General features: G+C 73.0%; 194 protein-coding genes, 1 rRNA gene, 9 pseudogenes and 2 riboswitches. Of the genes and pseudogenes, 105 read left to right on the top strand and 99 right to left on the bottom strand.

Translation table 11 applies throughout. The features are described from left to right. From rrf to ACZ4W9_RS11795, 11 genes are all read left to right on the top strand, one after another. Positions 1–95 (top strand): 5S ribosomal RNA (rrf, locus tag ACZ4W9_RS11845); the annotation flags it as partial. A 107-nt stretch (positions 96–202) separates the two neighbouring features. Next, complete coding sequence (locus ACZ4W9_RS11840) at positions 203–811, top strand: CDP-alcohol phosphatidyltransferase family protein (RefSeq protein WP_344351237.1); 609 nt, start codon at positions 203–205, stop codon at positions 809–811. 114 nt (positions 812–925) lie between these two features. Next, entirely contained in the window at positions 926–3,421 is a 2,496-nt protein-coding gene (locus ACZ4W9_RS11835; RefSeq protein WP_467934946.1) for a sugar phosphate nucleotidyltransferase, read from the top strand. A 174-nt stretch (positions 3,422–3,595) separates the two neighbouring features. Beyond that, positions 3,596–4,504 carry a DUF881 domain-containing protein gene (locus tag ACZ4W9_RS11830; protein WP_467934945.1) on the top strand — a complete coding sequence of 303 codons (909 nt, stop codon included), beginning with the start codon at positions 3,596–3,598 and terminating at the stop codon, positions 4,502–4,504. Further along, positions 4,501–4,833: a small basic family protein gene (locus ACZ4W9_RS11825; RefSeq protein ID WP_003988855.1), complete on the top strand. Its 333-nt coding sequence runs from the start codon at positions 4,501–4,503 to the stop codon at positions 4,831–4,833. Before ACZ4W9_RS11830 ends, ACZ4W9_RS11825 begins: the two co-directional genes overlap by 4 nt. A 5-nt stretch (positions 4,834–4,838) precedes the next feature. After that, positions 4,839–5,717: a DUF881 domain-containing protein gene (locus ACZ4W9_RS11820; protein ID WP_467934944.1), complete on the top strand. Its 879-nt coding sequence runs from the start codon at positions 4,839–4,841 to the stop codon at positions 5,715–5,717. 190 nt (positions 5,718–5,907) lie between these two features. After that, a complete protein-coding gene (locus ACZ4W9_RS11815; protein ID WP_467934942.1) occupies positions 5,908–6,738 on the top strand; it encodes an FHA domain-containing protein in 831 nt (276 codons plus the stop codon). A gap of 46 nt (positions 6,739–6,784) precedes the next feature. Next, a complete protein-coding gene (gene ftsR, locus ACZ4W9_RS11810; RefSeq protein WP_467934941.1) occupies positions 6,785–7,522 on the top strand; it encodes a transcriptional regulator FtsR in 738 nt (245 codons plus the stop codon). Positions 7,523–7,607: 85 nt separating this feature from the next. Further along, positions 7,608–8,081 (top strand): bifunctional nuclease family protein, encoded by a 474-nt coding sequence (locus ACZ4W9_RS11805; protein WP_026253112.1) that lies wholly within the window; start codon positions 7,608–7,610, stop codon positions 8,079–8,081. A gap of 259 nt (positions 8,082–8,340) precedes the next feature. After that, complete coding sequence (locus ACZ4W9_RS11800) at positions 8,341–9,021, top strand: MerR family transcriptional regulator (protein WP_467934939.1); 681 nt, start codon at positions 8,341–8,343, stop codon at positions 9,019–9,021. Positions 9,022–9,087: 66 nt separating this feature from the next. Further along, positions 9,088–10,620 (top strand): DNA polymerase IV, encoded by a 1,533-nt coding sequence (locus tag ACZ4W9_RS11795; protein WP_467934938.1) that lies wholly within the window; start codon positions 9,088–9,090, stop codon positions 10,618–10,620. Here ACZ4W9_RS11795 and ACZ4W9_RS11790 read toward each other — a convergent pair. Next, a complete protein-coding gene (locus ACZ4W9_RS11790) occupies positions 10,542–10,913 on the bottom strand; it encodes a PRC-barrel domain-containing protein (protein ID WP_467934937.1) in 372 nt (123 codons plus the stop codon). The genes ACZ4W9_RS11795 and ACZ4W9_RS11790 overlap by 79 nt on opposite strands. A gap of 120 nt (positions 10,914–11,033) precedes the next feature. Beyond that, a riboswitch (glycine riboswitch) is annotated at positions 11,034–11,128 on the top strand. A 175-nt stretch (positions 11,129–11,303) separates the two neighbouring features. On the opposite strand from ACZ4W9_RS11790, the gene gcvP reads away from it, so the two are divergent. After that, positions 11,304–14,189 (top strand): aminomethyl-transferring glycine dehydrogenase, encoded by a 2,886-nt coding sequence (gene gcvP, locus ACZ4W9_RS11785; protein WP_467934936.1) that lies wholly within the window; start codon positions 11,304–11,306, stop codon positions 14,187–14,189. 52 nt (positions 14,190–14,241) lie between these two features. Here gcvP and ACZ4W9_RS11780 read toward each other — a convergent pair whose 3' ends face one another. The 7 genes from ACZ4W9_RS11780 to ACZ4W9_RS11750 all read right to left on the bottom strand — a co-directional run bounded on the left by ACZ4W9_RS11780 (position 14,242) and on the right by ACZ4W9_RS11750 (position 19,657). Next, positions 14,242–14,661 carry a TOBE domain-containing protein gene (locus tag ACZ4W9_RS11780; RefSeq protein WP_467934934.1) on the bottom strand — a complete coding sequence of 140 codons (420 nt, stop codon included), beginning with the start codon at positions 14,659–14,661 and terminating at the stop codon, positions 14,242–14,244. 28 nt (positions 14,662–14,689) lie between these two features. Next, positions 14,690–15,856: an ABC transporter ATP-binding protein gene (locus ACZ4W9_RS11775; RefSeq protein WP_467934933.1), complete on the bottom strand. Its 1,167-nt coding sequence runs from the start codon at positions 15,854–15,856 to the stop codon at positions 14,690–14,692. Next, on the bottom strand, positions 15,853–16,713 hold the full coding sequence (modB, locus tag ACZ4W9_RS11770) for a molybdate ABC transporter permease subunit (RefSeq protein WP_467934931.1): 861 nt from the start codon (positions 16,711–16,713) through the stop codon (positions 15,853–15,855). The genes ACZ4W9_RS11775 and modB overlap by 4 nt, the downstream gene beginning before the upstream one ends. Continuing rightward, a complete protein-coding gene (gene modA, locus ACZ4W9_RS11765) occupies positions 16,710–17,537 on the bottom strand; it encodes a molybdate ABC transporter substrate-binding protein (RefSeq protein ID WP_467934930.1) in 828 nt (275 codons plus the stop codon). The genes modB and modA overlap by 4 nt, the downstream gene beginning before the upstream one ends. 186 nt (positions 17,538–17,723) lie before the next feature. Continuing rightward, complete coding sequence (locus tag ACZ4W9_RS11760) at positions 17,724–18,119, bottom strand: TOBE domain-containing protein (RefSeq protein WP_467934929.1); 396 nt, start codon at positions 18,117–18,119, stop codon at positions 17,724–17,726. Between the two features lie 420 nt (positions 18,120–18,539). Then, positions 18,540–18,746, bottom strand: coding sequence for a DUF5999 family protein (locus tag ACZ4W9_RS11755; protein WP_467934955.1), 207 nt, complete (start codon positions 18,744–18,746; stop codon positions 18,540–18,542). Positions 18,747–19,054: 308 nt separating this feature from the next. Further along, entirely contained in the window at positions 19,055–19,657 is a 603-nt protein-coding gene (locus ACZ4W9_RS11750; protein ID WP_467934928.1) for a hypothetical protein, read from the bottom strand. Between the two features lie 569 nt (positions 19,658–20,226). On the opposite strand from ACZ4W9_RS11750, the gene ACZ4W9_RS11745 reads away from it, so the two are divergent. Together ACZ4W9_RS11745 and ACZ4W9_RS11740 are read left to right on the top strand one after the other, a co-directional pair. Then, on the top strand, positions 20,227–21,744 hold the full coding sequence (locus ACZ4W9_RS11745) for a glutamate-cysteine ligase family protein (RefSeq protein ID WP_467934926.1): 1,518 nt from the start codon (positions 20,227–20,229) through the stop codon (positions 21,742–21,744). Positions 21,745–21,863: 119 nt separating this feature from the next. Beyond that, the gene (locus ACZ4W9_RS11740; RefSeq protein WP_467934953.1) at positions 21,864–22,646 is read left to right on the top strand and encodes a CPBP family intramembrane glutamic endopeptidase; all 783 of its coding nucleotides are present in this window, start codon (positions 21,864–21,866) and stop codon (positions 22,644–22,646) included. A 23-nt stretch (positions 22,647–22,669) separates the two neighbouring features. Here ACZ4W9_RS11740 and ACZ4W9_RS11735 read toward each other — a convergent pair whose 3' ends face one another. The 3 genes from ACZ4W9_RS11735 to ACZ4W9_RS11725 form a co-directional block, all read right to left on the bottom strand. Beyond that, positions 22,670–23,482 (bottom strand): PhzF family phenazine biosynthesis protein, encoded by an 813-nt coding sequence (locus ACZ4W9_RS11735; protein WP_467934925.1) that lies wholly within the window; start codon positions 23,480–23,482, stop codon positions 22,670–22,672. Positions 23,483–23,666: 184 nt separating this feature from the next. Next, complete coding sequence (locus ACZ4W9_RS11730; RefSeq protein WP_467934924.1) at positions 23,667–24,404, bottom strand: hypothetical protein; 738 nt, start codon at positions 24,402–24,404, stop codon at positions 23,667–23,669. A 254-nt stretch (positions 24,405–24,658) separates the two neighbouring features. After that, a complete protein-coding gene (locus tag ACZ4W9_RS11725; RefSeq protein WP_467934922.1) occupies positions 24,659–25,339 on the bottom strand; it encodes a class I SAM-dependent methyltransferase in 681 nt (226 codons plus the stop codon). 186 nt (positions 25,340–25,525) lie between these two features. Between ACZ4W9_RS11725 and ACZ4W9_RS11720 the strand changes: the two genes are divergently transcribed. The 4 genes from ACZ4W9_RS11720 to ACZ4W9_RS11705 all read left to right on the top strand — a co-directional run bounded on the left by ACZ4W9_RS11720 (position 25,526) and on the right by ACZ4W9_RS11705 (position 29,230). Next, a complete protein-coding gene (locus tag ACZ4W9_RS11720; RefSeq protein WP_467934921.1) occupies positions 25,526–26,152 on the top strand; it encodes a PadR family transcriptional regulator in 627 nt (208 codons plus the stop codon). Between the two features lie 266 nt (positions 26,153–26,418). Next, positions 26,419–27,042: a Clp protease N-terminal domain-containing protein gene (locus ACZ4W9_RS11715; RefSeq protein WP_467934920.1), complete on the top strand. Its 624-nt coding sequence runs from the start codon at positions 26,419–26,421 to the stop codon at positions 27,040–27,042. A gap of 46 nt (positions 27,043–27,088) precedes the next feature. Beyond that, positions 27,089–28,093, top strand: a complete 1,005-nt coding sequence (locus ACZ4W9_RS11710) for an EamA family transporter (protein ID WP_467934918.1) — start codon at positions 27,089–27,091, stop codon at positions 28,091–28,093. A 189-nt stretch (positions 28,094–28,282) separates the two neighbouring features. Further along, on the top strand, positions 28,283–29,230 hold the full coding sequence (locus ACZ4W9_RS11705; RefSeq protein ID WP_467934917.1) for a DMT family transporter: 948 nt from the start codon (positions 28,283–28,285) through the stop codon (positions 29,228–29,230). A gap of 140 nt (positions 29,231–29,370) precedes the next feature. Here ACZ4W9_RS11705 and ACZ4W9_RS11700 read toward each other — a convergent pair whose 3' ends face one another. Next, entirely contained in the window at positions 29,371–30,051 is a 681-nt protein-coding gene (locus ACZ4W9_RS11700) for a pyridoxamine 5'-phosphate oxidase family protein (protein WP_467934916.1), read from the bottom strand. A 47-nt stretch (positions 30,052–30,098) separates the two neighbouring features. Between ACZ4W9_RS11700 and ACZ4W9_RS11695 the strand changes: the two genes are divergently transcribed. Continuing rightward, a complete protein-coding gene (locus ACZ4W9_RS11695; protein WP_467934914.1) occupies positions 30,099–31,430 on the top strand; it encodes an aminotransferase class I/II-fold pyridoxal phosphate-dependent enzyme in 1,332 nt (443 codons plus the stop codon). Between the two features lie 79 nt (positions 31,431–31,509). Here ACZ4W9_RS11695 and ACZ4W9_RS11690 read toward each other — a convergent pair whose 3' ends face one another. Further along, the gene (locus ACZ4W9_RS11690) at positions 31,510–32,511 is read right to left on the bottom strand and encodes a DMT family transporter (RefSeq protein ID WP_467934913.1); all 1,002 of its coding nucleotides are present in this window, start codon (positions 32,509–32,511) and stop codon (positions 31,510–31,512) included. A 38-nt stretch (positions 32,512–32,549) separates the two neighbouring features. Between ACZ4W9_RS11690 and ACZ4W9_RS11685 the strand changes: the two genes are divergently transcribed. Further along, complete coding sequence (locus ACZ4W9_RS11685; protein ID WP_467934912.1) at positions 32,550–33,452, top strand: LysR family transcriptional regulator; 903 nt, start codon at positions 32,550–32,552, stop codon at positions 33,450–33,452. Between the two features lie 3 nt (positions 33,453–33,455). Here ACZ4W9_RS11685 and ACZ4W9_RS11680 read toward each other — a convergent pair. Continuing rightward, a pseudogene (locus ACZ4W9_RS11680) lies at positions 33,456–33,590 on the bottom strand (pyridoxamine 5'-phosphate oxidase family protein); the annotation flags it as partial. A 432-nt stretch (positions 33,591–34,022) separates the two neighbouring features. Between ACZ4W9_RS11680 and ACZ4W9_RS11675 the strand changes: the two are divergent. From ACZ4W9_RS11675 to ACZ4W9_RS11640, 8 genes are all read left to right on the top strand, one after another. Beyond that, positions 34,023–34,799, top strand: coding sequence for a HipA family kinase (locus ACZ4W9_RS11675; protein ID WP_467934910.1), 777 nt, complete (start codon positions 34,023–34,025; stop codon positions 34,797–34,799). After that, a complete protein-coding gene (locus ACZ4W9_RS11670; protein ID WP_467934909.1) occupies positions 34,796–35,245 on the top strand; it encodes a DUF3037 domain-containing protein in 450 nt (149 codons plus the stop codon). The genes ACZ4W9_RS11675 and ACZ4W9_RS11670 overlap by 4 nt, the downstream gene beginning before the upstream one ends. A gap of 147 nt (positions 35,246–35,392) precedes the next feature. Then, complete coding sequence (fabG, locus tag ACZ4W9_RS11665; protein ID WP_467934908.1) at positions 35,393–36,154, top strand: 3-oxoacyl-ACP reductase FabG; 762 nt, start codon at positions 35,393–35,395, stop codon at positions 36,152–36,154. Positions 36,155–36,176: 22 nt separating this feature from the next. Beyond that, positions 36,177–36,935, top strand: a complete 759-nt coding sequence (locus ACZ4W9_RS11660; RefSeq protein ID WP_467934907.1) for an SDR family oxidoreductase — start codon at positions 36,177–36,179, stop codon at positions 36,933–36,935. Positions 36,936–37,123: 188 nt separating this feature from the next. Next, entirely contained in the window at positions 37,124–38,701 is a 1,578-nt protein-coding gene (locus ACZ4W9_RS11655) for an ABC transporter substrate-binding protein (protein WP_467934905.1), read from the top strand. Positions 38,702–38,798: 97 nt separating this feature from the next. After that, positions 38,799–39,482 (top strand): uracil-DNA glycosylase, encoded by a 684-nt coding sequence (locus ACZ4W9_RS11650; RefSeq protein ID WP_467934903.1) that lies wholly within the window; start codon positions 38,799–38,801, stop codon positions 39,480–39,482. A 137-nt stretch (positions 39,483–39,619) separates the two neighbouring features. Beyond that, on the top strand, positions 39,620–40,126 hold the full coding sequence (locus ACZ4W9_RS11645; protein WP_467934902.1) for a hypothetical protein: 507 nt from the start codon (positions 39,620–39,622) through the stop codon (positions 40,124–40,126). A gap of 233 nt (positions 40,127–40,359) precedes the next feature. Beyond that, positions 40,360–41,271: a Gfo/Idh/MocA family protein gene (locus tag ACZ4W9_RS11640; protein WP_467934901.1), complete on the top strand. Its 912-nt coding sequence runs from the start codon at positions 40,360–40,362 to the stop codon at positions 41,269–41,271. On the opposite strand, the gene lnt is transcribed toward ACZ4W9_RS11640, so the two are convergent. Beyond that, positions 41,189–42,763: an apolipoprotein N-acyltransferase gene (lnt, locus tag ACZ4W9_RS11635; RefSeq protein ID WP_467934899.1), complete on the bottom strand. Its 1,575-nt coding sequence runs from the start codon at positions 42,761–42,763 to the stop codon at positions 41,189–41,191. The two genes, ACZ4W9_RS11640 and lnt, sit on opposite strands and share 83 nt — an antisense overlap. Before the next feature lie 70 nt (positions 42,764–42,833). After that, positions 42,834–43,310: a nuclear transport factor 2 family protein gene (locus ACZ4W9_RS11630; RefSeq protein ID WP_467934898.1), complete on the bottom strand. Its 477-nt coding sequence runs from the start codon at positions 43,308–43,310 to the stop codon at positions 42,834–42,836. A 95-nt stretch (positions 43,311–43,405) separates the two neighbouring features. Between ACZ4W9_RS11630 and ACZ4W9_RS11625 the strand changes: the two genes are divergently transcribed. Then, entirely contained in the window at positions 43,406–44,017 is a 612-nt protein-coding gene (locus ACZ4W9_RS11625; protein ID WP_467934897.1) for a DUF4291 domain-containing protein, read from the top strand. A gap of 31 nt (positions 44,018–44,048) precedes the next feature. Here ACZ4W9_RS11625 and ACZ4W9_RS11620 read toward each other — a convergent pair whose 3' ends face one another. Both ACZ4W9_RS11620 and ACZ4W9_RS11615 read right to left on the bottom strand, forming a co-directional pair. Next, the gene (locus tag ACZ4W9_RS11620) at positions 44,049–44,228 is read right to left on the bottom strand and encodes a hypothetical protein (RefSeq protein WP_467934895.1); all 180 of its coding nucleotides are present in this window, start codon (positions 44,226–44,228) and stop codon (positions 44,049–44,051) included. A 207-nt stretch (positions 44,229–44,435) separates the two neighbouring features. Next, a pseudogene (locus ACZ4W9_RS11615) lies at positions 44,436–44,582 on the bottom strand (undecaprenyl-diphosphatase); the annotation flags it as partial. 156 nt (positions 44,583–44,738) lie between these two features. Here ACZ4W9_RS11615 and ACZ4W9_RS11610 point away from each other — a divergent pair. Beyond that, positions 44,739–45,400, top strand: a pseudogene (locus tag ACZ4W9_RS11610) (HAD family hydrolase). On the opposite strand, the pseudogene ACZ4W9_RS11605 reads toward ACZ4W9_RS11610, so the two are convergent. Beyond that, positions 45,381–46,636: pseudogene (locus ACZ4W9_RS11605) on the bottom strand (helix-turn-helix domain-containing protein). The pseudogenes ACZ4W9_RS11610 and ACZ4W9_RS11605 overlap by 20 nt on opposite strands. 15 nt (positions 46,637–46,651) lie before the next feature. Between ACZ4W9_RS11605 and ACZ4W9_RS11600 the strand changes: the two are divergent. From ACZ4W9_RS11600 to ACZ4W9_RS11585, 4 genes are all read left to right on the top strand, one after another. Further along, positions 46,652–47,881, top strand: a complete 1,230-nt coding sequence (locus ACZ4W9_RS11600; protein WP_467934894.1) for a helix-turn-helix domain-containing protein — start codon at positions 46,652–46,654, stop codon at positions 47,879–47,881. A gap of 93 nt (positions 47,882–47,974) precedes the next feature. After that, positions 47,975–48,298 (top strand): hypothetical protein, encoded by a 324-nt coding sequence (locus ACZ4W9_RS11595; RefSeq protein WP_467934893.1) that lies wholly within the window; start codon positions 47,975–47,977, stop codon positions 48,296–48,298. Then, positions 48,295–48,459 (top strand): hypothetical protein, encoded by a 165-nt coding sequence (locus ACZ4W9_RS11590; protein ID WP_467934891.1) that lies wholly within the window; start codon positions 48,295–48,297, stop codon positions 48,457–48,459. Before ACZ4W9_RS11595 ends, ACZ4W9_RS11590 begins: the two co-directional genes overlap by 4 nt. Before the next feature lie 93 nt (positions 48,460–48,552). Continuing rightward, positions 48,553–48,861: a hypothetical protein gene (locus ACZ4W9_RS11585; protein ID WP_467934890.1), complete on the top strand. Its 309-nt coding sequence runs from the start codon at positions 48,553–48,555 to the stop codon at positions 48,859–48,861. Between the two features lie 100 nt (positions 48,862–48,961). Here the strand turns inward: ACZ4W9_RS11585 and ACZ4W9_RS11580 are convergent, their stop codons facing one another. Then, a complete protein-coding gene (locus ACZ4W9_RS11580; RefSeq protein WP_467934889.1) occupies positions 48,962–49,192 on the bottom strand; it encodes a helix-turn-helix domain-containing protein in 231 nt (76 codons plus the stop codon). 327 nt (positions 49,193–49,519) lie between these two features. After that, positions 49,520–50,395, bottom strand: a complete 876-nt coding sequence (locus tag ACZ4W9_RS11575) for an undecaprenyl-diphosphate phosphatase (RefSeq protein WP_467934888.1) — start codon at positions 50,393–50,395, stop codon at positions 49,520–49,522. A 198-nt stretch (positions 50,396–50,593) separates the two neighbouring features. On the opposite strand from ACZ4W9_RS11575, the gene ACZ4W9_RS11570 reads away from it, so the two are divergent. Then, entirely contained in the window at positions 50,594–51,283 is a 690-nt protein-coding gene (locus tag ACZ4W9_RS11570) for an HAD family hydrolase (RefSeq protein WP_467934886.1), read from the top strand. 30 nt (positions 51,284–51,313) lie between these two features. Here ACZ4W9_RS11570 and ACZ4W9_RS11565 read toward each other — a convergent pair whose 3' ends face one another. Beyond that, positions 51,314–51,784, bottom strand: coding sequence for a winged helix-turn-helix transcriptional regulator (locus tag ACZ4W9_RS11565; RefSeq protein WP_467934885.1), 471 nt, complete (start codon positions 51,782–51,784; stop codon positions 51,314–51,316). Positions 51,785–51,908: 124 nt separating this feature from the next. Here ACZ4W9_RS11565 and ACZ4W9_RS11560 point away from each other — a divergent pair, with 124 nt between their 5' ends. Further along, a complete protein-coding gene (locus ACZ4W9_RS11560) occupies positions 51,909–53,078 on the top strand; it encodes a thiolase family protein (RefSeq protein WP_467934884.1) in 1,170 nt (389 codons plus the stop codon). Between the two features lie 353 nt (positions 53,079–53,431). On the opposite strand, the gene ACZ4W9_RS11555 is transcribed toward ACZ4W9_RS11560, so the two are convergent. Next, positions 53,432–53,875 carry a protein kilB gene (locus ACZ4W9_RS11555; RefSeq protein WP_467934883.1) on the bottom strand — a complete coding sequence of 148 codons (444 nt, stop codon included), beginning with the start codon at positions 53,873–53,875 and terminating at the stop codon, positions 53,432–53,434. A gap of 47 nt (positions 53,876–53,922) precedes the next feature. Further along, on the bottom strand, positions 53,923–54,756 hold the full coding sequence (locus tag ACZ4W9_RS11550; protein ID WP_467934881.1) for a TVP38/TMEM64 family protein: 834 nt from the start codon (positions 54,754–54,756) through the stop codon (positions 53,923–53,925). A 138-nt stretch (positions 54,757–54,894) separates the two neighbouring features. On the opposite strand from ACZ4W9_RS11550, the gene ACZ4W9_RS11545 reads away from it, so the two are divergent. Further along, positions 54,895–55,740: a spermidine synthase gene (locus ACZ4W9_RS11545; RefSeq protein ID WP_467934880.1), complete on the top strand. Its 846-nt coding sequence runs from the start codon at positions 54,895–54,897 to the stop codon at positions 55,738–55,740. Positions 55,741–55,779: 39 nt separating this feature from the next. On the opposite strand, the gene ACZ4W9_RS11540 is transcribed toward ACZ4W9_RS11545, so the two are convergent. Further along, complete coding sequence (locus tag ACZ4W9_RS11540) at positions 55,780–56,661, bottom strand: DUF8017 domain-containing protein (RefSeq protein ID WP_467934879.1); 882 nt, start codon at positions 56,659–56,661, stop codon at positions 55,780–55,782. Between the two features lie 33 nt (positions 56,662–56,694). On the opposite strand from ACZ4W9_RS11540, the gene ACZ4W9_RS11535 reads away from it, so the two are divergent. Beyond that, the gene (locus ACZ4W9_RS11535) at positions 56,695–56,937 is read left to right on the top strand and encodes a hypothetical protein (RefSeq protein WP_467934878.1); all 243 of its coding nucleotides are present in this window, start codon (positions 56,695–56,697) and stop codon (positions 56,935–56,937) included. Between the two features lie 68 nt (positions 56,938–57,005). Beyond that, entirely contained in the window at positions 57,006–57,452 is a 447-nt protein-coding gene (locus ACZ4W9_RS11530; protein WP_467934952.1) for a DUF4442 domain-containing protein, read from the top strand. Between the two features lie 454 nt (positions 57,453–57,906). Here the strand turns inward: ACZ4W9_RS11530 and ACZ4W9_RS11525 are convergent, their stop codons facing one another. Next, the gene (locus tag ACZ4W9_RS11525; RefSeq protein WP_467934876.1) at positions 57,907–58,440 is read right to left on the bottom strand and encodes a hypothetical protein; all 534 of its coding nucleotides are present in this window, start codon (positions 58,438–58,440) and stop codon (positions 57,907–57,909) included. A 93-nt stretch (positions 58,441–58,533) separates the two neighbouring features. Next, positions 58,534–59,487, bottom strand: coding sequence for a lysylphosphatidylglycerol synthase transmembrane domain-containing protein (locus ACZ4W9_RS11520; RefSeq protein ID WP_467934950.1), 954 nt, complete (start codon positions 59,485–59,487; stop codon positions 58,534–58,536). A gap of 428 nt (positions 59,488–59,915) precedes the next feature. On the opposite strand from ACZ4W9_RS11520, the gene ACZ4W9_RS11515 reads away from it, so the two are divergent. Beyond that, complete coding sequence (locus ACZ4W9_RS11515; protein ID WP_467934875.1) at positions 59,916–60,566, top strand: DedA family protein; 651 nt, start codon at positions 59,916–59,918, stop codon at positions 60,564–60,566. Positions 60,567–60,611: 45 nt separating this feature from the next. Here the strand turns inward: ACZ4W9_RS11515 and ACZ4W9_RS11510 are convergent, their stop codons facing one another. Continuing rightward, positions 60,612–61,145 (bottom strand): gamma carbonic anhydrase family protein, encoded by a 534-nt coding sequence (locus ACZ4W9_RS11510; RefSeq protein WP_467934874.1) that lies wholly within the window; start codon positions 61,143–61,145, stop codon positions 60,612–60,614. 109 nt (positions 61,146–61,254) lie between these two features. On the opposite strand from ACZ4W9_RS11510, the gene ACZ4W9_RS11505 reads away from it, so the two are divergent. Further along, positions 61,255–62,019: an acyltransferase gene (locus ACZ4W9_RS11505; protein ID WP_467934872.1), complete on the top strand. Its 765-nt coding sequence runs from the start codon at positions 61,255–61,257 to the stop codon at positions 62,017–62,019. Positions 62,020–62,111: 92 nt separating this feature from the next. On the opposite strand, the gene ACZ4W9_RS11500 is transcribed toward ACZ4W9_RS11505, so the two are convergent. Then, the gene (locus ACZ4W9_RS11500) at positions 62,112–62,969 is read right to left on the bottom strand and encodes an EamA family transporter (protein ID WP_467934871.1); all 858 of its coding nucleotides are present in this window, start codon (positions 62,967–62,969) and stop codon (positions 62,112–62,114) included. 110 nt (positions 62,970–63,079) lie between these two features. On the opposite strand from ACZ4W9_RS11500, the gene ACZ4W9_RS11495 reads away from it, so the two are divergent. After that, positions 63,080–63,652, top strand: coding sequence for a helix-turn-helix domain-containing protein (locus ACZ4W9_RS11495; RefSeq protein WP_467934870.1), 573 nt, complete (start codon positions 63,080–63,082; stop codon positions 63,650–63,652). A gap of 43 nt (positions 63,653–63,695) precedes the next feature. Further along, positions 63,696–64,253: a YbaK/EbsC family protein gene (locus ACZ4W9_RS11490; RefSeq protein WP_467934869.1), complete on the top strand. Its 558-nt coding sequence runs from the start codon at positions 63,696–63,698 to the stop codon at positions 64,251–64,253. A gap of 115 nt (positions 64,254–64,368) precedes the next feature. On the opposite strand, the gene ACZ4W9_RS11485 is transcribed toward ACZ4W9_RS11490, so the two are convergent. After that, positions 64,369–64,776 carry a CoA-binding protein gene (locus ACZ4W9_RS11485; RefSeq protein WP_467934867.1) on the bottom strand — a complete coding sequence of 136 codons (408 nt, stop codon included), beginning with the start codon at positions 64,774–64,776 and terminating at the stop codon, positions 64,369–64,371. 141 nt (positions 64,777–64,917) lie between these two features. On the opposite strand from ACZ4W9_RS11485, the gene ACZ4W9_RS11480 reads away from it, so the two are divergent. Both ACZ4W9_RS11480 and ACZ4W9_RS11475 read left to right on the top strand, forming a co-directional pair. Continuing rightward, entirely contained in the window at positions 64,918–65,688 is a 771-nt protein-coding gene (locus tag ACZ4W9_RS11480; protein WP_467934865.1) for a hypothetical protein, read from the top strand. Beyond that, the gene (locus ACZ4W9_RS11475; RefSeq protein WP_467934864.1) at positions 65,685–66,227 is read left to right on the top strand and encodes a SixA phosphatase family protein; all 543 of its coding nucleotides are present in this window, start codon (positions 65,685–65,687) and stop codon (positions 66,225–66,227) included. The genes ACZ4W9_RS11480 and ACZ4W9_RS11475 overlap by 4 nt, the downstream gene beginning before the upstream one ends. Here ACZ4W9_RS11475 and ACZ4W9_RS11470 read toward each other — a convergent pair. Together ACZ4W9_RS11470 and ACZ4W9_RS11465 are read right to left on the bottom strand one after the other, a co-directional pair. Then, on the bottom strand, positions 66,196–67,002 hold the full coding sequence (locus ACZ4W9_RS11470) for a helix-turn-helix domain-containing protein (RefSeq protein ID WP_467934863.1): 807 nt from the start codon (positions 67,000–67,002) through the stop codon (positions 66,196–66,198). The two genes, ACZ4W9_RS11475 and ACZ4W9_RS11470, sit on opposite strands and share 32 nt — an antisense overlap. A gap of 12 nt (positions 67,003–67,014) precedes the next feature. Continuing rightward, entirely contained in the window at positions 67,015–67,251 is a 237-nt protein-coding gene (locus ACZ4W9_RS11465) for a hypothetical protein (protein ID WP_467934862.1), read from the bottom strand. An 810-nt stretch (positions 67,252–68,061) separates the two neighbouring features. Here ACZ4W9_RS11465 and ACZ4W9_RS11460 point away from each other — a divergent pair. The 3 genes from ACZ4W9_RS11460 (at position 68,062) to ACZ4W9_RS11450 (ending at position 72,948) form a co-directional block, all read left to right on the top strand. Beyond that, positions 68,062–68,691, top strand: coding sequence for a YigZ family protein (locus ACZ4W9_RS11460; protein ID WP_467934860.1), 630 nt, complete (start codon positions 68,062–68,064; stop codon positions 68,689–68,691). A gap of 103 nt (positions 68,692–68,794) precedes the next feature. Beyond that, on the top strand, positions 68,795–69,958 hold the full coding sequence (locus ACZ4W9_RS11455) for an exonuclease SbcCD subunit D (RefSeq protein ID WP_467934859.1): 1,164 nt from the start codon (positions 68,795–68,797) through the stop codon (positions 69,956–69,958). Continuing rightward, positions 69,955–72,948 carry an AAA family ATPase gene (locus ACZ4W9_RS11450; protein ID WP_467934858.1) on the top strand — a complete coding sequence of 998 codons (2,994 nt, stop codon included), beginning with the start codon at positions 69,955–69,957 and terminating at the stop codon, positions 72,946–72,948. Before ACZ4W9_RS11455 ends, ACZ4W9_RS11450 begins: the two co-directional genes overlap by 4 nt. On the opposite strand, the gene ACZ4W9_RS11445 is transcribed toward ACZ4W9_RS11450, so the two are convergent. Continuing rightward, on the bottom strand, positions 72,922–73,383 hold the full coding sequence (locus tag ACZ4W9_RS11445) for an Lrp/AsnC family transcriptional regulator (RefSeq protein ID WP_467934856.1): 462 nt from the start codon (positions 73,381–73,383) through the stop codon (positions 72,922–72,924). The genes ACZ4W9_RS11450 and ACZ4W9_RS11445 overlap by 27 nt on opposite strands. Before the next feature lie 95 nt (positions 73,384–73,478). Here ACZ4W9_RS11445 and ACZ4W9_RS11440 point away from each other — a divergent pair, with 95 nt between their 5' ends. Then, positions 73,479–73,955, top strand: a complete 477-nt coding sequence (locus ACZ4W9_RS11440) for a rhodanese-like domain-containing protein (protein WP_467934855.1) — start codon at positions 73,479–73,481, stop codon at positions 73,953–73,955. A 12-nt stretch (positions 73,956–73,967) separates the two neighbouring features. On the opposite strand, the gene ACZ4W9_RS11435 is transcribed toward ACZ4W9_RS11440, so the two are convergent. Genes ACZ4W9_RS11435 through ACZ4W9_RS11425 form a run of 3 tightly spaced genes read right to left on the bottom strand, consistent with a single transcriptional unit; the run spans position 73,968 to position 76,857 of the window. Further along, complete coding sequence (locus ACZ4W9_RS11435; protein ID WP_467934854.1) at positions 73,968–75,212, bottom strand: cytochrome P450; 1,245 nt, start codon at positions 75,210–75,212, stop codon at positions 73,968–73,970. 33 nt (positions 75,213–75,245) lie between these two features. Further along, positions 75,246–76,637, bottom strand: coding sequence for an NAD(P)/FAD-dependent oxidoreductase (locus tag ACZ4W9_RS11430; RefSeq protein ID WP_467934852.1), 1,392 nt, complete (start codon positions 76,635–76,637; stop codon positions 75,246–75,248). Beyond that, positions 76,627–76,857: a ferredoxin gene (locus tag ACZ4W9_RS11425; RefSeq protein ID WP_467934949.1), complete on the bottom strand. Its 231-nt coding sequence runs from the start codon at positions 76,855–76,857 to the stop codon at positions 76,627–76,629. The genes ACZ4W9_RS11430 and ACZ4W9_RS11425 overlap by 11 nt, the downstream gene beginning before the upstream one ends. Before the next feature lie 988 nt (positions 76,858–77,845). Between ACZ4W9_RS11425 and ACZ4W9_RS11420 the strand changes: the two genes are divergently transcribed. Beyond that, the gene (locus ACZ4W9_RS11420; protein WP_467934851.1) at positions 77,846–78,673 is read left to right on the top strand and encodes an SDR family oxidoreductase; all 828 of its coding nucleotides are present in this window, start codon (positions 77,846–77,848) and stop codon (positions 78,671–78,673) included. A gap of 18 nt (positions 78,674–78,691) precedes the next feature. Here the strand turns inward: ACZ4W9_RS11420 and ACZ4W9_RS11415 are convergent, their stop codons facing one another. Together ACZ4W9_RS11415 and ACZ4W9_RS11410 are read right to left on the bottom strand one after the other, a co-directional pair. Beyond that, a complete protein-coding gene (locus ACZ4W9_RS11415; RefSeq protein ID WP_467934850.1) occupies positions 78,692–80,380 on the bottom strand; it encodes a DUF885 domain-containing protein in 1,689 nt (562 codons plus the stop codon). 53 nt (positions 80,381–80,433) lie between these two features. After that, on the bottom strand, positions 80,434–80,919 hold the full coding sequence (locus ACZ4W9_RS11410) for an Lrp/AsnC family transcriptional regulator (RefSeq protein ID WP_467934849.1): 486 nt from the start codon (positions 80,917–80,919) through the stop codon (positions 80,434–80,436). 60 nt (positions 80,920–80,979) lie between these two features. Here ACZ4W9_RS11410 and ACZ4W9_RS11405 point away from each other — a divergent pair, with 60 nt between their 5' ends. Continuing rightward, entirely contained in the window at positions 80,980–82,185 is a 1,206-nt protein-coding gene (locus ACZ4W9_RS11405) for a trans-sulfuration enzyme family protein (RefSeq protein WP_467934847.1), read from the top strand. A gap of 91 nt (positions 82,186–82,276) precedes the next feature. Here ACZ4W9_RS11405 and ACZ4W9_RS11400 read toward each other — a convergent pair whose 3' ends face one another. From ACZ4W9_RS11400 to ACZ4W9_RS11390, 3 genes are all read right to left on the bottom strand, one after another. Continuing rightward, entirely contained in the window at positions 82,277–83,707 is a 1,431-nt protein-coding gene (locus ACZ4W9_RS11400) for a GNAT family N-acetyltransferase (RefSeq protein WP_467934846.1), read from the bottom strand. A gap of 135 nt (positions 83,708–83,842) precedes the next feature. Continuing rightward, positions 83,843–85,429 (bottom strand): alkaline phosphatase D family protein, encoded by a 1,587-nt coding sequence (locus ACZ4W9_RS11395; protein ID WP_467934845.1) that lies wholly within the window; start codon positions 85,427–85,429, stop codon positions 83,843–83,845. Between the two features lie 117 nt (positions 85,430–85,546). Further along, positions 85,547–86,377 carry an alpha/beta fold hydrolase gene (locus ACZ4W9_RS11390; protein ID WP_467934843.1) on the bottom strand — a complete coding sequence of 277 codons (831 nt, stop codon included), beginning with the start codon at positions 86,375–86,377 and terminating at the stop codon, positions 85,547–85,549. Positions 86,378–86,513: 136 nt separating this feature from the next. Between ACZ4W9_RS11390 and ACZ4W9_RS11385 the strand changes: the two genes are divergently transcribed. Both ACZ4W9_RS11385 and ACZ4W9_RS11380 read left to right on the top strand, forming a co-directional pair. Beyond that, positions 86,514–87,398 (top strand): RNA polymerase sigma-70 factor, encoded by an 885-nt coding sequence (locus ACZ4W9_RS11385; protein ID WP_467934842.1) that lies wholly within the window; start codon positions 86,514–86,516, stop codon positions 87,396–87,398. Positions 87,399–87,677: 279 nt separating this feature from the next. Continuing rightward, the gene (locus tag ACZ4W9_RS11380; protein ID WP_467934841.1) at positions 87,678–88,439 is read left to right on the top strand and encodes a GntR family transcriptional regulator; all 762 of its coding nucleotides are present in this window, start codon (positions 87,678–87,680) and stop codon (positions 88,437–88,439) included. Between the two features lie 301 nt (positions 88,440–88,740). Here ACZ4W9_RS11380 and ACZ4W9_RS11375 read toward each other — a convergent pair whose 3' ends face one another. The 3 genes from ACZ4W9_RS11375 to ACZ4W9_RS11365 form a co-directional block, all read right to left on the bottom strand. Beyond that, a complete protein-coding gene (locus tag ACZ4W9_RS11375; protein WP_467934840.1) occupies positions 88,741–89,895 on the bottom strand; it encodes an ROK family transcriptional regulator in 1,155 nt (384 codons plus the stop codon). 95 nt (positions 89,896–89,990) lie between these two features. After that, on the bottom strand, positions 89,991–90,647 hold the full coding sequence (locus ACZ4W9_RS11370; protein WP_467934838.1) for a response regulator transcription factor: 657 nt from the start codon (positions 90,645–90,647) through the stop codon (positions 89,991–89,993). 26 nt (positions 90,648–90,673) lie between these two features. Beyond that, on the bottom strand, positions 90,674–91,828 hold the full coding sequence (locus tag ACZ4W9_RS11365) for a sensor histidine kinase (protein ID WP_467934837.1): 1,155 nt from the start codon (positions 91,826–91,828) through the stop codon (positions 90,674–90,676). Positions 91,829–91,935: 107 nt separating this feature from the next. Here ACZ4W9_RS11365 and ACZ4W9_RS11360 point away from each other — a divergent pair, with 107 nt between their 5' ends. From ACZ4W9_RS11360 to ACZ4W9_RS11350, 3 genes are read left to right on the top strand one after another with little or no spacing between them, the layout of a single operon-like run. Next, positions 91,936–92,856 (top strand): ATP-binding cassette domain-containing protein, encoded by a 921-nt coding sequence (locus ACZ4W9_RS11360; protein ID WP_467934836.1) that lies wholly within the window; start codon positions 91,936–91,938, stop codon positions 92,854–92,856. A gap of 2 nt (positions 92,857–92,858) precedes the next feature. Continuing rightward, positions 92,859–93,569 carry an ABC transporter permease gene (locus ACZ4W9_RS11355; RefSeq protein WP_467934834.1) on the top strand — a complete coding sequence of 237 codons (711 nt, stop codon included), beginning with the start codon at positions 92,859–92,861 and terminating at the stop codon, positions 93,567–93,569. A 41-nt stretch (positions 93,570–93,610) separates the two neighbouring features. Next, positions 93,611–94,054: a hypothetical protein gene (locus tag ACZ4W9_RS11350; RefSeq protein WP_467934833.1), complete on the top strand. Its 444-nt coding sequence runs from the start codon at positions 93,611–93,613 to the stop codon at positions 94,052–94,054. Positions 94,055–94,135: 81 nt separating this feature from the next. Here the strand turns inward: ACZ4W9_RS11350 and ACZ4W9_RS11345 are convergent, their stop codons facing one another. From ACZ4W9_RS11345 to ACZ4W9_RS11310, 8 genes are all read right to left on the bottom strand, one after another. Continuing rightward, a complete protein-coding gene (locus ACZ4W9_RS11345; RefSeq protein WP_467934832.1) occupies positions 94,136–95,521 on the bottom strand; it encodes a cellulase family glycosylhydrolase in 1,386 nt (461 codons plus the stop codon). Between the two features lie 202 nt (positions 95,522–95,723). Beyond that, entirely contained in the window at positions 95,724–96,218 is a 495-nt protein-coding gene (gene mug, locus ACZ4W9_RS11340; protein ID WP_467934830.1) for a G/U mismatch-specific DNA glycosylase, read from the bottom strand. Positions 96,219–96,289: 71 nt separating this feature from the next. After that, positions 96,290–97,732, bottom strand: coding sequence for an adenylosuccinate lyase (gene purB, locus ACZ4W9_RS11335; protein WP_467934829.1), 1,443 nt, complete (start codon positions 97,730–97,732; stop codon positions 96,290–96,292). Positions 97,733–97,816: 84 nt separating this feature from the next. Next, the gene (locus ACZ4W9_RS11330; protein ID WP_467934828.1) at positions 97,817–98,605 is read right to left on the bottom strand and encodes an SGNH/GDSL hydrolase family protein; all 789 of its coding nucleotides are present in this window, start codon (positions 98,603–98,605) and stop codon (positions 97,817–97,819) included. A gap of 75 nt (positions 98,606–98,680) precedes the next feature. Further along, on the bottom strand, positions 98,681–99,700 hold the full coding sequence (locus ACZ4W9_RS11325; RefSeq protein ID WP_467934826.1) for a hemolysin family protein: 1,020 nt from the start codon (positions 99,698–99,700) through the stop codon (positions 98,681–98,683). After that, positions 99,697–101,121, bottom strand: coding sequence for a hemolysin family protein (locus ACZ4W9_RS11320; RefSeq protein ID WP_467934825.1), 1,425 nt, complete (start codon positions 101,119–101,121; stop codon positions 99,697–99,699). The genes ACZ4W9_RS11325 and ACZ4W9_RS11320 overlap by 4 nt, the downstream gene beginning before the upstream one ends. 152 nt (positions 101,122–101,273) lie before the next feature. Beyond that, positions 101,274–101,699, bottom strand: coding sequence for a GNAT family N-acetyltransferase (locus tag ACZ4W9_RS11315; protein WP_467934824.1), 426 nt, complete (start codon positions 101,697–101,699; stop codon positions 101,274–101,276). A gap of 46 nt (positions 101,700–101,745) precedes the next feature. Then, on the bottom strand, positions 101,746–102,633 hold the full coding sequence (locus ACZ4W9_RS11310; protein ID WP_467934822.1) for an LLM class F420-dependent oxidoreductase: 888 nt from the start codon (positions 102,631–102,633) through the stop codon (positions 101,746–101,748). 164 nt (positions 102,634–102,797) lie between these two features. On the opposite strand from ACZ4W9_RS11310, the gene ACZ4W9_RS11305 reads away from it, so the two are divergent. Together ACZ4W9_RS11305 and ACZ4W9_RS11300 are read left to right on the top strand one after the other, a co-directional pair. Further along, entirely contained in the window at positions 102,798–103,040 is a 243-nt protein-coding gene (locus tag ACZ4W9_RS11305; protein WP_467934821.1) for a toxin-antitoxin system HicB family antitoxin, read from the top strand. Positions 103,041–103,107: 67 nt separating this feature from the next. Next, entirely contained in the window at positions 103,108–103,482 is a 375-nt protein-coding gene (locus ACZ4W9_RS11300; protein ID WP_467934820.1) for a fic family toxin-antitoxin system, toxin component, read from the top strand. Positions 103,483–103,632: 150 nt separating this feature from the next. Here ACZ4W9_RS11300 and bioD read toward each other — a convergent pair whose 3' ends face one another. Genes bioD through bioB form a run of 3 tightly spaced genes read right to left on the bottom strand, consistent with a single transcriptional unit; the run spans position 103,633 to position 106,817 of the window. After that, on the bottom strand, positions 103,633–104,349 hold the full coding sequence (gene bioD, locus ACZ4W9_RS11295) for a dethiobiotin synthase (protein WP_467934818.1): 717 nt from the start codon (positions 104,347–104,349) through the stop codon (positions 103,633–103,635). Position 104,350: 1 nt separating this feature from the next. Next, positions 104,351–105,631, bottom strand: coding sequence for an adenosylmethionine--8-amino-7-oxononanoate transaminase (locus tag ACZ4W9_RS11290; protein WP_467934817.1), 1,281 nt, complete (start codon positions 105,629–105,631; stop codon positions 104,351–104,353). Next, entirely contained in the window at positions 105,624–106,817 is a 1,194-nt protein-coding gene (gene bioB, locus ACZ4W9_RS11285) for a biotin synthase BioB (RefSeq protein WP_467934816.1), read from the bottom strand. The genes ACZ4W9_RS11290 and bioB overlap by 8 nt, the downstream gene beginning before the upstream one ends. A gap of 146 nt (positions 106,818–106,963) precedes the next feature. On the opposite strand from bioB, the gene ACZ4W9_RS11280 reads away from it, so the two are divergent. Further along, positions 106,964–108,091, top strand: coding sequence for an 8-amino-7-oxononanoate synthase (locus ACZ4W9_RS11280; protein ID WP_467934814.1), 1,128 nt, complete (start codon positions 106,964–106,966; stop codon positions 108,089–108,091). Positions 108,092–108,175: 84 nt separating this feature from the next. Here the strand turns inward: ACZ4W9_RS11280 and ACZ4W9_RS11275 are convergent, their stop codons facing one another. Beyond that, positions 108,176–108,397, bottom strand: a complete 222-nt coding sequence (locus tag ACZ4W9_RS11275; RefSeq protein ID WP_467934813.1) for a DUF397 domain-containing protein — start codon at positions 108,395–108,397, stop codon at positions 108,176–108,178. A gap of 9 nt (positions 108,398–108,406) precedes the next feature. Next, positions 108,407–109,267 carry a helix-turn-helix domain-containing protein gene (locus tag ACZ4W9_RS11270; RefSeq protein WP_467934812.1) on the bottom strand — a complete coding sequence of 287 codons (861 nt, stop codon included), beginning with the start codon at positions 109,265–109,267 and terminating at the stop codon, positions 108,407–108,409. Between the two features lie 213 nt (positions 109,268–109,480). Here ACZ4W9_RS11270 and ACZ4W9_RS11265 point away from each other — a divergent pair, with 213 nt between their 5' ends. Next, entirely contained in the window at positions 109,481–109,948 is a 468-nt protein-coding gene (locus tag ACZ4W9_RS11265) for an ATP-binding protein (RefSeq protein WP_467934810.1), read from the top strand. A gap of 980 nt (positions 109,949–110,928) precedes the next feature. Here ACZ4W9_RS11265 and ACZ4W9_RS11260 read toward each other — a convergent pair. From ACZ4W9_RS11260 to ACZ4W9_RS11250, 3 genes are all read right to left on the bottom strand, one after another. Then, a complete protein-coding gene (locus ACZ4W9_RS11260) occupies positions 110,929–111,402 on the bottom strand; it encodes a C40 family peptidase (RefSeq protein WP_467934809.1) in 474 nt (157 codons plus the stop codon). 3 nt (positions 111,403–111,405) lie between these two features. Next, a riboswitch (cyclic di-AMP (ydaO/yuaA leader) is annotated at positions 111,406–111,548 on the bottom strand. Between the two features lie 438 nt (positions 111,549–111,986). Then, complete coding sequence (locus ACZ4W9_RS11255) at positions 111,987–112,292, bottom strand: hypothetical protein (RefSeq protein ID WP_467934808.1); 306 nt, start codon at positions 112,290–112,292, stop codon at positions 111,987–111,989. A gap of 7 nt (positions 112,293–112,299) precedes the next feature. Next, positions 112,300–112,935, bottom strand: a complete 636-nt coding sequence (locus ACZ4W9_RS11250) for an ATP-dependent Clp protease proteolytic subunit (protein ID WP_467934806.1) — start codon at positions 112,933–112,935, stop codon at positions 112,300–112,302. Positions 112,936–113,020: 85 nt separating this feature from the next. Between ACZ4W9_RS11250 and ACZ4W9_RS11245 the strand changes: the two genes are divergently transcribed. The 8 genes from ACZ4W9_RS11245 to ACZ4W9_RS11210 all read left to right on the top strand — a co-directional run bounded on the left by ACZ4W9_RS11245 (position 113,021) and on the right by ACZ4W9_RS11210 (position 119,925). Further along, positions 113,021–113,308: a type II toxin-antitoxin system Phd/YefM family antitoxin gene (locus tag ACZ4W9_RS11245; RefSeq protein WP_467934805.1), complete on the top strand. Its 288-nt coding sequence runs from the start codon at positions 113,021–113,023 to the stop codon at positions 113,306–113,308. Between the two features lie 255 nt (positions 113,309–113,563). Further along, the gene (locus tag ACZ4W9_RS11240) at positions 113,564–113,866 is read left to right on the top strand and encodes an urease subunit gamma (RefSeq protein ID WP_467934804.1); all 303 of its coding nucleotides are present in this window, start codon (positions 113,564–113,566) and stop codon (positions 113,864–113,866) included. Between the two features lie 11 nt (positions 113,867–113,877). Continuing rightward, positions 113,878–114,189 carry an urease subunit beta gene (locus tag ACZ4W9_RS11235; protein ID WP_467934802.1) on the top strand — a complete coding sequence of 104 codons (312 nt, stop codon included), beginning with the start codon at positions 113,878–113,880 and terminating at the stop codon, positions 114,187–114,189. Continuing rightward, positions 114,182–115,903, top strand: coding sequence for an urease subunit alpha (locus ACZ4W9_RS11230; protein WP_467934801.1), 1,722 nt, complete (start codon positions 114,182–114,184; stop codon positions 115,901–115,903). The genes ACZ4W9_RS11235 and ACZ4W9_RS11230 overlap by 8 nt, the downstream gene beginning before the upstream one ends. 13 nt (positions 115,904–115,916) lie before the next feature. Further along, positions 115,917–116,591, top strand: coding sequence for an urease accessory protein UreF (locus ACZ4W9_RS11225; RefSeq protein ID WP_467934800.1), 675 nt, complete (start codon positions 115,917–115,919; stop codon positions 116,589–116,591). A gap of 81 nt (positions 116,592–116,672) precedes the next feature. After that, the gene (gene ureG / locus ACZ4W9_RS11220) at positions 116,673–117,350 is read left to right on the top strand and encodes an urease accessory protein UreG (RefSeq protein ID WP_467934798.1); all 678 of its coding nucleotides are present in this window, start codon (positions 116,673–116,675) and stop codon (positions 117,348–117,350) included. Beyond that, the gene (locus tag ACZ4W9_RS11215; protein ID WP_467934948.1) at positions 117,347–118,105 is read left to right on the top strand and encodes an urease accessory protein UreD; all 759 of its coding nucleotides are present in this window, start codon (positions 117,347–117,349) and stop codon (positions 118,103–118,105) included. Before ureG ends, ACZ4W9_RS11215 begins: the two co-directional genes overlap by 4 nt. Before the next feature lie 224 nt (positions 118,106–118,329). Beyond that, positions 118,330–119,925, top strand: a complete 1,596-nt coding sequence (locus ACZ4W9_RS11210) for an alpha/beta hydrolase (RefSeq protein ID WP_467934797.1) — start codon at positions 118,330–118,332, stop codon at positions 119,923–119,925. Positions 119,926–119,976: 51 nt separating this feature from the next. Here ACZ4W9_RS11210 and ACZ4W9_RS11205 read toward each other — a convergent pair whose 3' ends face one another. Next, a complete protein-coding gene (locus tag ACZ4W9_RS11205) occupies positions 119,977–120,999 on the bottom strand; it encodes an NAD-dependent epimerase/dehydratase family protein (protein ID WP_467934796.1) in 1,023 nt (340 codons plus the stop codon). A gap of 58 nt (positions 121,000–121,057) precedes the next feature. Continuing rightward, on the bottom strand, positions 121,058–121,771 hold the full coding sequence (locus ACZ4W9_RS11200; protein WP_467934794.1) for a lysophospholipid acyltransferase family protein: 714 nt from the start codon (positions 121,769–121,771) through the stop codon (positions 121,058–121,060). A 193-nt stretch (positions 121,772–121,964) separates the two neighbouring features. Between ACZ4W9_RS11200 and ACZ4W9_RS11195 the strand changes: the two genes are divergently transcribed. From ACZ4W9_RS11195 to ACZ4W9_RS11165, 7 genes are all read left to right on the top strand, one after another. Then, positions 121,965–122,258 carry a hypothetical protein gene (locus ACZ4W9_RS11195; RefSeq protein ID WP_467934793.1) on the top strand — a complete coding sequence of 98 codons (294 nt, stop codon included), beginning with the start codon at positions 121,965–121,967 and terminating at the stop codon, positions 122,256–122,258. Between the two features lie 263 nt (positions 122,259–122,521). Next, positions 122,522–122,734: a hypothetical protein gene (locus ACZ4W9_RS11190; protein ID WP_467934792.1), complete on the top strand. Its 213-nt coding sequence runs from the start codon at positions 122,522–122,524 to the stop codon at positions 122,732–122,734. A gap of 456 nt (positions 122,735–123,190) precedes the next feature. After that, positions 123,191–124,993: a hypothetical protein gene (locus ACZ4W9_RS11185; protein ID WP_467934790.1), complete on the top strand. Its 1,803-nt coding sequence runs from the start codon at positions 123,191–123,193 to the stop codon at positions 124,991–124,993. Continuing rightward, a complete protein-coding gene (locus ACZ4W9_RS11180) occupies positions 124,986–126,824 on the top strand; it encodes a TOMM precursor leader peptide-binding protein (protein WP_467934789.1) in 1,839 nt (612 codons plus the stop codon). The genes ACZ4W9_RS11185 and ACZ4W9_RS11180 overlap by 8 nt, the downstream gene beginning before the upstream one ends. 41 nt (positions 126,825–126,865) lie before the next feature. Then, entirely contained in the window at positions 126,866–128,323 is a 1,458-nt protein-coding gene (locus ACZ4W9_RS11175) for a nitroreductase family protein (RefSeq protein WP_467934788.1), read from the top strand. Between the two features lie 12 nt (positions 128,324–128,335). Next, positions 128,336–128,476 (top strand): hypothetical protein, encoded by a 141-nt coding sequence (locus ACZ4W9_RS11170; protein WP_467934786.1) that lies wholly within the window; start codon positions 128,336–128,338, stop codon positions 128,474–128,476. 78 nt (positions 128,477–128,554) lie between these two features. Then, the gene (locus ACZ4W9_RS11165; RefSeq protein WP_467934785.1) at positions 128,555–129,694 is read left to right on the top strand and encodes an NAD(P)/FAD-dependent oxidoreductase; all 1,140 of its coding nucleotides are present in this window, start codon (positions 128,555–128,557) and stop codon (positions 129,692–129,694) included. 86 nt (positions 129,695–129,780) lie between these two features. Here ACZ4W9_RS11165 and ACZ4W9_RS11160 read toward each other — a convergent pair whose 3' ends face one another. Both ACZ4W9_RS11160 and ACZ4W9_RS11155 read right to left on the bottom strand, forming a co-directional pair. Next, positions 129,781–130,584: a DUF3472 domain-containing protein gene (locus ACZ4W9_RS11160; protein ID WP_467934784.1), complete on the bottom strand. Its 804-nt coding sequence runs from the start codon at positions 130,582–130,584 to the stop codon at positions 129,781–129,783. A 152-nt stretch (positions 130,585–130,736) separates the two neighbouring features. After that, positions 130,737–130,862, bottom strand: a complete 126-nt coding sequence (locus tag ACZ4W9_RS11155) for a hypothetical protein (RefSeq protein WP_467934783.1) — start codon at positions 130,860–130,862, stop codon at positions 130,737–130,739. A 505-nt stretch (positions 130,863–131,367) separates the two neighbouring features. Here ACZ4W9_RS11155 and ACZ4W9_RS11150 point away from each other — a divergent pair. Continuing rightward, complete coding sequence (locus tag ACZ4W9_RS11150; RefSeq protein WP_467934781.1) at positions 131,368–132,177, top strand: hypothetical protein; 810 nt, start codon at positions 131,368–131,370, stop codon at positions 132,175–132,177. A gap of 204 nt (positions 132,178–132,381) precedes the next feature. Next, a pseudogene (locus tag ACZ4W9_RS11145) lies at positions 132,382–132,477 on the top strand (peroxiredoxin); the annotation flags it as partial. Between the two features lie 154 nt (positions 132,478–132,631). Here ACZ4W9_RS11145 and ACZ4W9_RS11140 read toward each other — a convergent pair. After that, positions 132,632–133,066, bottom strand: coding sequence for a cupin domain-containing protein (locus ACZ4W9_RS11140; RefSeq protein WP_467934780.1), 435 nt, complete (start codon positions 133,064–133,066; stop codon positions 132,632–132,634). A 440-nt stretch (positions 133,067–133,506) separates the two neighbouring features. On the opposite strand from ACZ4W9_RS11140, the pseudogene ACZ4W9_RS11135 reads away from it, so the two are divergent. The 8 genes and pseudogenes from ACZ4W9_RS11135 to ACZ4W9_RS11100 form a co-directional block, all read left to right on the top strand. After that, positions 133,507–134,023 (top strand): annotated as a pseudogene (locus tag ACZ4W9_RS11135) (transposase); the annotation flags it as partial. A 656-nt stretch (positions 134,024–134,679) separates the two neighbouring features. After that, a complete protein-coding gene (locus ACZ4W9_RS11130; RefSeq protein ID WP_467934779.1) occupies positions 134,680–136,356 on the top strand; it encodes an NAD(P)/FAD-dependent oxidoreductase in 1,677 nt (558 codons plus the stop codon). A 4-nt stretch (positions 136,357–136,360) separates the two neighbouring features. After that, a pseudogene (locus ACZ4W9_RS11125) lies at positions 136,361–136,488 on the top strand (IS5/IS1182 family transposase); the annotation flags it as partial. A gap of 397 nt (positions 136,489–136,885) precedes the next feature. Next, positions 136,886–138,799 carry a GMC family oxidoreductase gene (locus tag ACZ4W9_RS11120; protein WP_467934777.1) on the top strand — a complete coding sequence of 638 codons (1,914 nt, stop codon included), beginning with the start codon at positions 136,886–136,888 and terminating at the stop codon, positions 138,797–138,799. 66 nt (positions 138,800–138,865) lie between these two features. After that, a complete protein-coding gene (locus tag ACZ4W9_RS11115) occupies positions 138,866–140,008 on the top strand; it encodes a ferritin-like domain-containing protein (protein WP_467934776.1) in 1,143 nt (380 codons plus the stop codon). Positions 140,009–140,030: 22 nt separating this feature from the next. Then, entirely contained in the window at positions 140,031–140,576 is a 546-nt protein-coding gene (locus ACZ4W9_RS11110; RefSeq protein ID WP_467934775.1) for a hypothetical protein, read from the top strand. 17 nt (positions 140,577–140,593) lie between these two features. Beyond that, complete coding sequence (gene iolE, locus ACZ4W9_RS11105; RefSeq protein ID WP_467934774.1) at positions 140,594–141,517, top strand: myo-inosose-2 dehydratase; 924 nt, start codon at positions 140,594–140,596, stop codon at positions 141,515–141,517. Further along, positions 141,514–142,506: a sugar phosphate isomerase/epimerase family protein gene (locus ACZ4W9_RS11100; protein WP_467934772.1), complete on the top strand. Its 993-nt coding sequence runs from the start codon at positions 141,514–141,516 to the stop codon at positions 142,504–142,506. The genes iolE and ACZ4W9_RS11100 overlap by 4 nt, the downstream gene beginning before the upstream one ends. 317 nt (positions 142,507–142,823) lie before the next feature. On the opposite strand, the gene ACZ4W9_RS11095 is transcribed toward ACZ4W9_RS11100, so the two are convergent. From ACZ4W9_RS11095 to ACZ4W9_RS11085, 3 genes are all read right to left on the bottom strand, one after another. Continuing rightward, on the bottom strand, positions 142,824–143,027 hold the full coding sequence (locus ACZ4W9_RS11095) for a cold-shock protein (RefSeq protein WP_467934771.1): 204 nt from the start codon (positions 143,025–143,027) through the stop codon (positions 142,824–142,826). A gap of 170 nt (positions 143,028–143,197) precedes the next feature. After that, on the bottom strand, positions 143,198–144,022 hold the full coding sequence (locus ACZ4W9_RS11090; protein ID WP_467934770.1) for a DMT family protein: 825 nt from the start codon (positions 144,020–144,022) through the stop codon (positions 143,198–143,200). Positions 144,023–144,028: 6 nt separating this feature from the next. Beyond that, positions 144,029–144,808 carry a DUF998 domain-containing protein gene (locus ACZ4W9_RS11085; RefSeq protein WP_467934768.1) on the bottom strand — a complete coding sequence of 260 codons (780 nt, stop codon included), beginning with the start codon at positions 144,806–144,808 and terminating at the stop codon, positions 144,029–144,031. Positions 144,809–145,021: 213 nt separating this feature from the next. Between ACZ4W9_RS11085 and ACZ4W9_RS11080 the strand changes: the two genes are divergently transcribed. Together ACZ4W9_RS11080 and ACZ4W9_RS11075 are read left to right on the top strand one after the other, a co-directional pair. Further along, complete coding sequence (locus ACZ4W9_RS11080; RefSeq protein WP_467934767.1) at positions 145,022–145,420, top strand: DUF6153 family protein; 399 nt, start codon at positions 145,022–145,024, stop codon at positions 145,418–145,420. A gap of 95 nt (positions 145,421–145,515) precedes the next feature. Further along, a complete protein-coding gene (locus tag ACZ4W9_RS11075; protein ID WP_467934766.1) occupies positions 145,516–146,169 on the top strand; it encodes a DUF305 domain-containing protein in 654 nt (217 codons plus the stop codon). 48 nt (positions 146,170–146,217) lie between these two features. On the opposite strand, the gene rocD is transcribed toward ACZ4W9_RS11075, so the two are convergent. From rocD to ACZ4W9_RS11035, 8 genes are all read right to left on the bottom strand, one after another. After that, positions 146,218–147,435, bottom strand: coding sequence for an ornithine--oxo-acid transaminase (gene rocD, locus ACZ4W9_RS11070; protein ID WP_467934764.1), 1,218 nt, complete (start codon positions 147,433–147,435; stop codon positions 146,218–146,220). Continuing rightward, positions 147,435–148,244, bottom strand: a complete 810-nt coding sequence (ddaH, locus tag ACZ4W9_RS11065; RefSeq protein ID WP_467934763.1) for a dimethylargininase — start codon at positions 148,242–148,244, stop codon at positions 147,435–147,437. Before ddaH ends, rocD begins: the two co-directional genes overlap by 1 nt. Positions 148,245–148,450: 206 nt before the next feature. Beyond that, complete coding sequence (locus tag ACZ4W9_RS11060; RefSeq protein ID WP_467934762.1) at positions 148,451–148,936, bottom strand: Lrp/AsnC family transcriptional regulator; 486 nt, start codon at positions 148,934–148,936, stop codon at positions 148,451–148,453. Between the two features lie 34 nt (positions 148,937–148,970). Then, positions 148,971–149,138 (bottom strand): hypothetical protein, encoded by a 168-nt coding sequence (locus tag ACZ4W9_RS11055; RefSeq protein ID WP_467934761.1) that lies wholly within the window; start codon positions 149,136–149,138, stop codon positions 148,971–148,973. 115 nt (positions 149,139–149,253) lie between these two features. Next, positions 149,254–150,204, bottom strand: coding sequence for a cytochrome c oxidase assembly protein (locus tag ACZ4W9_RS11050; RefSeq protein WP_467934759.1), 951 nt, complete (start codon positions 150,202–150,204; stop codon positions 149,254–149,256). Positions 150,205–150,306: 102 nt separating this feature from the next. Further along, positions 150,307–151,332: a 6-phosphofructokinase gene (locus ACZ4W9_RS11045; RefSeq protein WP_467934758.1), complete on the bottom strand. Its 1,026-nt coding sequence runs from the start codon at positions 151,330–151,332 to the stop codon at positions 150,307–150,309. A gap of 237 nt (positions 151,333–151,569) precedes the next feature. Then, positions 151,570–152,298: a type 1 glutamine amidotransferase gene (locus ACZ4W9_RS11040; protein WP_467934757.1), complete on the bottom strand. Its 729-nt coding sequence runs from the start codon at positions 152,296–152,298 to the stop codon at positions 151,570–151,572. Positions 152,299–152,321: 23 nt separating this feature from the next. Further along, positions 152,322–153,560, bottom strand: coding sequence for a MurT ligase domain-containing protein (locus ACZ4W9_RS11035; RefSeq protein WP_467934755.1), 1,239 nt, complete (start codon positions 153,558–153,560; stop codon positions 152,322–152,324). 153 nt (positions 153,561–153,713) lie between these two features. Between ACZ4W9_RS11035 and def the strand changes: the two genes are divergently transcribed. Further along, positions 153,714–154,271: a peptide deformylase gene (gene def, locus ACZ4W9_RS11030; RefSeq protein ID WP_467934754.1), complete on the top strand. Its 558-nt coding sequence runs from the start codon at positions 153,714–153,716 to the stop codon at positions 154,269–154,271. Positions 154,272–154,304: 33 nt separating this feature from the next. On the opposite strand, the gene ACZ4W9_RS11025 is transcribed toward def, so the two are convergent. Next, the gene (locus ACZ4W9_RS11025; RefSeq protein WP_467934753.1) at positions 154,305–154,949 is read right to left on the bottom strand and encodes a TetR/AcrR family transcriptional regulator; all 645 of its coding nucleotides are present in this window, start codon (positions 154,947–154,949) and stop codon (positions 154,305–154,307) included. A gap of 166 nt (positions 154,950–155,115) precedes the next feature. Here ACZ4W9_RS11025 and ACZ4W9_RS11020 point away from each other — a divergent pair, with 166 nt between their 5' ends. Continuing rightward, positions 155,116–156,342: an acyl-CoA dehydrogenase family protein gene (locus tag ACZ4W9_RS11020; RefSeq protein ID WP_467934751.1), complete on the top strand. Its 1,227-nt coding sequence runs from the start codon at positions 155,116–155,118 to the stop codon at positions 156,340–156,342. Between the two features lie 40 nt (positions 156,343–156,382). Here ACZ4W9_RS11020 and ACZ4W9_RS11015 read toward each other — a convergent pair whose 3' ends face one another. From ACZ4W9_RS11015 to ACZ4W9_RS10980, 8 genes are all read right to left on the bottom strand, one after another. After that, positions 156,383–156,904, bottom strand: a complete 522-nt coding sequence (locus tag ACZ4W9_RS11015; RefSeq protein WP_467934750.1) for a cupin domain-containing protein — start codon at positions 156,902–156,904, stop codon at positions 156,383–156,385. 7 nt (positions 156,905–156,911) lie between these two features. After that, entirely contained in the window at positions 156,912–158,126 is a 1,215-nt protein-coding gene (locus ACZ4W9_RS11010; protein WP_467934748.1) for a cytochrome P450, read from the bottom strand. Next, complete coding sequence (locus ACZ4W9_RS11005; protein WP_467934747.1) at positions 158,123–159,187, bottom strand: type III polyketide synthase; 1,065 nt, start codon at positions 159,185–159,187, stop codon at positions 158,123–158,125. The genes ACZ4W9_RS11010 and ACZ4W9_RS11005 overlap by 4 nt, the downstream gene beginning before the upstream one ends. A gap of 261 nt (positions 159,188–159,448) precedes the next feature. Next, entirely contained in the window at positions 159,449–159,682 is a 234-nt protein-coding gene (locus ACZ4W9_RS11000) for a DUF6213 family protein (RefSeq protein WP_467934746.1), read from the bottom strand. Positions 159,683–159,708: 26 nt separating this feature from the next. Continuing rightward, positions 159,709–161,094, bottom strand: coding sequence for an NADP-dependent succinic semialdehyde dehydrogenase (locus tag ACZ4W9_RS10995; protein WP_467934744.1), 1,386 nt, complete (start codon positions 161,092–161,094; stop codon positions 159,709–159,711). 77 nt (positions 161,095–161,171) lie between these two features. Beyond that, the gene (locus tag ACZ4W9_RS10990; protein WP_467934743.1) at positions 161,172–161,645 is read right to left on the bottom strand and encodes an NUDIX hydrolase; all 474 of its coding nucleotides are present in this window, start codon (positions 161,643–161,645) and stop codon (positions 161,172–161,174) included. After that, the gene (locus ACZ4W9_RS10985) at positions 161,642–163,180 is read right to left on the bottom strand and encodes an ATP-dependent DNA ligase (protein ID WP_467934742.1); all 1,539 of its coding nucleotides are present in this window, start codon (positions 163,178–163,180) and stop codon (positions 161,642–161,644) included. The genes ACZ4W9_RS10990 and ACZ4W9_RS10985 overlap by 4 nt, the downstream gene beginning before the upstream one ends. Before the next feature lie 29 nt (positions 163,181–163,209). Beyond that, positions 163,210–164,142: an NAD(P)/FAD-dependent oxidoreductase gene (locus ACZ4W9_RS10980; RefSeq protein ID WP_467934740.1), complete on the bottom strand. Its 933-nt coding sequence runs from the start codon at positions 164,140–164,142 to the stop codon at positions 163,210–163,212. A 77-nt stretch (positions 164,143–164,219) separates the two neighbouring features. Here ACZ4W9_RS10980 and ACZ4W9_RS10975 point away from each other — a divergent pair, with 77 nt between their 5' ends. The 6 genes from ACZ4W9_RS10975 to ACZ4W9_RS10950 all read left to right on the top strand — a co-directional run bounded on the left by ACZ4W9_RS10975 (position 164,220) and on the right by ACZ4W9_RS10950 (position 169,431). Then, positions 164,220–164,792, top strand: a complete 573-nt coding sequence (locus ACZ4W9_RS10975) for a helix-turn-helix domain-containing protein (RefSeq protein WP_467934739.1) — start codon at positions 164,220–164,222, stop codon at positions 164,790–164,792. Between the two features lie 106 nt (positions 164,793–164,898). After that, positions 164,899–165,870, top strand: a complete 972-nt coding sequence (locus tag ACZ4W9_RS10970) for an NADPH:quinone oxidoreductase family protein (protein ID WP_467934738.1) — start codon at positions 164,899–164,901, stop codon at positions 165,868–165,870. Beyond that, positions 165,867–167,048 carry an acyl-CoA dehydrogenase family protein gene (locus ACZ4W9_RS10965; RefSeq protein ID WP_467934736.1) on the top strand — a complete coding sequence of 394 codons (1,182 nt, stop codon included), beginning with the start codon at positions 165,867–165,869 and terminating at the stop codon, positions 167,046–167,048. Before ACZ4W9_RS10970 ends, ACZ4W9_RS10965 begins: the two co-directional genes overlap by 4 nt. Then, positions 167,045–168,118 carry an acyl-CoA dehydrogenase family protein gene (locus ACZ4W9_RS10960; RefSeq protein ID WP_467934735.1) on the top strand — a complete coding sequence of 358 codons (1,074 nt, stop codon included), beginning with the start codon at positions 167,045–167,047 and terminating at the stop codon, positions 168,116–168,118. The genes ACZ4W9_RS10965 and ACZ4W9_RS10960 overlap by 4 nt, the downstream gene beginning before the upstream one ends. Before the next feature lie 149 nt (positions 168,119–168,267). Then, a complete protein-coding gene (locus ACZ4W9_RS10955) occupies positions 168,268–169,134 on the top strand; it encodes a phosphatidylinositol-specific phospholipase C/glycerophosphodiester phosphodiesterase family protein (protein WP_467934734.1) in 867 nt (288 codons plus the stop codon). A gap of 102 nt (positions 169,135–169,236) precedes the next feature. After that, a complete protein-coding gene (locus tag ACZ4W9_RS10950; RefSeq protein WP_318204784.1) occupies positions 169,237–169,431 on the top strand; it encodes a hypothetical protein in 195 nt (64 codons plus the stop codon). A 12-nt stretch (positions 169,432–169,443) separates the two neighbouring features. On the opposite strand, the gene ACZ4W9_RS10945 is transcribed toward ACZ4W9_RS10950, so the two are convergent. The 3 genes and pseudogenes from ACZ4W9_RS10945 to ACZ4W9_RS10935 all read right to left on the bottom strand — a co-directional run bounded on the left by ACZ4W9_RS10945 (position 169,444) and on the right by ACZ4W9_RS10935 (position 172,649). After that, positions 169,444–170,682, bottom strand: a complete 1,239-nt coding sequence (locus ACZ4W9_RS10945) for a phosphodiester glycosidase family protein (RefSeq protein WP_467934732.1) — start codon at positions 170,680–170,682, stop codon at positions 169,444–169,446. 75 nt (positions 170,683–170,757) lie between these two features. Further along, complete coding sequence (locus ACZ4W9_RS10940; RefSeq protein WP_467934731.1) at positions 170,758–171,117, bottom strand: DUF779 domain-containing protein; 360 nt, start codon at positions 171,115–171,117, stop codon at positions 170,758–170,760. A 91-nt stretch (positions 171,118–171,208) separates the two neighbouring features. Then, a pseudogene (locus tag ACZ4W9_RS10935) lies at positions 171,209–172,649 on the bottom strand (purine-cytosine permease family protein). A 90-nt stretch (positions 172,650–172,739) separates the two neighbouring features. On the opposite strand from ACZ4W9_RS10935, the gene ACZ4W9_RS10930 reads away from it, so the two are divergent. Both ACZ4W9_RS10930 and ACZ4W9_RS10925 read left to right on the top strand, forming a co-directional pair. Continuing rightward, positions 172,740–173,375: a TetR/AcrR family transcriptional regulator gene (locus ACZ4W9_RS10930; protein WP_467934730.1), complete on the top strand. Its 636-nt coding sequence runs from the start codon at positions 172,740–172,742 to the stop codon at positions 173,373–173,375. 51 nt (positions 173,376–173,426) lie between these two features. After that, positions 173,427–175,070, top strand: coding sequence for an amidohydrolase (locus ACZ4W9_RS10925; protein WP_467934728.1), 1,644 nt, complete (start codon positions 173,427–173,429; stop codon positions 175,068–175,070). A gap of 99 nt (positions 175,071–175,169) precedes the next feature. Here the strand turns inward: ACZ4W9_RS10925 and ACZ4W9_RS10920 are convergent, their stop codons facing one another. Continuing rightward, a complete protein-coding gene (locus ACZ4W9_RS10920) occupies positions 175,170–175,817 on the bottom strand; it encodes a DedA family protein (protein WP_467934727.1) in 648 nt (215 codons plus the stop codon). A 305-nt stretch (positions 175,818–176,122) separates the two neighbouring features. Between ACZ4W9_RS10920 and ACZ4W9_RS10915 the strand changes: the two genes are divergently transcribed. Both ACZ4W9_RS10915 and ACZ4W9_RS10910 read left to right on the top strand, forming a co-directional pair. Beyond that, the gene (locus ACZ4W9_RS10915; RefSeq protein ID WP_467934726.1) at positions 176,123–177,364 is read left to right on the top strand and encodes an aminotransferase class I/II-fold pyridoxal phosphate-dependent enzyme; all 1,242 of its coding nucleotides are present in this window, start codon (positions 176,123–176,125) and stop codon (positions 177,362–177,364) included. Next, on the top strand, positions 177,361–178,503 hold the full coding sequence (locus tag ACZ4W9_RS10910) for a GNAT family N-acetyltransferase (RefSeq protein ID WP_467934724.1): 1,143 nt from the start codon (positions 177,361–177,363) through the stop codon (positions 178,501–178,503). The genes ACZ4W9_RS10915 and ACZ4W9_RS10910 overlap by 4 nt, the downstream gene beginning before the upstream one ends. 456 nt (positions 178,504–178,959) lie before the next feature. On the opposite strand, the gene ACZ4W9_RS10905 is transcribed toward ACZ4W9_RS10910, so the two are convergent. Continuing rightward, on the bottom strand, positions 178,960–179,130 hold the full coding sequence (locus ACZ4W9_RS10905; protein ID WP_467934722.1) for a hypothetical protein: 171 nt from the start codon (positions 179,128–179,130) through the stop codon (positions 178,960–178,962). Positions 179,131–179,406: 276 nt separating this feature from the next. Here ACZ4W9_RS10905 and ACZ4W9_RS10900 point away from each other — a divergent pair, with 276 nt between their 5' ends. Next, positions 179,407–179,601, top strand: a complete 195-nt coding sequence (locus tag ACZ4W9_RS10900) for a hypothetical protein (RefSeq protein WP_467934721.1) — start codon at positions 179,407–179,409, stop codon at positions 179,599–179,601. Positions 179,602–179,691: 90 nt separating this feature from the next. On the opposite strand, the gene ACZ4W9_RS10895 is transcribed toward ACZ4W9_RS10900, so the two are convergent. Then, positions 179,692–179,892: a cold-shock protein gene (locus tag ACZ4W9_RS10895; protein WP_467934720.1), complete on the bottom strand. Its 201-nt coding sequence runs from the start codon at positions 179,890–179,892 to the stop codon at positions 179,692–179,694. A 327-nt stretch (positions 179,893–180,219) separates the two neighbouring features. On the opposite strand from ACZ4W9_RS10895, the gene ACZ4W9_RS10890 reads away from it, so the two are divergent. The 4 genes from ACZ4W9_RS10890 (at position 180,220) to ACZ4W9_RS10875 (ending at position 183,642) form a co-directional block, all read left to right on the top strand. After that, positions 180,220–180,639, top strand: coding sequence for a DUF2267 domain-containing protein (locus ACZ4W9_RS10890; RefSeq protein WP_467934718.1), 420 nt, complete (start codon positions 180,220–180,222; stop codon positions 180,637–180,639). A gap of 61 nt (positions 180,640–180,700) precedes the next feature. Beyond that, positions 180,701–181,282 (top strand): GNAT family N-acetyltransferase, encoded by a 582-nt coding sequence (locus tag ACZ4W9_RS10885; protein ID WP_467934717.1) that lies wholly within the window; start codon positions 180,701–180,703, stop codon positions 181,280–181,282. An 804-nt stretch (positions 181,283–182,086) separates the two neighbouring features. Next, positions 182,087–183,406, top strand: a complete 1,320-nt coding sequence (locus tag ACZ4W9_RS10880) for a S8 family serine peptidase (RefSeq protein WP_467934716.1) — start codon at positions 182,087–182,089, stop codon at positions 183,404–183,406. Next, positions 183,403–183,642 (top strand): hypothetical protein, encoded by a 240-nt coding sequence (locus tag ACZ4W9_RS10875; RefSeq protein ID WP_467934714.1) that lies wholly within the window; start codon positions 183,403–183,405, stop codon positions 183,640–183,642. The genes ACZ4W9_RS10880 and ACZ4W9_RS10875 overlap by 4 nt, the downstream gene beginning before the upstream one ends. A 77-nt stretch (positions 183,643–183,719) precedes the next feature. Here ACZ4W9_RS10875 and ACZ4W9_RS10870 read toward each other — a convergent pair whose 3' ends face one another. The 8 genes and pseudogenes from ACZ4W9_RS10870 to xylB form a co-directional block, all read right to left on the bottom strand. Next, on the bottom strand, positions 183,720–185,921 hold the full coding sequence (locus tag ACZ4W9_RS10870) for an endonuclease (protein ID WP_467934713.1): 2,202 nt from the start codon (positions 185,919–185,921) through the stop codon (positions 183,720–183,722). A gap of 141 nt (positions 185,922–186,062) precedes the next feature. Continuing rightward, the gene (gene adh / locus ACZ4W9_RS10865; RefSeq protein ID WP_467934712.1) at positions 186,063–187,586 is read right to left on the bottom strand and encodes an aldehyde dehydrogenase; all 1,524 of its coding nucleotides are present in this window, start codon (positions 187,584–187,586) and stop codon (positions 186,063–186,065) included. Between the two features lie 56 nt (positions 187,587–187,642). Next, complete coding sequence (locus tag ACZ4W9_RS10860) at positions 187,643–188,947, bottom strand: transcriptional regulator (RefSeq protein ID WP_467934710.1); 1,305 nt, start codon at positions 188,945–188,947, stop codon at positions 187,643–187,645. Between the two features lie 69 nt (positions 188,948–189,016). Further along, positions 189,017–189,622: an N-acetylmuramoyl-L-alanine amidase gene (locus tag ACZ4W9_RS10855; RefSeq protein WP_467934708.1), complete on the bottom strand. Its 606-nt coding sequence runs from the start codon at positions 189,620–189,622 to the stop codon at positions 189,017–189,019. A gap of 200 nt (positions 189,623–189,822) precedes the next feature. Then, positions 189,823–190,691: pseudogene (locus ACZ4W9_RS10850) on the bottom strand (acetamidase/formamidase family protein); the annotation flags it as partial. A 181-nt stretch (positions 190,692–190,872) separates the two neighbouring features. After that, positions 190,873–191,205 (bottom strand): hypothetical protein, encoded by a 333-nt coding sequence (locus tag ACZ4W9_RS10845; protein WP_467934707.1) that lies wholly within the window; start codon positions 191,203–191,205, stop codon positions 190,873–190,875. A gap of 498 nt (positions 191,206–191,703) precedes the next feature. Further along, entirely contained in the window at positions 191,704–192,912 is a 1,209-nt protein-coding gene (locus tag ACZ4W9_RS10840) for an ROK family protein (RefSeq protein ID WP_467934706.1), read from the bottom strand. Between the two features lie 51 nt (positions 192,913–192,963). Continuing rightward, a complete protein-coding gene (xylB, locus tag ACZ4W9_RS10835; RefSeq protein WP_467934704.1) occupies positions 192,964–194,409 on the bottom strand; it encodes a xylulokinase in 1,446 nt (481 codons plus the stop codon). 155 nt (positions 194,410–194,564) lie between these two features. Here xylB and xylA point away from each other — a divergent pair, with 155 nt between their 5' ends. Then, on the top strand, positions 194,565–195,731 hold the full coding sequence (gene xylA / locus ACZ4W9_RS10830) for a xylose isomerase (RefSeq protein WP_467934703.1): 1,167 nt from the start codon (positions 194,565–194,567) through the stop codon (positions 195,729–195,731). Positions 195,732–195,929 lie beyond the last annotated feature (198 nt).

Here is a 195,929-nt window from a genome sequence, read left to right as displayed (position 1 = left end):
AAACGCCCGGTTACATACCGAACCCGGAAGCTAAGCCTCACAGCGCCGATGGTACTGCAGGGGGGACCCTGTGGGAGAGTAGGACACCGCCGAACTCCTTTTGAAGCTCCGGCTCTTGGGCACTGCCCAGGGGCCGGAGCTTTTTTGCGTTGAGGTAAAGTCAGTGAGCATCATCGGCTCGTTTCGCACAGGAGGCCCCCGGGTGGAGGTCCAGGAGACCCGTGTCCAGACGGACCGGGTCCTCACCATCCCCAACATCCTCAGCATGGCACGGCTCGTCGGCGTCCCCCTGTTCCTGTGGCTGATCCTCAGGCCGGAGTTCGGCGGTCCGAAGAGCGATGGCTGGGCCCTCCTCGTGCTGGCGTTCAGCGGGGTCAGCGACTATCTCGACGGCAAGCTCGCCCGGCGCTGGAACCAGATCAGCAGCCTCGGCCGGCTTCTCGACCCCGCCGCGGACCGCCTCTACGTGCTTTCCACGCTCCTGGGGCTCACCTGGCGGGAGATCCTGCCTCTCTGGCTGACCGCACTGTTGCTGGCGCGAGAACTGGTTCTGCTGGTCATGGTGGGCATCCTCCGCCGGCACGGGTATCCGCCGCCCCAGGTGAACTTCCTCGGGAAGGCCGCCACGTTCAACTTGATGTACGCCTTCCCGCTCCTGCTGCTCAGTGACGGAAGTGGTTGGATCTCGTCACTCGCCGCTATTTTCGGATGGGCTTTCGCCGGATGGGGTACAACCCTGTATTGGTGGGCAGGAGTGCTCTACGTGGTACAGGTCCGCCGATTGGTTCGAGCGGACACCATGGCCGATTGAGCTCGGCGATTGTCCAGACATAACGCCTCGATGGCCTGCGGTGTAAAAGTGCGGGACAATCGGACGGGTGAAGTCGGCTAAGACCGTCGTCTCTTGGAGGAGGACGCTTCCGACATGAAGGCCGTCGTGATGGCCGGGGGCGAAGGCACACGCCTGCGCCCCATGACCTCTAGCATGCCCAAGCCGCTCCTGCCCGTGGCAAACCGCCCGATCATGGAGCATGTGCTACGGCTGCTCAAAAGGCACGGGCTCACCGAGACCGTCGTCACCGTGCAGTTCCTGGCATCGCTCGTAAAGAACTACTTCGGTGACGGCGAAGAGCTCGGCATGGAGCTCACCTATGCCAATGAGGAGAAGCCACTCGGTACCGCCGGAAGCGTCAAGAACGCCGAGGAGGCGTTGAAGGATGATGCCTTCCTCGTCATCTCCGGCGATGCCCTGACCGACTTCGACCTCACCGAGCTGATCAACTTCCACAAGGAGAAAGGCGCGCTCGTCACGGTCTGCCTGACCCGCGTGCCCAATCCGCTGGAGTTCGGCATCACCATCGTCGACGAGGAAGGCAAGGTCGAGCGCTTCCTGGAGAAGCCGACCTGGGGCCAGGTCTTCTCCGACACCGTCAACACGGGCATCTACGTCATGGAGCCCGAGGTCTTCGACTACGTCGACCCCGACGTCCCCGTCGACTGGTCCGGTGACGTCTTCCCGCAGCTGATGAAGGAAGGCAAGCCGGTCTACGGCTATGTCGCCGAGGGCTACTGGGAGGACGTCGGCACGCACGAGAGCTACGTGAAGGCCCAGGCGGACGTCCTCGAAGGCAAGGTCGACGTCGAGATCGACGGCTTCGAGATCTCGCCGGGCGTATGGGTGGCCGAGGGTGCCGACGTGCACCCCGACGCCGTCCTGCGCGGACCGCTGTACATCGGCGACTACGCGAAGGTCGAGGCCGGCGCGGAGATCCGCGAACACACCGTCGTCGGCTCCAACGTCGTCGTCAAGAGCGGTGCCTTCCTGCACAAGGCCGTCGTGCACGACAACGTCTACGTCGGCCAGCACAGCAACCTGCGCGGCTGCGTCGTCGGCAAGAACACCGACATCATGCGCGCCGCGAGAATCGAGGACGGCGCGGTCATCGGCGACGAGTGCCTGATCGGCGAGGAGTCGATCGTCCAGGGCAACGTCCGGGTGTACCCCTTCAAGACCATCGAGGCCGGCGCCTTCGTCAACACCTCGGTGATCTGGGAGTCACGCGGTCAGGCGCATCTGTTCGGCGCCCGCGGTGTCTCCGGCATCCTGAACGTGGAGATCACTCCCGAGCTGGCGGTACGGCTCGCCGGTGCCTACGCGACGACGCTGAAGAAGGGCGCCACCGTCACCACGGCCCGCGACCACTCCCGCGGCGCCCGGGCGCTCAAGCGCGCGGTGATCTCCGCGCTCCAGGCCAGCGCCATCGACGTACGCGACCTGGAGAACGTGCCGCTGCCCGTGGCCCGGCAGCAGACCGCGCGCGGCAGCGCCGGCGGCATCATGATCCGGACCTCGCCCGGTGTCCCGGACTCGGTCGACATCATGTTCTTCGACGGCCAGGGCGGAGACCTGTCGCAGGGCGGCCAGCGCAAGCTCGACCGGGTGTTCGCGCGCCAGGAGTACCGGCGGGCGTTCCCCGGCGAGATCGGCGACCTGCACTTCCCGGCGAGCGTCTTCGACTCGTACACCGGGTCGCTGCTGCGCAACGTCGACACGACCGGGATAGCCGAGTCGGGCCTCAAGGTCGTCGTGGACGCCTCCAACGGCAGCGCCGGGCTCGTGCTGCCCAGCCTACTCGGCAAGCTCGGCGTGGACTCGTTGACCATCAACCCCGGTCTGGACGAGACGCGGCCCACCGAGACCGCCGAGATGCGGCGCAAGGGGCTGGTGCGGCTCGGCGAGATAGTGGCCTCCTCGGGTGCCGCGTTCGGTGTGCGGTTCGACCCCGTCGGCGAGCGGCTGTCGCTCGTGGACGAGAAGGGCCGGATCATCGAGGACGACCGGGCGCTGCTGGTCATGCTGGACCTGGTGGCCGCCGAACGGCGCAGCGGACGGGTGGCCCTGCCGGTCACCACGACCCGGATCGCCGAACAGGTGGCCGCCTACCACGGCACCCAGGTCGAGTGGACCACCACCTCGCCGGACGACCTCACGCGCGTCGGGCGCGAAGAGGGCACCATCTTCGGCGGCGACGGCAAGGGCGGATTCATCGTCCCCGAGTTCAGCGGCGTGTACGACGGCACGGCGGCCTTCGTACGGCTCATCGGGCTCGTGGCACGCACCCAGCTCACGCTGAGCCAGATCGACGCCCGGATCCCGCGGGCGCACGTCCTCAAGCGCGATCTGGCGACGCCGTGGGCCGTCAAGGGACTCGTGATGCGGCGCGTGGTCGAGGCCGCCGGGGACCGCTTCGTCGACACGACCGACGGTGTGCGGGTCGTGGAGACCGACGGGCGCTGGGTGATGGTACTGCCCGACCCGGCCGAAGCGGTCACCCACCTGTGGGCGGAGGGCCCCGACGACGCCTCCGCGCAGGCCCTGCTGGACGAGTGGTCGGCCGTCGTGGACAGCGCCGGCCGGTAAGACCCTTACGGGCCCGGGGCCGTCGGCACGGCGTCCCCGGGCCGTACCGAACAGCGTGCGGCGGCGCAAGCCGCCGCACGCGCGCGTGGCGGACAAGTGTCCCCGAAGGGGTCTGTCCGGCACGCCGGTGGGGCCGTTCGGAGGTACCGCTCGCGACATGCGACGATGTGCGGCATGCCGCAGCAACCCCCCGTTCGGAGCAGCCCCGCGCGGCCGCAGCGCCCGGACGCCTCCATGTCGTTGATCACCAACGTCATGGACCACAGCCTCGACGACGGCTACGCCGAGGCCGCCGCCCGGAGGAAGTCCGCGGGCCAGGGCGGTCTGCCGAAGACCCTGCGGGCCAAACTCGGCCTGGCCGCCGGTCTGGTCCTCGCGGCGCTGGTCGTGACCGTGGGGGCGGCCCAGGCGCGGGTGACGGCGCCCGTGGTGGCCAAGGAGCGCCAAGAGCTGATCGACCGCATCGACAGCGAGACCGACGACGCGGACGAGCTGGAGAGCACCGTCGACAAGCTGCGCGACGACGTCGACGCGAGCCGGCGGGCGGCCCTGAGGTCCAGCGGCGGCAGCGCCGAGGCGGACCTGGTGGGCCTGTTGTCGGGTGCCACCGCGGTGCACGGCCCCGGCGTGCGGCTCGTCGTGAACGACGCCAAGGAGGCCGCCGGCGGCGGGGAGGGCGCCAATCCCCGGGAGACCTCCGGGTTCTCCGACACCGGCCGGGTGCGGGACCGGGACATGCAGCGCGTGGTCAACGGACTGTGGGCCTCCGGGGCCGAGGCGGTCTCCATCAACGGGCAGCGGCTGACCGCCCTGTCCGCGATCAGGGCCGCGGGTGACGCGATACTGGTCGACAACAGGCCGCTGGTGCCGCCGTACGCGGTGCTGGCGGTGGGGGACGCGAAGAGGTTGAGCACCAGGTTCCAGAACAGCGCCGACGGCCTGTATCTGCACGCCCTGGAGGAGAACTACGGCATCCGCGCCACCATCTCGACGGAGGACGACGTCCGGTTGCCCGCCGCCCCCAGTGTGATCGTACGTACAGCACAGCCGAAGTCCGAGAAGACCGGGAAGGGCACATCGTGATCGCCGTACTGGGCCTCGTCGTGGGAGTCGTGGCCGGGCTGTTGGTCCGGCCCGAGGTTCCGGCGGTCGTCGAGCCGTATCTGCCGATCGCCGTCGTCGCCGCGCTGGACGCCGTCTTCGGCGGTCTGCGGGCCATGCTGGACGGCATCTTCGACGACAAGGTCTTCGTGGTGTCGTTCCTGTCGAACGTGGTCGTCGCCGCCCTCATCGTGTTCCTCGGCGACAAGTTGGGCGTGGGCGCGCAGCTGTCCACGGGCGTCGTCGTGGTCCTGGGCATCCGCATCTTCTCCAACGCCGCGGCGATCCGACGGCACGTCTTCCGGGCGTGACATCCATGAGCGAGCAGAACGACCGCGAGGAACAGGACATCCGCACCGACCGGGGCGAGCAGGCGGCGGGCCATCTGCGCAGGGAGCTGCCGGCCGAGGTGCCGGTGGCGGTGCCCGCGCCCGGGGCCGGGCAGCCGGACGGGGGGCGGCCCCGGCAGCCGCTGACGGGCCGGCAGCGGCTCGTCAAGGGCCTGTGGCCGCCGCGTTTCACCCGGGCGCAACTCATCGTCGCCGTGCTGCTGTTCGGTCTCGGCTTCGGCCTGGCCGTGCAGGTGGCGTCCAACAGCGACACCGACAGCGCGCTGCGCGGCGCCCGCCAGGAAGATCTCGTCCGCATCCTCGATGAACTGGATTCGCGTACTCAGCGTCTTGAGGACGAGAAGCAGGGACTCGAAAGGCAGCGTCAGGAACTGCAGAGCAGCTCCGACCAGGCCGCGGAGGCGCGCCGGCAGACCGCCGAGAAGGCAAGGCAACTCGGCATCCTGGCGGGCACCGTGGCGGCACAGGGTCCCGGCATCACCATGACGATCGAGGACACGAAGGGGACGGTCAAGGCGGACATGCTGCTCGACGCGATCCAGGAGCTGCGCGCGGCCGGTGCGGAGGCGATCCAGGTCAACGGGGTCCGGGTGGTCGCCGGCACCTACTTCGCCGACTCCGACAGGAGTGTGAGCGTCGACGGGAACAAGATCAACGCACCGTATCGTTTCAGGGTCATCGGCAAGCCGCAGGACCTCGAGCCGGCGCTGAACATCCCTGGAGGCGTGGTGCAGACTCTGAAGAAAGAGCAGGCCACGGTGACCGTCGAGCACTCCGACAAGATCGTCGTAGACGCCTTGCGGCGGGCGGAGCGGCCTGACTACGCTCGGTCGTCCTCCCAGTGAACCGGCGGTGCATGGGGGCCGTCGGGCAGGGGCATGAGGTTGCGGGGGGTCGGCGCACCGAAGGGGTGGTGCGTGGTGGAAACTGTTTGGTGCATACGGACGTTGTGAGAATGTCCGGCTCGGCCGGTGTAGGCAATCAGGGTTCGTCCTGCCCCACGGGCGGGTCTGTTTCGGTCAAGGGGAATCGCCCGTGAAGTTGTTTGCGAAGTTGTTCGGCAAGAGCGCGCGAGAGGGTCGCGACAACGCGACCGCTCGTCATCGCGCGCAGCCTGACGCGGAGGGCCAGCGCCCACTGTTCCGGGACCAGGTCGCTGGTCCGGGCGGTGACATTTCGGGAGGTCAGGGCGCGGCGTCAGTTGACCCTGCCCAGTCCGGCGGCATAGGTTTCGGGCAACCGTCAACCTCAGGTACGGGTGGAGGGTTCTCCTCCGGCCCGTACGCGTCCAACGCCCCGGCGGGGCAGCCGCGGCAGGAGGATCCGTCAATGTCGGTCCTGGTGTGTACGAGGTGCGGTAACCGCAATGCGGAGAACGCCCGGTTCTGTTCCAACTGCGGGGCGCCGCTGCGTCCCGGGCTGACGCCCGAGCGGGCCTCCGAGACGACGTCCACGATCTCGATCTCCGGGCTGGAGGCCTACGACTCCGAGGCGACCGGCCAGACGCCGCTGCCGATGCTCTCCCCGGAGGCGCAGGCCGCGGTGGACGCGCTGCCGCCGGGCTCGGCGCTGCTGGTCGTGCGCCGGGGGCCGAACTCGGGCAGCCGCTTCCTGCTGGACAGCGACCTGACGACGGCCGGCCGGCACCCGCAGAGCGACATCTTCCTGGACGACGTGACGGTCTCCCGGCGGCACGTGGAGTTCCGGCGTTCCCCGGACGGCTCGTTCACGGTGGCCGACGTGGGCAGCCTGAACGGCACGTACGTCAACCGCGAGCGCATCGACCAGGTCGCCCTGTCGAACGGTGACGAGGTGCAGATCGGAAAGTACCGGCTGGTCTTCCACGCGAGCCGGCAGGGCTACTGACCCGCCCCCGGACCGGTGTCCGGGGGGACCCCCAGAGGGAAGGTCCATGCTTCAAACACCGAGCGGCGGTGCCGGAAGCGGTACCGCCGCCAGGGACAGTGGGCTGATGAGCATCGGCACGGTGCTGAACGTGCTGCGCGACGAGTTTCCCGAAGTCACCATCTCCAAGATCCGCTTCCTGGAGTCGGAGGGGCTCGTCGAGCCGCGACGGACCCCGTCGGGGTACCGCAAGTTCAGCGCCGGGGACGTCGAGCGCCTCGGCCACATCCTGCGGATGCAGCGGGACCACTATCTGCCGCTCAAGGTGATCCGGGAGCACCTGGACGCCATGGAGCGGGGCGAGGCCGTCCCGCTGCCCCTGGTCGGGCGCCAGCGCACCGCGCAGGACGGACCGGTGTCCGTGGAGGGACCGACGGTGGCCAGGGTGGGCCGGGACGAGCTGCTGGCCGCGGCGGACATCGACGAGGGCGAGCTGAAGGAGTGGGAGTCCTACGGGCTCATCGCTCCCCTGGAGGACGGGGCGTACGACGCCGAGGCGGTCACCGTGGCCTCGCTGATCGCCGAACTGGGCCGGTTCGGGATCGAGCCGCGCCACCTGCGGGTGATGAAGGCCGCCGCCGACCGTGAGGCGGGCCTGGTCGACCAGGTGGTGGCCCCGCTCAGGCGCCACCGCAACCCGCAGACCAGGGCGCACGCCGAGGCCCGCGCGAAGGAGCTGGCGGACCTCACGATGAAGCTGCACGCGGCTCTGGTGAAGAGCGCCCTCGGGGTCCGGATCCCCTGAAGCGGGGGGACACCGGGCGGCCGGATCGGGCACCTGTTCCCGGCCCGACTACCCAAACGTCCCGGGCACGGCCTAGGGTTGCTGTGTGAACGAGCTCGATGTCGTAGGTGTCCGGGTCGAAATGCCCTCCAACCAACCGATCGTGCTCCTGCGCGAAGTGGGAGGCGACCGTTACCTCCCCATCTGGATCGGGCCGGGGGAGGCGACGGCGATCGCCTTCGCCCAGCAGGGCATGGCGCCCGCGCGTCCGCTGACCCACGACCTGTTCAAGGACGTGCTGGAGGCCGTCGGCCAGGAGCTGACCGAAGTGCGCATCACCGATCTGCGAGAAGGCGTCTTCTACGCGGAGCTGGTGTTCGCCAGTGGGGTCGAGGTCAGCGCCCGCCCCTCCGATGCCATAGCGCTGGCCCTGCGCACCGGCACGCCGATCTACGGCAGTGACACGGTGCTGGACGACGCGGGCATCGCCATCCCCGACGAGCAGGAGGACGAGGTGGAGAAGTTCCGGGAGTTCCTCGACCAGATCTCCCCCGAGGACTTCGGCACCAGCAGCCAGTGAGCGGCGCGGCCGGCCCCCGGACCAGCGGTTGTGCCCGGCGGGACCGGCGGCTCCACGCGGCCGGCCCCCGGCGATTGCCCCCGGCACCGAGAGCGTCCTACGGCTCGCCGCGAGCGCATTCGGCTAGCCTTTCCCCGCGGTGGGACACGGGAAACCACTCCTAGGGTGATTATCACTCGGCGTGCCGAGTGTGGCGATCGTTGACGCACCCCTGGTGACTGCCTACCGTCGAGAAGGCAGGTCAAGGACGGAGGTCGGCGTGAGAACCAGCGGCGACGGTACGGTTGGGGGTGCCCCGGGACGCGGTTTCGGGGAAAGCGGTCCGTACCCGCCCCCGAGTTCGCTGCGCCCAGGCGGGGGACATGCCCATCCCGGCGGCGCGGTGGAGCACCCTCCGCAGCTGCCGACGGCGGTGCCGAACGGCGGAGGGGTGGCGTCCATGACGTCCGAGCAGATCGGCTATCGCGGGCCCACGGCCTGCGCTGCCGCCGGCATCACGTACCGGCAACTGGACTACTGGGCCCGCACCGGTCTGGTGGAGCCCAGCGTGCGGCCCGCCTACGGATCGGGCACCCAGCGGCTGTACAGCTTCCGCGACGTGGTCGTCCTGAAGATCGTGAAGCGGTTCCTGGACACCGGTGTGTCGCTGCAGAACATCCGCACGGCGGTGCAGCACCTCAGGGAACGCGGTTTCCGCGATCTGGAGCGGATGACCCTGATGAGCGACGGCGCCACCGTGTACGAGTGCTCCTCGCCGGACGAGGTCCACGCCCTGCTCCAGGGCGGTCAGGGCATCTTCGGGATCGCCGTGGGCGTGGTGTGGCGGGACGTGGAAAGCGCCCTCTCCCAGCTGCACGGCGAACGCATCGACACCGGCGAGACCCTGGTCGGGCACAACCCCACGGACGAACTGGCGCGGCGCCGCAACCGCGCGGTCTGACCGTCCGGTTCCGACCGGACCCACGGCACCGGCGGATTGTCAGTGCCGTGGTGCAGCATCGGACATGTGAGAAACGCGCCCACGATCCTGCATCTCGACATGGACGCCTTCTTCGCCTCGGTGGAGCAGGCGTCCAAGCCGAGCCTGCGCGGGAAGGCCGTGGTCGTGGGTGGGCTCGGACCACGCGGTGTGGTGGCCACCGCGTCGTACGAGGCACGCGTGTTCGGGGTGCACTCGGCGATGCCCATGGCCCAGGCGCGCCGGCTGGCCCCCCACGCCGCCTATCTGGTGCCGCGCTTCACTCTGTACCGGTCGGTCAGCGAGCAGGTGATGGGGCTGCTGCGGGAGCTGTCGCCGCTGGTGGAGCCGCTGAGCCTGGACGAGGCGTTCGTGGACCTGGAGGCCGGGGGCGCGGCCTGGGACGAACAGTCGGCGCGACGGGCCGGGGAGAAGCTGCGGGCGGACATCCGGGCGGTCACCGGGCTCACGGGTTCGGTGGGACTCGCCGCCTCCAAGATGCTCGCCAAGATCGCCTCCGAGCAGGCCAAGCCGGACGGCCTCGTGCTGATCGAGCCGGGCACCGAACGGGAACTGCTCGCGCCGATGCCGGTGCGGACGCTGCCGGGGGTCGGCCCGGCCACCGGGGACCATCTGCGCAGAGCCGGGATCACCACGGTCGGGGAACTGGCGGAGGCCGGCGAGGACGAGCTGGTCCGGCTGCTCGGCAAGGCGCACGGGCAGGCGCTGTACGCCATGGCCCTGGCCCGGGACGAGCGGCCGGTGGTGGCCGAGCGGGAGGCCAAGTCGGTGTCGGTGGAGGACACCTACGACGTGGACATCCACGACCGGCTGCGGGTCGGCCTGGAGGTGCGGCGGCTGGCCGACCGGTGCGTGCGGCGGCTGCGCGGGGCCGGGCTGTCCGGGCGGACCATCGTGCTCAAGGTACGGAGGTACGACTTCTCCACCCTGACCCGTTCCGAGACGCTTCGCGGGCCCACCGACGATCCCGTGGTCATCCGGGAGGCGGCGGCGCGGCTGCTGGACTCCGTGGACACCACCGGCGGGGTACGGCTGCTCGGCGTCGGCGTGTCCGGGCTCGCCGACTACACGCAGGAGGACCTGTTCGCGCAGGCGATGCCGGTGCCGGCGGACGAGGAGCCCGAGGAGCACGCCGCCGAGGCCGAGGGGGAACGGCCGGACACAGCCGAGCCGCACTGGCGGGCCGGGCAGGATGTGCGGCACGCCGAGTACGGGCCGGGCTGGGTCCAGGGCAGCGGGGTGGGCAGGGTGACGGTGCGGTTCGAGACGCCCCAGTCCGGGCCGGGCCGGGTGCGGACGTTCTTCGTCGACGATCCCGAGCTGGCGTCCGCCGACCCGTTGCCACTGGTCATGGACCCTTCCCGCACCCCGGACGCTCCGGAAGACGCCCGGGCTCCGGAAGACGCCCGGGCCGCGGAAGAGCCGCGCGTCACGGAGACCAGGGAGCAGGAAGACGCGCGCGACCGGCGGGAAGGGTCCTCTCAGCCCTCCTCCGAACCCGCCAGCTTGCCGAAGTCGTGGTCCGGCAGCGCGGAAGGGGAGGCGGTGTCCAGGCCGTAGTGGTGGTAGAGCTGGAGTTCCTGCTCGGGAGAGATATGGCGGCCCACGCCGAAATCGGGGGCGTCCTTGATCAGGGCGCGGTCGAAGGGGACGCGCAGGGTGCCGTCGACCAGCTCGCTGGGTTCCAGGGGCACGAAGGCATCCCGGGAGAACAGACCGGTGCGTATGGCCGCCCACTCGGGCACACCGGTCGCGTCGTCCAGGTACACCTCGTCGATGGTGCCGATCTTGGTGCCCCTGCGGTCGAACGCCTTGCGGCCGATCAGGCTGCGCGGATCGATGTCGGTCTGCACGGTCCCTCTCCCTCCACGTGGTCGCAACTCATCCGTAAGCACTACCAAAGAGCACATTCGAGGAGGCGGCCACTCGAAGACCGCACGATTGACCTCGCTGGTAGGCTGGCAAGCGGCTGCTGACCCCGCGCGGGAGAGTCCTCCGACCCTGTCGGAGGCGCCGAAGGAGCAACTCCTCCCCGGAATCTCTCAGGCTCACGTACCGCACGGACGAGGTCACTCTGGAAAGCAGGGCGGGTGTCGACGGCTCCCGCTCTCACCGACGGTGAAAGCCGGTGCCCGCGGGCCCCCGGTGAAGCTCTCAGGTGCAGATGACAGAGGGGGAGGCCGTCGGGGTGCCCGTGCCGGGGCGCCCCTCGCAGGTCGCGCCAGACCAGGAGGCCTCCGCACATGACCGCCCCTCGCATTCCGCTCTCCGAACTCGAAGCGGGCATCCCGTTCGAGCAGCGCCACATCGGGCCCGACCAGGAGGCGCGGGCCAAGATGCTCGCGCAGGTCGGGTACGGCTCGCTGGACGAGCTGACCGCCGCCGCGGTCCCGGATGTGATCAAGAACGCCGACTCGCTGGACCTGCCGGGCGCCCGCACCGAGGCCGAGGTGCTCGCCGAGCTGCGCTCGCTCGCCGACCGCAACCAGGTCCTGCGCTCCATGATCGGCCTGGGCTACTACGGCACCTTCACCCCGCCCGTCATCCTGCGCAACGTCATGGAGAACCCGGCCTGGTACACGGCCTACACGCCGTACCAGCCGGAGATCTCCCAGGGCCGCCTGGAGGCCCTGCTGAACTTCCAGACGATGGTCGCCGAGCTGACCGGGCTGCCCACCTCCGGCGCCTCCCTGCTGGACGAGGGCACGGCCGCCGCCGAGGCGATGGCCCTGTCCCGGCGCATGGGCAAGAACAAGAAGGGCCTGTTCCTGGTCGACGCGGACGCGCTGCCGCAGACCATCGCCGTGATCGAGACCCGTGCCGAGCCGACCGGTGTGGAGGTCGTCGTCGCCGACCTGTCCGACGGCATCCCGGCGCGGATCGCCGAGCGCGACATCAACGGCGTGCTGATCCAGTACCCGGGCGCCTCCGGTGCCGTACGGGACATCAAGCCCGTCATCGACCAGGCGCACGAGCTGGGCGCCCTGGTCACCGTGGCCGCCGACCTGCTCGCCCTGACCCTGCTGACCTCGCCCGGCGAGCTGGGCGCGGACATCGCCGTCGGCACCACCCAGCGCTTCGGCGTGCCGATGGGCTTCGGCGGCCCGCACGCCGGTTACATGGCCGTCCACGAGAAGTTCGCGCGCAGCCTGCCCGGCCGCCTGGTCGGCGTCTCCGTCGACGCCGACGGCCACAAGGCCTACCGGCTCGCGCTGCAGACCCGTGAGCAGCACATCCGCCGTGAGAAGGCCACCAGCAACATCTGCACCGCGCAGGTGCTGCTCGCCGTCATGGCCGGCATGTACGCCGTCTACCACGGCCCCGAGGGCCTGAAGACGATCGCACGGCGCACGCACCGCTACGCCACCCTCCTCGCCGCGGGCCTTCAGGCCGCCGGCGTGGAGATCGTCCACGGCGCGTACTTCGACACCGTGACCGCGCGCGTGCCCGGCAAGGCCGCCGGGATCGTCGCCGCCGCCCGGGACAAGGGCGTCAACCTGCGGCTCGTCGACGCCGACCACGTCTCCGCGGCCTGCGACGAGACCACCGACCGGGCCGGGCTGGCCGCCGTCTGGGCCGCCTTCGGCGCCGAGGCCGACATCGAGGCGCTGGACCGGGCCGCCGAGGACACCCTGCCCGAGGCGCTGCTGCGCACCGACGCCTACCTCACCCATCCGGTCTTCCACCAGCACCGCTCCGAGACCGCGATGCTGCGCTACCTGCGCCGCCTGGCCGACCGCGACTACGCGCTCGACCGCGGCATGATCCCGCTGGGCTCCTGCACCATGAAGCTCAACGCGACCACGGAGATGGAGCCGGTCACCTGGCCCGAGTTCGGGCAGCTGCACCCCTTCGCGCCCGCCGGGCAGGCGCAGGGCTACCTGACGCTCATCCGTGAGCTGGAGGACCGTCTCGCCGAGGTCACCGGCTACGACAAGGTGTCCCTCCAGCCGAACGCCGGCTCCCAGGGCGAGCTGGCCGGTCTGCTCGCCGTCCGCGGCTACCACCGCGCCAACGGCGACGACCGGCGCACCGTCTGTCTGATCCCGTCCTCCGCGCACGGCACCAACGCCGCCAGCGCGGTGATGGCCGGCATGAAGGTCGTCGTCGTCAAGACCGCCGAGGACGGCGAGATCGACGTCGAGGACCTGCGCGCCAAGATCGAGCGGTACCGCGAGGAGCTGGCGGTACTGATGATCACCTACCCGTCCACGCACGGGGTGTTCGAGGAGCACGTCGCCGACATCTGCGCGGCCGTGCACGAGGCCGGCGGCCAGGTGTACGTCGACGGTGCCAACCTCAACGCGCTCGTCGGCGTCGCCAAGCCGGGCCACTTCGGCGGTGACGTCTCCCACCTGAACCTGCACAAGACGTTCTGCATCCCGCACGGCGGCGGTGGCCCGGGCGTCGGCCCGGTCGCGGTCCGCGAGCACCTCGCGCCGTACCTGCCGAACCACCCGCTCCAGCCGGAGGCCGGCCCGGAGACGGGCGTGGGCCCGATCTCCGCGGCCCCGTGGGGCAGCGCGGGCATCCTGCCCATCTCCTGGGCGTACGTCCGCCTGATGGGCGGCGAGGGCCTGAAGCGGGCCACCCAGGTGGCCGTGCTGTCGGCGAACTACATCGCCAAGCGCCTGGAGCCGCACTTCCCCGTGCTCTACACCGGCCCCGGCGGCCTGGTCGCGCACGAGTGCATCATCGACCTGCGCCCGCTCACCAAGGCGACCGGCGTGAGCGTCGACGACGTGGCCAAGCGCCTGATCGACTACGGCTTCCACGCGCCGACCATGTCGTTCCCGGTGGCCGGCACGCTGATGATCGAGCCGACCGAGTCCGAGGACATCACGGAGCTGGACCGTTTCTGCGATGCGCTGATCGCCATCCGCGCGGAGATCGAGAAGGTCGGCTCGGGCGAGTGGCCCGGGGAGGACAACCCGCTGCGGAACGCCCCGCACACCGCCGCCGCGCTCGGCGGCGAGTGGGCGCACGCCTACAGCCGCGCGGAGGCCGTCTTCCCGGCCGGTGTCCCGGCCGCCGACAAGTACTGGCCGCCGGTGCGCCGTATCGACCAGGCCTTCGGCGACCGCAACCTGGTGTGCTCCTGCCCGCCGCTGGACGCCTACGAGGACTGAGCGAACCGCCGCCGAACGGCCCCGCCCGGGTTTCCGGGCGGGGCCGTTCGCGCTACGGGGTGGCCAGCGAGACCTCGGTGGCCTTGACCAGGGCGATCACGTCGGAGCCCACGAACAGGCCGAGGTCGGCGACCGCCTCGCGGGTGATCACGGCGGTGAGTTCGCCGGCGGCCGTGGTGATCTTCACGGAGGCCATGACCCGGCCCGGGCGGATCTCGGTGACGGTGCCGGGGACCCGGTTGCGGAGGGACAGCCCCTCGGCCGGGCGGGTGGCGAGGACGACCTCGGTCGCCTTCACCAGGGCGTGGACGGGGCTGCCGGGGGCGAGGCGGAGCTGTTCCGCGGCCTCCAGGGTGATGGCGGCCGTCAGAGAGGGGCCGCCGTCCAGCCGGACCCGCACGGTGGCCATGACCTCGCCTGCGTGGACCTCCGTGACGGTCCCGGGCAGCTGGTTGCGGATGCTCAGGGTCATGGGAACCCACCGTAGAGCGCGGATCCGCTCAGGCCGGGTACGCGTGGGTCTGGGTCGCCTTGACCGTCGCCCAGACCGGTGCACCGGGACGCAGGTCCAGCTCGGCGGCGGCGACCGTCGTCAGGTCCGCCGTGAGCGGCAGCTCGCCGGTGAGGTCGGCGCGGATCTGGTCGCCGTGCGTCTCCAGGCCGGCGACCTCGCAGCGCCACAGGTTGCGGGCGCTGGCGCCGGAGGGCCGTTCCCGGAACAGGGTCACGGCGGACGGCGGGAACGCCACGAAGGCCGGGCCGGACAGCTCCTCCGTCGTGGTGATCGCGGGGCCGGAGCCGAGGCGTACGGTGTGACCCGCGGCCTGTCCCCGGTAGAGGTTGAGGCCCACGAGCCGGGCGATGTAGTCGGTGCGCGGGTGGCGGGCGATGTGGGCGGGGCTGCCCTCCTGCACGACCCGGCCGTGCTCCACGACCACCAGACGGTCCGCGAGCACCATGGCGTCCAGCGGGTCGTGGGTGACCAGGACCGAGACGGCCTCGAACTCGGCCAGGTGGCGGCGGAGCCGGGCGCGGACCTCCAGGCGGGTACGGGCGTCCAGGGCCGCCAGCGGCTCGTCCAGGAGGAGCAGGCGGGGCCGGGTGGCGAGGGCGCGGGCGAGGGCCACGCGCTGGGCCTGGCCGCCGGACAGCCGGCGCGGCTTGGCACCCGCGTGCTCGGCCAGGCCCATGCGGTCCAGCCAGGCCGCCGCGAGGGCCCGGGCCTCGGCCTTGCCCGCGCCCTGGCAGCGGGGGCCGAAGGCGACGTTGTCCAGGGCGGACAGGTGGGGGAAGAGCAGGTAGTCCTGGAAGACGACGCCGACCGGGCGGGACTCGGGGGGCGTGTCCTCCAGGGGGGTGCCGTCCAGGCGCAGGTGGCCGTCCGTGAGGGGGGTGAGGCCGGCGAGGGCGCGCAGGGCGGTGGTCTTGCCGGCGCCGTTGGGCCCGAGGAGGGCGAGGACGTCCCCGGGCGCCGCCGTCAAGGTCACGTCCAGGCGGAACCCGGGGCGGTCGACCACGAGGCGGGCGTCCAGGCCGGTGGCCGGAGAGGGGTTCCCGGCCGCGCCGTCCGTGCGGCGCTCGTCGTCGGGTGCGGGCGGCCCCTGCGGGGGCGGAGCGCCGTAGGGGGAGGGGGCCGGCTTGCCGGAGCGGGGGGCGCTGTGGGTCATGGGGTGGTCATCCAGCGGTCTCTGAGGGCGGCCAGGACCGCGATGGAGACGGTGAGCAGGACCAGGCTGAGGGAGATCGCGGCCTCCGGGTCGTTCTGCAGGGCGAGGTAGACCGAGAGGGGCATGGTCTGGGTCCGGCCGGGGAAGTTGCCCGCGAACGTGATCGTCGCGCCGAACTCGCCGAGCGCCCGCGCCCACGCCAGCACCGCGCCGGCCGCGATGCCCGGCGCGATCAGCGGCAGCGTGACCCGGCGGAACGCGGTGAAGCGGGACGCGCCGAGCGTGCTCGCCGCCTCCTCGAAGCGCGGGTCGGCGGCGCGCAGCGTGCCCTCGACGCTGATCACCAGGAACGGCATCGCCACGAACGCCTCCGCGATCACGACCCCGGCGGTGGTGAACGGCAGGGTGATCCCGAACCACGCGTCCAGCCACTGCCCCACCACCCCGTTGCGGCCCAGGGCCAGCAGCAGCGCCACACCGCCGACGACCGGCGGCAGCACGAGCGGCAGGGTGACCAGGGCCCGTACGAGGCCCCGCCCGGGGAAGTCCGTACGGGCCAGCAGCCAGGCCAGCGGCACACCGAGGACGAGGCTCACGGCGGTCGCCGCGGTCGCGCTGATCAGCGACAGCTGGAGCGCCTGCCAGACCTCGGCGCTGCTCAGCTGCTCCGGCAGACCGCGCCAGGGCGCGCGGACCAGCAGCGCGAGCAGCGGCAGCAGCAGGAACGCCAGCGCCAGCAGGCCCGGCAGCAGCAGCGGCAACGGCACCGCGCGCCGGCCCCCCGCGCCGGTGCGGCGACGCCGCGGCCGGCCCGTGCGCAGGCCGGTCGCGGCGCCGGGCTCGTCGAGCGAGGTCACGGCTTGAGGAACCCGGCCTCGCCGAGCGCCTTCCGCCCCTCGGCGGACCGCACGAGGGCGAGGAACGCCTGGGCGGCCTCGGGGTTCCCCGCGTTCTTCAGGACGGCGATCGGGTAGTCGTTGACGGCGCCGGCGGACTCGGGGAACTCCACGCCCTCCACCTTGCCACCCGCGGCCTTGACATCGGTCTTGTAGACGACCGCGGCGTCCGCCTCCTTCAGCTCCACCTTGTTCAGGGCGCTCTTGACGTCCTGCTCGTAGGAGACCGGGGTGAGCTCGACCCCGGCGGTGTCCAGGGCCTTTTGGGCGGCGGAACCGCAGGGCACCGTCGTGTCGCACAGGACGACCTTCAGCCCGGGCCGGGTGAGGTCCTTCAGGGAGGACACGTTGTCGGGGTTGCCCGGCGGGGTGGCGATCTCCAGCTGGTTGCGCGCGAACGTGACCGGGGTGCCGGACGCCTCCCCCTCGTCCGTCACGGTCTTCATCGTCCGGGGGCTCGCGGCGGCGAAGACGTCGGCCGGGGCGCCGCTGGTGATGCTCGCGGCGAGGGTGTCGCTGCCGCTGAAGCTGAAGCCGACCTTCGTGCCGGGGTACCGGTGCTCGAACTCCTCGCCGAGGGCCGTGAAGCTCTCCTTGAGGGAGGCGGCGGCGAACACGGTGACCGTGCCGGACGGCTTCGGAGAGCCCGACGCGCCCGAGGAGCCGGACTCCTTCGTGTCCGACGAGCCGGACGAGGAGGAGCAGGAGCTGAGGGCCAGTACGGCGACGGCGCCCGCACCGGCAAGTCGCAGCGACCGCCGGGTCCGGCGCACGGAACGGGTCATCACGGATCTACTCCTCGGTTCTGGGACAACGGTCGCGCCCTGGCACGCCCGTTGCCCGGCCGTGCGGCGATGATACTGCCGCACTTGCCAGGCAGAAGTCTCCTGTCGCATCGCATGAGCCGGGAGCCTGAGGTTTGTAGCTTGCATGTGCGTTCGCCCGGCGCCTTCGTCGCCCGGCGCGCCCGGTCAGCCGCGGTCGATATGGACGTTCGTGGACTTCACGCGCGCGGTGGCCTCCACACCGACCTCCAGGCCCAGTTCCTCCACGGCCTCCCGGGTCAGCAGCGAGACGAGCCGGTGCGGGCCCGCCTGGATCTCCACCTGGGCGGCGACGTCGCCGAGCTTGATCGCGGTGACGATGCCGGGGAAGGCGTTGCGGACGGAGGTGCGGGAGGTTCCCTCCTCACCGCCGTCGCCCTTGGCGAGTTCGACGGAGAACGCGGCGAGGTCCCTGCCGTCGATGAGCCGTCGCCCGGACTCGTCGCGGTGGGTGGCCACGCGGCCGGCGTCGGCCCAGCGGCGGGCGGTGTCGGGGCTGACGCCGAGCAGCCGCGCGGCCTGGCCGATCGTGTAGGACTGCATGCCGGTCACGATAGGCCCGCGCGGCGGTGACCGGGGAGGTGGGGCTGGCCGTGGCGCCCCGTGCCACGGCCCCCTAGGCCCGGTCGTACGCCACGGCCGCGGTGCCGGTCGGGGACGGGCCGGTCGCCTGGGGGCGGGTGTCGTCGCGGTGCTCCATGAGAAAGACGGTAGACCGGCCGGCGGCCCGCGGTGTCCCTCGTCGACGGCGCCCTGACGGCTCGGGAGTCCTTCTTGACGGGACCGTATCGCGCACGCCCGCATCGCCCCGGACGGAGCCGGTTCGCGGCAGGCGGATGTCGTCGGGCGGGCCGGTGAGGGTCCCTCGGCTGTCACAGGGCCCGGGTCATGCGGCGCGGGCACGTGTCGGGGCCGGTGCGCACCCGGTGGGTGCGGCCGGCCCCTGGGATCGCTGTGGCGTGCTCAGGCGGCGGTCATCACCTGGTCCGCACCGAGCGGGCGGTGCGGGTCGATGATGCGGCCGTCGGGCAGCAGCTCGCCGGTGTCCTCGAAGAGCAGGACGCCGTTGCACAGCAGGCTCCACCCCTGTTCCGGGTGGTGCGCCACGAGGCGGGCGGACTCCCGGTCGGCGGATTCGGCTGGCGGGCACGGCGGCTGGTGCTGGCACATGGGCGGGATCTCTCGGTCTGTCGTGATCATGTCCGTCCCCCGTGATGAAAGAGTCGGTCTGCGTCCAGTGTTCTCTCCCGCGCGTCATTCCGCAGGGTTTTCCCACCACCGCTTCTCACAGGTTCATGACGCGTCACCCGCACGGGCGGTTCAGCCCAACCCCACGGTCACTTCGGGTGGTTCGCACTGGCCGGAAGGGACTAGTCCGGACGAGACGGTCACCGGCGACCGCCCTGCCCCGGGTCACGGGGCCCGGAAAGCGGTCGTACCCCGCTTCCCGGGCGGGAAGCGGGGTACGCGGGTGTCGGTCAGGCGGCGGGCGAGCCGAGCGCCGTCGGGCCGAGCAGTGGGAGAGGAGTCGCCCGATGGGTCAGCACCGGAAGCAACTCGGCGACGCGGAAGGGACGGTGCGCCGGAATGCCCGGCGGGGCCGGTGCCAGCGGGACGAGGAGATCGGTGGCGGCCGGGTGGCCCTCGGTGCCGTCGCCCGAGCAGTCGCCGTGCAGCCACAGGGTGAGCATGTACAGACCGGGTACGGACAACAGCCGTGCCTGGTAAGTCAGTTGGAGAGCCTCGGCCTGCTCGAGGGCGCGCTCGGTGGAGGTGACGTACGGGCCCTCGAAGAAGTGCGAGAAGGTCCAGCCGTCGGGGGTGAGCATGGTCTCGGCCGCGGCCACCGCACGGTCGCCGGACCGGATCAGGAACCGCCAGCCGGCCAGCCGGGTGGCGGACAGGCCCTGCTCGGAGATGCGGTCCCAGACATGGACCGGCAGCGGGAGTTCGGGGGTGGTGGGTCCCTGCGCGGCGCGCAGGGAAGGAGTGCGCGCCTCGCGGACCGCGGTGGGGGAACCGAGGGCGGCGAGGACGGAGCGCAGGGCGGGCGCGGGGGCAGGAGGGACGTGCAGCGGCATGTGGGTCGCCTCTCATTCGACAGGCGCGGCGGCGCGAGGAGGGGGTGGGGCGGACGGCGCTGTCTGCTCACGGAAGGCCGGAGAGGTGGGGCCCGGGTCGGGTGTGAACGAGGATTCGGCTCGGCCTGCCGCCCGTCGACCGGGACGGCAGGAACGCCTCGGAAACCAGGTCCGAGGGTGCCACCTCTGCCTTGCGCCGCAGTTTATACGACGTTTGTTCGGCCGATGTTTCGGCTATCCGCTTCCGGTTCCCGGGACAAGGCCGAATTAAGCCGTCGATTTGCCGAACTCCTCCCGATTCCTGGTCCGGACCGCCGCCGCTGACCTCCCATTACGCGTCGGTAGTGGACGGCCGGATGTCGTCGGCGTTTTTCACGAGGTGTTCGGGGCACCCGAGGGAGCAACCTGCGGCATGCCTCGTGAATGTGCCGCCGGGAACATACCGACAGAGTAATGGGCGGCGGGCCGGAGCGGGACGTTATCGATCGCTTCGGCTGGGCATCATCCCACCTGACCCGGGAGCCCAGCGGCCGGAGCGCCGGCCCGCCCATCCGAGGAGGGACACTTCGATGGGGGAGAAGGTCGTGGCGGGGCAGTTCGACCTGTCCGATCGCCAGCGCTACCGCGAAAAGCTCCAGAAGTGTCTGACGGGGCTGGAGCGGTTGCTGCGGGAGAAGCGATTCGATCGCCCGAAGAATCTCATGGGAGTCGAGATCGAATTGAATCTCGCCGGTAACGACGGCATGCCGAAAATGTTGAACGGGCAGGTGCTGGAACGTATCGCCAGTCGTGATTTCCAAACAGAACTCGCCATGTTCAACCTGGAAGTGAACATAGCGCCCCACCGGCTGGGCGGCCGGGTATTCGACCAGCTCGCCGAAGAGCTGCGCACCTCGCTCGCCTACGCCGACCGCAAGGCCGGCGAGGTGGACGCGGGCATCGTGATGATCGGCATCCTGCCCACCCTCGGCCGGGACGACCTGGTCTCGTCCAACCTCTCCGAGGCGGACCGCTACACCCTCCTCAACGACCAGATCGTCGCCGCGCGCGGCGAGGACTTCCGGCTCGACATCGACGGCGTGGAGCACCTCGTCTGCACGTCCAAGTCCATCGTGCCCGAGGCCGCGTGCACCTCCGTCCAGCTGCATCTCCAGGTCACCCCGGACCGGTTCGCGGACGTGTGGAACGCGGCCCAGGTGGCGAGCGCCGCGCAGATCGCCGTGGGCGCCAACTCGCCGTTCCTCTTCGGGCACGAGCTGTGGCGCGAGTCCCGGCCCCCGCTGTTCCTGCAGTCCACCGACACCCGCCCGCCCGAGCTCCAGGCACAGGGCGTACGGCCGCGCACCTGGTTCGGCGAGCGGTGGATCTCCTCCGCCTACGACCTGTTCGAGGAGAACCTGCGGTACTTCCCGGCACTGCTGCCGATCTGCGACGACGAGGAACCGCTGGAGGTCATCGAGGCCGGCGGGGTGCCCCGGCTCGCCGAACTGGTGCTGCACAACGGCACCGTCTACCGCTGGAACCGGCCGGTGTACGACGTATCGGACGGCCTTCCGCATCTGCGCGTGGAGAACCGGGTGCTGCCCGCCGGGCCGACCATCACCGACGTCATCGCCAACGCGGCCTTCTACTACGGTCTCGTCCGCGCGCTCGCCGAGGAACCCCGGCCGGTGTGGACGCGGCTGCCGTTCGCCGCGGCCGAGGCGAACTTCGACGCGGCGTGCCGGCATGGCATCGACGCGCGCTTCGTCTGGCCCCGGCGGGGACGCTACGGCGGCACGGGCGAGGTCGACGCGGTCACCCTGGTCCGCGACGAGCTGCTGCCGCTGGCCTCGGCCGGGCTGGACGCGTGGGGCGTGGAGGCCGCCGACCGGGATCTCTACCTGGGCGTCATCGAGGAGCGCTGCCGACGGCGGGTCAACGGGGCGTCCTGGCAGGCGGCCACGTTCCACCGGGCACTGGAACAGGGCCTGTCCCGGGAGGCGGCCCTGGCGGCGACGACGCGCCGGTACGCCGAGCTGATGCACGGGGGAGAGCCGGTGCACACCTGGCCGGTGGGCCTGCCGGAGCCGGTACCGCTGGGCTGAGGTCCGGCACGCGCGGGGCGGGGTGCGGGCTTCCCGTGCGCTTCTGCGATCCTTGCCAGGCGAAGGCGGGCCAGGGGCCCAGGAGCCGGCTGGAGGCGGGAGTGCGGGTGGAAGGTGACGTGGTGGCCGGTTCCCCGGCGGGGGCGCGCGTCCCGCGGCGGACGCTGCGGGACGAGACGCTGCTCGTGCTGGCGCTCTCCCTCGGGGCGAGCGGAGTGTCCGCGCTGATCAGTTTCATCGGCTCGGTCACCAGGCCCGGTGGCCTCAAGGACCAGGCGGCCACCCTCAACGCCTCCGCCGCCCCCGGCCGCCCCTGGCTGGACCTGGCCTGGCAGCTCTTCGGCATCGCCACCGCGCTGGTCCCCGTGGCCCTCGTCGCCCATCTGCTGCTGCGCGAGGGCACCAGCCTGCGCGTCCTCGGCTTCGACCGCACCCGCCCCTGGCCCGACCTGGGCCGGGGCGCCGGGGTCGCGGCGGTGATCGGCAGCACCGGCATCGCCTTCTACCTGGCCGCCCGCGGCCTCGGCTTCAACCTCACCGTCGTCCCCGAGGCCCTGCCGGACGTGTGGTGGAAGTACCCGGTGCTGGTCCTGTCCGCGGTGCAGAACGCGGTCCTCGAAGAGGTCGTCGTCGTCGGCTACCTGCTGCGCCGGCTGGGCCAGCTGGGCTGGTCCCCGGGCGCCGCCCTGCTGGCCGGCGCGGTGCTGCGCGGGTCGTACCACCTCTACCAGGGCATCGGCGGCTTCCTCGGCAACCTGGTCATGGGCGTGGTGTTCGTCTGGCTGTACCGCCGCTGGGGACGCGTCGGCCCGCTGGTCGTCGCGCACTCCCTGCTCGACATCGGGGCGTTCGTCGGCTACGCCCTCCTCGCGGGCAAGGTGGGCTGGCTGCCGACGGCCTGACCGGGCGGGCCGCCGCCTGTCGCTCAGGCGCGCAGTTCGCCCTCGATGACCGTCACCGCCCGGCCCGTGAGCAGCGTCCGCGCGCCGCGCAGGCCGGTACGGACCAGGCCCGTGCGGCGCGATGCCTGAAGACCGGTGAGGTCGTCGCGGCCCAGCCGGGGGGACCAGTACGGGGCGAGCGCGGTGTGCGCGCTGCCGGTCACCGGGTCCTCGTCGATGCCGACGTTCGGGAAGAAGCCGCGGGAGACGTAGTCGTAGCCGCGGGAGGGGTCCTCGGCGCGGGCCGTGGCGATGATGCCGCGCCAGGAGTAGGCGCCGAGCGCCCTGTGGTCCGGGGAGAGCCCGAGGACGGTCTTCTCGTCGGCCAGTTCCAGCAGCAGGTCGCCGGTGTTCGGGCCGGTGTCGAAGGAGGCGAGCGGCTGCGCGCCGAGCGCCTCGGCGACCCCGTCCGGCAGCTCGGCCGGGGTGAGCGGGGCGGTCGGGAAGTCCAGGGTGATCGAGCCGTCCGCGGCGGACGTGGCGATCAGCACGCCGCTGCGGGTCGCGAACCGCACCGGTCCCTCGTGGGCGCCGGTGGTGTGCAGGACGTGGGCCGTGGCGAGGGTGGCGTGCCCGCACAGGGCGACCTCGGTGACGGGCGTGAACCAGCGCAGCGCCCAGTCCGCCTCGCCGCCCTCGGGCAGCGGGTGGGCGAACGCCGTCTCCGCGTGGTTCACCTCCATGGCGACGTTCTGGAGCCAGTCGTCGTCCGGGAAGATGTCGTCCAGGAGCAGGACTCCGGCCGGGTTGCCGGTGAACGGGCGGTCGGTGAAGGCGTCCACGATTCGAATGCGCATGGCACCGACGCTAGCGGCCGCGGGGCCCGCCGGACCAAGGCCAATTCGCGGGTGCCGGACTGATTTCCCCACGGCCCCCCGCGTTGGCGCACGATGCGCCGGGTCCACACGTACACGCGCCCGTCGGCGGGGGACGCGGCACGGAGCCGAGGGCGTCCGCGTCGGCGCGGTGGCCCGGGGCCGGTCAGGTCTCCGGCAGTACGAGCCAGATCTCGGAGAGGGTGAGGTCGTGCCCACGGCTCACCGCGCCGCAGGGGCAGCCCAGCGTGGCCCGGCGCCAGTCGCAGGTCACGGTCCACGGGCCGTCCTTGCCCCCGCACGTGGGGCAGCCGAAGGTCTCGGCCGCCCATACCCCCGGCCCGGGTCTGGTGTAGTGGCGGAATCTCCCCGTGCGGCGGACCCGCCAGGGCGCGGCCGGCGGGGTGCGCGGTACGGTGCCGGGCGCGCTCGTCGCGGCGAGCGCGCCGAACAGCGCGGCCAGACCGGGGAGCAGGGCCTCACCCGCCGCGGTCGGCGGCGCGGTGCGTTCCGTCGCCCCGGGCGCGCCGCCGTACCTCGGTGCGGCGGCGGCCCGGGGCGGGTTCGGCGCTCCGTGCCAGGGCAGCAGGGCCCGGGCGACGGCGGCCAGGAGGGCGGCCGCGGGCGGGCTGACGGCACCGGCGTCGAGGTGATGGACGGTCGCCCGGAGGACGCGCTGCAGCCGTCTGTCCCGGTCCGTGGCGCGGATCCGCACCGCCGTCTCCGGCCGGACGGGGAGCGGGGCGGCGAGGCGGGCGAGCACGGCCCGCACCGCCTCCGCGTCCGCCGCCCCCAGACGCCATTCATCCGCGGCGAGAAGCCGTCGGGCTCTGTCCGACTCCCGGGTGAGCGTGCGTGTCCACAGGGGGCCCGCCACCGCCACCCGCCCGTTCGTCCGGCCCATCCGGTGATTCTCGCAGGTGCCGACGACCGGACCGCAGGTGCTCGACCGGCGACGACGTCGATGCGGACGGGGACCGGGTCCGGCCGGACGAGGCTGCCGAGGCGGAGACGTGGGTGGCCACGCCGGGGCTGTGGGCTTACCGGCCGAGCGCCTCCGCCCGGAACCGGCCGACCGACGAGGCGGCAAGGGCCGGCACGTTCACCTGAACCGGTCGCAGCGTCACGCCGGTATCCTGCCGACCCGTGCCGAGGGGCTCAGCGCAGGCGTCGCGCACGCAGCACCAGGTCGTCGGTATGGTGCGCGCCGGCGCCGCCGTCGGGTGCCACGCGTGGTCGCTGCTCGTTCACCTCCACCTTCCAGTCGTCGGTGAGCAGGTCGGCGACCATCGAGGGCCAGACGTAGTCGGCCGGGTCGAAGCCGCTGTCGTGCGTCCGCTGGGTGTCCATCCCCGCGTGGTGTACGAGCAGCAGCACGCCGCCGGGCGCCACGGCCGCGAGCAGCGCACGCTCGGCCGCGGCGCCGGGGGTGCGCAGCAGGGCCGGGTACTGCGCGGAGACCAGGTCGAAGGAGGCCGGCGGGAGCGCCGCTTCCGTCAGCGCGGCGTGTACCCAGCGAACGGCGACGCCCGCGTCCCGCGCGTGCCCGGCCGCCCGCTCCAGCGCCACGCCCGAGACCTCGAGCGCCGTCACGTCCCAGCCGCCGCGCGCCAGCCAGACGGCGTCCGCGCCCTCGCCGCATCCGACGTCGAGCACCCGCCCGGGCGTGAGCCCGGCGACCTCGGCCACGAGCGCGCCGTTGGGCCGGCCGCTCCACAGCTGTTGCCGGTCGGCGTACCGGTTGTCCCACTCCGCCCGCACCGCGGGGTCTCCGAGGTATCCGTCACCGGTCGAGGAAATGTCAGACGCGGGCGATCCCGCTGTGATGTCGTCGCTCACGGGCCCAACGTCACCCATCGTGGCCCGGTGACGCCACTCCTGTTGCCGCTCCGGCAAAACGGCGTCCGATCGCCCAGCGCACTCGCTCGAGCGTTGCCAGGCGATCCGTTCCGTTATATCGTTGAAGTATCGCGAACGATACGCGATGCATACGTGAGTGATCGGCGATGGAATGGAGTGATCGCGATGCGTACCCATGGATTCGAGCGTGGGCACCGGCACGAGGGGCCCGGTCGGCGGGGGACGGGTGGTTTCGACGGGCGGCGGGCGGCCTTCGGGCCGTTCGGTCCGGGCGGGCCGGGGTTCGGCCCCGGGGGGCCCGGGTTCGGGCCCGGCCCCTGGGGGCCGCGAGGGCGGGGCGGTCCGCGGGGACGGGCGCGGCGCGGTGATGTGCGTGCCTCGATCCTCGCCCTGCTCAAGGACCGCCCCATGCACGGCTACGAGATGATCCAGGAGATCGCCGAACGCAGCGGCGGCGCCTGGAAGCCCAGCCCCGGCTCGGTCTACCCCACCCTCCAACTGCTGGAGGACGAGGGCCTGATCGCCGGCGAGAGCGAGGGCGGCAAGAAGCTGTTCGCGCTCACCGGGAGCGGACGCGCCGCCGCCGAGGAGGGTCCGGACGCCCCCTGGGAGGAGGTCTCACGCGGGGTCGACTGGGAGGCCCTGGGCGAGATCCGCCAGGCCGGCTTCGGGCTGATGGAGGCCTTCGGGCAGGTCTGGAAGACCGGCAGCAAGGAACAGCGCGAGAAGGCGCTCGCCGTCGTCAACGACGCTCGGAAGAAGCTGTATCTGATCCTCGCCGACGAGCACTGAGGCCGAGGAGGGGGCGCGGCGGCCCGCCCCGCGACCCCGCCCCCACGCTTCGTTCGGCGGCCGGCCGGTGAGCCGGGTGCGCACCTTCCCTCGCGCGACGGGAACGGTCCGCATACGGCAAGGCGGCGCGCGTGCTCTTGCGTCACATCGGCCGAATCTCCTCCGCAGGGATGAAATCCGGGTCGTCGATGTCCACTCCGCGTGGGACGCGAAGATGGTTCCCCTCGGCGATGTCCCGCCCCGTTGCGGCTGATGAGGTAGGGGATGTGCAACCCCGTACAGCCCATCGGACCGCCGTCGACCCGGCGGCCCGGCACCACGACGGCGCTGCCGGGCTCGGTGCCGAGCTGGCGGCGGTGGTCGCCGGTGCCCGCCGCAGGGCCGTCCGGGACCGGGACCGGCAGACCGACACCGCCCATCTGCTCCACGCCCTGCTGGAACACGACCCCGAGGTCCGCGCCGCCGTGGGCGAACCGCGGCGCCTGGCCCGGCTCCTCGGGTACCTCGTGCAGCGCAGCATCGGCTACGGCCTGCGCTGGCAGGCCGGCGTGGAGGACTCCGGCGCGATCCCCCTCGCCACCGCCCCGGCCGGCCGCCCCGAGCGGCCGGCCGAAGACGCCGCAGGCAGGGACGCCGACCGCTGGTCGCCCGCCGCTGCCGCCGCGCTCGCCGACGCCCGCACCCGCACCCGGCGCCGGGGCGCGCCCCGCGTCAGCGGCACCGACCTGCTCGCCGCGCTCGCCGCCGACCCCCGGTCCCGGGCCGTGGAGGTCCTCGGCCGCGCCGGCATCGCGGCCCCCGAACTCGTCGCGCGGATCGAGTCCGCCGCCGAGGCGCACGCCGACGAGGACCGGCCGGAGTGCCGGCGAGGGGAACCGTCCATCAGCTGAGACAGGTGTCAACAGGGATGACGCTCCTGTCGGCTCCTGTCATCATGTGCCGGTGCATACGTCTGTGACCAGTCAGGACACTCCCGGCAAGGGCGCCGGGCTCGGCCTCGCACTCGCCTCCGCGCTGGCCTTCGGCGGGTCCGGCGTGGCCGCGAAGCCGCTGATCGAGGCGGGCCTCGACCCGCTGCACGTGGTGTGGCTGCGGGTGGCGGGCGCCGCCCTGGTGATGCTGCCGCTCGCCGTACGGCACCGCGCCCTGCCGCGCCGCCGGCCCGCGCTGCTCGCCGGGTTCGGCCTGCTCGCCGTCGCCGGGGTCCAGGCCTGCTACTTCGCCGCGCTCTCCCGGATCCCGGTCGGCGTCGCCCTGCTCATCGAATACCTGGCCCCCGCCCTGGTGCTGGGCTGGGTGCGGTTCGTGCAGCGGCGGCCCGTCACCCGGGCCGCCGCGCTCGGCGTGGTCCTCGCGGCCGGCGGCCTCGCCTGCGTGGTGGAGGTGTGGTCCGGGCTCGGCTTCGACGCGCTGGGCCTGCTGCTCGCCCTCGGCGCGGCCTGCTGCCAGGTCGGCTACTTCGTCCTCGCCGACCAGGGCGGCGACGAGGGCGAGACCGCGCCGGACCCGCTCGGCGTCATCGCCTACGGCCTGCTCGTCGGCGCCGCCGTACTGACCGTGGTGGCCCGCCCCTGGCGCATGGACTGGTCGGTGCTGGGCGGCTCCGCCGACCTCGACGGCACCGCCGTACCGGCCGTCGCCCTGCTCGCCTGGATCGTGCTCGTCGCCACCGTGATCGCCTACGTCACCGGAGTGCTCTCCGTGCGCCGGCTGTCGCCGCAGGTCGCCGGGGTCGTCGCCTGCCTGGAGGCGGTCATCGCGACCGTACTGGCCTGGGTACTGCTCGGCGAGCACCTCTCCGCGCCGCAGGTCGCCGGCGGTGCGATCGTCCTGGTCGGCGCGTTCATCGCCCAGTCCGCCGCGCCCGGCGGGGGCACCGCGCGGCCGGCCGCCGCCGACGGCGCGGAAAGGGAGTTGTCCGCCCGGGGCACCGCCGCCTAGAGTCCGGAACATGCCGCAGACACTCGTCCTTCCGCCCCCGGCCGCCTGAGGCGGGCCTCCGGGACACTCGCCCGGCGCATCCGCGCCGGGCTGGACGGTGCTGCCCGCAGATGAAGTCAGCGCGCCCCGCCGAGACGGGACGCCTTCGACCTTCCGCGCCTCCACGCGCGCTTCTGCGGAGAGATTCTGTTGTCGAACACTGCCTTCGGCCTGCCCGTCGGGCGTGGCCTGCTCTACCTGATCATCACCGGTGCCGCCTGGGGCACCGCGGGCGCCGCCGGCTCGCTCGTCTACCGGACCAGCGACCTGGGCGCCTTCGCCCTCTCCTTCTGGCGCTGTGCGCTCGGGCTCGCCCTCCTGCTGGCCGGCCGCCTGCTGCGCCCGCGCGCCCGCCGCACGGCCCCGGCCCGGCCGTCGCGCCACGTGATCACGAGGGTCCTGGCCACCGGGGTCGCCCTCGCCGTGTTCCAGACCGCCTACTTCGCGGCGGTGGCCTCGACCGGGCTGGCCGTCGCCACCGTCGTGACGCTCGGCGCGGGCCCCGTGCTGATAGCGCTCGGCGCCCGGCTGCTGCTCGGCGAGCGGCTCGGCACGGGCGGCGCCCTGGCCGTCGCCGGCGCGCTCGCCGGGCTGGCCGTGCTCACCTTCGGCGGCTCGGCCGCGACCGTCCGTCCGGCCGGGGTGCTGCTCGCCGTGGTCTCGGCGGCGGGCTACGGCGCCATGACCCTGCTCACCCGCTGGTGGGGGAGGGACGGCGGCAGGGGCACCGCCGGCACCACGGTCGGCGCCTTCGCCGTGACCAGCCTGTGCCTGCTGCCGTTCGCCGCACAGGAGGGGCTGCTCCCGCACACCGCCCATCCCGCCCGGCTGCTGTGCCTGCTGCTCTACATCGCCGCCGTGCCCACGGCGCTGGCGTACGCGCTCTACTTCGCGGGTGCCGCGGTCGTCCGGTCCGCCACCGTCTCCGTGATCATGCTGCTGGAGCCGGTGACCGCGGCCGTGCTCGCCGTCCTGCTGCTCGGCGAGCGGCTCACGGCGGCCACGGTGGCCGGCACGTTGCTCATGCTCGGCGCCGTGGGGGGCCTGGCCGTGAGCGAGGCCAGGGAAGCCGCCCGCCCGGAGCCGGCCTCGGCGTGAGGGACCGCCGGGTCGGCGACGGCGTACGATCCGGCCGCCGTCGCCGCACCCGCTCCTGCGGCACGGCAGACCGTCGGTGCCGAGCCGTCGGTCCCGGCAGGCCCCGCCGCTGCCGTACCCCGGCCCCCGGTGCGTGGCCGTTACCGCGCCGCCAGATAGTCCGGCAGGCCGATGCCGGGGGCCAGGTCGCCGTTGGGGACGGGGGCCTCGTAGCCCTTGCGGAGCGGGAGGACGCCGGCCCAGTGCGGCAGGGACAGGTCCTCGGGCTCGTCGTTGGCGCCGCCGGTGCGGACCTTGGCCGAGACCTCCTCCAGGTCCAGGCGGATCACCGCGGTGGCGGCCAGCTCCTTCTTGTTCGCGGGCCGGGAGTCGGCGGCCCGTCCCGGTACGACGTGGTCGACCAGCGCGTCCAGGGCCAGCCGCCGTTCCTCGGGGTCGGTGACCTCGTGCGCTGTGCCGTGCACCACGACCGAGCGGTAGTTGACGGAGTGGTGGAAGGCGGAGCGGGCCAGCACCAGCCCGTCGACGTGCGTGACCGTCAGGCACACCGGCAGGCCCGGGTCGGCCTGGCCGGTCATCCGCAGCGGCCGGGAGCCGGTCGAGCCGTGGACGTAGAGCCGCTCGCCGACCCGGCCGTACAGCGTCGGCAGCACCACCGGGGCGCCGTCCCGGACGAAGCCGAGGTGGCACACGTACCCCTCGTCCAGGATCGCGTGCACCAGTTCCTTGTCGTACGACGCGCGCTCCGCGGAGCGCGTCGGCACGGTCCGGCCGGTCGGCGCGTAGGCGGCGGTGTGTGTTTCCCCGGTGGTGCCCTGCATGGTCCCCTCCATGGCGATCTCTATTGCACTAGTGCATAATGAGCTTTGTGCTAGGAGACTATCGGATCGAAGGGCGCGGCGCAGCCGAGATCGCGGCCAGCGTCGAACAGGCGGTCGGGTCGGGCGGGCTGGAGCCGGGGCAACTCCTGCCGCCCATACGGGAGTTGGCGGCACGCCTGGAGGTGAATCCCAACACGGTCGCCGCCGCGTACCGCATCCTGCGCGAACGCGGGGTGATCGAGACGGCCAGCCGCCGGGGCAGCCGGGTCCGCCCCAAGCCGGCCACCACCGGACGGGAGGAACTGCGCGTCGAGGCGCCCCCCGGCGGCCGGGACCTGTCCACGGGCAATCCCGACCCCTCCCTGCTGCCCCGCCTGGCCCCGGCCCTCGCCGCGGCGGCCGAGCGGGGCGACCGGCGGCCCGTCCGCTACGGCGACGACCCCGTGGACCCGGACCTCGCCCGCCTCGCCCGCGCCGAACTCGACGCCGACGGCGTCCCCCCGGGCCCGCTGACCGTGACCTCCGGCTCCCTCGACGCCATCGAACGCGTCCTCACCGCGCACCTCAGGCCCGGCGACACGGTCGCCGTCGAGGACCCCGGCTGGGGCAGCCTCCTCGACCTCGTCCCCGCACTCGGCCTGCACACGGCCCCGGTCGGCGTGGACGACGACGGGCCGCGCCCGCAGGACCTGCGCCGGGCCCTGGAGTCCGGAGCCCGCGCGCTGATCGTCACCGACCGGGCGCAGAACCCGACCGGCGCCTCGGTGACCGCCCCGCGGGCGCGTGCCCTGCGCGCGGTGCTGGGCGAGCACCCGGGCACCCTGCTCATCGAGGACGACCACGGCCACGGCATCGTCGATCTGCCGCTGCACCCCCTCGCGGGCGTCACCCGCCACTGGGCCTTCGTCCGCTCCGCCGCCAAGGCCTACGGCCCCGACCTGCGCCTCGCCGTCCTCGCCGGGGACGCCGTCACCGTCGACCGGCTCCGGGGCCGCCAGCGCCTGGGCCCCGGCTGGGTGAGTCTGCTGCTGCAACGGGCCGTGGCCCACCTGTGGGCGCACGGCGCGGTCGACCGGGCGGCGGTGGCCCGGTCCTACGGCACCCGGCGGGACGCCCTGGTCGGCGCGCTGGCGGACCGCGGCGTCACCGCCCACGGCCGCAGCGGCATGAACGTCTGGGTGCCGGTCCCCGACGAGACGGGCGCCATCGCCCGCCTGCTCCAGCGCGGCTGGGCGGTGGCCCCGGGCGCTCGCTTCCGCCTGGCCTCCCCGCAGGGCGTTCGCATCACGGTCTCACCGCTCGCCGAGGAGGACGTCACCGCGCTGGCCGACGCGGTGGCGGCGGCGGTACGCCCGTCCCCGGCCCGCGTCTACGGCTGACGGCGACGGAGACAAGGGGTGCGGGGAACCGCGTGGCCGGCCACGGCGGGCCCGCGCACGCACCCGCGCCCCGCTCCCCTCACGCGCTCTTCCTCCGCACCTGGGTCAGTGCCGCGCCCGCCAGGACGACGACCGCCCCCACCGGCGTCGTCCATCGCAGCGACTCCCCGAGGATCGCCACCCCGGCCGCCGTGGCGATGACGGGGATGAAGTACGTGACCATCTGCGCGGTGGTGGGTCCGACCTCGTCGACCAGGCCGTACTGGATCAGTACCGCCAGCCCCGTGCCCAGCGCCCCCAGCGCCGCGACGGCCAGCAGCGGGACCAGCGCGACGTGCTCGGGCGCGCTGGTGAACAGGGGCGTCACCACCGCGAGCTGGACCGTGGCCAGCAGCAACTGCCCGCCGGTCATGGACAGGTGGGAGTTGCCCGTACCGGCCAGCGTCCGCCGGACGTAGATCCACCCCACCGGATAGCTCAGCGACGCCAGCAGCGCCAGCGCCGTGCCCCGGGCGTCCAGCCCGTGGAAGCCCTGCCAGGCGCCGAGCACGGTCAGCACGCCCAGGAACCCCAGCCCCAGCCCGGCCACGCGCACCCGGCTCGGCCGGTCCTCGGACAGCGCGACCAGGGACAGGGCCATGCCCCACAGGGGGGACGTGGCGTTGCAGATGCCGGCCAGGGTGGAGGGGATCGTCAGCTCGGAGTAGGCGAACAGGGAGAACGGCAGCGCGTTCAGCAGGAACGCGGCGACCGCCATGTGCCCCCACAGCCGGGCCCCGCGCGGCAGCCGCTCCCGCTTCACGGCCATCGCCGCCACCAGCACCGCCGTGCCGAACACCAGCCGGCCCAGGGTGACCTGGAACGGCGCGTACCCGTCGGTCCCCACCTTGATCAGCAGGAAGCTGAAACCCCAGATCAGGGACAGCAGGCCGAAGCGCAGCCGCCAGTCCAGGCGGGCGCGGGCACCACCGGGCGCGGGGGAGGCGGACCGGGTGCGGGACCGGGTGCGGGATCGGGTACGGGAGGATGCGCTGACCGTGCTCATGACCTCAACGATGCGGGAGGCGACCTCGTAGCACAATCGAGATTTCTCACCTGGTATCTCTTAGAATCGCTTATATGTTGAACCTTGAGCGCCTGCGGACCCTGGACGCACTGGCCCGGCACGGCTCGGTCAGTGCCGCCGCCGACGCGCTGCACGTCACGACGTCCGCGGTTTCCCAGCAGCTGGGCAAGCTGGAGCGGGAGATCGGCCAGCGGCTCCTCGCCAGGAACGGCCGGGGCGTGCGGCTCACGGACGCGGGCCGGCTGCTGTCGGAGCACGCGGCGCGCATCCTGTCCCAGGTCGAGCTGGCCGAGTCCGACCTGGAGGCGCACCGCGGCCAGGTCGTCGGCGAGCTGAGGCTGTCCGCGTTCCCGACCGCCGCGCGCGGCCTGTTCCCGGCCGCGCTGGGCGCGCTGCGCACCGAGCACCCGGGGCTGCGGGTGCGTTCCAGCGAGCTGGAACCGGAACAGGGCATCGCCGGGGTGGTCCGCGGCGATCTCGACCTCGCGGTGGTCCTGGACTGGTACAACAAGCCGATGCCCGTCCCCGACGGCCTGGTCAAGGCGCCCCTGCTGGACGACCCCGCCGACGTCGCCATGCCCGTCGGGCACCGGCTCGCGGACCGGGACGAGGTGGATCTGACCGAGTTCGCCGAGGACGAGTGGATCACCTGGGGCGAGGGCGAGTTCTGCCACGAGTGGCTGATGTTCACCCTGCGGTCCAAGGGCGTCGAGCCGATCGTCGGTCACCGCGCCGGCGAGACCCACACGCAACTCGGCCTGGTGGCCGCCGGGCTGGGGGTGTGCATAGCACCGCTGCTGGGCCGGCACCCGGTGCCCGAGGGCGTGGTCCTGGTGCCGCTCCAGCAGCGCGTGCGCCGCCACGTGTACGTGATCTGGCGGGCGGACGCCGACCGCCGGCCTTCGATCCGCGCCGCGGTGGAGGCCCTGCGGGCGGCGGCGCGGCGGCTCGGCTGAGCCCTACGCCCCGCCCGGCTTCCGGAAGTCCCAGGACACGATCTTCTCCGGGGTCAGCCGGGCCCACGCGTGCCGGCCGTCGTGGGGCATCTCGTCCAGGCCGAAGTTCTTGCGCGCGAACAGCGTCTCGGCCGTGTCCCTTCGTGGAGAACGCCTGGTAGGTGCCCGCCGTCGGCTGGGTGACCACGACGCCCTGGTCCTCGAAGATCCTGCCGCCGCCCTCGGGGATGTCGGCGGTCCTGGCGAGCGCGGTGCCACCGCCGTCCGGCGCGGCCCCGGTGGCGGCGGAGCCGGCGTCGGACGAGCCGTCGTCCGAACCGCGGGCGGACAGCGCGGCGGCGAGCCCGGCCGCTCCGGCCGCCGCCACGACGGCACGACGGACCGGATTGGCGGTGGGGTGGGGCGAGGCGCTGGACACAGGGCGTATCCCTTCGACGGAGCGTTGCGTGGTCCGCCCCGGGGTACGGCCGGACGGCCGCGACCGTTCAGCCCGGGCGTGCCGGCGCGGGCGGGCGCCTGCCCGGCCCCGGCCGTCGAAGCCGAGGTCAACCGCTCGGATAGCCTGGCGAAATGCTGCGAACTGTCACCGCGACCCGTTACATCACGCCGCTGCGTGAGGGCGGATCGCTGCCGGGGCTGGTGGAGGCCGACGACCTCCGCACCTACGTCATCAAGTTCACCGGCGCGGGACAGGGGCGCAAGACCCTGGTCGCCGAGGTGGTGTGCGGGGAACTGGCCCGGCGGCTCGGGTTCCGCATGCCCCCGCTGGTCACCCTCGAACTGGACCCGGTCCTCGGGCTCGGCGAGCCCGAGCAGCAGGTGCAGGACCTGCTGCGGGCCAGCGGCGGCACCAACCTCGGCATGGACTTCCTGTCCGGCGCCCTCGGCTACGACCCGCTCGCCTTCCCGGTGAGCCCCGAGGAGGCCGGCCGGATCGTCTGGTTCGACGCGCTGATCAACAACGTCGACCGTTCCTGGCGCAATCCCAACCTCCTGGTGCACCGGGGCGGGCTGTGGCTCATCGACCACGGGGCCACGATGATCTGGCACCACAACTGGCCCGGCGCGAGGGCCTCGGCGGACCGCCCCTACGACGCCTCGGACCACGCCCTCGCCCGTTTCGCCCCGGACGTGCGCGCCGCCGCGGCCGACCTCGCCCCCCAGGTGACCGAGGACCTGCTCGCCGAGGTCACCGCCGAGATCCCGGACGTCTGGCTCGACGGCGAGCCGGGCTTCGACACCCCGGACGACCTGCGCCGGGCCTACGCACGGCCGCTGCTCGCGCGCGCGGCCGTCATCGCCGAGCGGATCACCGGCCTCGGCACCGGATCGGAGGAGGGCAAGTGAGCGAGCGTCACATCCACATGGCCGGCCATGTCACCGAACGGCACATCACCCGCGCGGGGCAGGGCGGCGACCGGGACGTGTTCGAGTACGCGCTGCTGCGGGTCGTGCCCCGGCTGGAGCGCGGGGAGTGCGTCAACGCGGGCGTGGTCGTCTACTGCCGCGCCCAGGGCTACCTCGGCGCCCGCACCCACCTGGACGAGACCCGGCTGCGCGCCCTGGACCCGGCCGCCGACGTGGCCGGGGTGCGCGCCGCGCTCGCCGCGATCGAGCGGCACTGCGCGGGCGGCGAGCAGGCCGGACAGGCGGCCGGCGACGACGCGGGGCGCCGCTACCGCTGGCTCGTCGCGCCCCGCTCCACCGTCGTCCAGCCCGGCCCCGTGCACACCGGCCTGACCGCCGATCCGGCCGCCGAGACGGAGCGCCTGCTCAACCTCCTGGTGAGGTAATGGATCACACCGGCCGATGTTGCCGTTGACACCGCGTGCCAGGGCTTCTAGCGTCACGGGTGGAGAAGGTACTAAGCGGTCGCTCACCGCACGAGCGGACCCTCTCCGAGGGTCCGGCAGGTTCTCTCAAGGGCGAGGAGAAACAGCATGTCCACCAACGAACAGCGGGTCGCGGCAGTCACCGGCGCGGCGCGCGGCATCGGCGCCGCCACCGCCGTACGGCTGGCCGCGGAGGGCCGCGCGGTCGCCGTGATCGACCTCGACGAGGCCGCCTGCAAGGACACCGTCGAGAAGATCACCGCCGCCGGTGGCAAGGCCGTCGCGGTCGGCGCGGACGTCTCCGACGAGGCGCAGGTCACGGCCGCCGTCGCCCGCGTCGCAGCCGAGCTGGGCGCCCCGACGATCCTGGTCAACAACGCGGGCGTGCTGCGCGACAACCTGCTGTTCAAGATGAGCGTGTCCGACTGGGACACGGTCATGAACGTGCACCTGCGCGGCTCTTTCCTGATGACCAAGGCCGTGCAGCAGCACATGGTCGAGGCCGGCTGGGGCCGGATCGTCAACCTCTCCTCCTCCTCGGCGCTCGGCAACCGCGGCCAGGTCAACTACTCCGCCGCCAAGGCCGGTCTCCAGGGCTTCACCAAGACCCTCGCCATCGAGCTGGGCAAGTTCGGCATCACCGCCAACGCCGTCGCCCCGGGCTTCATCGCCACCGAGATGACCAAGGCCACCGCCGAGCGCGTCAAGATGGACTTCGAGGACTTCAAGAAGGCCGCCGCCACCCAGATCCCGGTGCAGCGCGTGGGCGAGCCCGAGGACATCGCCAACGCCATCGCCTTCTTCACCGGCGAGGCGGCCGGCTTCGTCTCCGGCCAGGTGCTGTACGTCGCCGGCGGACCGCTCAACTAAGGGATTCAGAGGTAGCACGGACATGACTGAACTCCCGGAGCTCTCCGGCAGGGTCGCGATCGTCACCGGTGCCAGCCGCGGCATCGGCTACGGCGTCGCCGAGGCGCTGATCGCCCGCGGTGACCGCGTCTGCGTCACCGGCCGCGGTGAGGACGCCCTGAAGGAGGCCGTCGAGCGGCTCGGCACCGAGCGGGCCATCGGCGTCGCCGGCAAGGCGCACGACCTCGGCCACCAGAGCGAGGTCGTCGAGCGCACCATGGATGCCTTCGGCCGGGTCGACTTCCTCGTCAACAACGCGGGCACCAACCCCGTGTTCGGCCCGATCGCGGACGTCGACCTCGACGTCGCCCGCAAGGTCTTCGAGACCAACGTGATCTCCGCCCTCGGCTTCGCCCAGAAGACCTGGCACGCCTGGCAGAAGGACAACGGCGGCGCGATCGTGAACATCGCCTCGATCGCGGGCCTGACGGCCTCGCCGTTCATCGGCGCGTACGGCGTGAGCAAGGCCGCGATGATCAACCTGACCCAGCAGCTCGCGCACGAGTTCGCGCCGCGGGTGCGGGTCAACGCGATCGCCCCGGCCGTGGTCAAGACCAAGTTCGCGCAGGCCCTGTACGAGGGCCGCGAGGAGGAGGCCGCGGCCCCCTACCCGCTGGGCCGGCTCGGGGTGCCCTCCGACATCGGCGGCGCCGCCGCGTTCCTCACCTCCGAGCAGTCCGACTGGATCACCGGTCAGACGCTCGTCGTGGACGGCGGCATCTTCCTCAACGCCGGCGTCTGACGCCTCTTCCGGGCGTCCGGTCCCCGGACGGGCCGGCGCCCGGAAACCTCCCTGGCGTCCGCTCGGCGGACTGACAACGTCGTCACCTCCGGATCGATCAAGTGCCCCTGTTTCAGGGGAGGTTCAGGGGACCGGGCGCTGCGGTAAGGTCTGCCGACCCTTGGTACGGCGGATCGAGGAGCGTGCGCGTGTTCAACCGGAACCGATGCCTGCGCAAGGTCGCGGCAGTCGTGTCCCTGTCGCTGGTCGCCGGCTGCGGCCTGCTGTCCGACGGCGACCCCGACGACCAGGGGCCGATCGTCGTGGGCACCACCAGCGCCCCGAGCACGCTGGACCCCGCCGGCGCCTGGGACGGCTCCTGGGAGCTGTACCGCAACATCTTCCAGACCCTTCTCGCCTACCCGAACGGCGCCACCACCCCCCAGCCCGACGCCGCCCGGGCCTGCGCCTTCACCGACTCCACCAGCCGCACCTACCACTGCGAGCTGCGCCCCGGCCTGAAGTTCGCCGACGGCGACCCGCTGACCGCCGAGGCCGTCCGGCACTCCATCGACCGCATCCGCGCCATCGCCGCCCCCGGCGGCCCCGCCGGGCTGCTCGGCAGCCTGGACCGGGTGGAGACCCGCGGCGACCGGGACATCGTCTTCCACCTCGACAAGCCCGACGCCACCTTCCCCTTCGTACTGGCCACCCCCGCCATGTCCATCGTCGACCCGGACGACTACCCGGCCCACTCCCTGCGCGAGGGCACCGACGTGCACGGCTCCGGACCGTACCGGCTCCGCTCCTACGAGCAGGGCGAGCAGGCCGTCCTGGTCCGCAACGACCACTACCAGGGCTTCGCCAAGCGGCGGAACGACGCGGTGACCATCCGCTACTTCAAGGACTCCGCCGGCATGGTCGAGGCGCTGCGCGACCGGAACATCGACGTCACCTACCGCGGCCTCGCCGCCGACGACATCGTCGCCCTCCAGCAACACGACGACGAGCACCTGCAGCTCGTCGACGGCGCCGGCACCGACATCAGCTACCTGGTGTTCAACCCCGAGGACCCCTGGGCCGGACGGACCGCCGTGCGCAGGGCCGTCGCCCAGCTCGTGGACCGGGGCGCGATCACGCACAAGGTGTACAAGGACACCGTCGACCCGCTGTACTCGATGGTCCCCAAGGGCCTGACCGGCCACGCCACCGGCTTCTTCGACAACTACGGCGACCCCAGCGTGCCCAAGGCCCGCAAGATCCTCTCCGACGCCGGCATCACCCGGCGCGTCCCGCTCACCCTCTGGTACGCCACCGACCGCTACGGCTCCGAGACGGCCCTGATGTTCCGGGAGCTCAAGCGGCAGCTGGACGGCTCCGGCCTGTTCACCGTCACCCTCGAAAGCCGCCCCTGGAACAGCTACGTGACCGGCTTCCAGAACCACGAGTACCCGGTGTTCGGGCGCGGCTGGTTCCCGGACTTCCCCGACGCGGACAACTTCATCGCCCCGTTCGTCGGCGAGCACAACGCGCTCGGCACGCCCTACCCGGCCAAGGAGATCACCGGCCGGCTGCTGCCCCACGCGCGCGCGGAGAGCGACCGTGCCGAAACCGTCAAGGACATGGAGGCCGCGCAGCAGATCATGGTGGACGACGCCCGGCTGCTCCCGCTGTGGCAGGGGCGGCAGTTCGTGGCGGCCAGCGTCGACATCTCCGGCGGCGAGCAGGCCCTGGACCCGTCGACGATCATGACGATGTGGGCACTGCACCGCAAGACCAGCTGGTGAGACCCCTCGCGGCACCGGTTGTCAGTGGCCGCCTGTAGGTTCGGGATCCTGGAAGTGACCGCACGCGGTACCTGATCGACATCGTGAGGACGTTGACGTGACCGACATCGCCATGCTGCCCGAGTCCTGGCGCGGGGTTCTGGCCGACGAACTGCGGCAGCCCTACTTCAAGGAGCTGACCGAGTTCGTCGAGGAGGAGCGGGCGAAGGGCCCCGTCTACCCTCCGCGCGAGGAGGTCTTCGCCGCGCTGGAGGCGACGCCGTACGACCGCGTGAAGGTCCTCGTCCTCGGCCAGGACCCGTACCACGGCGAGGGCCAGGGCCACGGTCTGTGCTTCTCGGTGCGCCCCGGGGTGAAGACCCCGCCCTCCCTGCGGAACATCTACAAGGAGATGCGGGAGGAGCTGGGCCTGCCCATCCCGGACAACGGCTATCTGATGCCGTGGGCCGAGCAGGGCGTGCTGCTGCTCAACGCGGTCCTCACCGTGCGGGCCGGCGAGGCCAACTCGCACAAGGGCAAGGGATGGGAGAAGTTCACCGACGCCGTGATCCGCGCGGTGGACTCCCGCCCCGACCCGGCGGTCTTCGTCCTGTGGGGCAACTACGCGCAGAAGAAGCTCCCGCTGATCGACGAGAGCCGGCACGTGGTGGTCAAGGGCGCGCACCCCTCGCCGCTGTCCGCGAAGAAGTTCTTCGGCTCCCGCCCCTTCACGCAGATCAACGAGGCGATCGCCGCGCAGGGGCACGAGCCGGTCGACTGGCGCATCCCGAACCTCGGCTGACGGCCGCACCCGGTCCGGGGCCTGCGCCCGGCGGGCGGTTCCGCACCGGCCCGGGACACCGGCGCCGCCTGACCGGGAATCCCCGCGCCGCCGGTTAGCGTCGGCAGCGGACCATTGCCGACAGCCCGGAGGGCACCGTGGCGGAGCGACAGGAGCGGGTGGCGCCGGACACCGTGCTGACGCGGATCGGACAGGTGGTGATGCTGCACCACGGCGGCGACCGCGAGGAGGCCCGCAGCCGCTTCCTCGGCCTGTGGGCGGAGGTCGGCGAGGACGGCGATCCGCTGCACCGCTGCACCCTCGCCCACTATCTGGCCGACACCCAGGACGACCCGGCGGACGAACTGGCCTGGGACCTGCGGGCGTTGTCGGCGGCCGAGGAACTGGCCGACGGCCGCCCGGGCGCCGACCCGGGCAGCGTGCGGGGCTTCCTGCCGTCCCTGCACCTGAACCTGGCCGCCGACTACGTCAAGCTGGGCCGCGCGGAGGCCGCCCGCAGCCATCTGCGCCGGGCCCGCAGCACCGCGTCCGCCCTGGCCGACGACCGCTACGGCGACGGGATCCGCTCCGCGATCAGCCGGCTGGCGCTACGGCTGGGGGAGGACGACGGACCAGGCGGGGAGGGCGAGCCGCCGCTCCGCTAGCGCCCGGCCCCGCCCGGCCGGTCAGGGGGCCGCGCGACCGGCTCGCGGCCCCACCAGGGCTCCGGGCCGTTCCCTCGGACCCGGGGCGGATCTCCCTCGGGGAGGAGCAGTCGTCACGGCCCCGTCGGTCACCGGACCGGCGCTCCTTCCCACGCGGCTTCGACGGCACCGCCGGCCGGCGGCCCCCGTATGCTTCCGGCAGGCAACCCGCAGGCCAGCGAAGGGGAGAGCACGTGAAGGTCGGCTGCATCGGACTCGGGGACATCGCGCAGAAGGCGTACCTGCCGGTGCTCGGCACGCAGCCGGGGATCGACCTGCACCTGCAGACCCGCACCCCCGCCACCCTGGACCGGGTCGGGGACGGGCTGCACCTGCCGCGCGCCCGGCGGCACACCACCCTCGACTCGCTGCTCGCCGCCGGCCTCGACGCGGCCTTCGTGCACGCGCCCACCACCGTCCACCCCGAGATCGTCACCCGCCTGCTGGAGGCCGGCGTCCCGACGTACGTGGACAAGCCGCTCGCCTACGAACTCGCCGACTCCGAACGACTGGTGGACCTCGCCGAGCGGCGCGGCGTCTCGCTGGCCGTCGGCTTCAACCGCCGCTACGCCCCGGGCTACGCGCAGTGCCTGGACCACCCCCGCGACCTGATCCTCCTGCAGAAGAACCGGACCGGGCTGCCCGAGGAACCCCGCTCGATGATCCTGGACGACTTCATCCACGTCGTCGACACCCTGCGCTTCCTGGTGCCGGGCCCGGTCGACGAGGTGACGGTGCGCGCCCGGGCCGAGGCCGGGCTGCTCCACCACGTCGTGCTCCAGCTCGGCGGCGACGGCTTCACCGCGCTCGGCGTCATGAACCGGCGCAGCGGCTCCACGGAGGAGATTTTGGAGGTGTCCGGCCAGGACACCAAGCGGCAGGTGGTCAACCTCGCCGAGGTCGTCGACCACAAGGGACAGCCCACCGTGCGCCGGCGCGGCGACTGGGTGCCGGTGGCCCGCCAGCGCGGCATCGAGCAGGCGGTCCTCGCCTTCCTCGACGCCGTACGCGCCGGGCGGCTGCTCAGCGCCCGTGACGCGCTGGCGACTCACGAGCTGTGCGAGCGGGTGGTACGAGCGGTCCAGGACGGGAACGGCGCGGCCTGACCGCCCGCACCCCCTCCGTCACCCCCTGCGCGGCCAGCACCAGCAGTGCGCCGTACACCGGCCAGTCGCCGTAGCGGACGTACGGCGTGACGCCGTGCGCGAGCGGCACGTCGTAGACCCGCGCGCCGCTCGTGCCGGTGCCGAGCCACGGGCCGAGGCGCCGCCCGCCCGGGCCGTACACCGCCGAGACGCCGGTGAGGGTGGCGTGCACCATCGGGCGGCCGGTCTCGGCGGCGCGCAGCGCGGCCAGCGAGGCGTGCTGCTCCGGCGCCCAGCTGTGCTGGAAGGTGGAGGTCGAGGACTGGCCGAGCAGGACGTCCGCCCCGTCCCCGGCGAGATGCCGGCCCAGGTCCGGGAACGCGGTCTCGAAGCAGATCAGCGGGCCCACCCACAGCCCGTGGCCGACGTCCAGCACGGTCTGCCCGGTGCCGCGTTGCCGGTCCTCGCCGGCCGCCCGGCCCACCGAGGTGGCCCAGCCGAGCAGCGAACGGGCCGGTATGTACTCGCCGAACGGAACCAGCCGCATCTTGTCGTACCGGTCGCCGGTCGGTCCGTCCGGGCCGACCAGCACCGCGCTCTTGTAGATACCGGGCCGGTCGGAACGGCGGGCATCCACGTTCACCAGCACGTCCGCGCCGGTCGACCGGGCGAGCGCGGCCAGCCGCCGGGCCAGGTCCGGCCGGTCCGCGAGGTCGAAACCGACGCTGGACTCGCCCCACACCACCAGGTCGACATCCTGTCCGGCGAGCCGCCGGGTCAGCCGCTCCTCCCGGTCGAACCGCCGCTCGCCGCTGTCCGGCCCGGCGACGACCCCCGGCTGGACGACGGCGATCCGCGCCCGCCCGTCCGTCTGCGGACGCGGCGCCCACGCCCACCCGGCCGACGCCACGGCGGCCGTCGCGGCCAGCGAGGCCACGGCCGGGCCCCGGGACGCGGGCACCGCGATCAGCACGGCCACCGCCACGTCGACGGCCACCACCAGGAAGCTGAGCAGCCACACCCCGCCCACCGAGGCCAGCCGCAGCGCCGGGCCCACCTGCCACTGGCTGGCGCCCAGCATGCCCCACGGGCCGCCGAGCCCCTGCCAGGACCGGACCAGCTCCACCGCGAGCCAGGCCGACGGCAGCACCAGCAGCGCGGCGGCACCCCGGCCCGCCGAGGGCACCCCGCCCAGGAGCCGGCGCACCAGCCACCCCCACGGCACCCACAACACGCCGAGCAGCGCGGCTATCAGGAAGATGAACACGTGCAGGCTCGGCAGCAGCCAGTGGTGCACGGCCAGCAGGAAGCCGAAGCCGCCGCACCAGCCGTCGTACGCGGCCCGCCGCCCGGTCGGCGCCGAGCGGACCAGCAGGATCCACGGCACCAGGGCGACGTACGCCCACCACCACAGGGCGGGAGCCGGGAACGCGAGCACGGGCAGCGCGCCGAGCAGGGCGGCGGCGGCCGAGCGGCGCCAGGGGGAGGTCAGCCAGCGGTCGATCGTCCTCATAGGGAGCCTCCCTACCCACCGATGGCTCCAGTGTGCGCGCCGGGCTCGCACGGACGGAGAGCGGCAGGACCTACGGGACGGCGGGCTCCGCGACCGGCAGGCGGCGCCACTTCTCGTGCACGACGACCTCGCGCAGGCGCCAGCCGTCCGGGGTGCGCAGGAGACCGAAGTCGTACCGGCCGCCGCACACCAGGTCCGGGGCGGCGGAGCCGGTGGCGCCGGTGAGACGCATGGGGTTGAGGTAGTCGGCGCGCACCCGGGCGGTGTCGCCCGTGTCGTGCTCCAGGACACCGAACCGCACCTGCCGGTTGACGATCAGGTGCTGCCGCACGGCGAACCGGGCCAGGTGCTCGCCGAGCCAGGCGGCGATCCGCCCCGCGTCGCCCTCGATACCGCCCGCCGAACGGTAGTCGGCCCGTCCGTCCGCCGTGAACAGCCGGCGGTACTCTGCCCAGTCGCCGTCGTCCAGCGCCACCGCGTACGCGGTGACCAGATCCTCCACGGCCAGCCGGTCCCTCACGGTCGCGAACTCCGCACGCTGCGTCATCGCCACAGTCTTGGCCACGGGGGACGCGGAGCCAAGGGGTCTGCGGGGTGAATATTCGGTGGTGCGAGGCCGCGGCGGCGACCGAACCTGTCCCCGTGAACGCACACGCCCCCGACAGCGAACCCGCATTCCGCATCCGCGCCCGGCACACGGACTCCACGGTCACCGTCTACCAGGCCTACCGCCCGGAGATCGGCCGGGCCGCCGCCCGCGCCGGGCGCTTCCCCTCCGCCTGGAAGCGGGACCGGATGACCTGGGTCAAGCCATCGTTCCTGTGGATGATGTACCGCTGCGGCTGGGGGACCAAGGAGAACCAGGAGACCGTCCTCGCGATCGACATCACGCGCGAGGGCTTCGAGTGGGCCCTGCGCCATGCCTGCCTGTCCCACTACGTGCCCGCCCTGCACCCCGACCAGGCCGCCTGGAAGCGGGAGCTGGCGCGCACCCCGGCCCGCGTGCAGTGGGACCCGGAGCGGGACCTGCACCACAACCCGCTGCCCCACCGGTCGCTGCAACTCGGCCTCGCCGGGGAGGCGGCGGCCCGCTACGCCGACGAGTGGATCACCGGCATCCGCGATGTCACCCCGCTGGCCGGGGAGATCCACGCGCTGGTACGGGCCGGCGAAACAGAGCGGGCGGGCGCGCTGCTGCCGGAGGAGCCGCCGTATCCGGTGGCCGACGAGGTGCTCGCGCACCTGCGGGCGTAGGACCGGCCGCGGGGCCTGACGGGTGCGCGGCTCAGGCCGCCTCCACGACCCGGCGGCGCATCGCCGCGGCCCACTCGATCACCAACAACTCGTACGCGGCGCGTTCCTGGGCCGACAGGGTGCCGCCCGCGCGCAGCCACAGCGCTCTGATCTGCTCGTTCAGCTCGGCAGCGGAGCGCGCGGAACCAGGGGGCGGGGAATCGGGGGACATGCGGCACAGCCTAGGCCCAAGCACTGACCCTGCGCTACCACTCGGCTACGCACACGGTACCGGGTCGGTCACCGGAGCCGGGCGGTCGGACGTTCGTGGCCGCGCGGTGCCGGCGGCCCGCCGGGCCCTGCCCAGGTCGCGGGCGGCGCGCGGGCGCGGGGAAGATGTCCGGAATCGGAGCGTGGCGCCGGAGGGCGGGGAGAGGCGTCAGCCCGCCGACTCCGCCGCGTGCGGGCCGAGGACACCCATGCTCAGCAGGGCGATGATCACGATGCCGAGGACGACGCGGTACCACACGAATGGCAGGAAGCTCTTGTTGGAGATCCACTTCGCGTACCAGACGATCACAAGCCAGCGGGAGCAGATCGGCGAGCAGCGGGATTTCATCGCTGAGCAGTCACAGTTCATAGCCGAGCAGACGAGAGGACGACCGTACGGGCGTCTGACCCATGGCCCCTCTCGCCCTCGGGCGGGAGGGGGCCGTTTCGTCGTGCCCGGTACCCTGCCCGCATGATTCGCGCTGTGATCTTCGACGTCGGTGAGTGCCTCGTGGACGAGACCACCGAGTACGGCACCTGGGCCGACTGGCTCGGCGTTCCCCGGCACACCTTCGCCGCGATGTTCGGGGCTGTGATCGCCCAGGGTCGCGACTACCGCGAGGTGTTCCAGGAGTTCCGGCCCGGCTTCGACCTGTACGAGGAGCGCGAGAAGCGCGCCGCCGCGGGCAAACCGGAGACCTTCGGCGAGGACGACCTGTACCTGGATGTTCGTGACGCGCTCGCGACGCTCCGCGCGGACGGTCTGTGGCTGGGGATCGCCGGGAACCAGACGGTGCGCGCCGGCCGGATCCTCCGCGAGCTGTTCGCTACCGACGTTGACCTGATGGCACCAGCGACGATTGGGGCGCCGGCAAGCCGGACTGTGCCTTCTTCGACCGCGTCGCCGAGGCCGTCCCGGCCGAGCGCGGCGAGATCCTGTACGTCGGTGACCGCGTCGACAACGACATCCGCCCGGCGGTCGCGGCGGGCCTGCACACCGCGCTCGTGCACCGCGGGCCATGGGCGACGATCCAGTGGGGCACCGAGGAAGCGGAGAAGCTCCCCACGTTCCGGGTGGAGAGCCTCCTCGAACTGTCGCCGCTCATCCAGCGGTTCAACGAGCAAGGGCACTGACCGTCGTAGACACCCAAACAGCCGGTCGTCCAAGTCGCGGACACAACGCTCGTGCTGGTGCGGTGCCAGCGTGCGCCGCACTTCCCGCACCCGGTCCATGCCCATCGCGTACCAGGTGCGCTCCAGTTGGTCGAGTGCGCGCAGGGCGTACTCGCACGCGGCCTCGGGTTCGCCAGCGGCGGCTTCGACCGCGGCCAAGTCGCCGGGTACCACGGACCGCTGCTTCTCCTCCGCCGGGTCGAGCGCGTCCAGGACGCCGAGGAGGGTGGTCCGGGCCTGCGGCAGATGCCCTGCCTTGAGCTGGGTGTTCCCCTTGAACGCGGCGAGCCGGACCGGGCTGAACCAGTCGAGCCACTCGGGGCGGTCGTGCTCGCTGACGGCCGCGAGGATGTCCTCGGCGTGGCCGATGAGGTGGAGCGCTGTCCGCGTATTGCCGCAGCGGGGTCTCGCACTCGGCTTCCACGGCATCGAGCCAGGCGACAGCTCGGCGGAGGCTGGACCGCGACGGGCGTAGGTCCGCGCGGCCACCCTCCGCTCCACGGCTTCCTCGCGGCGACCGTCCCAGCCGGGGATGAACGCGGAGTGTGCCAGGATCCCGGCACCGAGCAGTGGATCGTCCGCCTCGCCTGCGGCTTGGAGGGCTCGGAGCAAGGTGTGTCCGGCACGGTCTGGCTCGCGCAGGTCGAAGAACTCGATCCGGCCCGCCAGCAGATAGGACTCGGCGAGCGCTGCGGCGATCCGCTGCCGAGTCTGGCCGGTGGCCTCCGGGAGCAGGGCGCAGCCGAGAGTGGCGTGCGCGAGCGCCGCAGGGTGGGGAGTGGCCGGGGCGACGGACCAGTACAAGCGTCGGTGTGAACGGGTGACGGCCTCGTAGTCCTCGGCAGCGGTGGCTGGCTGGACGGCGGCGGCCTGGGTGGGAACGGCGGCCAGGCCGAGTGCGGCTGCGGTCGCGGCGAGCACGGTTCGGCGCCCGCGACCCACTGGTGCACCGCCGGACGCGGTGAACCCGAGGGCTTCGAGATCTTGACCGAGGAGCCGTGTGAGAGCCTGCGCTACCTCCGGCTGAGGTGTTGGTGGTTCATCGGACTCCCATCGTCGGACCTGCCGGACGCCGACTCCGAGGGCGTCTGCCAGGGTCTGTTGGGAGTGGTAGCCGGCTGTCAACCACCAGAGTTCGCAAGGGCCTCGCCCACGTACACCACCGGCCGAAAGGCGTACCGTTCCAAGTGGACGCAAGGAACGGAGACCAGTATGGCCCACATCGCCAACAACGGCGTGGGCGCAGAGAGCAACGGGCAACGCCTCGCCCGACTCCGCGCACGCCGCCGCTGGACACAACAACGCCTCGCCACCGAGGCCGGATACTCCCTCCCCGCCGTGAAAGCCTTCGAGCAGGGGCGCCGCAGCCTCGACCGACCGGCCGTCGTCCTCGCCTTCGCGCAGGCCCTCGACTGCCACCCCACCGAAATCACCGGAGCGCCCTACGTGCCAGCCCACGCCGACCACGACGGGCAAGACGCCGTCGCCTCGGTAGCGGCAGTCCGCCGCGCCCTGCTACGCCACGGACGCCCCGCCCGCCCAACCGAACAAGAAGCCGCCACCGTCGACCTACCCGAACTACGCCAGCGCGTCGCCGAAGCCAACCGCTACCGGCAAGCCGCCGCCCTCACCAAGTCCGGCGCCGTCCTCCCCGCCCTGCTACGCGACCTCCAAGTGGCTGCCGAAACCAGCGAAGCCGACGACCGCCGCGAGATGTTCGGCCTGCTCGCCTCGGCGTACGAGTGCGCCATGCAGTACCTGTACAAGCTCGGCTACTCCTCGGACGCCACCCTCGCCACCGAACGCGTCCTGCGGGCCTCCCAGGAGACAGAGAACCCGCTGCGGGTCCTGGCGGCCCGCTGGTACGACGCAGGTGAGTTCCTCACGATCGGCGAGCACGACGAGGCCGGCGCCATCATCGATGAAGCGCTCGCCGAGTTGGGTGCGCTCCGGTCGCCGGGCCCGGAGGCCGTGTCGCTACGCGGCGCGTTCCATCTCAAGGCGTCGCTGAACCTGGCGCGAGCGACTGACGGCAAGGGTGCGGCAGCGCACCTGAAGCAGGCAGAGCAGGCGGCCGAGGAACTCGGCGAGGACCGCAACGACTGGCAGATGCAGTTCGGGCCCACGAACACCGCCCTGTGGGGGGTGAGTCTCCCGGTGGAGATGGGCCGAGGCAAGGACGCCGTGACCCGCGCCGAGGGGGTGAAGCTCCCAGCCGGCTACTCCCGCGAGCGGCAGTCGCACTTCCACATCGACCGGGGACGGGCGTACTTCTACAGCGGGCAGCGGGAGCAGGCGGTCCGTGCCTTCCTGGAAGCCGAACGTCTGGCGCCGCAGGCGACGCGTGCGCACGCGGGTGTGCGGGAGACGGTCGGCACGATGATCCGGACGCAGAAGCGGGGCGAGCTGGTCGAGCTGGGCATCCGGCTCGGCGTCGTCTAACCAGTAGGGATACAGTCCGTAGCCCTTCGGTGACCCTCGAGCCTCTACGGTCAGTCGCGTGAACGGAAACGCGCTGATCGTGGAGGCCTGACCATGCCAAGCGACCCCGCGGGCACGCAGCCCGCGCTCGCCGCCCTACCGCTCCCCGAGTACGACACCCTCAACCCGGACCAGGCGCGCGGAGCGACCTGCGTCTGGGACGGGACCCGGCTCACCGGGGAGAGCGCGGTCGACCTCGGCCCCCGCCGCGATGAAGACGGCGTGTGGTTTCCGCGGGCGTGCTGGCCGTGCGCACAGCGGCAGGCGATGGACGCGCTGGTGGAGTACAGCCACGGGTGCGAGCAGTGCGTGGACGACCACACCCTCTGCCCCGAGGGCCCCACGCTGGTGCGCGCGGTCCGGGAGGCCCGGCGATGATCTGCAACCGGTGCGACCAGCCGATCCGCGACGACGAGCCGTACGAGACCGTCCCCCACTACGGCGCCTCGGGCGCGGGGGCCACGCTCCACGTCCACGTGCGACCCTGCGACCCGGTCCCGCAGCAGACGTACCCCTCGCGGTACCGCGGCGGCGTGTAGCAGCACGACAGACCTCGGCAGGCAGAGTGACCGCGCCCGGTTGGTGGTCGTTGGCGATACGCCACCCGTGTGGCTTCTATCGGAGGAGATCACGTGGCTGCTATCTGCCCGAACTGTCACCTGCCAGAGATGATCGCGTACGTCGTCAACGACGAGGGGCTGCACCCGTTCCCGTGTCTGGAGTGCAACACCGGGACTGTCCGCTCCAGCCCCTACGGACATCTCTCCGGGGCCGCGCCGTGCGCCACCACCGCCTGTCAGGGGTCTGTGCGCGACGACTACCAGTACGACGCCAAGGGGCGTCTTTCTCGGCTGGACCGCATCAGGTGCCAGTTCTGCGGAACCAACAAGACAGGAGTGATCACGAATGCCGGAAATGCGAAACAACGTGCCCTGCCCTAGGCCCGGCTGCACTGGCTCCAGGTGCGACATCGTCGTCACCGACGACGACGGCAACTGGATCGGTCAGAGTTCCGAGCCGTGCAACGTCTGCGGTAGCTGACTACCTGACAAGGTTGGCGAGCGGGACGCCGAGGGCGTCGGCGACGAGCAGTAGGTCGTTGAGGGTCATGTTCGTGGTGCCCGACTCCCACCTGTGGATGGTCTTGTTGTCGCGGCCGACGCGGTCCCCGAGCTGCATCTGGGAGAGGCGGGCGGCGCGGCGGGCTTCGCGGATCTGTGAGCCGATCTGCTGCCGGCGGCGGGGTACCCAGTCGGGGATAGGGTCGAGCACTCACCAACGCTTTAATGATCTTGGCGGGATGTCTTTACCAGCCGCTGGTGAATTTTCGTCCGGCGGAGGAGCTGCCGTCGTTGGTCTGGGTGGCCAGGGCGGGGGACTGTTCCACCCCCCCAGGTGGACCCCTCGCCCTGGTCCACCCTGATCAGCGCCGGCAAACGGAAGGCCCCCGCGGGCGCAGATCGCGGGGGCCTTCAGTCTGTGGGTGGGAGAGTGGGAGACGACTGGGAGATGATCAAGGAATCCCGACGGGAAGCACCGCGAGTTTCCGCGAGCTAACAGGAGATCTCGATAGCGGGAAACCGCGACATCACCCCCGCGTCACCCCGACGACTCGGCCGCGTGCAGACTCAGCACACCTGCGCTGACCAGCGCAATGATGACCACCCCGAGGGCGACGCGGTACCACACGAACGGCATGAAGCTCTTGTTGGAGATCCACTTCATGAACCAGGCGATCACGGCGTAGCCGGAGGCGAACGCGATCACCGTCGCGAACAGGGTCGGGGGCCAGTCCACATGGCCCTCGCCCAGCGAGTCCTTCACCTCGAAGGCGCCGGAGGCGAGCACGGCCGGGATGGCGAGCAGGAAGGAGTAACGGGCGGCGGCCTCCCGCTTGTAGCCCATGAACAGGCCGCCGCTGATGGTCGCGCCGGAACGGGAGACGCCGGGGATGAGCGCGCAGGCCTGGCAGAGCCCGAAGATCAGGCCGTCCTTGATGCCCAGGTTCTCCAGCGTCTTGCGCTGCTTGGGCGCCCGGTGCCGGCGGCCGGTCTCGTCGCGGGCCGCCATCCGGTCGGCGATGCCGATGACCACGCCGACGACGACGAGCATGGTCGCGGTGATCCGCAGATCGCGGAAGGGCCCCTCGATCTGGTCCTTCAGCGTCACGCCCAGCAGGCCGATGGGGATCGAGCCGACGATCACCAGCCAGCCCATCTGCGCGTCGTGGTTACGGCGCATCGTCTTGTCGAACAGCGAGCGGAACCAGGAGGTGATGATCCGGCCGATGTCCTTGCGGAAGTAGATGAGCACCGCGGTCTCGGTGCCGATCTGCGTGATCGCCGTGAAGGCGGCGCCGGGGTCCTTCCAGCCGGAGAACGCGGCGGCCAGCCGCAGATGGGCGCTGGAGGAGACGGGCAGGAACTCGGTCAGCCCTTGGACGAGTCCGAGGACGAGGGATTCAAACCAAGACATGAAGGTATGGCGTCCAAGTGCTGAAAGGAGAAGAGGTGATCATGTGACGAAGGAAGGGTAGCGGGCTCCGCCGACGGCACGGCAACAGGGGCCGCGCTCTTCGGCCTTCCGCGCGACGCGGGCCACGAGCGGCCCATGGCCGCGACTGGTGTAATGGGTCGCGCCCGAGGGTTCGGACGACGCGGCCGGGAGGCCTTGATGAGGACCGACCACTGTCTTCTCGTCGACGGGGACGACACGTTGTGGGAGAACAACGTCTACTTCGAGCGGGCGATCGAGGAGTTCCTCGACCTGCTCGCTCACGCCTCGCTCTCGCGGGCCGGCCTGCGGCAGGTCCTCGACGACGTCGAGCGGGAGAACTGCCGGGTCTACGGCTACGGCGCGAAGAGCTTCGTGCGCAGCCTGCACGACTGCTACGAGCGGGTGCACGAGGTACGGGCCACGGAGGACCACGGCGAGGCCATCGCCGAGCTGGGCGAGCGCATCCTGCGTCAGGAACCGGTGCTGATCGCGGGGGTGGAGGAGACGCTGACCGCCCTGCGCACCCGGCACCGCCTGGTCCTGCTGACCAAGGGCGACCACGAGGAGCAGGCGGCGAAGGTGGAACGCTCCCGGCTCGGGCCGCTGTTCGAGCGGATCGTCATCGTGCCGGAGAAGACCGTCGAGACGTACGCCACCGTGGTGGAGGACCTGAAGGCCGACACCGCGCGGACATGGATGATCGGCAACTCCCCGAAGTCCGACATCGTGCCGGCGCTCGCCGCCGGGCTGGGCGCGGTGTACGTCCCGCACCCCGACACCTGGGTGCTGGAGCACCACCCGTTCCCCGAGACCGCCGAGCGGCTGCTCTCCGTGGAGCGCTTCACGGACCTGACCGAGCACTTCTGACGGCCCCCGGCGCCCCCGGCCCCGGCGGCCTCACGCGGCCGTCGGCCCGGAGAGCGTCCACCCCGGGGCCTGCGGGTGCGCCGTCAGGTCCTCGTGGCGCACGGCGTCCCCACAGGCCCGGCACGTCACCACCGGCACCAGTTCGTTGCCGCACGCGTGCTCGACCACCATGGGCAGGCCGGTGCCCTTGCGCAGATGGCGGTCGCCCCACTCCTTGAGGGTCATCAGCACCGGCTCCAGCTCCAGCCCGGCCTGCGTGGGCCGGTACTCGAAGCGCTGCGGGCGCTCGCTGTACGGGTGCTTGACGAGGATGCCCGCGTCCACGAGCCTGCGCAGCCGGGTGGCCAGGACGTCGCGCGGGGCGCCGATGTTGCGCACGAGCTGGTCGAAGCGGCCGTTGCCCAGGCACACCTCGCGCAGGACGAGCAGGGAGTACTTCTCGCCGACCAGCGCGAGGGCGTCGGCGATCGAGCAGGGACGCGGGTCCTTCGTAGCGGCCATGACGTCAGTCTAGAGGAGGGTTTGCTTTTCCAACCTTGCGAGCTATGGTGAGTCCAGTTTTCCAACTCACCGGTAACCGGCGCATCGCCCCCAGGGGGCCAGGGCGGCCAAGGAGGCCCGCACCATGCGAGACGCAGTCATCGTCGAAGCCGTACGCACCCCCGTCGGCAAGGGCAAGCCCAACGGCTCCCTCGCCCACGTCCACCCCGTGCAACTCCTCGCGCACACCCTGCGCGCCCTGGTCGAGCGCTCCGGCGTCGACCCGGGGCTGATCGACGACGTCATCGGCGGCACCGTCGACCAGGTCGGCGAGCAGGCCATGAACACCACCCGGTACGCCCTCCTCGCCGCCGGCTTCCCCGAGTCGGTGCCCGCGACCACCGTGGACCGCCAGTGCGGCTCCTCCCAGCAGGCCGTGCACTTCGCCGCGCAGGGCGTCATCTCGGGCGCGTACGACCTCGTCGTCGCCTGTGGCGTGGAGTCGATGAGCCGGGTGCCGATGTGGTCCAACGTGCCGGCCGGCGCGGACCCGTTCGGTCCCGGCGTCGCCGAGCGCTACCCGGAGGGCCTGGTCCCGCAGGGGATCAGCGCGGAACTCATCGCCGCCAAGTGGTCCCTCACGCGGACGCGGATGGACGAGTTCGCCGTCTCCTCGCACCACAAGGCCGCCGCCGCGTGGCAGGCGGGCCTGTTCGACGCCGAGATCGCGCCTCTGGACGGCGTCGCCCGCGACGAGTGCGTACGGCCCGGCAGCACCCCGGAGATCCTCGCCGGACTCAAGCCCGCCTACTACGACCCCGGCTTCGCCGAACGCTTCCCGCAGATCGAGTGGAACGTCACGGCGGGCAACGCCAGCCCCGTCAACGACGGCGCCTCCGCCGTGCTGATCACCTCCGGCGACACCGCCGCCCGGCTCGGCCTGCGCCCGCTCGCCCGGCTGCACAGCTTCGCCGTGACCGGCTCGGATCCGCTGCTGATGCTCACCGGGATCATCCCGGCCACCGGGAAGGTGCTGCGCCGGGCGGGGCTGGAACCGGCCGACATCGACCTGTTCGAGGTCAACGAGGCCTTCGCCAGTGTGGTCCTCGCCTGGCAGCAGGAGACCGGCGCCGACCTCGCCAAGGTCAACGTGCACGGGGGCGCCATCGCCCTCGGTCATCCCCTCGGCGCGAGCGGCACCCGCCTGACCACGACCCTGGTCCACGCCATGCGCGAGCGCGGCGCCCGCTACGCCCTCCAGACCATGTGCGAGGCGGGCGGCCTCGCCAACGCGATGATCCTGGAAGGCATCTGAGACCGACCACCGGGCCGGCGCCACGGGCACCCCGTCCGGGGGCGCGTCCGGTCCGGCGCCGTGCCTCGTTCGGGGCTTGCCGTACGCGCGGCAGCCGGCCCACCGGCCGTGCTCGTCTCGCCGTTCAGCGGGGTGGTCCGGGGGCGTCCGGTCCGGCGTCGTGCCTGGTGCGGCTTGTGGTTGTGGGGGGAGTCGGCCCACCGGCCGTGCTCGTCTCGTCGTTCAGCGCGGTGGTCCGGGGCAGGCGGTTCGGCGGCGGGCCTCGTGTGGCTTGCCGTCGTGCGCGTGGCGGCTCGCCCGTCGGCCGCGCCCGCCCCGCCGCTCAGCCGGACCGTCCGGGATCCCTCACCCGTTCACCGGGCCATCAGCCGTCCGGCGGCGGCGACCAGGGCGTCCGTCGCCGCGATCGCGGCCTCCCGGCGGGCGGCCAGTCCGGTGTGGTCGGGGGCGTCCCGGAGGGCGAACGCGGCCAGGGCCGCCCGGCGGGCCGGTTCGGCGAGGGCCGGTTCGAGGACGGAGACCGCGACCAGGGGTGAGGTCACGGCGGAGCGGGTGGCGCGGGTCTCCGCCCGGGCCGCCTCGACGGCCTCCGGGCGTGCGCCGCTCAGCACCAGGTCCTCCCGGTGCCACAGGGTCCGCCGGTGGTCGCCCAGCGCCGCCACCAGCTCGCCCAGCGCCCCGCGCAGCGCCTCCGCCCTGCGCTCGTCGCGGGCGGCCCGCTCCCGCCGCAGCTGGAGCAGCGCGGTCAGCGCACCGCCGAGCAGCGTGCCGGCCACGGCGATGACGCTGGACCACATCGGACATCTCTCCTACGACGGCCTCGCGGGCTGACGGACCGGGCGGCTCACCCGGCGCTCAGCCGGTGCCGCTTGCGCCATGCGACCACCGTGCCCACCAGGGCCGGCACGGCCACGCAGGCCATCGCGATCAGGAAGGCGGGGGAGGTCGGCGCCGAGGCGCGGGCGCCGGCGACCGCGTAGGCGGCCGTGTTCGGGACCGAGCCGAGGGCCGTGGCCAGCAGGAAGGGCAGCCAGCCCATGCGGGAGACGGCCGCGCAGTAGTTCGCCGCCCAGAACGGCACGCCCGGGAACAGCCGCAGGGCCAGCATGGACCGGAACCCGTGCCGGCTGAGCTGCCCGTCGGCGGCCTTCAGCCAGCGGCCCCGCAGCAGCGGGCGCAGCGCGTCCTGCCCGAGCGCCCGGCCCAGCCCGAACGCCACCCCGGCGCCGAGCACCGTACCCGCGAGCGCCGTCGCCAGCCCCACCTGGGAGCCGAACATCGCGCCCGCGGCCAGGTTCAGCAGGGGGCGCGGCACGAACACCACGGTGCACAGGCCGTAGGCCGCCGCGAAGACGAGGGCCGCCGCGGCCCCGCCGAGCTGCGGGGGCCAGCCGTGTGTCAGCAGCCGCTGCGGCTCGCACAGCAGCACCCCCGCCGCCCCGCCCGCCAGCAGCGCGAGCAGCAGGGACAGCCGGGCGTACGGGGACAGCAGCAGCCGGGCGCAGCGGGCGACGAACCCGGCGCGCGGCAGCATGCCCGCGGCCATGGCGCCGGGGGCGGCCGGGGCGAGGGCCGGCCGCGGGACGGCGGCCGGGAGAGCGGACGCGGCGGCCGGGGAAGCGGGCGCGGCGGCCGGGGGAGGGGTCGTGGCGGTGCCAGAGCGGTTGGCATCGAGCATCCGCAGACACTAACCGACGCGCATGTGTGATCGCCGTATGGTCCGAACTCGCCCGCGCCGACCGGACGTACGGCCACGGCGGTCCGGCGGCGCCCGGCACGTGCGGTGACGTACGGCCGCGGGACCCACAATGGTCGGGTGAACGAATCGATACCCGTCTCCCGCGTCACCGACCACGGCACCGCCCGGCTGATGCCCGACGTCGACCGGGAACGGGCCTGGCTGCTCACGGTCGACGGGGCCCCGCAGTCGTACGTGGACCTGGACGACCCCGCGCACCTGGAGTTCGAGTACGCGCGGCGGCTGGGACATGTGCTGGACACCGTCGCCGAGGCCGGCCGGGCGCTGGACGTGGTGCACCTCGGCGGGGGCGCGCTGACCCTGCCGAGGTATGTCGCCGCCACCCGTCCCGGCTCCCGGCAGGACGTCGTCGAGGCGGACCGGGGGCTGCTGGAGCTGGTCACCGAGCAGCTGCCGCTGCCGGCCGGCTCCCGCGTCGCGCTGCACGCGGCCGACGCCCGCGACTGGCTGGAGGCCGCGCCGGACGACCGTGCCGACGTGCTGATCGCCGACGTGTTCGGCGGATCCCGGGTGCCCGCCCACCTCACCACCCTGGACTACGTCCGCACGGCCGAGCGGGTCCTGCGGCCGGACGGGGTCTACCTGGCCAACCTCGCCGACGCCCGGCCGTTCGGGTTCCTGCGCTCCCAACTGGCCACGCTGGCCGCGGTCTTCGAGGAGGTGGCGCTCATCGCCGAGCCGGCGGTGCTGCGCGGGCGGCGGTTCGGGAACACGGTGGTCGCGGCCTCCCACCGGCCCCTCGACACCGCCGCGCTGGCCCGGCGCACCGCGGCGGACGCATTCCCGGCGCGCGTCGAACACGGCGCGGCGGTACGGAAGTTCACGGGGTCGGCGCGGCCGGTCGAGGAGGCCGACGCCGTGCCGTCGCCCGAGCCCCCCGGCGGAGCGTTCGGCATCGGCTGACGCGGGCACGGCACCGGTGTCCCCGGGCCGCGCCCGTGCTCACTCCACCGTCGGGTCGCCGTGCAGCCGTACCGTGGCGAGGATCTTGTCGATGGTCGCGTCGGACAGCTCGTCCTTGACGCCCTTCGCGCCGTACAGCGTCCACGACACGAAGCTGCCGGAGGAGTTCTTGAAGGCGAACGTCACCGCCTTGCCGTCGGTGTCGCACGTGTGCTTCTTCGGCACGCCGGTGACGTACGACGTCGCGACGCTGCCGGTCAGGCCCGACGCGGTGGTGAAGGACCTGGCCTTGCCCATGCGCAGGTACTTCTTGGCGGCCTCCGACTGGTCGGTGAACCCGCCGAACGCGAAGGTGGCCGAGTCGCCCCGGGCGATGCTCGCGGTGTCCTTGGCGCCGTTCTCGCCCTTCGTGCCGCTGCCCGCGAGCGCGTGCGTCTCCTTGTAGCCGCCCTGCTCGGTGGTGCAGTAGTCGGGCTTCAGGAACGAGGCCCCGGAGAAGCCGATGAACGCCGAGCCGTCGCCCTTCGCCTTGTCCTCGAAGAAGGCGAAGACGCCGGGCCGCTGCACCTCCCAGTCCCCGGGCACCTCGAAGGCCGTCCCGTACTTGGGGTTCACCACGACCTTCCAGCCCGCGACCGTCGGCTTCTCCGTCTCGCCGGAGCGGGGGTTGCCGGTCGCGGCCGAGGTGGGCGAGGCGGGTGAGGTGGCGGTCGGCGACGGGCTCGTGTGCCGTCCGTCCTTGCCGTCGTCCGCCTCGTCGTCCTTCCCGCCGCCCAGCACGAGAAAGCCGGTGACGGCCGCGGTGACCACGACGGCCGTGGCCGCGACGACGGCGACCGGCTTCGTCCGGCCGCCGCCGCGCGGCGGTTCGGGCGTCGGCGCGGAGGGCTGCCCCCACTGCGGCTGCTGACCGTACGGCACGGTCTGCGGCTGCGGGTACGGGCCGCTCTGGGGTTGCTGGCCGTACGGGGCCTGTGGCTGCTGTCCGTACGGGCCGCCCTGCGGCTGCGGCTGCGGGTGCGGGGTGCCCGGGGGCTGCTGCCCGTACGGGCCCGGCTGCGGGTGCTGCGGGTGTCCGGGCTGCTGGTACGGGTTCGGCTGCTGGTGACCCGGCTGCTGGTACGGGTTCTGCCGCGGATCGTGCTGCGGATTCTGCGCGCCCCCTGGCGGCTGCTGATCTGGCCACATGGCCCGTAACCCTAGTGCGCTTCTCTGGCCAGACCCTGCTACTCGTGAGTAACATGACGGCCATGAGCGCAGACCAGATGTCGATCGGCGAGATGCTCGCCGCCACCGTGCCCATGGCCCGGACCCTGAACCTGGAGTTCGTGGAGACCACGCCCGAGAAGGCCGTGGTGTCCCTGCCGGACCAGGGCGCCTACCACAACCACGTGGGCGGCCCGCACGCCGGTGCGATGTTCACCCTCGGGGAGTCGGCCAGCGGCGCCATCGTGCTGGCCGCCTTCGGGGACCAGCTCTCGCGCGCCGTGCCGCTCGCCGTGCGGGCCGAGATCGCCTACAAGAAGCTGGCGATGGGCGCCGTCACCGCGACCGCGACGCTGGGCCGCCCGGCCGCCGAGGTCGTCGCCGAACTGGACGCGGGCCGGCGCCCCGAGTTCCCCGTGGCGATAGAGATCCGGCGCGCGGACGGCGCGGTCACCGGCGAGATGAGCGTTCTGTGGACGCTCCGGCCGACCGACCAGGAGAAGTGAGCCGCCACCGGCCGCACGCACCGCGGCCCCCCCCCTCTGTGCCGGGGGGGGGGGGGGGCGGTTGGGGGGGGGGGGATGGGGGGGGGGGGGGGGGGGGGCTTCGGGTCCCACCCCACCCCCCCCCCCCCCCCCCCCCCCCCCCCCCCCCCCCCCCCCCCCCCCCCCCCCCCCCCCCCCCGCGGCCGTTCGGGGCGGGGGCACGGATGGCGGCGACGTCGGCGGCCTTCGCGCCGACCGCCTCCGCGTCCCGCGTACGGCCGGTACGGAGCCGGGGATTCCGTCCCGGACCGGAGGGCGCAGGAGCGGTGCCGACGGCGCGCGGGTACCCGCGGGGCGGGACGGGCAGCGGGACCGGGCCGACGACACGGACCCGCGTGAGGACGTACACGGACGGCGGGAGGACGGCGCGCCCGGGAAAGCGGACCTCGGCCGCCCCGCCGGCCCCGGCCCCCGTTCAGCGTGTCCAGCCCGTGGCGGTGAGGACGTCCCCGGCGATGGCGCGAACGGTGCGCCGGTCGGTGGGGACGCGCACCGTCCCCGGCGGAGCCTCCGCGTCCAGACGCCCCGCGGCGGCGGCGCTGCGGCGCAGATGGACGTCGAGCCCGGAGCCGCGTTCCCGCCCGCCGAGACGACGGCGCACCGTCGCGTCGGAGGCGGTGAGCAGCACGCCGACGAGCCTCGGCGGCGCGGCGGCGGAGAGGGCCCGCCGGATCAGGTCCGGTTCCAGGATGCTGACGGTGTTGGTGTAGATCAGGCGGCGCATGCCCAGCTCGGCGTAGTTGGCCCACAGGGCGGCGAGGTTGCGCTCGGTGATGCGCACGCGGAAGAGGTCGTCCGGCGGCGCGGGGTGGACGTGGTCCAGGAGGTCGCCCTCGATGAGACAGTGCGCGACGCCGGCTTCCTGCAGCCGCTCCGACGTCCCCATGGCCACCGTCGTCTTGCCCACGCCCGAGCGGCCGCCGATCAGCAGCACTTCGATGTCCGTCATGGGCCACACGGTGGTACCGCACCGGCGACTGGCGCACTGCGGTTTTCTGACCGCGAAAGCCGACGGGAGGCCGAGAACGAGTGAAAGCCGCGCTCACACCACCTTTCTGCGGATCAGGCCCGACAGCACCAGCGCCCCCGGCAGCAGGGGCACCCAGTCGGCCAGCACGCGGTAGCCGATGACCGTCGCGGTCGCCGTCGCCGGGGAGGAGCCGAAGGCGACCAGCGTCCACACCAGTGCCGCGTCGACCGCGAGCCCGCCCGGCGCCGGCACCGCCCCGACGGCCGTGCCCGCCGCCAGAGAGGCCAGCACCACCTGTTCCCACGGCAGCCCCAGCCCCAGCGAGGCCCCCACACAGGCCAGCGCGCCGGCCTGCACCAGCGGCATCGCGACGGCCCCGCCCCACAGGGCCAGCACCCGGCGGGGCCGGGCGTGCACCGCGCGCGCGTCGGCCACCGCCGTGCGCAGCAGCCCGGCCACCGGCCGCCGCAACGGCCGTACGACCGCCAGCAGCACCCCCGCCACCGTCACCGCCCCGCCCACACCCGCCGCGAGCGGCACCAGCAGCCCGCCGTCCGGTATCAGCTCCCCGAGACGCCGCCGGGCCGGCGACACGGCCAGGAACACCACCAGCACCAGCGTTTTCGCGACGGACTTGGCCAGCGAGTACAGGCCGATCGACGCGGTCGCCCGCTGGAGCGGCACGCCCTGTGCGCGCAGGAACCGCAGGGTGACGGCGTGCGCGCCGAGCCCGCCGGGCAGCGCGTGGTTGGCGGCGCCGGCGGCGAACTGCGACAGCAGCAGCAACCGCGGCGGCAGCGGATCGGGCAGCGCGCCCTGCCGGATGCAGGAGGCGGCCACCCAGGTCAGGCAGGTGAACCCGGCCCCGGCCACCAGCCACCCCGGATCGGCCGCGACCAGCCGCCGCACCCCCTCGTACAGCACGGACCGGTTGGCCACGGCCCAGCCGGCGGCGAGCAGCAGCGGGGCCACGCACAGCACCAGCCGCAGCGACCGGGCGTGCGTACGCCCCGCCGCCGGGCGCACCGGGACCGCGCACGCCGGACCGGGGGCGGCGGCCTCCCCACCGGCAGCGGCCGTCTTCGTCCCGGTGCCGGCGGTGTCCGCGCCGGGACCCGCGGTCCGCGCGCCGGGGCCGGCGGCCTCCGGGCGCGCACGCCGAAGCGGCAGTGGGCGGGGCGGGGACGGTGGTGGGGACACGGGGACGTCGTCCTTCCGCGGCGGGCCCCTTGCGGGCCTTGAGGGAGCGGGCCGGGCGAAACCGCGTGGAGCCTTCCCCTCCCGCGTGACACGGGGATGACCGGAAACGTAAGGCGTGCGGGCGGAACGGTGCCGCCGGCCGGGCGGGCAGACGGCCGTTCGGCGCCGACCAGGTAGCCTTCCCTCGGGGCGCGCTTTACATGCGGGACCCGGACAGCAGGACGACCTGGTCAGCGACAGGGGAGGAACCGGCGGTGCACGTCACGGAATGGCTCGACTCGGTGCCTGCCGCCGCCGTCTACGCCGTGGTGGGCCTGGTGATCGGCCTGGAGAGCCTGGGCATCCCGCTGCCCGGCGAGATCGTCCTCGTCTCGGCGGCGCTGATGTCCTCCCAGCACACGGGCGTCAACCCCGTCGTCCTCGGCGCCTGCGCGACCGCCGGAGCGGTGATCGGCGACTCCATCGGCTACGCCATCGGCCGCAAGGGCGGACGCCCGCTGCTGGCCTGGCTCGGCAGGAAGTTCCCACGCCACTTCAGCGCGGGCCATGTGGCCACCGCCGAGCGGTCCTTCGAGAAGTGGGGCATGTGGGCGGTCTTCTTCGGCCGTTTCGTCGCCCTGCTGCGCATCTTCGCCGGACCCCTCGCGGGCGTCCTGCACATGCCGTACTGGAAGTTCCTGATCGCCAACGTCCTCGGCGGCATCTGCTGGGCCGGCGGCACCACGGCCGTCATCTACTACGTCGGCGTCGTCGCCGAGGACTGGCTGAAGCGCTTCTCCTACGTCGGCCTGGGCGTGGCCGTCCTGATCGGCCTCGGCTCCATGCTGATCCTCAAGCGCAAGGCGAAGAAGGCCCAGCAGGAACAGCGGGAGCCCGAGGCGGAACCGGTCGGCGCCGGGGAGTGACACGCGGGGGCGAAACGCCCCCGCGCGCACCACGCCCCCTACGCGTCACGCCTCGTCGTGCACCTCGCGGTGCGCCTTGGCCAGTTCGGCGTACAGCGTGCCGTTGAGGGTCACGCCCTCCCGCTCCTCCTCCGTCAGGGCCCGCTTCACCTTCGCCGGCACCCCCGCCACCAGCGACCCGGGCGGTACCACCATCCCCTGCGGCACCAGGGCCTGGGCCGCGACCAGCGAGCCCGCCCCGATCACCGCCCCGTTCAGCACGGTCGCGCCCATGCCGATCAGGCAGTCGTCCTCGACCGTCGCCCCGTGGACCACCGCGTTGTGCCCGATGGACACCCGCTCCCCGACGGTCACCGGGAACCCGGGGTCGGCGTGCAGGGTCACGTTGTCCTGCACATTGGCCCGCGCCCCCACGGTGATCCTCTCGACGTCCCCGCGTGCGACGGCCCCGTACCAGAGGCTGGCCCCCTCGTGCAGCGTGACGTCCCCGATCACGGACGCCGTGGGCGCCACGAACGCCCCCGGATCGATCCGGGGCTCCTTGCCTTCGATGCCCACGACCAGCGCCTTCCGCGTCATCACCGTCTCCTCGTGTCCGTGCTGCCCCCGCACCGTACGACACCGGGTGGGGCAAAGATCACAGCGGTCCGGCGTCCCGCCGGGGAGAACCGGTGAGTAACGTGAGCCCGTGCCGAAGCGCAAGAACACGTTCTCATCCTGGCGCCGCCGCCTGGGCCAGCGCGCCGTCCACGCGGGCTGGACATGGGCACAGCGCACCGGCTCGGTCACGGCCGAGCACCCCGGCCGCTTCCGCTTCGGCGCCATCGGCGAGCACACCCGGCTGGCCTTCCCGCTCGGCACGGTCTTCGGCGAACCCTGGATCCGGCTCGGCTCCTACTGCATCATCGGCGAGCAGGTCACCCTCACCGCGGGCCTGATGCCCGACCTGGACCTCGGCCCGGACCCGATCCTGCGCATCGGCGACGGCGTGGTCCTCGGCCGCGGCAGCCACGTCATCGCGGACACGACGGTGACCATCGGCAGCGACTGCTACTTCGGCCCGTACGTCTACGTCACCTCCACCAACCACTCCTACGACGACCCGCACCAGCCCATCGGCAAGCAGTGGCCGCGCATGGAGCCGGTCGAGATCGGTCCGGGCTGCTGGGTCGGCACCGGCGCGGTGATCCTGCCGGGGGCGCGGATCGGCCGGAACGTGGTCGTGGCGGCCGGCGCGGTGGTCCGGGGCACGGTGCCCGACCACGCGGTGGTGGCGGGGGCGCCCGCCAGGGTCGTACGGCGCTGGACGCCGGACGCCGGCTGGCAGCCGCCGCTGCGCACGCCGGCGCCCGTGCCGGTACCGGACGGCATCACACCGGACCAGTTGCGCGCCCTGGCCGACCTGGACGAGGAGGCGGTGGCCCGCCTCGCCGCGCTGGAGCCCGAGGGCTGACGCGGCCTCCGGCAGCGGCCCGCGCGGCCCCCGTGGGCCCGGGCGCCCCGCGGGTCCGGGCAGGCCCGCCGATCGCGTGGGTCCCGGTGGGTTCAGCCCGTGGCCAGCAGCAGTGTGCCCAGGACGGCCAGCCCCGCTCCCGCCGTCTGGATCGCGCGCAGCCGCTCGCTGAGGAAGCCGCGCGCGGCCAGCGAGGTCACCACCGGGTACAGCGAGGCGAGCACGGCCGCGACGGTGACCGGACCGCTCCGCGTGGCCATCGCGTAGGTGCCGTTTGCCGCCACGTCGGCCAGTCCGACGAACGCCAGCGCGGGCAGCGAACCCCACGGGAAGCCGCCCTCCGGCACGGCGGCCCCGCCGCGCCGCACCGAGGCGGCGAGCGCCGCCCCGCCCACCGCCACGTTCGTCACCCGCTGCACGAACAGCGCGAGGAACAGCCCGGTGACCGTGGTGGACGCCTCCGCGATCAGCGCGAACACCGTGCCGAAGCCGACCGCCGCGACCAGCGTCATCAGGATCGCGCGCCGCTGCACGGCCGCGCCCCGCAGCTGCGGCCCGCCCGCGAGGACGACCCCGGTGACGGCGACCGCGATGCCCGCGGCCTGGAACAGCCCCGGCCGTTCGCCCAGCACGAGCCCGACGCCGACGGGCACGGCGACGCTGAGGGTGGCGAGCGGTGAGACCACGCCCATCGGACCGAGCGCGAGGGCCTGGTAGAAGCAGAGCAGGGCCACCGGCCCCACGAGCCCGGCCGCGCACGCGAACCACAGCCGGGGCCCCGCCTCGCTCCAGCCGCCGGTGGCCAGCACGATCGCGCCCAGCACGACCGCCGCGATGGCCTGCGAGACGACCACGACCGTCAGCGCCGGGGTGCGCCGGGTCAGCAGTCCGCCGCCGAAGTCGGCCAGCCCCCACAGGAGGCTGGTGATCAGGGCGAAGAATGCTGTCATGGCCGGGCCTCGCAGTACAGTTCGGTGAACGATCGGGTGCACCTCACCGTAGTTCAACCCACTGAACTCTGTTAAACAAAATATTCAACTTCCCGGATATTGGACTCCCTGTGTCGGACCTAGAACTCCTGACCCAGTCCCTGGCGCGCAACGTCAGGCACTGGCGCTCGGTGCGCGGCTTCACGCTGGACGTGCTCGCCGCCCGGGCGGGCGTCAGCCGCGGCATGCTCATCCAGATCGAGCAGGCCCGCACCAACCCCAGCATCGGCACGGTCGTCAAGATCGGTGACGCGCTCGGCGTCAGCATCACCACGCTCCTCGACTACGAACAGGGCCCGAAGGTGCGGATCGTCCCCGCCGAACGGGCCGTACGGCTCTGGCACACCGAGGCCGGCAGCTACAACCGGCTGCTCGCCGGCACCGAGGCCCCCGGACCGCTGGAGATGTGGGACTGGCGGCTGATGCCGGGGGAGACCAGCCCCTCCGAACCGCACCCCGGCGGCACGGTCGAGCTGGTCCATGTCACCGCGGGCGAGCTGACGCTCACCGTGGACGGCACGGAGTACCGCGTGCCGACCGGCGCGAGCGCCTCCTTCGAGGCCGACGTCCCGCACTGGTACGGCAACCAGGGCGAGGTGCCGATGGAGATGGTGATGGCCGTGTCCGTCCCGCCCGTGCCGTGAGACGCCGCGACGGCGGCCGGGCCGGTGTTGCTAGCGTGCGGCCATGCGCGCACCCATCGGAGACTTCGACACCGCCACCCCCGCCCCGGACTGCCTGGACGAGCTGACCGCCCCCGTCGCCGACGCCGTACGCGACTGGCGGGGCGCGGTGGCGGCCGACCGCATCCTCTACGTCGACACCGACCCGCGCTGGGCCGACACCGCCGTCTTCGTCGAGCACTACGGCCGCGACCTGCTGGAGCGGTCGGCGAACTGCGTGGTGGTCGCGGGCAAGCGGGCCGGCGAGACCCGGCTGGCCGCCTGTGTGGTGCCGTCCACCACCCGGGCCGACGTCAACGGTGTCGTCCGCCGTCAACTGGGCGCCCGCAAGGCGTCGTTCGCCCCGATGGAGACGGCGACCGGCGAGACCGGCATGGAGTACGGCGGCATCACCCCGGTCGGACTGCCCGCCGGCTGGCCGGTGCTGGTGGACTCGGCCGTCGTCGACCTGCCCTACGTCCTGGTCGGCAGCGGACGCCGCCGCGGCAAGCTCCTGATCCCCGGCAAGGCCCTCGCCGGGCTTCCCGGCGCGGTCGTGCTGGAGGGCCTCGGCGTGGCGTGAGCGGCCGGCGGAGCCGTCCCCCTGGCCCGGCGGACCCCGCGGGGCCGCACGAAGACCCGGCGAACGCATCCGCCGCTCACGCCGGCGGGCGAGCAGGGGAGGCCCCGAAGCCGGGTCAGCCCAGCCGGGGGATCTCGATGGCCGGGCAGCGGTCCATGACCATCTCCAGACCCGCCGTCCGGGTCCGCTCGTAGGCGGCCGGGTCGACGACGCCCAGCTGGAACCACACCGCCCGGGCGCCCTTCGCCACGGCCTCGTCCGCGACCGGACCGGCCAGGTCGCTGTTCACGAAGACATCGACCACGTCCACGTCGAAGGGGATGTCCGCGAGGGAGGCGTAGCCCCGCTCCCCGTGCACCGTCTCGGCCTTCGGGTGCACCGGCACGATCCGCTTGCCGAACCGCTGGAGCACCCCCGCCACCCCGTACGCGGCCCGGCGCTGGTTGGCGGACAGGCCCACCACCGCCCAGGTGTCGCCCACCTCGGTCAGGATCCTGCGGATCGTCGCTTCGTCGCCGTACATCGGCCGCCTCCTCGGGCTGCGGTAGCTCTCCCGGGGGAAACGTCACTGCGGTGGGCGCGGATTCCCGCCGCGGCCCGGCACGCTGTCCGGAATCGGCGCAAGCTGCTGCATACGCCCGCCGACCCGCCCTACGCTCGCCCCGTGCTGCGCATCCTCGACGCCCGAACCGGTGAGTCCGTACCCGCCGCGCCCGCCCGCCGCGCCCTGACCCGGATCGAGGCCCATGCCTCCGGACTCGATCCGACGGCCCTGCGGGTCCTGCTCACCGCCGACCTGCTCGTGCGCGCCCTGGAACTGGGCGGCACCCCGGTCTGGACGATCCTCACCGCCCCCCGCCACCAGCCCGAACTGCGCACGGCCGCCACGCGCCTGGCCATCCGCCCCTTCGAGGACAGCCGGGACCTCGCCTCCGGCCTCGGCGAGGCCCAGGCCGTCCACGTGGTGCGGCGGGACTTGGCCCGGACGGTGGGGGAGGGCCCGGTGGTGGCGGTGGCCGGCGCGGAGTGGGCGCCGGGAAACGGCGCCGCGTCCGGGCAGGGCGGCGGCCCGGCCGTGCTCGCGGCACCGCTGTCCGACCCCTCGGCCCTGCGTCTCGCCCTGCTCGCCGTACCGCGCGGCGAACCCGCGCGGCTGGACCCGGCCGTGCTGGAGGAGGCCGCGCTGAGCCTCGCCCGCTGGCGGCGGGCCGTGGCCGGCTGGGCCCGGCGGCCCTCGCGGCCGGTGCCCGGCGAGGTGCGCGAGCGGCTGCGCGCCGCCTGGGAGGACGACCTCGACCTGCCCGCGGTGCTCGGCGTCCTGCGGGACGTGGCGAGCGCGCCCGGCATCCCGGACGGCGCCCGCTTCGAGACCTACGTCTACGCCGACCGCCTGCTCGCGCTGGACCTCGCGCGCGATCTCGGCGGCCCCGCGTGAACGGGCCGGCGGGCACCGGCCCGCTGCGCCGGCTGGTGGTGCTGCGGCACGCCAAGTCGGCCTGGCCCGGGGGCGTCGAGGACCGGCTCAGGCCGCTCGCGCCCCGCGGGCTGCGCGACGCCCCGGCCGCCGGCCGCGCCCTCGCCGTCGGAACGCTGCCCGACCTCGCCCTGTGCTCCACCGCCGTACGGGCCCGCCGCACCTGGGAGCTGGTCTCCGCCGAGTGGGCCACGCCGCCGCCCGTGCGCTACGACCGGCGGCTGTACGCGGCCGGCGTGCCGCAGCTGCTGGAGGTGGTGCGCGAGGTGCCGGCCGAGGTGCGGACCCTGCTGCTGATCGGGCACAACCCCGGCCTGGAGGGACTGGTGCCGGCGCTGGCCGCCGACGGGCTCGACGACACCCTGGACCGGGTACGGGCGAAGTTCCCGACCTCCGCCTTCGCCGTCCTCACCTGGCACGGCACCACCTGGCGGGCCCTCGCCCCGGGCACGGCCCTGCTGACCTCCTTCACGGTCCCGCGCGGAAGGAAGAGGAGCTGAAGGAAGCGGAGCGGAAGGAAGAGGAGCCGGCCGGGGCGGTCCGCCGGGCGCCCGGAGCCGTGCGGTACGCCGTCGCCGTCGCCGTGCCGCCCGGGCCGGGCGGAGGGGTCCGCGGCCGGGTGGGTGCGGGCGCCTTCGCCCGGGTCCGCTGTCCCGCCCGCGGCCGGAGAGCGCGGTGGCGGCCGTGGAGGGCGTGCACGCGGTCCCAGGCGTCCGCCCAGTCCCTCAGCCGGCTCTCCGGGACGTTCCCGCAGTACCGGACGAAGTTCAGCAGCAGGTCCCTGGCGGGCATCCGCCCCCGCAGAACGGCGCCCAGGGTGCTCTTCGGCAGCAGGCTCACCCTGTTCCCGGTGTCGATGTACGCCCTCTCCTCCAGTTCCCGCAGGGTGGGGTTGCCGTTCTCCCGGCACATCTCCCGCATCGCGTGGACGAGCTGCCACGGTTCGGTGATGAACCGCGGCGGCGGTGCCGTGACGCGCGGCGCGGCGCCGCCGTCCGCGGCCTCGTGCCGGGCGGCGGCGGTCCACAGCCGCTTGGCCTCGCGTTCATCGCCCCCGCACGCGCGCGTGAACGCCTGGACGGTCCTCCACTTCGGCAGCGTCTCGCCCCGCGCCGCCCGGTACAGAGTCGAACGAGTGGCCGGCAGGCCGCTCCCGACAGCGATCCGCGCCATCTGGTCCCAGCTCATCCCCGACCGCCGGCGCAGCGACTCGAGCCACTGCGCCAGCGTCTCCACGGGGGTGTGCCGTGCCAGGGCGCCGGTAGCGCGCCCCATCCCGCTCTCCCGTTACGCCCGCTGCGGAGAGAGGACGGTGATCAGACCGCGGACCAGCTCCCTGCCCGTCAGCCCGCCGGCGACGACGATCGCGACGACCGCTTCCAGGGCCGTCCCGAGCGCCGACAGCCCCGCCGTGACGAGCAGGACGACCACCACCACGACCACGGCCGGGGCGGGCAGCACCCGGCCACCGGCCCCGGCCGGACCCTCGACGCACACGGCGCGGGTGGGCGCGTTCTTCTTCAACGTGTCTGCCTCCTCGGCTCGTTGCCACTCGACAGCGAGACCCCGCGTGCCGCCCGCCGGCCTTGCAGAGCCGGCGGACAAGGAGCCTCGCCCCTACCTTCAAGCCCCTCAACGAACGCCGACAAGGCCGTGCTCCCGCGCCGTTTCATCCTGTCCCGGCTGTGGTGGAACGGCTGGAGCGCATCGCCGCAGGCCACCGCGAGTCCTCCGCCCGCAGGAGAGGGGACCGTCCCTTCCGTGTCCCGGTTCGGCGGTGTAACGCACCTTGAGGTCCGGTCGCCCGGGGGTCAGAGTGGGTCCACTGCCTCGGCACGGGCGAGAAGCGAGGTGCATCGCCTCTCGCCGAGGGCGAGGCCGCCATGGCCGGGGCCTCGCCGTGCTCTGGCTGACCGGTCGAGGAGTCGAGGAGAGGAGGCGGGCATCGGCACACCGATTCGTACGACGACGGGGGCGGGCGCGCCTGCCTTCGGTATCACCCCCGGCCCCCGGCCGCCCTCCATGGGAGGATGACCAGACAGCGGACAGTCCTGCCGCGCCCGCGGCCGTGGCCCGGTGCCCGCGTCCGCCGGCTCCCCGGTGCCCGCCGCGCCCCGGACGCCTAGGCGCGGTCCGCTCATGGTTTCCTGATCGCGGCTTCCCCGGCCGTTGCCACTCGACACAACAGGGGAACACCGGTCGTGCGCTGTTGCAGCGGCGCACGCCCATGGGCGGGGCCCGGGTCGCCGGGCCCCGCCCACTCGACGCGCCGGCCCGGCGGGACTCCTCAGGGGAGCGGTCTCGACCCGCGACGGCCGCGGATAGGCTGGCCGGATGCAGGACGAGTACCGCACAGTCGCCCGCGCGGGCGTGCACGAGACCGAGATCAACCGCTCCCGCTTCCTGTGCGCCCTCGCCCCGGCCGCCACCGAGCGGGAGGCCCAGGACTTCATCGCCGCCGTGCGCAAGGAGCACGCCGACGCCACCCACAACTGCTGGGCGTACGTCATCGGCGCCGACGCCTCCGTGCAGAAGGCCAGCGACGACGGCGAACCGGGCGGCACCGCCGGCGTGCCCATGCTGCAGATGCTGCTGCGCCGCGACATGCGGTACGTGGTGGCCGTGGTCACCCGTTACTACGGCGGTGTCAAGCTCGGCGCGGGCGGGCTGATCCGTGCCTACGGCGGCTCGGTCGGCGAGGCCCTGGACGCGCTCGGCACGATCACCCGGCGCCGCTTCCGGCTGGCCACGGTGACCGTCGACCACCAGCGGGCCGGCAAGGTGCAGAACGACCTGCGCGCCACCGGACGCGAGGTGCGCGACGTCCGCTACGGCGAGGCCGTCACCATCGAGATCGGCCTGCCGGACGCCGACGTGGACGCCTTCCGGGCCTGGCTCGCCGATGTGACGGCGGGCACGGCCGACTTCGAACTGGGCGGCGAAGCCTACGGAGACGCCCGATAATTGCCGTAAATCGGGCATAACGGGCTTGTGTGGGGCGGGCGATGGCGGCCGGTGCCGGAGCGGCCGGCCGTGATGTCGGACCCGGCCGTTAGTCTCGGGGCCCATGAGGATCCTGCACACGTCCGACTGGCACCTCGGCCGGTCCTTCCACCGGGTGAACCTGCTGGAGGCCCAGGCCGGGTTCATCGGTCACCTCGTCACCACCGTGCGTGAGCGCGCGGTGGACGCGGTGGCCGTGTCGGGCGACGTGTACGACCGCGCGGTGCCCCCGCTCGCCGCCGTCGAGCTGTTCGACACCGCCCTGCACCGGCTCGCGGACCTCGGCGTGCCCACGGTGATGATCTCCGGCAACCACGACTCGGCCCGCCGCCTCGGCGTCGGCGCCGGACTCATCGACCGCGCGGGCATCCACCTGCGCACCGAGCCGTCCGCCGCCGGCACCCCGGTGATCCTCCGGGACGCCCACGGCGACGTCGCCTTCTACGGCCTGCCGTACCTCGAACCGGCCCTGGTGAAGGACGAGTTCGGCGTCGACAAGGCCGGCCACGAGGCCGTCCTCGGCGCCGCCATGGACCGCGTCCGCGCCGACCTCGCCGGCCGCCCGCCGGGCACGCGGTCCGTCGTCCTCGCCCACGCCTTCGTCACCGGCGGTCAGGCCAGCGACAGCGAGCGGGACATCACCGTCGGCGGGGTGGCCGCCGTACCGGCCGGCGTCTTCGACGGGGCCGACTATGTGGCGCTCGGCCATCTGCACGGCTGCCAGACCCTCACCGAACGCGTCCGCTACTCCGGCTCGCCGCTCGCCTACTCCTTCTCCGAGGCCGGCCACCGCAAGAGCATGTGGCTGATCGACCTGGACGCGGACGGCTCGGTCACCGCCGACCGCGTCGACTGCCCGGTGCCGCGCCCGCTCGCCCGTATCCGGGGCCGCCTCGACGACCTCCTCGCCGAGCCGGGGCTGACCCGCCACGAGGACGCCTGGGTCGAGGCCACCCTCACCGACCCGGTCCGCCCGGCCGAGCCCATGGCCCGGCTCACCGAGCGCTTCCCGCACACCCTCAGCCTGCTCTTCGCCCCCGAGCGGGCCCCCGACGACCCCCGCGTGTCCTACGCCCGGCGGCTCGCGGGCCGCAGCGACGAGCAGGTCGCCCAGGACTTCGTCGCCCATGTGCGGGGCGCCGGGCCCGACGCGGACGAGGCCGCCGTACTGCGCGAGGCGTTCGACGCCGTGCGCGCCGACCACACCGCGCGGGAGGTGGCCCGATGAGGCTGCACCGGCTCGACATCACCGCCTTCGGCCCCTTCGGCTCCACCCAGGGCGTCGACTTCGACGCCCTGTCCACCGCCGGGCTGTTCCTGCTGCACGGACCGACCGGCGCCGGGAAGACCTCCGTCCTGGACGCCGTCTGCTACGCCCTGTACGGCTCCGTCCCCGGCGCCCGGCAGAGCGGTCAGGGCATGCACCTGCGCAGCGACCACGCCCCGCCCGGCACCCGCACCGGGGTCCGCCTCGAACTCACCGTCGCCGGCCGCCGCCTGGATATCACCCGGCAGCCCCCGTGGGAGCGGCCCAAGCTGCGCGGCAAGGGCATGACGGTCGACAAGGCCCAGACCTGGCTGCGCGAGTACGACGCCCGGGCCCGCGCCTGGAAGGACCTCAGCCGCTCCCACCAGGAGATCGGCGCCGAGGTGGAACAGCTGCTCGGGATGAGCCGCGAACAGTTCTGCCAGGTCGTCCTGCTGCCCCAGGGGGACTTCGCCCGCTTCCTGCGCGCCGACGCCGAGGCGCGCGGCCGCCTCCTCGGCCGGCTCTTCGACACCCAGCGCTTCGCCGACGTCGAGAAGCGCCTCGCCGAACGCCGCCGTGCCACCGAGGCCCGGGTGCGCGAGGGCGACACCGCCCTGCTCGCCGACGCCCACCGCATGCAGCAGGAGGCCGGCGACGCCATGGAGCTGCCCGAGCCGGCCCCCGGCGACCCCGGGCTGGCCGAGGCCGTCCTCGGGGCCGCCGCCGTCGCCCGCAGCACCGCCCGGGAACGCCTCGACATCGCCCGCTGCCGGCTCGACGCCGCCGAGTCCGCCCACGCCGCGGCCCGGCACGCCCTGGACGAGGCCCGCGAACTCGCCCGCCTCCAGGACAGGTTCGCCGCGGCCCGGGAGCGCGCCGGGCGGCTGCGGGAGCGGTCCGGCGACCACCGCGAGAACCAGCGGCGCATGGAGCGGGCCCGCAAGGCGGAGGCGGTCGCGCCCGCGTTGGAGCTGCGCGAGGAGGCCGACCGGGACCACCGCCGGGCGGCCGAGGCGGAGGCCCGCGCGCGCGGGGCGCTCCCCGACGCGTACGGGGGTGCCGACGCGAGCGGACTGGCCGCCGCCGCCCGCCGGACCGCCGAGGAACTCGGCGGCCTGGACGCCGCCCGGCGCGCCGAACGCCGGCTCGCCGAACTCGCCGAGGAACGCGCCGGACTCGACCGGCAGGAGCGCGCCGACGAGGACGTTCTGCGCGAGGCCGACGCCTGGCTCGACGGCTGGGACACCACCCGCGCCGCCCTCCAGGCCCGTGTCGACTCCGCGCGGGAGGCCGCCACCCGCGCCGAACAGCTCGCCGTGCGGCGCGAGCCCATGGCGCGGCGGCTCGCCGCGGCCCGCACCCGCGACCGGCTCGCCGCCGACCTTGAAGAGGCCCGCCGGTGCGCGGAAGAGTCGCGCCGGCAGGCCCTCGACGCCCGCGCCCACTGGCTCGGCCTCAAGGAACAGCGGCTGGCCGGCATCGCCGCCGAACTGGCCGCCCACCTCACCGACGGCGAGCCCTGCGCCGTCTGCGGCGCCACCACCCACCCCGCGCCCGCGCGCAAGACCGCCGGACACGTCGACCGCGAGACCGAGGACCGTGCCCTCGCCGCCGGCCGGCGGGCCGAGGACCAGCACGCCGCGGACGAACGGCGGCTCGGCGAGGTCCGCGAGGCGCTGGCCGCCGCCGGCGCCGAGGCCGGCGACATCCCGGCCGCGGAACTCGCCGAGGAGGCCGGCCACCTGGAGCGGGAGTACGCCCGCGCCCGCCAGGGCGCCTCCGCCCTGCACGCCGCCCAGCAGGAGCTGCGGCGCGCCGAACAGGAGCGCGAGCAGCGCCTCGCCGACCGTCAGCAGGCCGCCGTACGGGCCGCCTCCCGGCTCGCCCGCCGCGACACCCTGGAACGCGAACAGGCGCTGCTGGAAACCGAGCTGGCGCAGGCTCGGGGCGACTCGGGCAGCGTGGCGGCGCGCGCGGCCCAGCTGGAGCGGCTCGCGGCAGGGCTCACCGAGGCCGCCGACGCCGTCCGCGCCGCCGAGGAGGCCGCCCGGCGGCTGAAGGACGCCGACGCCCGGCTCGCCGACGCCGCCTACCGGGCCGGTTTCGACACCCCCGGGGCCGCCGCCGCGGCACTGCTGGACCCCGCCGCGCACCGCGAACTCCAGCGCCGTCTGGACGCCTGGCAGCAGGAGGAGGCCGCCGTCCGCGCCGTCCTCGCCGAGCCCGGCACCACGGCCGCGGCCGAGCGGCCGGCCGCCGACCCGGCCGGTGCAGAGCGGGCGGCCGCCGCCGCGGAACGGCGGCTGCGCGAGGCGGGCTCCGCGCTCGACGCCGCCGCCCGCCGCGGCGCCGAGCTGGACCGCCTCTCCGCGCACGCCGCCGAGGCGGTACGCCGGCTCGCCCCGCTGCGCGCCGAGCACGACCGGGTGGCCCGGCTCGCCGCCCTCACCGCCGGCACCTCCGCCGACAACGAACGCAGGATGCGCCTGGAGTCGTACGTCCTGGCGGCCCGGCTGGAACAGGTCGCCGCCGCCGCGACCGTACGCCTCCAGCGCATGTCGTCCGGCCGCTACACCCTCGTCCACTCCGACGACCGCACCGGACGCGGGCGCAGCGGGCTCGGGCTGCACGTCGTCGACGCCTGGACCGGACGCGAACGGGACACCGCGACCCTGTCCGGCGGTGAGACCTTCTTCGCCTCCCTCGCGCTCGCCCTCGGCCTCGCCGACGTCGTCACCGAGGAGGCCGGCGGCGTCCGCCTGGACACCCTCTTCATCGACGAGGGGTTCGGCAGCCTGGACGACCAGACCCTCGACGAGGTCCTGGACGTCCTGGACTCCCTGCGCGAACGCGACCGCAGCGTCGGCATCGTCAGCCACGTCCCCGACCTGCGCCGCCGCGTCCACGCCCAACTGGAGGTCGTCAAGGGCCGCTCGGGATCCTCACTGCGGCAGCGGGGAGCGGCCTAGCGGGCGGCTGGGCAGCGGGGAGGAGTAGACCACGCTGGTGGTCACCGAGCCCAGGGCGCCGATCCTGCCGGAGACCTCCTCCAGGTGGGACATCGACCGCGCGGCGACCTTGATGACGAAGCAGTCGTCGCCGGTGACGTGGTGCGCCTCCAGGATCTCGGGCGTCGCCGCGACCAGGTCGTGGAAGGGCTTGTAGTTGCCGTTCGGGTAGCGCAGCCGCACGAACGCCAGGATCGGCAGGCCCAGCCGCTCCGGGTCGACCACCGCCGCGTACCCCTGGATCACCCCGGCCTCCTCCAGCCGCCTAACCCGCTCGGTGACGGCGCTCGGCGACATGGAGACGGCACGCGCCAGCTCGGCGTAGCTGGAGCGTCCGTCGCGCTGGAGGACTTCGAGGATGCGCCAGTCGGTGGCGTCCGGGGAATACACGGTCATCCCGGATGGATAGCAGGGAAAACCCCGGCGGGACAAGGGCGGGCCCGTGGATCGGCCCTTCAGGGCGGCGCCCCGCGGACCGTAGATTTCCAGTCATGATCGACACCGCTTCCGAGAACCCCGTCCTGCGGGTCGCCCCCGCCGCCCCGGCCGAGGCCGCCGCCTACTTCCGGGCGAGCCTCGCCTTCCACGCCGACGTCTCCGACGTGGCCACCGCGCTCGCGGCCGGCGACGACCCCGGATTCGTCGTCGTGGACACCCGTTCCACCGCCTCCTGGGACCAGGGCCACGTCCCGGGCGCGGTCCACCTGCCGACCGCGCTCATCGGCGAGCACGCCGAGCGTCTCCTCGACAAGTCCGTGCCCGTGGTCACGTACTGCTGGGGCCCCGGCTGCAACGGCGCCACCCGCGCGGCCCTCGCCCTCGCCGAACTCGGTTACCGGGTCAAGGAGATGCTCGGCGGCTTCGAGTACTGGGCCCGCGAGGGCTTCGCCTACGAGACCTGGCGGGGCCCGGCCCGCCGGGACGCCGACCCGCTGACCGCGCCCGTCGACGGGGACTGCGGCTGCTGAGGCCCCGGCCGGTCAGCGCAGCCCGTCGAACGCGACGTGCAGGTGCCGGGGCCCGCGCAGCACGGCGTTCTCCCGGTACGGCGGCGGATCCTCCACCAGGCGGGGGTTCTCCAGCCGCCGGGCCAGCTCGGACAGCGCGATCTGGGTCTCCAGGCGGGCCAGCGGGGCACCGAAGCAGCTGTGGATGCCGCTGCCGAAGCCGAGGTGCCGGAGATCCTCGCGGTCCGGGTCGAACCGCCCGGGGTCCTTGAACCGCTCCGGGTCCCGGTTGCCCGCGGCCAGCATCAGCCAGATCCGCGAGCCCCTCGGGATGGTGACCCCGCGCACCTCGATGTCGGTGACGCAGGTGCGCTGCGGCACGAGCTGCACCGGTGGCTCGTAGCGCAGCAGTTCCTCCACGATGCCGACCGACAGCCCCGGGTCCTCGCGCAGCCGGCCGAGGATCCCCGGGTGGCGCAGCAGGGTCAGCATGCCGTTGGTGATCAGGTTGACCGTCGTCTCGTGCCCGGCGATCAGCAGCAGCACCGACGTGCTGAGCACCTCCATCGTCGTCATCGACCCGTCCGGGCCCCTGCTGTTCACCAGGTCGGACAACAGGTCCTCGCGGGGTTCCCCGACCCGCTCCTCGACCAGCCCGGACAGATACATGCCGAGCCGCATCCGCGCCTCCCGCGCGGCCTTCTGGTGCTCCGCCGACTCGCCACCGCCCGGCTGCTTCTCCGGGTCCAGGCTCGCCACCAGCGGGTCCACCCAGGTGCGGAACGTCGGCTCGTCCTCCCGGGGCACTCCGAGCAGCCGGCAGATCACCGTCACCGGGAACGGGTAGGCGAACTGGTCCACCAGGTCCACCCGGCGGGCGTCCCCGAAGCCGTCGATCAGCCCGGTGACGATCTCCCGCATGGCGCCGCGCATGCCCTCGATCCGCCGGGGCCGGTGCGGCGGGCCGAACCCCGTGTTGGCGATGCGGCGCAGCCGGTCGTGCTCGGGCGGGTCCAGACGCAGGAACGACGGCGGCAGGCCGCCCGTCTCCTCCGGCTCGCCCAGCCCGTCCTGCCCGGTGGCGGCCAGGTTCGCGGCGTCGGAGCTGATCCGCGGATCGTGCAGCAGCGCCTCGATGTCGTAATACGAGCTGATGAGATACGGGCCGCCCTCCTCCTCGTGGAGCACCGGCGTCCGGCGAAGCTCCTCGTACAGCGGATAGGGGTTGGCGCGGTTCTTGAAATCGGTGATCTGGCGGGCCAGCGAGGCGTGCGGCATGGCGGTTCCTCGGAGCGTCGGGGCCGGGGGAGGTCAGTGGCGGGAGGGGTGGAAGACCAGCTGCTGGTCGGCCGGCGAATAGCCGGTGAGGGTCACCATGGGCCCGTGGGTCGGCAGCGACGGGTCCGGGAAACCCGCCGGCACCGGCTGCCGGCCCTCCGGCCGGCGGTCCAGCGTCGGGAACTCCACCGGGAACGGCGCCCCCCGCTCGATCTGCCGCTGGTAGAACTCCAGCCAGCGGGCGTTGTCGAAGGTCACGGCGGCCACGATCCGGCCCTGGTGGCCGTAGACCCCGACGAACCGGCGCTCGGCGAGCGACCCCTGCGTGATCATGAGCTGCTCGCCCATCGGCGGGACCCCGACCGATTTGATGTTGACCCCGAACATCGACGACCAGAAGGCCGGCATCCACAGGTGCGGGCGCCGGTCGGCACCGTCGCAGATCATGTTGTGCGCGGCCGTCTCCGCCTGGGCGACGGCGTTGCCCCAGTGCTCCAGCGACAGGAACTGGTAGCCGAACAGCGCGTGCGGGGAGCGGGCCACATCGCCCGCCACGAAGACGTCGTCCGTGACGATGCCCCGGAAGTCGAAGGCCCGGCAGCCCGCGTCACAGGCGACGCCCCGGGGCCCCGCGCCCAGCCCCGACCCGGCGAGCCACTCCGTGTTGCGCACCGACCCCAGCGACACCACGACCACATCCGCCTCGACCACGCTCTCGTCGGACAGGTGGACCGCCCGCACCCGGCCCGCCGCGTCCCCCTCCAGAGAGGTCACCGTGACATGGGTGCGCAGGTCCACGCCGTGCTCCGCCGCGAGGTCCGCCGCGACCGCGCCGACCACCCCGCCGAGCGCCCCCACCAGCGGCGCCCCCGCACGTTCGGCCATGCTCACCGGCAGGCCCATCTCCCGGCAGGCCGAGGCGACCTCCGAACCGGCGAACCCGGCGCCGATGACGAACACCCGCCGGGGCCCGGCCCTCAGCCGCCGGTCCAGGTCGGCCGCGTCCTTTCGGGTGCGCAGCACGCACACCCCGTCCAGCCGGGCCTCCTCCTCCTTGAACCACGGCCGGGCCCGCACCCCGGTCGCGATGAGCAGCCGGTCGTACTCCACCTCGTCCCCGTCGGCCAGCCGGACCCGCTTGGCCGCCAGGTCCAGCCCGGTCGCCGCGACACCCAGCCGCCACTTCGCGTCGGTCTCCCAGCGGCGCGGCAACTCCGTGCGGACCGGGGACGCCAGGCCCAGCAGCGCCGACTTCGACAGCGGCGGCCGGTCGTACGGCTCGTACGGCTCGTCCCCGATCAGGGTCAGCTCGCCGGCGAAGCCCTCCGCGCGCAGCGTCTCGGCCGCCCGCAGCCCCGCCAGCGAGGCGCCCACGATCACGATCCGCCCCTCGCGCCTGAGCCGTTCCACGTGGTCAGCGGGCATCGGACGCCCCCTGGGCCGCGCCCGCGCGGTCAAGTCCGTCGACGGTGATCGCCCCCACCGGGCAGGCGGCCACCGCCCGCGCCACCCGCTCCCGCTGCACCTCCTGCGGACACGGGTCGTAGATCAGCGACTCCTCGCCGTGCATGGCGAAGACATCGGGCGCGAGGAACGCGCACTGGGCGTACCCCTGGCACTTGTTGAGATCGACGACAAGCCTCATCGGCGCTCCGCCCTTTCGAGTGGCGAGGTCCGGTGCGCGCCGCACGGCTCGCGCGGGCGGGCTCCGGACGGCGGTCTCCCCTCGCTCGCCAGCATGCGAGCGGGGACCGGGCGCCCGCGCGCCGGGCACGCCGATCGAGTGAGCGCCCGGCGCTCTACCCGGCCGCCCGTCCCGGGCCCGCCCCGAGGATGTGCAGGCCGTCAGCAGCGACCAGGCCGGGAAGACGAGTTCCGCCCAGGGCACGTTCGACGAGACGAAGAGCAGGATCAGCACGGTGACGAAGCCCGCGACCGTCAGCGGGCGCGGCAGCACGCCCAGCCGGTGGCCCATGACCGACAGGGACGACACGGACACGGCCGCCATCCGCATGGCGTGCCCCGTCATCAGCGAGTACGCGAGGTGGCGGCCGAAGTCCCAGGCCACCGGCAGCGGCGGCACACCGGGCGGATGGGCCACCGCCCCCGCCGCCGCGGCGGCCCCGAACAGCGTGGCCGTGAAGATCGGCCCGCTGCCCAGGAAGACGGTGGCGAGGAACGTGTCCTCCACCGCGCCGACGTGCGCGCGGACCGCGCCGAGGAACCACAGGAAGAAGATCCCGGCGAACGGCACCAGCGCGAGGGCCGCCCGCAGCGCGTCGTGCCGCCCGGAGTCCGTGGACCCCCGGGCGGTGACCGCGTCCGCTCCCTCGGGGAGGGCCAGCCTGACCAGGACCATCGCCGCCGCCAGGATCAGCGCGAAGAGATCCCCGCCAGGCCCGCCGCGCGCGGTGTCCGCAGTGCCCTGCGCCCCGGCGCGTTCTCCCGCATGGCCCGGCCCGCCCTTGCGTGTCGGCCCCCGGCACCAGCGGGCCACCCCGGCGCCGGCCGCGTCACCGGGAGACGGCCGTCCGGCCGAGCGGAGAAACCGCTCGCGCCACCGGAAGAACGACCGTCCGGCCGGGCGGATAATCGCTCGCACGGTCTCGGCCGCCCCCCTAGGGTGGGCGCCCATGCCGACACCTGTCGAACTGCGCCGCGACCCCCTGCCCCTGCGCGGCCGTACCGCGCTCGTCACCGGTGCCTCCCGGCGGGCCGGGATCGGGCACGCCGTGGCCCGACGGCTGGCCGCCTACGGCGCGAGCGTGTACCTGCACCACCATGTGCCGCACGACGCGGCCATGCCCTGGGGCGCCGACAGTCCCGACGCCGTCGCCGACTCCGTGCGCGAGGCGCTCGGCGACCCCCGGGCGCGGGTCGCCTCCGGCCCCGGCGACCTGGCCGACCCGGCGGAACCGGCCCGGCTGGTCCGCACCGTGACCGAGGAGTTCGGCCGCCTGGACATCCTGGTGGCCAATCACGCCCTCAGCGGCTCCGACGGCACCCTGGACGACATCGACGCGGCGATGCTGGACGCCCACTGGGCCGTCGACAGCCGCTCGGTGCTGCTGCTCGTCCAGGCGTACGCCCGTTCGCGCGCGGCCCTGCCCGCGGATGCCCCCGGCGGGCGCGTGGTGCTGATGACCTCCGGCCAGGACCAGGGCGGAGGGATGCCGGGCGAGATCGCCTACGCCCTGCAGAAGGGCGCCCTCGCCTCCGTCACCCGCGCCCTGTCCACCGCGCTCGCCGAGCGGGGGATCACGGTGAACGCGGTCAACCCCGGACCCGTCGACACCGGGTACGCCACCGGCGAGGTGCGGGCGGCCGTGGCCGCGCGGTTCCCCGCCGGACGCTGGGGCGCGCCCGACGACCCCGCCCGCCTCATCGCCTGGCTGGCCACCGACGAGGCGCGCTGGATCACCGGCGAGGTCGTGAACTCCGAAGGCGGCTTCCGGCGCTGAGCCCGGATGCCCGGACGGTCAGAGCCGGGACAGCTCGTCCAGCAGGTCGTCCAAGCCCAGCGAGCCCTGGGACAGCGCCGCCATGTGCCAGGCCTTCAGGTCGAACGCGGCGCCGTGCCGCGCGCTCGCCCGTTCCCGGCCCAGCAGCCAGACCCGCTCGCCCAGCTTGTAGCCGATGGCCTGGCCCGGCATGGTCAGATACCGGGTCAGCTCGCTCTCCACGAAGTCCCCCGGACGGCTGCTGTGCGCCCCGAAGAACTCCTCCGCCAGCTCCGGCGTCCAGCGCTCGCCCGGACGGAACGGGGAGTCGGCCGGGATCTCCAGCTCCAGGTGCATGCCGATGTCGATGATCACCCGCACGGCGCGCATCATCTGCGCGTCCAGATAGCCGAGGCGTTCTTCGGGATCCCGCAGGAACCCGAGTTCGTCCATCAGCCGCTCCGCGTACAGCGCCCAGCCCTCGACGTTGGCGCTGACCATGCCGACCGTCGCCTGGTAGCGGGAGAGACTGTCCGCCACGTGCGTCCACTGCGCGAGCTGGAGGTGGTGGCCGGGCACGCCCTCGTGGTACCACGTCGAGACCAGGTCGTAGACCGGGAAGCGGGTCAGGCCCATCGTGGGCAGCCAGGTCCGGCCGGGCCGGGAGAAGTCCTCCGACGGGCCCGTGTAGTAGGGGGCCGCCGCGCCGCCGGGCGGCGCGATGCGCGACTCCACCCGCCGCACCCGGTCGGCCAGTTCGAAGTGGGTGCCGTCCAGGTCCTCGATCGCCCGGTCCATCAGCCCCTGGAGCCAGTCGCGGGTCTCGTCCACGCCCTCGACGTGCCGCCCGTGCTCGTCCAGGTGCGCGAGCGCCTCCCACGGCGTCTTCGCGCCGGGCAGGATCTTCTCCGCCTCCTCGCGCATCTCGCCGAGGAGGCGGTGGAACTCCGCCCAGCCGTAGGCGTACGCCTCGTCCAGGTCCAGGTCGGTGCCGTTGTAGTAGCGGGCCCAGCGCGCGTACCGCTCCCGGCCGGCCACGTTCGGGGCGCCCTCGATCGCCGGCGCGTACACCCGGCGCAGCCAGTCCCGCAGCTCCACCACGGCGCCGGTCGCCGCCCGCGCCGCCTCGTCCAGCTCGGCGCGCAGCGCCCCGGGTCCCGCGGCGGCGAAGTCCTCGAACCAGCCGCGGCCCTCGCCGGTGCCCGCCCACTCGGTCAGCTGGCCGATGAACGTGGCGGTCGGCCGCGGCGCCGCGAACAGCTCCCGGTCCAGGCCGAGCCGGAGGGAGGCGCGGTAGCCCGCGAGCGCGGCGGGCACCGCGCGCAGCCGCTCGGCGATCGCCGCCCAGTCCTCCTCCGTGTCCGCCGGGGTGACCGTGAAGATCTCCCGGACCTCGTGGCCGGGTGTGTGCATGTTGCCGATCTCGCGCAGGTGTTCGCCCGCCTCGTACACGGCGAGCCGGGCGGTCAGCCGCTCCCGCAGCAGCCGCCCGCAGCGCCGCTCGGCATCGCTGTCCGCGCCGGGCTGCCGCTCCGCCTCGTCGAGCCTCGCGAGGGTGGCCCGGGTCAGCCGCGCCTGCGCGTCCCGTCCCGCGGGCGAGTAGTCGGGCAGCCGGCTCGAACTCTCCGGCACCCCGAGGTAGGTGCCGGTGACCGGGTCGAGGGCGATGAGGTCGTCCACATAGGCGTCGGCGACCTGACGGGGCAGCGGGATCTTGGTATCGGACATGCGGCCCATCCTCGTACGCCGGGGATCACCGCGTCACCCGCGCACGGCGCGTTTCAGCTCCGGTCGTGGCCGGGCGGCAGCAGCGGCCCGCACTCCCACTGCTGGAAGACCAGCCGGGTCTCCACCCGGGCGACCTCGCGCCGTGCCGTGAACTCGTCCAGTACCAGCCGCTGGAGGTCGGCCATGTCCGCGACGGCCACATGCACCAGATAGTCGTCCGGGCCGGTCAGATGGAACACCGTCCGCGCCTCCGGCAGCGCCCGGATCCGCTCCACGAACGGCCCGACCAGCTCCCGCCGGTGCGGCCGTACCTGCACCGACAGCAGCGCCTGGAGGCCGCGCCCCAGCTTGGCCGGGTCCAGCCGCAGCCGGTGGCCGAGGATCACGCCCGAGCGGCGCAGCCGGGCCACCCGGTCCAGACAGGTCGACGGGGCCACGCCCACCTGCGCGGCGAGGTCCCGGTAGGTGGTCCGGGCGTCGTTCTGCAACAGCCGCAGCAGATGCAGATCCACCGGATCCAGTACGACGGACTCGGCCATGTGCCGAACGTAGCACGGCACTTGGCCCCGCAGAACCGGGCGGTGTTCACCCTTGCGCCCATGGACACAGCGAGCACCGGTGCCTACGACGGCGTAGGCACCGCACCGAGAGCCCTGACCACCGAGGCCGTGCACGCCGGCCGCGACGACCTGGCCCGGCAGGGCCTGCACGCCCCGCCGATCGACCTGTCCACCACCTACCCGTCCCACGACAGCCGGGCCGAGGCCGCCCGCATCGACGCCTTCGCCACCGACGGCGCGGACCTGGCCGGCCCGCCGGTCTACGCCCGCCTGGGCAACCCGACCGTCGCCCGCTTCGAGACCGCCCTCGCCCGGCTGGAGGGCACCGAGACCGCCGTCGCCTTCGCCAGCGGGATGGCCGCGCTGAGCGCGGTGCTCCTGGCCCGCGCTTCGGCGGGCCTGCGGCACGCCGTCGCGGTACGGCCCCTGTACGGGTGCAGCGACCACTTGCTGACCGCCGGACTGCTCGGTACGGAGGTCACCTGGACCGACCCGGCCGGCATCGCCGGCGCGCTGCGGCCGGACACCGGGCTGGTGATGGTCGAGTCCCCGGCCAATCCGACCCTCGCCGAGGTCGACCTGCGGGCCGTCGCCCGCGCCTGCGGCCCGGTCCCGCTGCTCGCCGACAACACCTTCGCCACGCCGGTGCTCCAGCGGCCGGCCGGGCAGGGGGCGCGGCTGGTGCTGCACAGCGCCACCAAGTACCTCGGCGGCCACGGGGACGTGCTGGCCGGGGTGGTCGCCTGCGACGAGGAGTTCGCCGGGCGGCTGCGGCGGATCCGGTTCGCCACGGGCGGCGTCCTGCATCCGCTGGCCGGCTATCTGCTGCTGCGCGGCCTGTCCACCCTCCCGGTGCGGGTCCGGGCCGCCTCCGCGAACGCCGCCGAGCTGGCCCGCCGGCTCGCCGCGGACCCGCGGGTGGCCCGGGTGCGCTATCCGCGCCTCGGCGGCGCGATGGTCGCCTTCGAGGTCCACGGCGATCCGCACGAGGTGATCTCCCGGGTGCGGCTCGTCACCCCCGCGGTGAGCCTGGGCAGCGTCGACACGCTCATCCAGCACCCCGCGTCCATCAGCCACCGCATCGTGGACACCGGCGACCGGCACGACGCGGGCGTCACCGACCGCCTGCTCCGTCTGTCCGTGGGCCTGGAGGACGTCGACGACCTGTGGGCGGACCTGGACCGGGCGCTGGGCGCGACGCCCGAACGGCAGGACGCGGGCGCGCGGGAGGAGGCGGTGCGCTGAGGGGACGCGGCGTCCGGTCGCCTCCGGCGGCCCGGCGGCCGAAGGGCCCGGCCCCGGAGTACCGGTCGCCGGGCCCTGCCGCCGGTGGCCGTCAGTCGCGGTGGGCCGGGTCGGTGAGGCGGGGAGCGGCGGAGGACCGCGGGGGCGCGTCCAGGCGGGCCGTGATGACCAGGGTGCCCTCCTCGATCTGGTAGTCCAGCGGGAGGCCGAGGGCGCGCATCGCGGCGATCATGCCGGTGTTGGACGCCTTGGTCACGGCGTACACGCTCGCGCAGCCGGCCTCCGCCGCCATCGAGACCAGCCGGCCGAGGAGTTCGCCGCCGACGCCGCGCCGCTGCCACTCGTCCTCGACCAGCAGCGCGACCTCCGTCTCGTCGCCGTCCCACAGCAGGTGCCCGAGGCCGACGATCCGGCCGGCGGCGGTCTGCGCGGCCAGGGTGCGGCCGAAGCGGGGGCTGAGCAGGTGGTTCAGATAGCGGTCGGCGTCGCCGACCGGGCCGTGGTAGCGCAGGCCGAGCGTGTGCGCCGAGCACCGCTCGTGCATCGCCCTGGCCGCGGGCAGGTCCCCGGTGCCGACCCGGCGCACCGTGATGTCGTCGCCCTCGGGCAGCGTCAGCACGTCCTGCCCGCCGGGGATCCGCGGCCCGAGCCGCCCGTCCAGCTCCACCAGCGCCCGGGCACGGGCGAACTCCGTCGGCGTGAACGGCAGATACGGCCGCTCCACGGTGAGCACCCCGCCCTCCGGGGCCGGCAGCCGCATCACCGTGTCCTCCAGCACTCCCTCGGCCGGCACCGGCAGCGGGCCCCGGCCGCCGCCGGCCGGTGTGCCGGGCAGCGACCGGATGGTGCACCGGCCCAGCAACTGGCGGAGCGCGAGGGGGAGTTCGGAGGCGTCCAGGGCCGTACGGGCGGCCAGGCCCAGCACCCGGGTCGGCGCGTCGACCAGATCGTGGGCGTCGGCCCGCTCGATCCACGTGGACGTGCCCCCGGCCAGCGCGACCGCCCGGGTGATCCCGGTCGCCGCCAGCGTGCCCGGTGCCCGCAGCAGGAACTCGTCCACCGTGCCGTCGGCCAGCGGATGGGTCTGGAGGCTGAGGATGTCCACCCGGTGCTCGGCGAGCGCCGTGCACAGGACGGCCAGGGACCCCGGCTCGTCCTTCACCGTCGTCCGCATCCGCCACAGCGCGCCCGGGCCGGGGAGGGGGGCCACCGGGGTGCCGGGCCGCTCGGACGGCCCGGCCGGCCGCGTCGCGGCGGTCGGCCGGGCACCGGTATCGCTCGCGGGCGGCGCGTGTCCGTGGCGGCGTGACCACCACACGTGGAAGCCCGCCGTCGCGGCCAGCACGATCGCGGAGATCACGAGCAGGGCCGGTCCGTCCGGCCCGTGCCCGATCAGGTTGGCCACCGCGTCCGCGACGGCCACCGCGGTGAAGAGCGCGGCGAGTTCGACGAGGTCCCGCCGCCAGTGGTGCACGGGCCGCCCGTGCCGGGCCCGGGTCACATCAGGCATCTCTGGAGTCATGCGGCCACTGTGCAGGAGGGGTGTTGCGCGATCACGAACTGATTGTGTCCGATGGGTAAAGCATGCTCCGTCCCATTTGTTGCATTTTCTACGGCCGACCGGGCGCCCGGCTCGCTCCGGCCGCCCCGGATCCGCCTACTGACCGACCCGCCCCGGCTGCAGCGTCCGGCTGAACAGCACCCCGCCGTCCTGCTCCCGCAGCCGTACCGTCAGCTCCCCGCTGTCCCCGTCGATGTCCACCTCGCCGAAGAACTGGTAGCCGCCGGCGGGCGAGACGTTGGACGCGGCCGGGGCCTTCACGAACACCCGCTCCGGCCCGAACGTGCCGTCCAGCGGGCTCGCCGGGAAGGCGCCCGCGTTCAGCGGCCCCGAGACGAACTCCCAGAACGGCTCGAAGTCGGTGAACGCGGCCCGGGAGGGCTGGTAGTGCTGGGCCGAGGTGTGGTGCACGTCCGCCGTCAGCCACACCGTGCCGGTGATCCGCCGGTGCTTGACGAACCGCAGCAGCTCGGCGATCTGCAGTTCGCGCCCGAGCGGCGCCCCCGGGTCGCCCTGGGCCACCGCCTCGAAGTTCGGCCGGCCCTCCGTCGCGTCCGGTACGACCAGCCCGATCGGCATGTCGGCGGCGATCACCTTCCACACCGCGCGCGAGCGGGCCAGCTCCCGCTTGAGCCACTCCAGCTGCTCCCGGCCGAGGATGCCCCGGGGGTCGGTGGTCTGGTCGTCGGGGGAGTTGGCGTTGCGGTAGGTGCGCATGTCCAGCACGAACAGGTCCAGCAGCGGTCCCTGGCGCAGCACCCGGTACACCCGCCCGTCCCGGGCGCCCGGCCGCAGGGTGGGGATCGGGAAGTACTCGCCGAACGCCCGCCGGGCGCGCGCCGCGAGGACGTCGACGCTCTTCTCGGTGTACCGGGCGTCGGTCGTGGCGATCACCTCGCCCGGGTACCAGTTGTTGCGCACCTCGTGGTCGTCCCACTGGACGACCGAGGGCACCTGGGCGTTGAACCGGCGCAGGTTGGCGTCGAGCAGGTTGTAGCGGAAGTTGCCCCGGTACTCGGCCAGGGTCTCGGCGACCTTCGACTTCTCCTCGGTGGTGACGTTCCGCCAGGTGCCGCCGTCGGGCAGCGCCTGGGTCGCGGGGATCGGGCCGTCGGCGTATATGGAGTCGCCGCTGCACAGGAAGAAGTCCGGGTCCAGCGCGGCCATGGCGTCGTAGATGCGGTAGCCGCCGAGGTCGGGGTTGATGCCCCAGCCCTGCCCGGCCAGGTCGCCCGACCACAGGAACCGCACCCCGTCCCGGCGGCGCCGGGAGACCGTGCGGAAGGTGCCGGTGACGGGCTCCGAGGTGCGGCGCGGGTCGTCCGGGTCGGCGAGCAGCACCCGGTAGTGGATCTGCTCGCCGGACGGCAGGCCGTGCAGCCGGGTGGTGCCGGTGAAGTCCGTGCCGCCGCCCAGCAGCGGGCCGTGCCACCGGCGCGGATCGCGGAACGACTCGGTGGCCGAGGTCTCCACGATCATGCGGGCGGGCCGGTCCGCACGCACCCACACCAGACCCGAGTCGGCGCCCACGTCACCGGTCTGCACGCCCCAGCCCGCCCGGGGGCGGCCGGAGCGGGCGAACGCCGGGGCCGCGCCGAGGCCGACGGGCAGGGTCAGGGCCGCCGACGCGGCGAGCGAGCCGCGCAGAACGCCGCGGCGGCCCGGGAGTGGACGGTGGGACATGGCTGCGCCTCCAGGGACGGGATCCGGCCAGTGTGCACAGCCACACCTACTGGTGCGGCGCGGCGGGCACGCGAACCGGAAGTGAACTCCGGCCGGCCGGCGGGCCCCCGGCGCCCCTCAGCGGCTGCCGTCCAGGATCACCCGCGCCACCAGTGCCGGGTCGTCGTTCATCGGGACGTGACCGCAGCCGGGCAGCCGCACCAGCCGGGCGTGCGGGATGAGCCGCTTGGCGCGGATGCCCTGGCGGGGAACGAGGATCCGGTCCCGGGCGCCCCAGGCCACCGTGACCGGGAGACCGGGCACGTCGTCGGTGAACCGGACGGCGGCGCCCGCCCGCAGGGTCGCCGCGAAGCCGGTGGCCGTCGCGAGCGCGTGCGTCTCGGCGACCACCGCCGTCGGCGAACGGCGCGCGGGGCGGGCGTAGATGGTGCTGGTCAGCGCCGTGCGGCCGGCCGCCGTGCGGGACAGCCCCGCCACCACCGGCGACGGCAGCCGCCGGGCGATGCCGCGCATGCCGAGCAGCACCGTGAACGCGTAGCGCCGCTCCGCCCGCGACCAGAAACCGGCGGGGGACAGGGCGGTGACGGACCGTACGAGCCTCGCCCGGCCCAGTTCGAGGGCGAGCAGACCGCCCAGCGAGTTCCCGGCCACGTGCGGGCGGTCCAGGTCCAGTGCCCGGAACAGGGAGCCGAGCACGGTGCTGGTGGTGGGCAGGTCGTAGGCCAGGCCGTCCGGCAGTCCCGGGGAGGCGCCGAACCCCGGCAGGTCCACGGCGATCACCTCCCGCTCGGTGGCCAGGATGTCCACGACCGGGTCCCAGGCCTGCCGGTGGTGGCCGATGCCGTGCAGCAGGACCAGCGGTTCACCGCGGCCCACGCGCGCGTAGGACACGGTCACCTCGCCCGGACCGTGGGGGGCGGGGACCTGGAAGGAGACGGTGGCGGACATGAGGTGCTCCTCGTCTGTGCTGCCGGCGGACGCCGTAGACAGCTTGTCAGCAACCGCCTACCGGCGGGTAGCCCCTGGCGGGCACCGGCCCCGTTTCCGGGTGGACACCGGCGGGCGGTTCCGGTGGGATGGGCCCGTGACCGCGCAGCCCGCCACCGATGTCTTCGAAGAACACCGGCCCCTGCTCATGGGGGTCGCCTACCGCATGCTCGGCCGGGTCGCCGACGCGGAGGACGTGGTGCAGGAGGCCTGGCTGCGCTGGTACCACGCCGACCGCCCGGAGGTCCGCGAACCGCGCGCCTATCTGGTCCGCGTCACCACCCGGCTGGCCATCGACCGGCTGCGCCAGGCCCAGCGGCGCGGCGAGTCCTATATCGGCCCGTGGCTGCCGGAGCCCTGCCTCACCGAGTTCGCCGGCACCGCGCCGGACTCCGCCGAACGCGCCGTGCTCGCCGACACGGTCTCCCTCGCCGTCCTGGTCGTCCTGGAGTCGCTGTCCCCGCTGGAACGGGCCGTGTTCGTGCTCAGGGAGGCGTTCGGCTACCCGTACGCCGAGATCGCCGAGCTGCTGGAGCGGACCGAGCCGGCGGTACGGCAGCTCGCCGGGCGGGCCCGCCGGCACGTGGCCGAAAGACGCCCACGCTACGACGTCGACCCCACCCGGCGCCGGGAACTGACCGAGCGTTTCCTCGCCGCCGCAGGCGGGGGCGACCTCCGGGAGCTGATGTCCCTGCTCGCCCCCGACGTCCGGCTGGTCGGCGACAGTGGCGGCAAGGCCAAGGCGCCGGTGCGCGTCCTGCACACCGCCGACAAGGTCGGCCGCTTCCTCGTCGGCGCCGCCCGCACCGCCCCGGCGGACCGGACCTACCGCGTCCTGGAGGCCAACGGCGGCCCCGCCCTGCTGATCCTGGTCGGCGGCGCGCCCGACAGCCTGTTCCAGGTGGACATCGCCGACGGCCGCATCACGTCCGTCTACATCATCCGCAACCCCGACAAGCTCCGGCACCTCGCCACCCGCTGACCCGCCGCCCCCGCTCCGAGCCCCCGCCGCCCCGGCGGGGGCTTCGCCGTACCCCCGCACGCCCCCGTACGACGGGAGCTTTGCCGCGATGTCACACACACCGTCGCGCGCGAACGCCTCGTGAACGCTTCGCGGCCGGGCGTCCGGATACCGGCCGGGCGGCCGAGGATTGGTCTTGACCAAGGGTGAGCGCCGCCCTATGGTCGCAGAGAAGTGCAACAACCTTTAATAAACAAGGGCGCCAAAAACCGCCGGACCACGGCTCTCGCGGAGGACAGGGTGGGGACCACGCAGCTGGAATCGGTACCGGAACCGAAGTACTGGCATCTCAAGACCGTGCTCAGCGAGGCACTCGACTCCGAGTTCTCGGTCGGCGAGATCCTGCCCAACGAGCGTGATCTGGCCGCCCGCTTCGGCGTGGCCCGCGCCACGCTCCGCCAGGCCCTCGAACAGCTGGAGCTGGAGGGACGGCTGCAGCGCCGGCGCGGGGTCGGCACGACCGTCGCGCCCCCGCGCGTGGGCGTGGCCGTCGGCACGGAGCAGCACGACTGGCCCGGCGCGGCCGGGGACGCCTGGCAGCCCGTCGACAGCGCCCAGGCGGTGCCGCCCGCCGCCGTCGCCGCCGCCCTGGAGACCGGCGCGGACGAGGCGGTGCACACCGTGCGCCGCTCCCGGACGTCCCACGGCCAGCAGGTCGCCACCGAGCTGCTCTACATCCCGGCGGCCTCGGTGCCCGGTCTGACCGCGATCGACGCCCCGTCCGGCGCCGCACGCGCGCGTGCGGTACTGCGGGAGCTTCAGCACCTGCCGCTGGAGGGGGAGGACCGCGCGGTCGAGCTGGGCTCCGCGCGCGCGGACGACGCGCGGGCCCTGGACCGGCTCCCCGGCTCCCCGGTCCTCGTCCTCACCACCCGCTTCTTCGCCCAGGGCCGCACCGCCGCCCTGTCGGTGGCGACCTACCGCGCCGACACCTGCCGGCTCACCTTCGGCGACTCGGCGGGGGTCGAGATACACCACGACCCGGAGCAGCGCGCCTCCTGAACCCCGGAGCCCAGGGAGCCCCCGACCGCGGGGCCGCACACCGACCGCGGCCCCGCGAGGAGCCTTCGGGCACGCCCGCCGGTACACCGGCCCGCGCGCACGCCACGGCCGGGTTCCGTCGGCTCGCCACCGAGGTGGTACGGCACCCGGTCCGGGCCCTGGGCCATGGTCATGTCGAGCCGAGCCGTCCCGAGGCGGTGTCCGGGCGCGCGGCGCGGTCGGGTCCAGGCACGGCGTGCCGGCCCAGGCCGTTGTCACCGCCGCGACGGGCTGCCGGCCCGCGCGCACGCCACGGCCGGGCTCAGCGGCGCGTCACCGTGCCGTCCACGGCGAACAGCTCCTCCTCGACATGGTCCAGGGCCAGCCGCAGCGCCCCCGTGGCGACCGCCGCCTCGCCGAGCACCGACAGCGTCACCCGGGGCGGACGCAGGCAGTAGCGGGCCAGTTCGCGGCGCAGCGGCTCCAGGACGCCGTCCAGTCCGGACGCCCAGCCGCCGATCACGACCAGCTCCGGATCGAGCGCCAGCACCAGCGCCGCCACGTCGTGCACCAGCCGCTGGATGTACCGCTCCACGGCCGCCCGTGCCCGCAGATCACCGCCGCGCGCCAGCGCGAACACCTCGGCGACCGCCTGCTCGTCCAGCGGGTGCAACGGCTCGTCGGTGGTGGAGAGCAGCGCCTCCGGCGTCGCCTCCCGGCCCAGCAGATGCAGCGCGCCGATCTCCCCGGCCGCCCCGCCGTACCCCCGGTGCAGCCGCCCCCCGATCAGCGAACCGGCCCCGGGGCTCAGCCCGGCGAGCACGAACACCACGTCGTCCGTCTCCGCCGCCGCGCCCTTCCAGTGCTCGGCGAGCGCCGCCGCGTTGGCGTCGTTCTCCACCAGCACCGGACAGCGGAAGGACCGGCTCAGCCGCTCCCCGAGCCGCAGCCCCGTCCACTCGGGCAGGGCCGTGCCCAGCCGCACCGTGCCGTCCGCCTCCACGATGCCCGGCGTGCCCACGCCCACCGCGCGCAGCGAACCGCGCGCGACCCCGGCCCGGCGCAGCAGCTCGGCGACCGCGCCGCGCAGCCGGTCCAGCCGCTCGTCCGCCGGGGCCTTTTCGCCGACGTCCTTGGCCTGCGCGCCCAGCACCCGGCCGTCCAGGTCGGACAGGAGCGCGGCGACCCGGTGCGGCCCGATCTCCAGACCCAGCAGGTGCCCCGCCTCGGCCCGGAACCGGAACCGCCGCGCGGGCCGCCCCTGCCGGCGCGCACCGCCCTCGTCGGCCGCCGTCTCCACCACGAGACCGGCCTCGATCAGCCCCTCCACGACGCCCTCGACGGTCGGCCGGGACAGTCCGGTGACCCGGGTGACCTCGGTGAGCGTCGCGCAGTCCGTGGCGCGCAGCGCGTGCAGCACCACCGCGGAATTGATCCTTCGCAGCAGCGAGGGATCGCCGCCGGTCAGCTGCCCCACCGTCCGTCCTCCCAGCTCGCGGGCGTATTGGCCGGATCGTACTCGGCCGGGCGCACCCCGGCGAGTGCCGGGTTGCGCACGCGGCCCGGGCCGGCTCAGCCCGGCTCCACGAACCCCGACTCGTAGGCCGCGATCACGGCCTGGGTGCGGTCGCGCGCGCCCAGCTTGGCCAGGACGGCGCTCACGTGCGACTTCACCGTCTCGGCGCCCACCACCAGCCGCGCCGCGATCTCCGCGTTCGACAGCCCGCGCGCCATCAGCCGCAGCACCTCCCCCTCCCGCTCGGTCAGCCGGGCCCGCTCCAGCGCGGTCCGGGCCGGTGGGCCCCCGTCGCCGTACCGGGCGGCGAGCCGCCGTACGGAGGCCGGGAACAGGAGCGAGTCTCCGGCCGCCACCAGCCGCACCGCGTGCACGATCTCGGCCGGGCGGGCCCGCTTCAGCAGAAACCCGTCGGCGCCCGCGCGCAGCGCCTCGTACACGAACTCGTCGTCCTCGAAGGTGGTCACCACGAGGATCTTCGGCGGCTCGGGCACCGTGCGCAGCACCGCGCGCGTGGCCTCGATGCCGTCCATCAGCGGCATCCGGACGTCCATCGCGACCACGTCCGGCCGCAGCCGGCGTACCAGCGGGATGACAGCCGCGCCGTCGGCCGCCTCGCCCGCCACCTCGATGTCGGGCTGCGCCTCCAGCACGGCCCGCAGCCCCGCGCGGACCAGGGGTTCGTCGTCGACGAGCAGGACGGTGACCGGCATTCGGCCAGCCTAGATCACCCGGCAGATCACCCGAGCGGCAGCTCCGCCCGCACCCGCCAGTCGCCCTCCTGCGGGCCGGTGACGGCGCGGCCGCCGAGCAGCGCGGCCCGCTCCCGTATGCCGCGCAGGCCGCTGCCCCGGCCCGGGCCGGGCGGCGCGCCCGGCAGCGGATTGCGCACCTCCAGGCGGAGCGTCCCGCCGGCGACCCGGACCCGGACCCGCACCGGCACCGCGCCCGCGTGCCGCAGCACATTGGTGAGCGCCTCCTGGAGGATGCGGTAGCCCTCGCGGGACACCGGTCCCGGCACGGCCTCCACCGGACCCGTCACCTCCGCGTCGATCTTCGCGCCCGAGGCCCGCGCCGACTCCAGCAGCCGGCCGGCGTCCGCCAGCGTGGGCCGCGCGCCGACCGGCCGTTCGGCCTCCCGCAGCACGCCCAGCACCCGTTCCAGGTCCTCCAGCGCGGCCCGGCCGGTCTCCTCGATGGCATGCAGCGCCCGGTCGGTGAACTCCGGGTCGCCGGCCGCGCGCGCGGCACCGGCCTGCACCACCGCCAGCGTCAGGGCGTGCCCGATCGAGTCGTGCAACTCCCGCGCGATCCGGGTGCGTTCCAGCAGCTGCTCGGTGCGTTCCTCCAGCGCGGCCAGCCGTTCGGCCGCCGACGGGCCGAGCAGCCGGCGCGCGGCGGCCGTGATCAGCTCGCCGAGCCCGACGGTCACGCCGTAGAAGACGAGCAGCGGCAGCGGCGCCAGCAGGGCCCAGGCGCGGTGCGGCGGCAGCCGGTCCAGCAGCGGGACCCCGGCCGGGGCGTGACCCCACGCGCAGTGCGCCAGCTCGAAGGAGAGGATGGGCAGCCACACCGAGGCGAACACGGCCGCGCCGCCGAGCAGCATGCGCAGCTCCAGCCACAGCACCGTGCGCAGCCGGTCCCGCCAGTTCGCCGCCGGCGCCTTGGAGATGCCCGGGTCCGGTTCGCCGGGCGTGAGCATCAGCAGCGCCTGGATCCCTTCGCCGCGCCGCACCGCGGGCACCAGACCGAGCGGGACGAGGAACAGCGCGGGCAGCCACGGAGTCGTCGGGTCGACGAACAGCCAGACGCTGACCATCAGCATGGGCACCCACAGGTGCATGAGGCGCGTGTACGTCGTCGCGCGCAGCAGCGGGCGCAGGAGGCGGGACATGACGTCATCGTCGCAGCCGGCGGCGGCGGCGGACCTCCCCCGCACGGGGGAGACGGTCCCCGCCGGCGGGGGATGATCCGGTGGCCGGGCCGGACCAGGCTGGTGCCATGACCTGCATCGAAGTGCGCGACCTCACCAAGGAGTACGGCGGCCGGCGGGCCGTGGACGGCCTCACCTTCCGCGTCGGGCCCGGCCGGGTCACCGGCTTCCTCGGCCCCAACGGCGCCGGCAAGTCCACCACCTTCCGCCTGCTCCTCGGCCTCGACCGGCCCACCGCCGGCACCGCCGCCATCGGCGGCCAGGCCTACGCCCGGCTGCGGGAACCGCTGCGCCGGGTGGGCGCCCTGCTCGACGCGGGGGCCGCGCACGGCGCACGCACCGCCCGCGGCCATCTGCTGGCCCTCGCCGCGAGCAACCGCATACCGGCCCGCCGGGTCGACGAGGTCCTGGCGGAGACGGGCCTCGCCGCCGTGGCCCGGCGCCGGGTACGGACGTACTCCCTCGGCATGCGCCAGCGGCTCGGCATCGCCGCCGCCCTGCTCGGCGACCCCGGGGTCGTCCTGCTCGACGAGCCCGCCAACGGCCTCGACCCGGAGGGCATCGTGTGGATCCGCACCCTGCTGCGCCGGCTCGCCGCGGAGGGCCGTACGGTGCTGGTCTCCAGCCATCTCATGGCCGAGACGGCCGAGTTCGCCGATCACCTGCTGATCCTCGGCCGGGGCCGCCTGCTCGCCGACACACCGGTCAAGGACTTCATCCACGCGCGGGTACGGCCGCACGTCCGCGTCCGCACCAGCGACCCCGCAGCCCTCGCCGACCTGCTCGCCCGGCACGGCCACGACGCCTCCCGCGAGGAGGACGGGGCCTGGTCCGTACGGCACGCGCGGATGGACGACCTCGGCCGGCTGATGTCCGAGGCGGGCGTGCCCGTCCTGGAACTCGCCGCCCGGGAGGCCACCCTGGAGGAGGCCTACCTCGATCTGACCGCGGCCGAGGCCGAGTTCACCGCACCGCGCCAGGAGGCCTGACCATGTCCTTCGTCCCCGTCCTCCACGCCGAGTGGATCAAGATCCGCACGCTGCGCTCCCAGTGGGGCGCCCTCGCCGCGGTCCTCGCCGCCACCACCTCGTTCCCGGCGCTCGCCGCGGCCGACGCCGACGACGCGGACCCGCTGTTCTCGGTGTTCTTCGGTGTGAGCTTCGGGCAGATCGCCGCGATCGCCTTCGGTACGACGGCCGTCGCCGCGGAGTTCCGGGGCGGCGCGCTGCGGCTGACGCTGGCGGCGGTGCCCGGCCGGGGCCGCTGGTTCGCCGCGAAGGCGACGGCGATCGCCCTGCCGGCGCTGGCCGTCGGGCTGCTCACCGGGTTCCTCACACTCCTGGTGGGCCGGGCGGCCCTCGGCGCGTCCGCGCCCGGCTGGGCCGAGGGGGCGCGCGGCGCGGTCGGCTGCGGTGTCCACCTGACGCTGATGGCGCTGTTCGCCGCCGGACTCGCGGCCGTGCTGCGCAGTGGAGTCGCCACCCTCTCCGTGCTGATCCCGTTCCTGCTGATCGTGTCCTTCGTCATCGGCGACCTGTCCGGCTCGGTCGCCGACTTCCTGCCCGACCGGGCCGGTCAAGTGGCCCTGCACAGCACCTGGGACGGCGCCCTCGGCCCGTGGAGCGGACTGGCGGTGACCGCGCTGTGGACGGCGGCGGCCCTGGCGGCGGGTGCCTGGAGCGTGCGGTCGAGGGACGCCTGACGGAGGACCAGTTGTCAGTGGTGCCCGCTTTACTGGACCGCATGGACATCGCGGAGTGCCTGACCCTCATCGAGCTGCTGTGCGCCCGGGAGTTCCCGGCGGCGCCCGGCGGGACGGAGCACGGCGAGAGCGGGCCCGGCTATCACCTGGCCGCCTTACGGACCAGCGAGGAGTTCTGGGAGGGCGACGGCAGCGAACGGGAGGAGACGGCGGCGCAGTACGAGGCCGACCGGGACGGCCTCGCCGAACGGCTGGGCGAACGGTGGGGCGGCCCACGTCACTTCAGCCTGTACAGCGTGCTGGACCGGACCCTGGCGGGCGAGGAGATCCCCGAGCCCTGGGCCGGGCTCAGCGGGCACGTCCCGGACGTCCTGCTGTGGCGGGCGCCCGAGGCGGACCGCTGGGTCGCCCTCGGCGTCTCCCAGTGGGACAAGGAACTGCCCTTCCAGTTGCTCGGCATAGTGACGGCGACGGACCCGCCGTGAGACGGGTCCGCGCCGAGGAAGGCTTGGGAGCGCTCCCAATCGTGGTACGGAGCGCCGGTCCCGCCGGAGCCCCGTCGGGGGTCAGCTGGTGGGGAAGGAGTCGGCCGTGCTGATGCGGCTCTTGATCAGCGCCCCCGACTCGGTCAGCACACCGCTGCTGCTGTAATCGCTGCCGTTGCAGGTGCCGGGCTTGAGCGCCGCGCTGCTCTCGTCGGCGTCCGAGTAGGTCCAGTTCGCGTAGCTGATCTTCAGCTGGTCGAGCAGGTCCAGCCAGGCCGTGGTGCTGGTCCGGTCCATCGCCCCGCCACCGGTGGCGCTCACCGTGCCGAACTCGGTGACGAACAGCGGCAGCTTCGAGGCGGCCCGGCTCACCGTGGCGCGGTAGTTGTCCTTGTGGCTCGCGGCGTAGAAGTGGAAGGTGTACATGATGTTGGTGGCGTTGACCGGGTTGTTGACGACCTCGGTCTCGTTGGAGCCGTCCGAGACACCCAGCGAGGACCAGCCCCGGGTGCCGACGATGATCACGGCGTCCGGGTCGGCGGCCCGGATCACCGGGATGACCTGCTCGGCGTAGTTCTTGATGGCCGTCCAGCTCACGCCGTTGGGCTCGTTGGCGATCTCGTAGATCACGTTCTTCTTGGCGGCGTTGCGGGCGGCGACGGACGCGAAGAACGTCTTGGCGCGGTCCAGGTTGTAGTTGGGGTCACCCGGCGTGAGGGTGTGGAAGTCGATCAGGGCGTACATGCCCCGGGCCTCGGCCATGTCGACGAGGCCGTTCACCCGGCTGGTGAAGCCCGCCGGGTCGGTCTCGTAGCCGTTCTCCTGCACGTACATCGCGACGCGCAGCAGGTCCGACTTCCAGTCCTTCGCCAGCGCGTCCAGGGACGCGCTGCTGTAGCACTTGCTGAACCACTGGATGCCGTGCGTGCTCATGCCCCGCAGCTGGATGGGGCGGTTGTACTGGTTGCACAGGTTGACGCCGCAGACGTGCAGCTGCCCGTTGACGTCCACGGGCGTGCCGGTGCCCGGGTTGGGGCCGGGGTCGGTCGGGGTGTCCCCGACGGAGCCGGTGCAGGCGACGCCGTTGAGCGTGAACGCCGACGGCTTGGGGTTGGAGCCGGTGAAGGAGCCGACGAATCCCAGGTCGGTCGACGCGCCGGTGGCCAGGGTGCGGTTCCAGTCGATGCCGGCGGCGCTGAGCGTGGAACCGGACTGCGACCAGGTGGCGTTCCAGCCCTGGACGAACTTCTGCCCCGCGTCCGGCAGGGAGAACTTCAGCGTCCAGCCGGTGACGGGGTCGCCCAGGTTGGTGATCTTCACTCCGGCCTGGAAGCCGCCCTGCCACTGGCTGGTGACGGTGTAGTCGACCTTGCAACCGGTGGCGGCCGCCGCCGGCTGGGGGCCGGCTAGTGCCGTGAGACCCAGCGCCGTGGCGCAGGTCGCCAGCAGGGCCACAATGCGTTTCAAAGCGTTCCTCCTCGTGTGAAGCGGGAACAGCACGATGGGAGCGCTCCCAAAACCCATCGGCCCGAGACCGTACACGGTGCGTGGGTGTGCGTACAGACATGCGGCAGTGAACGATGGGGCGCACGGAGGGACCGCTGCTCAGAGGCGGTCGCGCACAAAAGGCACTACGCGGCCCTGCCCGGCCTTTCGGGCATCGGGCGGGTCAGCCGGCCGCGCCGGCCGCCGCGCGCAGCCGCCCGAACTCCTCGGCCATCGTGGCCGCGGTCCAGTGCGCGTTCAGACCGCTGGGGTTGGGCAGGACCCAGATCCGGGTGTCGCCGATGGTCCGCTCCTGCGGGCCCACCCGGGCGGCGCGGTCGCCGAAGGCCGTGCGGTAGGCGGTCACGCCGACGACGGCCAGCCAGCCGGGCCGCAGCCGCGTCACCTTCCCGGTCAGCAGCCGCCCGCCCTCGACGTACTCCGCGGTGGTCAGCTCGTCCGCCCGCGCGGTCGCCCGGGCCACGACGTTCGTGATGCCGAGCCCGTAGGCCGGCAGCTCCCACTGCTCGGCCGGCTTCAGCAGCCGGGGGGTGAAGCCGGACAGGTGCAGTACCGGCCAGAAGCGGTTGCCGGGGCGGGCGAAGTGGTGGCCGGTCGCGGCCGACATCAGCCCGGGGTTGATGCCGCAGAACAGCACGCGCAGGCCGTCCGCGACCACGTCCGGGACGAGGCGGTCGCGGGCGGCCTCCAGCTCCGCCCGGGTGAAACGCGGGGTGCGGGGCGCGGGAGTCAGAGGATCGCCCCGGGGGTGTAACCGGCCGCCTCGGGGCGCTGCTCGACGATCTTCTCGATGCGGGCGACGACCGTGCCGACCTGTGCGGCGGCGGCGCCGGTGAAGGACAGCTTGTCGGCCATCAGCGCGGCCAGCTGCTCCCGGTCGAGCGGCAGCCGCTCGTCGGCGGCGAGCTTGTCGAGCAGGTCGTTGCGCTCGGCGCCCCGCTCGCGCATCGCGAGCGCGGTGGCGACCGCGTTCTCCTTGATCGCCTCGTGCGCCACCTCCCGGCCGACACCGGAGCGCACCGCGCCCATCAGCACCTTGGTGGTCGCGAGGAACGGCAGGTAGCGGTCCAGCTCGCGGGCGATCACCGCGGGGAAGGCGCCGAACTCGTCGAGCACCGTCAGGAACGTCTCCAGCAGGCCGTCCAGGGCGAAGAAGGCGTCCGGCAGGGCCACCCGGCGCACCACCGAGCAGGACACGTCGCCCTCGTTCCACTGGTCGCCCGCCAGCTCGCCGGTCATCGAGGCGTAGCCGCGCAGGATCACCATCAGGCCGTTGACGCGCTCGCAGGAGCGGGTGTTCATCTTGTGCGGCATCGCCGAGGAGCCGACCTGGCCCGGCTTGAAGCCCTCGGTGACCAGCTCGTTGCCCGCCATCAGCCGGATCGTCTTGGCCAGCGACGACGGGGCCGCCGCGAGCTGCACCAGCGCGGTGACGACCTCGTAGTCCAGCGAGCGCGGGTAGACCTGGCCGACGGAGGTGAAGGCCTGCGAGAAGCCCAGGTGCCGCGCGATGCGGTCCTCCAGCTCGGCGAGCTTGGCGTCGTCCCCGCCCAGCAGGTCCAGCATGTCCTGCGCGGTGCCGACCGGGCCCTTGATGCCGCGCAGCGGGTAGCGGGCGAGGAGTTCCTCGACGCGGCCGTAGGCGACGAGCAGCTCGTCGGCGGCGGTCGCGAACCGCTTGCCGAGGGTGGTGGCCTGCGCGGCCACATTGTGCGAGCGGCCGGCCATGACCAGCTCGGCGTACTCGCCGGCCAGCCTGCCCAGGCGGGCCAGCACGGCCACCGTACGGTCGCGCATCAGCTCCAGCGACAGCCGGATCTGCAGCTGCTCGACGTTCTCCGTGAGGTCACGGGAGGTCATGCCCTTGTGCACGTGCTCGTGCCCGGCGAGGTCGTTGAACTCCTCGATCCGTGCCTTCACGTCGTGCCGGGTGACCTTCTCGCGCTCGGCGATCGAGGCCAGGTCGACGGTGTCGAGGACGCGTTCGTAGTCGGCGATCGCCTCGTCCGGCACCTCGATGCCGAGGTCCTTCTGGGCCCGCAGTACGGCGAGCCAGAGCCGGCGCTCCAGCCTCACCTTCTGCTCGGGCGACCAGAGCGTGGCGAGCTCGGCGGAGGCGTAGCGTCCGGCGAGGACGTTCGGGATGCGGGGCTTGGCGGGCGCTGAAGTCACGTGTCCAGAGTCTACTGGCGATTAGTGCAGGCCAGCGCCACGCCCCCGTTGGGCGGAAGCTACGAGACGTACGCCACTTTCCGGCTAGGCCCCGGCTTCGTAGGGCAGCAGTTCCGGGCGCTTGGGCGGGCGGCCGTCGCCGGAGGAGCGGCCGGTGAGCCGGCGGCCTATCCACGGCAGCAGGTGCTGCCGGGCGAAACGCGCGTCGGCGATCCGGCGGGCCGTCCAGCCCGGCGGGAGGGTCGCCGCCATCGGCACGTGCCACTCGGTGTCCTCCGGCTCGTACCCGAGCGTCTGCCACACCGCCTCGGCGACCCGGCGGTGCCCCTCGGCCGTCAGGTGCAGCCGGTCCACGTCCCACAGCCGGGGATCCGCCAGCGCGGGCGCCCCGTACAGGTCGACGACCACGGCGCCGTGCTGGGCGGCCAGCTCGTCCACGCAGGCGAACAACTGCTCCATGCGCGGCCGGAACCGCTCCAGCACCGGGCCCTGGCGGCCGGGGCTGCGCATCAGCACCAGCTGCCGGCAGGAGGGCGCCAGCCGCTCCACGGCCTCGGTGAGCAGGTCCCGGACCCGGACCATGTCGCACTTGGGGCGCAGGGTGTCGTTGAGCCCGCCGACGAGCGTGACGACGTCGGCGTTCATGGCCGCCGCCACCTCCACCTGCTCGTCGACGATCTGCCGGATCAGCTTCCCGCGGACGGCGAGGTTGGCGTACCGGAACCCGGGGGTGCGGGCGGCCATCCGGGTGGCGAGGACGTCCGCCCAGCCCCGGTAGGAGCCGTCGGGCAACAGGTCCGACATGCCCTCGGTGAAGGAGTCGCCGACCGCGACGAGGCTGGTGAACGGGGGAGGGGCGGGATTCGTCTGCATGGCGACAGCGATGGTAACCCGGCGCCATACCCGTCGGTCGGTCGCCCCGGAACCCGGGGCGCGCGGCCCTCGGCCTCACCCCGGCGCGGGCTGGCCGAACAGCTCCCGCAACACGTCCTCCATGGTCACCAGGCCCGCCAGCCGTCCGTCGTCGCCGAGCACGGCGGCGAGGTGGGTGCGGCTGCCGCGCATCGCGGTGAGCACGTCGTCCAGCGGGGTGGCCTCCTTCACTCGCGCGATGGACCGCATGTCCCGCAGCCGGAACGGCATGTCCCGGGGCGAGGCGTCCAGCGCGTCCTTGACGTGCAGGTAGCCCACGATCCGGCGGCCGGTGTCGACCACCGGGAAACGGGAGAAGCCCGACTCGGCGGACAGCCGCTCCAACTGCTCCGGGGTGATGCCCACCCGTGCGTAGACCACCCGGCGCAGGGGCACGACCACGTCCCGCACCGGCCGGCTGCCCAGCTCCAGGGCGTCGTGCAGGCGCTCCTGCGCCCGGTCGTCGATCAGGCCCGCCTGGCTGGCGTCCTTGACGATCTCGGCGAGTTCGGTGTCCGTGAACGTCGCCGACACCTCGTCCTTGGCCTCCACCCGCAGCAGCCTCAGCAGCCCGTTGGCGAACGCGTTGATCGCGAAGATCACCGGGCGCAGCGCCCGGGACAGCGCGACCAGCGGCGGGCCGAGCAGCAGCGCGCTGCGCACCGGCTCCGCCAGCGCGATGTTCTTGGGGACCATCTCGCCGAGCAGCATGTGCAGATACGTGGCCAGGGCCAGCGCGATCACGAAGGAGACCGCGTGCCCCGCGCTCACGGGCACGCCCACCGCGTGGAACACCGGCTCCAGCAGATGCGCGATCGCCGGTTCGGCGACCACACCGAGCACCAGCGTGCACAGCGTGATGCCGAGCTGGGCGGCGGCCAGCAGCGCGGAAACGTGCTCCAGACCCCACAGCACGCTGCGGGCCCGGCGGTCGCCCTCCTGGGCCAGCGGCTCGATCTGGGAGCGGCGCACCGAGATCAGGGCGAACTCGGCGCCCACGAAGAAGGCGTTGACGACCAGGGTCGACAGACCGATCAGCAGCTGTACGGCGGTCATCGCGTGCCCTCCCTCGTCCGACGGGTTCCGTCGGCCCCGTGGCCGCGCCCCGTCCGGTCCCGTCGCCTGCCGCCGGCGCCCCGTCCGGTCCCGTCGGACGGATCACTCCGTTCGTCGTCCAGGGGCGCGTGCAGCAGCAGCCGGGCGGCCCGGCGGCCGGCGGCGTCCACGACGTCCAGGCGCCAGCCGGCCACCTCGACGCTGTCGCCGGCGGCGGGTATCCGGCCCAGCTCGGTGGCGACCAGGCCGGCCAGTGTCTCGTACGGCCCCTCGGGCGCGCGCAGCCCCACGCGCGCGAGCTGGTCGGTGCGGGCGGCGCCGTCCGCCGCGTACAGGGCGCGGCCCCGCTCGTCGGCGCCGGCCGGGGCGAGGTCGGGCGTCTCGTGCGGGTCGTGCTCGTCCCGCACCTCGCCGACGACCTCCTCCACGATGTCCTCCAGGGTGGCGACGCCCGCGGTGCCGCCGTACTCGTCGATGACGACGGCCATGGTGCGCCGGCCGCCGAGCCGGTCCAGCAGCCGGTCCACGGTCAGCGACTCGGGCACCAGCAGCGGTTCGCGCATGATCTGCGCGACCGTGCGGTGGCGCCGCTGGTCGGCGGGGACGGCCAGCACGTCCTTGATGTGGGCGGTGCCCACGACGGAGTCCAGGCTGCCGCGGTAGACCGGGAACCGGGACAGCCCGGTGGCCCGGGTGGCGTTGGCGACGTCCTCGCAGGTGGCCTGCATGTCCAGGGCGACGACCTGGACGCGCGGGGTCATCACGTTCTCCGCCGTGAGGTCGGCCAGGTTCAGGGTGCGGACGAACAGCTCCGCGGTGTCCGGCTCCAGCGCGCCCTCCTTGGCGGAGTGCCGGGCGAGCGCGGCCAGCTCCTGCGGACCGCGCGCGGAGGCCAGCTCCTCGGCCGGTTCGACGCCGAGGCGGCGCACGAAGTGGTTGGCCGTGTTGTTCAGGTGGGTGATGAAGGGCCGGAAGGCCGCGCTGAACCAGCGCTGGGCGTTGCCCACCCGCTTGGCCATGGCCAGCGGCGAGGAGATCGCCCAGTTCTTCGGCACCAGCTCGCCGACGACCATCAGGAAGACCGTCGACAGGGCCGTGCCCAGCACCAGCGCGACCGAGGTGGCGGCCGACCGGGACAGCCCCAGCCCCGTGAAGGGGCCGGAGAGCAGCGTGGCGATCGAGGGCTCGGCGAGCATGCCGACCACCAGGTTGGTGACGGTGATGCCGAGCTGGGCGCCGGAGAGCTGGAACGTCAGGTTCCGTACGGCCTTCAGGGCGCCGGGGGCGCCGCGCTCGCCGCGGGCGGCGGCCCGTTCCAGCTCGCCGCGTTCCACCGTGGTCAGCGAGAACTCGGCGGCGACGAAGGCGCCGCAGGCCAGCGACAGCAGGATCGCCAGCAGGAGGAGGAGCACTTCGGTCATCGGGTCACCCCCGTCCCAGGATCGGACAGGGCAGGGGAGTGCGCGCGGTGTCGCGGACTGGGAGGCTCGCCCATGGGCGGACGCTCACAACCTTTCATAGAGGGCCGAGTGCTCCCTCCAGAGTAAAGGATGAGCAAAAACGCCTCGCGGTCTCACTCCGCGAGCGGCTTGACCCAGCGCCGCCAGTGCTCCTCGGGCCCGTACCCGGCCGCGCCCCAGGCGTGGTGCGCGGTCTCGTTGCGGACCAGCACCATCGCGTCCGCGCGCCGCCCGCCGAGCCGTACGAACCGCTCCTCGGCGGCGGCCAGCAGCGCCGAGCCGATGCCCTGCCGCCGTCGCTCCGGGTGCACCGCGAGCCGGTACAGGTGGCAGCGCCAGCCGTCGAAGCCGGCGATCACCGTGCCCACCAGCTCGCCGCCCCGCTCGGCCAGAAGGAGCGCCCCGGGGTCCCGGGCCACCAGCCGCTCCACCCCGGCCCGGTCGTCACTGATGCTCGTGCCCTCGGCCGCTGTCCTCCAGAAGGCGAGGACGGAGTCGAGGTCGGCGGGTACGGCGGCACGTATGCGCAGGTTGGTCATGCCCTCATCATGATCGGGAACGCCCCCGCGGCCCAGGGGGTTTCCGTCAGGCGGACTCCTCGCGCAGCCGCGCCATCACCGGCGCGAACGCCTCCATGAACGGCTCCAGCACGGTCAGGTAGGTGAACCCGTACCGCTCGCGCTGCGCCCGTACCTTCGCCACCACGTCCTCGAGCGGACCGGCCAGCACGATGGGCAGGGCGACCGCCTGCTCCGCGGTGAGCCCGCTCTGCCGCTCCAGCAGCGGTTTCAGCACCGGCTCGGGGTCGTCGGCGACGGCCACCAGCTGGATCAGCAGGTTCAGCTCGGCGGGCGTCGCCCGGTGCTCCGCCAGCGCGCGGTAGCGGGCCACCCGCTCGTCCAGTTCCCCGGCGGTGAGCGGGTCCAGCGTGCCGGGCGTCCTGCCCGGCCGGGCCCCGGTGAAGGCCGCGATGTCCGCGTGCTCGGCGGTCAGCCGCAGCATCCGGTCGCCGTTGGCGCCGATCAGCACCGGCACCCGGGACTGCGTGGGCCGCGGCCGGTGGTCGTCCGAGCCGAGCAGCCGGTCCAGCTCCCCGACCGTGCGCTCCAGGTGGTCCACCCGCTCGCGCGGCGAGCCGTACGGCAGCCCGGCCGCCTCGTGCTCCGCCTGCGTGTACCCGGTGCCGAGGCCCAGCTCGAGCCGGCCGCCGGTCAGCGCGTCCGTGGTCGCCACCTCGCGGGCCAGCAGCGCAGGGTTCCAGAAGCCCGCGTTCAGCACGAACGTGCCGACCCGCGGCCGCTCCGTGGCCTGTGCCGCCGCGACCAGCGCGGGGAACGGCGCGGGCAGCCCGAGGTGGTCCGGAACGAGGATCACGTCGTACCCCAGCTCCTCCGCGCGCCGGCACTTGGCACGCCACTCGGCGGCGGGCGCCGGGTCCAGCAGATTGACTCCGAAGCGGAACGGACGCGACATGAACTCTCCCCGATTCGATGGCGACTTGAGCCGCATCGATTCCATCATGTCCGCCCCGGCGCGATCATGTGTGGATGATCACCGCCGGTGACGGCGCACGGGATCCGGACCCGCGCCACCGTGCGCCCTTGCCGCCGCTAGCACCCCGGCGCTAGCGTCGAGGCATGGCGAAGACCCAGCTGAACGTGCGCGTGGACGAGGGCACCGCCCGCGTGGCCCGCGAGCGCGCCCTGGCCCGCGGCATGAGCGTCAACCGCTACATAGAAGAGCTGGTCAGACAGGACGCCGGGGAAACAGGGCGCACGTTCGTGGAGGCCGCCGCCGACTTCATGAAGCAGTACGCGTCCGTGTTCGCCGAGGAGTCCGCCGAGGCGCACGGCACCGGACCGGGGGAAGGCCGCCGCTGATCCCCCGCCCCCGCACGGCCCTTTCCGGAAGCCGATCCGCCGAAGCCGACGCCCTGAAGCAGATTCCTTGAACGATCTCCGTATCGACCTCGCCTGGCTGCTCATGCTCGCCGAACAGAAGACCCCGGGGGACCCGCAGGTCACCGACTGGGGCGCCCTGGTCGCCGCCGTGGCCCGGCACCAGGCCGAGATATTCGGCGTCCCCGTCTACGCCGACCCGTACGCCCGCGCCGCCTCCCTGCTCCAGCTGCTCCTCCACGTCCCCGCCCTGGAGCGCGCCAACGCCCTGTTCGCCTCCGCCGTCGCCTACGCCTATCTGGTCGCCAGCGGCGAGAAGATCGCCACCACCCCCGAGCAGGTCCGCGACCTCGCCCGGCTGGTCAAGGACGGCGCGGCGGGCGTCGACGACATCGCGCGCGAGCTGCGCCGCTGGAGCGGCTGACCAGCGCCGTCCCGGCCCCCTCGGGCCGCCGGGCGACGCCCGGCACGCGGAAGGGGAACGGCGGCGCCGCCCGCCCGGACGGGGACCGCGGGGCGGGCGGCGGCGCCGTACGTCAGCGCGCGAGCACGGGTACCGTGCCGGCCACGCCGGCTACGCGGCCTCCCGGGCGCGGAACGCCTCCGCGTCCCAGGTCCCGTCCAGCCGGGGGGCCAGCCAGGCGGGCGCGGTGGTACGGAACGCGGCGGGCGGCAGCGCCCCCGCACCGGCGGGCAGCGCGCCGAGCAGCGGGGCGCCGGCCACCTCCGGCAGATCGGCCACGTTGCAGCGGGTGGCCAGGTCCGGGTCGCCCGGCCAGCTGCCGATCACCACACCGGCCAACTCCAGCTCCCGGCGCCGCAGTTCGCGCGCCGTCAGTTCGGTGCTGTTGAGCGTGCCGAGCCCGGCCCGCGCGACGAGCAGCACCGGCGCGCCCAGCAGCCGGGCGGCGTCGGCCAGCGTGCCGCCGTCCGCGTCGAACCGGACGAGCAGCCCGCCCGCCCCCTCGACCAGCACCAGATCGTGCTCGGCGGCCAGCTTGGCGGCCCGCTCGGCCACCTCCCGCGGACGCACCGGCGCCATACCGGCCCGCCGGGCCGCCGTGTTCGGCGCCAGCGGCTCCGGGAAACGGGCCACCTCGTCCGCCGTGACCGGTCCCGCGAGCCACGCGACCTCGTCCGCGTCCCCGCGCTCCTCCGGCCGCACCCCCGTCTGGGCGGCCTTGAGCACGGCCACCGACCGCCCGGCCGCGAGCGCCGAGGCGGCGACGGCGGCGGTGGTGACCGTCTTGCCGACCTCCGTGTCCGTGCCCGTGATCACCAGTACCCGCATGTCATCCCTCCCGCGCCGCGGCGCACACCGCGCGCGCGATCCGTGCCACGTCCTCGTCCGAGGTGACGTAGGGCGGCATCGTGTAGACCAGGTCACGGAACGGGCGCAGCCACACGCCCGCCCGTACCGCCGCGTCCGTCGCGGCCCGCATGTCGACCGGGTGGTCGAGCTGGACGACCCCGATGGCGCCGAGGACACGGACGTCGCGCACCCCGGGAAGGTCCCGCGCCGGGGCCAGCCCCTCGCGCAGGCCCGCCTCGATCCGCTTGACCTCGCCCAGCCAGTCCTGGCCCAGCAGCAGTTCCACGGAGGCGCAGGCCACGGCCGCCGCCAGCGGGTTGCCCATGAACGTCGGGCCGTGCGCGAGCACCGGCACCTCGCCCCGCGAGATGCCGTCGGCCACCCGAGCGGAGCACAAGGTGGCCGCCAGCGTCAGATAACCACCGGTCAGCGCCTTGCCCACGCACATCACATCGGGGGCGACGGCCGCGTGGTCCGCCGCGAACAGCGCGCCGGTGCGGCCGAAACCGGTGGCGATCTCGTCGAACACCAGCAGCACGTCGTGCGCGTCGCACGCCTCCCGCAGCACCCGCAGGTACCCGGGGGAGTGGAAGCGCATCCCGCCCGCGCCCTGCACCACCGGCTCCACGATCACCGCGGCCAGCTCGTCCGCGTGCCGGGCGATCAGCTCCCGCAGGTGCTCCGCGTACGACTCCTCGTACCCGGCGGGCGGCGGGTCCGCGAACACCTGGCGCGGCAGCACGCCGGTCCACAGCTCGTGCATCCCGCCCTCGGGGTCGCACACCGACATCGGCTGCCAGGTGTCACCGTGGTAGCCGCCCCGCCAGGTCAGCAGCCGCCGCTTGGCCGGCCGGCCCAGCGAACGCCAGTACTGCAGGCACATCTTCACCGCGACCTCGACCGACACCGACCCCGAGTCGGCCAGGAAGACGTGCTCCAGGCCCTCCGGTGACAGGTCGACCAGGAGTTTCGCGAGCCGGACGGCGGGCTCGTGCGTGAGCCCGCCGAACATCACGTGGCTCATCCGGCCCAGCTGCTCGCGCGCGGCCTCGTTCAGGACCGGGTGGTTGTAGCCGTGGATGGCCGACCACCACGACGACATGCCGTCGACCAGCTCGCCGGAACCGCCCGCCAGCCGCAGCCGGACCCCGCTCGCCGCCTCCACGACGAGCGGGTCCACCCGGCCGGGCATCGGGCCGTACGGATGCCACACGTGCCGCCGGTCCAGCTCCAGCAGCTCGGCGACGCCCGGATCAGGCATTGGGCGCGAGGTCCGTGCCGGCACCCCTGCGGCGGACGGCGACGAGGTCGGTGCGGGGCTCGGCGGTGGCCGGCACGCTCGCCGTACCGCACACCCCGCCACCCTCGTGCGACCCGCAACCCGTGCCCGCGTGGGAGCCGCAGCCGGCCTCCGCGTGCGAGCCGCACCCGTGCGCGGCCCCGGCCCGGTGCTCCGGCAGCGTCACCTCCCCGGCGCCCTCCACCTCGAAACCGGCGTCCGCGATCATGTCCAGGTCGGCCTTGCCGGCCTGGCCCTCGCTGGTCAGGTAGTCGCCGAGGAAGATGGAGTTGGCCAGGTGCAGCGCCAGCGGCTGCATGCTGCGCAGATGCACCTCGCGGCCGCCCGCGATGCGGACCTCCGCGTCCGGGCAGACGAACCGGACCATCGCCAGGATCCGCAGGCAGCGCTGCGGGGTGAGGTTCCACTCCTTGGCCAGCGGAGTGCCCTCGAACGGGATCAGGAAGTTCACCGGCACCGAGTCCGGGTCCAGCTCGCGCAGCGAGAACACCACGTCCACCAGGTCCTCGTCGCTCTCGCCCATGCCGGCGATGAGACCCGAGCAGGCGGACAGACCGGCCGCGTGCGCCTTGCGCACCGTGTCCACCCGGTCGGCGTAGGTGTGGGTGGTGGTGATGTCCCCGTACGTGGACTCCGAGGTGTTGAGGTTGTGGTTGTAGGCGTCCGCGCCCGCCGCCCGCAGCCGCTCGGCCTGGCCGTCGGAGAGCAGGCCGAGGCAGGCGCACACCTCGACGTCCTCGTTCTGCTCCTTGATCGCCTTGATGGTCTCCGAGACCCGGTCCACGTCCCGGTCCGTCGGACCGCGCCCGCTGGCCACCAGGCACACCCGCTTGGCGCCGCCCGCGAGGCCCGCGGCGGCGGCCTGGGAGGCCTCGTCGGGCTTGAGCCAGGTGTACTTCAGGATGTCGGCCTTGGAGCCCAGCCGCTGGGAGCAGTACGAGCAGTCCTCGGGGCACAGGCCCGACTTGAGGTTCACCAGATAGTTGAGTTTCACCCGCCGCCCGAACCAGTGCCGGCGCACCTTTCCGGCCGCGGCCACCACGTCGAGCAGGTCGTCATCGGAGGTGGCCAGCACGGCGAGCGCTTCCTCGCGCGTCGGCATCTCGCGCCGAAGCCCCTTGTCCACCAGCGTGTTCAGCAGGTCCATGAGCCACGATCCTGTCCTACGGGACCGCTCCCGGCCAAGGAGACTTGGCACAACGAAGACGGTTCATCGTGTGGGTATCGCCACACCCTGGGCGGCTGACCGTGCCGCTAGGGTCTGTTCGATACCTACAAAAGCACGGAGGAGCCATGGCGTTCGGCTGGATCGACGAGCAGGCCGAGGCGCGCCGCCGCGCCGGACTCGTGCGCACCCTGCGCCCGCGCCCCGCCGACTCGCCGCTGCTGGACCTGGCGAGCAACGACTACCTGGGGCTGTCCCGCCACCCCGAGGTCACCGAGGGGGCCGCCGAGGCCGCCCGGCGCTGGGGCGGCGGCTCCACCGGCTCCCGGCTGGTCACCGGCAGCACCGAGCTGCACGCCGAGCTGGAGCGCGCCCTGGCCGCGTTCTGCGGGTTCGAGGCGGCCCTCGTGTTCTCCTCCGGATATGCCGCGAACCTGGCCGCGGTCACCGCGCTCGGCCCGCACGGCTCGCTGATCGTCTCCGACGCGGGCAACCACGCCTCCCTCATCGACGGCTGCCGGCTCGCCCGGGGCGAGACCCAGGTCGTCGGGCACGCCGATCCCGAGGCCGTGCGCAAGGCCCTGGGCACGCGCGGGGGCGCGGCGATCGTCGTCTCCGACACGGTGTTCTCGGTCGACGGGGACCGGGCGCCGCTGGCCGGACTGGCCGCCGCCTGCCGGGAGCACGGCGCGGGGCTGGTCGTCGACGACGCCCACGGCCTCGGTGTGCTGGGCGACGGCGGCCGGGGCGCGCCGTACGCGGCCGGGCTCGCGGGCGCCGGCGACGTGGTGGCCACGGCCACCCTGTCCAAGTCGCTCGGCAGCCAGGGCGGCGTGGTGCTGGGCCCGGAGCGGGTGATCGCCCATCTGGTCAACGCGGCCCGGACGTTCATCTTCGACACGGGTCTGGCGCCGGCGGCGGCCGGCGCCGCGCTGGCGGCGCTGCGGCTGCTGGAACGCGAGCCCGGACGCGCGGCGCGGGCCCGCGAGGTGGCCGCGGAACTGCACGCACGGCTGACCGCCGCGGGTCTGGAGGCGGTACGTCCGGACGCCGCGGTGGTCTCCGTGCGGGCTCCGTCCCCGGAGCGGGCGGTGCGCTGGGCGGCCGACTGCCGCTCGGCGGGTCTGGCCGTGGGCTGTTTCCGTCCTCCCTCCGTGCCCGACGGCATCTCACGGCTGAGGCTGACCGCCCGCGCGGACCTCTCCGGGGCCGAGATCGAACGTGCTGTACGCGTCATCGGCGAAACGCGGCCATGAGTCGGCGTGACACGGCCGTGTACCGCCCGAAGACGATGGAATATTGAACAAATTCAAGCAGGGTGGTCGGAGTGGCCGGGATGGTCAGAGCCCGGTGACGAATCCCGTCCAGCTCTCGGGGGAGAAGAGCAGGGCGGGTCCGGCCGGGTTCTTCGAGTCGCGCACGGCGAGCAGTCCGGCCGCGGGGCCGGAGCGCGGCCGTGCCGTCTCCACGCAGTTGTTCGCGCCCGTGCTGCGGCTGCTGCGCACCCAGCGCACGTCGTGCAGGTCGGTACTGGCAGGGACGTTCCGAGGCAGAGCTGACATGGTGCCTCCTTACACGCCGTCACCTATCCCGGCGATGTAGTCCAACGAGTCCTCGGGGGAAAGGGCGTGGAACTGAAGGGTGCTGAAGGCCTCGGAGTAGGCCATGAGGTCTTCTTTCCGTTCCAGGTAGAGGCTACTCGTCAACTGGTCGAGAACAACCACGTCCAGATCAGAAGTGCTCGGAAATGAGAAGATAACGAAAGGCCCGGTGAGGCCGATATGCGCCCCCGCCGTGAAGGGCAGCACCTGGAGCCGTACCTGCGGCAGCCGGGCGGCCTCCATCAGCCGCCGGCGCTGGCGGGCCATCACCCCCGGACCGCCCACCTCGCGGCGCAGCACCGCCTCGTCCAGTACGGCGCTCAGCGCCAGCGGCGGGTCCGACCGCAGTACGTCCTGCCGGGCCAGACGCACCTCCACCAGCGTGTCCAGGCGGTCCTCGTCCAGGTCCTTCACGGCGGCCCGGGTCACCGCGCGGGCGTACTCGGCGGTCTGCAGCAGACCGGGCACCACCGTGGTCTCCAGGGTGCGCATCGCGCTGGCCTGTGACTCCAGGCTGATGAAGTCCCGGTACGTCGGCGGCAGCACACCCCGGTAGGCGTGCCACCAGCGGTGCCGGCCGCTCGTCTCCTCCGACCCCGCCAGTATCAGCAGCAACTCCCGCAGATGCCGGTCCCGCACTTCGTAGGCGTCCAGCAGCAACCGCAGATCGGCCGGTTTCACGCCGCTGGCGCCCGTCTCGATACGGCTCACCTTCGACTGGTGCCAGCCGACCAGCCGGGCCGCCTCACCACTGGTGAGCCCGGCGCCGGTGCGCAGCGTGCGCAGTTCGGCGCCCAGCTTGCGACGGCGTACCGCGGGACCGTTCTGCATGGCTCCTCCTTACTCCGTCCGGACCGCCCCGATACGGTCTCGCGTCGCGGAGTTCACCGCTTCGAGCGACAGATATATGCATATCTTGGTGGATCGCCCCCCGTGACCGTTCCGGTGATGGCAGTCTGACGGACAAGCACCAGTCCGGGACCGTACTCGAACCCACCGCTGTATGGAGGACCACGGTCCCGTTGGGAAAGGGACGACCTCGCCATGGCAGACCATCTGGAAGCCTCCGTCACTCTGCCGAGCGATCCCGCCTCGGTGTCGGCCGCCCGCTCCTATGTCGTGGGCACCCTCGCGGAGTGGGGCCTGCCGTCGGACACCGAGACGGCCGACACCGTGCGGCTGATCGTCTCCGAACTCGCCACCAACGCCGTTCAGCACACCTTCGGCCAGTCACCCACCTTCACGGTCGACATCGCGCTGCACCAGGACGAACAGCTGCGCATCGGGGTCACGGACAGCCATCCCCGGTTCCCGAAGAGACTGCCCGCCTCCGTCCAGCAGGACAATGGGCGCGGCATGGTGATCATCCGCTGGCTGACCGCGGAGTGCGGCGGCCGGCTCCGTGTCCGCCCGACCCGCGAGGGCGGCAAGACGGTCTCCATCGAACTGCCCTGGACCCTCCCGACGGCACCGGTCCCGGCGGGCCGGCCACCGGAAACCCCGGCACGCTGACACACCCGGCGCGGCGGCGGCACGGAGGGTCTTCGCGGGCGGATACGTTTCCTCGGCTCCTCGGCTCCTCGGCTCCTCGGCTCCTCTGCGCGGAACGAGGCCGGGGCCGGCGGACGTGTGCGGCGGTGCGCCCCGGGCACCGGTGCGGTCGATGTGCCGGAGCGCGTGCGGGCACCCTGGTGCGGGGGCAGGCGTGCGGGGCCGGGGGTGCGCCCCGGTGGCGCCCTGGCAGTAACGGACGCGCCCGGGCGGTGTGCGGAGGCCGAGGATCGCCGGTGGGCAAGGTGCCCCGACGGCGCCTTGGTGCCGACGGGCAGCGGACGCACCCGGGCGGCGCTCGGCGACGGCGGTAGTGACGTGCTCGGTGTCCCGGGGGCGGGCGGCAACCGCCGGGTACCGGCCGCGTCCACGTCCACGCACCCACGTGCCGGCGGGCAGCGGACGTACCCGGGCGTGCTGTGACGCGTCGAGGTCGTCGCCGGTGGGGAAGCTCGCCCCGTCGGCGCCCCGGTGCCGGCCGCCCGGAACGCGGCGAGCGGCGGTGCGGCCCCGGCCGGGCGGACGGGCCGCTCGGCCGGTGTGACGCTCCCGTCGGTCCGCCGGGACGCCTACCCGGGACCGAGCCGTCCCGACCGCCGTACGTGCCCGGGAGGCGGTTCCGCGGGTCCTTGCCCCGGCCCGGGTCTCGCCGCCCGCCTGTGCGCGCGGGAAGCGCTCGCGTCGGCGCCTCGGGTCCGTGTCCGGGACCGGGCCCCCCGCGCTCGCTTCCGGTTCGGGCCGTCGCGTGCGTGCCCGCTCGCGCCGCGTGAGATGGCGGGCCTACCCGGACGCACCGGCTGTCCCGGAGTCGGTCCGGGGCCGCCCGCACGCTCGCGAGGCGGCCGGGCCGCCCCGGGCCCGGCCCGCCCACGGGGCCGGGCGGGCGTCGGGGGTTGCCGGAGCGGCCCCGCTGCCGGAGCCGCTCCCGGGGCGGGGGCGGGTCAGCTGACCCGGCCGTACCAGACGCTCCTGGTCCAGATCTTCTGCAGCTTCACCACGTCCCCGGTCTTGGGGGCGTGCCAGATCTTGTTGTGGCCGGCGTAGATGCCGACGTGGTAGACGCTGGAACCCGAGTGGAAGAAGACCAGGTCGCCGACCTTGCGGTGGCGGGCGGAGACATGGTGCGACTTGTTGTACTGCTGGGCGGCGGTGCGCGGCAGCTTCTTGCCGGCCTTCTTGAACGAGTAGAGCGTCAGCCCCGAGCAGTCGAATCTGTGCGGCCCGGTGGCGCCCCACCGGTACGGGGAACCCTTCTTCGAGGCCGCGACCTTGAGTGCTTTCGTCGCGATGGTCGCGGCGGAGGCGTCGGTGGCGAGACCGGGCACCGCGATCGAGCCGCCCACGGCGGCGAGAGTGAGTGCCGAGGCCGTGCCGGCCCGGGCCATCAGCGACGGGACTCGATTGAGCGCAGTCATGCGCAACCCTTCGTCAGCCGCCTGTGAAGGATGACCTGTCGGATTCGGGCTGGCGAAGTAGCCCGGCCGCGTTGCCACGGCTTCACCCCAAGGGCTGCTCGGAACCTCCGCCCCGTGCCCGACTCTGTGTCGGACGACTGGACATCCGTTCCGGCGACCCGCCTTGCTTGGGTCCTCCACTCCTGCCGATCCACTCCGTCGACCGGTCATCCGGGCGGCGGCAGGACTCGGCGTCCGCCCGGATCGCCCCGCCGCGGTGGCGGGGGCTTGTCGTCAGACAGGGATCTTGACGCAGATCTGTCTGAAAATCCCAACGGAATCGGGGATTTGTGGCGTTACTCACCACTCACCCGTTCGGGTGGACAGTGCACCGTTCGAGGCCCCGTCAGGTCATCGTCGCAGCCCCGGACCTGGGGCGATGTGTCTGCGCGGCGACCCCTGGATCCCGCGTCGCGCAAGTCGGGAGACCCGGAAAGCGATCGGGATGTACACCGGTCGGCGGTACGCCGTTCGGGCCGTTTCAACTCCGGTCCGAACGACGCGTGTCGACGCGTCGGCGCCGCCGGGCCGGACGGGTGTCCGCCTCAGCCGGCACCATCCGGCGGGAGCGCGACGCGAGCGGCCCGGCGCTCGCCGTCCAGCACCCGCAGCGCCCGTGCCAGCGTGTCCCCGTGCAGCTCCGTCTCGCCCCGCTGGTGCATCAGCGCGAGCGCGTCCCGCAGCTCTGCCGCCTTGCGCACCAGGCCCTGAGCGGCGCGCAGAGCACCGTAGGTCTGCCCGTACCGGGCCGGATTGACGCGGCCGAGCAGGTCGGCGGCCTCCAGATAACGATCGATCAACTCGCCCTCGGCGCGGGTCAGGGCCGGTAGCGGCGGCAGGTCCGGCAGCACGGGCGGCTCACCTCGCGTCCGGTGCGCCGGGCGTGTCCCGGCGGGCGGGCACGACGGCGTCGACCAGGCCGTACGCCAGCGCCCCGGAGGCGTCCAGGATCAGGTCACGTTCCAGGTCCTCGTGGACCCGCGCGGCCGCGCGCCCCGTGTGCCGGACGAGCATCTCCTCGACGGTGGCGCGCACGCGCGCCAGTTCCCCGGCCCGGAGGATCAGGTCACCGGGCCGGCCGCGCACCGGCTCGGCCAGTGCCACCTGTTCGAGCACGACCCGGGCGCCGGGCAGCATGAACCGCTTGCCCGGGGTGCCGGCCGCGAGCAGCACCGCGGCGTAGGCGGCGGCCTGCCCCAGGCAGTAGGTCGCCACGTCGCAGCTGACGTAGCGCATCGTGTCGTAGACCGCCGCCATGGCGTCGAAGGAGCCGCCGGGGGAGTTCACGTACAGCGTGATGTCCCGGTCCGGCGCCTGGTGCTCCAGATACATGAGCTGAGCCGTGACATCGCTCGCCGCCGCGTCGTCGACCGGTGTGCCGAGGAAGACGATCCGGTCCTGGAAGAGCCGCGCGTACGGATCCAGGGTGCGCGCCGCCCCCGCGGTGCGCTCGGTGAACTCGGGCAGGACGTGCCGGGCGGACGGTCGGTGCATGGACATACGCCTCCTCTGACGAGGCCCCGATGGGCTCGACTTCTGTACAGAATGTACAGGACGTACGTCACGTTATGATGGGGGTATGGCCTACGAGATTCCGGTGACGCAAGCCAGGGCTGAGCTCGCCGACCTGATCAACCGGGTGGTGTACGGCGGCGAGCGCGTCGTCGTGACCCGGCACGGCAAGCCGCTGGTCGCGCTGGTCTCGGCCGCCGACCTGGAGCGGCTGGACGCGCTGGACGAGGCGGGCGAGGCGGGCGAGGGGCGGATCATCAGCTCCGTCTCGGGCGTCCACGAGGCCGGTGCCGTGCCGCGCGAACAGCGGCGCTTCGGGATAGCGGCGGAGCACCGCCGGCCGGACACCCCCTGAACCCGGCCCCGCCTCCGGGGGAGGGCCCCGCCGCTGTCTCTGCGGGATCCCATAGCGCGGTCATGCGCCGGCCAAAGTCTGGTTAACGTCGTTGAAACTCCGTCGTTCTAGCCTGCCGCTCCATGCCATCAGGGGCTTTTCTGCCCTGGATTGAGGACGATCCGGGGATTTGTCTGTGTGTTACACCTATCCCCGTCGTGGTGGCTGCGGCGACCGGACCCCGCACGGTCCGGAGCAAGGACAACGAGGTGGGACGTGCAACTGACCCCGCATGAGCAGGAGAGGCTGCTGATCCATGTGGCGGCCGACGTCGCCGGGAAGCGCAAGGCCCGCGGGCTCAAGCTCAATCACCCGGAAGCGGTCGCCCTCATCACGTCGCACATCCTGGAGGGCGCGCGCGACGGCCACACGGTCGCCGAGCTGATGTCCTCCGGCCGTAAGGTCCTGACCAGGAGCGACGTCATGGACGGGGTCGCCGAGATGATCCACGACGTGCAGGTGGAGGCCACCTTCCCGGACGGCACCAAGCTCGTCACCGTCCACGAGCCGATCATCTGAGGCGGCCCGCGATGATCCCCGGAGAGATCCTGTTCGCGGACGGCCCCGTCACCTTCAACGACGCTCGTGACGTCACCCGTCTGACGGTACTCAACGCCGCCGACCGGCCGGTCCAGGTCGGCTCCCACTACCACTTCGCCGAGGTCAACCCCGGCCTGGAGTTCGACCGCGCCGCCGCCCGCGGCAGGCGCCTGAACGTCGCCGCCGGCACCGCCGTCCGCTTCGAGCCCGGCATTCCCGTCGAGGTCGAACTGGTGCCGCTGGCCGGCGCCCGGATCGTGCCCGGGCTGCGCGGCGAGACCGGAGGTGCCCTCGATGCCTGAGATCGCCCGTGACGCCTACGCCGACCTGTTCGGCCCCACCACCGGCGACCGGATCCGGCTCGCCGACACCGATCTGCTGATCGAGATCGAGGAGGACCGCTGCGGCGGCCCCGGCGCCTCCGGCGACGAGGCGGTCTTCGGCGGCGGCAAGGTCATCCGCGAGTCCATGGGCCAGTCCCGCGCCACCCGGGCCGAGGGCGCCCCCGACACCGTGATCACCGGTGCCGTCGTCGTGGACCACTGGGGCATCGTCAAGGCCGACGTCGGCATCCGCGACGGCCGGATCACCGCCCTCGGCAAGGCCGGCAACCCCGACACCATGGACGGCGTCCACCCCGACCTGGTCATCGGCCCCGAGACCGAGATCATCGCGGGCAACGGCCGCATCCTGACCGCCGGCGCCATCGACGCCCACGTCCACTTCATCTGCCCCCAGGTCGCCGACGAGGCGCTGGCCTCCGGCATCACCACCCTGGTCGGCGGCGGTACCGGCCCCGCCGAGGGCTCCAAGGCCACCACCGTCACCCCCGGCCCCTGGCACCTGGCCCGGATGCTGGAGGCGATGGAGGCCTACCCGGTCAACGTCGGCTTCCTCGGCAAGGGCAACACCGTCAGCCACGCGGCGATGCTCTCGCAGATCCGCGGCGGCGCCGTCGGCCTGAAACTGCACGAGGACTGGGGCTCCACGCCCGCCGTCATCGACGCCGCGCTCACCGTCGCCGACCGCACCGGCATCCAGGTCGCCATCCACACCGACACCCTGAACGAGGCGGGCTTCGTCGGCGACACCCTCGCCGCGATCGCGGGCCGGGGCATCCACTCGTACCACACCGAAGGTGCCGGCGGCGGTCACGCCCCCGACATCATGACCGTGGTCTCGCAGGCCAACGTCCTGCCCAGCTCCACCAACCCGACCCGGCCCTTCACCGTCAACACCACCGAGGAACACCTCGACATGCTGATGGTGTGCCACCACCTCAACCCGGCCGTCCCCGAGGACCTGGCGTTCGCCGAGTCCCGGATCCGGCCGTCCACCATCGGCGCGGAGGACATCCTCCACGACCTCGGCGCGATCTCGATCATCTCCTCCGACTCCCAGGCGATGGGCCGCGTCGGCGAGGTCGTCCTGCGCACCTGGCAGACCGCGCACGTCATGAAGCGCCGGCGGGGCGCGCTGCCCGGCGACGGCCGCGCCGACAACCACCGGGTGCGTCGCTATGTCGCCAAGTACACCATCAACCCGGCGCTCGCCCAGGGTCTCGCCGCCGAGACCGGTTCGGTGGAGAGCGGCAAGCTCGCCGACCTGGTGCTGTGGGAGCCCGCGTTCTTCGGGGTCAAGCCGCTGCTGGTGATCAAGGGCGGGCAGATCGCCTACGCGCAGATGGGCGACGCCAACGCCTCCATCCCCACCCCGCAGCCCATCCTGCCCCGCCCGATGTACGGCGCGATCGGCCGGGCCCCCGCCGCCAACTCGGTCAACTTCGTGTCCGGGCTGGCGATCGAGGACGGGCTGCCGGAGCGGCTCGGGCTCGGCAAGCGGTTCGCGGCGATCGAGTCCACGCGCGCGGTCACCAAGGCCGACATGCGGGAGAACGACGCCCGGCCGGACGTCCGGATCGACCCCGACAGCTTCGCCGTGCACATCGACGGCGAGCTGGTCGAGGCCACTCCGGCCGCCGAACTGCCCATGGCCCAGCGCTACTTCCTCTTCTGACGGGCGTTTTTCGATGACACGGGCAGCACTGCTCGTCCTGGCCGACGGCCGTTTCCCCGCCGGAGGGCACGCGCACTCCGGCGGGGCCGAGGCCGCCGTCAAGGCCGGACGCATCACCGACACCGCGAGCCTGGAGGAGTTCTGCCGGGGCCGGCTGCACACCGCCGGGCTGGTCGCGGGCGCGCTGGCGGCGGCGGCCGTTCTCGGCGCCGACCCGCGCGCGCTGGACGCGGCGGCCGACGCGCGCACCCCGTCCCCGGCCCTGCGGGCCGCCGCCCGGCGCCTGGGCCGGCAGCTGCTGCGGGCCGCGCGGACGACCTGGCCGACCGCCGAACTGGACGCGCTCGCCCGGGAGTTCCCCAAGGGCGCCCATCAGCCGGTCGTGCTCGGCCTCGCCGCCCGGGGGGCCGGCCTGACGCCCGAGGACGCGGCCCACTGCGCGGTGTACGAGAGCGTGAGCGGGCCGGCGACCGCCACCGTGCGGCTGCTCAGCCTCGACCCGTTCGACGCGACGGGAGTGCTGGCCCGGCTGGCGCCCGAGCTGGACCGGGTCGCGGACGCCGCCGTGGAGGCGGCACGGTCGGTGGCCGCCGAGGGCGTCGACGCGCTGCCCGCCGTGTCGGCACCGCTGCTGGAGGTCATGGCCGAGGCCCACGCGGCCTGGCCGGTCCGGCTGTTCGCGTCATGAGCCCGCCCGCCCGGCCGCCCGGCTGACGGGCAGCCTCGTTCCCCCCACCGGTCCCTGGTCTCTCGCACGAAGGAGCCGTCCATGCATCTCGACCACTCCCACTCCGCCGCCTCCGCCGTCGGCGCGGACGCCCACCGTCCGGACGGGGCCCGCCGTGCCCTGCGCGTCGGACTCGGCGGGCCCGTCGGTTCCGGCAAGACCGCCACCGTCGCCGCCCTGTGCCGGGCGCTGCGCGACGAGCTGTCCCTCGCGGTCGTCACCAACGACATCTACACCCGCGAGGACGCCGAGTTCCTGCTCCGCGAGGCCGTGCTGCCGCCCGAGCGGATCACCGCCGTCGAGACGGGCGCCTGCCCGCACACCGCGATCCGCGACGACATCTCCGCCAACCTCGAAGCGGTGGAGGACCTGGAGGACGCGGTCGGCCCGCTGGACCTGATCCTCGTCGAGTCCGGTGGCGACAACCTCACCGCCACCTTCTCCAAGGGGCTCGTGGACGCCCAGATCTTCGTGATCGACGTGGCCGGCGGCGACGACATCCCGCGCAAGGGCGGCCCCGGCGTCACCACCGCCGACCTGCTCGTGGTCAACAAGACCGACCTCGCCCCCTACGTCGGTTCCGACCTCGCCCGGATGGCCGCCGACGCCAAGGCACAGCGCGCCGAACTCCCGGTGATCTTCCAGTCGTTGCGCGGCGGGACCGGGGTCGCCGACGTGGCCGCGTGGGTGCGGGGGCGGATCGCCGCGTGGACGGCATGACCGTCACCGGGGTCCGGGCGCGGGCCCGGATCGTGGCCCGCGCCGACGGGCGCGGCGGTACGGCCCTGCCCGTCCTGGACGGCGAGGGCCCGCTGGCGCCGCGCCGCACCCGGTCCGCCGGATCCTGGGCGAAGGTCATGCTCGTCGGCGCGATGAGCGGACCCCTCGGCGGCGACCGCTTCACCCTGCGGGCCCGGGCGGAGGAAGGTGCCCGGCTGCACGTCGGGTCGGCCGCCGCCACCCTCGCCCTGCCCGGCCAGGCGGGCGGCGAAGCCCGCTACGACGTCCGGCTCGACGTGGCCGACGGCGCCGAACTGCACTGGCTGCCGGAGCAGTTGATCTCCGCCGGCGGCAGCGACCTGTACGTCACCACCCGGGCCGAACTCGGCGCCGGCGCCCGGCTCGTGCTGCGCGAGGAACAGGTGCTGGGGCGGGCCGGGGAGCAGCCCGGGCGGCTCACCAGCCGGCTGGCCGTACGGGTGGGGGGCCGGACCGTGCTGGACCAGGAGCTGGCCTGCGGACCCGGTGCGCCGGGCGGCTGGGACGGCCCGGCGGTGCTCGCGGGCCACCGGGCGGTGGGCCAGCTGGTCGTCGTACGGCCGGAGTTCGCGACGGACCCGCCGTCCGCACGGATGCTCGGCGAGTACGCGGCACTGGTCCCGCTCGCCGGCCCCGCGGCGCTCGTCAGCGCGGTCGCCCCGGACGCGCTGAGCCTTCGCCGGACCCTGGACCGGGCACTGACCGAACTCGGCTGACCGGCGCCCCGAAGGGCCGTGGGGAACCGCGCGACCAGCCACGACGTCGCCTGCGGACGAAGGACGCACGACCCGGGCCGATGACCCGACGCTTCGCTCAACGGGACATGATCATCCGGTTATCGGATTGGTAAAGATGCCCGGCAAACCCTGTCCGCGGCGGCCTCCCAGCCGAGAGGATCCCCGTCTGACCAACTCGCATCAAGGTAGGGGGAGGGGCCCACGTGAGGGACACCAGACCGAAGAGCCGCCTGCTGGCGCTCGGTTCCGCCGGAGTACTCGTCACCGCCACCCTGATCGCCGGCGCCGTGTCGGCGCCCGTCGCCGGGGCCGCCTCCCGGCCCGCGCCGGACCGGGAGGCCAAGGGCGCCGAGACAGCCGCCGCCCGGGCCGCCAAGGCGGGCGTCAAGTGGCAGGACTGCCCGGCCGACTGGGGGCTGGAGAAGCCGATCCAGTGCGGCTGGGTCAGCGTGCCGCTCGACTACGCCCATCCCCACGGCAAGCAGATCAAGCTCGCCGTGGACCGCGTCGGCAACACCGGCACCAAGAAGGAGCGCCAGGGCGCCCTCGTCTACAACCCCGGCGGCCCCGGCGGTTCCGGTCTGCGCTTCCCGCGCCGCGTCACCACCCACAACGCCATCTGGGCGAACGTCGCCAAGGCCTACGACTTCGTCGGTTTCGACCCGCGCGGCGTCGGCCACTCCACGCCCATCTCCTGCGCCGACCCGCAGGAGTACGTCAAGGCGCCCAAGCCGGACCCGGTGCCGGACAGCGAGGCCGACAAGACCGCGCAGCGCAAGCTGGCCCGCGCGTACGCGGAGGGCTGCGCCGAGCGCAGCGGCGCGATGCTGCCGCACATGACCACCCCCAACACCGCCCGCGACCTGGACGTCATCCGCGCCGCGCTCGGCGAGAAGAAGCTCAACTACCTCGGCGTCTCCTACGGCACCTACCTCGGCGCCGTCTACGGCACCCTCTTCCCGGGCCATCTGCGCCGCATGGTCGTGGACAGCGTGGTCGACCCCTCCCGCGAGAAGATCTGGTACCAGGCCAACCTGGACCAGGACGTCGCCTTCGAGGGCCGCTGGAAGGACTGGCAGGACTGGGTCGCCGCCAACGACGCCGCCTTCCACCTCGGCACCACCCGCGCCGCCGTCCAGGCCAAGTGGCTCGAGCTGCGCGCCAGCGCGAAGAAGCACCCGATCGGCGGCGTCGTCGGCCCCGCCGAGCTGATCTCCTTCTTCCAGAGCGCGCCGTACTACGACTCCTCGTGGGTGCCGGTCGCCACGGTCTTCGGCAAGTACGTCGCCGGTGACACCCAGGCGCTGGTCGACGCCGCCGCCCCCGACCTGTCGGACACCACGGGCAACATCGCCTCCGAGAACGGCAACGCCGTCTACACGGCCGTCGAGTGCGCCGACGCCAAGTGGCCCACCAGCTGGCAGAAGTGGAACCGGGACAACACCCGGCTCCACCGGGACTACCCCTTCCTGACCTGGTCCAACGCCTGGATGAACCTGCCGTGCGCCACCTGGCCGACCAAGCAGCACACCCCGGTCGAGGTCAAGACCCACAAGGGTCTGCCGAAGGTCCTGATCGTGCAGTCCACCCGGGACGCCGCCACCCCGTACGGCGGCGCCGTCGAGCTGCACAAGCGCTTCAAGGGCTCCCGTCTGATCACCGAGAAGAACGCGGGCTCCCACGGCGTGACCGGCCTGGTCAACCCGTGCGTCAACCAGCGCGTCGACGCCTACCTGCTCAAGGGCGCGCTGGACGGCAAGGACGTGACCTGCGCCCCGCACGCCACGCCCAAGCCGTAACCGCGGCACCACGCGGACCAGGGGCGGCCGGAGCTCGCGGCCGCCCCTGGCCTACGCCGCGTGCCAGGCGTCCTCCGCCGCGTAGTCGAACAGGTCCGGGTACACCCGCGCCAGCAGCGGGAACGCCTCCCGCCAGTCCCGTCCGCGCAGGCTCCCGGCCAGCCAGTCCACGGTCTGCGGCAGGCTCCGCGCGTACGACACCACCGGCCGGTAGCCCAGTTCCCGCCCGGCGGCGGACATGTCGCACACCACCGGCAGCGGCACCGACCACGGCGTCCGCCCCACCGAGCCCACCGGCGGGCCGTCCAGGCACACCGTCCGGGTCTCCACCCCCATCACCGCGTCGACCGCCGCGCCGATCCCGGCGGCCGTCGGCGCCTGCTCGTCACAGGCGTTGAGCACCCGGGAGCCCGGCCGGGCCGCCGCCAGCCGCACCAGCTCGGCCAGCGTGCGGGTGCTCGACGGATGGAACCGGCTCTCACCCCGGTACGCCAGCACCCGCCGCCCGCGCCCGTCCAGGTTCCGCTTGACGAAGTACAGCTCGCGCGGCAGCGGACTGTGCGGCCCGTGCACCGCGCCCGCCCGCAGCACGGTGACCGGCAACCTCTCGCCCGCGCCCAGGAGTTCTTGTTCCATCGCCACCTTGCGGGTGCTGTAGGTGGCCTCGCCCGGCGCGACCGTCGGCTGGGTCTCGGGGATCGGCACCGGGTACGCCGGGAAGCCGTCCGGCTCGGCCTGGGTGTCGAAACCCCGCCCGGCACCGTCCTCGTACACGGCCACGCTGGAGATCACCACCGCCGAGCCGATCCGGTCCGCGAGGGACGTCAGCTGCCGGGCGTGCCCGGCGTCGTAGGCGACCACGTCGACCAGCAGCTCGCAGCCGTCGCCCACCAGCGCGGCCAGGGCGTCACCGTGGGAGCGGTCCAGCCGGGCCGTGCGCACCCCCTCGTCCCAGCCCGCGTCCCGGCCCCCGCCGCGCGAGGCCGCCGTCACCGCCCAGCCGTCCCGGGACAGCGCGTCCACCACCGGACGGCCGATCTGCCCGGCCGCCCCGATCACCACAGCTCTCCTCATGCCGGCGAGCCTACGCACGCCCGCCGGTGGCGGGGCGGGCCTTCTGCCGACGGCAGAGTCAGCCGAGCGGGGCCCGGGGAACCCCCCGCTCCCGCACGACCTGCCGCTCCTTGACGTCGGCCGCGTACTCGTCGACGTACTCCTGCCCGGACAGGGCCAGGATCGCGTGGACGATCTCGTCGGTGACCGCCCGCAGCACCGCCTTCTCCCCTTCCCTTCCGGCGTGCCGGGAGAAGTCCAGGGGCTCGCCGAAGCGGATGGTCACCGGGCGGATCCTCGGCAGGGCCCGGCCGGGCGGCTGGGCCTCGAAGGTGCCGATCATCGCGCAGGGCACCACCGGCACCCCCGCCGTCAGCGCCATCACGGCGACCCCGACCTTGCCCTTGTACAGCCGGCCGTCGTGCGACCGCGTGCCCTCCGGGTAGATGCCGAGCAATTCGCCCCGGCGCAGCACCCCGAGGCCCTCGCGGATCGCCGCCCGTCCCGCCTCCTTCCCGGAGCGGTCCACCGGGATCTGCCCGGCGCCGCGGAAGAAGAACGCGGTCAGCCGGCCCTTCAGCCCCGGACCGGTGAAGTACTCGGCCTTGGCGAGGAAGGTGATGCGACGTTTCAGTACCGCCGGCATCAGGAAGTGGTCGCAGAACGACAGATGATTGCCCGCGATGATCGCCGGACCCGACCCGGGCACATGCTCCAACCCCTCGATCCGGGGCCGGAAGACCAGTCTGAGCAGCGGGCCCAGCAGCACGTACTTGAGGAGGTTGTAGAACACGGCTCGGCTCCTAATCTGCCAGGTCCGCTTGTTACCAGCATTAGCGCAGGTCAACGCGGTATGGCGAGCATGGGCTGATGTGCACCTGTCGTCATGTGTAGCCATGTTCAGGCGTACTCATGCTGACTCTTTGCCGAGTTCGCTGACGGCTAGTCAGAACATGGGTCGCCCGGGGTGAGGGAGGGCGGGATCTGTGGTGGCCTCTGGTCAGCAGTGTCATCTGGGCAGGACTGACCGCGTACGGCTTCAGGACCTACCGCCGGATCAGGACAACGACTTTGCCGGCCGTCACCGGCCGTCCGCCTGCCTGACTGCTCCCTCGCCCGGCGCCGTCCTGGGCCGGCCTCTCCTGCCGCTGGAGTCGGTCGACCCGATCCGGATCGCCGGGGGCTACTACCTCCAGCCCGCCGGCCAGGTCGCGGCCAAGCCGTACAAGCTGCTGGTGAAGGATCTGTCCCGCTCGGCGAGGGTGGCTGTCGCGGAATAGACCTGGTCCGGCTGTGAGCGCCTGGGTCTGTTGCGGGTGCGCGACGACGTCCTGGTCCTGCACGCCCTGCACTGGCCCGACGAGATCCGCGTCCCCACCGAGCTCCTGCCCCCGTCCACGGAAGTGCCGGAGGAGGAGATCGCCGGCGCCCTCGCCCTCATGGACGCCATGACCGTCGACGCCTTGGAGGGGCCTGCGTTCACCGCTGCACCGAGGCGCTCGCCCGGATCATCGAGGCGAAACGGGAGGAGGAGTCCCTGCCCGTGGTGGAGGAGCCGGAGTGGCCGGCCCAGGTGCTGGATCTGATGGTCGCCCTGCGGGAGTCGGTGTCCAAGGTCAAGGCCGCCCGCGACGACGCCCGCCCGGCCGACGTGCACGAGCCGCCGCAGCCGAAGAGGAGAACGGCCGCGAAGAAGCAGCCGACCAGGCAGACCGGGGCCGAGAAGACGGCGGGCAGCCGACCGCGCAGCGCCTGAACCCGGCGACGCGGTCCACGACATCGGGGACCGACGCCCTCACAGTGCCTTGGCTCACGGCTGGGCGATGATGCCATGACCTCCGATACGCCGCCAGACGATGTGCTGCGCGCCGCGCACCTTTTCCGGCCGTAGCACCAGGTGGCCCGCCCACCACCGCTCCACGTCAGCTCGTAGGCCCCGGGCACGCGGCGCACACTCTTGATCCGTAACCCCGGGCGGAAGGTGCGGCCGGCGCGCAGGTCGTCGGCGAAGGCGGCCACGGCCTGGCGGAAGCGGCGATGCAAGCGATCACATCGTCACCCGTTCGGCCCCACGTCGGGATGTCACTCATTGAAGTAGGGTGATCGCGCGGTGTGACCAATTGTTTGCTGGTCAGTCTGGTTTCGCCGACTTGGTCATACTCCCTGGAGGCTTCGTGCAGTGGAACGCGCACACGTCGGGGGCGAAGGTGTCATGAAGCCGCGACTGTTGGGGAACGTGCAGTACGTGGACTGTGGCGGTGCCGTGTACGTCCAGGGCGACCACGGCGCTTGCACGCTGACGGGGGAGCACGCCTACGCGTGGTTGTCCCGGTTGGCTCCGCTGCTCACCGGCGAGCACACGCTGGAGGAGTTGACGCGCTCGCTGTCCCCGGAACGCCGGGACATGGTAGCGGGCCTGGTGGCAGCGCTGATGGAACACCGCTTCGTGGTGGACGCGGGTGACGAGGAACCTCACGGGCTGAGCCTGGAGGAGAGGAAGACGTACGCGCCGGAGATCGCTTTCATCCGCTACGGCTTCACCTCCGCGGAGCGGCGTTTCGAGCGGGTGCGCGAAGCCCGGATCCTGCTGGCGGGGTCAGGGCCCGTGCTGACCGCCCTGCTGCGGGCGGGGCTGAACAGCGGGTGGCGCACTGTCCGGGTGATCGATGTCGGTGAGGTGCCCACCGACCCGGCCACCGTGCTCGCGGAGGCCCGCCGCGACGGGGACCAGAAGGTATTCAGCGGTGATCCTCGCGATGTGGACCAGACACGGATCTGGGACGAGACCGATGTGGTACTTCAGGTCCACGACGGCGAGCGCGACGACGCGCTGCTCGACCTGGCCGCTCGGTGCGCCCGGCACCGGATCGCTCTGGGGCAGGTGTGGGTGCGCGACGACGAGGCATGGGTGAGCCGGGTCGGCACGTTCGACGCCGTGTCGTACTGGCGGCGGCTGGGCGGGCTGGGGAGGCCGGTGCGCCGGCCGAGCGGGGAAGGGGAGTGGCTGAGCGGGGCGGTGCCCGACGTGCTGGCCGCCCGCGTGGCGCTGTCGTGCTTCGAGCGCCTCACCGGCATGGCCCCGGCTCCGGCGCGACAGGAATTGGCACGCGTGGACCTGCGCACCCTGGACACCCGCAGCCACCTGGTCCAGCCCTGCGCGTGGGCTGCCGGTCCCGGGCCCTCGCTGTCCGATGTCGCCGCGTGTGAGCCGGTCGCGGCCGAGGACCTGCTGGAGCGCGTGGCCGACTACGTGGACGCGCGTACCGGTGTGCTCGGGCTGCTCGATGAGCAGGACCTGGCGCAGATGCCGTGGGCGGTGTGCCGGGCGACCGTGTCTGACCCGCTCGGAGCTCTGCCCGCAGGGTCGCCGACCGCGTCGGTGATCGGGTGGGGCGGTGACCGCGGCAGCGCCCGGCTGCGCACTGTTCTGGCGGCGCTGTCGAGCTACCAGGCGCTGGCCGCTGCCGGATCGGCGTGCTCCCCCTATGTGGCTCCTGTCGGTGTGGCAGCCGGGCTGTCGTGGCCCCAAGCGGTCGCTGCGGGACTGGCGCAGCAGTGCGAAGCGGTGTTGCGCCAGGTGAGTGTGGCGAAGTTCCCGACGGTCACCCCGCTGCCCGACGCCCAGGTCGCGCACCTGGTCGAGCTGCTGGAAACCGCAGGCGAGCGGGTGCGACTCCACGACATGGGCGGGGTGCTCGGCGTTCCCGCCTACGCCGTGGCCGGGGCGGCGCCCGCGTGTGCGTCGACTCCGGTGGCCGCGATGCGCTCCGCGCTGGAGCGCGCCCTGCTGGCCTGGCAGTCGCGCACCGAGCGGCAGTCCGACTACGCCGACGTCCCCGCGCGCTGGGCCGGCGAGGACTGCACCGACCCCGAGAGCGCCGAAGCCTTCGCCAAGGAGATGACCGCGGCACTCGCCCGGGCGGGCCGCGTACCACGCGTGCGACCACTGGCATGCGACCCGGAGGTCGTCCGGTTGCTGCCCTTCACCGTGCACGTGGCGGTGGACGGTGGCTGACGGACTGCTCGGCTCCGGCCCCCTGTACACCGCGCTGCACGGGACGGACGTACCCGCGGGCGTGCGGGTGGTGGCCACCGATACCGACGCCCCCGAGCTGTACGCCCGCGTCCGTGCGCACCGGGGTTCCTGGCTGCCGGTGCGGGCGGAACCCGGCTGGTTACTCGTCGGCCCGGTCGTACGGGCAGGCGAAGCCGGATGCCCGACCTGTGTGAGTCGGCGCCGTGAGGCCAACCACCCCCACGCCGAGGCGCTGCGGGAACTGCGCAAGAGTCCCCGACCGAACGGGGGCGTGGCAGGCCTGCTCCCGGTGGTGGGGGCCCTGGCCGCCGCCCTGGTGAGCCACGAACTGCAGTCCGGGTTCGCCCGCACTTCGGGTGCCCTGCTGCGCGTGTCGCTCACCACCGGCACCGTCATCCGCCACCGGGTGCTGGCCGACCCGCTGTGCCCCGACTGCGGGACGCCGCCGCAAGCGCGCCCCGCGAAGGTGCGGATCGAGACGGCGCCCAAGCCGGACCCGAACCGGTACCGCGTCCGCGCCCTCAAGGACAGCCTGCATGAGGTGTACGTGGACGCCGAGACCGGGTTGTTCAGTGCCGTGGCGGTGGGGGAGGGGGGTGCGGTGCCGTGGGCGGTGGCCTGGCGCGGTCACCCCGGCAGCGGCGACGACAGCCGTCACGGCTACGGTCGCGCCCGCGACGTGCGCTCGGCCCGCCTGACCGCGATCACCGAGGCGCTCGAACGCCACACCAGCACTCACCCTCACGGCCAAGGCACGGTGCGAGCCCGCTACGCCGACATCGCCCAAGATGCCCTGGACCCGCGCACGCTCGGCCTGTATCCCGATGACCGCTACGACGAGCCGGGGTTCCGCTTCCGCCCCTTCGACTCCCGGCAGGAGGCGGACTGGGTCTGGGGCTATTCCTTCCGGACCGAGCGGCCCGTTCTCGTGCCCTCCACCTACGCCTACTCCGGCACCGCCACACGCGATGACCCGGGCTGGGTCTACGAGTGCTCCAACGGCGCCGCCGTGGGCGGATGCCTGACCGAAGCCGTGCTCTACGGCCTGCTGGAGGTGGCCGAACGCGACGCCTTCCTCCTCACCTGGTACGCCCGGCTGGCCGCACCGAAGGTGGACCTCGGTTCCGTCGCCGACCGATGGATCCCGATGACCGCGGCCCAGGTCCGGCACCGCACCGGCTACGAGCTGATGGCCTTCGCGATGCCGATGGAGCAACGCGTACCGGCCTTCTGGGTCCTGGCGCTGGACCGCGAGGGCGGCCCGGGGCGCACGCACGCGCTGTGCGGGGCGGGCGCCCACCTGGACCCGGAGCAGGCGCTGCGCGGGGCCTTCGTGGAACTCTTGGCCTCGCTCGGCCATCCGGCCGATCTGGAGGAAGCGGGACGGCTGCTCAACGACGGCGACCAGGTGCGGCGGATGGAGGACCACGCCACGCTCTACGCCCACCCCGGCGCCTGGTCGCGGTTGGACTTCCTGCCCGTCGACGCGCCCGGCCGCCCCCTGGGCGAGCTCGTCGAGCCCTGGCCGCGCCACCTCGACCTCGCGGACGACCTGGCCGAGCTGATCGACCGCTACCTCGCCACCGGCCTGGACGTGATCACAGTCGACACCACCAGTCCCGAACTGCGGGCGGGCGGCTTCACCGCTGCCAAGGTCATCGTGCCCGGCACCGCATCCATGACGTTCGGCCACCGCTACCGCCGCACCGACGGCCTGCCCCGGCTGCTGTCCGTTCCCCGCCTGCTCGGCCACCGCGATTGCGACCTGCGCATCGACGAGCTCAACCCCTACCCCCACCCGTTCCCATGACCGCGCCCCCGCCCGCACCCGGCCCCAAGGACATCAGCCCCATGCGTAGTGCCGAAGGTGAGGCCACCCGGCGCTTCCTCGCCGCCGTCCGTGATCCGCTGGCGACGCTGGCCGACTGGAGTACGGCCCCACCCCGCTACAAGCACTACCCCCACACCACGCGCACGCGACTGCCCCAGGCAGGCCGCAACGCCTGGAAGGGGGAGGTGCTGTACCACCTGCTGGGCCTGACCCGGCTGGACTGGCAGTACCGCGACCACATGACACCGAACGCCGCGCCCGGGTCCGCGCTCGTCCGGGTCACCCGACCCGTGCCCTCGGGCGGAGCCCTGTACCCGATCGAGGCGTACCTCGCCGACGACACCGCACTGCACCACTACGACACCATCCACCACACCCTGGAAACCCTCCGCGACGGCGACCACCGCAAGCCGCTGCTGCCCGAAGCCGACGCGGAGGCGGTGCTGGTGCTGACAGCGGTCTTCTGGCGCAACGGATTCAAGTACCGCGACTTCTCCTACCGACTGCAGTGCCAGGAAGTCGGTGCGCTGTGCGCCCAGGCTCTCGTCCTGGCCAGGAGGCTGCACCTGAGCGCCTCGGTCCACCTGGAGTTCGACGGCGAACGCACCGACACCCTGCTGGACCTGGACCCGGAAGCCGAAAGCGCACTGGCCGTCATCGCTCTCCGCACCGCCACCCGCCCCGTCCCCGGAACACCACCGCAGCTCGACCGGCCGGCGGCGCGCCCCGCCCAGGCCCCCACCCCCGTCACCGAACTGTTGCCCCACCTCGCCGCGCTGCACGCGGCCGGCAGGAAACCACGGTCCGCCACCCGGCCGCCCGTCCTCCAGGAGCAGCCGCCCCCACCCACCGGTCGCGTGTTCCGCCTGCCCAGCGTCTCTCCCCCGGACCTCGACCAGGGCATCGCCCACCGGTCCTCCCCGCTCCACGGCTACCAGGCGCACCCCCTCACGGTGCAGGACCTGGCCCGCATCCTCACCGCCGCCCTCCCCGACGGCCCTGCGATGACGGACATGTGTCTCTTCGCCCGCAACATCACCGGCGTCAACCCGGGCCTCTACCACTACAACCCCGACCGGCGGCTGATCACCGGCACGGGCCAGGACGACCTGGACACCGACCCGCTGACGCCGCCCACGGTCCACGCACTGCGCGACGCCGCAGCCGCCCTCATCCCCATCGGCGCCCCACTCCTCCACGCGGCGACGCACGGCGATACGGCATACCGCCTGCTGCAGACCGAGACCGGCATGCGCGTCCACCGGGCCTCCCTGGCCGCAGCCGCCCTCGGACTGGCCGCCCGCATCCACTCCGAGGCCACCAACCCGGCCACGGACACGGCCCTCGGCCTGGCCGGCACCCCCTGGCAGTCGCTGAGCTTCCTGCTCATCGGCCGCCCCCACCCAAGCGGGTCGGTGCTCACACGCCGACCGGAGCGGACGGGGCACCGCCCCGACCGTGCACCACACCCACACTAGAGGAGCATCACCATGGAGAAGATCATCAACGACCTCGACTCCCTTCCCGTCGGCGAGATCAAGGTCGTCCCGGTCGGCACCCCCGGAAAGACCGAGACCGTCCGCCCCCGCATCTGCCAATGCATTTGCGGTGGCGGCGGGGAGAAGCGCTGACCGCAGACGACAGCCCAGCAGGCCCGGGACACGTCCCGGGCCTGCCCCACGACACCACGCGTCCCGAGGGAGACCGAGATGTACGACGCCATCGTCGTAGGCGCACGCTGCGCCGGGGCGGCCACCGCTCGACTCCTGGCCCGCGCCGGCCACAAAGTCCTGCTACTGGACCGCGCCGACTTCCCCAGCGACACCCTGTCCACCCAGTACATCCACCAGCCCGGACTCGCCCTACTCCACCGGTGGGGCCTGCTGGACGACGTACTCGCCACGGGCGCTCCCTCACTGACCCGCGTCTCCCTCACCCTCCCCGGCGCCCGCCTCACCGGACCCGCGCCCACCCTGGGACCGATCACCGGAGGCTGCGCCCCCCGCCGCTACGCCTTGGACCACCTCCTGGTACAAGCCGCCGTCGACAGCGGCGCCGAGTTCCGTCCCCGCACCAACGTCGTGGACCTGCGGTGGGAGAACGGAAGGGTCACCGGTGTCCGTCACGGCACCCGGCACGGCCCCACCGCATCGGAACGAGCCCACCTGGTCATCGGCGCCGACGGCCGCAACTCCACCGTGGCCCGCCTCGCCCGCGCACCGTATCTGCGCCAAGACCCCCGGCTCTCCCGCACCTACTACACCTACTGGAGCGCACTCCCCGACCAGGGCCTGCGGACCTATAGCCAGCAGGGAGTGGGCACGGCCTGTGTCCCCACCCAGGACGAGGCCACGCTCATCGCCGTGGCGTTCACCCGCACCCTGTCCGCCGACATCGACGGAGACCGGCAACGGGCTTACCGGCAGATGCTGCGGCGGTCCTCCCCGGAGCTGGACCAACAACTCGCCGGAGCCCGGCAGGAGGACCGCCTCTACTGCTGCGCGGACCAACCCAATTTCTTCCGCCAACCCCACGGGCCGGGGTGGGCACTGGTCGGTGACGCCGCGCACACCAAGGACCCCATCAACGCGCGAGGCATCACCGACGCCTTCACCCAAAGCGACATGCTCGTCGAACAGCTCGACGGCCCACTCGACGACACCGAACAGGTGGAGGCCGCCCTGACCAAGTACGCCCTGCGCCTACGTGCGGAGTTCACCCCAGCCTACGAGGACACCCTGCTCGCAGCGCGCCTGGACATCGACCGGTATCGCGCCCACATGATCGAAAACCAGCACGATCCCACCTTCACCGACGACTGCTTCCGCAGCTTCGCAGGGATGCGCTGACGGACCGTCCGCCGGGGTACGAAGGGCCCGCGCCGAAGCGTGGGCCCTTCGTCCTGTGTGCCGGGGAGGAGCGGCTGCCCGTCAGGTCAGTGGCGTGCGAGGTGTGAGCGGACGGTGTAGCTCCCGGGGGCGGGGGTGGTGACCGTGTAGTCCGACACGTTGGCGCAGGTGTAGATGTCTTTGCCCGGCTCTTTCGTGGCCTTGTGCCGGTACGCCCGGAACTTGAGTGCTTGTCCGTCGGCTTTCACGCTGGTGTAGGAGACGGTCACCGCGGGGATGTCCGCGCAGGTGCGGATGCCGTCGAACTTCTCGATGAACGCGTTGGCCGAGTTCTTGAAGCCGGCGAAGTTCTTCGGGAGGCGCCAGGCTCCGATCGTGCGTACTTTCCCCGTCGCGAGGTCCTTGACCGTGCCGGTGTAGATGGGCCCGGACGTGGTGTGCGTCTTCTTGGCGGTGATGGTGTACTTCCGGCCCGTCACGTATTTCAGATTGTCGATGCCGCAGGTGACACCGTCTTCGTCGTCGGCGCCCTTGTGGCAGTTGGAGCGCAGCGGGGTGGCACCGGCGCCGAAGAAGGAGAAGCGGACGCCTGCCTTGCCGTTGGGGTGCGGCTGGATGCCCGAGTAGAAGCCTTCGCCGTTCTTCTTCGCGTACATGTAGTGCGCGTAGTAGATGTAGTCGGTGGTCAGGGGGGTGCCGACCTTGACCGTGTAGGTGTAGGTGCTGAAGTTCCCCGGGACGGCGAAGTCGAAGTTGATGAAGTGCTGGGGGTTGTCAGCGGGGATCGACCCGGGGACGTCGGCCCACGCGGTGTTCGGGGGCAGGGTGAGAACGGCGGCGGCCGCAGCGGTTGCCGCCAGCCGGGCGCGCCGTGGCAGGGGAAGCTGCACCGGAGTCCTTTCGTGTGTGAGTGCTCCGCGGCAGGGCGCGGGGCATTTCGGGTGCGCTGTTCATGCCGAGCCGCCGCGGCACCCTGCGAGGGAAGTGACCGCATGCCTGACCTCCCTCCTCAAGGCGCCGGGCAGCTCGCTATGCACCGTCGTCAGCAGCCGACGATGGTCAGGCAGAGGAGCGAGGGGACGGTCTCCGCGTCCGGTGCGGACTGCTCCATCTCGCTGATCTGCTCCTCCAGCTCTTCGATGAGGGCATCAAGTTCGACAGTGGGCATGGTTGCCTCCTACGCGATGGGCCGGCGCTGGACTCCCGCGAGAAGCCTGTCCAGGAGTGCGCCCCGGCCGGAACGGACTCTCCGCCACGACAGGAGGTGCCCGCCCACAGGCTGACGAAAGTCGCCCAAATGGTTATATGAGGCGCACAACCGCGCAAAGCCTCAATGAGCTCACGCCGCGCACGCCCAGCCGCATCACGGAATCGGGAATCCGCACGCGTCGCCCGCCCTCAGGCTGCCGACCTGGCAGCACCGCCACAAGGGCAACGGCGACATCGGCAGTGGCCGTTTGAAACGGGCTCGACGACTGACCTTGTGATCGCACCAGGCCCATCGTGGACGCTCTGGCAGGCCGTGCCCGTCAGCGTCAGGCGGTCAGGGCCGGCCCTGTGCCACCCCGCCGCGCGTCGTGGATGTCCATGGGGCCGGCGAGGGAGACATGATGGGGCGACGGAAGTGGCGCGAGAAAGGGTGCGGTGTGCGCGGGTTGGGCTCCGGGGGTGCGATGCACGGCAAGTCACGGTTCGACGACGTGTACATTCAGCCGGACCCGCGCGCCTATTTCACGCGGCTCGCACCACTGGACTACGAGATCCCGCACCATGCCCAGCCGGTGTTCCGGCGACTGGCCGCGGAGCGGGCGGCACACGGTGACGGCCGGGCCGGCGGGCCGGTGGTGCTGGACCTGTGCTGTTCCTACGGCATCAACGCGGCCCTGCTCAACCACGAGGTGACACTCGCGGAGCTGTACGACCGGTACACGTCCGACACCGCCCGCCGGATGACGTCTGCGGAGCTGGCCGCGTGGGACCGCGACTTTTACGCCGAGCGGCGCCGGCCGGACGCGCTGCGGGTGTACGGCCTGGACATCGCCGCCCCGGCGGTGCGCTACGCCGAGGAAGCCGGTCTGCTGGACGCCGGTTTCACCGACGACCTGGAACAGGTGCCGCCCGGCTCCGAGCTGCGCGATGCCCTGGACGAGGTCGGGCTGATCACACTGACGGGCGGCGGCAGCTACATCACCGAGCGGACGTTCGCCGCGCTGCTGGGCAGGGCCCGGCGACCCGTGTGGGTGAGCGCGTTCGTGCTGCGGACCGTGTCGTACGAGCCTGTCGCGCGGACACTGGCCGCACACGGGCTGCACACCACGACGGATGCGTCCCGGACCTACCCACAGCGCCGGTTCACAGACGAGCGGGAGCGCGGGCACGCGATCGAGGCGGTGCGGAGCCTGGGCGGTGACCCGTCGGGACGGGAGGAGGAGGGCCGCTACCACAGCGTGCTCTACACCTCCCGTCCCAGTTCCGCGCGGTAGGCGGTAGGCGGTAGGCGGTAGGCGGTAGGCGGTAGGCGGTTGCGCGTGAGCGGATCACCTTGCACATGAGGCGGCGTGGCCGAGTGGGCGGCGAGCACGCACTCCAGCGCCGCCCCGCGCCGCAGCTGCGGCCATACGGTCGTGTCGGACCCGGACGAACCGGCGGGTCCTGGTCCGCTGGCGGGCATGAGTGAGGATCGACCTAAGCGCGTCACCTCCGTGATCGGCGAGGACCGTACCGTCCTGGAGGTCGTCCGCAGCGAACTGCGCATGAACACCCACGCCGACCGGGCCCTCGCCCCCGCACCCAGGCGCTTCTCCGACTGGCCCGCCAGCGGATCAACGTGCTGTTCGCGATGCTCCGCGACGGCACCTTCTACGAACCCCGAACCCCACGCCTCGCTTGACGAAAGACATAGAGGCACCCCCCGCGCCCGTCAGGGCTGAGCGGGAGTCACTGGAACGGGCAGCCCGGGTTCGGGGCGTCCTCGGAGAGCGGGGAGCCGTGCGGCAGCACGTACAGCAGCTCCAGGACCACCGGGGTGTCGCCCAGATTCCGGCCGATGTGGACGTAGCCGGGGCCGACCGCTTCCCGGAACGTCCCGCCGGGGCCGTACACGCCGTCCGACCGGCACGTGGCATCGAAGTGGCTGAGGGTGCCCTGCCGCACCACGCCGTGCACCGGGCCGTCGTGGTAGTGCCAGCCGGTGGCCTGACCGGGCGGGATCGTGGCCTCCCGCAGGATGTAATCGGTGCCGTCGATGGTGGTCTGGGCGATGAGCCGGGACGTGAGGCCGGGCCCCGGCGGGGTGGCCCCGGCGGAGCCGCAGGTCAGGAGGGCGGCGACGGTGACGACGCCGGTCACGGCAGTACGGAATGCGGTGCGCATGCGAGCCTCCGGGGCATGGGCGGATACCGGCGCAAACATACCGGTAACCGGCTCCTGGGGGCGGAATGTTCGCATCCGGATGGTCGCCGGGGTCCCTGCTGTGCTATAGGGCTCCGTCCCCGCCGGTGCCGGCGGCCACCAGGGCCGGCGTGCGGCCGGTGCGCACCGAGCGGGCCCGCCGGGGATCGCGCGTGCCGTGCTCGGACCGGGCCGGCCCCTTGCGCACCAGCAGCGAAGGCCCGGACGCCTGGTCCGGGCCTTGCTTCTCGAGTGTTCTCGCGAATCGAACGCCAGCGGCCAGGCGCGGACGGCCCGACCACGGAGCCGAACTGGCCCTGAGAAGACACAGGGTGAGGCGTCGTCCTCGCCGAACAGCGGTACCCGCGCCACGTCGACGTCCGTGTGGATGCGGTGCGGCCGGACAGGATGCCTCCACCGTCCGGCGCGGACACACACCCCTCATCCGGGTGCGGGGACGCTCCCGGCGCCGCTTCTCCATCGCGGCCCTGGCCTGCTACAAGCCGGGCGAACGCTCACGCCTGATCTACCGGCCCAAGCGGCACGTCGATCACAAGCGGGGCGGCAGACGCAGTTCCACCTGGACGGACTACCGCGACCTGCTCGTCGCCGCCCATCAGCAGCTCGATGCCCCCATCGTGCTCGTCCGGGACAACCTGAACGTCACAAGGACGACCGGTTGAGAGCGTTCATCGATACTCACGACTGGATCACCCGCTACTTCCTGCTGGCCTGTGCACCCGGCCTCAACCCGGTCGAGGGCCTCTGGTCACTGCTACGACGCAGCAGCCAGGCCAACACCGCCTTCACCGACCCCGACCACCTGATGCGCACTCTTCGGCATGGCCTCCGCCAGATCCAATACCGCGGCACCTCATCGACGGATGCCTCGCCGAAACTGGCCTCACCTTGACGACATCACACCAACAAGCTCAGTAGCCGGCGCCATGGGGCCGCACCTCACCAGCCAGCCAGCACGGGGCCCCACGGGCATCCCAGCACCGTAGGGAATGAGCAGGGGTGACACTAGGTGACGACAAGTCAGGTTTCCTTCTCGGTGACGGCCGAAACCCTGGACGGAAAGTGATCCAGAACCACGGTTCACCCTCCGCCGATATCCCAGCACCGTCCCAGCAGGGGAACCCCACCCAGCACCATGCAGCTCAGGCGCTTCCCACTCCGGCTGCATCAAGGTGCGGAGAGCTGCGGTCCGGCCCGGCGTTCCTGCGTTCCTCCAGGCCGATCCAGGTACCGGTACAGCCCTGCCGTGTACTCTCCGGCAAGGCCACGTTCGTGCCGAGGGCCAGGTATCCAGACAGACACCGCGCACGGTGGAGACGTCGACAGCACAGTGAAGACGCCGATGAGGCCGGGCAGCAGTTGCCTCTCTCGGTGCGCCGTCCCCTGATCGGGTGGGGATCCGCGCGCCTCCGTGCCGGTTGTGTCGCGGACAGTGATCTTGGGTCGAGGTCGCCCGCTTCTGGTGGCCGCACTGGCGGCGTGGCAGTGCCCTGGCACCCCGCCGTCGCCCGTCCTCGATATGCGCCCGCACCGGCGGGCTGCGCTGCCCCGACCGCGATGATGAGGGAGCTGTGATGCCCGGCACCACCGACCGACGCGCCACCGTTGTGGTGGCAGGCGCAGACCGCTGGTCGGCGCAGGACCTGGCCGAACGGATCGAGCGCTATTTCGTCGATGCCTACGAGGTGCTGAGCGCGGCTACACGTGGTGAGGCCGAGCAGGTACTGGGGGGCGCCGCGTCGGCCGGACGGCGTGTCGCGGCCGTGGTGGCGGCGGAGGACCTGCCCGACGGATCGGGCCTGGACCTGCTGCGGGAGACCGGCGCTGTTCCGCCGGCCGGGCGCCTGCTGCTGTCCGACCGCGGCGCCCGGGCCGGCGGTGAGGGCCAGGACGGCATCCAGGTGCTGCCCGCCCGTCCGGACGAGGACGACCTGTGGCCGCGGCTGGAACGGATGCTCTACGACACGGCCCCCGAGGATCAGCAGAAAGTACTGGTCAAAGGCGACCGCCGCGATGCCGCCGTGTACCGCGTGGTCCGCTTCTTGCTGCTCAACCACGTCCCGTTCGCCGTCGACGACGTCCCCGTGGCGCCAGCGGGTGTCATCGTGCGGATCGATGGGAAAGAGCTGGAGAACCCGCGGCTGATCACCCTGGCCGAGGCACTGCACCTGACCGGGTACAGCGGCGGCACCGACTACGACGTGGTTGTGGTCGGCGGCGGGCCGGCGGGGCTGACCGCGGCGATCAACCATGCCGGCCTGTTCGGCCACAAGGTGCTGATCGTCGAGAACGAGGCGCCCGGTGGCGCGGCCGGCACCGCCGTCAACGTCATCGACAACCACTTCGGCTTCCCCGATGGCATCGCCGCCGGTGAGCTGGCCCAGCGAGGACTTCGCCAGGCGCTGAACATGGGAGTGGAGTGGCTCCCCGCCTGCCGGGCCGAGAGTCTGATGACGCCGGAGGACCGCGATGCCGGCGACGGGCGGCCCCCGCTCAGGCGGCTGCGGGTGACAGCGCGACACGACGACGGCCGGCAGGTCGCACTGAGCGCTGCTGCCGTGGTGTTGGCCTGCGGAGTGGCCGCCCGCCGCCAGGGCGGGAAGCACGAGCTGGAGTACGAGGGTCGCGGCGTCTACTACATGGCCCTGCCCGCGGACGCCTGGCAGGTCTCCAAGGACGACTCGATCGTGGTCGTCGGTGCCGGCGACACCGCGGGTCGCGCCGCGCTGATGTTCGCGGAGAAGTCCACCAAGGTCACCCTGCTCGTCCGCGGCACCCTCGAAGGCTCTGTGATGCTGCAGCATCTGAAAGACCGAATCAAGCAGTCCAACATCGTGGTCCGCGAGGAGACTGAGATCGACGAGTACGTGGGCACGAAGGGGCGGCTCACCGACGTGCGGCTGCGGACGGCCAACAAGCCCGTGGAGAAACTGCCGGTGAACGCGGTCTACGTGCTGATCGGCGCCGACCCGGACACCAAATGGCTGGAGGGCACCGGCGTCCAGCTGACCCATGGGTACGTGGTCACGGGTACCGACGTTGGCCCGAAGGTGCCGTCCTACGCCACGAGCGTGCCGGGGGTCTTCGCCGCCGGAGACGTGCGGTACCGCGGCGTGCGCCGCATCGCCACGGCCGCGGGAGAGGGAGCGGCGGCCGCGCTGGCCGTCCACAACTACTTCACCGGCCGCGCCAAACTACTGCAGATGGACGGCGACACGTCCAACGCGGCGCTGAGCGCCTACTACGCCTGACCGGGCCCGGACTCCCGTCGAACGCGGTAATGGGGGCGGCTGAAGTCCTGGCGGATCTTCCGCAGGTCACGCATCAGCCCCGAGCGCATTACCGTCATCGCCAAGGCCGTCCTCACTCTCGAGAGGCAACGCTGCAAAGGCTCACTGATTACACCCGAACGGTGGATTCACCGCCAAGATCCCCGCTGCGGCAGAGCGGGATGACATCGTCTGTGCAAGCCTCGTACTGAGGTCCTTCCCGCTATCCCCGGTGGATCAGCGGGCGGCGTCGCATGTGGTCAATCGCAAAGCGGAGGGTGATCCTCGTATGCGTCGTACGTGGACGATTCGGCAACGCGGCGAGTGGCCGCAGCCGCCGGCGGGACCCACTGGTATTACGGGGAGCCCTCAGCTGTTCATTGCCAGTGGCAGGGGCGGCCTTCGATAGTCAGCGGATCACCATCCGTTCTGACGGCCGGCCGGATCTGTCATCGGGCTGTTCTGCCCATAACCGGGGTGGGGTCACCCCCAGACGCGACAAGGGGCGTCAATGATGTCTTACGGCGGTACGGAGCAGGTGATCTTTCCAGCCGGTGCCGCGACGCAGACCAGCGCCGCGGAGGCTGCTCAAGAAGTGTGGGATGCCGTCATCGTCGGTGGCGGCATGGCAGGTTCCATCGTCGCCGAGCAGTTGGGCCAGGCAGGCTACAGGGTGCTGATTCTCGAAGCCGGTCCCGGCAAGGACCTGGACGTCGCCGAGTACGAGTCGTACCTGTCGCGGTTCTACGGCGCGGTCGTCAAGGACAACCAGTCTCCGTACCCGTTCAACCCGAATGCCCGGATGCCCAGGAGCACCGACACCATGCCGGTGAATCCGAACACACCCCGGGACGACTTCTACCTTGTGCAAGAGGACAAGTACTGCACGGACACCACCTTCACCCGGGTCCTCGGCGGCACCTCCATGCATTGGGAGGGGAAGGCGCTGCGCATGCTTCCCGAGGATTTCGACCTGCGGACCAAGTACGGCCAGGGCCTGAACTGGCCGCTCAGCTATGACGACCTGGAACCCTACTACCGCAAGGCCGAGGCCGAGCTGGGCGTGGCCGCCGAAGTAGAGGACCAGGCGTATCTGGGAATGCATTTCCCGAAGGGATACGTGTTCCCGATGCACCGCATGCCGCTGTCCTATCTCGACCAGGTGGTCGCCCGGGGTGTGGACGGCATGCGGGTCAACCTGGGGGACGACGAATACACGCTCCAGGTGCGGAGCTTTCCGCAGGCCCGTAACGGCGTGCCGAACGCCGCGTACGACGGGGGCAAGGGCTTCGTTCCGGTCGGCGCGGTGAGCACGAGCCAGGTGGAAGTGGGCGAGCGCTGTCAGGGCAACACCAACTGCGTCCCGATCTGCCCGGTGCAGGCCAAATATCACTCGGGAAAGACGCTGGCCAAGGCGCTCAGCAAGGGAAACGTCAAGATCGTGACGCAAGCCGTCGCGTCCAAGGTCGAGATCAGCGATCACAACCAGCGGGTGGCCGGGATCACCTTCAAGAAATACGAGTCGCTCGGCTCCGAGGAGTACACGGAGTACACGGTGGAGGGTGCCGTGTACATCCTCTGCGCGCACGCCATCGAGAACGCCCGGCTCATGCTGGCCTCCGGCATGCAGGACATGAGCCGCAGCAAGCTGATCGGCCGCAACCTGATGGACCACGCGTACCTGCTGACCTGGGGTCTGCTGCCCAAGCCGGCCGGCACGATGCGCGGCACAGTCTGCACGGGCGGGATCACCGACCTGCGCGGCGGGCGATTCCGCAGAATCCAGGCCGGGTTCGGCGTGGACATCCACAACGAGGGCTGGGGGTGGGCGACCGGCTCGCCCTACACGGACCTGGTCGAACTCGTGGACAAGCAGGGCCTGCGCGGGCGGGACTTGCGCAGGACACTCGGGAACCGGATCTCCCGGCAGCTTCTGCTGGCCTTCATGATCGACCTGTTGCCCGACAGGAGCAACACGGTCACCGTGGACGAGCGGTACAAGGATGCCCTCGGCAACCTGAAGCCGGTCGTGTCGTTCAAGATCCCGCCGTACACGATGCGGGGCGCCGCGTTCGCCCGCAGGCTCTCGACCGACATCTTCGAGAAGCTCGGTGCCGAGGACTGGACCACGTACGACAAGGACCGCTACAGCGCCGTCGAGCACGAGGGGCAGTGGTACAACATCGTGGGCGGCAATCACCTGGCGGGTACGCACATCATGGGGATCGACCCGAAGAACTCCGTGGTCGACCACACCCAGCGCTCGTGGGACCACGACAACCTCTACCTTGTCGGGCCCGGCAGCATGCCTTCGATCGGGACGTCCAACATCAGCCTGACCATGGCGGCGCTCGCCTTCCGCAGTGCGGCCCACGTCGTCAAGTACCTGCGTGCCGCGAAGGCGCCGGCCACCGTCGGCAGGTAGACAGCTCGCCGATCGGCGGGTCGAGCGCGACACCGCCCACCGTCCACCGCCCACGATTGGGGGAACATGTCCGTTCCAGAATCAGAGCCCGGTCCGGACCCCAGGATCAAGACCATTGAGGAGCTGTACGACTACCTCTACAAGGGGCTCCAGCTGGAGCATGCGACGCTGCCGCCCTACCTGACCGCGCTCTACTCGCTGCATCCGGGGACGAACTCGGATGCCCGGCATGTCATCAGGGTCGTGGCCGTCGAGGAGATGCTGCACCTCACCCTGGTCGCGAATGTCCTGAACGCCGTGGGCGGAACTCCGGACCTCACCAAGCCGGGGTTCGTGCCGAATTATCCGACGCGCCTGCCGTGTGGTCCCGATTACTTCGATGTCCATCTCCGGCCCTTCTCGCGCGAGGCTCTCGACACATTCCTGAAGATCGAGAAACCCCCGGAGGCACCTACCGAGAAAGACAGGTTCGTACCGGTGGACTGGGCGGCCGTCGGGCTGACGTCCGACGGTGCGCCGCCGCCACCGGAGAAGCTGGCGGAACTCGAGGAGTCCGGGTCGATCTTCGGCCTCGTCCCCGGAGATCCCACCCAGCGTTTCGCGAGCATCGGTGAGTTCTACGAGGAGATCATCCGGGGCATCAACCACCTGGAGGACCAAGCTCGTCAGGCAGGGAAGACGATTTTCACCGGCGATCCCGCTCGCCAGGTGACTCCCGAGTACTTCTACTCCGGTGGCGGCGATGTGATCGTGGTGACCGGCCGCGACACCGCGGTCGCGGCGCTCACCCTCGTCGCGGAGCAGGGTGAAGGGCTGTACGGCGGTATCTACGACAGCCAGGGAGAACTCGCCCACTACTACAGGTTTCAACAGTTGGAGAAGGGGAGGTACTACCAGAAGGGCGATGAGCCGGGCGATCCTCGCGGCCCGGTTCTGCACGTCGACTGGGATGCCGCCTATCCGGTGAAGCAGGACATCAAGCTGACGGATCTCTCGAGAGACCCGGAAATCCTGGTGGCGGCCGAGGAGTTCAACCAGTTCTACGCCACGTTCCTGAACAACATCAATCTGGCCTACAACGGTCAGCCCGACCTTCTGCTCAAGGCGGTCTGGGAGATGTTCCGCATGCGCGACAGCATGAACCGACTCGTCCGCAACCCACTCGCAGGGCATTCAGGGAAGAACGCCGGCCCGACATTCGAGATCTAAGGCCGTCGAAGGAGGCGGGATCGTGACGCAGACAACGGACACGGTAGAGGAACTGCGCAAGTTCGTGGTGTTCTCCGCCACTGTGACCGGGTTCAGCGAGTTCGACCTCTGGGGAACCGGTCAGGCGGAGGAGTATTACAGGACGGCCGTGGATCAAGTAGGGCTGGACGCGCTCCGGAAGGCGATGGCTTCCGATCCCTCTGCCGTTCCCTCCGATCCAGTGGTGAACAGCATCGTCAAACTCTGGTACGTCGGCGTCTGGTACGGCCCGGAACTGGTGGGGCGTATGGACGTGGCGGCCTGGACGGCGCCCGGGCGGAGCGGAGCGAAGCCCGCCGTCCCGGAGGACAGCCGGCCCGAGGACAGCCAGTCCCTCCTGGCCACGTCCGGACGACACCAGGCTGGGGACGACCGCGCGTACGGCGAAGTCGAACGCAAACCCCTGTTCGTCGTCTCCCCCGACGCCTACACCGAGGGCCTGTTGTGGCGGGCCATCGGTGCCCACCCGTCCGGCGCGAAGGCGCCGGGCTACGGATCGTGGGTCAATCCGCCCGTATTCGAGGACTGACAAGAGGAGGAAGTGTCATGACCAGCACGGTCCCGAACCTGGGTCCCGACAAGGTGTCACTGGGCGTAACGCCGACACTGTGGTGGAACGACGACTTTCCGCTGATCGACATCGGGATCCCGTTCGAGCAGTGCGTGAGCGAGATGGCGCTCGCGGGATTCCAGGGCTGCAGCATCGGTCACAAGTATCCGACCGACCCCGCCGCACTGAAGAAGGCACTCGACCTGCGCGGCCTGAAGGTGTCCGAGCCCTGGGTGAGCACCTACTTCACCATCGGCGAAGAACAACTGACCATCGAAAACTTCAAGAAACAGCTGGAGTTCCTCGCAAAAGTGGGCGGCGAGGACATCGTGGTCGCAGAATTCGGGCTGTCATCGCACCTGCAGCCAATCCCGGTTTTCGACCACCGCCCCAAGTTCACCGACAAACAATGGGATCTCCTCGCCAACGGGCTCAACAAAATCGGTGAGCTGGCCGCGAACAAGAACATGCGGCTGTGTTACCACCATCACATGGGCACTGGCGTGCAGACGGCCGAGGACATCGACAGGTTGATGAGGAGCACCGACCCGACCCTCGTGCACCTGCTGCTCGACACCGGGCATCTCCGGTTCGCGGGCGACGACCCGCTCACGGCCGCGGAAAGGCACAAGCAGCGGATCAAGCACGTTCATCTCAAGAACGTCCGCCAGCCCGTCGTCGACAAAGTCGAGAGCGACCGCCTGTCCTTCCAGGAGGGAATCCTGGAAGGCGTCTTCACCGTGCCCGGAGACCCGGAAGGCGCGATCGACTTCAAGCCCATCCTCTCGACGCTGGCGGAAGCCGGCTACGAGGGCTGGCTGGTCGTCGAGGCCGAACAGCACCCGGCGACGGCACACCCGCTGACGTACGCCAAGATGGCCCACGATTACCTCACCGGAGTCCTGGGGTGGCAACGATGAGCACACACGACATCTACCTCAGCTTCTTCATGTTCACCCTCGACCTGCACCCGGATGACCCCAAGTACACCGAGGTCATCGTCAGACACATGAAGGAGCTGCAGGGCATCGGGTACACGGGCTTCGACATGCCCGTTCTCCCGAACGGCGAGGGCGACCCCCAAGCGGACGTACCCCGCTACGAAAAGCTCAGGAAGGCCCTCGACGCGGCCGGCCTGGAGAACGTGGGTCTGACCACCAACGTGGCCACGACACCGGCCTACAACCCCACATCGCTGAACGCCGAGGAACGCGAGGCGGCCCTGGCCTACCTCAAGTCCAGGGTGGACATCACAGCGGCCCTGCGCGGCACCATCATGGCGGGCCCCGTCCTGTTCCCCTACAACGTGTTCCCCACCGTCAACGGCGAAACGCTGTGGAGTGACGCGCTGCAGGACTGGCTGCAGCCCCGGTACCGTGTCGCGCAGCCGCTCTTCGACCAGCTCGGCGCATACGCGGCGGAGAAGGGCGTCCAGGTCGCCATCGAACCCGTCAACCACTGGGAGACACCCGCCCCGAACATGGTGCGCGACGTGCTCGACTTCCTCACCGAGGTGCGCAGTCCGCACATCGGCGTTGCCGTGGACAGCTCCCACGTCGTCCTCGGCAGCAGCGGCCCGGAGGCGTACCGCCGCGACATCCAGGACGCAGCCGACCAGCGGCGCCTGCACCACGTGCAGGTGTCCCCGCCGGACCGCGGCGAGGTCGCGGACAGCTGGATCCCCTGGCGCACGTTCCTCGACCCCATCCTGCCCGTGTACGACGGTCCGCTGCTCATCGAGGTCTTCAACGCCATCCCGGAGTTCCACGCTTCGTTGCGGCTGACGAGGCGGAAGTTCTGGATCCCCGGGGAGGACGAGCCGGTCCCGGGCGTGCCGAGCGCCTACGAGGTCGCCGAGGCCGGGATCAAGAAACTCCGTTCGGAGCTGGCCACACTGCACGCGAAGTGATCCGGGCTGCCCACCGACCTGACGCCGTGAACGGTTCACCACGAACACCATTACTGTCAGGCCGCTGTCGCTCGAAGCGCCACGACGGTGCCCCGACTGAAGCACCCGACTGAAGCACACCCGCATCCGTGAGGCGGGAAGAGCCGGCGCCGGCGGGCGGGCGGCGAGCACGCATCCAGCGCCGCCCCGCGCCGCAGCTGCGGCCATACGGTCGTGTCGGACCCGGACGAACCGGCGGGTCCTGGTCCGCTGGCGGGCATGAGTGAGGCGGCTGCCGGACCGGGCAGCCGCCTCACTTCGTGTGCTCCGTTGCCCGTTCAGCCGCGGGTGATGTTCTGCGCCTGCGGGCCCTTCTGCCCCTGGCCGACGTCGAAGGTGACGTGCTCGCCTTCGGTCAGTTCGCGGTACCCGCTGCCGTTGATCTCGGAGTAGTGCGCGAAGACGTCCGGGCCCCCGCCGTCCTGCTCGATGAAGCCGAAGCCCTTTTCGGCTTTGAACCACTTCACGGTGCCGCTGGCCATACTGGTTGATCCTTCGTGTCATGCCCGGGAACAGCCCTCTTGCCGGGCATGCCCCGGCTCGCGCACCGCACGGGCCATCAGCCGTTCTACCCCCGACCACCCCGCTTCTCCCACCGGTGACACGCCGAATGAGGCACGGGCACGCGCTACGGGCGGCAGGGGAGGAGGGGTCAGGTACGGACCTCTGCGAAGCGGGAGAGGGCGAGGGTGCCGGCTGCCGCGAGGACGAGACCCGTCAGGGCCAGCCAGCCATAGCCGGGGCGTGCGCGGTCGTCGAGAAGGAGGATGCCGACCAGGCCGGGGCCGGCGATCTCCATCAGGGTGCCGGCGGCGGTGGCCGCGGTGACGGAGCCGCGTCGCATCGCGAGGGCGTAGCTGAGGTATCCGCCCAGCCCGCCGATGATCAGGGCGTACGTCGCCCCGTCGGTGAGGACGCCTTCGACGCTGGAGATGTCCATCACGCGTACGGCGAGGCTGGTGACGCCGAAGCCGACGCCGGACAGGACGCCCAGGGATGCTGCCGCTCCCCGGCCGCGGAAGCGGGCAGCCCACGAGGTGAGCCCCAGGGCCACCAGGGGCGCGACGACCAGGGCCAGGCGGAAGGAGGGGCTCGCGGAGGTGGCGCCTTCGGGGCCCGAGCCGGCGGCGAGCAGCACGAGGCCGGCCACCACGGTGGTGACGGCGACGCTGTCCCTGGTCCGCAGGCGGATCCCGAGCAGAGCGACGGCCGCGAGGGCGGTGACGGCGAGGCTGGCGTTGGTCACCGCCTGCACGACGAACAGCGGAAGGCGGCGCAGGGCCACGACGCTCAGCGCGAAACCCACCACGTCCAGGCCCGCGCCGAGGACGAACTGCCACGAGCGCACCAGCCGGACCGCGAGCCGCAGCCCCTCCGCCTCCGTGTGCGACGGCGCACGCGCCGCGCGCGCCTGGAAGACCGACGCCAGACCGAAGCCGACGGTGGCGGCGAGCGCGAAGAGGAGACCGAGGAACACGGCGCGCTATTCGAACGGCCGCCGCGCCGGAACGCGGGCCGCACCGTGACTCGTGCGCTCGCCTCCTGCGAAGGGCCTGGGCGCCGGAGGCTTCGAGACGGCGAGGGGCGCCGTCCCGGAGCGGACCACGCCGGCCGCGAGGAGCAGCGCCCAGCAGGCCAGCAGGAGTTCCTGGAGGCGTTCGGCCAGTCCCACCCACAGGTTGACGTGCCGCGCCATGAAGGCGGCGACCGCCACCATCAGCCAGACGTTGACGGCCCACTGGGCGACCACGAGAGCGCGGCCGTGACGGGCGAGGGCGGGCCACCGGCCGTACCGGCGGGCGGCGATGGTCAGGGCGGTCATCGCGGCCAGCGCGGCGGCGGTGGCCACGCCGCTGGTGACCGTGTGCACCGTATGGGCGGCCGGTGCCAGGCCGGCGACCTCGCGGTCGAAACACGCGCGGTCGGCCACGAGCGGGCAGCTCAGCGGAAACCGGAACTCCACCGCCGTGGCCGCGCCGAACAGGCCGAGAGCCCACCACCCCGCCCTCGCCCACGGCAACCGCGCCGTCCGGCCCCCGAAAGCGCAGGCGGCGGCCGCGACCGCGCAGGCACCGGCCATCAGGTCGGCCGTACGGAAGAGGAGACTGTAGGGCCGGCCTTCGGCGGAGAGGTCGCTGACATAGGTGTGCAGCGGGTCCGCTCCCGCCACCAGGAACGGCGCGCTGATCCACGCGTTGTACAGCACGGCGGTCAGCACCAGCGGGATGCCGGCCAGCCGCCGGCCCTGGCGCAAGCGGATCACACGGCCCACCTTGGTACGGGCCCACACCGGCACGGCGGAGGCACGCCGGACACGGCCTCGATGTCCCGCCGAGGCGACCGGATCACAAAACTCGTGGGAGTAGTCGGCCCGGCTGTCGCCGGCCCGGTCGCCGCGCGCCGCGGTGCCGGACCGGGCGCGGGCGGTCGGCGGGCCTCGTCCGCGCGCCGTCGCACGCCCCCGTACGATGACGTCATGCGCACCACCGGACAGCACCTGCGGCGACCGCTTCGGCGATACCGCCCGCTGTTCGTGCTGGCGGTGCTGATCGGGCTGCTGGGCATGCACGCCCTCGCGCCCGGCGGCGGTGCGGGGCACGCGGAACACGCCCACACCGCGCCCATGACGGCCGCGCTCGGCGCCGTCGACGACTGCCCGGGCGGCGACGGCCACTGCGGCGGCCACCGGCTGCACCACGCCGACCCCAGCTGCGCCTCGGGCGCGCCGGACGGCGGGCCGCAGCTGCCCGCGCCGGCCCCGGACCCGGTGCCCGGCGCGGCACCGCTCGGCTGCCCGCTCGCCGCCCGCGCCACCGCGCCGGACGGCGCCCGCGCCCCGCCCGACCTCGCCGAACTCCAGCTCCTGCGGATCTAGAGGCCGCCCCGGCCGCGCCCGCCCCGCCGCACGCGGGGCCCGCGGCCGTGCCCACGCGTGCCCCGAATCCCTTTCGCACAGCAGGAGTTCTCCGCATGACCACCCGTACCCCGACGCGCCGCGCCGCGCTCGCCGCCCTCGCCGTGACCTCCGCCCTGGTCCTGTCCGCCTGCGGCGGCAACGACGACGGCGACGCCAACGGCACCGGCCACACCGGCCACGGCGCCTCGGCCCCCGCCGCCGCGCCGAGCGCCTCCGCAGCCTCGCCGAGCGCCTCCGCCGGCGCGCACAACGCCCAGGACGTCGCCTTCGCCAAGGGCATGATCCCGCACCACCAGCAGGCCCTGGAGATGGCGTCACTCGCCGCCGACCGCGCCTCCTCGGCGCGGGTGAAGGACCTCGCCGCCCGCATCGAGAAGGCCCAGGACCCCGAGATCCGCACCCTGACCGGCTGGCTGAAGTCCTGGGGCGAGCAGGCCCCGATGGCCGGCATGGACCACTCCGGCCACGCCGGGATGACCGGGATGATGAGCGAGGCCGACATGGCCGCCCTGAAGAAGGCCACCGGCAAGGACTTCGACACCCGGTTCCTGTCGCTGATGGTCGAGCACCACCAGGGCGCCGTCGAGATGGCCGCCACCGAGAAGCACAAGGGCCGCTCCGGCGACGCCAAGGCCATGGCGGACGCCATCATCACCGCGCAGGCCGCCGAGATCAAGGAGATGAAGCAGCTCCTCGGCGCCGGGTGACGCGACGGCGGGGGCCGGTACCTCCACCGGCCCCCCCCCGCCCGCGCCTCAGGCGAGCACCTTCTCCAGCGCGCCCAGCGCCGACCGCAGTTCCTCCGCCGTGACGGTGAGCGGCGGCGCGAGCCGGATCGTGGAGCCGTGGGTGTCCTTCACCAGGACCCCCTCGCGCATCAGCCGCTCGCTGATCGCCCGCCCGGTGCCGAGCGCCGGGTCGACGTCCACTCCGGCCCACAGCCCCCGCGCCCGGAACCCGGTCACGCCCCGGCCCACCAGCTCCGTCAGCCCGTCGCGCAGGATCACCCCCAGCTCGGCCGCCCGGCGCTGGAACTCGCCCGTCTCCAGCAGCCCGACCACGGCCGTGCCGACCGCCGCGGCCAGCGGATTGCCGCCGAACGTCGACCCGTGCTCACCCGGGCGCAGCACCCCCAGCACCTCGCGCCGGGCCACCACCGCCGACACCGGCACGATGCCGCCGCCCAGCGCCTTGCCGAGCAGCAGCACGTCCGGCACCACGTCCTCGTGCTCGACGGCGAGGGTGCGGCCGGTGCGGCCGAGGCCCGACTGGATCTCGTCCGCGACGAACAGACAGCCCTTGCGGCGGGTCAGCTCGCGCACCCCGGCGAGATAGCCGTCGTCCGGCACGACCACACCCGCCTCGCCCTGGACGGGCTCGATCAGCACCGCCGCCGTGGTGTCGTCCACGGCCTCCTCCAGCGCGGCCAGGTCGTTGTACGGCACGACCGTGAAGCCGGGGGTGAAGGGGCCGAAGCCGGCACGGGCCGTCTCGTCCGTGGAGAAGCCGACGATCGTGGTCGTCCGGCCGTGGAAGTTCTCCGCCGCGACCACGATGGTCGCCCGGCCGGCCGGGACGCCCTTGACGTCGTACGCCCATTTGCGGGCCACCTTGATGCCGCTCTCCACGGCCTCCGCGCCGGTGTTCATCGGCAGCACCATGTCCAGCCCGGTCAGTTCCGCGAGCCGCTCGGCGAACTCGGCCAGCCGGTCGTTGTGGAAGGCGCGGGAGGTCAGGGTGAGCCGGTCGAGCTGGCGGTGGGCGGCCTCGATCAGCACCGGGTTGCGGTGGCCGAAGTTCAGGGCCGAGTAACCGGCCAGCATGTCGAGGTAGCGGTTGCCCTCCACGTCCTCCACCCAGCTGCCCTCGGCGCGGGCCACGACCACGGGCAGCGGGTGGTAGTTGTGCGCGAGCACCGGCTGCTCCGCGCGGATCAGCTCGTCGGACGTACGGGGGCGCGCGGGTGCGGTCATCAGCGGATCTCCTGGGTGCAGCACTTGATGCCGCCGCCGGCCTTGCGGAACTCGGACAGGTCGACGGGGACGGGGACATAGCCGTGGCCGGCGAGGCGGTCGGCCAGCGCCCCGGCCTGGGGGGCGATGAAGACGTGCCGGCCGTCGGACACGGAGTTCAGGCCGAACGCCAGCGCGTCCGCGCGGGTGGCGAGCACCGCCCGCGGATACAGCCGCCGGAGCACTTCGCGGCTGCCCGGCGAGAACGCCTCGGGGTAGTAACAGATGTTCTCGTCGTCGAGCGTGAACAGCGCCGTGTCCAGGTGGTAGAAGTACGGATCCACCAGCCTGAGGCCGATCACCGGCCGGCCCAGGAACTCCTGCGCCTCCCGGTGCGCCTCGGGGGTGGTGCGGAACCCGGTGCCGGCGAGCACGTACCGGCCCGTCCACACCAGGTCGCCCTCGCCCTCGGCCACCGACTCGGGCCGGTACACGTCGTAGCCGGCCGCCTTGAACCAGGTGTCGTAGTACTCCGACTCCGGGCGCCGCTGCCGGGCGTGGAAGAGGGAGCCGAAGACCCGGCCGCCGACCACGAGGGCCGCGTTGGCGGCGAACACCATGTCCGGCAGGCCGGGGACCGGCTCCACGCGCTCGACGGTGTGGTCGTGATCCTCGTACGCGCGGACCAGCGACCGCCACTGCTCGCGGGCCAGGTCCACGTCGACGGGCCGGCCGGGGTGCATCCAGGGGTTGATCGCGTACTGGACGGCGAAGTGCCTGGGTTCGCAGACGAGGAAGCGCCGGGGACGCGGCACACGACGTTCGGTCACAGAGGGTTCCCTCCGCTTTCCTGTGTGTCACTGAGGGGGTGAGACCACGGTAGGAAGGGAGGTGGACGGGCGACAAGCGCGGAAAGCTGCGCGGATGCGCAGCATCGCTGCGTTCTCACCGGGGCGCACGCACGACTCCTGCGCGCCCGGGACACGACTCCGCGCGCCCGGCCGGACGGCCTACGGCGTCCGCGGACCCCTCGCGGTCACGCGGGGGCCGCGTGGGTGGCGCCCGCCTCCGGGCTCTCCGGGAGCAGATGGGACAGCACCATCACGCTGATCGTCTTGCGGATGAACGGCTCGGCGCGGATCCGCTCCAGCACCTCCTCGAAGTGCTCCACGTCCCGGGCCCGCACGTGCAGCAGCGCGTCGGCGCCGCCGGTCACCGTCATGGCCGCCACGATCTCCGGATGGTTGCGGACCACCTCCGCCAGGCGCCGGGGCGGGGCCGCGCCCTCGCAGTACACCTCGACGTACGCCTCGGTGCGCCAGCCCAGCGCGGCCGGCCTGACCGTGGCCGTGAACCCGGTGATCACCCCGGTCTCCCGCAGCCGGTCCACGCGCCGCTTGACCGCCGTCGCGGACAGCCCCACGTCCACGCCGATCTCCGCGAAGCTGGCCCGGGCGTTCGCCATGAGCGCCGTGACGATCCGGCGGTCCAGCTCGTCGAACGCGGGTGTCCTGCTGTTCATGCGGGCACTGTAACCAGCTCCCGCGCGCCGTGGCTCAGGACCGGGCGACGACCGCGGCGAGGGTCAGCAGACCCAGCACCACCCAGCCGAACCACAGCCAGCCGTTGCTGCCGAGCGTGACCGTGTAGGCGGTCACCAGCACCAGCGTGCCGGCCGTGAGAGCCCCCATCGTCTTGGTGGAACCGTTCGTGGAACCGGGCATCGCGACACCCTCCTCGTGGTCCGTTCCCGACCCATGGTGCCCCCATTCCCGCCCCGGCGGGATACGGCGACGGGCCGGAGCCCGCTCGGCTCCGGCCCGCGAAGGAGACCCCGGCTCAGCCCTTGCGGGCGCTCAGCGAAGCCAGATAGGCGTTGTACGCCTCCAGCTCCTTGTCGCCGTCCCGGTCGGCGGCCCGGTCCTGCCGCTTGGCCTGCCGCTGCTCGGAGCGGTACCACTGGAACAGCAGCGCGATCAGCACCAGTACCGACGGGACCTCGCTGAACGCCCAGGCGATGCCGCCCGCCGAGCTCTGGTCGGACAGCGCGTCGATGCCCAGTGAGGCCGGCGGGTGCTCGAAGGTGCTCACCATCGGGGTCGACGCCATCATCAGGGCGATACCGAAGAACGCGTGGAACGGCATGCCCGCGAACAGCTCCAGCATCCGCATCAGATGACCCGGCCGGTGCGGACCGGGGTCCACGCCGATGATGGGCCAGAAGAACACCACACCGACCGCGAGGAAGTGCACCATCATCGCGATGTGCCCGGTCTTCGAGCCCATCAGGAAGTCGAACAGCGGGGTGAAGTACAGGGCGTACAGGCTCGCGATGAACAGCGGGATGGTGAACGCGGGGTGGGTGATCATCCGCATGTACCGGCTGTGCAGCAGCATCAGCAGCACCTCGCGCGGCCCCTTGCGGCCTTTGCCGGCGGCCGGCAGCGCACGCAGTGCCAGCGTCACCGGGGCGCCGAGCAGGATCAGGATCGGCGACAGCATGCTGATCACCATGTGCTGCACCATGTGCACGCTGAACATGACCATGCCGTAGTCGTTCAGCTTGGTGCACATCACCAGCGCGATGGTGAGCACGCCGACGACGTAGGAGACGGTGCGGCTCGGCGGCCAGGCGTCCCCGCGCCGCCGCAGCCGGACGACGCCCCAGCCGTACAGGGCCAGCCCGGCCGCACAGGCGACGAGGAAGAACGGCTCCGCCGACCACTCGAGCCCTCGCCCCAGCGTGAACGGCGGCAGATCCATCGTCATGCCGTGCCCGCTGTGATCCATCCGCCGGCTCCTGTTTCGTGGGGGTTGTGCGAGTTGTCCGCCCCAAGAGTAGAACCGCCCCCGGTCGCGACCGCGACCGGGGGCGGGTTGTTCTTCTGTGAACTACAGGACGCACTCCGCCTCGGCGTACCGCTCCACCGGAACCGTCTTCAGCGTCTCCACGGCCTCGGCCAACGGCACCATGACGATGTCGGTCCCGCGCAGCGCGGTCATCGCGCCGAACTCGCCCCGGTGCACCGCCTCCACCGCGTGCCACCCGAACCGCGTGGCCAGCACCCTGTCGTACGCCGTGGGCGTGCCGCCCCGCTGCACATGCCCGAGGATCACCGGCCGGGCCTCCTTGCCGAGCCGGTGCTCCAGCTCGACCGACAGCTGCCGGGCGATGCCCGCGAAGCGCTCATGGCCGTAGACGTCCTTGCCGCCCTCGTCGAAGTCCATGGTGCCGGGGCGCGGCTTGGCGCCCTCAGCGGCGACCACGATGGCGAACCGCTTGCCCGCCGCGAACCGCTCGCCGACCTTCCGCGTCAGCTCCTCGATGTCGAAGGGCCGCTCGGGCACGACGACGGCGTGGGCGCCGGCCGCCATGCCGGAGTGCAGCGCGATCCAGCCGGTGTGCCGGCCCATGACCTCCACGATGAGCACCCGCTGGTGGGACTCGGCGGTGGTCTTCAGCCGGTCCAGGGCCTCGGTCGCCACGGTCACCGCGGTGTCGAAGCCGAAGGTGACATCGGTGACGGCGATGTCGTTGTCGATGGTCTTGGGCACGCCCACGATGGGCAGCCCGTTGTCCGAGAGCAGCCGGGCCGCCTTCAGGGTGCCCTCGCCGCCGATCGGGATGATCGCGTCCAGACCCAGTTCCGCGACATGACCGCGGGCCCGCTCCACCCCGTCGCGCAGGTGCTCCGGGCGGACCCGGGAGGAGCCGAGGATGGTGCCGCCGCGGGCCAGGATGCCGGACACGGCGTCGAGGTCGAGCTTTCGGTAGTCGCACTCCAGGAGGCCCTTCCAGCCGTCCCGGAAACCGATGACCTCGTCGCCGTGGTCGACGACGGCACGGTGCACGACGGACCGGATGACGGCATTCAGGCCGGGGCAGTCGCCGCCGGACGTGAGGACACCAATGCGCATAGCCCGAATTACCTTCTCAACGTGGGCCGGGTGAACCGGACCACGTTGTCCGGCGGATTCCCGGCCACCCTACCGGCGCGAGGGGGTGACCCCACAGCGGGCGTCCGCCTGCTGGACGCGCCCGCACATGTGAGCGGACGAGCCGTCAGGCGGGCCCGCCGGGAGTCCGCCGGACCACGCCGGCATCCCGTTGCAGGGGCGGTTGCGCGGGCTGCCGTACCGTCCCCTTCCAGCCGGTCAGGCGGGCTGCTGTGCCGCCGCGATGCGTTCGTTGCGCAGCGCCTCGTACCAGCGGTCGTCGATCGGCGGCAGCGCGTTGACGTCGAGCGCCAGCTTCAGCAGCAGGTCGGCGATGAGCGGGTTGCGGGCGAGGACCGGCCCGTGCATGTACGTGCCGAAGACGGTCCCGTTGTACGCGCCCTCCGTGCCGTCCCCGGTGCCGTTGCCCTTGCCGATCTTCACCTGGGCGAACGGGCGGGCGGTGGGGCCGAGGTGGGTGACGCCCTGGTGGTTCTCGAAGCCGGTCAGCGGGGGCAGCCCGAGCTGCGGGTCGATGTCCCCGAGGACGTCGCCGACGCACCGCTCGCCCTCGCCGCGCACCGACACCACGTCGAGCAGGCCGAGGCCCGGCTCGCGCTGGCCGAGGTCGTTGATGAACTCGTGGCCGAGGATCTGGTAGCCGGCGCACACCGAGAAGACGATCGCGCCGTTCTCCACCGCGCGGTGCAGATGCCCGTCCCGGCGCAGCCGCTCCGCCGCGAGCCGCTGCGGACGGTCCTCGCCGCCGCCGATCAGATAGATGTCGCCGGAGGTCGGGATCGGCTGGTCGCTGCGCACGTCGAGCCGGGCCACGTCCAGACCGCGCTGCCGGGCCCGGCGCTCGACGACGAGGGCGTTGCCCTGGTCGCCGTAGGTGCTCAGCAGGTCCGGGTAGATCCACACCAGCCGCAGTTGGTTGTCGCTCATGAGGTTGGTCGCCCCTTCGAAGATCAGTTGCCGACGCGGCGGCGCAGGTCCTGGAACGCGGTGTAGTTCGCGATGACCTCGATCCGGCCCGGCGGGCACATCTGCACGGCCTGGTCGAGGTTGTCGCAGACCTGGAAGTGCTGGTTCGCGACCTCCAGACGGACGGCGAGGTCCAGCTTCCGGTCGCCGATGACGAAGATCGGGTGGCCGGTCAGCCGGGTGTAGTCGACGTCCCACAGCCAGGAGGTGTCGGTGCCGTCGGCCCCGCGGGCGTTCACCGACAGGATCACCGGCGCCGGCGGCGGGTCGATCAGGGAGAAGGTCTCCAGCCAGCCGGCCGGGTTCTTGGCCAGCAGCAGCCTGAGGTCCCGGTTCTGGAACTGCACCACGTCGTACCGGCCGGCCACCGCCTGCACCTGGTACATCCGCTCCAGGGCGACCTGCGGCGGCACCCCGAAGACGGCGGCGACGGCCGCGGAGGACGCGGCGTTGGCCTTGTTGGCACGGCCCGGCAGCTGGAGGTGGATCGGCCAGGCGGACCCGTGCGGGTCCAGCACGTGATCGCCGGACAGCGCCCAGGTCGGCGTGGGCCGGCGGAAGCCGCACTCGCCGCAGAACCAGTCGTCGCCGGGGCGCTGCATCACGCCGCCGCACGACGGGCAGGACCAGGCGTCGTCCTTCCACATCTGCCCGGCCGCGACCCAGACCACGTTCGGGGAGGAGGACGCGGCCCAGACCACCAGCGGGTCGTCGCAGTTGGCGACGACGACCGCCTTGGTCCCGGCCAGGCCCTCGCGCCAGTGCTCGGCGAGCATGCGGGTCTCGGCGGCGCGGTCCAGCTGGTCCCGGGAGAGGTTCAGCAGGGCGATGCACTTGGGATCGGTGTCCCGGGCCACACCGGCCAGGTACTTCTCGTCGACCTCGATGACGCCGAACTTCGCGTCCGAGCCGCCCGCGAGCGCGGAGGTGATGCCGGCCGGCATGTTGGCGCCGAGCGCGTTGGACACGACCGGGCCCGCGGCGCGCAGCGCCTCGGCGATCAGCCGGGTGGTCGTGGTCTTGCCGTTGGTCGCCGACACCAGGACGACGTCCAGGTTCTGGGCGAGCCGCCCGAGCAGGTCGGGGTCGAGTTTCAGCGCGACCCGGCCACCGATCACCGACCCGCTGCCGCGCCCCGCGGCGCGCGATGCCGCAGCGACCGCCTTGCCCGCGGTCACGGCCAGCTTGGCCCGCGGCGAGAGCGGGTCCGAGTTGCCTGCCATCAGTTCTCGATCCTCCTTGCGTACGCGCCGCGCCTGGGGCCCTCCGGCAGCGTGGTGAGACCCTCAGCCTATCGAGATCCGATCGCACACCCGAATCCCGGCCCACTTCCTCGCGCGGCGGGCATGAGCTGAAGGAACCGTACCCTTGCCGCCATGCGACACGGTTCCATTCCGGGCGCCCGCGGGCGCGTCCGGCCCCTCACCCTGCTCGGCGACGCGCCGCTGCGCGAGCCCTGCCGGGACGTCACCGACTTCGGCCCCGCCCTCGCGGACCTCGTGGAGGACCTGTTCGCCACGATGTACGCGGCCGGCGGGGTCGGGCTGGCGGCGAACCAAGTGGGCGTGCCCCTGCGGGTGTTCGTCTACGACTGTCCCGACGACGAGGACGTGCGCCACCTCGGCCACGTGGTGAACCCACGGCTGGTGGAGGCGGACGGTGTGGTGGTCCGGGGGCCGGAGGGCTGTCTCTCGCTGCCCGGTCTGGAGGCGGGCACCGAGCGCTACGACCACGCGGTGGTCGAGGGCCGGACGGTGACCGGGGAGCCGGTCACCGTGCACGGCACCGGCTTCTTCGCCCGGTGCCTGCAGCACGAGTGCGACCACCTGGAGGGCGGGACCTACGCCGACCGCCTGACGGGATGGCGTCACCGGAGGCTGATGCGGCAGATCTCCCGCGCCCCGTGGCACCGGGGGAGCGGCACGGACCGCTAGCGCGGCGCGCGGCGGCGGCCGGGAGGGCGGGTGTCAGAAGCCGGGACCGCCCAGCCGGTCCCCGGCGGCGGCCAGGCGTCCCCACAGCAGGTCGGCGAGGGAGCGCACCAGGTCGGCGCGGGAGCAGGGGCGTTCCCCCAGCCACCAGTCGCCGGCCGCGTGCATCATCCCGACGATCCCGTGGCCCCACACCCGGGCCAGCCGCTGGCTCTCCGGGCCGAGGTCCACGCGCTCCTCGATGACCTGGGCCAGCTCCTCGCCCATCCGCCGCAGCAGCGGCACGGAGTGCTTGCCGACGTCGAAGCCCTGCTCGCCACCGGTGCCGCCCTCGGCCGGGTGCATCAGGAACCGGTACACCTGGGGCCGCGCCTCGATCGCGGCGAGATAGGTGTCCAGGGTGGACTCGACCCGCTCGCGCCGCCCGGCCGGCGCGTCCAGCGCCGCCCGCAGCGAGGACAGCAGGGCGTCGGTGTGCCGCTTGGCCAAGGCCGCGTAAAGACCGCCCTTGTCGCCGAAGTGCCGGTAGAGGATCGGCTTGGTGATCCCCGCCTCCGCCGCGATCGCGTTCATCGACGCCTGCGGGCCGTCGCGCAGCACCACCCGGTCGGCGGCCTCCAGCAGCTCGCGCCGGCGGCGGTCGGCGGACCGCTGCTGCTCGGTCCGCTGTGTGGTGTCCATGTGCTCTCCCCACCCGTGCTGATTCGGTGACGCCTGCGCAAACTAACACTGACCGTGCCCGCGGCATCGAACGGGAGGCCGAGCGGTCCTCGGCGGTTGACATTCCTACCGGCCGGTAACAGACTCTCGTTACCGTTAGTAACATCGCACCGCCGCTGGAGGGGACATGGCCGAGTTCACCATGGAGCTGAACGAGGAGCAGAAGGAAGTCCGGGACTGGCTCCATGGCTTCGCCGAGGACGTGATCCGCCCGGCGGCGGCCGAGTGGGACGAGCGCGAGGAGACGCCCTGGCCGGTCATCCAGGAGGCCGCCAAGGTCGGCATCTACTCCCTCGACTTCTACGCGCAGCAGTACTTCGACCCCACCGGCCTCGGCATCCCGATGGCGATGGAGGAGCTGTTCTGGGGCGACGCGGGCATCGCCCTGTCCATCGTGGGCACCGGCCTCGCCGCCGTGGGCGTCCTCGCCAACGGCACCGACGAGCAGATCGGCACCTGGATCCCGCAGATGTACGGCGACCAGAACGACGTCAAGGTCGCCGCGTTCTGCTCCTCCGAGCCCGACGCCGGCTCCGACGTGGCCTCCATGCGCACCCGGGCCGTGTACGACGAGGCCAAGGACGAGTGGGTGATCAACGGCACGAAGACCTGGGCGACCAACGGCGGCATCGCGGGCGTCCACGTGGTCGTCGCCGTCGTCGACCCGGAGCTGGGCTCCAAGGGCCACGCCTCCTTCATCGTCCCGCCCGGCACGCCCGGCCTGTCCCAGGGGCAGAAGTTCAAGAAGCACGGCATCCGCGCCTCGCACACCGCCGAGGTCGTCCTCGACGACGTCCGGGTGCCCGGCTCCTGCCTGCTCGGCGGCAAGGAGAAGCTGGACGAGCGGCTGGCCCGCGCCCGGGAGAGGGCGAAGGCGGGGGGCGAGCGGGTGAAGAACGCGGCGATGGCCACGTTCGAGGCGTCGCGGCCGGCCGTCGGCGCCATGGCCGTGGGCACCGCCCGCGCCGCCTACGAGGTCGCCCTCGACTACGCGAAGACGCGCGAGCAGTTCGGGCGGCCGATCATCGACAACCAGGGCGTGGCCTTCCAGCTCGCGGACATGCGGACCCGGATCGACGCGGCGCGGCTGCTGGTGTGGCGGGCCTCCTGGATGGCGGTCAACGGCAAGCCGTTCACCGCCGCCGAGGGCTCCATGTCCAAGCTGTTCGCGAGCGAGACCGCGAAGAAGGTGACCGCGCAGGCCGTCCAGATCCTCGGCGGCAACGGGTACACGCGTGAGTACCCGGTGGAGCGGATGCACCGGGACGCCGCGATCTACACCATCTTCGAGGGGACGAGCGAGATCCAGCGGCTGGTCATCGCGCGCACGCTGTCCGGGATGCCGATCCGGTAGTGCCGGGGCGGCGCCGCGCACCGCGTACGGCTCCGCCTCCTCACCGGTGCTTCAACGGCGTGAGCTGCTCGATGTCGTACTTCGCCCGCAGCGCCTCGATCGCCTCCTGGTCCGGCGGGCCCCCGCCGGCCAGGATCTCCAGGAGTTCCTCGAAGTAGCGTTCGTGGTCGGGCGGGGGAGAGGCCTGGAAGAACATCCTCGCCGGGGTGTCCGTGGGATTGGCGAAGGCGTGGGGACAGCCCGGCGGTACGACGATGACCGTGCCCGGCGTCGCGCGCACCACCTGGCTGCCCGAACGCGACTGCCACTTCTGCCAGTTGTCGGGGGTACGGACGCGCGGCTCGAAGGCGAGGACGTCCAGTTCGCCTTCGAGGACGTAGAACAACTCCTCGCTGCGCGTGTGCACATGGGCGCCCACGTCGAAGCCGGGCGGGACCTCCACCTCGAAGGTGGAGGCCATCCGCGAGTGGGTGCCGGTGACCTTGAACGTCACCCGCTGGGCCGGGGTCTGGACGACACGGCCGTGCCCCGGTGGCACGTACAGTCCCTCGATCTCGGTCATGAGCGGCTCACCACGTCACCGGCAGGGCCTCGGGACCCCGGATCAACGCGCCCTTCCTGAAAGGCACGTGGTCCGGTGGTACGGCCAGTTCGAGGCCCGGCACCCGGTCCAGCAGGGCGTCGGTCAGCAGCTCCTCCTCCAGCCGGGCCAGGATGCCGCCGGGGCAGTAGTGCGGGCCGGAGCCGAAGGCCACGTGCGGGTTGGGGCTGCGCGAGACGTCGATGGTGTCCGGGTCGGGGAAGACCTCCGGGTCGCGGTTGGCGGCGACGTAGGAGACGTAGACCGGGTCGCCGGCGCGGATGCGGACACCGCCGATCTCCACGTCCTCCAGGGCGATGCGGGAGAGCCCGACCGCGTTGCGGTGCGGGATGTAGCGCAGGAGTTCGTCGATCGCCCGCGGCCGGAGTCCCGGCTCGGCGCGCAGCCGTTCCAGCAGCCGGGGACGGGTCAGCAGCAGGTAGAAGAGCTGCCCGCTGTTGCCGGTGACCGCCTCGCCGCCGATCTGGAGGAGGACGGCGAGGCCGACGGCCTGGTCCCGGGTGATCTCCCCGCGGCCCACCGCGGCGCCCAGCAGCGAGGTGACGTCCTCGCCGGTGCCGTGCCCGCGCCGCCCGATCAGCTCGGCGAAGTACGCGGCCATCTCCCGCTTGGCCCGCTCGCTGATCCGCTTGCCGTGCGAGGAGGAGAGGATCAGCCCGGTCCAGGTGTGCACGGCGTGCCGGTCGGCGGCCGGGACGCCCATCAGCTCGCAGATCACCGCGATCGGGAACGGGCCGAGCACCGCGCTGGCGAGGTCCGCGGGCGGGCCGCCCCGCAGCAGCTCGTCGACCAGCTCGTCCAGCTGGGCGCGTGCCTTGTCCCGGACCCGTTCCACGCCCTTGGCGGTGAACGCGGCGGCCACCGAGCGGCGCAGCCGGGTGTGTTCGGGCGGATCGAGGAAGCCGACCGCGCCCGGCTCGGGGATGAAGTGCGGGGCGAGCCGGGTGACCTGCTTGGCCATGACCGCCTCCCGGCTGAAGCGGGGGTCGTTCGTCACCCGGCGGACGTCCTCGTACCGGGTGACCAGCCAGGCCCAGCCCTCGCCGTGCGGTAGCTGGACCCGGGTGACCGGGCCCTCCGCCATCAGGTCGGCCAGCACCGGGTCGAAGTCGGTCCCGGGCAGGTCGAGCGCCGGCCAGTGCCGCACCGGCGGCAGGGTCTCCGGGAGCGCCGGCGCGGTCACCGCCCGGCCCCGTCCCCGTCGGCCCAGCGGCCGACCGTCATCTCGGCGGTGATGCCGGGGCCGAACCCGGCGAGCAGCCCCCGCGCCCGGTCCTCGGCGCCGCCCTCGTCGAACAGCCGGCGCAGCGCGTCGAGGACGACGGCGCTGGCGATGTTGCCGTACTCGGTGAGCGTGGCCCGGCTGAACCGGAACGCGTGCGGGTCGACCTCCAGGAATGTGCTCAGGTCGTCGAGTATGCGCGGACCGCCCGCGTGGATGATGTAAAAGTCCAGGTCGGACGCGTCCCAGCCGTGGGTGCCGGCCAGTTCCCTGAGGGCCGGGGCGAGCGGCTCCATGGTCGTCGGCACCCGCTTGTCCAGCAGGAAGTGGAAGCCGGTCGCCCGCACGTCGTAGGCGATCCAGTCCTCCGTCTTCGGGATCAGGTAGGAGCCGTTGCGCTCCAGGCGGACGCCCCGCCCGCCGCGCCCGCGGACCACGGCGGCGGCGATGCCGTCGCCGAACAGCCCGTTGGAGAGCAGCGAGCCGACGCCGAGGTCGGTGGGCTGGTAGCACAGCGAGCAGAACTCGCAGGCCACGATGAGCGCGTTGGCGTGCGGGTAGGCCGAGCAGAAGTCGTGCGCCCGGTTGATCGCCGCGCCGCCGGCCGCGCAGCCGAGCTGGGCGATCGGGAGCTGGCGGGTGGTGCTGTCGAAGTCCATCTCGTTGATCAGCCACGCCGTGAGCGAGGGCATCATGAAGCCCGTGCACGACACGTAGATGATCACGTCGATGTCGCCGGTGAGCAGTTCCGCGTCGTCCAGCGCACGCTGGATCACCGCGGGGACCCGGGCCTTGGCCTCGGCCTCGTAGAGCTTGTTGCGCTCCTCGAAGCCCGGGTGCTTGAGGGTCTCCTCGATGGGCTGGACGATGTGCCGCGTCTTGACGCCGGTGTTCTCGATCAGCCTGAGGGCCAGTGGCAGTTGTGGGTGGTCGGCGTGGCGGGAGCGCGCCAGCTCCAGCGTCTCCTCCATCGTGATCACGTACTCCGGGACCGACACCGAGGGCTTGCACAAGGTCGCCATGAACCGTCCCTGCTTTCCGCGTTCCGGAGGGCTTTCGCCCGCCGGTCAGAAGGTGGGTTCGCGCCTGTGGGCGCTCCCCCCACCGTCACCCGGGAGGGCGATGGATCTCGCGTTGGGTTACTCCGAACCGGGGACGCGGGGTCCGGCCCGTCGGGGCGATCCATGCCCCCGGACGAGGGAAAACGGCAGGACAGCCGTTACCTCGGGCCGGCGGCGGTTCGTCCGCCCGCCGCCGGGTACCCGGTGAGCGCGGCGGGACGGCTACTGCGTCCCGCTGCTGTGCGCGATGCACGCGACGTCGATCCGGTCGGCCAGCTTGGCCAGCTCGATGGTCAGCGCGGCCACGGTGTCCTCGTCGAGCGCCTGCTCGCCGGCCTCGACCAGGTGCAGCCACCGCGCGCCCACGGTCCGCAACAACTTGCTCACGTCGGCCGCGGGGACCTGCAGGGCCCCGCGGTCGTCGACGATCAGAGGCAGGGTCACTTCGCGGTTCACAGAACGGGATGGTAGTCGCGCGGCCCTCACGCACCCTGCCAAACCGTGGTGATGTTGCAGAACTCCCGGATTCCGTGCCCGGACAGCTCACGCCCGTACCCCGAGCGCTTCACCCCGCCGAACGGGAACGCCGGATGGGAGGCGGTCATGCCGTTGACGTACACCGAACCGGCCTCCAGGTCCCGGGCGAACCGCTCGACCTCGCCCTCGTCCCGTGTCCACACGTTCGAACTCAGGCCGAAGGGGGAGTCGTTGGCGATGAGCACGGCCTCGTCCAGGTCGTCCGCCCGGTACAGCGTGGCGACCGGTCCGAACGCCTCCTCGCGGTGGACGCGCATCTCCCGCGTGATGCCGGCGAGCACGGTCGGCGGGTAGAACCAGCCGGGGCCGTCCGGGCGCTCGCCGCCGCACAGCACCCGCGCGCCACCGCGGCGGGCGTCGTCGACCAGCTCCTCCAGGTCGTCGCGGCCCCGCTCGCTGGCCAGCGGCCCGACCTCGGTGTCCTCCGCCAGCGGGTCGCCGACCTGGAGGGCCCGCATGCCCGCGACGAACTTCTCGGCGAAGGCGTCGTGGACGTCGGTGTGCACGATGAACCGCTTGGCGGCGATGCAGGACTGCCCGTTGTTCTGCACGCGCGCGGTCACCGCGACCTCGGCCGCGCGGTCGAGGTCGGCGGAGGGCATCACGATGTACGGGTCGCTGCCGCCCAGCTCCAGCACCGTCTTCTTGATCATCTCGCCGGCGGTGGAGGCGACCGCCCGGCCCGCCGGTTCGCTGCCGGTCAGGGTGGCCGCCCTGACCCGCTCGTCGCGCAGGACGTCGTCCACCGCGCCGGAGCCGATCAGCAGCGTCTGGAAGCAGCCCTCGGCGAAGCCCGCCCGGTGGAACAGGTCCTCCAGGTACAGGGCCGTCTGCGGCACGTTGGAGGCGTGCTTGAGCAGGCCCACGTTGCCGGCCATCAGGGCGGGCGCCGCGAACCGGACCACCTGCCACAGCGGGAAGTTCCACGGCATCACGGCGAGCACCGGGCCGAGCGGGCGGTAGCGCACCCGCACCCGGGAGGCGCCCGAGTCGCGCACGTCCGCCTCGGCGGGCTCCTCGTCGGCCAGCAGCCGTTCGGCGTGCTCGGCGTACCAGCGCATGGCCTTGGCGCACTTCGCCGCCTCCGCGCGGGCCTGCCGGACGGGCTTGCCCATCTCGGTGGTGACGACCCGGCCGATCTCCCGCTGGTCCGCGTCGAGCAGATCGGCGGCCCGGTGCAGCAGCCGGGCGCGCTCGGCGAACGAGGTCGTCCGGTACGTCCGGAACGTGGCCTCGGCCAGTTCCAGCCGGCGTTCCAGCTCGTCCTCGTCCATGGGCTCGTACGTCTTGAGCGTCTCGCCGTTCGCCGGGTTCACCGTAGCGATGGGCATGACCGACCTCCCTGGGAGCGGGCTTGTCTCGACCTTCGCGCGCGGCCGGGCAGGCCGCAACGCGACAGGTCCTCGGGTCAGGCCGAGTGCTCCGCCAGCCGGTCGAGAAACGCGGCCTGCGCCGTGACGATCACCGCACGGGCCCGGTCCAGGCCGAACCACGCCACCCGGTCCAGCTCCGGGAACTCCCGCCGCCGTCCGGAGCGCGGCGGCCACTCCATGGTGAAGGTCCCCGGGTCGATCGTGTCCGGGTCGAGGTCCGCCTCCACCGCCCAGGCCGTGACGATCTTGCCGTTGCGCTGCACCACCTCGCCCAGCGGTACGGCCTCCCCGTCCGGCGGCGCCAGCCCCAGCTCCTCCCGGAACTCCCGCCGGGCCGCCTCCCAGGCCGGCTCGGCGGGGTCGTACTCGCCCTTGGGCACGGTCCAGGCGCCCGCGTCCTTCTTCGCCCACAGCGGGCCGCCCATATGGCCGAGCAACACCTCAAGCCCCTGGTCCGTGTGCCGGAACAACAGCAGTCCGGCGCTGCGCCTCGCCGTCCGTACCGTCACGGGCCGACCTCCGGATGGGCTGCCAGCAGGGCTTCCACCGTATCGGCCTCCTCGGGGCGCTTGTCCTCGCGGTAGCGGATCACGCGGGCGAAGCGGAGGGTGACACCGGCCGGGTAGCGGGTGGAGCGCTGGAGGCCGTCGTAGGCGATCTCCACGACGAGTTCGGGGCGCACCCGCACCACCCGGCCGTCGTCCTCGACCGCCAGCTCCCTCAGCCGCCCGGTCTGCCAGGCGAGCATCGCGTCCGTCATGCCCTTGAAGGTCTTGCCGAGCATCGCGAAGCCGCCGTCCGGGGTGCGGGCGCCGAGGTGGAGGTTGGACAGCCGGCCGGTGCGCCGGCCGTGGCCCCACTCGGCGGCCAGCACCACCAGGTCCAGGGTGTGCACCGGCTTGACCTTCAGCCAGGAGGCGCCGCGCCGGCCCGCGCTGTAGGGCGCGTCGAGCCCCTTGACCACCACGCCCTCGTGGCCCCGGGCCAGGGTGTCGGCGAGGAACCGTTCCGCCTCCGGGATGTCCCCCGGCCCGGAGACCAGGGTGCGGCGCACCCGCATCGGCCCGGGCACCAGCCGGGCCAGCTCGGCGTGCCGCTCGGCGAACGGCAGGTCCAGCAGATCGCGGCCGTCCACCGCGAGGGCGTCGAAGAAGACGGGGGAGACCGGGACCTCCCCGGCCGCCCGCGCCACGTCCGTGCGCGAGCCGACCCGGCCCGCCGTCTCCTGGAAGGACCGGGGCCGCCCCGCCGCGTCGAAGGAGATCACCTCCCCGTCCAGGATGAACCGCTCGCCCGGCAACGCCAGCGCGGCGGCCGTGACCTCGGGCAGCCGGCCGGTGATGTCGTCCAGGGTGCGGGTGTGGATCCGCACCCGGTCCCCGTCCCGGTGCACCTGGACCCGGATGCCGTCCAGCTTCTCCTCCACCGCGCAGGCGCCCAGCTTCTCCACCGCCTCCGCGACGGACGACGCGCTGTGCGCGAGCATCGGCAGCACCGGGCGGCCCACCGTGAGCCGGAACCGCTCCAGCGCCGCCGGCCCCTCGCCGAGCAGCGCCCCGGCCACCGTCCGGAGCGACCCCGCGAGCATCACGGCCCGCCGTACGTCCGCCGGGTCCGCGCCGGTCGCCCGGGCCAGCCCCTCGACCGCCACCGCGTCCAGGGCGCCCTGGCGGACCTCGCCGGTGAGCAGGCCGAGCAGGAAGCGCTGCTCCGCCTCGGTGGCCGCGCCCATCAGCTCGCCGACGATCCGGGCCCGCTCCGCCTGGGCGCCGGGGCCGGCCACCGCGCCCAGCTCGCCGAGCCGGGCGTCGACCTCGCGCACGGTGAGCGTCGGCTCGGCGGCCGGCGGCACCGGGCGGCCCAGCACCTTCCAGCCGACCCCGAGCCGGCCCTGCGGCAGCCGTCCGGCCAGATAGGGGATGACGATCGGCGCGTCCTCCGCCCCGGCCTCCCGGAACAACTCCGCGAGCAGCGCGGTCTTGCGGGACCGCGCCGCCGTCGCGGCGACCTCCCGGGACACCTCGGCCAGCCGGGTCAGCAGCATGTCCCCAGAGTGCACCGGGGGCGCCCGGTCTACACCCCCGCCGCCGCGTCGAGGTCGGCCATCAGCAGTTCCGCGTTGATCGCCACGCCCGCCCGGTAGCCCAGGCCGGCCGCGTTGACCACCTGCTCGGCGAAGCCGCTCGCGTTGCCCGCCGCCCACAGCCCGGGCACGCTCGTCAGACCCCGTTCGTCGATCACCGGATAGCTGCCGAACGGGGTCTCCCGCATGTCCGCGCCCAGCCTGACCAGGAGATCGTTGTTCGGGACGGCGCGCGGGGCGACGTACAGCACCGCGCGGTCGTGCACCGGGCCTGCCCCGGAGAGCCGGACCCCGGTGAGCCGGTCGTCGGCGACCACCAGCCCCGCCACCTCGCCGGGCACCACCGCGACCCCGGCGGCGGCCAGCCGGCGCAGGTCCTGGTCGGTCAGCTCGGCCTCGTCCACCCGGTGCAGGAAGAGCCGTACGTCCTGCGACCACCGGGTGACCATCAGCGCCTGGTGCACGCTCAGCGGTGAGGTGGCGAGGACCCCGGTCGGCAGGTCGCGTACCTCCCAGCCGTGGCAGTACGGGCAGTGCAGCACGTCCCGGCCGAACCGCTCGGCCAGGCCCGGCAGCGGCGGCAGCTCGTCCCTCAGGCCGGTGGCGATCACCAGCTGCCGGGCCCGTACGGTGTGGCCCCCGGCGAGGGCGAGGGCGAACTCCCCGTCCCTCGTCGCGTCCACCACCCGGTCCCGGACCAGCTCCACCCCGTAGCGGGCGATCTCCGCGCGCCCCACCGCCAGGAACTCGGCCGGGGACATGCCGTCCCGGGAGAGGTAGCCCTGCATGTGCGCGGACGGCGCGTTGCGCGGCTCGCCCGCGTCGACCACCAGGGTGCGGCGCCGGGACCGGCCCAGCACCAGCGCGGCGGACAGCCCGGCCGCCCCGCCGCCGACGACGACCACTTCGTACTTCTCGGTCATGGTGACCACCTCCGCCCCGACCGTCGCCCAGTCGGTGCCGCATTGACAAACGGCTTTGCCGAATCTGCAATAGGGCCATGAGTACCGACGACGTCCTCGCCGAGGTCGGCCCCCGGCTGCGGCGGCTCCGCAAGGACCGGGAGGTGACCCTGGCGGCGCTGTCCGAAGCCACCGGCATCTCCGTCAGCACCCTCTCCCGGCTGGAGTCCGGCCTGCGCCGGCCCAGCCTGGAGCTGCTGCTGCCCATCGCCCAGGCCCACCAGGTCCCGCTGGACGAACTGGTCGGCGCGCCCCCGGTCGGCGACCCCCGGGTGCGGGCCCGGCCGATCACGCGGCACGGGCGCACCCTGTATCCGCTGACCCGGCAGCCCGGCGGGCTCCAGGCCTACAAGGTGGTCGAGCCCCAGCGCGGCGGCGAGCCCGATCCCCGCACCCACGAGGGCTACGAATGGCTGTACGTGCTGTCCGGGCGGCTGCGCCTGGTGCTCGGACAGCACGACGTGGTGCTCTCGCCGGGGGAGGCGGCCGAGTTCGACACCCGCGTGCCGCACTGGTTCGGGCCGGCGGGGGAGGAGCCGGTGGAGTTCCTGAGCCTGTTCGGGCCGCAGGGGGAGCGGATGCACGTACGGGCGCGGCCGGCCCGTTCGTGACGTCCGCCGCGTGGCCGGAGTCTCGTCGGCTGTTCCCTGATCGGCAAGCGACCGCTTAGTATGCGGTCGGACCCGGTCAGACGAAGCAGTCCCGTGGAGGCCCCGCATGCAGGCATGGCAAGTGCACGAGAACGGCGAGCCGAGCGAGGTGATGCGCCTGGCGGACACGGAGCGGCCCACGCCCGGGACTGGCCAGGTGCTGCTGCGGGTGCGCGCCGCCAACGTCAACTTCCCCGACGCGCTGCTGTGCCGGGGCCAGTACCAGGTGCGCCCGCCGCTGCCCTTCACGCCCGGCGTGGAGATCTGCGGCGAGACCGCCGACGGCCGCCGGGTGATCGCCAATCCCGTGCTGCCGTACGGAGGCTTCGCCGAGTACGCCGTCGCCGACGCCCGCGCCCTGCTCCCCGCGCCGGACGCGCTGGACGACGCCGAGGCCGCCGCCCTGCACATCGGCTACCAGACCGGCTGGTTCGGCCTGCACCGGCGCGCCCGTCTGGAGGCGGGGGAGACCCTGCTCGTGCACGCCGCCGCCGGGGGCGTGGGCAGCGCCGCCGTCCAGCTCGGCAAGGCAGCCGGCGCCACCGTGATCGGTGTCGTGGGCGGTGAGCGGAAGGCCGCCGTCGCCCGGGAGCTGGGCTGTGACGTGGTGGTCGACCGGCGTGCCGAGGACGTCGTCGCCGCCGTGAAGGAGGCCACCGGCGGCCGGGGCGCCGACGTGGTCTACGACCCGGTCGGCGGCGAGGCCTACACCCAGTCCGCCAAGGCCGTCGCCTTCGAGGGCCGGATCGTCGTCGTCGGCTTCGCCGGCGGCACCATCCCCACCCCCGCCCTCAACCACGCCCTGGTGAAGAACTACTCGATCCTCGGCCTGCACTGGGGCCTGTACAACACCAAGAACCCGCAGCTGGTCCGGCACTGTCACGACCGGCTCGCCGAGCTGGCCGCGCGGGGCGCCGTCAAGCCGCTGGTCAGCGAGCGGGTGCCGCTCGCCGGCGCGGCCGGTGCCGTACAGCGGGTCGCCGACGGGGTGACCACCGGCCGGATCGCCGTCGTACCGGAGAACGGAGCCGCCGCATGACCGACGCCGGAGAACTGCGCAGCCGCACGCGGGAGTTCCTCGCGCAGCACCCGCCCGCCGGCACCGACCGCCCGGACTTCCTGCGGGCCCGGTTCGACGCCGGCCTCGCCTGGGTGCACTACCCCGAGGGCCTCGGCGGCCTCGGCGCTCCGCGCTCCCTCCAGGGCGTCGTGGACGCCGAACTCCAGGCCGCCGGCGCCCCCGACAACGACCCCCGGCGCATCGGCATCGGCCTCGGCATGGCCGCGCCGACCATCCTCGCCTACGGCACCGAGGAGCAGAAGCGGCGCTTCCTGCGGCCCCTGTGGACCGGGGAGGAGGTCTGGTGCCAGCTGTTCAGCGAACCCGGCGCCGGCTCCGACCTGGCCGCGCTCGGCACCCGGGCGGTCCGCGAGGGCGACACGTGGGTGGTCAACGGGCAGAAGGTGTGGACCTCCAGCGCCCATCTCGCCCGCTGGGCCATCCTCATCGCCCGTACCGACCCGGACGTGCCCAAGCACCAGGGCATCACCTACTTCGTCTGCGACATGACCGACCCCGGCGTGGAGGTCCGGCCGCTGCGCCAGATCACCGGTGAGGCCGAGTTCAACGAGGTCTTCCTCACCGACGTCCGCATCCCCGACAACCGCCGCCTCGGTGCCGTCGGCGACGGCTGGCGGGTCGCCCAGACCACGCTCAACAACGAGCGCGTCGCCATCGGCGGCATGGCCCTGCCCCGCGAGGGCGGCATGATCGGCCCCGTCGCGCAGACCTGGCGGGAACGCCCGGAACTGCGCACCCACGCACTGCACCAGCGGCTGCTGACGCTGTGGGTGGAGGCCGAGGTGGCCCGGTTCACCGGCGAGCGGCTGCGCCAGCAGCTCGTCGCCGGCCAGCCCGGACCCGAGGGCGCCGGCATGAAGCTCGCCTTCGCCCGCCTCAACCAGGAGATCAGCGGCCTGGAGGTGGAACTGCGGGGCGAGGAGGGCCTGTTGTACGACGACTGGACCATGCGCCGCCCCGAGCACGTCGACTTCACCGGCCGCGACGCCGGTTACCGCTATCTGCGCTCCAAGGGCAACAGCATCGAGGGCGGCACCAGCGAGGTGCTGCTGAACATCGTCGCCGAGCGCGTCCTGGGCCTGCCCGCCGAACCGCGCACCGACAAGGACGTCGCCTGGAAGGACCTCGCCCGATGACGGATCTGCTGTACTCCGAGGAGGAAGAGGCGCTGCGCGCCGCCGTCCGCGGCCTGCTCACGGACCACTGCGCACCGGCCGGCGTGCTCGCCCGCACCGAGTCGGACGCGCCCCACGACCGCGCCCTGTGGAAATCCCTCGCCGAGGACATGGGCCTGGCCGGTCTCCTGGTCCCCGAGGAGCAGGGCGGCCAGGGCGCCTCCCACCGCGAGGCGGCCGTCGTCCTGGAGGAGCTGGGCCGGGCCGTCGCCCCCGTGCCGTACCTCGCCAGCGCGGTCGTGGCCACCGAGGCGCTGCTCGCCTGCGGCGACGGCGAACTCCTGGAGCGACTGGCCTCCGGACGGACCATCGGCGTCCTGGCGGTCGGCCTGCACACCGGCCCGGCCGCCGGCGTCAAGGCCGTCCGGGTGGAGAACGGCACCCTGCACGGGGAGCTGACCGGGATCGCCGACGCGGCCGTGGCCGACGTGCTGCTCGTCCCGGCCGGCGACGGCGGCCTGTACGCCGTCGCCGCCGACGCGGTGACGGTCCTGCCGCAGACCTCCCTCGACCTCACCCGCCCGCTGGCCACCGTACGGTTCGAGGGTGCCGCCGGCCGCCGCGTCGGGGACGCCGAACCGGCCGTGCGCCGGGCCCTGCGCGCCGCCGCCGGACTGCTCGCCGCCGAACAGCTCGGAGTCGCCGACTGGGCGCTGACGGAGACCGTCCGCTACCTGAAGGAGCGCAAGCAGTTCAACCGGCAGGTCGGCGGTTTCCAGGCGCTCAAGCACCGGCTGGCCCGGCTCTGGCTGGAGGTGGTCCACCTGAGGGCCGCCGCCCGCGCCGCCGCCGACGCCCTCGCCTCCGGCCGGGACCCCGACGTCACGGTGGCCGTCGCCCAGGCCTACGCCGCGCCCGTCGCCGTACGCGCCGCCGAGGAGGCGCTGCAACTGCACGGCGGGATCGGCATGACCTGGGAGCACCCCGTCCACCTGTATCTGAAGCGGGCCAAGGCGGACTCGATCGCCTACGGCACGGCGGGCGCCCACCATGAGGTGCTGGCCGGGCTGGTCGGCCTCCAGGCCCCCTGACGCCTGGCCGGTGAAGCCCGCCCCACCGGGGGCGGGCCTTCCGCGCGCCCGAAGTGAACAGCGCGCCAACTCCCCGTCGCGGGAGACCCCTTGAGGCACCTCCGCACGCATACTCTCCCCGGTCCCCAACATCCCCAGGGAGGCAGTGCATGGCCCTCACCACCCGTCGCGGAGCCCTCACCACCCTCGGCGCCGCCCTCGCGGGCACCCTCGCCCTGCCCGCGAGCGACGCGCTGGCCGGTGAACGCCGGCGGCGGTCCCGCCCGCTGTGGCAGGCCCACGCCCACAACGACTACGCCCACCCGCGGCCCCTGTCCGACGCCCTCGACCACCGCTTCGGCAGCGTCGAAGCCGACATCTTCCTCGTCGGCGACCAGCTCCTCGTCGGCCACGAGGCATCCGACCTCGACCCGTCCCGCACCCTCGAATCCCTCTACCTCGAGCCGCTGGCCGCCCGGGTCGCCGCCCACCACGGCTCCGTCTACCGCGGCGCACGCCGCCCGCTGCAACTCCTCGTCGACATCAAGACCGAGGGTGCCTCGGCCTACCTCGCGCTCGACCGCCGACTGCGCCGCTACCCGCACCTGTTCACCCGGTACGCGCACGGCCGCGTCCACCCCGGACCGGTCACCGCCGTCGTCTCCGGCGACCGGGCGGCCCGCGCCCCGATGGCCGCGCAGACCGAGCGGCGCGCCTTCTACGACGGCCGGCTCACCGACCTGGCCGCCGGCTCCGCCCCGGCCTCCCTCATCCCGCTCGTCAGCGACAACTGGACGCAGAACTTCACCTGGACGGGCACCGGGGCGTTCCCGGACGCCGAACGGCGCAAGCTGCGGACCATCACCGCCACCGCCCACGCGCGCGGGCAGCGGATCCGGTTCTGGGCCACGCCCGACACCGCCGGCCCGGCCCGGGACGCGCTGTGGACCGAGCTGGTGGCCGCCGGGGTGGACCACCTCAACACCGACGACCTGGCCGGGCTGGAAGCCTTCCTCGACGCCCACGCCCCCGGGTAAGACCACACGAACGGCGGACGTGTCAGCCGCCCGGACGAACCCTCCGCTACGTCACACTTGCGCCCGAAACGCCGCACATGGGGCGTGGCGGAGGAGGTTCCGATGGCGATTTCCATCTCTGTGGTGCTGCTGCTCCTGGTCCTGGTCGTGATCTTCATGCGCAGTGGTGCGCTGAAGGTCTCCCACGGCCTGGTCTGCATGCTGTTCGGCTTCTACATGGCCTGCACGAGCATGGCGCCCACCATCCACAGCGGGCTTTCCGCGACCGCCGACCTGGTGAGCAGCCTGCGGCCCTGACCCGGCCGCGCCTCAGTCCGCCGAGAAGACGCCGACGCCGTTGGGCACGGGGCGCTCGGTGCCGCCGCTGGGGTGGTTGCGCACGGTCACGGCGGAGTCGCCCGCCTCGCGGGTCACCATCTCCGTCGAGCCGCCGCCGTCCAGGTTGAACGCGTCGGAGGCGCCCAGCGACCGCAGGACGTCCGCCTCCTCGTAAATGGTCAGTCCCGAGCGGTAGACCGCGCCCCCGTCCAGCGCCAGGAGCAGCAGCTGCCGGCCACCGCCCTTGATACCCACGGCCGTGCGCACCGCCGACGTCTCGTCGTCCAGCCCGGACAGCGGGGCGCCGCCGCGGACGATCGGGAACCCGCCGATGGCGAACGCGTACGGCACCCCGGACGAGGCCGCCGTCAGGCCGTGCGTGATCCGCACCGGGTCGCCGACCGACAGCTCGCGCAGCTCGCGCGCGCCCTCCTCGCGGCCCACCAGGACCGTGGTGTCCGCGGGGATCGCGCCGCCGCCCGGGGTGCCGGAGACGGAGGCCACCCGGCCGTCGCGCACCTTCACCTCGTAGGCGTCCTCGCTGCACGGCGCCGAGCGCTGGGTGTCGGTGCCGCACACGGCGCGTTCGCGGGAGGCACCGCCCCAGCGCGCGGTGAACGCGCCGACGGAGTTCACCGGCAGCGCGTACTGGTTCAGGCCCTTCAACGGCAACTCGCCCCCCGGGGTGACGGCCGAGCCGGTGAGGGAGAGCCGGTCCAGGCGGGCCCGCCGGTCGGTGCCCACGCCGAGCACCTCCCGGGTGTCGGTGCCCGGGGGCAGCGCGGGCCCGAACCGCTGGCCCTTGGGCACCGCCGCCTTGAGCACCTGCCCGTGCGCGACGGCCGGTCCGACGGGCGCGCCGGTGACGTCCACGCCCGGGTGCTGGGTCTCGGTGATGTGGAAGAAGTCGCCGTTCACCCCGGCGACGGCCCCGGCCGAGTCCGCCAGCCGGGACACCGTCGCCCGGGCCGCCACCGTGCCCGGGTACAGCAGATCGACGCGGACGTGCGGGTTGCCCAGGTCCACCGTGAGCAGGTGGACGCGGGCCGTGCCCTTCGCCGCGTCGACGTCGAACTGCCGGTAGGTCACGCCCGGTGCGATCCGCCGGCCCGCCGGTGCGGCACCGGCCGGTGCCGCACCCGCCAGGGCCGCGCCGGCCAGCACACCGAGCGCCGTGACCGTCGTGAGAACCGCTCCGCCCGCCGCCGAACGCCCGCCGCGTCTGGTCACCGTGCCTCCTGATGACTCGTCAACCGCCCCCGTGTGCAGGGGCAGTGCAGCAGACTCGGGCGACCGGCGGTACGCCTACGCGTCGACGACGCGAGAACGGGTGAGAAAACGTACCCCCTCGGGTGCCTCCAGCGAGAAGCCGCTGCCGCGTCCCGGGACGACGTCCACGATCAACCGGGTGTGGCTCCACGCCTGGTACTGGCCGCGCGCCATCCAGAACGTCACGGGCTCCGGCACCCCCTCCACGGCCAGCTCCGCCAGCAGGACGTCCGAACCGCCGGTGCGGAACTCGCCGTCGGGGTAGCACATGGGGGCGCTGCCGTCGCAGCAGCCGCCGGACTGGTGGAACATCAGCGGCCCGTGCGCGGCCCGCAGCCGGCGCACCAGCTCCGCGGCGCGCGGGGTGAGTTCGACGCGCGGGGTCTCCTGTGCCATGGCACCGTCCCTGACAGTCACGGGATTTCCGCGTACCAGTCTCACGGTGCCTCAGCAGGGCGTCCAGAGCGCGGTGTTGACCGGCCCCGGGCTACCGCCGGCCGACGCGCCACGCCAGCAGGGCGTACGTTCCCGAGGCCACCACCAGTCCGGCCGGCAGCGCCAGGTCCACGCCCAGGGCGGCGGCCACGGGCCCGGTGCACACGCTGTCGACGCACAGCGCGGCGGCCGTCATCCCCGCCGTCAGGGCCAGCGCCCCGGCTCCGTGGACGCCACCGGTGTACCAGAACGGCCCGCCGGGCGACTCGTCGGCGAGGGCGGGACCGTCGTAACGGCCCCGGCGCAGCAGGATGTCCGTGGCGTAGACGGCCGTGGCGGGGCCGAGCAGCAGCACGGTCAGCTGGAGCACGTCGCCGACGGTGTCGAGGAAGTCGGAGACCAGCAGCGCGTACAGGGTGAGCGCCACGGCCACCGCGCCGTCCACCAGCACGCTGAGCGTGCGCCGGATGCGCAGGCCGACGGCCTGGAGGGCGAGTCCGGCGCTGTAGGACGTCAGCGCGTTCAGCGCGATGGTGCCGAGGACCAGCGCGAGCAGGAACACCGGGCGGAACCAGCCGGGCAGCAGCCGCTGGAGCGAGGACTGCGGGTCGTTCATGTCGACGGCGGTCGCGGCGCAGGCGCCGATGCCGCACACCAGGACGCTCGGCACGAAACCGCCGAGCGCGGTCCAGCCGGCCACCGCCTTCGCGGGCGTGGCGCGGGGCAGATAGCGGGAGAAGTCCGCGCTGGTGGTGTACGACAGCGGGCCCGAGGCGATGAGGGCGATCCCGGCGGACCCGGCCGCCCACAGGTCCGTGCCGGTCAGCGGCCGCCCGGGGTGTAGCCGAAGTCGGTGTGCCGCAGCACCGCGACGCCCACCACGGTGAACACCGCCGACAGCGCCAGGGTGATCGGCAGGTAGAGCCGGACGATCGCGGCATGGCCGTAGACGCCGATGGCGAGGGTGACGGCGGCGATCAGCACCACGACCGCCGCCTTCACCCCGGCGTTCACCGGCAGGCCCGCCCGGTCCACCAGGGAGAAGGCCGCGGTCGCCGCCGCCGCGAGGTTCAGCGCGAAGTAGCACACGGAGATCAGCCAGCCGGTCACCGCGTTGTTCACCCGGTTCCCGCGCACCCCGTACAGCGCCCGGGTCACCACCTCGCTCGGCGCGCCCGCCACCGGGCCCGGCACCGCCAGCAGGCCGGTGAGCACCAGCACAGATTGCCCACGACGATCACCGCGAGCGCCTGCCACAGGCTCAGCCCCATCAGCACCAGCGCGCCGCCCACCACCAGGCTCAGGTAGTTGACGTTCGCGGCGGCCCACACGGAGAACAGCTCGCGGGGCCGGCCCCGGCGTTCGGCGTCCGGAACGGGGTCGATGCCGTGCGCCTCGACGCCGGTGCCCCCGGGGGCCCGGGAGGCGGCGCCGCCTCCGTCGCCGGACGCGGGCCGGGCGCCGGGGCGCGGGTCGGGAAGCGTGGACGCCATGGGGCCTCCGGAGGCGGTGGGGTGGGCCTGGCCGCTTATTGAGCAGGTGACCAGTTGCTTATTGGTCGCACACTCAATAGCATCGCCGTCATGTCGTCAAGCGTTCAGCGCAAGCGGATCCGCAAGGACCCCGCCGCCCGGCGCGCGGAGATCGTCGCCGCCGCCGCGGCCGTCGCCCTGGCCGAGGGCCTGGAGTGCGTCACCCTCCGCCGGATCGCCGAGGAACTCGCCGTCCGCCCCGGGCTGATCAGCCACTACTTCCCCTCGGCCGAGGATCTGGTCGCCGAGGCGTTCGGCAGCGCGGCGACCGGCGAACTCGACCGCCTCCTCCCGGCCGGGCACGCCGGACACACGCCCACCGGGCACCTGGCCCGCTTCCTCGCCCGCACCTCGGGGGAGGCGTACGACGCGATCAGCCGGCTGTGGATCAACGCCCGCCACCTCAGCCGCTACCGGCCCGTCCTGCGCGACCGGGTCGCCGAACAGGAGGCCGCCTGGCGCGGCCGGCTGGAAACCCTGGTCCGGGACGGAGTGGAAGCCGGCGAGTTCGTCACCGCGGATCCGTCGGCGGTCGCCGTGCAGATCCTCGTCGTCCTCGACGGCCTGGGCGTCCACGCCAACACCGCGACACCCGAGCGCCCGGCCGCGGTCCTGCGCATGCCTCGCACCACGGCCGAGCGGGAACTCGGGCTGCGGCCCGGCACGCTCGACGAAGCCGCCGTCTGATCCCCCCGGCCCCCGCCGTCCCCGCGCCCTCCCGTGAGTGAAGGAGCCCCCGTGCCCGCCGACCTCGTCCTGCTCTCCGCCCGGCTGCTCGACCCCGGCACGGGCGGCCTCCTGCCGCACACCGCGCTCGCCGCGGAGCGGGGGCTGATCGCCTTCCTCGGCGACGACCGGGACGCCCGCGCCCTCGCCGGGCCCGGCACCACCGTGGTCGACCTGCGCGGGGCGGTGGTCACCGCCGGGCTCACCGACGGCCATCTGCACCCGGTCTCCGGCGCCGAACGCACCATGGGCGTCGACCTGTCCGGCTGCCGCGACCTGGACGCCGTACGCGCCGCGCTCGCCGCGGCGGTCCGCAACCTGCGCCCGGGCGCCTGGCTGCGCGGCTGGGGCCTGGACCCCAACGCCTTCGGCACCGCGCCCGTGGCCACCGCCGCCCTCGGCCCGGTCCTCGACGGGGTGCCCGCGCTCGTCGACCTGTTCGACGCGCACTCGGCCCTGGCCAGCGAACGGGCGCTGGAACTGGCCGGCGTCGACGGGCCGCGCGCCTTCGCCCAGGGCTCGGAGATCGTCTGCGACGCCGACGGACGGCCCACCGGGCTGCTGCTGGAGGACGCCGCCTGCGAGGTCGTCGAGGCGGTCGCCCCCCGGCCCACCGAGGCCGAGGTCCGCGCCCGCGCCGCCGAGGTGCTGGCCGCCATGGCCGCCTCCGGGCTCACCGGCGGGCACGCCATGGACGCGAACGGCGACAGCCTCGCCGTCTACGCCGCCCTGGAGGCCGAGGGCGCCCTGCCCCTGCGGCTGAGGATCGCCCCCTGGTGCCGGCCCGAGGCGGACGACGCCGACATCGCCGAGCTGGTCCGGCTCCAGGGCACCGGGGGCGCGCTGTGGCGGGTGGCGGGCGTGAAGCTGTTCATGGACGGCACCATCGACAACGGAACCGCCTGGCTGGAGGTCCCCGACTGCCACGGCCAGTCGGACCACGCCCACTGGCCCGACCCCCGGCGCTACACCCGGGTGATCGCCGACCTGCACCGCGCCGGTGTGCCCACGGCCACCCACGCCATCGGCGACGCGGCGGTGCGCCATGTGCTCGACGCCGTCGAACGGGCCCGGACCGCGACCGCGCGGACGGGCGGTCCCAGTGGTACCGGCGTCGTACGGCACCGGATCGAGCACATCGAGACCATCCCCGACGACACCGTCCGGCGGTTCGCGCCGCTCGGTGTCGCCGCCTCCATGCAGCCCACCCACTGCTGCGAGTTCACCCGGGCGGACCACACCGACAACTGGTCGCGCCGGCTCGGCGAGGAGCGGGCCGGCCGCGCGTTCCGCTGCCGCGACCTGTGGGAGGCCGGGGCCCGGGTCGTCCTCGGCTCCGACTGGCCCATCGCGCCGTACCCGCCGCTGGCGGTCATGGCCGGCGCCCGGCACCGGCGGCCCGCCGACCTCTCGCTGCCCCCGCACGGCCCCGAGCAGGCCCTCACCCCGCTCCAGGCGCTCCAGGGCATGACCGTGTGCGCCGCCTGGGCGGCGGGGGAGGAGGACCGCGCCGGCCGGCTCGCCGTCGGCCACCGCGCCGACCTCACGGTGCTCGCCGAGGATCCGCTGCGGGTGCCCGACGGCGACCTGGCCGCGCTGCCCGTGCTGCTGACGGCGGTGGCGGGACGGGTCACGCACCGGGCGCCGGGGGTGTAGCGCGCGGGCCGGGGAGGGGCGGGGCGGGGCGGCGTGGGTGCGCGCCGGTTCCCCGGGCTCGGCGGGCGAGGGAGCCGCGCCGCATTCGGCGGGGGCCGTTCAGCGGGCGGAGTTCCGGCGCTCCCGGCGTTCCCGGAGGGCTCGGCGGGCCTCCGGCAGCAGCGGGAGCAGCGACACGACGACGACCAGGGCCACCAGAAGCAGCAGATAGTCGTCGATGTGCGGCACGGAGGCCCCCAGGGTGTACCCGGCGAGGACCAGCGTCTGCGACCACAGCACCCCGCCCACCGTCTGCCACAGCGTGAACGTCCCGGCGGGGACGCCCAGCACCCCGGCCACCGGGTGCAGCACCGTCCGCAGCAGCGGCACGAAGCGGCCGATCACCAACGCCTTGCCGTGGCCGTAGCGGGTCAGCAGCCGCTCCGCCCGCGCCACCGCGTGCGTCACCCGGCGGCTGGACGTACGCGCCAGCAGCGCGCGCCCGCCGTGCCGCCCGAGCAGATACCCCGCCTGACCGCCGGCCACCGCCCCCACGGCCGCGCACACCAGCACCTGCCACAGCGTGAGCCGGGGCGGCTGCTGGGCGCCGCCCGCGCACAGCACCCCGGCCGGGAACAGCAGGGTGTCACCGGGCAGGAAGAAGCCGACGACCAGCAGGCCCGACTCCGCGAAGACCACCGCCAGCACGCCCAGCGCGCCGAAGGTGGCCAGCACCGACGCGCTGTCCATCGGGTTGACGGCGGTCACCTGCCCGCACCTCCCGGCCCGCTCGCGGACGTGTCCGCTCCCCAGCATCACCCGCGCGGCATCCGCGCGCGTACCGGTTCTCCCCGGCCCGGCTCCGGGCCGGCCGGTGGGGGCGTGAGCCGGGGGCGTACCGCATTCGCGCCCTCGGCCGCATCGCCCATCGGACCCGTTTCACTCGAATGGCTTAACGAAACCAGGCCTTGGCTTTTCATTTCATTCCTCTGGCTGAGAGGATGCCGAGGCCACCCTCTCCACATTTTTGTATGAAAATCTCAAAAGGGTGGCGAGTCGAATGTGAGAGCGCAGTGGCAGATATTTTCGACAAGCAGTTGACGGCCGTCATGCAGCACGCGACGCGCATGCGGCCGAGGGCCGTCTACAACGCACTCGAGGCGCGCGGAGGGGAGGTGTTCCTGGGTGGAAAACGCCTGGTCATGGCCGCCCGAAACGATTATCTTGGCCTTTCCGGACATCCCCGTGTCGTGGCGGCGGCGGCCGACGCGGCCCGTCGCTGGGGTGCCTCCGCCTCGGCGAGCAGGCTGATCGGCGGAACGCTCACGCTGCACGAGGAACTGGAGGCCAGGCTGGCCGCGTTCCTCGATGCCGAGGCGGTGATCGTGACCACCACCGGCTTCGAGGCGAACCTGGCGCTGGCTCCCCTGCTCGGCCGCGGTGACATCGTCTTCAGCGACAAGGCCAACCACGCCTCGCTGATCGAGGCGGTGCGGCTGGGCTTCGCCGACAGACGCTGGTACCGGCACTCGGACATGGCGGACCTGGAACGGAAGCTCGCGGCGGCCGACCCGGACGCCGCCAAGGCGATCTTCACGGACGGTCTGTTCTCCATGGAGGGCGACCTGTGCCGGCTCCCGGAGCTGGTCGCCCTCGCCCGGCGCCACGGTGCCCGTCTGGTGGTCGACGGCGCCCATGACATCGGGCTGCTCGGGCCCGGCGGACGAGGGGTGACCGACCACTTCGGGCTGCCCGACGCCGTCGACCTCCACACGGGCACCCTGTCCAAGGGCTTCGGCTCCATCGGGGGCTTCCTCGCCGGGCCGGCCGAGGTGATCCACTATCTCCGGCACACCTCGCGGTCCGTCATCTTCACCACCTCGATCCCCCCCGCCTCGGCCGCGGCGGCGCTGGCGGCCCTGACCATCATCGAATCGGAGCCCGAACGCCGGGCACGCGCCTTCGACGTGGCCCGGCAGGTGCGCGACGGCCTGCGCGGCCTGGGCTTCGACACGGGCGACTCGGTCACCCCGATCGTGCCCGTGATCACGGGACGCAAGGAACTGGCCACGGCCCTGTGGCGGGAGGTGCTCACCGAGGGCGTCTTCACCAGCGCCGTCTCCGCACCGGCCGTACCCGAGGAACGCTCGCTGGTCCGGCTGTCCCTCCAGGCCACGCACACCGACGAGGACATCGACCGCATCCTCCAGGCGTTCGCCCACGCCGGCCGCCGCCTCGGCCTCATCCCCGCCGGGCCCCCGCCCGTCCCGGTGCAGCCGACCCTGAGGGAAACGCTTCTGGAATGGGTGTCATGAGCGTCGCGGTCACCCCCGTCCGGACGCGCGCCGATCTCACCGCCTTCATCCGGCTCCCGTACGACGTCTACCGCGACGACCCGCGGTGGGTGGCCCCGCTGGAGCACGAGCGGCGTTCCTTCCTGGACCCGGCCCGCAATCCGTACCACCGGGTGGCCGAAGTCCGGCTCTTCCTCGCGCGGCGGCACGGCACCGTCGTCGGCAGGATCGCGGCCATCGTCGACCCTCGTTACAACGAGCGGCACGGACCGGACCGGGGACTGATCGGTCTGTTCGAGTGCGCCGACGACACCGAGGCCGCCGCGGCTCTCTTCGACGCGGCGGACGACTGGCTCGCCGCGCAGGGGATGACGCGCACCTTCGGCCCCCTCGGATTCACCACCAACGACGAGTGCGGCGTCCAGATATCCGGTTTCGATCAGCCGCACATCCTCATGATTCCCCGCAACCGGCCGTATTATCCGCAACTCTTCTCCGCATGTGGATTCGAGAAGGCCAAGGACCTGGTCTCGTACGCCATTCCGATTCCCGGCGACGGGGAACCGCCCGCGGAATACCGTGAAGCCGCGGACCGCGTTCTCGCGACCCCGGGGCTCACCGTCCGGCCGATGGATCCGAAGCGGACGGAAGCCGATATGGAGACCGTCCGCAATCTGTACAATGAAACATTCACCCGCAGCTACGGCTCGGTCCCCATCGACGAGGCGCAGTTCGGCTACACGATGCGCAAGCTGAAGCCCCTGCTGCGTCCCGGCCTCCTCCAGATCGCGGAACTGCACGGCACACCCGTCGCCTTCCTGCTCTGCCTGCCCGACGCCCACCAGGCGCTGCGCGCGGCCCGTGGCCGGCTCACCACCTTCGGCCTGCCCATCGGGCTGATCCGGACCGCGCGGGCCGTCCGCCGCATCGACCGTGTGCGCTTCGCCGCCATGGGCGTGGCGAAGGAACACCGCTCCCGTGGTCTGGCGGCGGCCCTGGTCACCCAGGCGCAGCGGGCCGCGTTCCGTCTCGGGTACACCGAGATCTCCTACTCCTGGGTCCTGGAGGACAACCACGCCTCCCGCCGCCACGGCGAGGCCCTCGGCGGCGTCCACACCCAGACGCACCGCCTCTACGAGCGCGCCACAGCCGCGTCGTGAGGCTCCGGAACTCCACGGTCCACGAGACCGCGCCCCGCAAGCCCACCGCTCGGACGCCCACCGGCCGGACGCTCACGGTTCAGACGCTCACGGTTCCGACGCCCCCTATTCAGAAGACCACGGTGATCTTTCCCGTCAGGCCGCCTCGGTCGAGGCACTCGTGCGCGGCGTGGATCTCGTGCGGGCCGAAGGTGGAGTGCGCGCGCCCGCAAGGAGCCGCGGTCGAGTCCGGCCTGCTCGCACAGGCCGACGCCGTCCTCGCGTACCTGGTGGACGGTGGCACGGACGGCACCGGAGGACAGGTCGGGAACCGGGTCGGCCCGGGTGGCGATCGACGGGTACCGGCCGCCGCCGGCCACCGCCCCGGTGACGAAGGCGCCGAAGGTGTCGGACACCGTGTCGCAGGAGCCGGGCCGGAGAGCGCGCGGGTTTGTGACGACGAGTCCGGCACCGTGTTCACGGGCGGAGGCGACCTGTTCCGTGCGGGGGTCCCAGGGCGTAGATCCGGACCCCGCGGGCCCGGGCGGTCTGCGGCGCCGGTCCGCCGACGGCGCCCTCGGCACCGGCGATCAGCGGCCGCTGCCCGGCGGTGACCGCGAGCCGGTCGAGGGTCTGCACGGCCGTCACAGCCCGGACAGCGGCGGAGTGGCCGCCTTGACCGGGCCGACCGCCCGCGCCGGACACCGCCCGCGCCGGACACCGCCCGCGTCGCCAGGGCCGCCAGGTCCGACCAGGGTGCCCCGGCCGGTGCCGGGCTGATGCGACATCGCGATGGCTCGCTCCCGGGCGCGCGGCCCGCTGCCGCCCCCACCGACGGAATTCCAGCGCCCCCGGACGTGGCCGCCGCCACCGTCCCCAAGGGCTGGTGGACAGGCATTCCGCAGGTCGGCCTGGGTACCCGTCGTGCGTACGACCCGATCGAACGAGGAGGCGGTCACCGTGACCGTGCCCGAGGAGAACCGTCCGAAGACGACCACGACGGACGAGGTCATCGAGGCGACCGACACCGGCGACGAGCAGCAGCCCGGCGCGTCCGGCCGCTCGATGCGCGAGGCGATGGAAGAGGCGGGAATCACACCGGACGACTTCAAGGAGTAGCCGGGCGGATCCGTCCCGCCCTGACAGGCCCACGGTGACGACAAGAGGGCCGGTGCCTCGCGGCACCGGCCCTCTTGTTCGGCGGAGGCCTCAGATGGCCCGGACGTTCGCGGCCTGCGGGCCCTTCGGGCCCTGGACGACCTCGAACTCGACCTGCTGGTTCTCCTCGAGGCTACGGAAGCCGTGGCCCTCGATCTCCGAGTAGTGGACGAACAGGTCCGGGCCGTCGGGCTGGGCGATGAAGCCGAAGCCCTTCTCGGCGTTGAACCACTTCACGGTTCCCTGAGTCATTTGCTGCTCCTTGCAGGGGCTGGGTACGGAAGCCGCACCGTGCGGACTCCCGGGCCGGCCTGGACGCGACTTCTCCAGTTCCCTGAAGGAAGGCGGCGCCCGCGACATCGTTCTTCGCGAGCGTGCGGTGAAACACAGACACAAAAACTACGACCAACCGGTACAACGAGCCGCCCACCGGGTTCATTCCCGCCGCCGGAAAATTCTCGTACGTCGCTTCTCGGCGACACGCGTCCGCTTCGCACCGGTATGTGCGTAAGTGTCGATGGCGAGGGCACCCGGCAGACCGCAGCGTCCTCAACGACAGCACGCACCGGTGGAGGCAGCATGATCAGCCATGAGCATCTGGTGGAAGACGTGGCGTCGCGGACCCGCCTGGACGACACGGAGGCCGCCGACGCCGCCGTGCACCTCGTCCTCGCGGCCCTGAGCAGTCGCCTCGACCCACCGCGCCGGGAGCATCTGCGCAAGGCCGTACCGGCCCACGAACGCCCCGCGCTGCGGTACGGGGCCGATGTGGCGGACGACCGCGCCGTGTCGCTCGACGATCTGCTGGCGGACGTGGCCCGGCCCGCCGGTGCCACCCCCGAGCAGGCACTCTTCCTGGCGCAGGCGGTCGTCTGCCGGATCGCGGCCGAGGACACGGACCTGGCGGCGGACCTGCGACGCGCCCTGCCGGACGAGTTCGGCACGCTGTTCGAGGAACCGGAGGACCCGGATCAGGCCCCCGGGCGCGGGTCCTCGTAGATCACCGGCCCGTACGGCAGAGAGGTACTGCCGCCTCCTGGCGCCGTCGTAGCGTCATGCCATGACCGCAGCCGACGACACGACGTACCGCTACCGCACCGCCGTCCCCGAAGATGCTCCCGCCCTCCAGGCCCTGGACAGTTCCTTCACCACGGGCTCCGTCTTCCGGGTGACCGTGACGGAGGAGGGCTTCGGGGTGCGGGAGGTTCCGGTGGATCCGCCGCTGACCAAGGTGTTTCCCGAGGACGAGCCGGACGGTGACGAGCCGGACGGTGATCAGGAGGACGGCGAGGGGGGTGCGGACCGCCGCACCTTCGTCGCCGAGGGGGTCTCCGGCGCACCGGCCGGATTCGTGGCCGTGTCGTACTCCGGCTGGAACCGCCGGCTGACCATCGAGGACATCGAGGTCGGCCCGGAGCACCGGGGCAAGGGGGTCGGCCGCGCGCTGATGGGCCTCGCGGTGGAGTTCGCCCGCGAGAGGGGCGCCGGACACCTCTGGCTGGAGGTCAGCAACATCAACGCGCCGGCGATCCACGCGTACCGGCGGATGGGCTTCACGTTCTGCGGGCTCGACACCACCCTGTACGACGGCACCCCCTCGAAAGGCGAGCAGGCGCTCTACATGAGCATGCCCTGCCCGTGAGGGCGCGGCCCCGCGTCGACGCGCGCGGGATGCGGTGGCGGTGGCCCGTCCGCGCAGGATGAGGGCCGTCCACCGCACGATCCGAGCCCCCGGAGCCGGGAGCGGCGGATGTCCTGATCGCCGGCCCCGACTGATCGGCCGCAAGGCCGAGTCGGCCACACGAAGCGGGCCTCGGCGATGCCGATGTCCCGGTAACCGCGAAGCCGCGCCGCGGCCATGGGGGGCGGGCGAAGCCGCCGAGGCCGCCGAGCGCGGTAACCCGGCGGCCGAGACGGCCGTGACCCGCCCGGTGGTCAGCGGGAGGGCGAGCCGTACGACATGCCGGCCTGACGTCCCGCAGCCCCGCTCACCGTCGGGGGCCCGGGCACGCGCCTGCCTCGTCGGTCGCCGTGACCTGCCCCGTGCGGCCGGCCTGTGCGGGTGCGGCGGTTGGCGTCCGCGATCGGATCGGCCCGTGGCCGGTCAGGAGGACGCCGCGGCCCCATCGCGCGGCGGCGGCGTGCGGCCTGCTCCGGAGCGGGGCCCGGAAGGCGTGGGCATGCGGCTCGGCGCGGCACCGACGCTCACCAGACGGGCGTCGGCGCGTGCGGACGGACCCTCCCATCGTCTCGTCCCGGTACGGCCGCTCCGGAGGAGTTGCGCACGGCCGTGGGCGGCAGGAGGGTGGAAAGGAGGGCGACAAGGCAGGCTCGGACGCGCCGACTCACCGTACGACGTACGTGCGGTATCCGCCCGCCGAAGGTGTCTCGGGCGTGCGGCCGGGGCGGTCACCGGACCCACGGGGGCAGTCGGAGCGGAGACACCATGACGAACGAATCATTCGACCGCCGTGAGGGCGGTGAGCAGTTCGGTCTGTACGACCAGAGCGTCCTCAAGCGCGAGAACGCCTACACGGGAAAGTACCTCGTACTTCTCGACTGTCAGGAAGAGGACCGCGGCATGGAGGCGCTGCGTTCCCAGGCCGGCATCGCGACCGCGGAACAGGTGCGCGGTGCCGAGGCGGAGAATGCCCTGCGCGTCCTCGAAGAGCCGGACGTGTCCGCGCTCTTCCCGGAGCTGGGCGTCGCCGTCGTCGACGTGGCACCCGACCAGCGCGAGGCCCTGATGACGGCCGCCCAGGAGGAAGCGTCGATCATCGCCGCGGAGCCCGAGCGACTGGTCTACATCTCGACGATCACGGACCGCTCGCGGGAAGTGAAGGGGTACTACCCCACGTACCGCAGCGACGAGGACGTCCTGGAGCGGCACACCACGGCGGCGATGGCCGTCTCGCTGGGCCCGGCCTGGGACGAGACCGATCACACCTGGGGCCTGCAGGCCGTGCGGGCCAACCATTCCCATCTGACCGGGCAGGGTGTCCAGGTGGCGGTGCTCGACACCGGCGTGGACACCGGTCACCCAGACCTCTCCCCGCGCATCGCCGGAACGGCGTCCTTCGTACCGGGGCAGTCCGTGCAGGACGGCAACGGCCACGGCACCCACTGCATCGGCACGGCCGCGGGTCCGGCGGAACCGCAACAGCGGCCGCGCTACGGCGTCGCCCCCGAGGCGCACATCCTGGCGGGCAAGGTGCTCAGCAACCAGGGCAGCGGGAGCGACGGGCAGATCCTCGCGGGGATCGCCTGGGCGCTGTCCCAGGGCGCGAAGGTGATCTCGATGTCGCTCGGCGCTCCGGTCAGTCCCGGGCAGTTGTTCTCGCCGGTCTTCGAGAAACTCGCCAAGCGGGTCGTCGGTGCGGGCACGCTGATCGTCGCGGCGGCGGGCAACGACGGTGGGCCGGTCAACCACCCGGCCAACTGCCCCTCGATCCTGGCTGTCGCGGCCCTGGGCAAGGCACTTGACGTGGCGCCGTTCTCCTGCCGAGGCCAGAGTCTCATCGGCGCCGAGATCAACATCGCCGCGCCCGGGGTGGAGGTGCGCTCCGCCTGGCCGGTGCCGCAGTTCTACAAGACGATCAGCGGCACCAGCATGGCCACCCCGCACGTCGCGGGTATCGTCGCCCTGCTGGCCGAGGGGGCGCCGGACGCCACGGCGTCCGAACTGAAGAAGCGCCTGCTCGCCGGCGCGTACCGGCTGGCGCAGCTCCCCGCGAGCGTCGGCGCCGGCCTGGGGCAGACTCCGTGACCGCATCCCCGCGGGTGGACGTCATCCTGTCCGTCGAGCCCGCGGGGTTCACCGAGACGATGCGTGCGGCACAGGACGCCGGACTCACCGTGACAAGTGAGCAGCCGCTCATCGGCACGGCTGCCGGCACCATCGCCGAGGACCGGATTCCGTTGCTGCGGGCGGTGGAGGGCGTGGAGGCCGTCGAACGGGCCCGCACGATCCGTCTGCCACCGCCCGAGTCGCCGGACCAGTGAGCCTGGGTCGCCGGACCAGTGAGGACGGGGTCGATCGCCTCGCCTGAGGGCGGGACGATCGCCGGTCACACCGCCGCTCAGGGCCAGACACCGGAGAAGTCGATGCTCCGAGCCCACTCCGGGTGGTCTATCAGGGGATTGCGGTTCCCCTGTATCGCGGCGATGGCGGCGTTGCGGTGCGACTCGTACTCGGACACGGGCTCGTTCTCGTGCCACTCCAGCAGAATGGGCAGCCGTTCCTCGGGGAACTCCGCCGGCCTGTCCCCGACTTGGCCGGGGTAGCGCAAGAGGAAGTACAGGGTGGCTCTGGCGACGGCTCCCTTGCTGTGCTCCGGCTCGAACCCGGACTTCTCGCGCATGCCGCAGTCCGCCCGTACGGCCTCCTCGAAGCCGGGGAAGTCCATGTAGGGGTAGTTGCCGCGGAAACTGTTGCACGCCGGTTCGCACGCGAACAGATGGTGCAGATCACCCCGCATGGGCTCCCGTTTGGCGAACCAGGACTGCGGGACGACGTGCTCGCAGTTGTAGGGCAGCGACGCCTCCAGGGCGTCCAGCTCCGCGACGAGTTCCTCCGCGCTCGCCGCGCTCTCACGCATCAGGAACTCCTGCATGCCCTGGAGCCGGGCCGCCTCGGCGGCGGCGTCGGCGCGGATGAGTTCCTCCGCGGTGAAGGTCTTGCCCGAGTACACGCTGCGCAGCAGGCGGTCGGGGTGGAGGTCGACCCATGGGTAGAGCATCCGCGCGGGTTTGTAGGAGGGGCGGGGCCCGTGGGTCTCCTCCAGCAGTGCGGTCAGCGCCTGCCGCAGTGCCTCGCCGCCCGAGTCGGCGTCGACGTGCGCGTAGTAGGTGTCTCGTGCGGCGCGGTCGTCGTCGCGGAGGTAGTAGGCGCGAGTCTCCCCGAGCCGGAGGTTGAGCAGGGCCGCGTCCAGATCCCGCGCGGCGGCGCCGGCAGCGGCCACCGGAGCCGGAGGCGGAGCGGAGAGCTGGTCGGGGCCGCGCTGGTCGGGTCCGCGTTGTTCGGACGCCCGCGCGCCGACGACGCCGACGGTGATCCGCAGCGGCACGGTGAGGCCTACGGCGGTACGGGAAGCGACCGGTGCGGAACCGTCCGGCACGGTTACGTCCAGCCCGAACCCGTCCGGCACGAATCCGTCCGGCCCCGGCCTCGCCGTTGTCGGCGGTGCCCCCTCGCCGTGCGGCGGCGGGCCCGGCGGCCGGAACAGCTCGTCGCGCAACCGGGCCGCGTTCCCGGTCAGCGTGAGCCGGCTCAGTGCTTGCAGCACGCGGCTGACGCGCACTCCCTCGTTGGCCTTCCACGCCAGCCGGTGCTCGCCCATCCCCGGCCGCCAGGGCGTTCCGTCGGTGGCCAGAGGGTGGCCGTCGGGGCCGGTCTCCGGCACGGCCGAGTGGTGCAGGGCGACGACTTCCCACTGATCGTTGAAGACGGGGGACCCGGAGGAACCCGGCGCGGTGTCGGTCACGTAGTGGACGAACAGATCCAGCAGATCGACGATCTGGTTCTCGCGCAGGGCGAGTTGCTTGGGCTCGCCGTTGGGGTGCTGGATGATGTTGACGAATTCCCCGATGATGGCCTTTCCCTGCGCCCCGTCCAAGGGCAGCCAGCCGAAGTCGGCGAGGTGCGCGTCCTCCTGGTTGCGCTCGGCCACCGCGACGACGGTGAAATCCAGATCGCGGTCGGTGGCGAAGAAAGCGTGGGGCTCAAGGCTGAACGCCACCGGGGTCAGCGGGTGCCCGTCCCTTCCTGCCTGGTAATTGAATGCGACAACGGCGTGGCCTGCTTCCTCCACGCTCCGTAGCACGTGGTTGTTGGTGAGGAGGAGGGAAGGGGACACCATGAAACCGGTGCCGTGATGTCCGCCCTCGGGTGTGCGGACGGAGACTCGCCCGATCGACCGCGCGGCCAGGTACCCGCCCTCCAGGAAGGCCACCCCGGTGAGGTTGTTGCGTCCCATGAGGCGTTCCAGGCCGAGGACATCGGCGCCGAACACCTCCGGTGACAGCGGCAGCGTACTGCCGGCCGTCGTGACGGGTTCCGTCGGTATCTGTTCGATCGCCTTGGCGAGCGACCAGTCGGCGTTCAGGCGTGCCAGCCGCTTCTTGACCCGAGCGGGATCGTCGGCGTACAGCACGCCCCGGTTCTCGATGGTCTGGAGCGTTTCGTCCCGCTGCGGGGTCCGGTTGCCGAAGCGTTGCGCGGCCTTTTCCAACTGCGCCAGGTAATCCGTCTCCGCTTGAGGAACGTGTTCTACGGTGATCATCGAACGTCTCCCTCGCTCCGCTCCCCTCCTCCATTGTGTCCACCGGTCATCGGTGATTTCTTCTCGTGCGGATGCTCGCCGATTCAAAAGTCACCTGGTCAACCACCTGTGTTCCGCCAGGTTCCGTCTCCGTGCCCGTGCCTAGAAGAAGCCCAGCTTCTTCGGCGAGTACGACACGAGGAGGTTCTTGGTCTGCTGGTAGTGCTCCAGCATCATCTTGTGTGTCTCGCGGCCGATGCCGGACTGCTTGTAGCCGCCGAACGCCGCGTGGGCGGGGTAGGCGTGGTAGCAGTTGGTCCACACGCGGCCTGCCTGGATGGTGCGGCCCGCGCGGTAGGCGGTGTTCATGTCGCGGGTCCATACGCCCGCGCCCAGGCCGTACAGCGTGTCGTTGGCGATCTTCATGGCGTCGTCGAAGTCGGCGAAGGAGGTCACCGAGACGACCGGGCCGAAGATCTCCTCCTGGAAGATGCGCATGCGGTTGTCGCCCTCGAAGATGGTCGGCTGGACGTAGTACCCGCCCTTCAGCTCGCCGTCGTGCTCGACGCGTTTCCCGCCCGTGAGGATCTTCGCGCCCTCCTGGCGGCCGATGTCCAGGTAGGAGAGGATCTTTTCCAGCTGGTCGTTGGAGGACTGGGCGCCGATCATCGTGTCGGTGTCCAGGGGGTGGCCCGGCGTGATGAGCCGGGTGCGCTCGACGGCCGCCTCCAGGAACTCCGTGTAGTGGCCGCGCTGGATCAGCGCGCGGGACGGGCATGTGCAGACCTCGCCCTGGTTGAGCGCGAACATCGTGAAGCCTTCCAGCGCCTTGTCGCGGAAGTCGTCGTCGTGCGCCCACACGTCGTCGAAGAAGATGTTCGGCGACTTCCCGCCCAGCTCCAGGGTGACCGGCTTGATGTTCTCCGAGGCGTACTGCATGATCAGCCGCCCGGTCGTGGTCTCGCCGGTGAAGGCGATCTTCGCCACCCGCGGGCTCGACGCGAGCGGTTTGCCCGCCTCCACGCCGAAGCCGTTGACGATGTTCAGCACACCCGGCGGCAGCAGGTCCGCGACCAGGTTCAGCCAGTAGTGGATGGAGGCCGGGGTCTGCTCGGCCGGCTTGAGGACGACCGCGTTGCCCGCGGCCAGCGCCGGTGCGAGCTTCCACGTCGCCATCAGGATGGGGAAGTTCCACGGGATGATCTGCGCGACGACACCCAGCGGTTCATGGAAGTGGTACGCCACCGTGTCGTCGTCGATCTCGCCCAGCGAACCCTCCTGCGCCCGGATCGCCCCCGCGAAGTAGCGGAAGTGATCGATGGCCAGGGGGATGTCGGCCGCCAGCGTCTCCCGCACCGGCTTGCCGTTCTCCCAGCTCTCGGCCACCGCCAGCGGCTCCAGGTGCGCCTCCATCCGTTCAGCGATCTTCAGCAGGATCCCGGAGCGCTCCGCCACCGGTGTACGGGCCCACCCCGGCGCCGCCGCGTGCGCGGCGTCCAGCGCCCGCTCGACGTCCTCCGCGGTGCCGCGCGCGATCTCCGTGAAGGGCTGCCCGTTGACCGGCGACGGATTCTCGAAGTACTGCCCCCGGGCCGGCGGCACATAGGTGCCACCGATGAAGTGGTCGTACCGCGCCTGGTAGGAGACGATCGCGCCCTCGGTGCCCGGCGCCGCGTATCGAGTCATCCTGGTCTGCCTCCCGGTGCAGCGCTGCCCGCCGTCGGGCAGCTCTCGGCCCGAGGCTAGGCAAGCGGACGTTGCAAGTACGTTGCGCTGCCGGTCCGGGCCGGTGCCCAGCCGGCCGGCACCGCCAGCTCCGCTTCCAGCGCCGCGAGCCGGGCCCGCCCGGATGCCGTGGGGCGCACCGCGGCGAGGGCCCGCCACACCTCCAGGTCGTCCTCGCCCCACGGCGCGTGCGCCCAGTCCGCCAGCAGGTCCGGATCGCGGTGCGCGATCAGTGCCGTACGCAGTCCCCCGGCGAGCCGCTCCCTCAGCCGCACGATGGCCGGGGCCTGTGAGGCCGGCAGCAGGGGGCCGGTGTACCCCGCCACCGCCGAGGTGAGCGCGCCCGTCTCCAGCCGCCGCTCCACGACGGTGGCGTCCGACTCGACCACGGCCGTCAGCCGGTACGGCCGTGAGGCGAGCAGCCCCGGGCCCAGCAGCCTGCGCAGCCGGGCCAGTTCGGCGCGCAGCGTCACCGGTGTCACCGACTCGTCCGCGTACAGCGCGCACAGCAGTTCGTCCCCGCTCAGTCCCTCGGGGTGCCGGGACAGCAGCACCAGGATCTCGCTGTGCCGGCGGCTGAGCCTGATCCGCCGTCCGCCCAGGGTGAGTCCGGCCTCGTCCCGGCCGAGCGCGTCGAGCAGCGGCGCCTCCCCGGGCCCGGGCGGGGCGAGCAGAGCGAGCTGGGCCTCGGCGGCGCACGCCACCGCCCGCACGAAGCCGAGGCTGTGCGGATGGGCGAGCCCGTTCCCGCCCGTGATGTCCACGGCCCCCAGGATCCGCCCGGTGCGCGGATCGTGTACCGGGGCGGCGGCGCAGGTCCACGGCTGCACCCGCCGTATGAAGTGCTCCGTGGCGAAGACCTGCACGGGGCGGTTCACGGCGACCGCGGTGCCCGGCGCGTTGGTGCCCACCGCGCCCTCCGACCAGCGGGCCCCGGGCACGAAGTTCATCCGGTCCGCGCGGCGCCGGGTCGCCGCGTGTCCCTCCACCCACAGCAGCCTGCCCTGCGCGTCGCACACCGCCAGCAGATGCTCGCCATCGGCGGCGAACGTGCCCATCAGCTCCCGGAACAGGGGCATCACCCGGGCCAGCGGATGCTCCGCGCGGTAGGCGCCCAGGTCACCACCGGTCAGCTCCACACTGGCGGTGCCGTCCGGGACCACACCGGCCCGCACGCTGCGCCGCCACGACTCCGCCACCACCGACCGCACCGGGCGCGGCACCGTGCCCGCCGAGGTGAACGTCTCGTGCGCCCGGCGCAGTTCCCGGACGCGTTCGGCGGGGTCGGCCCCCGGCTCCAGGGCAACCCACGGATCGGTCAACTCGGCCTCCCCGGGCAGTGGTGCGGCGACGATGCGGGCGGTACGGCGAGGCTGCCGTGGTCTGGTCGGTCAGGAGAAGTTCACCATTCTGATGTAGCGCACCCAGTCCCAGTCCGGTCCCGGGTCGGTGTGGTCGGTGCCGGGCACCTGATAGTGGCCGATGATGTGCTCCCTGTCCCGGGGAATGCCGTACTTGGCGCAGATCGCCGCCGTCAGCTTCGCCGACTGGGCGTAGAGCGCGTGGGTGAAGTACTCGGGCCGGTCCACCCAGCCCTCGTGCTCGATGCCGATCGAGCGTGTGTTGTAGCCCCAGTTGCCCGCGTGCCAGGCGATGTCGGCCTCATGGACGCACTGGGCGATGTGCCCGTCCGACGAGCGGACCACATAGTGGGCGGACACCTTCTTCTGCGGATCGGCGAAGATCGTCAGCGTGTCGGTGTACGTCTCCTGTGTGACATGGATGATCACACGGTCGACGGCGTACGCGCTGGGGCGGTCGGACACCGTGTAGTTGGCGGTGCTCGCCGGCCGCCATTCGGCGGGCGGGTAGTCGACGGACAGGGTCTGCGCACCGGCACGCGCGTCGGGGAGCAAGGCGTAGGGGACGGCGGCGAGGGCCGCGCCCTTCAGCAGCCGTCGTCGGCTGAGGCGGGATTCGGCTCGGTCCAGGTCCATGGCGGTATGCCTTTCGGAGTGGCCTTTCGGTATGCCGTGGGGGAGGAATCCGTTCGGGAGGGAAACCCTTGGGAAGGAGCTCCGTCAGGAGGCGGCCCTTCGCAAGGAGCCCGCTCGGGAGATGGTCCCTCGCGACGCGGCACTGCGGGAGGTAGCCGTTCGGGGAACGGAAGTTCGGTCACGGGTGAGGGGCTCGGACGTCAGCGGCGCAGGGCCCGGGCGGTCCCCCGCAGCCGTGCGTGCACGCCGCGGTACGTCTCTCGTGCGGGCAGCCATTCCTTGGGGAGCCTGGCCACGCATGTGTAGTTCGTGTCGCACACGTTGGCCAGCGGAGATTCCACCGTCTGGGTCGCGAACTGGTACGCGTCCAGCTCGCTGAAGCCGTAGTCGGCCACCAGCCAGCGCACCAGGTCGACCTGCGATATCCGGAACGCTTCCTCCAGCGGGCGGGCCGAACCGGTCGAGATGATGTGGGTGTCCGACTCCAGCCGGGGCCACGGTGTGGTGACGCCCTTGAGCAGGTCCACGATCACCACCGTGTTCATCGCGCACTCCACGGCCACCCCGCAGGCCTCGCCCTCGCCCTGCCGGGCGTGCCCGTCGCCCAGGCCGAGCAGGGCGCCCTCGGCGTTGACCCCCAGGCAGCAGGTGACTCCGGCCCGCATCTCCGGTGTGTCCATGTTGCCGCCGTGGGCGTCGGGCACCAGGGCCGAGCGGACCTCCAGGTCGGCCGGCGCCACGCCACCGTGCCGTGCATCGGGTCCAGGGGCAGCTCCATCCGGAAGTCGCTGTCCCGTGCCTGGAACAGGGCGGTCCCGCGAGCCCGGTCCAGCTGCCAGATCCAGACCCGTTCCCGCAGCGGCGGTTGCAGCGTGGCCGCGGTGGCTGTGGAGGTGAGCGCGCCGAAGAGCGGGACCGTCGTGGACGCCGCCCAGTCGCGGGCCGGTTCGATCGAGACGAAGTGCACGGCCACGGTGTCACCGGGTTCGGCGCCCTCGATGTGGAAGGGGCCGGTCTGCGGATTGAGGCAGGGGAACTCGCCCACCTCGGACACGAGGTCCTGCCCGGAACCGGACCAGTACGCCTGGACGTTCGGCGGGGCGTCGCCCTTGGCACGGATCACCCCCGGCACGGTTCGCACGGTGAGGATCAGGGGGTCGGTCATCGCGGCGTGGCTCCCTTCTGGGGACGATCACGGGCGTCGGAGGGATTGGGTAGACCGGGCGCGCCGCCCACCGGAGTGCCGGGGGTCAGCGGACCCCGGTCCCGTCCTGCCGGTCGGCACGGGCGTCGTAGGCGTCGAGGTGCACCCCGGCGGTCCCGGCCATCCGGTCGGGATGCCGGCGTATCAGCACGAGCAGCACCAGCGCACCCACTGCGAGCCATGCGCCTACGACCGGACCGGCGTAGGGCACCGGAGCCGTCACCGGGGCGATCAGCACCGACAGCGGCAGGCTGTCGCCCGCGAAGGCGGCACCGGACGGAATCGCCGCGGCCGGCGCCGTCGCCGTGACGTTCCGGAACAGGAGGTCGCGCAAGCCGATGGCGTCACGCCGTAGTGCCCCGGCCGTCTCCCCGTGCATGTGTGCCCCCGATGCGTCCGTCGGTTGCCGTCCGTCGTCCGAGCATGTCGCCGCTTCCGCCGGGCCACCGCACGGAAATGACGATCCGTCGGCTGCCCTCGCGTGAATCACGGTACGGCGCGGGGTGATTGGGCAGAAGGGTCCGCCACGGTTCGGTGGACAACCCGCCGCATGTGGATAACTCGGTCACCCGATCGGGTGTCAGCCGCCCGGAAGCCGGAGCCGAAGCCGCGGCTCGTCACAGCGGCACAGCGGCACAGCGGCACGGCGGCGTGCCCTCCTGCGGACACCGAGAGGAACAGGTCGCGCCTCCTCCTGCGGATACACCGGGACAAGGCCACGCGCCCCTTGTCGAACCCGGGCAGCGGCCCGTGCGGTGGCATGAGCCGTGGCTGCCGCGGCGTCAGGCCGCACGACCCGAAAAGTGCCTGTGGGACGCCGTGCCCCCAGGCCGCGCGGCGCCCGGCAAGCACGCTCGGACTCGGATCGCGCCAGGCGTCAGGACCGTTCCGCCACCACCGCCGGGTCGTCCAGCACCGCGCGGACGACCGAGTGCGCGGCGCCCAGCAGCGGGCCCCGCGGACCCAGCGGCGACACCGTCACCGGGCAGGCCGGCCCCGCCGTACGGCCCGTCAGCTCCGTCTCCAGCGCCGGCAGCAGCCAGGGCGAGAGATCCGCCAGGGCTCCGCCCAAGACCACGGTCTCCGGATCGAGCAGGTTCACCGCCCCGGTCAGGGCGATGCCGAGGGCCGTACCGGCGTCCCGCAGGGCGGCCCGGACACCCTCGTCGCCGGCCCCGGCGCGCTCCGCGAGCAGGCCCACCAGGTCCTCCCGGGGCGCCAGCCCGGCCGCGCGCCGTACCGCTTCCTCACCCGCGTACTGCTCCAGACACCCCCGGCTGCCGCACGGGCAGGCAGGCCCGTCGGGCCGTACGGGCACATGGCCCAGCTCGCCCGCGAACCCCCGCTTCCCGCGCAGCAGCCGGCCGTCCACGACGACCGCGGCACCGATGCCGATCTCGGCCGACACGTGCAGGAAGTCACCGGGCGTCCCGGCACCGAGCCACAGCTCGGCCAGCGCGCCGAAATTGGCCTCGTTGTCCACGGACAGCGGCCAGTCGCCGGGCAGCAGGGCACCGAGGTCGGTGTCGTGCCAGTCGAGATTCGGGGCGCGTACGACCGTCCGCCCGTCCCTGGCCACCAGTCCGGGCACGGCGACCGCGAGCCCGGCGGGCCAGAGTTCCGCCTGCTCGGCTTCCGCGACGACCTGGTGGACCAGCGCCGTCAGCTCCTCGATCACCGGCTCCGGCGCCCGCCCCCGGTTGCCGCCGCGCCGGACCGCTCGCGCCCGGACCTCGCCGCGCAGATCGACCGCGCACACCGCGAGATGGTCGACACCGATCTCGGCCCCGATCCCGGCGGGACCCCGGCCGCTCACCGCGAGCGCCGACCCGGGCCGGCCCACCCGGCCGGGCCGCTCGGGGCCCAGTTCCTCCAGCAGGCCCCACCGGATCAGCTCGTCCACCAGTGTCGACACCGCCGCCCGGGTCAGACGGATCCGCGAGGCGACCGCCGCCCGCGACAGCGACCCTTCCGCGCTGACGGCGTGCATCACCCGGGCGAGGTTGCGCCGGCGCATGCCCTGCTGGGTGTCCGGCAGAGCGCGCCCCGTGCCCGGCGGGCGCGCCTCGTGCGGCGGTGCGGTCATGCCTGCGTCAATCCTTGGTGTCTGCCGCCGGGCTGTGGGCGGGCGGCCTGGTCAGTCGGTCTCAGGCCGCCGCTCCAGCAGCGGGGCCGCGTCGGAGAGTACCCCGGTGATCCTGTCCAGCGTCGACCGGTCCCGCTCCACGGCCTCGAGCACCGGTCCCTCGGCCGTGTTCCAGCGGCGGGCCACCGCCGCGGGATCCTCGCCGGTCAGCAGTCCGGCCGCCTGCGCCGCCGCGCCCAGGGCGACCAGTTCCCTGGCCCGCGGGATCTGGACGGGCCGCCCGGAGAGCCGGCGCACGGTCTGCTGCCAGGCCGTGCCCCGGGCCCCGCCGCCGATCAGGAGCAGCGGGGTGTCGCGGTCGGCGTCCGCGTCGAGCACCAGGTCGAGGGCTCCGAGCAGCGCGTGCACCGCGCCGTCGTAGGCCGCTTGCAGCAATTGGCCCGCGGTGGTGTCGTGGCGCAGCCCGTGCAGCAGCCCGGAGGCGTGCGGCAGGTTGGGGGTGCGTTCGCCGTCCAGGTACGGCAGCAGGGTCACCGAACCGCCGGGTTCGACCGCCTCGCGGTCCAGACCCAGCAGGGCCGCGACGCGGTCCACCGCGAGGGTGCAGTTCAGGGTGCAGGCCAGGGGCAGCCAGTCCCCGCGCGCGTCGGCGAAGCCGGCCACCGTGCCGGTCGGGTCGGCGGGGCGGCGCTCGGAGACGGTGTAGACGGTGCCGGAGGTGCCGAGGCTCAGCACCGGCGTGCCGGGCCGCAGGCCGAGGCCCAGGGCCGCCGCGGCGTTGTCACCGGTGCCGGGGGCCACCAGTGTGCCCTTGGAGAAGGGCAGGTCGTGGCTGTCGCGCACGGTGCCCACCGTTTCACCGGGACGGGCCACCCGGGGCAGCAGCGCGGGGTCCAGACCGATGTGCGCCAGGGTCTCCTCGTCGTACGCCTCGGTCCCGGACGCCCACCAGCCGGTGCCGGAGGCGTCGCCGCGGTCGGTCGTGCCCTGCCCGGTCAGGCGCTCGGTGAGGTAGTCGTGGGGGAGCCGGACGGCCTTGGTCGCGCGGACCGCCTCCGGCTCGTGCTCGGCGAGCCACGCCCATTTGGCGGCCGTGAAGGAGGCGCCGGGCACGCTGCCGGTGCGTTCGGCCCAAGCCTTCGGGCCGCCCAGCTCCTCGACCAGGCGGCGGGCCTGCGGAGCGGAGCGGACGTCGTTCCACAGCAGCGCGGGACGCACCGGCTCACCGTGTTCGTCCAGGGTGACCAGGCCGTGCTGCTGGCCGCCGACCGAGACCGCCGCCGCCTCGTGCGCCGCCTCACCGCATTGGGCGAGCGCCGTGCACAGCGCGTCCCACCACTGGCGCGGGTCGCTCTCCCGGCCGGCCCCGCTGGTCACGGTGTGCGGCGCCTGGCCGCCGGCCACGATCCGCCCGGTCGCCACATCGACGACCAGTGCCTTCGTGGACTGGGTGGACGTGTCCACTCCGACGACGAGCGGACCCTCGGCTGCTGACATGGGGCTCTCCCTCTTCCGCGGCTCCGCGGGTTGTGCGGTGGCTGACGAAGACATCTGGCCGGGGAAAGACATGTTGTCTCTTCCCAGCGGTCTGTGCGCATACTAATTTGTAAACGGCCATGACGAAATACTCGTACGCAGCAAGGAGCCGCGCCATGAGCTACCAGCCCACCCCCGAGGACAGGTTCACCTTCGGTCTGTGGACCGTCGGCTGGCAGGGAAGGGACCCGTTCGGTGACGCCACCCGCCCCGCCCTCGACCCGGTCGAGACGGTGCAGCGTCTGGCGGAACTCGGTGCCCACGGAGTGACCTTCCACGACGACGACCTGATCCCCTTCGGTTCTTCGGACGCCGAGCGGGAGTCGCACATCAAGCGGTTCCGGCAGGCCCTGGACGCCACCGGCATGACCGTCCCGATGGCCACCACGAACCTCTTCACGCACCCCGTCTTCAAGGACGGCGCGTTCACCGCCAACGACCGCGACGTGCGGCGTTACGCGCTCCGCAAGACCATCCGCAACATCGACCTGGCGGCCGAGCTGGGCGCGAAGACGTACGTCGCCTGGGGTGGCCGCGAGGGCGCAGAGTCCGGGGCCGCCAAGGACGTGCGTGTCGCCCTGGACCGCATGAAGGAAGCCTTCGACCTGCTCGGCGAGTACGTCACCGCGCAGGGCTACGACCTCCGCTTCGCGATCGAGCCCAAGCCGAACGAGCCCCGCGGCGACATCCTGCTGCCCACGGTCGGCCACGCGCTGGCCTTCATCGAGCGCCTGGAGCGGCCCGAGCTGTACGGCGTCAACCCGGAGGTCGGCCACGAGCAGATGGCCGGCCTGAACTTCCCGCACGGCATCGCGCAGGCCCTGTGGGCGGGCAAGCTCTTCCACATCGACCTCAACGGCCAGTCCGGCATCAAGTACGACCAGGACCTGCGGTTCGGTGCCGGTGACCTGCGGGCCGCCTTCTGGCTGGTCGACCTCCTGGAGAGCGCGGGTTACGAAGGGCCCCGCCACTTCGACTTCAAGCCGCCGCGGACCGAGGACATCGACGGCGTGTGGGCCTCGGCCGCGGGCTGCATGCGCAACTACCTCATCCTGAAGGAGCGCGCGGCCGCCTTCCGCGCGGACCCGGAGGTGCAGGAGGCGCTGCGCGCGTCGCGGCTGGACGAGCTGGCCCAGCCGACCGCGGCCGACGGCGTCCAGGAGCTGCTCGCCGACCGTACGGCCTTCGAGGAGTTCGACGTGGACGCGGTCGCCGCGCGCGGCATGGCCTTCGAACGGCTCGACCAGCTGGCGATGGACCACCTGCTGGGTGCGCGGGGCTGACGCCCACGCGCGCGTACCGGCGACCGCCCCGGCCGGAGGGGTGGTCGCCGCCGGGGGGGGGGGGGGGGGGGGGGGGGGGGGGGGGGGGGGGGGGGGGGGGGGGGGGGGGGGGGGGGGGGGGGGGGGGGGAGGGGGGGGGGAGGGGGGGGGGGGGGGGGGGGGGGGGGGGGGGGGGGGGGGGGGGGGAAGAAGGAAAAA

This window comes from Streptomyces sp. NPDC029296, from assembly GCF_055569255.1.
Note: the sequence above shows the minus strand (reverse complement) of the source record. Positions and strands in the feature narration are given on the sequence as shown.

What these genes read in the sequence shown, in the direction of transcription:
- ACZ4W9_RS11835 (WP_467934946.1), top strand. Translation starts at nt 926, where the DNA reads ATGAAGGCCGTCGTGATGGCCGGGGGCGAAGGCACACGCCTGCGCCCC.
- ACZ4W9_RS11830 (WP_467934945.1), top strand. Translation starts at nt 3,596, where the DNA reads ATGCCGCAGCAACCCCCCGTTCGGAGCAGCCCCGCGCGGCCGCAGCGC.
- ACZ4W9_RS11820 (WP_467934944.1), top strand. Translation starts at nt 4,839, where the DNA reads ATGAGCGAGCAGAACGACCGCGAGGAACAGGACATCCGCACCGACCGG.
- ftsR (WP_467934941.1), top strand. Translation starts at nt 6,785, where the DNA reads ATGCTTCAAACACCGAGCGGCGGTGCCGGAAGCGGTACCGCCGCCAGG.
- gcvP (WP_467934936.1), top strand. Translation starts at nt 11,304, where the DNA reads ATGACCGCCCCTCGCATTCCGCTCTCCGAACTCGAAGCGGGCATCCCG.
- ACZ4W9_RS11780 (WP_467934934.1), bottom strand. Translation starts at nt 14,661, where the DNA reads ATGACCCTGAGCATCCGCAACCAGCTGCCCGGGACCGTCACGGAGGTC.
- ACZ4W9_RS11775 (WP_467934933.1), bottom strand. Translation starts at nt 15,856, where the DNA reads ATGACCCACAGCGCCCCCCGCTCCGGCAAGCCGGCCCCCTCCCCCTAC.
- modA (WP_467934930.1), bottom strand. Translation starts at nt 17,537, where the DNA reads ATGACCCGTTCCGTGCGCCGGACCCGGCGGTCGCTGCGACTTGCCGGT.
- ACZ4W9_RS11760 (WP_467934929.1), bottom strand. Translation starts at nt 18,119, where the DNA reads ATGCAGTCCTACACGATCGGCCAGGCCGCGCGGCTGCTCGGCGTCAGC.
- ACZ4W9_RS11755 (WP_467934955.1), bottom strand. Translation starts at nt 18,746, where the DNA reads ATGTGCCAGCACCAGCCGCCGTGCCCGCCAGCCGAATCCGCCGACCGG.
- ACZ4W9_RS11750 (WP_467934928.1), bottom strand. Translation starts at nt 19,657, where the DNA reads ATGCCGCTGCACGTCCCTCCTGCCCCCGCGCCCGCCCTGCGCTCCGTC.
- ACZ4W9_RS11745 (WP_467934926.1), top strand. Translation starts at nt 20,227, where the DNA reads ATGGGGGAGAAGGTCGTGGCGGGGCAGTTCGACCTGTCCGATCGCCAG.
- ACZ4W9_RS11735 (WP_467934925.1), bottom strand. Translation starts at nt 23,482, where the DNA reads ATGCGCATTCGAATCGTGGACGCCTTCACCGACCGCCCGTTCACCGGC.
- ACZ4W9_RS11730 (WP_467934924.1), bottom strand. Translation starts at nt 24,404, where the DNA reads ATGGGCCGGACGAACGGGCGGGTGGCGGTGGCGGGCCCCCTGTGGACA.
- ACZ4W9_RS11720 (WP_467934921.1), top strand. Translation starts at nt 25,526, where the DNA reads ATGCGTACCCATGGATTCGAGCGTGGGCACCGGCACGAGGGGCCCGGT.
- ACZ4W9_RS11700 (WP_467934916.1), bottom strand. Translation starts at nt 30,051, where the DNA reads ATGCAGGGCACCACCGGGGAAACACACACCGCCGCCTACGCGCCGACC.
- ACZ4W9_RS11685 (WP_467934912.1), top strand. Translation starts at nt 32,550, where the DNA reads ATGTTGAACCTTGAGCGCCTGCGGACCCTGGACGCACTGGCCCGGCAC.
- ACZ4W9_RS11675 (WP_467934910.1), top strand. Translation starts at nt 34,023, where the DNA reads ATGCTGCGAACTGTCACCGCGACCCGTTACATCACGCCGCTGCGTGAG.
- fabG (WP_467934908.1), top strand. Translation starts at nt 35,393, where the DNA reads ATGTCCACCAACGAACAGCGGGTCGCGGCAGTCACCGGCGCGGCGCGC.
- ACZ4W9_RS11660 (WP_467934907.1), top strand. Translation starts at nt 36,177, where the DNA reads ATGACTGAACTCCCGGAGCTCTCCGGCAGGGTCGCGATCGTCACCGGT.
- lnt (WP_467934899.1), bottom strand. Translation starts at nt 42,763, where the DNA reads ATGAGGACGATCGACCGCTGGCTGACCTCCCCCTGGCGCCGCTCGGCC.
- ACZ4W9_RS11630 (WP_467934898.1), bottom strand. Translation starts at nt 43,310, where the DNA reads ATGACGCAGCGTGCGGAGTTCGCGACCGTGAGGGACCGGCTGGCCGTG.
- ACZ4W9_RS11620 (WP_467934895.1), bottom strand. Translation starts at nt 44,228, where the DNA reads ATGTCCCCCGATTCCCCGCCCCCTGGTTCCGCGCGCTCCGCTGCCGAG.
- ACZ4W9_RS11600 (WP_467934894.1), top strand. Translation starts at nt 46,652, where the DNA reads ATGGCCCACATCGCCAACAACGGCGTGGGCGCAGAGAGCAACGGGCAA.
- ACZ4W9_RS11595 (WP_467934893.1), top strand. Translation starts at nt 47,975, where the DNA reads ATGCCAAGCGACCCCGCGGGCACGCAGCCCGCGCTCGCCGCCCTACCG.
- ACZ4W9_RS11590 (WP_467934891.1), top strand. Translation starts at nt 48,295, where the DNA reads ATGATCTGCAACCGGTGCGACCAGCCGATCCGCGACGACGAGCCGTAC.
- ACZ4W9_RS11575 (WP_467934888.1), bottom strand. Translation starts at nt 50,395, where the DNA reads ATGTCTTGGTTTGAATCCCTCGTCCTCGGACTCGTCCAAGGGCTGACC.
- ACZ4W9_RS11570 (WP_467934886.1), top strand. Translation starts at nt 50,594, where the DNA reads ATGAGGACCGACCACTGTCTTCTCGTCGACGGGGACGACACGTTGTGG.
- ACZ4W9_RS11565 (WP_467934885.1), bottom strand. Translation starts at nt 51,784, where the DNA reads ATGGCCGCTACGAAGGACCCGCGTCCCTGCTCGATCGCCGACGCCCTC.
- ACZ4W9_RS11560 (WP_467934884.1), top strand. Translation starts at nt 51,909, where the DNA reads ATGCGAGACGCAGTCATCGTCGAAGCCGTACGCACCCCCGTCGGCAAG.
- ACZ4W9_RS11555 (WP_467934883.1), bottom strand. Translation starts at nt 53,875, where the DNA reads ATGTGGTCCAGCGTCATCGCCGTGGCCGGCACGCTGCTCGGCGGTGCG.
- ACZ4W9_RS11550 (WP_467934881.1), bottom strand. Translation starts at nt 54,756, where the DNA reads ATGCTCGATGCCAACCGCTCTGGCACCGCCACGACCCCTCCCCCGGCC.
- ACZ4W9_RS11530 (WP_467934952.1), top strand. Translation starts at nt 57,006, where the DNA reads ATGTCGATCGGCGAGATGCTCGCCGCCACCGTGCCCATGGCCCGGACC.
- ACZ4W9_RS11525 (WP_467934876.1), bottom strand. Translation starts at nt 58,440, where the DNA reads ATGACGGACATCGAAGTGCTGCTGATCGGCGGCCGCTCGGGCGTGGGC.
- ACZ4W9_RS11510 (WP_467934874.1), bottom strand. Translation starts at nt 61,145, where the DNA reads ATGACGCGGAAGGCGCTGGTCGTGGGCATCGAAGGCAAGGAGCCCCGG.
- ACZ4W9_RS11500 (WP_467934871.1), bottom strand. Translation starts at nt 62,969, where the DNA reads ATGACAGCATTCTTCGCCCTGATCACCAGCCTCCTGTGGGGGCTGGCC.
- ACZ4W9_RS11490 (WP_467934869.1), top strand. Translation starts at nt 63,696, where the DNA reads ATGCGCGCACCCATCGGAGACTTCGACACCGCCACCCCCGCCCCGGAC.
- ACZ4W9_RS11485 (WP_467934867.1), bottom strand. Translation starts at nt 64,776, where the DNA reads ATGTACGGCGACGAAGCGACGATCCGCAGGATCCTGACCGAGGTGGGC.
- ACZ4W9_RS11470 (WP_467934863.1), bottom strand. Translation starts at nt 67,002, where the DNA reads ATGGGGCGCGCTACCGGCGCCCTGGCACGGCACACCCCCGTGGAGACG.
- ACZ4W9_RS11460 (WP_467934860.1), top strand. Translation starts at nt 68,062, where the DNA reads ATGCAGGACGAGTACCGCACAGTCGCCCGCGCGGGCGTGCACGAGACC.
- ACZ4W9_RS11455 (WP_467934859.1), top strand. Translation starts at nt 68,795, where the DNA reads ATGAGGATCCTGCACACGTCCGACTGGCACCTCGGCCGGTCCTTCCAC.
- ACZ4W9_RS11450 (WP_467934858.1), top strand. Translation starts at nt 69,955, where the DNA reads ATGAGGCTGCACCGGCTCGACATCACCGCCTTCGGCCCCTTCGGCTCC.
- ACZ4W9_RS11445 (WP_467934856.1), bottom strand. Translation starts at nt 73,383, where the DNA reads ATGACCGTGTATTCCCCGGACGCCACCGACTGGCGCATCCTCGAAGTC.
- ACZ4W9_RS11440 (WP_467934855.1), top strand. Translation starts at nt 73,479, where the DNA reads ATGATCGACACCGCTTCCGAGAACCCCGTCCTGCGGGTCGCCCCCGCC.
- ACZ4W9_RS11435 (WP_467934854.1), bottom strand. Translation starts at nt 75,212, where the DNA reads ATGCCGCACGCCTCGCTGGCCCGCCAGATCACCGATTTCAAGAACCGC.
- ACZ4W9_RS11430 (WP_467934852.1), bottom strand. Translation starts at nt 76,637, where the DNA reads ATGCCCGCTGACCACGTGGAACGGCTCAGGCGCGAGGGGCGGATCGTG.
- ACZ4W9_RS11425 (WP_467934949.1), bottom strand. Translation starts at nt 76,857, where the DNA reads ATGAGGCTTGTCGTCGATCTCAACAAGTGCCAGGGGTACGCCCAGTGC.
- ACZ4W9_RS11420 (WP_467934851.1), top strand. Translation starts at nt 77,846, where the DNA reads ATGCCGACACCTGTCGAACTGCGCCGCGACCCCCTGCCCCTGCGCGGC.
- ACZ4W9_RS11415 (WP_467934850.1), bottom strand. Translation starts at nt 80,380, where the DNA reads ATGTCCGATACCAAGATCCCGCTGCCCCGTCAGGTCGCCGACGCCTAT.
- ACZ4W9_RS11410 (WP_467934849.1), bottom strand. Translation starts at nt 80,919, where the DNA reads ATGGCCGAGTCCGTCGTACTGGATCCGGTGGATCTGCATCTGCTGCGG.
- ACZ4W9_RS11405 (WP_467934847.1), top strand. Translation starts at nt 80,980, where the DNA reads ATGGACACAGCGAGCACCGGTGCCTACGACGGCGTAGGCACCGCACCG.
- ACZ4W9_RS11400 (WP_467934846.1), bottom strand. Translation starts at nt 83,707, where the DNA reads ATGACTCCAGAGATGCCTGATGTGACCCGGGCCCGGCACGGGCGGCCC.
- ACZ4W9_RS11395 (WP_467934845.1), bottom strand. Translation starts at nt 85,429, where the DNA reads ATGTCCCACCGTCCACTCCCGGGCCGCCGCGGCGTTCTGCGCGGCTCG.
- ACZ4W9_RS11390 (WP_467934843.1), bottom strand. Translation starts at nt 86,377, where the DNA reads ATGTCCGCCACCGTCTCCTTCCAGGTCCCCGCCCCCCACGGTCCGGGC.
- ACZ4W9_RS11370 (WP_467934838.1), bottom strand. Translation starts at nt 90,647, where the DNA reads ATGCCGGTCACCGTCCTGCTCGTCGACGACGAACCCCTGGTCCGCGCG.
- ACZ4W9_RS11365 (WP_467934837.1), bottom strand. Translation starts at nt 91,828, where the DNA reads ATGTCCCGCCTCCTGCGCCCGCTGCTGCGCGCGACGACGTACACGCGC.
- ACZ4W9_RS11360 (WP_467934836.1), top strand. Translation starts at nt 91,936, where the DNA reads ATGACCTGCATCGAAGTGCGCGACCTCACCAAGGAGTACGGCGGCCGG.
- ACZ4W9_RS11355 (WP_467934834.1), top strand. Translation starts at nt 92,859, where the DNA reads ATGTCCTTCGTCCCCGTCCTCCACGCCGAGTGGATCAAGATCCGCACG.
- ACZ4W9_RS11350 (WP_467934833.1), top strand. Translation starts at nt 93,611, where the DNA reads ATGGACATCGCGGAGTGCCTGACCCTCATCGAGCTGCTGTGCGCCCGG.
- ACZ4W9_RS11330 (WP_467934828.1), bottom strand. Translation starts at nt 98,605, where the DNA reads ATGCAGACGAATCCCGCCCCTCCCCCGTTCACCAGCCTCGTCGCGGTC.
- ACZ4W9_RS11325 (WP_467934826.1), bottom strand. Translation starts at nt 99,700, where the DNA reads ATGACCGCCGTACAGCTGCTGATCGGTCTGTCGACCCTGGTCGTCAAC.
- ACZ4W9_RS11320 (WP_467934825.1), bottom strand. Translation starts at nt 101,121, where the DNA reads ATGACCGAAGTGCTCCTCCTCCTGCTGGCGATCCTGCTGTCGCTGGCC.
- ACZ4W9_RS11315 (WP_467934824.1), bottom strand. Translation starts at nt 101,699, where the DNA reads ATGACCAACCTGCGCATACGTGCCGCCGTACCCGCCGACCTCGACTCC.
- ACZ4W9_RS11310 (WP_467934822.1), bottom strand. Translation starts at nt 102,633, where the DNA reads ATGTCGCGTCCGTTCCGCTTCGGAGTCAATCTGCTGGACCCGGCGCCC.
- ACZ4W9_RS11305 (WP_467934821.1), top strand. Translation starts at nt 102,798, where the DNA reads ATGGCGAAGACCCAGCTGAACGTGCGCGTGGACGAGGGCACCGCCCGC.
- bioD (WP_467934818.1), bottom strand. Translation starts at nt 104,349, where the DNA reads ATGCGGGTACTGGTGATCACGGGCACGGACACGGAGGTCGGCAAGACG.
- ACZ4W9_RS11290 (WP_467934817.1), bottom strand. Translation starts at nt 105,631, where the DNA reads ATGCCTGATCCGGGCGTCGCCGAGCTGCTGGAGCTGGACCGGCGGCAC.
- bioB (WP_467934816.1), bottom strand. Translation starts at nt 106,817, where the DNA reads ATGGACCTGCTGAACACGCTGGTGGACAAGGGGCTTCGGCGCGAGATG.
- ACZ4W9_RS11280 (WP_467934814.1), top strand. Translation starts at nt 106,964, where the DNA reads ATGGCGTTCGGCTGGATCGACGAGCAGGCCGAGGCGCGCCGCCGCGCC.
- ACZ4W9_RS11275 (WP_467934813.1), bottom strand. Translation starts at nt 108,397, where the DNA reads ATGTCAGCTCTGCCTCGGAACGTCCCTGCCAGTACCGACCTGCACGAC.
- ACZ4W9_RS11270 (WP_467934812.1), bottom strand. Translation starts at nt 109,267, where the DNA reads ATGCAGAACGGTCCCGCGGTACGCCGTCGCAAGCTGGGCGCCGAACTG.
- ACZ4W9_RS11265 (WP_467934810.1), top strand. Translation starts at nt 109,481, where the DNA reads ATGGCAGACCATCTGGAAGCCTCCGTCACTCTGCCGAGCGATCCCGCC.
- ACZ4W9_RS11260 (WP_467934809.1), bottom strand. Translation starts at nt 111,402, where the DNA reads ATGACTGCGCTCAATCGAGTCCCGTCGCTGATGGCCCGGGCCGGCACG.
- ACZ4W9_RS11250 (WP_467934806.1), bottom strand. Translation starts at nt 112,935, where the DNA reads ATGCACCGACCGTCCGCCCGGCACGTCCTGCCCGAGTTCACCGAGCGC.
- ACZ4W9_RS11245 (WP_467934805.1), top strand. Translation starts at nt 113,021, where the DNA reads ATGGCCTACGAGATTCCGGTGACGCAAGCCAGGGCTGAGCTCGCCGAC.
- ACZ4W9_RS11235 (WP_467934802.1), top strand. Translation starts at nt 113,878, where the DNA reads ATGATCCCCGGAGAGATCCTGTTCGCGGACGGCCCCGTCACCTTCAAC.
- ACZ4W9_RS11230 (WP_467934801.1), top strand. Translation starts at nt 114,182, where the DNA reads ATGCCTGAGATCGCCCGTGACGCCTACGCCGACCTGTTCGGCCCCACC.
- ACZ4W9_RS11225 (WP_467934800.1), top strand. Translation starts at nt 115,917, where the DNA reads ATGACACGGGCAGCACTGCTCGTCCTGGCCGACGGCCGTTTCCCCGCC.
- ureG (WP_467934798.1), top strand. Translation starts at nt 116,673, where the DNA reads ATGCATCTCGACCACTCCCACTCCGCCGCCTCCGCCGTCGGCGCGGAC.
- ACZ4W9_RS11215 (WP_467934948.1), top strand. Translation starts at nt 117,347, where the DNA reads ATGACCGTCACCGGGGTCCGGGCGCGGGCCCGGATCGTGGCCCGCGCC.
- ACZ4W9_RS11205 (WP_467934796.1), bottom strand. Translation starts at nt 120,999, where the DNA reads ATGAGGAGAGCTGTGGTGATCGGGGCGGCCGGGCAGATCGGCCGTCCG.
- ACZ4W9_RS11185 (WP_467934790.1), top strand. Translation starts at nt 123,191, where the DNA reads ATGAAGCCGCGACTGTTGGGGAACGTGCAGTACGTGGACTGTGGCGGT.
- ACZ4W9_RS11175 (WP_467934788.1), top strand. Translation starts at nt 126,866, where the DNA reads ATGCGTAGTGCCGAAGGTGAGGCCACCCGGCGCTTCCTCGCCGCCGTC.
- ACZ4W9_RS11170 (WP_467934786.1), top strand. Translation starts at nt 128,336, where the DNA reads ATGGAGAAGATCATCAACGACCTCGACTCCCTTCCCGTCGGCGAGATC.
- ACZ4W9_RS11165 (WP_467934785.1), top strand. Translation starts at nt 128,555, where the DNA reads ATGTACGACGCCATCGTCGTAGGCGCACGCTGCGCCGGGGCGGCCACC.
- ACZ4W9_RS11155 (WP_467934783.1), bottom strand. Translation starts at nt 130,862, where the DNA reads ATGCCCACTGTCGAACTTGATGCCCTCATCGAAGAGCTGGAGGAGCAG.
- ACZ4W9_RS11150 (WP_467934781.1), top strand. Translation starts at nt 131,368, where the DNA reads ATGCACGGCAAGTCACGGTTCGACGACGTGTACATTCAGCCGGACCCG.
- ACZ4W9_RS11140 (WP_467934780.1), bottom strand. Translation starts at nt 133,066, where the DNA reads ATGCGCACCGCATTCCGTACTGCCGTGACCGGCGTCGTCACCGTCGCC.
- ACZ4W9_RS11130 (WP_467934779.1), top strand. Translation starts at nt 134,680, where the DNA reads ATGCCCGGCACCACCGACCGACGCGCCACCGTTGTGGTGGCAGGCGCA.
- ACZ4W9_RS11120 (WP_467934777.1), top strand. Translation starts at nt 136,886, where the DNA reads ATGATGTCTTACGGCGGTACGGAGCAGGTGATCTTTCCAGCCGGTGCC.
- ACZ4W9_RS11115 (WP_467934776.1), top strand. Translation starts at nt 138,866, where the DNA reads ATGTCCGTTCCAGAATCAGAGCCCGGTCCGGACCCCAGGATCAAGACC.
- iolE (WP_467934774.1), top strand. Translation starts at nt 140,594, where the DNA reads ATGACCAGCACGGTCCCGAACCTGGGTCCCGACAAGGTGTCACTGGGC.
- ACZ4W9_RS11100 (WP_467934772.1), top strand. Translation starts at nt 141,514, where the DNA reads ATGAGCACACACGACATCTACCTCAGCTTCTTCATGTTCACCCTCGAC.
- ACZ4W9_RS11095 (WP_467934771.1), bottom strand. Translation starts at nt 143,027, where the DNA reads ATGGCCAGCGGCACCGTGAAGTGGTTCAAAGCCGAAAAGGGCTTCGGC.
- ACZ4W9_RS11080 (WP_467934767.1), top strand. Translation starts at nt 145,022, where the DNA reads ATGCGCACCACCGGACAGCACCTGCGGCGACCGCTTCGGCGATACCGC.
- ACZ4W9_RS11075 (WP_467934766.1), top strand. Translation starts at nt 145,516, where the DNA reads ATGACCACCCGTACCCCGACGCGCCGCGCCGCGCTCGCCGCCCTCGCC.
- rocD (WP_467934764.1), bottom strand. Translation starts at nt 147,435, where the DNA reads ATGACCGCACCCGCGCGCCCCCGTACGTCCGACGAGCTGATCCGCGCG.
- ACZ4W9_RS11060 (WP_467934762.1), bottom strand. Translation starts at nt 148,936, where the DNA reads ATGAACAGCAGGACACCCGCGTTCGACGAGCTGGACCGCCGGATCGTC.
- ACZ4W9_RS11055 (WP_467934761.1), bottom strand. Translation starts at nt 149,138, where the DNA reads ATGCCCGGTTCCACGAACGGTTCCACCAAGACGATGGGGGCTCTCACG.
- ACZ4W9_RS11050 (WP_467934759.1), bottom strand. Translation starts at nt 150,204, where the DNA reads ATGGATCACAGCGGGCACGGCATGACGATGGATCTGCCGCCGTTCACG.
- ACZ4W9_RS11045 (WP_467934758.1), bottom strand. Translation starts at nt 151,332, where the DNA reads ATGCGCATTGGTGTCCTCACGTCCGGCGGCGACTGCCCCGGCCTGAAT.
- ACZ4W9_RS11040 (WP_467934757.1), bottom strand. Translation starts at nt 152,298, where the DNA reads ATGAGCGACAACCAACTGCGGCTGGTGTGGATCTACCCGGACCTGCTG.
- ACZ4W9_RS11035 (WP_467934755.1), bottom strand. Translation starts at nt 153,560, where the DNA reads ATGGCAGGCAACTCGGACCCGCTCTCGCCGCGGGCCAAGCTGGCCGTG.
- def (WP_467934754.1), top strand. Translation starts at nt 153,714, where the DNA reads ATGCGACACGGTTCCATTCCGGGCGCCCGCGGGCGCGTCCGGCCCCTC.
- ACZ4W9_RS11025 (WP_467934753.1), bottom strand. Translation starts at nt 154,949, where the DNA reads ATGGACACCACACAGCGGACCGAGCAGCAGCGGTCCGCCGACCGCCGC.
- ACZ4W9_RS11020 (WP_467934751.1), top strand. Translation starts at nt 155,116, where the DNA reads ATGGCCGAGTTCACCATGGAGCTGAACGAGGAGCAGAAGGAAGTCCGG.
- ACZ4W9_RS11015 (WP_467934750.1), bottom strand. Translation starts at nt 156,904, where the DNA reads ATGACCGAGATCGAGGGACTGTACGTGCCACCGGGGCACGGCCGTGTC.
- ACZ4W9_RS11005 (WP_467934747.1), bottom strand. Translation starts at nt 159,187, where the DNA reads ATGGCGACCTTGTGCAAGCCCTCGGTGTCGGTCCCGGAGTACGTGATC.
- ACZ4W9_RS10995 (WP_467934744.1), bottom strand. Translation starts at nt 161,094, where the DNA reads ATGCCCATCGCTACGGTGAACCCGGCGAACGGCGAGACGCTCAAGACG.
- ACZ4W9_RS10985 (WP_467934742.1), bottom strand. Translation starts at nt 163,180, where the DNA reads ATGCTGCTGACCCGGCTGGCCGAGGTGTCCCGGGAGGTCGCCGCGACG.
- ACZ4W9_RS10980 (WP_467934740.1), bottom strand. Translation starts at nt 164,142, where the DNA reads ATGACCGAGAAGTACGAAGTGGTCGTCGTCGGCGGCGGGGCGGCCGGG.
- ACZ4W9_RS10975 (WP_467934739.1), top strand. Translation starts at nt 164,220, where the DNA reads ATGAGTACCGACGACGTCCTCGCCGAGGTCGGCCCCCGGCTGCGGCGG.
- ACZ4W9_RS10970 (WP_467934738.1), top strand. Translation starts at nt 164,899, where the DNA reads ATGCAGGCATGGCAAGTGCACGAGAACGGCGAGCCGAGCGAGGTGATG.
- ACZ4W9_RS10965 (WP_467934736.1), top strand. Translation starts at nt 165,867, where the DNA reads ATGACCGACGCCGGAGAACTGCGCAGCCGCACGCGGGAGTTCCTCGCG.
- ACZ4W9_RS10960 (WP_467934735.1), top strand. Translation starts at nt 167,045, where the DNA reads ATGACGGATCTGCTGTACTCCGAGGAGGAAGAGGCGCTGCGCGCCGCC.
- ACZ4W9_RS10955 (WP_467934734.1), top strand. Translation starts at nt 168,268, where the DNA reads ATGGCCCTCACCACCCGTCGCGGAGCCCTCACCACCCTCGGCGCCGCC.
- ACZ4W9_RS10950 (WP_318204784.1), top strand. Translation starts at nt 169,237, where the DNA reads ATGGCGATTTCCATCTCTGTGGTGCTGCTGCTCCTGGTCCTGGTCGTG.
- ACZ4W9_RS10940 (WP_467934731.1), bottom strand. Translation starts at nt 171,117, where the DNA reads ATGGCACAGGAGACCCCGCGCGTCGAACTCACCCCGCGCGCCGCGGAG.
- ACZ4W9_RS10930 (WP_467934730.1), top strand. Translation starts at nt 172,740, where the DNA reads ATGTCGTCAAGCGTTCAGCGCAAGCGGATCCGCAAGGACCCCGCCGCC.
- ACZ4W9_RS10910 (WP_467934724.1), top strand. Translation starts at nt 177,361, where the DNA reads ATGAGCGTCGCGGTCACCCCCGTCCGGACGCGCGCCGATCTCACCGCC.
- ACZ4W9_RS10895 (WP_467934720.1), bottom strand. Translation starts at nt 179,892, where the DNA reads ATGACTCAGGGAACCGTGAAGTGGTTCAACGCCGAGAAGGGCTTCGGC.
- ACZ4W9_RS10890 (WP_467934718.1), top strand. Translation starts at nt 180,220, where the DNA reads ATGATCAGCCATGAGCATCTGGTGGAAGACGTGGCGTCGCGGACCCGC.
- ACZ4W9_RS10885 (WP_467934717.1), top strand. Translation starts at nt 180,701, where the DNA reads ATGACCGCAGCCGACGACACGACGTACCGCTACCGCACCGCCGTCCCC.
- ACZ4W9_RS10880 (WP_467934716.1), top strand. Translation starts at nt 182,087, where the DNA reads ATGACGAACGAATCATTCGACCGCCGTGAGGGCGGTGAGCAGTTCGGT.
- ACZ4W9_RS10870 (WP_467934713.1), bottom strand. Translation starts at nt 185,921, where the DNA reads ATGATCACCGTAGAACACGTTCCTCAAGCGGAGACGGATTACCTGGCG.
- adh (WP_467934712.1), bottom strand. Translation starts at nt 187,586, where the DNA reads ATGACTCGATACGCGGCGCCGGGCACCGAGGGCGCGATCGTCTCCTAC.
- ACZ4W9_RS10855 (WP_467934708.1), bottom strand. Translation starts at nt 189,622, where the DNA reads ATGGACCTGGACCGAGCCGAATCCCGCCTCAGCCGACGACGGCTGCTG.
- ACZ4W9_RS10845 (WP_467934707.1), bottom strand. Translation starts at nt 191,205, where the DNA reads ATGCACGGGGAGACGGCCGGGGCACTACGGCGTGACGCCATCGGCTTG.
- ACZ4W9_RS10840 (WP_467934706.1), bottom strand. Translation starts at nt 192,912, where the DNA reads ATGACCGCACCGCCGCACGAGGCGCGCCCGCCGGGCACGGGGCGCGCT.
- xylB (WP_467934704.1), bottom strand. Translation starts at nt 194,409, where the DNA reads ATGTCAGCAGCCGAGGGTCCGCTCGTCGTCGGAGTGGACACGTCCACC.
- xylA (WP_467934703.1), top strand. Translation starts at nt 194,565, where the DNA reads ATGAGCTACCAGCCCACCCCCGAGGACAGGTTCACCTTCGGTCTGTGG.